The organism is Flammeovirga sp. SubArs3, from assembly GCF_947387565.1.
GTDB classification, from domain to species: domain Bacteria; phylum Bacteroidota; class Bacteroidia; order Cytophagales; family Flammeovirgaceae; genus Flammeovirga; species Flammeovirga agarivorans.
On sequence record NZ_CANDOA010000005.1, the window covers coordinates 1 to 230686 of the forward strand.

General features: G+C 35.1%; 122 protein-coding genes (1 of these 122 cut by a window edge). 84 read left to right on the plus strand and 38 right to left on the minus strand.

Annotated elements, in window-relative coordinates; all coding sequences use genetic code 11:
* Nucleotides 1–470 precede the first annotated feature (470 nt).
* The 4 genes from QL232_RS15305 to QL232_RS15320 form a co-directional block, all read right to left on the minus strand.
* The gene (locus QL232_RS15305; protein ID WP_281614734.1) at nt 471–1979 is read right to left on the minus strand and encodes a DUF1254 domain-containing protein; all 1509 of its coding nucleotides are present in this window, start codon (nt 1977–1979) and stop codon (nt 471–473) included.
* A gap of 428 nt (nt 1980–2407) precedes the next feature.
* The gene (locus QL232_RS15310) at nt 2408–3178 is read right to left on the minus strand and encodes a hypothetical protein (protein ID WP_281614735.1); all 771 of its coding nucleotides are present in this window, start codon (nt 3176–3178) and stop codon (nt 2408–2410) included.
* Between the two features lie 121 nt (nt 3179–3299).
* Entirely contained in the window at nt 3300–4181 is an 882-nt protein-coding gene (locus QL232_RS15315; RefSeq protein WP_281614736.1) for a ParB N-terminal domain-containing protein, read from the minus strand.
* Entirely contained in the window at nt 4174–5166 is a 993-nt protein-coding gene (locus tag QL232_RS15320; RefSeq protein ID WP_168883998.1) for an AAA family ATPase, read from the minus strand. The genes QL232_RS15315 and QL232_RS15320 overlap by 8 nt, the downstream gene beginning before the upstream one ends.
* A 1083-nt stretch (nt 5167–6249) precedes the next feature.
* On the opposite strand from QL232_RS15320, the gene QL232_RS15325 reads away from it, so the two are divergent.
* From QL232_RS15325 to QL232_RS15350, 6 genes are all read left to right on the plus strand, one after another.
* Nucleotides 6250–7419 (plus strand): replication initiation protein, encoded by a 1170-nt coding sequence (locus QL232_RS15325; protein ID WP_168883999.1) that lies wholly within the window; start codon nt 6250–6252, stop codon nt 7417–7419.
* Between the two features lie 184 nt (nt 7420–7603).
* Complete coding sequence (locus QL232_RS15330) at nt 7604–8239, plus strand: M15 family metallopeptidase (protein ID WP_281614737.1); 636 nt, start codon at nt 7604–7606, stop codon at nt 8237–8239.
* 40 nt (nt 8240–8279) lie between these two features.
* Nucleotides 8280–9092, plus strand: a complete 813-nt coding sequence (locus QL232_RS15335) for a DUF4846 domain-containing protein (RefSeq protein WP_281614738.1) — start codon at nt 8280–8282, stop codon at nt 9090–9092.
* 56 nt (nt 9093–9148) lie between these two features.
* Complete coding sequence (locus tag QL232_RS15340) at nt 9149–9460, plus strand: hypothetical protein (protein ID WP_281614739.1); 312 nt, start codon at nt 9149–9151, stop codon at nt 9458–9460.
* Entirely contained in the window at nt 9430–9699 is a 270-nt protein-coding gene (locus tag QL232_RS15345; protein WP_281614740.1) for a hypothetical protein, read from the plus strand. Before QL232_RS15340 ends, QL232_RS15345 begins: the two co-directional genes overlap by 31 nt.
* A gap of 191 nt (nt 9700–9890) precedes the next feature.
* A complete protein-coding gene (locus QL232_RS15350; protein ID WP_281614741.1) occupies nt 9891–11192 on the plus strand; it encodes a thioredoxin family protein in 1302 nt (433 codons plus the stop codon).
* Between the two features lie 53 nt (nt 11193–11245).
* Here the strand turns inward: QL232_RS15350 and QL232_RS15355 are convergent, their stop codons facing one another.
* The 4 genes from QL232_RS15355 to QL232_RS15370 all read right to left on the minus strand — a co-directional run bounded on the left by QL232_RS15355 (nt 11246) and on the right by QL232_RS15370 (nt 14908).
* Entirely contained in the window at nt 11246–11707 is a 462-nt protein-coding gene (locus QL232_RS15355; RefSeq protein WP_168884004.1) for a hypothetical protein, read from the minus strand.
* A gap of 160 nt (nt 11708–11867) precedes the next feature.
* The gene (locus tag QL232_RS15360) at nt 11868–13313 is read right to left on the minus strand and encodes an FMN-binding glutamate synthase family protein (protein ID WP_281614742.1); all 1446 of its coding nucleotides are present in this window, start codon (nt 13311–13313) and stop codon (nt 11868–11870) included.
* Between the two features lie 109 nt (nt 13314–13422).
* On the minus strand, nt 13423–14052 hold the full coding sequence (locus QL232_RS15365) for an START domain-containing protein (RefSeq protein ID WP_281614743.1): 630 nt from the start codon (nt 14050–14052) through the stop codon (nt 13423–13425).
* Nucleotides 14053–14200: 148 nt separating this feature from the next.
* A complete protein-coding gene (locus QL232_RS15370; RefSeq protein WP_281614744.1) occupies nt 14201–14908 on the minus strand; it encodes a CatA-like O-acetyltransferase in 708 nt (235 codons plus the stop codon).
* Nucleotides 14909–15078: 170 nt separating this feature from the next.
* Between QL232_RS15370 and QL232_RS15375 the strand changes: the two genes are divergently transcribed.
* The 11 genes from QL232_RS15375 to QL232_RS15425 all read left to right on the plus strand — a co-directional run bounded on the left by QL232_RS15375 (nt 15079) and on the right by QL232_RS15425 (nt 30164).
* Nucleotides 15079–16479, plus strand: coding sequence for an ATP-binding protein (locus QL232_RS15375; RefSeq protein ID WP_281614745.1), 1401 nt, complete (start codon nt 15079–15081; stop codon nt 16477–16479).
* Nucleotides 16480–18141 (plus strand): response regulator, encoded by a 1662-nt coding sequence (locus tag QL232_RS15380; protein ID WP_281614746.1) that lies wholly within the window; start codon nt 16480–16482, stop codon nt 18139–18141.
* Nucleotides 18142–18143: 2 nt separating this feature from the next.
* Nucleotides 18144–19073, plus strand: a complete 930-nt coding sequence (locus QL232_RS15385) for a bestrophin family protein (protein ID WP_168884010.1) — start codon at nt 18144–18146, stop codon at nt 19071–19073.
* Between the two features lie 171 nt (nt 19074–19244).
* Nucleotides 19245–19475, plus strand: coding sequence for a hypothetical protein (locus tag QL232_RS15390; RefSeq protein ID WP_168884011.1), 231 nt, complete (start codon nt 19245–19247; stop codon nt 19473–19475).
* 261 nt (nt 19476–19736) lie between these two features.
* Entirely contained in the window at nt 19737–20150 is a 414-nt protein-coding gene (locus QL232_RS15395) for a hypothetical protein (protein ID WP_168884012.1), read from the plus strand.
* Nucleotides 20151–20349: 199 nt separating this feature from the next.
* A complete protein-coding gene (locus QL232_RS15400; protein ID WP_281614747.1) occupies nt 20350–21759 on the plus strand; it encodes a sulfatase-like hydrolase/transferase in 1410 nt (469 codons plus the stop codon).
* A 118-nt stretch (nt 21760–21877) separates the two neighbouring features.
* Nucleotides 21878–23455 (plus strand): sulfatase, encoded by a 1578-nt coding sequence (locus QL232_RS15405; protein ID WP_281614748.1) that lies wholly within the window; start codon nt 21878–21880, stop codon nt 23453–23455.
* Between the two features lie 417 nt (nt 23456–23872).
* Nucleotides 23873–24916 carry an NPCBM/NEW2 domain-containing protein gene (locus QL232_RS15410; RefSeq protein WP_281614749.1) on the plus strand — a complete coding sequence of 348 codons (1044 nt, stop codon included), beginning with the start codon at nt 23873–23875 and terminating at the stop codon, nt 24914–24916.
* Between the two features lie 197 nt (nt 24917–25113).
* The gene (locus QL232_RS15415) at nt 25114–27096 is read left to right on the plus strand and encodes a prolyl oligopeptidase family serine peptidase (protein ID WP_281614750.1); all 1983 of its coding nucleotides are present in this window, start codon (nt 25114–25116) and stop codon (nt 27094–27096) included.
* A 71-nt stretch (nt 27097–27167) separates the two neighbouring features.
* Entirely contained in the window at nt 27168–28718 is a 1551-nt protein-coding gene (locus tag QL232_RS15420) for a sulfatase-like hydrolase/transferase (protein ID WP_281614751.1), read from the plus strand.
* Nucleotides 28719–28763: 45 nt separating this feature from the next.
* The gene (locus QL232_RS15425) at nt 28764–30164 is read left to right on the plus strand and encodes a sulfatase (RefSeq protein ID WP_281614752.1); all 1401 of its coding nucleotides are present in this window, start codon (nt 28764–28766) and stop codon (nt 30162–30164) included.
* Between the two features lie 138 nt (nt 30165–30302).
* Here QL232_RS15425 and QL232_RS15430 read toward each other — a convergent pair whose 3' ends face one another.
* The gene (locus tag QL232_RS15430) at nt 30303–31829 is read right to left on the minus strand and encodes a sulfatase (RefSeq protein ID WP_281614753.1); all 1527 of its coding nucleotides are present in this window, start codon (nt 31827–31829) and stop codon (nt 30303–30305) included.
* Nucleotides 31830–32104: 275 nt separating this feature from the next.
* On the opposite strand from QL232_RS15430, the gene QL232_RS15435 reads away from it, so the two are divergent.
* The 20 genes from QL232_RS15435 (at nt 32105) to QL232_RS15530 (ending at nt 82249) form a co-directional block, all read left to right on the plus strand.
* A complete protein-coding gene (locus QL232_RS15435; RefSeq protein ID WP_281614754.1) occupies nt 32105–33586 on the plus strand; it encodes a sialate O-acetylesterase in 1482 nt (493 codons plus the stop codon).
* Nucleotides 33587–33788: 202 nt separating this feature from the next.
* Nucleotides 33789–35621, plus strand: coding sequence for an alpha-L-fucosidase (locus QL232_RS15440; protein ID WP_281614755.1), 1833 nt, complete (start codon nt 33789–33791; stop codon nt 35619–35621).
* A 106-nt stretch (nt 35622–35727) separates the two neighbouring features.
* Entirely contained in the window at nt 35728–38154 is a 2427-nt protein-coding gene (locus QL232_RS15445) for a hypothetical protein (RefSeq protein ID WP_281614756.1), read from the plus strand.
* Between the two features lie 820 nt (nt 38155–38974).
* Nucleotides 38975–40495: an SUMF1/EgtB/PvdO family nonheme iron enzyme gene (locus QL232_RS15450; RefSeq protein WP_281614757.1), complete on the plus strand. Its 1521-nt coding sequence runs from the start codon at nt 38975–38977 to the stop codon at nt 40493–40495.
* A gap of 14 nt (nt 40496–40509) precedes the next feature.
* The gene (locus QL232_RS15455) at nt 40510–41424 is read left to right on the plus strand and encodes a T9SS type A sorting domain-containing protein (protein ID WP_281614758.1); all 915 of its coding nucleotides are present in this window, start codon (nt 40510–40512) and stop codon (nt 41422–41424) included.
* A 34-nt stretch (nt 41425–41458) separates the two neighbouring features.
* Complete coding sequence (locus QL232_RS15460) at nt 41459–43837, plus strand: hypothetical protein (RefSeq protein ID WP_281614759.1); 2379 nt, start codon at nt 41459–41461, stop codon at nt 43835–43837.
* Between the two features lie 428 nt (nt 43838–44265).
* A complete protein-coding gene (locus tag QL232_RS15465; RefSeq protein WP_281614760.1) occupies nt 44266–47466 on the plus strand; it encodes a TonB-dependent receptor in 3201 nt (1066 codons plus the stop codon).
* A gap of 4 nt (nt 47467–47470) precedes the next feature.
* The gene (locus QL232_RS15470) at nt 47471–49108 is read left to right on the plus strand and encodes a RagB/SusD family nutrient uptake outer membrane protein (protein WP_281614761.1); all 1638 of its coding nucleotides are present in this window, start codon (nt 47471–47473) and stop codon (nt 49106–49108) included.
* 16 nt (nt 49109–49124) lie between these two features.
* The gene (locus tag QL232_RS15475; RefSeq protein WP_281614762.1) at nt 49125–50756 is read left to right on the plus strand and encodes an Ig-like domain-containing protein; all 1632 of its coding nucleotides are present in this window, start codon (nt 49125–49127) and stop codon (nt 50754–50756) included.
* Nucleotides 50757–50833: 77 nt separating this feature from the next.
* Nucleotides 50834–52162 carry a hypothetical protein gene (locus QL232_RS15480; protein ID WP_281614763.1) on the plus strand — a complete coding sequence of 443 codons (1329 nt, stop codon included), beginning with the start codon at nt 50834–50836 and terminating at the stop codon, nt 52160–52162.
* Between the two features lie 18 nt (nt 52163–52180).
* A complete protein-coding gene (locus QL232_RS15485; protein ID WP_281614764.1) occupies nt 52181–57028 on the plus strand; it encodes a T9SS type A sorting domain-containing protein in 4848 nt (1615 codons plus the stop codon).
* Between the two features lie 69 nt (nt 57029–57097).
* A complete protein-coding gene (locus QL232_RS15490; RefSeq protein ID WP_281614765.1) occupies nt 57098–61138 on the plus strand; it encodes a hypothetical protein in 4041 nt (1346 codons plus the stop codon).
* A 231-nt stretch (nt 61139–61369) separates the two neighbouring features.
* On the plus strand, nt 61370–62866 hold the full coding sequence (locus QL232_RS15495; protein ID WP_281614766.1) for an alpha-L-fucosidase: 1497 nt from the start codon (nt 61370–61372) through the stop codon (nt 62864–62866).
* 30 nt (nt 62867–62896) lie between these two features.
* Nucleotides 62897–64471, plus strand: coding sequence for an energy transducer TonB (locus QL232_RS15500; protein WP_281614767.1), 1575 nt, complete (start codon nt 62897–62899; stop codon nt 64469–64471).
* 252 nt (nt 64472–64723) lie between these two features.
* Nucleotides 64724–65917 (plus strand): acetylxylan esterase, encoded by a 1194-nt coding sequence (locus tag QL232_RS15505; RefSeq protein ID WP_281614768.1) that lies wholly within the window; start codon nt 64724–64726, stop codon nt 65915–65917.
* Nucleotides 65918–65945: 28 nt separating this feature from the next.
* On the plus strand, nt 65946–69143 hold the full coding sequence (locus QL232_RS15510; protein ID WP_281614769.1) for an NPCBM/NEW2 domain-containing protein: 3198 nt from the start codon (nt 65946–65948) through the stop codon (nt 69141–69143).
* 368 nt (nt 69144–69511) lie between these two features.
* Nucleotides 69512–73600, plus strand: a complete 4089-nt coding sequence (locus QL232_RS15515) for a hybrid sensor histidine kinase/response regulator transcription factor (protein WP_281614770.1) — start codon at nt 69512–69514, stop codon at nt 73598–73600.
* A gap of 260 nt (nt 73601–73860) precedes the next feature.
* Nucleotides 73861–76311: a hypothetical protein gene (locus QL232_RS15520; protein WP_281614771.1), complete on the plus strand. Its 2451-nt coding sequence runs from the start codon at nt 73861–73863 to the stop codon at nt 76309–76311.
* Between the two features lie 193 nt (nt 76312–76504).
* Nucleotides 76505–78730 (plus strand): glycoside hydrolase family 36 protein, encoded by a 2226-nt coding sequence (locus tag QL232_RS15525; RefSeq protein WP_281614772.1) that lies wholly within the window; start codon nt 76505–76507, stop codon nt 78728–78730.
* Between the two features lie 273 nt (nt 78731–79003).
* Nucleotides 79004–82249 (plus strand): T9SS type A sorting domain-containing protein, encoded by a 3246-nt coding sequence (locus QL232_RS15530; protein ID WP_281614773.1) that lies wholly within the window; start codon nt 79004–79006, stop codon nt 82247–82249.
* Between the two features lie 101 nt (nt 82250–82350).
* On the opposite strand, the gene QL232_RS15535 is transcribed toward QL232_RS15530, so the two are convergent.
* Nucleotides 82351–83355, minus strand: a complete 1005-nt coding sequence (locus tag QL232_RS15535; protein WP_281614774.1) for a LacI family DNA-binding transcriptional regulator — start codon at nt 83353–83355, stop codon at nt 82351–82353.
* 244 nt (nt 83356–83599) lie between these two features.
* Here QL232_RS15535 and QL232_RS15540 point away from each other — a divergent pair, with 244 nt between their 5' ends.
* The 10 genes from QL232_RS15540 (at nt 83600) to QL232_RS15585 (ending at nt 95148) form a co-directional block, all read left to right on the plus strand.
* Nucleotides 83600–84448, plus strand: coding sequence for an amidohydrolase family protein (locus QL232_RS15540; RefSeq protein ID WP_281614775.1), 849 nt, complete (start codon nt 83600–83602; stop codon nt 84446–84448).
* Nucleotides 84449–84459: 11 nt separating this feature from the next.
* A complete protein-coding gene (locus QL232_RS15545; protein WP_281614776.1) occupies nt 84460–85410 on the plus strand; it encodes an aldo/keto reductase in 951 nt (316 codons plus the stop codon).
* An 8-nt stretch (nt 85411–85418) separates the two neighbouring features.
* On the plus strand, nt 85419–86450 hold the full coding sequence (locus QL232_RS15550; RefSeq protein WP_168884043.1) for a zinc-binding alcohol dehydrogenase family protein: 1032 nt from the start codon (nt 85419–85421) through the stop codon (nt 86448–86450).
* A gap of 35 nt (nt 86451–86485) precedes the next feature.
* Nucleotides 86486–87844: an L-fucose:H+ symporter permease gene (gene fucP / locus QL232_RS15555; RefSeq protein WP_281614777.1), complete on the plus strand. Its 1359-nt coding sequence runs from the start codon at nt 86486–86488 to the stop codon at nt 87842–87844.
* A gap of 3 nt (nt 87845–87847) precedes the next feature.
* Nucleotides 87848–88276 (plus strand): L-rhamnose mutarotase, encoded by a 429-nt coding sequence (locus QL232_RS15560; RefSeq protein WP_281614778.1) that lies wholly within the window; start codon nt 87848–87850, stop codon nt 88274–88276.
* An 8-nt stretch (nt 88277–88284) separates the two neighbouring features.
* Complete coding sequence (locus QL232_RS15565) at nt 88285–88977, plus strand: bifunctional 4-hydroxy-2-oxoglutarate aldolase/2-dehydro-3-deoxy-phosphogluconate aldolase (RefSeq protein ID WP_281614779.1); 693 nt, start codon at nt 88285–88287, stop codon at nt 88975–88977.
* Between the two features lie 52 nt (nt 88978–89029).
* The gene (locus tag QL232_RS15570) at nt 89030–90682 is read left to right on the plus strand and encodes an altronate dehydratase family protein (protein ID WP_281614780.1); all 1653 of its coding nucleotides are present in this window, start codon (nt 89030–89032) and stop codon (nt 90680–90682) included.
* 40 nt (nt 90683–90722) lie between these two features.
* Entirely contained in the window at nt 90723–92165 is a 1443-nt protein-coding gene (locus QL232_RS15575) for a tagaturonate reductase (RefSeq protein WP_281614781.1), read from the plus strand.
* Between the two features lie 146 nt (nt 92166–92311).
* Nucleotides 92312–93319, plus strand: a complete 1008-nt coding sequence (locus QL232_RS15580) for a sugar kinase (protein ID WP_281614782.1) — start codon at nt 92312–92314, stop codon at nt 93317–93319.
* Nucleotides 93320–93540: 221 nt separating this feature from the next.
* The gene (locus tag QL232_RS15585) at nt 93541–95148 is read left to right on the plus strand and encodes an alpha-L-fucosidase (protein ID WP_281614783.1); all 1608 of its coding nucleotides are present in this window, start codon (nt 93541–93543) and stop codon (nt 95146–95148) included.
* Between the two features lie 130 nt (nt 95149–95278).
* Here the strand turns inward: QL232_RS15585 and QL232_RS15590 are convergent, their stop codons facing one another.
* Nucleotides 95279–96595: an iron-containing redox enzyme family protein gene (locus QL232_RS15590; RefSeq protein ID WP_281614784.1), complete on the minus strand. Its 1317-nt coding sequence runs from the start codon at nt 96593–96595 to the stop codon at nt 95279–95281.
* A 284-nt stretch (nt 96596–96879) separates the two neighbouring features.
* Between QL232_RS15590 and QL232_RS15595 the strand changes: the two genes are divergently transcribed.
* Together QL232_RS15595 and QL232_RS15600 are read left to right on the plus strand one after the other, a co-directional pair.
* Nucleotides 96880–97500: a sigma-70 family RNA polymerase sigma factor gene (locus tag QL232_RS15595; protein ID WP_281614785.1), complete on the plus strand. Its 621-nt coding sequence runs from the start codon at nt 96880–96882 to the stop codon at nt 97498–97500.
* Nucleotides 97494–98087, plus strand: a complete 594-nt coding sequence (locus QL232_RS15600) for a hypothetical protein (RefSeq protein WP_281614786.1) — start codon at nt 97494–97496, stop codon at nt 98085–98087. The genes QL232_RS15595 and QL232_RS15600 overlap by 7 nt, the downstream gene beginning before the upstream one ends.
* A 52-nt stretch (nt 98088–98139) precedes the next feature.
* Here the strand turns inward: QL232_RS15600 and QL232_RS15605 are convergent, their stop codons facing one another.
* The 7 genes from QL232_RS15605 to QL232_RS15635 all read right to left on the minus strand — a co-directional run bounded on the left by QL232_RS15605 (nt 98140) and on the right by QL232_RS15635 (nt 110630).
* Nucleotides 98140–98478 (minus strand): DUF2149 domain-containing protein, encoded by a 339-nt coding sequence (locus QL232_RS15605; protein WP_168884053.1) that lies wholly within the window; start codon nt 98476–98478, stop codon nt 98140–98142.
* A complete protein-coding gene (locus QL232_RS15610; RefSeq protein ID WP_281614787.1) occupies nt 98447–99052 on the minus strand; it encodes a MotA/TolQ/ExbB proton channel family protein in 606 nt (201 codons plus the stop codon). Before QL232_RS15610 ends, QL232_RS15605 begins: the two co-directional genes overlap by 32 nt.
* Entirely contained in the window at nt 99036–99701 is a 666-nt protein-coding gene (locus tag QL232_RS15615) for a hypothetical protein (protein WP_281614788.1), read from the minus strand. Before QL232_RS15615 ends, QL232_RS15610 begins: the two co-directional genes overlap by 17 nt.
* A 2-nt stretch (nt 99702–99703) precedes the next feature.
* On the minus strand, nt 99704–103894 hold the full coding sequence (locus QL232_RS15620) for a cobaltochelatase subunit CobN (RefSeq protein ID WP_281614789.1): 4191 nt from the start codon (nt 103892–103894) through the stop codon (nt 99704–99706).
* A 96-nt stretch (nt 103895–103990) separates the two neighbouring features.
* The gene (locus QL232_RS15625) at nt 103991–105067 is read right to left on the minus strand and encodes an HmuY family protein (RefSeq protein ID WP_281614790.1); all 1077 of its coding nucleotides are present in this window, start codon (nt 105065–105067) and stop codon (nt 103991–103993) included.
* A 12-nt stretch (nt 105068–105079) separates the two neighbouring features.
* Entirely contained in the window at nt 105080–107347 is a 2268-nt protein-coding gene (locus QL232_RS15630; protein ID WP_281614791.1) for a TonB-dependent receptor, read from the minus strand.
* 391 nt (nt 107348–107738) lie between these two features.
* Nucleotides 107739–110630 carry a carbohydrate-binding protein gene (locus QL232_RS15635; RefSeq protein WP_281614792.1) on the minus strand — a complete coding sequence of 964 codons (2892 nt, stop codon included), beginning with the start codon at nt 110628–110630 and terminating at the stop codon, nt 107739–107741.
* Between the two features lie 249 nt (nt 110631–110879).
* Between QL232_RS15635 and QL232_RS15640 the strand changes: the two genes are divergently transcribed.
* From QL232_RS15640 to QL232_RS15700, 13 genes are all read left to right on the plus strand, one after another.
* Nucleotides 110880–111764 (plus strand): family 16 glycosylhydrolase, encoded by an 885-nt coding sequence (locus QL232_RS15640; protein WP_281614793.1) that lies wholly within the window; start codon nt 110880–110882, stop codon nt 111762–111764.
* A gap of 2 nt (nt 111765–111766) precedes the next feature.
* Nucleotides 111767–113989 carry a glycoside hydrolase family 3 N-terminal domain-containing protein gene (locus QL232_RS15645; protein WP_281614794.1) on the plus strand — a complete coding sequence of 741 codons (2223 nt, stop codon included), beginning with the start codon at nt 111767–111769 and terminating at the stop codon, nt 113987–113989.
* 1 nt (nt 113990) lies between these two features.
* Nucleotides 113991–115763, plus strand: a complete 1773-nt coding sequence (locus QL232_RS15650) for a DUF5060 domain-containing protein (protein WP_281614795.1) — start codon at nt 113991–113993, stop codon at nt 115761–115763.
* A 102-nt stretch (nt 115764–115865) separates the two neighbouring features.
* Entirely contained in the window at nt 115866–117026 is a 1161-nt protein-coding gene (locus QL232_RS15655; RefSeq protein ID WP_281614796.1) for an endo-1,4-beta-xylanase, read from the plus strand.
* A 156-nt stretch (nt 117027–117182) separates the two neighbouring features.
* Nucleotides 117183–121196, plus strand: a complete 4014-nt coding sequence (locus tag QL232_RS15660) for a hybrid sensor histidine kinase/response regulator transcription factor (RefSeq protein WP_281614797.1) — start codon at nt 117183–117185, stop codon at nt 121194–121196.
* A 549-nt stretch (nt 121197–121745) separates the two neighbouring features.
* Nucleotides 121746–124820 (plus strand): TonB-dependent receptor, encoded by a 3075-nt coding sequence (locus tag QL232_RS15665; protein WP_281614798.1) that lies wholly within the window; start codon nt 121746–121748, stop codon nt 124818–124820.
* A 5-nt stretch (nt 124821–124825) separates the two neighbouring features.
* Complete coding sequence (locus QL232_RS15670; RefSeq protein WP_281614799.1) at nt 124826–126295, plus strand: RagB/SusD family nutrient uptake outer membrane protein; 1470 nt, start codon at nt 124826–124828, stop codon at nt 126293–126295.
* A 45-nt stretch (nt 126296–126340) separates the two neighbouring features.
* Nucleotides 126341–127567 (plus strand): carbohydrate binding domain-containing protein, encoded by a 1227-nt coding sequence (locus QL232_RS15675; protein WP_281614800.1) that lies wholly within the window; start codon nt 126341–126343, stop codon nt 127565–127567.
* Between the two features lie 58 nt (nt 127568–127625).
* Nucleotides 127626–128972: an endo-1,4-beta-xylanase gene (locus QL232_RS15680; RefSeq protein WP_281614801.1), complete on the plus strand. Its 1347-nt coding sequence runs from the start codon at nt 127626–127628 to the stop codon at nt 128970–128972.
* A 165-nt stretch (nt 128973–129137) separates the two neighbouring features.
* The gene (locus QL232_RS15685) at nt 129138–130661 is read left to right on the plus strand and encodes an MFS transporter (RefSeq protein WP_281614802.1); all 1524 of its coding nucleotides are present in this window, start codon (nt 129138–129140) and stop codon (nt 130659–130661) included.
* Nucleotides 130662–130693: 32 nt separating this feature from the next.
* A complete protein-coding gene (locus QL232_RS15690) occupies nt 130694–131674 on the plus strand; it encodes a glycoside hydrolase family 43 protein (protein WP_281614803.1) in 981 nt (326 codons plus the stop codon).
* A 266-nt stretch (nt 131675–131940) separates the two neighbouring features.
* The gene (locus tag QL232_RS15695; RefSeq protein WP_281614804.1) at nt 131941–134619 is read left to right on the plus strand and encodes a glycosyl hydrolase family 8; all 2679 of its coding nucleotides are present in this window, start codon (nt 131941–131943) and stop codon (nt 134617–134619) included.
* A gap of 100 nt (nt 134620–134719) precedes the next feature.
* The gene (locus QL232_RS15700) at nt 134720–136072 is read left to right on the plus strand and encodes a glycoside hydrolase family 11 protein (protein ID WP_281614805.1); all 1353 of its coding nucleotides are present in this window, start codon (nt 134720–134722) and stop codon (nt 136070–136072) included.
* Nucleotides 136073–136097: 25 nt separating this feature from the next.
* Here QL232_RS15700 and QL232_RS15705 read toward each other — a convergent pair whose 3' ends face one another.
* On the minus strand, nt 136098–136556 hold the full coding sequence (locus QL232_RS15705) for an RNA methyltransferase (protein ID WP_168884073.1): 459 nt from the start codon (nt 136554–136556) through the stop codon (nt 136098–136100).
* 163 nt (nt 136557–136719) lie between these two features.
* Entirely contained in the window at nt 136720–138342 is a 1623-nt protein-coding gene (locus QL232_RS15710) for a glycoside hydrolase family 43 protein (RefSeq protein ID WP_281614806.1), read from the minus strand.
* Nucleotides 138343–138645: 303 nt separating this feature from the next.
* On the opposite strand from QL232_RS15710, the gene QL232_RS15715 reads away from it, so the two are divergent.
* From QL232_RS15715 to QL232_RS15725, 3 genes are all read left to right on the plus strand, one after another.
* Entirely contained in the window at nt 138646–139725 is a 1080-nt protein-coding gene (locus QL232_RS15715; protein WP_281614807.1) for an alkene reductase, read from the plus strand.
* Nucleotides 139726–140061: 336 nt separating this feature from the next.
* Complete coding sequence (locus QL232_RS15720; protein ID WP_281614808.1) at nt 140062–142023, plus strand: family 43 glycosylhydrolase; 1962 nt, start codon at nt 140062–140064, stop codon at nt 142021–142023.
* A 17-nt stretch (nt 142024–142040) separates the two neighbouring features.
* Nucleotides 142041–143552 (plus strand): alpha-L-fucosidase, encoded by a 1512-nt coding sequence (locus tag QL232_RS15725; protein WP_281614809.1) that lies wholly within the window; start codon nt 142041–142043, stop codon nt 143550–143552.
* Between the two features lie 85 nt (nt 143553–143637).
* On the opposite strand, the gene QL232_RS15730 is transcribed toward QL232_RS15725, so the two are convergent.
* The 13 genes from QL232_RS15730 to QL232_RS15790 all read right to left on the minus strand — a co-directional run bounded on the left by QL232_RS15730 (nt 143638) and on the right by QL232_RS15790 (nt 178744).
* Nucleotides 143638–146550: a T9SS type A sorting domain-containing protein gene (locus tag QL232_RS15730; RefSeq protein WP_281614810.1), complete on the minus strand. Its 2913-nt coding sequence runs from the start codon at nt 146548–146550 to the stop codon at nt 143638–143640.
* A 199-nt stretch (nt 146551–146749) separates the two neighbouring features.
* Nucleotides 146750–151624 (minus strand): T9SS type A sorting domain-containing protein, encoded by a 4875-nt coding sequence (locus QL232_RS15735; RefSeq protein WP_281614811.1) that lies wholly within the window; start codon nt 151622–151624, stop codon nt 146750–146752.
* 267 nt (nt 151625–151891) lie between these two features.
* Complete coding sequence (locus tag QL232_RS15740; RefSeq protein ID WP_281614812.1) at nt 151892–153445, minus strand: arylsulfatase; 1554 nt, start codon at nt 153443–153445, stop codon at nt 151892–151894.
* 1 nt (nt 153446) lies between these two features.
* Complete coding sequence (locus QL232_RS15745) at nt 153447–155942, minus strand: glycoside hydrolase family 2 TIM barrel-domain containing protein (protein ID WP_281614813.1); 2496 nt, start codon at nt 155940–155942, stop codon at nt 153447–153449.
* A gap of 32 nt (nt 155943–155974) precedes the next feature.
* Nucleotides 155975–157666 carry a sulfatase-like hydrolase/transferase gene (locus QL232_RS15750; RefSeq protein WP_281614814.1) on the minus strand — a complete coding sequence of 564 codons (1692 nt, stop codon included), beginning with the start codon at nt 157664–157666 and terminating at the stop codon, nt 155975–155977.
* Between the two features lie 12 nt (nt 157667–157678).
* Nucleotides 157679–159454, minus strand: a complete 1776-nt coding sequence (locus tag QL232_RS15755; RefSeq protein WP_281614815.1) for an arylsulfatase — start codon at nt 159452–159454, stop codon at nt 157679–157681.
* Between the two features lie 12 nt (nt 159455–159466).
* The gene (locus tag QL232_RS15760; RefSeq protein WP_281614816.1) at nt 159467–161659 is read right to left on the minus strand and encodes a glycoside hydrolase family 3 C-terminal domain-containing protein; all 2193 of its coding nucleotides are present in this window, start codon (nt 161657–161659) and stop codon (nt 159467–159469) included.
* A gap of 211 nt (nt 161660–161870) precedes the next feature.
* Nucleotides 161871–164777 carry a glycoside hydrolase family 2 TIM barrel-domain containing protein gene (locus QL232_RS15765; protein WP_281614817.1) on the minus strand — a complete coding sequence of 969 codons (2907 nt, stop codon included), beginning with the start codon at nt 164775–164777 and terminating at the stop codon, nt 161871–161873.
* 19 nt (nt 164778–164796) lie between these two features.
* Nucleotides 164797–167694 carry a T9SS type A sorting domain-containing protein gene (locus QL232_RS15770; RefSeq protein WP_281614818.1) on the minus strand — a complete coding sequence of 966 codons (2898 nt, stop codon included), beginning with the start codon at nt 167692–167694 and terminating at the stop codon, nt 164797–164799.
* A gap of 237 nt (nt 167695–167931) precedes the next feature.
* On the minus strand, nt 167932–169446 hold the full coding sequence (locus QL232_RS15775; protein WP_281614819.1) for a carbohydrate binding domain-containing protein: 1515 nt from the start codon (nt 169444–169446) through the stop codon (nt 167932–167934).
* A gap of 30 nt (nt 169447–169476) precedes the next feature.
* A complete protein-coding gene (locus tag QL232_RS15780) occupies nt 169477–171123 on the minus strand; it encodes a RagB/SusD family nutrient uptake outer membrane protein (protein ID WP_281614820.1) in 1647 nt (548 codons plus the stop codon).
* Nucleotides 171124–171139: 16 nt separating this feature from the next.
* Nucleotides 171140–174247 carry a TonB-dependent receptor gene (locus QL232_RS15785; protein ID WP_281614821.1) on the minus strand — a complete coding sequence of 1036 codons (3108 nt, stop codon included), beginning with the start codon at nt 174245–174247 and terminating at the stop codon, nt 171140–171142.
* A gap of 318 nt (nt 174248–174565) precedes the next feature.
* A complete protein-coding gene (locus tag QL232_RS15790; RefSeq protein ID WP_281614822.1) occupies nt 174566–178744 on the minus strand; it encodes a two-component regulator propeller domain-containing protein in 4179 nt (1392 codons plus the stop codon).
* A 473-nt stretch (nt 178745–179217) separates the two neighbouring features.
* Between QL232_RS15790 and QL232_RS15795 the strand changes: the two genes are divergently transcribed.
* The 5 genes from QL232_RS15795 (at nt 179218) to QL232_RS15815 (ending at nt 189084) form a co-directional block, all read left to right on the plus strand.
* Nucleotides 179218–180756, plus strand: a complete 1539-nt coding sequence (locus QL232_RS15795) for an alpha-L-fucosidase (RefSeq protein ID WP_281614823.1) — start codon at nt 179218–179220, stop codon at nt 180754–180756.
* Between the two features lie 71 nt (nt 180757–180827).
* A complete protein-coding gene (locus QL232_RS15800) occupies nt 180828–182702 on the plus strand; it encodes a hypothetical protein (protein WP_281614824.1) in 1875 nt (624 codons plus the stop codon).
* Nucleotides 182703–183227: 525 nt separating this feature from the next.
* A complete protein-coding gene (locus QL232_RS15805) occupies nt 183228–184430 on the plus strand; it encodes an ATP-binding protein (RefSeq protein ID WP_281614825.1) in 1203 nt (400 codons plus the stop codon).
* A gap of 242 nt (nt 184431–184672) precedes the next feature.
* Nucleotides 184673–188656, plus strand: a complete 3984-nt coding sequence (locus QL232_RS15810) for a two-component regulator propeller domain-containing protein (RefSeq protein ID WP_281614826.1) — start codon at nt 184673–184675, stop codon at nt 188654–188656.
* Between the two features lie 11 nt (nt 188657–188667).
* The gene (locus tag QL232_RS15815) at nt 188668–189084 is read left to right on the plus strand and encodes an energy transducer TonB (protein ID WP_281614827.1); all 417 of its coding nucleotides are present in this window, start codon (nt 188668–188670) and stop codon (nt 189082–189084) included.
* 68 nt (nt 189085–189152) lie between these two features.
* On the opposite strand, the gene QL232_RS15820 is transcribed toward QL232_RS15815, so the two are convergent.
* From QL232_RS15820 to QL232_RS15830, 3 genes are all read right to left on the minus strand, one after another.
* On the minus strand, nt 189153–190877 hold the full coding sequence (locus QL232_RS15820; protein ID WP_281614828.1) for a hypothetical protein: 1725 nt from the start codon (nt 190875–190877) through the stop codon (nt 189153–189155).
* 48 nt (nt 190878–190925) lie between these two features.
* Nucleotides 190926–192503, minus strand: coding sequence for a RagB/SusD family nutrient uptake outer membrane protein (locus tag QL232_RS15825; protein WP_211093346.1), 1578 nt, complete (start codon nt 192501–192503; stop codon nt 190926–190928).
* Between the two features lie 72 nt (nt 192504–192575).
* Nucleotides 192576–195617 carry a TonB-dependent receptor gene (locus QL232_RS15830; protein WP_168884096.1) on the minus strand — a complete coding sequence of 1014 codons (3042 nt, stop codon included), beginning with the start codon at nt 195615–195617 and terminating at the stop codon, nt 192576–192578.
* 592 nt (nt 195618–196209) lie between these two features.
* On the opposite strand from QL232_RS15830, the gene QL232_RS15835 reads away from it, so the two are divergent.
* From QL232_RS15835 to QL232_RS15890, 12 genes are all read left to right on the plus strand, one after another.
* Nucleotides 196210–197238 carry a hypothetical protein gene (locus tag QL232_RS15835; protein ID WP_281614829.1) on the plus strand — a complete coding sequence of 343 codons (1029 nt, stop codon included), beginning with the start codon at nt 196210–196212 and terminating at the stop codon, nt 197236–197238.
* Between the two features lie 36 nt (nt 197239–197274).
* Nucleotides 197275–198411 carry a glycosyl hydrolase gene (locus QL232_RS15840; protein ID WP_281614830.1) on the plus strand — a complete coding sequence of 379 codons (1137 nt, stop codon included), beginning with the start codon at nt 197275–197277 and terminating at the stop codon, nt 198409–198411.
* A gap of 6 nt (nt 198412–198417) precedes the next feature.
* On the plus strand, nt 198418–200301 hold the full coding sequence (locus QL232_RS15845; protein ID WP_281614831.1) for a sodium:solute symporter family protein: 1884 nt from the start codon (nt 198418–198420) through the stop codon (nt 200299–200301).
* Between the two features lie 81 nt (nt 200302–200382).
* Nucleotides 200383–201591, plus strand: a complete 1209-nt coding sequence (locus QL232_RS15850) for a glycosidase (protein ID WP_281614832.1) — start codon at nt 200383–200385, stop codon at nt 201589–201591.
* A 159-nt stretch (nt 201592–201750) separates the two neighbouring features.
* Nucleotides 201751–202965: an AGE family epimerase/isomerase gene (locus QL232_RS15855; RefSeq protein WP_281614833.1), complete on the plus strand. Its 1215-nt coding sequence runs from the start codon at nt 201751–201753 to the stop codon at nt 202963–202965.
* Nucleotides 202962–204308, plus strand: a complete 1347-nt coding sequence (locus tag QL232_RS15860) for a cellulase family glycosylhydrolase (RefSeq protein WP_281614834.1) — start codon at nt 202962–202964, stop codon at nt 204306–204308. The genes QL232_RS15855 and QL232_RS15860 overlap by 4 nt, the downstream gene beginning before the upstream one ends.
* Nucleotides 204308–206080 carry an arylsulfatase gene (locus QL232_RS15865; protein WP_281614835.1) on the plus strand — a complete coding sequence of 591 codons (1773 nt, stop codon included), beginning with the start codon at nt 204308–204310 and terminating at the stop codon, nt 206078–206080. The genes QL232_RS15860 and QL232_RS15865 overlap by 1 nt, the downstream gene beginning before the upstream one ends.
* 88 nt (nt 206081–206168) lie before the next feature.
* Nucleotides 206169–207854, plus strand: coding sequence for a DUF4493 domain-containing protein (locus QL232_RS15870; protein WP_281614836.1), 1686 nt, complete (start codon nt 206169–206171; stop codon nt 207852–207854).
* Nucleotides 207855–207871: 17 nt separating this feature from the next.
* Nucleotides 207872–208492, plus strand: a complete 621-nt coding sequence (locus QL232_RS15875) for a DUF4493 domain-containing protein (protein ID WP_281614837.1) — start codon at nt 207872–207874, stop codon at nt 208490–208492.
* Nucleotides 208493–208602: 110 nt separating this feature from the next.
* A complete protein-coding gene (locus QL232_RS15880) occupies nt 208603–212139 on the plus strand; it encodes a two-component regulator propeller domain-containing protein (protein ID WP_281614838.1) in 3537 nt (1178 codons plus the stop codon).
* A 221-nt stretch (nt 212140–212360) separates the two neighbouring features.
* A complete protein-coding gene (locus QL232_RS15885) occupies nt 212361–212753 on the plus strand; it encodes an AraC family transcriptional regulator (protein ID WP_281614839.1) in 393 nt (130 codons plus the stop codon).
* Between the two features lie 224 nt (nt 212754–212977).
* Complete coding sequence (locus tag QL232_RS15890; protein ID WP_281614840.1) at nt 212978–218407, plus strand: PKD domain-containing protein; 5430 nt, start codon at nt 212978–212980, stop codon at nt 218405–218407.
* A gap of 124 nt (nt 218408–218531) precedes the next feature.
* Here the strand turns inward: QL232_RS15890 and QL232_RS15895 are convergent, their stop codons facing one another.
* A complete protein-coding gene (locus tag QL232_RS15895) occupies nt 218532–219872 on the minus strand; it encodes a family 16 glycosylhydrolase (RefSeq protein WP_281614841.1) in 1341 nt (446 codons plus the stop codon).
* A gap of 753 nt (nt 219873–220625) precedes the next feature.
* Between QL232_RS15895 and QL232_RS15900 the strand changes: the two genes are divergently transcribed.
* The gene (locus tag QL232_RS15900) at nt 220626–226766 is read left to right on the plus strand and encodes a PKD domain-containing protein (protein WP_281614842.1); all 6141 of its coding nucleotides are present in this window, start codon (nt 220626–220628) and stop codon (nt 226764–226766) included.
* 262 nt (nt 226767–227028) lie between these two features.
* Nucleotides 227029–229509 (plus strand): T9SS type A sorting domain-containing protein, encoded by a 2481-nt coding sequence (locus tag QL232_RS15905; RefSeq protein ID WP_281614843.1) that lies wholly within the window; start codon nt 227029–227031, stop codon nt 229507–229509.
* 83 nt (nt 229510–229592) lie between these two features.
* Here QL232_RS15905 and QL232_RS15910 read toward each other — a convergent pair whose 3' ends face one another.
* On the minus strand, nt 229593–230686 hold the 3' portion of the coding sequence (locus QL232_RS15910) for a sulfatase (RefSeq protein ID WP_281614844.1). It continues 352 nt past the right edge of the window; only the last 1094 of its 1446 coding nucleotides appear in the window; the start codon falls outside the window, past its right edge; its stop codon occupies nt 229593–229595.

Consider the following 230686-nt stretch of genomic DNA (forward strand, 5'->3'; position numbering starts at 1 on the left):
AGTGCAAAGGTAAGAACTAAATTTTAATCTCCAAACTCTTTTTGAAAAAATTTTATTTTATTTTTTCGAGCTAATTTCTGAAGATTTTCAACTCCCACTCTCTGCTTAAAAAGACCAACGTTTTAGTCTTTTATGACCGCCTCTTTTCAGAAGCGAGTGCAAAGGTAAGAAGAGAAATTTAATATGCAATGCTTATTTGATTTCATTTGAAATTTTAATTTACATCACTGTCTTCTTTGCAAAATGTTGAAATGAATAACACCCACTACAAGTGTTTTTCATTTGGCCTTCCGTTTGAAGGGAGTGCAAAGGTAATAGCTAACTTGATAAATGCAATACCATTCATATATTTTTTTATATAAATTTCATTAAACTACTTATTATAAGTACTATATAAAAAATCTCCTCTATTATTTAATGGTTTTTAATTCATGAACCATTAAATAATAGAGGAGTATATTCTTGGATTATTACTTTCCGATATCTAAAGTTGAAATCTCTTCAATTTCATTTAATCTCCATTTCCCATCAATCCATTCTTGTTCTGGCCCGTAATTTCTAAAAATTGTGAACCATGATTTCCCAGGTATTGTCTGTAACCAGTTTCCTTCTTTTCCTTCTATAGGTTCCGGTGAAAAGTATATATCAATTGATCCATCTTCATTATACACTAAATCTTTTTTATTACTATCTAAAGATGGGTGGACTTGATTTGTTTGAATCATGGATCTTGTTTGTGTATCATATAAAGTAACCGCCCAGAATCTTGCAGTAGGAACATCTGCATCTATATGCAATACATAAGTCTTGCTACCATCATATGCTACACCGTCTTTTGCAACATAAGATATCCCATAGTCTGAACCCTTTCCTGCAATCTGCATTGCCATGGCTGGAGTAATTCCTGTATAAGGGTAGTGGAACATATCTCTTGCCTCTTTCTTGACGGCACCTTGGTCATTAAAAAATACATCTCTATCCGCAAACCCCATTCTCCAAGAGCTATTAGGATCATCTTCATAAAGATTTACTCCTTCTCGTCTTGGATACCATACAATCGATCTAGCACTTGCATTACCCAAAGCCACTGCTTCATTTAATATTCCGACCATTCTTTTATCAGGGTTAAACTCAACACCCTTTTCGATCCCTATAGACCTGAATGTACCTAAGATTTCAGCATCAAAAGTTGATGTAGATTCATACTGTACCATTTCATTGATTTCATTATAGAACTCAATATTATTAGAATGAATAGTATTCATTTCTTTTCCTGTAGCATGTATAAAATTCATATCATCTCTCAATTCAGGTTGACTAGCTGGGTACGATCTATATTTTGCAATTACATTATCTATTGTCTTTTGATCTCCATTCATCCTTAATAACACCCAATTGATATGAGATTTTGAATAGACTGGAAAACAACCTTCTGGTATTTCCCCTTCGTATCCGACGGGAAGAATCGCATATTTCCCTCCTTTGCCTTTATCTCTACCAATCATTCCTAAATCACAGATGTAATTGAATGACATATCATTTACGAATCCCAAAGCACCATCAGGAATTTCAATAACTACTACACCATCTCTTTTTGTATCAACAAAACCTGTGACATACATTGTTGAGGTGTTCGCCGTTAAGAAAAGTGATTTAGAATCCATCATGCCATCAAATATCAATGTAGAGTTAGCAGTGGTGTTGCCCATTTTATAATGACCTTTATATAAAGACCAAATTGAAGCATATTTCATCCCATCCATAAAAGCTGTATATGCTCTAGATTTATCCATGAAATTATAAGCTGTTTCAACCGTTTCTTTTGAAGGTACACCATCAAAGAAGTTTAACTCTCCTTCTGATGTCTCAATCTTATCTGGAGTAATGACACTCTCTGGAATATCTGTTGACATTTTATATTGAGCGTTTGCTAATAACGAAGATGATAACAATAATGTAGAGAAGATTATTTTTTTCATGATAACGATTTTTGTTTTGATTTAATTAATCTAACGTCATCATATAAGAAGAAGAATATTAAATTTTACTCCTGTTTTAATAAATTTTATTCGTTCATGAAAAATTTCTCTAAGAATACATTAAAAGAAGTGGGGCTACTAATGATGAATTCATCTTTCGTTTAATCAACACTTCATTTTAAATGGTTCATACATGCGTTTACATATTTAATTGAATTACGTAAGTGGCAAGCACATTGGTTAATATTGAAGTCTATCAAAGAAATAGATAATAACCAGTAGAATGAAATGTTATTAATTCTCTTCGTAAATAAGTGGTTTTAAATAATCTATTCTAAGGTAAAAAATAAAGGTCCCATTTTGGGACCTTTAATGAAAAATGTCAGAAATAGAATAGAGGTCCCAAAATGGGACCTCTTGTATAATAGTTAAAAACCAATCTTTTGCTGTGAGGGTTTGAAATTTTGTAATAGTAAACAAGCTTCTTCTTCCGGCAAATTGAAATAATCAACTAACATTTTAATATTAGAAATTTCACCTTCTTTTATTAATTCAATAATCTTAGATTTTTTCTTATCCACTTCATTTAAAGTTAGTAGTTGATTTTCATTTTCAACATTAATTGATTTTCTACTTTTTGTTTCAATTGAAGAAGCTAGAAAAGCTAATAAAAATAATATTACTGAAAAACATCTAAATTGATTAGCAAGAATATTAGCTTCTGTGAGATCTTCTTTCTGTTGTATTAATAACTGTTCTCTTTTTTGTTCTGCGGTTTTAAGCTGTTTTTGTGAATCAAGGAATGTTTGATATAATGCCCAATTCGTTTTTCCTTTTATAGTATGGTTTGAACTTCGTTGGATTGTTGCTTCAATATTTTTGATATGTGTATCAATTTCAACTGTAGAAGCAATGCCAATACTTTCTTTAGCATGTACAAACTGTCCATTCCATTCAGAATAAAAAACAAAAGCTGTTAATGATAAAGATAGTATGATGTACTGATTTAAAGATTTTGTAGCCTTATAATATATGATAGACAGATAAGTATAATGGTGGGAGAGAAATACAATAAAGACTGATATCAGTAAAGATGGTAGAAAGGATGTGTGTTCTGATAAAAATAAAAACATCACATAGGAACTATAACACATTGAAATCACTACCAAAGAGTAATCAATGATTTTTACAGGTTTCATGAAAATAACTATATTTGAATTAAACAATTTGTAGTTGATGGGGTGAGATACTTCAACTACATCGCAGGGAATCTGCAATTGGATTTATTGGGATAGTCAAAATTGACTATCCCTTTTTATATTAAATATCTAATTCGTATTTAGATATTAATTCTTTTATTGACTCTTCCATTGATAATTTTTCGGCTTTACCTAATTCCTTATCTAATGGAGTATCTATTAATGTTCTAATCGTTTTATTTACCTTATTAAAGGTAAAAGGCTTAGGAATATTATTTACAGCTCTTGTACTTGCTTTTTTCTCTACAGCCTCAAGTTCATTTAATAAGTACTTTTCTAAATCTTCAACGACAATTTCTTCAGCAGCTAAAGCTTTAGAAGCATCTTCAAACTTAGCAATAGTAATACTATGTTCTCCATCAAAGTATGCATGTTTGAAATCATCGGAAACTTGATCCAATAATTCAGCAATAGTGGCATCCCTTAAGATTGTATTTTTTCCAACACCATATTCTTTTGCTAATACATCATACAGTTTTCCTCTACCGGTAGTATACCCAACTTGTCCTTTATGGGTTAAATAATGATGTCCTCTGTAGAAAGACATTTCTCGTTTAGAAAGGTTTCTTTTACCGATTTGGTTCTTGATCATCCAAAGTTTTGCATCTTCGATATTGTCAATATCTACAATTACTTCTTCAAATTCGTATCCATAATCAGCCCCTCCAAGTTCATTGACTATCTCAAAACGATTGTGCCCATCTAAAAGAATCTTTTGACCATTCTCCATATAGAAGAAGGTTAGAGGATCTCTTACTCCTTCTTTCTCGATTGATTCTTTTAAGTTTTGACGTTCTGAACTAGTTAGTGGGCGAATCCATTTCTTTAATTCAGGTAAAACATGGACAGAGTCAGTTGACATTTCTTCCTTCTTCGAATCGATTAGCTTGGATGATTTATTACTATTTGGTAAAAAATCTCCGATATTAATTTCATTAGACATACTCAATAAATTCTGTGGCTAAATTTGTATGTTCTTCCATACCTTTTTTAATTCCTTCTTTTTCTTGTCTTTTTAGAGACTCATCTTCAAATAATGAGAAGATGTCTTTACCATAAAGTGGACCTTTATTATAAGCCATATCTCTTACAGCAATTTCGGTATTGAATACTTTGTAGTTTGTTGAACGAAGTGCCTCCTTATATTTATTCATATCTTTTGTTCTACCAGATTTGGTGAACAAAAAGCCTAGAATTTCAAGGTTAGGATTTTCTTCTTTATAGTCATTGATGTGATTAATTACATTATTAATTCCTCTAAATGCAAATTCTGAAGCGTCTACAGGAATTAAAGCTCTATTGGAGGCAATCAAACATGCATCATTAGTGATTAGGGCAAATGAAGGAGATAGATCAAAAAAGATATAATCATACTCCATTTCAATTTTATCAATTACTAATCGCTTTACCAATTTATAAGAAGAAGGACCTGAGTTCCTATTTAAGTTTTTATTAGTAAAGTCAAGATTGGTAGTTGATGGAATAATATGTAAGTTTTCCTGATATTTTAAAATGGAATCATTTACATTACAATTTCCTTCAATTACATCGGATAACTCTCTACTCTCAAATTGTTGAGGATCTTTGTATCCTAAATGTTGTGTTAAGTTTCCTTGTGGATCAGCATCAATTAATAGTACTTTCTTACCCATTCTTGAAAGTGCTGCTCCTAAATTACATGCCGTTGTAGTTTTGGCTACACCACCTTTGTTATTAATAATAGAAACTACTTTAAACTTATCCTTTAATTTTAATCCAAGTGGGGTAAGTACTTGTATTAGTTTTTCAATGTACTCTGGCTTTAAGTTCTGTTCGCCATTTAATGCTTTGTATAACGATCTAGTAGGTATACCAGCCTTTTTTTCTACTACAGAAATCTTCAGCATTTCATTTTCCCCTACAAAATCAAGAATATCTTTTTGTGTCATTGATTGTGTTGAATTTAAATTTGATAATACAAATCAAAACAAATTTTATTGAATCAAAAACAATTTAGTACTTTTTTTTACTTTTTAAGGCATAAATTAATCTATAAAGTACTTTTTTTTACTCTTAGGGGAATTTTTTTATCTAAATTGAGGTATAAATTTTATATAGTAAACTAAATCCTAGTAGTTAGACCATAATATGAGTATAAATACAAGTAGTTTACTCAGTTTTGGAACTATAAATTAATAGATCATAGTGATTAGACCGTATTTCAATCATTGATCCTAGTAGTTGGACCATAAAAGATCCCTTTTTTCATTAATTTTTATACCATTAGGGTTCTAATTACGGACTTCAACTAGTATTTAATATTTTCAATAGAAAAAAATATAACCAAAAGACTATATTTAATAGTGCTTTGTTATTTAAACTTTATATATTCTTATTATTTATACTATTCATAACTAACTGATAAACAGTTTTATATATCTAATTTGTATAGTAGTTAGACCATATATATCATAGTACTTTACTCTTTTAATCCTAGTGAATAGACCACAAGTAGCATAGTAGTTTGCATAAAAGGTATAGTAATTAGAACAAAAGTATAGTAGTTAGACCGTATATTTAATGATATTTTAGCTATTCTAATCTTAAAAACTAGTGAATAGACCATAAAAATGTACTAAAGTATAGTGAATAGACCAATAAATGAGTTTTTCCGGTTAGTTCAAGACTATTCATTGGCTCATTTCATACAAATTGTATGGTCCAAAGACTTGTATTTATTAAACCATAGTATTTAGACCATAAGTATTTGAGTAAAGTACTATGCATTAACCCTAGCATTTAATTATGAAATACTTATAAAGTATAGTAGTCTACTCTTTAAACCATAGTAATTAGACCATATATTTTAGATAATTTCACTAAAAACTAGTTCAAGTCCGAAATTTTTCTTCAGTTTTATTGTAAAAACTAATGTTAGTCCGTAATATGCATCGGACTTAACTTAGTATTAAGCTCAAAAATTAATAGAGAATCTGATTTTTTACTTCAAAACTCTAAACTTTTTTACTGAAATGAATAATATTTTAACCAAAGTATGGGTAAAAAGACATAATAACCTTGTGAGGGCTCATCAAAAGAATACGATGAGTTTAACTGCACAAAAATTATTATTGTTTGCATTTACAGTGAAAGACCAGGACTTGGACAAAGTACTTGAGTTTAGAGTGGCCGATTTTTTAGGAAGAAACCCTGGAGGTAAGGATATTAAGAATATTGATCAAGCTTGTGACGAACTTTCTTCATCTAAAATTAGAGAGGGTAGTGGTATCAATGATGCTGATTATGAATCAGATGAATTTAATAGAAAGTATATTACTTTATTTGATACGATTGAATTAAACAAAACAAGAGTAGCATTTAAGTTTAATAGAACTTTTAAAAAGTTTTTGGGCCCAGCCAACAATTACACTCAATACTTATTCAGTAACCTGAAGGACATGAGGTCTCCACATGCCGTTCGTTTGTATGATTATTTGATTGGTGGTGTAGGTAAATACTCAGAAAGAAGAGTTGAGTTACAAGAGCTTAAAGCAGTGTTAGGGGTTGCTGATAAAAAATCGTACAATGTCTTCAATACTTTCAAAAATACGGTTCTAGAGCAAGCAGTGAAGAGTATTAATCAGACTTCAGACATACATTTAGCTTATCAGCCCTTAAGAATGTCTGGTAGAAAGTATACTCATATCTATTTTACTTTTAGTAAGAAGCAGGAGATAGCTAAGGTCGAAGCATCTAATGATATGGGATTAAGCCCAGAAAATGCTGCTAAAATTGCTTCTATGAAAGAAATGAACTTGCCTGAGGCAATTATTCAAGCAACCGTAAAAGAGCTTCTGAGCCAGCAAAAATCAGCTCCAATTGATATTACTGAAGTAGAGGTAGTCACTGAACAGGAAAAAACATCTTCAAATATTGCAGGTGCAGGGCAACAAGATTTATTCTCACAAAATACTGCTCAACCAACTGGTGATGATTTTGAAGAGAAACTACATAGATTACAGATTAGACTTAAAGAAATTGGTCTAACTCAAGCTGTAATCAAGGTCGCTGTTGTAAAATATAAGAAGAACCCTTCATTGAAAATATGGGGTGAGATTAATAAAGTGAAAATGGCTATGCGTGATAATGCACAGTTTCCTAATAAACATACTCTAAAAAAGTGGATTGAGGAAGCTGCATAAGTACATGTAACATTAAACACTAATTTCCGATTGATGAAGACAACAATAGCTATAAACACTTAAAAAACAGTTAATTATTGAAAAATATCTAAAATGGTATAATTCAAAAACCAGTTCGGAAAATTTATTGTGTGTCATTAGACTAAAATATTTGCTTTAGGAATGATTCTTCTACCATAGTCTAATGAAAAGTCTCTATAAAAAATTAATCATTGTATGTTTTAGTTTATTCTTATTACTCGGTGGTATCACAGGGATTTGGTCGTATGATAAGTATTGGTGCGTTATTGATTCATCCGAATTAAAACACCTTACCGTCTATCAATCCGGAAACATATCTGGAAGTAATTTTAAAAATATCTATCTGCATAAATCATTTATCAAGAATATGATAGAATTAGATTCTATGTTAGAAAAAAATGGTCTTGAAATGAGGGTTAATCAAGGGTATAGACACAAAAGACATCGATTATTAGGTGCAGTTGTTTCTCCTTCTTCTGTTTCAAATCATCTAGCAGGAGAAGCTTTAGATTTCTATTTAGTAGGAAAAGAAAAGAATTACTATCATAAGGATTTAAAAAGGGAGAACTATTCTCAATTGCCAAAAGAGGTCAAGCAATTTTTTAATGATATAAGAAATTCTGCACTGTTACGATGGGGAGGAGATTTCAAAAGAGAAGATCCCATTCATATCGATTTCCCATTAAATCAAAGAAACCGAAAACTGTACCATCAACAGGCAAAATTATGCTTTCAAGACTATGAAAATGCCATTTATACTTATGATAAAGTATGGAATCAACTTAAATCGAAGTTCTAAGGTAGCTTATCATTAACAATCACTCTAAATACGTCACTATATGCTAAAACATAGAATTATATACCAAATATTAAGCATCATATGTTTGTTTTCAACACAAAAAGGCATTGCTCAAGATACTGTTAAAGATAGAGTGAAACCTCCTATTGGGTATACAAGGGTAACTGTTGAGAAAAACAGTTTTGGGGCATTTCTAAGGAATATGTCTTTATTACCAAGTGGAAGTCCAGTATTGGATTACAGAGGTGAAGAAATCTATGATCAAGACAATCATATTGGCATTATCAACTATGATGTAGGGCGTAAAGACCTACAACAATGCGCTGATGCTGTAATTCGATTACGTACAGAGTACCTTTGGTCACAAGAGAAATATGATAAGATATCATTTCATTTTACAAGTGGAGATGTATATAGTTGGGAGGATCATAAAAAAGGGATTAGGCCTATTGTGAGTGGTAATAAAGTAAGTTTTGTATCTAAAAAAGGGTACGATGATTCTTACAGAAATCTAAAAAACTATCTTGATTATATCTATATGTATGCTGGTACTATATCTATAAATAAAGAGATGAAAAAGGTAGGACTAGAGGAAGATATACACATAGGGGATGTCATTGTAGTACCAGGTAGCCCTGGACATGCAGTAATAATTATTGATGAAGCTGAAAATACCTCAGGAGATAAGGTTTTTCTACTTGCACAAGGGTTTACACCAGCTCAATCTATTCATATTTTAAAAAATAATGAGGATGTAAATTTGAACAATTGGTACTCTATAAAAAATGGGAAAACAACAACTACTGCAAGGTTTGTCTTCTATGATACCAATGTTCGTAGATTTAAAGATTGATGATATTATTAATTTAAATTATATTGCATATTAATAAGTAATACAAAAAGTAAACTATGACTCTTCGACTAAATCCACAAGACAGCAATTACTATGAACTCATTGATAATGGTGATTATAAAATTTCACAAGAACTGACTATTGAAATTGATAACTTCTTGGGTAATGATCTTACATTTAAAGTATTACCAGGCTATATCACAGACTTTAGAACGGGTCCAAAGATAATTGTCGATCTATTAACGGATGTACCTCAAATTGGAGATCTTCGTACTGCCATGTGTTGGTTAATTCATGATATCACTTTGATGGACTTTTACCTAGAAAAGAAGCTGATTTGCTTTTATTTCAGATGTTGGAGGAGTTGAAAGTTGAAAACCCTGACAAGTATGGAGACTTCAATTCTAATACAATATATACAGGCCTCAGAATGGTAGGTATGTTTGCTTACAAACGAGAGGGCTATTTAGCTGATAACTATAAAGTGATCTTCTCAAAAACACCTTCTGCTAGTCCCTCAGAAGATATTGATACCACAGTGAATATTGAAAAAATTCAGTTGGATAAGATAAGAAGTGCAGCAAAAGAGCTTAATATATATGTATAACAGCGAAGCTAAATCTTAAGGCAAATACATGTGTTCATCCTTTAATTATTGATCACATATTCTTCTATACTATTGCATAAACTATAAATAGAGAATTCATTAAATGTCCCCAAAGATGAAATTTCTCTTCTATATATTCTATTCTTAAATACAATCTAAAAACACAAACTCAAAAGGAGTTTATAATGAAAATGAAAGACAAACTATCAATGATGAGAACCTTAATACAGGTGATTTTACTGTTATTCTCATTCAATTTATCGGCTCAAAGTGTTCGTACTATTCATGGGAATGTAATCGACAATAAGAACAGACAGCCAGTTGCAAATGTTCAAGTATCATCTAATCATGCTTTTCAAAGCGTTCAGAGTAACGAAAAGGGGGAATTTACGCTTGAAATTAATAAAAGTGATGGACGAGATACTCTAAAACTTGTACACGCTAATTATCAGATTGCGTATCATCCTCTAAAAAAATCAAGGGATTATTGTATTGTCTATATGGAACCCGGTATGCCGACACTAGAATTTGATGACGATGTAAAAGAATTAAGTACTGTCACTGTAAAAGACAAAAAAATTAAACTTGAAAAACCTTTTTTATCTATCTCATTGGATTCTGCTCTACAGTTAGCTAATCAAGAAAACAAACAGGTTTTATTATATGTATCTACCTCTTGGTGTGGTCAATGTAAGCTACTTGATAAAAAGCTATATCAACAAGATACTGTAATCTATCGGTTAAAAAATGATGTGATTGCAGTCGAAATCGATGCAGATACGTTTGAAGGAGAAAAGGTGAAAAAAGAGTTTACAATTGCTGGTTATCCTACTTTTTTAATGCTTAACCCTAAAAGAGAAGTGACGAATAGAAATGTTGGGATCATTTTTAAAAAGCATAATTATGATAACCCCAATGGACTTTTTGAGTTTATTGATCAAGGATATCTTAATAATGGAAACAATACAGTTGCTATTTCAAATGAAGAATTAAAGCGTATTCAACAACGGAAGAAGGATCATGAGAAAATGCGAGTGGGCTTAAGGTTTGCTATGCATTTTAATTCTGCTGAGACGACAACAGAAGAAAATAACAATCATACAGGCTATGAAATAGGAGCATTTGTTCACTTTAATAAAAAGAGATTTATGCTTCGTCCTGGTTTGAGTTATTTAAAAATTAATGATGTTTCTTCACTGCTAGTTTTTTCGGACTTAGGCTATGCTTTTTATAAGAAATCTACTTTAGGGTTACCTTCAGAGATCAAGTTATTAGTTACTCCTTTTTACCAGTACAACTACTCATTATCAGACAAATTGATCAATGCGAATAATTTTGGAATGAGATATGGGTTTGATTTTCAGATCGGTGGAGAAAGTACTTTAGGGTTTACCTTGTGCTATCAACATAGCTTTGATGAATATTATACAGCTTCGAATGTTGGCTTCAGTGGTATTTATTTCGGAACGAACTTAACTTTATTTCTACACTAAAATTACAATGTAGTATCCTAAGGTATCATCATTAGTATGTTACCTTAGGAATATTATAATTGACTAAAAAGGTGATAAGATCGAATGATAAATGTGACATTCTTTCTTAGGCCTTTTTTTATTTTTAAATCGTGAATGATCATGTATTGACATCCATTTTTTTGAGTATAAAAAAGAACATAATCTTGTTCAGGAACTCTTTTGATGGTATCAAATGAGATATTATATTTTGCTTCGATGACCGCCATAAATTCTTCTAATTCTGAAGCAGTCATGCGGTTATAGTACTTTCTTTTATGGTTATAGTCTGGAGAAAATGATATGGAATATATTTGTGCTTCGTCTGTTGTATCCCAAGCAAGAAAACCATCCATTTCACAGAACTGTTCCTTTTTACCAAAACGATTGGAATGTTTGTTAGAAGCATCTTTTAATGAAATACCATTAATATCTTGAGCAAAATTTAATGATGAAAATATCGTAAAGAATATAATTGATAAGGTTAATTGTTTCATGATCAAAAGTGAGTTAATCAATATCGATTGACATATTGTTGTACTTTGATGAATTATTGTTGAGATGAAATATGTCTTGATATATACTTAAAAAAAGGAATTGAATGCTATAAACTTATGCTCAATTCCTATCAAAAATTAACCTACCTATTTGATATCTTTATTTATGAATCAATTCATTGTTTAGTTCTGATATATCATTACAACCAACGGTCTTCATAATCTCCAGAAAAGCATCAATTGTATTTTTATGATAATTATACACTCTATTACTTTTAACGGTAGGGTCTAATCCCTCTTGTAATGCTTTGTCCTGTGTTGCAATTCCTGTTGGGCAAGTATCTGTGTGGCAACGTAAAGATTGAATACAACCTAAAGAAAACATAAACCCTCTGGCACTATTACAAAGATCTGCACCTAAACAAAGGGCTTTTAATAAAGTAAACCCGTTCATTACTTTACCTGCATAAATAATTTTGATTTCTGTTCTCACTCCCTTTTCCTTTAACACTTGGTCAACAAACACAAGAGCATCTTCCCCCTTCATTCCGATATGATCCGAATATTCTAAGGGTGCAGCCCCAGTACCTCCTTCAGATGCGTCTACTGTAATAAAGTCTGGGATATTTCCTTGAGATACACAATAATCAATCAGCTGCTCAAATTCTGATTTAACACCTATACAGAGTTTAAATCCGACGGGTTTTCCATGAGAAAGCTTTCTTACTCTTCCAATAAATTTTGGTATATCTTCAATGCTTGAAATTTCCGGATTTAATGGGGGAGAGAATACATCGGTATGAGGTTGAACTCCTCTTATTTTTGCGATTTCATTTGTATTTTTTGCTGCAGGTAAAACACCTCCATGTCCTGGTTTTGCACCTTGTGATAATTTTACTTCTACCATTTTGACTTCAGGAAGTGCGGTCTTTTCAGTAAACTTTTGGTCATTGAATGAACCGTCATCATTTCTAAAACCAAAGTTACCTGTACCTATTTGTAAAACGATATCACCTCCTTGTTGGTGGAAAGGTGTGAGGCTACCTTCCCCTGTATTATGATAAAAGCCTCCTAGTTTAGCACCTTTATTTAATGCAATAATAGCGTGGGCACTTAAAGCACCAAAGCTCATGGCTGATATATTTAAAATGGAAGAATTATACGGTTTGTTACAATTTGAATTACCTATCAAAACTCTAGGTTGTGTTTTACTCTCTTTCCCAGGAATCATAGAATGACCAACCCAAGAGACGTCATTCTTATAAAAGTCTAATTCACTACCAAACGGATGAAACTCTTCTTTATTGTCTGACCTTGAGTTAATTAAATTGATTTCATTTTTTGTGAATGGATGTCCACTAGTGTTGGTTTCAATAAAATATTGTTGTAGTTCTGGTGCGATAGCTTTGAGCATATATCTTGCATGCCCTACTATAGGATAATCTCTGAGGATGGCATTTTTCTTTTGAAATACATCATACCAACCCACAATAATCAAAATAATAAGAAGGGTTAATAAGATGGATTGATCAGGTAAATAGAAATATGCTAAAATTAAAATAGGGAACAATAGAATACTGATAAGTATATAAGTTCTTCTGATCATCTTTAATAGGTTTTGGTAGAAAGGTTTTATCGCAACATTAATTTAAAGAAAAATGAGAATCAAACCTATTAAAACCTTTGTGTTATTCCTGATCGTTTTATTAATCCTACTATCTCATTTTATCGATTAAGCCTCTATGTATTTCTCCATCTTCACTTGCCAATAGATAAATTGATTTTAGTGTATTGATGGGCCAGTTTCTTTGTATCATATTGACAAATAACTTGGGCATTTTACCCTTTGGGTCTACTTGTATTTCTACTGCAATGTTGGTCTTATTGGGTGTGATCTGCACAAGTGTATATTGTAATAAATATAGTTCTCCTCTTACCCGGTCATTTCTTAATGGAAATTGTGGACTTTGAATAGATTTTGTTGAGAAGGTAACCGTAGGTAGGTATTTTTTATCAAGAACTTCCCATTGAGACTGTAAAACATATTCTCGATCTTGTATGGGCCACATCATTTTATAATGCTCATACGATTTAAAGGATAGTGCTTCTTTATCAACATTAAAAGAATAATGCTCATCAATGCGATTGATCCATTTTTTTCTTGATGCTATATCTTCTAAAACAAAAGCAACTCGGGGTAAACCAATAGGAAAAGTGGTACTGGCTTTAAAAGTTTTCAGATGATTTTGGGCATTCTCATTTATCTCAAGGTTTGCATTGATCTTTGAAGAAATAGTATGCATACCTAAGTGTCTCCAATTCTCTACAATAGTGTGTGTACTCATTTCATTCATAGCTTAAGGTCTATTATTATGACAACATTTAGCTTGAAATAATTCCTTGATTGATAGGTTATTTTGAGTACAAAACTGTATAAGTTGAAAAGAGAAAAGATCATCAATAAAGGGTAAACTGAATTGATGATCTTTTATATTATGCTGGATTAATAATCTTGTCTAGGTCTTCCATGAACGCTGAAAGTACAAAAGGATCTAGGTTAGAGTGATCAAATGTAACAGATAATGGAATGAACCATTTTTCTCCTTGCTGATACCTTTTACCAAAGTAGAAGAATGGCCTTGCAGAGTCTAATGCGGAAGCATGTAATTGAAATCCTGTAAACTGTAAATTAGGAAGGTTTCCAATAAAGTGAGCAGTCGCCCAAACAATAGGAGGTAAAGGTTCAAAATTACCATCACCTATTTTGTTAAAAGCACGATCTACACATTTTCTATAATTCACAAAAAACTCTTCTAAGGTAGAGAAAGCAGGGTTTTCTACTAATATTTCAGTAAAACGAGTATCTCCACCAACAGCAATTGGAGAAAAAACAGGAAGATTGTCAAAAGAATACCATTCCCCTTCAATCATTCTGTAATTAAAGTATGGATGTTTTTTCATGTTTTGAACAAGTGCCCACATCAGAAAACCTGTAAATGATGCTCCTTGCATCTTTTTTAAGGTATTCTTGTAGTAATCCATTCCCTTAGTTACATCCACCTGAAGTGTCATCTGTAAATTAGGTTCTCTAACAATCTCTTTATTGTGGAAGAAATTTAATGACCACTGTTCGTAAGAACTGATCTTACTGAAGTCAATTTTTTTACCACCGAATTTCTCTAAAATCTCTTGCTTTTCCATAATACCAATGTTTGGGCTACAAATATGAAAATTATAAATCGATTGACCTTTCCTGTTGACTAAAATTAAGAAATAGTAAAGGTTGTAATTCTTGTGATGGATATGATCATAAATATCTTTTGATATCGTATAAAATCCACTATTTTAGATAGACCAAAACAAAAAACACTATGCAGACTATCACTGTCGAACAAATTAAATCAATTCCTACTTTTACTAATGTTCCTGACGATCAATTACAATGGATGATTGATAATGGTACTTTAAAAAAGTTTACCAATAAAGAAAAGCTGTTTGAACCTGGATCCAAAGCAGAGTTTATGTTTATAGTTCTCGAAGGAGAATTTAGAGTATATCAGCTGAATGAGAAAGAAACTAAGTTCTTGGATACGGTAGGAAAAAACACTGTATCGGGTGTATTACCTTTTTCGAGGATTCAGCAATATTCTTCCTTATGTTATTCATGTGGTGATAGTTATTGTTTTCTATTGCCAAAGGAGAAAATCGGAGATATGATTCGCAAGCATTACGAGTTAACCGAATGTTTGGTACATTCAATGACCACTAGAGTAAGGGAATTTACAAAACAAGCATCACAGAATGAAAAGCTAATGGCGTTAGGTAAAATGAGTGCAGGCTTAGCCCATGAGTTGAATAACCCAGCTAGTGCAATGGCTAGAAGTGGTAAAGAGCTGAAAAGGCATTTATCATCTGTACCTCAAAAATTTAAAGCCATCATGAAAATGAGTGTGGATGATGAATCAATAGATTTTGTGAACGAGTTGATTCATTCGAAACTAAAGGCTGATCTACTCCCATTATCCACTTTGGAGAAAAGTAACCTTGAAGACGATCTATTAGACTTTTTAGAGGAAAAGAATGTGAACGATGCAGATGAGATTGTCGAAGCATTAGTGGAATATCAATTTGATGAAGATGAATTAGAAGAAATGTTTGATGTGACCGGAGAAAAGAATTTCGCTCCAACAATCATTTGGGTAGCAAGTCAGTTGGTCACAGAAAAAATGGTGAACGATATAAAAGACTCCTCTGACCGTATTTCATCACTGATAACATCTATCAAATCTTTCTCTTATATGGATAGAGGGCAGGATATGACCACTACAGATATTCATGAAGGGATTCAATCCACCCTAAAATTATTAGAACATAAAATCCAGAAACAAGGACATCAGTTAGACCTTAAGTTGGACGTTAATTTACCTCCTATTAAAGGTATGCCAGGACAATTAAATCAGGTTTGGATGAACATTCTTGCCAATGGTATTGATGCATTAGAAGAGAAAAAAGGAGTGATTACAATTGTTACTTCTTTTGATATTGAAAATGTAAAAATAGAACTGATTGATAACGGATCAGGTATTCCTGAAGATGTTCAAAACCGAATATTTGAACCCTTTTTCACTACAAAAGGCGTTGGAAAAGGCACTGGTTTAGGGTTGGATATTACCAAAAAAATAATTGACAGACATCAAGGAAAGATCAAAGTATCAAGTACTCCCGGACATACAAATTTTACAATAATACTACCAATCGATAATAAAATATAGATGGCAAAGAAACCGATATTATTACTCGTAGACGACGACCCTCAGGTATTACAAGCGGTGAAGGGTGATATGAGAAATAAATACAAGAAAGAGTTTAAAATTTTAGCTACTACTTCTGCTCAAGAAGCGTTGGACTTAGTGAGAGAGCTCAAAAATAAAGGAGAAGATATTGCCTTATTTTTGAGTGATCAGAGAATGCCCGAGATGCAAGGAGTGGACTTTCTTGAGAAAGCAAAAGAAGTGTATCCTACTGCAGGTAGAGTGTTATTAACAGCCTACAGTGATACAGATGCAGCTATTAAATCTATCAATGCAGCACAAATTGATTATTATTTATTGAAGCCTTGGGATCCTCCAGAAGAGAAATTATACCCAGTTATAGATGATATTCTGTTAGAGTGGCAAGCAAACCATAGGCCTGCATTCCAAGGGATACGCATTATGGGATATCCTTTCTCTAAATTATCTCATGATATCAAAGACTTTCTTGCTACGAATCTGATCCCTTACAAGTGGTTAGATGTAACTAAGGACGAGGAAGCAATTCAACTTGTTGAAAGTAATCAATTAACGTCTGCCGATCTTCCTGTAGTAATTATGGAAGATGGTACTATTGTTAAACAGCCTGCACCTTCTGAGTTAGCAGGACACTTAGGTTTTAATGATGCTGCGAAAGAGGAGGTCTACGATGTTGTGATTATTGGAGCGGGTCCCGCAGGTTTGGCTGCTGCAGTTTATGGTGGCTCTGAAGGGTTGAAAACTCTTTTAATTGAAAGAAAGGCCCCAGGAGGTCAGGCAGGAACAAGCTCTAGAATTGAAAATTACTTAGGTTTTCCTAAAGGTTTAAGTGGTCAAGACCTAGCTAGAAGAGCCATCACGCAAGCTACCCGATTTGGGATAGAGTTTTTGAACCCGAAATCAGTCAAAAAGATCGATTTCGTTGATAAGTATAAGGTATTAACCTTGGAGAGTGGTGAAGAAATCAAATCCAAAAGTATTGTACTCACTACAGGTGTAGATTATAGAAAGTTAATGACTGATGGATTACCAGAGCTTACAGGTGCTGGGGTCTATTATGGAGCAGCAACGACTGAGGCCAATTCATGTAAAGATTGTCCAGTATTTGTTGTTGGAGGGGGAAATTCTGCAGGTCAAGGTGCCATGTACTTATCTAGGTTTTCTAGCCATGTAACAATATTGATTCGTAGAGAGGATCTCTCCTCTACGATGTCTCAATATCTAATTGATCAAATTGCTACAACACCAAATATCACTGTTCAACCGTTTTCTCAAATTGTAAAAGCCAATGGATCTGAACAGTTAGACAGTTTAGTGATTGAAGATATAAAATCTAAAGAAACAGAAGAACACAAGGCAAAGGCTGTATTTATTTTTATTGGAGCAAAACCATATACAGAGTGGCTTCCTGAAACTGTCACAAAAGATGAAAAAGGGTTTGTAAAAACAGGTAGAGACCTGACAGGAAACACCTTTAAAGCCCAATGGAAAGAAGAAAGGGATCCTTACCTTTTAGAAACGTCTATTCCGGGAATTTTTGCAGCAGGAGATGTCCGTTCTGGAGCAATGAATAGAGTAGCCTCAGCTGTTGGAGAAGGGGCAATGAGTATTTCTTTAGTTCATAAATATTTAAGTGAGTTCTAAATATGATTATCTATAAGGCAAATGACAATTGGTTTGGCGACATTAAACACCTAGCTAAAAGCTGGACAATGGTGAGAGTAATGAGAACAGTGCTATTTTTTGGTGTATATACCACTATAGTATGGTTACTTCATCTGAATTTTTTTCCAGAAAAAGACCAAAGTGTAATCAATTCGGCATTTTCATTTCTTGGTGTAGTACTAAGTATTTTGTTAGTATTTAGAACTAACAGTGCTTATGATCGTTGGTGGGAAGGAAGAAAACAATGGGGAGCATTAATCAATAATACTAGAAATTTGGCAGTTTATGCACATACCATTTTACCCAAAGAAGATAAGGGTATTCGCTTTTACTTGGCAGTACGCATTAGTAATTTTTGCCATGCTATGGTGGAACATTTAAGACAAGGTACAGATTTAGATCAACTGATTCATTTAACGGAATCAGACCATAAGAAGTATGGAAAAAGAGCACATGTGCCGAATGCAATTACTCATGAAATATATGAAACCATCGTTCACCAGCATAGGGAGAAATTAATTACTGATCCTGATTTGATAAATTATGGACCTCTTCATAAATCGTTATTGGATATCATAGGAGCTTGTGAGAGAATTAAAAAAACTCCTATTCCGTTTTCATATGCAGTCTTTATGAAAGTATTTATTTCAACTTATGGATTATTGTTACCATTTGCACTAGCCCCTCAGATGGCGTTTTGGTCTATTCCGGTAGTGATGTTGGTAATGTTCGCCTTTGTTGGGATAGAGTTAATGGGTGAAGAAATTGAAGATCCATTTGGTTTAGATTGTAATAATTTACCTACGGGTGATATGGCCAATACAATTCAGAATAATGTATTTGAAATCTTTGAATTGGATGAAGAGGTAGTAAAGAATGCAGAACGTAAACTTTATGATAAAGTATTCTAAAGTGCTAATAGTGAGTTCATTTTATTAATAATTGTTTCTCTCTATTATCATTTATTGAAGTTCGTGTGATAAAATTATTTGTAGTTTTCGGTAAAAGTAAATATGTTTATAGCAAGACACCTTTAGTATTATAAATTTTACTTTTCTAGAACAATTAACTGTGTAATGACTATGAATAAGCAACAAATCACCGACTTGATTGAACAAGAAGTGGCACAAGAATCTCAGCTTCTACAAACAGCGACAGAGTATTCTTATTCTGCTGCAACTATCTTGTTTTCAAATGTCAAGAAAAAGATCCAATCTTCGTACACTATTGATGAAGAACTTCTCAACGATGTGCTGACAGATATGAAATATGATATCAGAAAAGAGTTACATACTCAAAGTAGACTATCATAACTATTAGACGTTAGTACAGTAAGAAACAATAAAGCGGTCTATCCTTTAAATTAAGGGTAGGCCGCTTTTTTATTTAGAGTGTGCCATAATCAAACATAATGTAATATTTAATGAACGTTAACGAACACTTACCTATTCTTATATTCTTCAAAATGGATGATTAAATAACTGATAGTCAATATTTTGTGATTTTTTGGTACACTTGTAGTTTATGTAGTAGTGTGTGCAAACATATTATATTACTCTTAAAATAACATCATTATGAAAACTCTATTCTCAGCAACGCTATTGTCTCTTTTTGTACTGTTATCATCCTTTAATACAGTTTCTGCAGAAGAGGCACCGGCAGAAGAAAAAATGTCTTTACTGATCAAAATGGTTAATTCAGCAGATAAAAATGATTGGCAGACATTAAATAAAGCAGCCATGTTTTGTATTAATTGGAATGCAGATTTAGAATTAGCAAAACAATGGATTGAAGCCTCTATCCAGATATCAGATAATCCAGAAGCTTACGAACTTATGGGTGATTATTACCTAAGAACAGGAAATTTAAGAAAGGCTTATGGCTATTATCTAACATCATTAGAGAAAGGTTTATTCTCATTAAATAGAGAAGACTTGATTAGAATCCAAAGAAAAAACGTTACGTTCGGAAGAATGTTAATGGATTAATAAGTTCTAGATATATATGAGCCCAGGAATTGAAAAGTTTCTGGGCTTTTTTGTGTTTACAAGCTTCAGGGAAATTAATCGGCTAATTTAGAGGGCTCTTTTTTACAGGAAAGGAAGAAGATAGAATTTTTTCTGAAAGGCATTGTTTATTGAGTTAGGTTGGATGTATACTTTTTGAAACCTCTAATCTTGATCAACGATGAAGCTTATATGTACTCTTTTATTTATGACGATAGCCTTGAATAGTTTGGGTAATGATCATAAAAGAAAAAGTAAATCTCCTAATATTCTTATTATCGTTTCTGATGATCAGGGATGGGCTGATGTTGGCTTTCATGGTTCTGATATCCCTACACCCAATTTGGATGCCTTAGCAAAAAATGGAATTACTTTTTCTCAAGGCTATGTCAGTCACCCATACTGCAGTCCAAGTAGAGCCGGTTTGTTAAGTGGAAGGTACCAACAGAAATTTGGGCATGAGAATAATATACCTTACGTTAACCCAACAGAGAAGGACGGTTTACCTTTAGATGAACAACTTCTTTCAGAATTTTTACAAGAAAATGGATATCAAACATGTGCAATTGGGAAGTGGCATTTAGGAGATCATCCTCGATTTTGGCCCAATAATAGAGGTTTTAACCATTGGTTTGGCTTCTATGGTGGTCATTCTGATTATTGGGGAAATTATAAGAATAATGATCCAATCCATGGTATTTTGAAAGATGGTAAACCTGTAAACAAAGAAGAACTCACTTACCTGACCGATGATTTTAGTACAGCAGCAATCAATTATATAGAAGCATATACAAAAAGTGATTCCCCATTTTTTATGTATTTGGCTTATAACGCACCACATGCACCAATACAGGCACCGAAGAAATATCTGAACAAAGTAAGTCACATCGAAGATGGTGAAAGAGCAGCTTATGCCTCATTAGTAGTAGGGATGGATATAGGTATTGGTAAAATCGTTCAAAAGTTAAAAGAAGAAAATGTATATGAAAATACAATTATTATCTTCTTAAGTGATAATGGCCCACATATTATGGGAGCAAGTGGGTATCCATTCAGAGGACATAAAGGTATGTTGTTTGAAGCCGGTATAAGAGTTCCTTTTATTATTTCTTGGCCTGATCAATTACCAAGTGACACAACGTATGATGCACCGATCTCTTCATTAGATCTTTTTCCAACAGTCGCATCCGCTGCAAAATTGAAAGTAAGAAAGAAAGTAGATGGGGTGGACTTATTACCATTTCTTACTGAAAAACAGAATGGGGATCCACATAAGACTTTGTATTGGAGGTATTCTGATGGAGCAGGATACGCCATACGACACAAGAATTATAAGTTGATTTACTCAGGGTATAAAGAGAAACATTTCCTATTTGATTTAGACAAAGATCCTTATGAGTCGAACGATTTATTTGATAGTGAAAAACAGGTCGCTCAACAATTATCACAAATGTATAAGGATTGGAATGGAGAAACAGTTCCTGCCAAATGGCAAGACCCTCATGCTGAAAATGTATTGAAAGAAGAGAAGAAAAGGCAATACTTTATTGACAAGGCATCTAAAGGTGAAAAACAAAATCAAGATAGTTAGTGGGGGCATATCAACGATAAATTAGGGGGTGAAACTTCATACTTTAGAAATTGGTTGATGTATACCACTATATCGTTGTAAGTTGTGATCGGTATAAATGAATGAACTATTTACAAACATGGCAAAAACTTACTTATTAATACTTGTAGCGTTGAGTATTCTATCTTCTTGTTCATCAGAGAAGCAAGAGAAGAAACCAAATATCTTATACATCATGTCGGATGATCATACTTCGCAAGCCATTGGAGCATATGAGAGTAGACTTAGTGTATTAAACCCTACACCGACAATTGACCAATTAGCGAAAGAAGGAGTATTGTTTCAAAACGCTTTTTGTACCAACTCAATCTGTACACCATCAAGAGCTACGATTTTAACAGGACAATATTCTCAGACCAATGGAGTATTGGATTTAAGTGGAAAATTATCTCCAGAAAATCAGTATTTACCTCAAGAAATGAGAAAAGCTGGTTACGAAACAGCTATGATTGGTAAATGGCATTTAGTTGAAGAACCTGCTGCTTTTGATTACTATAAAGTATTACCTGTACAAGGAAAATATTTAAATCCTGTATTTAGAGAAAGGGGACATAAACAGTGGCCCAAAAATACGTCGAAATATAAGGGACATTCTTCTGATAGAATTACTGATATATCATTAGAATGGTTAAGAAATAGAGAAGATAAATCGAAACCATTTTTCTTAATGCACCATTTTAAGGCTCCTCATGATTTCTTTGAATACGCACCAAGATATGAGGAGTATTTAAAGGATGTTGAAATTCCTGAACCTAAAAGCTTATATGACAATAAAAATAATGGATCTATAGCAACAAAAGGAAAAGACAATGCACTTATCCATAAAATTGGATCATCGATATCTCAACGTAATACAGGTAGAGATATGGGAAAGGATTTGAAGATAGATCAGTCTTTAACAGGAAATGCCTATACACACGCTTCTTATCAAGAGTACCTAAAACGTTATTTGAGATGTGTAAAAGGAGTTGATGATAATATTAAGCGTTTATTGAATTACTTGGAAACCACAGGTGAGTTAGAAAATACGATCATTGTTTATACTAGTGATCAAGGAATGATGCTTGGAGAACATGATTATCAAGACAAACGTTGGATGTATGAAGAATCGATGAGAATGCCATTTATTGTACGTTACCCTAAGAAGTTCCAAAAAGGCATTAAATCTGATGCGATTATCAATAATACCGACTTCGCACCAACACTTATCGACCTTGCTCAGAGTAATATTCCTGAGAAAATGCATGGAAAGTCTTTCGCATCTATTTTAGAAACAGGAAATGAACCGACTGATTGGCGAAAGTCAACCTACTATAGATATTGGATGCATATGGCTCATAAACATGCCAACCCTGCTCACTTTGGTGTTAGAACAAAACAATATAAACTCATCTTTTTCTATGGAAAACATTATGACCCAAAAAACCATGAAGGTGAATGGGGAGGTGACTATAATTTTGAAACACCTGTGGCATGGGAATTATATGATTTAAAAAATGATCCTCATGAACTAAATAATGTTTATGGTCAGGAGGAATATGCAGAAGTCGTTAAATCATTAAAGTCAGAATTGATCCATTTAAGAGAAGAGTTTGATGAAACGGATGCTAATTATCCGATTCTTGCAGAGGTAATTGAAGAAAATTTAAAATCATAATAGCGAAATAGTGATATAATCATAGTTAGATATAATAAGTATATTATTAAAGAGGTACCAAATTGGGACCTCTTTTTTTATTTCCTTTTAATTACTACTAACACTGTTAATTATACCTAGTACCTTTTTCTCCTATATATTTTTACTTACATTGCGATACTAGTAATGTCTATAAACAAATATTTTTTAAACGATCTATCATAAGTTTCTTAATATCAATTTATTAATCAATTAGTAATTACTGTTTATTTTAAAGCTCTATTCTTTTGTTATATAAAATGAAAGATAAGAGAAAAGCTAGATGTGATACAATACCTACCTTTAGGATAGATTTTAACAGGATGGAAGACACCAGCATTTTAAACTTTTTACTGGGAGAGTACATCAACAAAGTATGACTTTTTAATAACAACCGAAATGAAGATTCAAAAGAAATTAATAGTAGCGGCTTCAGTTTTTGTGGCAACATCATTCAATGTATTAGCACAAGAAGCAACAACAGGAGAAATTGCAGCAGCAGAAGTAGAGGTAATGAAAGGTAAGAAAGTATACCTAAAGTCAACAGGTACTGTAGGGGCAACTTCTTCTTATTGGAAAATTAATCAAGATAAAGCTGTTAGTAATGAGAAACTATCAATGAAAGGTGTTGAATATAAGAAAGGTCTTGGTGTTCACGCGCCATCAAAGCTTATTTATGAAGTACCCTCAAAAGCAGAATTTTTCTATGTAGTTCCGGGAGCGGATGATGCTCATCAGGGTAAAATAAAGATGAATATCTTAGTTGATGGTAAAGAAGTATTTACTACAGGAAACATTAAAAGTAAGTCAGATAAATATATGCCTAAGATGGTAGCCATTGATGTAAAAGGGGCAACCAGCTTAGAATTAGTAGTAGATCAACTAGAAGATAATGGTGGAGATCATGCAGATTGGGCGGAAGCGTTTTTCGTTGAAGGTAAGAAAGAAAATGCTCCAAAGGATGTAGAATACGCTAAAGCGTTTAAGCAATCGTTAGAAGATGATGAGTTGCCTGGTGCAAAAGTATATTTAACTAAAGAAAAAGCTTCTTTGGTAGATTCTTTCTGGAAAGTAATGAACGATGAAGGTATTGAAGGAGGTAAAATCAGTATCTCAGGAAAAAAATATAACCACGGTTTGGGTGTACATGCACCTTCAAAACTAGTATTCCCTATTGAATCAAATTATAAGACTTTTGCTGTAATACCTGGCGCTAATGATTCAAATGGAGGTCTTATTAGAATGAGAATTTTAGTAGACAACAAAGAAGTATTTAATAGCGGACCTATCAGAAGTCAAAAGCAGAAACCTGAGTTATTACAAATCGATGTTCAAGGAAAGAAAGAAATTACGTTAATTGTGGATGAAGAAGATGGTGACAAAGGTGGAGACCATGCAAGTTGGGCAGGTGCATATTTCATGATCGATGGCGATACAAAATAAGTAAGGAATTTTTCACTTTAGATATTATAGAAAGCCTACACCCAGAGTAGGCTTTTTTTATAAAAATAGCCTTATCAGGGCTAAAAACATGATACATTAATTATCAGCAAAGCTTTGAAATATTTAAACCTATCAAGTTTTAGTATTCAATATACCTTTACCTAACACACAATACGTACAATCGAAAATTACTTGAAATGAAAGAACTGATAATAAAATATTTGACTACTCTTTTATTGATATGTGGACTATTCCTACAATCAAATGCTCAACAATCTGCCTCAGATGTTTGGAAAGACTACGATCCAAGAGCTGAAGATCTTAATATAGAGGTGATCAAAAAATGGGAGAACAATTACGGTACTATTGAATACGTTCGATACAGTGTTGGAAAGTTAGAAGGAACTAATCGTTCAGCTAACCCAATTATGGCAGCTTATTTTGGCTATCCTAAAGAGGCTAAAAATGTACCGGGTATTGTTCATATCCACGGTGGTGGACAAAAGGCTGAAAAGTCGAGAGTAGAAACTTGGATGAAAATGGGTTATGCTTGCATCAGTATTAACTGGGGAGAAAAGCCTTTTGAAAACGGTTTACCTAATACTGAGTGGGACGGTTTGGCTGTTGGTTTCTTAGGAAAAGCAGAAGGACTTGGTTTTGAAAACAAAGTAATGCCAAGAGAACATACTTTGTACAAAGAGGAAAATCCATTTAATAGTAGTTGGGTGCCGATTTCGATTTCAGCAAGAAGAGCGATTACATTCTTAGAGGAAAGAGAGGAGGTAGATCCAAATAGAATTGGTGTAGAAGGTCACTCAATGGGTGGTTTTGCTACAGTAATGACGGCCACTGATGATAGAATTAAAGCTGTTGCACCATCGGTTGGTGGTTCTGGATATTTAATGAATGATATGTGGGGCTTACCGAAAAGTAAAAGACACATGAGAGAAGACCAAGGGTTAGCGTTGTACCAAAAAACAATTGCTTCTCATGCTTATTGGCCTCTGATTAAAACACCGATTTTGTTTTTGGGAGCAACGAATGATTTCAACTCTCCAACGGAGAATATCATTAAATCAATGTCTCTTTTACCAGAGGGTACGGAGAATATGTTGGTACTTACGCCTCATTTAAATCATAGGTTTACGGAAGAAACCAATGCTGCTCGTTTCCTTTGGATGGATGCACATGTAAAGGGTGATTTCAAATTCCCGAAAACATCATCTTCAGAATTAAAATTAAAGACAAAGAAAGGTGTTCCTGTATTTACAGTTGAAGTAGATAAATCAACAGGTTTACCAATAGAAAAAGTAGAGATTTTTTATGGATATAGCAGAGACCCTAGAAACCGTTTCTTCCATACTGCAGCCAATGTTACTGAAAAGAAAGGGAAGTATTCGGCGGAGTGTCCTGTGTTTGATGTAGACGAACCATTATTTGCTTTTGCGAATATCACTTATAAAATAGAACGTACGATTCCTTCTTACCCTGGAAAAGAGGAAACAAACTTTTTTACGATCAGTTCAGAATATCAAATTGCTTATCCTGATGCTTTGAAAACAGCAAAAGTAAAAGCAACAGAAAGAAGACATGCAGTAATTGATGATTTCTCTGATGATATGCAAGATTGGTATACGTTATTCAGACATAATTATCGCCATTGGTTCTTTGGAACTCGTAAGTTAATGGATCCTTGTTTTATGGGACCTGAAGGTGGAAAATTGCAAATTCAATTGGAAACAACTGAAGCAAATAATAAGGTGGCTATTGGTATTGAAACCAACACTTGGCAAAACTACACAGGTAGAAGAAAAGAGAATTTTTATGTAGTAGTGAATCTGCCTGAGAAAGGGTTAAATACGATTACGTTAACGGCTGAAGATTTCAGAACAAACGGAAAGAAACCATTGAAAGATTGGGATGAAATCACAGAATTAACGATTTGCCCAGCTTCAAATATTCATAACTCTATGAAGGTAGAGCAGAAGTGGGAAGGAGACACTCCAACAATGAAATCTATGAAATGGATTGGTGGAGACTATTCAAAATGGAGAAGAATCTATCCTCATGAAAAACGAGGAGACGCATCTGTTCAAAAGACGATTAGCTTTGACAATGAATTCCAAGATGCCATTAATAAATCGGTATCCAATGAAGATTTAGATCAACAACTGAAATAATAAATAGAACAAATAGGCTAAGTATATTTTCTATATTTAGCCTATTATCATCAACTATCTGAACTCCAACAATGAAACTTTTCATATACAATTTATTCCTTTTATCTCTTCTGATAAGCAATGCATTTGCTCAGAAATCAGAGAAGCCTAATGTATTATTAATCTATTGTGATGACTTGGGCCCAGGCGTTTTAGGAAGTTATGGTCAGAAGCTTATCGCAACACCTAACATTGATAAGTTGGCCAAAGAAGGTATGCTTTTTACGAGTGCTTATGGATCGAATGTTTGTTCTCCAGCGAGAGCTTCAATGTTGACAGGTTTACACAATGGTCATGCTCCAAGACATACTCCGGGAGGTTTACAAAATGAACTGTCAATTGGAGCCATAGATCAGACTACTTTTGATAAAAAGGTAACAATCAAAAGCAATCAAGGACATTATTATATAGGGCAGATGGCTCAAAGTGCAGGTTACAGTACAGCATATATTGGTAAGTTGGGCTTTGGTTATTCAGATACTAAAGAAATGATTGATAGCTATGGTTTCGACTATCATGTGGGTTTGTATGATGCAGTAATGTGCTGGAGCTTTTACCCTCCTTATTACAGATTAAATGGGGAAACAATACCATTACCTAACAACCCGAAGTTAACCAAAAGAGAACCTAATTGTCCATTGGTTGGAGAAGAAAATATGACGTATGTAGAGGATGTTTGGGTAGAACATGCCTTGAAATATATGGAAGAGAAGAAAGACGAACCTTTCTTTATGATCTATGCTACTCAGTTACCACATGGCCCAGCTTCTATTGCACCAAAAGATTTTAAATACAAAGGTCATGAGGGATGGACCAAAAAAGAACAGGTATTTGCTTCGATGATTTATAAACTAGATCAGTCGGTGGGGAAGTTATTGGATAAGCTAGATGAACTAAACCTTTCAGACAATACCGTAGTGATTTTTACGGGAGATAACGGTCATGAACCTCAATCTTATGTGAATATGAATCCGAATGCTAAGGATCCTGATATCGTTTATGATTACAGCTCAAATACTTTTGATCAAAGTAAAGTGAAGAAGGAAAAGAAAAAGGAGTATTGGAATGGGCATCATCAAGGAGAAGATATTTTTGAGGGGACTCAGGGAAGAAGAGGAATCAAAAGACATAACCATGAAGGTGGAATTAATATACCTTATATCGCTAAATGGCCTAATCATATTAAATCTGGAAAAGAAAGCGATTTTATCATCACTGATTATGATATTATGCCTACTGTAGCAGATTTGATGGGTATTGATCTTGAAGTGACAGATGGCATTTCTTATCTTCCTACTTTACTTGGAAAAGGCAAGCAGAAATCACATGATTTTATATTTTTCAAATGTACTACTGGTGTGTCTCAGGATGTGATTATTAAGGACGGTTGGAAGCTGATCAATGAAAGAGACGTAGAAAAAAGTGATTTCGAAACACAACAAAAAGTTTACAAATGGGCACTTTATCATTTAGATAAGGATCCTTATGAAAAGAAAGATTTAGCAGCTAAATATCCCGAAAAAGTAAAGGAATTGAAGGCGTTGATTCAACAACAAAACCAACCACTTTCAAGGGCGAATTAATCGTCTGACTAGACTACAATTTTTTGATCTATTGATGGAATGACAATGAAAAAAATAAAATACCTATTCACTTTATTGGCTTGCCTATTTGTCCATTTAAGTTGGGCACAAAACAAACCAAATATTGTCTTGATTAATGTAGACGATATGGGATGGAAAGATGTGAGCTATATGGGTTCAAAGTTCTATGAAACACCCAATATCGATGATTTGGCATCACAAGGTATCATCTTTATGAACGGTTATGCGGCTTCTGCAAATTGTGCCCCAAGTAGAGCTTGTTTAATGTCGGGACAATGGACACCCAGACATGGAGTGTATACAGTAGGCCCATCAAACAGAGGAAAAGTAGAAGACAGAAAACTAATTCCAACAGAAAATACATGGTATCTATCCAAAGATTTTGAAATCATTCCTCAGGTTTTACAAAAGAATGGCTATACAACTTGTCATGCTGGTAAATGGCATGTAGATGATGATCCTACAGGTTTTGGTTTCGATTACAACTTTGGTGGCGGTAAAAATGGACACCCAATAAGTTATTATCCTCCTTATAAAAATGTAAAAAGTTTAGAAGAGGAAGGCGATATGTATTTGACAGACCTTTTAACGAAGAAGTCAATTGGTTTTATTGAAGAAGCCGAAAAACCATTCTTCTTGTATTTTTCTACTTATGCGATTCACACACCTATCAACCCTGTAAGATCACTTATTCCAAAGTACAGAGCCAAAGAAAAAGATGGAGGACATAAGAATGTCAATTATGCAACGATGATTGAAAACCTTGATAGAAATATAGGTTTGTTGATAGAGAGTTTGAAAGAAAAGGGAGTGTATGAAAATACATTGATCATTTTCACATCAGACAATGGTGGTTTGCATGGAATCACTGATCAAAAACCACTTAGAGCAGGTAAAGGTAGTTACTATGAAGGAGGAATTAGAGAGCCTTTCTTCTTCGTATGGCCGAATAAATTGAAGAAGCCAAGAACGTCAGATGTTCAAATCACAAACATGGATATCTACCCAACAATCTTAGCTGCTGCAGGTATTAAAGATCACCAAGGAAATCTTGACGGTGATGACTTATTGCCTGTTTTGAAATCAAAAAATAAGAAATTAGAACGTACACTTTTCTGGCATTTCCCTATCTATTTACAAGCTTATGTGATGAAAGGATTTGTACCTGAACACAGAGATCCATTGTTTAGAACTAGACCAGGATCAGCGATGAGAAAAGGCAATTGGAAGCTGCATTATTATTTCGAAGACAAGGGCGTTGAGTTATATGATTTGGCCAGTGACTTAGGAGAGCAGAATAATATTGCTAGTCAGCACCCAGAAGTTGTTAAAGAATTAATGGCAGAACTAGAGCAATGGTGGAAAGAGACAAATGCACCAATTCCAACGGAGTTGAATCCAAAATATCAGCCACAGAGTAAGTAATTCACTAAGTGTAAGAGACACTTATAGTCATCATTAGTAAATGAAAAATCCTTTAACTCATCAACTTAGAATGTATGAGTTAAAGGATTTTTTATGGAGTAGAATTGAGTAATCTAACCTAAAGAATAATTAGTATTTCTAATTTATCTGAACAGCATTTTTGTCCTTCGAAATATCATAATTGTTATTTTTAGTAGGCATAATAGCTCCTGTCTTTTCTCTCCATTCATGTAGCTTTTGTTTCATTTTAGCCGTCAATTCAGGATGCTCTTTGCTGATATTTTTTGTTTCTCCGATATCATTTTTAAGGTCAAATAATTCATAAGACATATCTTCAAAGCGTTCAACCAATTTATAATCACCCATTCTAATTGCACCGGCAGGACCCATACTATTTATATGATGGTAATGTGGATAATGGAAATATATAGCTTCTCTATCTAGTTTTGACTTGTTGTTTTTTAATAGTGGTTTCAAGCTAATACCATCTAGGTGCTGTTCAATCTGCTGATCACTTCCAATCATATCTAAAATCGTAGGGTAGAAATCAGTCGAAATAACAGGTTCTTCACAAATTTTCCCTTCTTTTATTTTTTTCGGCCAATGTATAAGAAGAGGTTCACGAATACCTCCTTCATATACCCAACCTTTACCTGCCTTTAGTGGTAAATTAGAGGTTGGAGCATTTGCACTACTACTCGTAGATAAACCTCCGTTATCTGAGGTGAAAATAATGATCGTATTTTCTGCTAATCCTTCTTCTTTTAAAGTTTTAAGTAGTCGACCGATATTCTCGTCCATACTTTCTACCATAGCAGAATAGGTAGGGTTATTTTGTTGTTTTCGTTGATAGGAGTTAAATATTTTCTCACCATCACTGTGCTTTTGAATGCCCTTTTCTTTTGCTTTCACTCTGTATTTTTCTTCCTTTTCCTTTTTCCCTTCTATAGGTGTATGTACGGTATAATACCATAAATTAAGAAAGAAAGGTTGAGTTCTGTCTTCTTTTATCACCTTTATGGCTTCATCTGTTAAGCGATCAGTAAGGTATTCTCCAGGTAGGCCATCTTCTAATCCAGGAACATTTGACCATTTATGTTGAGGATGTTGATATGGGAAGAAGTAAGAACCAGGTTGTCCTCCATTATGTCCTGCAATATTAACATCAAAACCATGTGCTTCAGGAAAGTGTTCTTTCTCTTTTTCATTATGACTTTGCAAGTGCCATTTCCCAATATGAGCAGTAAAATAACCTTCATTCTTTAGTGACTCTGCTAAAGTAAGTTCTGTTGTCGGTAAACTGCCAATCGGTTGAGGTGCCACTAATTTATAGGCAGCTCCCTTTGGCCCATCAATACCACTATGGTTCGTCATTTGAATTCTACTTGGGTATTTCCCCGTCATTATACTTGCCCTTGTAGGCGTACAGACAGGGTTGGCGGCATAGGCATTGGTAAACATCATTGACCTTTCGGCAAGCTGATCTAAATTTGGTGTTTCATAAAAAGTACTGCCATAACAACCAAGATCTTTATATCCTAAATCATCTACTAAAATAAAGATGATATTAGGTTTGGGTTTGTCTTTAGCTTCCACATGATTGCATAAAAAGAGTGAAATCAGAGGGATGCAGATTAAATCAGAGAATCTAATTTTATAGCTCATTTCTAATTATAAGTTTATCAAAAAATCAATTCATTTCAATGCCTTCAAAGTACTTATTACCAATCTGATTCTTTGCCTTATATATTTCATTACCTTGCTAAAATATAATCTACAGTAATTTTTTTTTGGTAAATACTGTTCATCTTTTCTTATAGGCATTCAATTATCTTCTTCTTCTATGATGAAACAAATTAATGATAGGAGAGGACAAATAAGTTAAACTACAAATACCCAATTTTAAACATCAATAAATAACGTCTACTTATTCAAATAGTATGGAATCGAAATTTTTTAAGGCAAGTCTTACAATATTACTTGCATGTTTTTTGGCGATGAATGTTTCTGCACAAACTTTAAAAGTTGCAGAGATTTTTACCAACGATATGGTAATTCAAGCAGACAAAGAAATTAGAGTCTGGGGAAAAGCCGATCCTAAATCTAAGGTTGATGTTTTATTAGGTAAATCTAAAGTTTCTGTAGAAACAGATAATGAAGGGAAGTGGAAAGCGATTCTACCTAAAATGAAATATGGAGGACCTTATCAGTTAATGGTTAGAAGTAAAGAAACAATCACTCTAAATAACGTAATGGTGGGTGAAGTTTGGTTCTGTGCTGGACAATCAAATATGCGTTGGCATGTAAGAGGCTCTAAAAATAAGAAAGAAGAAATTGCTGCTGCCAACCATCCAAATATTCGATTCTTTACAGTTCCTGAATCGGGGATTGATACGCCTCAGGAAAATTTTAAAACTAAAGTAAAATGGGAAGTTTGTACGCCAGAAAGTGTAGATGATAAATCAGCAGTTGGTTACTTTTTTGGAAAAAAATTACAGGAAGAACTAAAGGGTGTGACTATTGGACTGATCGATATTTCTTATGGAGGTTCAAGTATCAGTACGTTTATGGATGCTGAAACAATTAAAAATTCAAAGGCTCCAGAGGGTATTGCAAACAGAAACAAAGGTTTTTTAGCTGCATATGAAAGAAGAATGGAAGAATGGAGAAAGGATACTAGCAAAAAGGAACCCTATTACCCAGAAAATTGCTTAGGATCTTTTTGTTACAACTATATGTATCATCCTTTAGTACCGTATTCTGTTAGAGGCACAATTTGGTACCAAGGAGAGACCAATGCAGGAGAGCCTGATCCCTACGTAGTTTGGTTTGGTGAATATGTCAATATGATGAGAGATCGATTTGAGAATGAAGACATGCCTGTTTATTTTGTACAATTGGCAGGTTTTTTAGGCCGTAAAGGGGCTGAAATGAAATATCCATCTTGGGCAAAGTTTAGATTGGCACAAGCAGAATGTCTGAAACTGGAAAATACTGGTATGGCAACCGCTTATGATATTGGAGAAGATTACGATATCCACCCTAAAAATAAGCAAGATGTAGGACTACGATTATCTCTATTGGCACTTAAAAATACTTATGGTAAAAAAGTCGTAGCTGAAGGTCCATCATATAAAAAATTCAAAATTGATGGAGATAAAGTGGTTATAGAATTTTCTAACGTAGCAAAAAAACTAGTAGCTTCAACAGGGAAAGAAACGATTCATGGGTTTATGTATGAAACTTCTCCTGGAGTTTACGAAGATGTAGAAGCAAAAATCATTAGTAAAAATAAAATTGAAGTGCCCTATAAAGAAGCTACGTTATACTTCTCTTATAAAAACTACGACATTATAGAATTGTATAATAGTGAGAATTTGCCTGTGTATCCATTTAAGGTATCTATCCATTCAACGATGTAAACTAGATCAATTATTGGAGGTAGCAGTGTACTGTCATTTATCATCAAATAGCTTCTATGGTATTGAAAACTTATCTTTTCGATGATTAAAAGTTGTCTGATAGATTTGTTACTAACGAAAGCAAGATAAGAGCAAAAGTAAGTCTTACGATATCTCTAAAATTGTATTGTGATTATTTTTTCAAGCGAAAGCAAATTAAAGTATGAAAAAGATATTATTAGCCGCAGCATTTATTCTGACTTCTCTTTTTGTCTTCGGACAGAAAAAGGAGAAAGGTATGGACGAGCTTTGGGGAGAAAATTCAGAGAAAGCCAACTATACAAATAAAGACTACCAATGGTATAAAGAAGCAAAATTTGCTATGTTTATTCACTGGGGGTTATATTCTGAATTAGCAGGTGAATATGAAGGAAAAAGATATTATGGAATCAATGAATGGATTATGCGTAGAGCAGCCATTAAAACAGGAGATTACCGTAAACTTGCAGATACTTTTAATCCAGTAAATTTCGATGCTGAAGAGGTGGCTCAATTGGCAGTAGATGCCGGAATGAAGTATTTAGTAATTACAGCAAAACACCATGATGGTTTCGCCTTATTTGATTCAAAAGTAAGTGATTACAATATTACAAATACTCCATATAAGAAAGATATTGTTAAGCAGTTAGCTAAAGCATGTAAGAAAAAAGGAATCCGTTTTGGTTTCTACTATTCTCAGATGCAAGACTGGAATGAAAAAGATGGTTTTGGAAATACATGGGAATTCAACTCAGATGAAGCTAACGTTCAAAAATACATGGAAGAAAAGGCACTGCCTCAAGTGAAAGAGTTAGTGACAAACTATGGTGATATTGGATGTATTTTCTTTGATACTCCAGGTCCGATAAAACATGAGCAAGTATTGGAGCTGAAAGCTTTAGTAGATAAATACCAACCAGATTGTTTAATTAACAGTAGAATTGGTAAAGGTCTTGGTGACTTCAAAACGTTAGGTGATAATGAGATACCTTCAGAACCTGTCGAAGGACTTTGGGAAACTTGTGATACACACAACAATACTTGGGCGTATAGCAAATTGGACTTCAACTGGAAAACGCCAAAAGAAGTTGCTCATAGACTTATCGATGTGATATCTAAAGGAGGAAACTACTTATTCAATATAGGTCCTAAAGGAGATGGATCTGTTCCTGAAGTTTCTGCAATGATTTTAAGAGAAACGGGTAAGTGGCTGAAGAAATATGAAGAAGCAATCTATGGTACAGATGCTATGTATTTAGGTGGTCAAACTCAGTTTGCGGCAACCCAAAAAGGAAATAAAATGTATTTGTTTATTAAGGAGTGGCCAAAAGACAATAAGATTTACTTACCAAAGTTTAAATCAGGGGTGAAGAAAGCCTACTTTATGGATGATAATTTAGCACTGACTACAACTAATTTAGAATCAGCTACTCTAGTCAATTTCCCATTAAGAATGCCAGATCCTGTAGCTTCTGTTATTGTGGTTGAGTTTGATGGAAAACCTGAACTTAATGCAGATAAAGTATTTAATACAGGACTGACAACAAAGTTGTTACCTCACGAAGCAAAACTTACTGCATGTACTTCTGAAAAAATCAGATGGATGGAAATTTTTGGTGATTGGCATGCTGTTCCATCGATTATGAAGTGGGAAGGTAAAGGCAGTAAAGCAGAATGGGAAGTAAACGTTCCAAAAGAAGGAATGTATACAGTAACATTAAATTATGCTTGTACTGAAGTTGCGGATATGCAAGAAGGAATTCTTACTATTAATGATACAGAATATCTGTTTGTACCAACGTACAGTGGTGATAAAAAGCAAATTGAAAACAAGTTCGAGAAGAGAAGCATTCGCGTTTTCAAAGACAGAAAAATCGGAGTAGTTAATTTCGATAAAAAGGGAAAACAGACGATCTCTATCACATTAAATAGTGATAATGCGTCAAATTGGATTGATCTTGCGTCAGTGAGTTTTGAACCAATTATCCCTGTAGAGGATAACCAAATTTCCAACTAAATACATATCAAAGCAAGGTATTAGTGATATCTAAAAGGTAATACTGATATCTTGCTTGAATTTTTTTATTAGATTGTATTGAGATGTCTTTGAACCACCTCATGTTATGAAAAGAATTGTAGTATTATTTTTTTTCTGTTTTTATTTAATATCAACTACTTATGCCCAATTGCCCGATGAATTGTGGCAATATGCTGGGACGAATACGTATATGTATTTTGAAAATGATATTTATAAAAACTCCCGTTTCTTTATGCAAACGGATAATCATTTTTTAACCTTCAATTATAAAAACTTTACTCTAGAACAACTTCGCCTAATCAATCAAGATGAAATAGGAAAAAACTATCTGGATAAGGAACAAAAAGAACCTTTGGACCTCTTATCTATGTTTGTAGAAATCAAAGGGACAAAATATAAAATAGTTCGTTTGGAGGATGAACAAAACTACGCTGGAGAACTTATTGAAAGTGGTAAGTTTTATCAACGAAGATATTATACAGATCTAAAATTAGAGAACGGTCCTGAGGTAAAGCTTTCCTTCGAAATATATACTTGGAATGATGTCTTAGGGTTCAAACTAATCTTTGATGAAGGAGAAATACCTATGGATGATAGTAAACTGATTCTAGAATTAAAGCTTCCAGAAGATCAGCATAGTATTAAAAGCAAAAAAGGTCAGATTATCGCGAAAGCGAAAAACGGAAAGTCTTGGTTGATTGAAAATCAGATAAATACTACTAAAGTATCAAAGGATAAAGGCGTACTCATTGCTGAAACAGTAATAACAAATAAAGTGGCTAACCTTATTTTACATAGTGCAACATCTAATGAAGGAAAAGTAAATATTACTGCTTCGGATCTAAATAATACACATAAAGAGGTGGTAGTGAAAAAGGATGTTGAACAACAGGCTACTGTTATCTCATTAAACGATACTTTCAAACCTGTTGATGGTATGGAAAGAGTGGCATTGACTTTAGAGAATACATCAGACAAACCACAGTTACAGCGATTAATCTTTCAAAGATTGAAAAGTGTAAGAGATATAACAGGAGTGTCTATCATTTTAAGAGACAAAGAAGGCCATCCGACAGGTATACCCATTCAGATTTCTAAAAACTGGCATGGACAGAAAAATACTTGGTTTAAGTTTAGAGGACCATGGCTGAGGGCTTATACAATGGTAAGTCTTCCACCAAATTCTACAGTAGAACTAGAACTTTCTAAAGTTTCAGGATTCTGGGGAACATTACCAGCAGTTTCTCATAACCAACTATCCTTAACAGGGTGGGGAAAAAAGAGAATAGGTAACCATCAGCTTTGGGACCAGACAGCAATGGGAGCCTTTGGCGAAAGTATTTGTTATGAACCAGACGGGGGACAGGCAAATACGTTAATTACTGACGTTAGGCCATTTTTAATAAAAAGTGATTACGACAGTAAAATAGGTCCTAGAAAGTGGAATTGGACTCCCAATGTGGGGGGAGGAGATTTTATGCGTGTTTACGATGAAAAAGGAACAAAACATAAGATCAAAAGAATCAAATCACACATAAAACGTAATTGTCCTAACCTTACAGAAGTAACTTATACCGGAGTTACAAGCGATGATGCAGCTAATTATAGTCTGACAGCTAGCATTATGCGAAATGATGATTATGTAAGAGGTGTCTACACCCTAGAGGTTGAAGTAAATGATACATTTAATTTTGATCGATTAGCATTAGCACAGTTTGGTTCAGAGACTTATTCTTATTCTGTTGAAAATAAGATAGCATGGGGCAACGCTGAAGGATTGATTAAAGAAATGGACAACATTTATAAGGAACAGCAATATACAAATAAGGACCTTATCATTGAAGGTAAAAACCCTTGGTTTAGCATGCATGAAGCAAAAAACATGGAAAGTAATAATTATGCTGTATGGGGAAATAAGGGTGTAGTACTGAAAGAATGGTCGGCTAAAATCGGAGGGCAGAAAATAGCACCAAGATTTTCTACCTATTCATCTAGTAAGACAAGAGCCAAAGAGCCGGTTACTTTAGTAGAAGTGAATTTACCTTCTGATATAAAACAGTTACATAAAGGGGATAAAATTAGAATGGTGATGGAACTTTGTGTCTTCCCACAGGAAGCTAAAAGTTATTATGGAACTAATGAAGAGTTTAGAAAAGCACTAGTGAAAGATGAGAACACTTGGCGATTAATGTGGAGAGAATCTTCGCAAAACGATGTAAAAGTGAAGGTCAAGAAAGGGAAAGTTGTTCGCAACTATCCGTTGAAGATTCAAGCAAAAAACAATGAGGTGAGCGTGGACCTTTCTAACGGATTAGGGTATGTGCCTGTAACAGTTTCTAATCTATCGAACTATAAAGACTTTAATTTTACTTTTAAATACGAAGGAAAAGAAATAGTTTTTGATCAAGAGCGATTCGGTAATGACTATTACCAGGTGGATTATGATCCAACAAATAAGACATGGGAGGTCACTTTTTCAGTACCTACAGATAATCATTCATTAGAAAAATAAGACAATAAACAGATACAAAAGACTTACTTATACACTTTTAAAGTGAGTCTTTTGTAAACAAATAATACTAATTGTATTACAATTAACTCTCAACTTAGTTATTGATAATTAAAGTATTATCAAAGTTAAAACTAGACCAATACCTTATTTAAAATACAAGGAATTGTAAGTGTAATATTACTATCAGTAGGGATATACTATTCTGTATCTCAAACTTATAAGTAAAATTGAGTGTAAACCGTAATTATAAAGAATAATAGACAGACATCATTCACTTAAACAAATATTTTATTTAAGTGATTATCGATAGAAGCATATACATTTAATTTTTAGAAGAAAAGTTAAAAAGTAATTATTATTAATAGTCATTATACACAAGTTGAACACTGTTCTGCTTGTGTTTTTTTTTTGCTCATTATGTGTTTTTCATCTATTATCACCGTTGTTATATTTTTCATTTGAACTTTAAGAACATCTGTTATTTTTAAGCGTATGTCAAGCTTATTGTTATCTTAAAATAGTTCAAATTTTATCATTTAGTGAATTACCCTATTTATTGAGTTAATGCTTTGAATTAACAATTTAGCACTAGCTAACACTTATCTTACCTGTGAATTATATTAGTACAAAATTGATAGAAATATACTCTAAATACTATAAAATAGCTTGTTTTTAGAGTTGATAGATGAAGACAAACTTTTGAAAGATGTATAATTTACAGTTAAAATAGGATTTATGATATTGCGTTTATGATCAAGGAATGAAATTGAAAATATTATAATTGATCACTCTTAATATCATGAATTAATACTTACTAAATATGAACAAGACATTTACTATTTACTCTTTTACGCTGTTCTTATTTTTACCTCTTTGTACTTGGGCGAACAACTTACAAATTGGTGACATTACGCTCACAAGAAATAATGATGGTAGCCAGTCTGCTCAGATTTCATTTTCTGTAGATTGGGAGAATTCTTGGCGAGTAAATAGTGGTCAGAATAACTGGGATGCAGTCTGGTTATTTGTAAAGTTTAAAAATCAAGATAGTGATTACTGGCAGCATGCAACATTAAGTAATGGGAGTGGTCATACAGCTGATAATGGAGGTCAAATTGATACTTCAAATGATACTGGTGACGGTTATGCACAAGGGGCATTTCTCTACAGTTCATCTACCAAGACACAAGGAGCAGCAGATTATGAAGTGTCTCTACGTTGGGAGTATGGAGTTGATCAACAAGGGGAAGGAGATCTATTCGAAATCAACGTATACGGTATTGAAATGGTATATGTACCTCAAGGTAGATATTCTTTAGGAACTGGAGGGGGTGAGAATAACGCATTCTATTTAAGGTATAATGATGGAGGTTCAAAAGATAAACCCTACGTAGTATCTACAGAAGATGCTATTACAGTAGGTACCGAGTACGGAAATTTACATTGGGATCTTACGGGACCTGTTCCAGGAGATTGGAATAGTGGAACTATACCTGCAGCTTTTCCAAAAGGTTACCAAAGTTTCTATTGTATGAAATATGAAGTGACTCAAGGGCAATTTGCAGACTTCTTAAATACATTGACCAGTGATCAAGTAGGTGAAAATGATTATCCAGCTACCACTTTTTACGGAACAAATAGAAACGGTTTAAGACAAATAGGTGATGAATTCTCATCAGATAATCCGTATCTGCCATTACTCTATTCAAGTCATAAGCTATTATTTAATTATTTGGATTGGGCATGTTTGAGACCAATGACCGAATTTGAATATGAAAAGGCCTGTAGAGGTACTGAAGACCCAGTGGCTAAAGAGTTTTCATGGGGTACAAGTTTAGTATCTACAGATGACTATTCGATTACTGATAATGATTTATCTTCAGAATACATTAGTGCCAATTATTCAGATACTGATGTAAATGCTTCTACAGGGAATTCAACTATCGATGAAAATAACGATGTGATTGTTGGACCAACAAGGGTAGGTATTTTCGCAACAAGTACTTCCAACAGAATCGAAGCAGGAGCATCATACTATGGTATTATGGATATGACAGGTAATGTATGGGAGATGGTGATAACGGCATCTTATGAAGAAGGACATAGTTTTGATGGTTCACATGGAAATGGAAATCTAGATAATATCGGAAATTATACTATTTCTGGATGGCCAAATATTTCCGCAAGTAATCCTGCTACTGGAATTAGAGGAGGTAGTTTTGAAAATACCCAAGATAGAGCTTATATATCTGCAAGAGGTTATGCAGGTGAGGATTTTTCAACTTCATCAGGAAGAAGTTTTATTGGTGGTAGAGGGGTTAGAACAGCACCTAATAACTAACAACTACTATCATTATGGTAAAATTAAAGAAGTTAGTTGGATGGATAATTTTCCTTATATGTAGTACATATAATGTAAATGCCCAAGATATTTTTTCAGGAGGGGCGGGGTCAGGAGATGACCTTAGCTACTTGAAAGAGTCGGGTAGTGTAGCATCAGCCAATATTTTTGGTGGAGGTAGCGGTGCAGGAGACGATTTAAGTCACTTGGAGGAAACGGGTAGTGTCACTACTGCTGATATTTTTAGTGGAGGTAATGCTTCAGGTTATGATTTAAGCTCAGCGACAAATCAGTCTATAACAACTCCCGATCTCTCGAATGAGATTTATAGAGGCGGTCAATCAAAAGGAGATGATTTTAGCCATTATGAGGCGGAAGATCCTCTTGAACAAATGGACCTTCCAATTGAATTGGCAGATTTCGAAGTGGTTAAACATGAGAACCGGGCCATAATCAAATGGATAACGTTATCGGAAATCAACAATGATTATTTTCTATTGGAAAGATCTAAAGAAGGGAAAAATTGGCAGGAAATAATGAGAATTGATGGTCAGGGTAATTCTTCAATATCACAAAAGTATGAAGTAGAGGATGCCTCTCCGATTAGAGGACAGTCTTTTTACAGATTAAGAAATGTTGATTTTGATGGCACTATTCACTATTCGGATATTCGATCATTTATCAATGATACGTTAGATGATTTCGAGCTTCTTGCTTACCCCAATCCATTTATAGATGAATTTACATTAGTATTAGATGAAGCGTATCATTCTAAAATAGAAATGTATGCAATAGATGGTAAGAGGATCAATTTTGATGTTCTTCAATCTGATGATAGAAAAATAAAACTATCACTACCAGAATTAAGAAAAGGAGTTTACCTAATAAAGGTAGCTTCAAAAAGTACTTTAATACTTATGAGAAAGTAAGATAGACCTTTAAGACTTACTAGAAATTAAGACAATGAAAAACAACAAATACTTGTATTTACTTTTTGTAGTAATACTTCTAATCTCTTCCTATAAGTCGTTTCAATCAGATCTAGTGATGATTGAAAATGATTTTGTGAGAATCGAATACGATGCTCAAGAAGGATATTATCATATCTATGATAAATCTCAAAAGAGGTTTGTTGTTGAAAAAGCGTTTACAAAAGTTAATAATTATTATTCCACTAATTATTCAATTCACCAATCTACTATTGAAGAATTGAATGATATATTAGGTGAAGGTCAGAAACTTACAGTAGTAAGTTCGAAAGGAGGCAGCCCAGATATTATTGTAGAATTTATATTGTATAACTATAATAGTTATTTGGTGTTGAATATTGGTTTAGATAATACTACAGATAATAATTTACGCATCCATACAATGTCTCCATTACAAAAAGGCATTGCCTATGACAATACAAAGTTTGAATCTTATATTGCCTTAGATGGATACAGTGGCGGTTCTTTAGGCTGGGAATGGCCTGGTCATGGGCATACAACTAGTGTTCATACTCAAAGCCTTACTTCTGAAAATAACTTGATGCTTACTTTTGGTAAAAGTCTAGAAGAAAAGAATACTCTCGTTATGGGAGGGCTTACTTATAAAGAGTTTGCCAAGAAAGCAGAAGCAAAAAAATATCTCAGCCACCTTGAACTGTCCCTCTGGTGTGAAGATGGCGTCGGTAAACTTGTGGATGCTAACACAAAGTACTTACCGAATGAGAAGTTTTATATTGATTTTAATGAAAAGAACCCTTTTGAAGCTTTAGAGAAATACGCTCTAACCGTAAAAATGGCTCAAAAGGTAGAGCTTAACTATTATACTTTTCCAACACTGTGCTTGTGGTATACGCATACAAATAATACTACGGATGGTGTAAAACAAATGGAAGCAGCCGTTGAAAAAGGAATCACAAAATATTCTTCTTTGGGTATCAGAATCGTTCCGGACAATTACGATGATAACAATATTAATGGTTGGTTTGACGATGAACATTGGCAGAAGTACGGTTTTTATACGGCACCCTATGAAACATCAGAAAAATTTGCTCAAGCAATCATCGAGAGAGGAGGAATTCCATTTCAATATTTTCAATCTACTAAAACATCTACTGATTATAGTGAGCAATTTCCAGAACAATGTCTTTTCAATGAGGGTACTAAAAAAACCGGTAATCTTGGTCCTGATTGGAACATAATTGGAAATGGAGGATATGATGTAACGGATAAAGATTTTGAAAAACATTTAAAAGATGCTTATGTTCATATTTATCAAGCAGGATTTAAAGGAATCATGATTGATTACCCTCATTTATCATGGCATGAAGATGGAGGATTTGATGATAAGTATACCACGACTGCGGGCTTTCATAGAAAGTATTTTGAGTTAGCTTATAATGGTTTGGGTGGAAAAAAGTCATTTGTACATGAAAGGATGAGAGATTCTGATGTTACGTTAGGTGCTGTTTCGTCTAAACGTACAGAAGGCGATACTTGGTCTATAACACCAAACATGATTAAACATACTTCGTTAAGGTGGTATAAAAATAGAGTTTTGGTCAATTGGGATATGGATGCGAAAGATTATACGAAGGTAAAATCAAAAAATAGAGACGCCATTCGTACGATGTTTACCATGACTTATGTAGTGAGTGGACGGTTATTATTAGGACATAGTTTGTATGATATGCCAGATTCTGTAACCTATGATCTCACAAGAACTTTACCTTATCCAGCTTTACCACAAACGGCTCGTCCCTTGGATGCTTTTTCACTAGAAAAGTTTTGTCCAGAAATTTTTGATTATAGAGTCAACGAAAAATGGCATCAGCTAACACTATACAATAGTAAACATTGGAAAGCTGAAGATATTAGTGTGGATCTATCTCAAAATGTCAATTTTAGTGGTCTTGGGTTAGATATGAACAAAGAATATCATGTATATGATTATTGGAATGATACTTATGTGAGCAAGGTGAAAGGGGATGAGACACTTACTCAAACCGTTAGAGGAGGAGAAGCCAGAATGTTAAGTGTACATGAGGTAGAGGAAAACCCTCAATTTATATCTACAAACAGGCATATAATGCAAGGTATGTTGGATTTGAATGATGTAGATTGGAGCAAAGCAAACAAAACTCTGACGGGTACTTCTAAAGTTATCGCAGAGGATACATATGAAGTAGTAATTGCTAAAAACAACTATAAAATACAAGACTTTGAGGTTTCTTCAGGTAAAGCAGAACTTGTTGAAATCAATGATGATTTAGTGAAGTTAGTCATTAACTCGCCAGAAAATAAAAAAATAAAATGGGGTGTTCAGTTTAATAAAAACATAAAAGACATGAGATAATAAAGATATCTATCCAAACTAAAATGCCCAATTCGGTAGGCTAAAGTACATTGTTATTTAATATTCTAATGATTTAATGTGGACAATTACCGGAAGTAATCAGGTCATCATTTATGATGAAATACAACAATCAAAGCATTAAAACCCATCGATTAGTTTTAACTTAAATTAAGTTATTCGTTTTTAGTTTAAGGATTAAATAGGTCCCGATTCGTTTCATTTTGATAAGTACATTGTTACAAGTCCTAAATTATAGGACAAGATTTAAAATGTTAACAGCATATTGAAAAACATTATATAATTATGTAAAAATCTTGTAATTATATAATTTTACAAACAATTGAAATATTAGGACAAATATTTAAACTGACGATTTACCTAATTTTGAGCTAATCGATAAGCATGAAATCTATTCAATGAGTTAAAGTATGATGAAAAGAATTATACAGATAGCCAATTTTTTAATACTATTCATTTTAACATTTTTTATTACTAATGTCGCTAACGCACAAGATATCACTGTTAAAGGAATTGTTCATGATCCGAAAGGAATCACAATACCTGGTGCATCAGTTTCTGTAGTAAATGAGTTGAAAGGAACAATATCAGATATTGATGGAAAGTTTACTGTCTCCAATGTGAAAGTGGGCGATATTATCCTCATCTCTTTCATAGGTTATGAAAAGTATACTTTCACTGTAAAAGAATCAATGAAACCCGAAATCAAAGTTTACTTAAAAGAAAGTGTAAGTGAATTGGATGAGGTAGTTGTTATCGGTTATGGTGAACAGAAAAAAGAAGACCTTACAGGTGCCATAAGTAGAGTATCAGGTAAGGATATCGAGAGATCAACCAATGCCTCTTTTGAGAATGAATTACAAGGTCGAATGGCGGGTGTTAGAGTAGTATCTAACAGTGGTCAGCCAGGAGCATCATCATCCGTTTCAATTAGAGGAGTCAACTCAATTGGTGGAAATAACAGACCATTGTATGTAATTGATGGAGTGCCTATCATTTCTGATGATAATATGGGTTTTGCTCAGAATGAAGGTTCGGGGCAAAGTGCAATGGCGGACATCAACCCTGCAGATATTAAATCGGTCGAAGTTTTAAAAGATGCTTCTTCTACTGCTATCTATGGATCTATGGGATCAAACGGTGTGATTTTAATTACTACGAAACAAGGTGAAGCGGGAGATATCAAAACCAATGTCAGTGGCAAATACGGTGTACAAGAATTACCAAAATGGATGTATAAAGATGTTTTGGATACACCTGGTTATATGTCATTAAGAGCAGAAACAAACAGATTATCTTCTACAGACTCTCTAAACTATTTAGGAAATACATCAGATACATTGACCAATACAAATTGGCAAGATCAATTATATAGACAAGGGTATGTTGCGGATATAAACGCATCGGTATCGGGAGGAACAAGAAAATTTAACTTTAGAACTTCTGCTAACTACTATAAATCAGAAGGTATTATTGAAAATTCAGGTTTTGAAAGAATAACATTCAATGCCAATGTTAACGGTCAAGTATCTGAAAAATTGAGAATGTCATCTACCATTTACATTGCAAACTCTGATGCACAACAGGTGAATACAGGTACTGGTTTTGACCCATCAAAAGGGCAAGGTAGTGTGGTTTTACAAGGTTTGAGAGCTCAGCCAACTTTGGATCTTGAAGGAAACAATTTGATAAATAACAGCCTTGCTTTATTTAACAATACACCATTGGATATGGTGAGGTTGAACAGTATGCAAAACTTAACGAATGTGTTGGTGGGTAATTTATCATTGGATTACAACATAGGAAAAGGGTTTGCATTAACGACTAGATATGGTGTAAACAACGGTAATAGAGAAAATAACTTCTATAGAGCTACAAACCCAGCGAACAGAATTGATGATATCGATGGTTGGGCAAAGAGACGTTTTTCTAGTTTTTCTTCATGGAACTGGGACAATCAAATCAGATACAACAAGAAAATCAATAAGTTCAATGTAAATGCTTTATTGATGTCTTCATTGAGAAGTTCTCAAGACAACTGGTCAAGCCAAGAAGCACAAAACTTCCCTTCAGACGCTTTAAAGTGGTACAATATGGGAGCAGGAACATCTCAGCTTTCAAACAATAGTGGTTATGGAAAACGTACTTTAATGAGTTTTACAGCCAGAGCCATTTTAAGTTATGACAATCGTTATTTCTTAACTGTTTCGGAGCGTATAGATGGAGCATCACAATTCTCAAAGAACAATAAATGGGCTTCATTCCCTGCGGTATCTGCTTCATGGAAAATCAATCAAGAAAAGTTCTTTAGTGTTCGTAATGTAGATCTTCTAAAATTAAGAGCGAGTTACGGTACAAACGGTTCACCTGCAAGTAGAATTGGACAATCATTAGCCATTTATTCTACACACTACGGTGTTCTAGGAAGTGAAACAAAGTATAGATCTCCAGCTTTAAGAGAAGCTTTCTTTACAAATGATGAGTTAAAGTGGGAGCTGACAAAAGAATTAAACTTTGGTCTAGATTTCAGTTTCTATAAATCTAGAATAACTTTTACAGGAGACTACTACATCAAAAATACTGATGATCTGCTATTGAATACTAATGTTCCGGGTTACACTGGTTTCAAGGAGGGTTTAGTAAATGTGGGTTCATTACAGAACAAAGGTCTTGAGTTGATGTTGAAAACTACAAATGTAGAATCGGGTGATTTTTCTTGGTCTAGTAGCATTATGTACACCAATGCTAAGACGTATATCACAGATTTAAATGTAGATAAATTAAATACAGGTTACCAAAATCCTTGGATTAATGAAGGAGCAACACAACGATTAATTATCGGAAAAGAACTAGGTACTTTCTGGGGTAGAAAGCAAGAAGGGGTATTCCAATACGAAGACTTTAAGGAGTTTAGAGGAATGACAACTGAGGAAGCAGCCAGAAAATATAGAGAAGACCTAAAAGAAGCGAAATACCAAGTAGGTGGTTTAAATGGTAAATACACTCCTTGGAAGGAAAAAGATGTTGGACAGGCAAGATACCCTGGTCAACCGAAATACAAGGACTTAAACGGTGATGGCAAAATTAACTCTGAGGACTTAACAGAAATCGGAAATGCTCAACCAGACTTTGTATGGTCATTAGGCAATGATTTTACATACAAAAACCTAACACTATCGATCTTTATTGTGGGTGAGCAGGGTAGACAAATGGCCAACTTGAATAACTGGCAGTTGAGCTTCCTAAATGGATCTCACAATACAACACAAGAGATTTTTGATAACCGTTGGACACCTGAAAATCCAACAGAGGATACGCACATTGCTTTGGCAAGTAACAACCAATCTACGATTTCTTTCAGTGATGATTTTATCGAAGATGCCTCTTTCATTAGGTTAAAAAGAGTTGACCTGATGTATCGTTTTGTGAGAGAGAAATTTAATGCAAACCTTACTTTCTCAGTAAGTGATATATATACTTGGACAAATTACAGTGGTTATAACCCTGATGTTTCATTAGGAGGTCACAATGCCTTAAAAATGGGGCATGACTACGGTATTTACCCATTACCAATTACATATAATGTCGGTTTAAACCTAACATTTAAATAAGCACATGTTGAAAAGTATGAATTATAAAAATATTGTTTTTTGCCTGTTGATGTTAGGCGGAGTGAGCTGCAACTTCTTAGAAGAAGATCCAAAAGGTTATATCACAGAAAACGACCTACCGCAGACTTACGAGGGAGCACTTTCTTTGGCAATGGCTCCATATGAAAATTGGGTATCAGGTGGTAATTTATTCGGCAGATGGTTTTATCTGTGGGAATTAGGAACTGATGATATGTCAAGTCAGGAACGTCCAGAAATTTCAGGACCAAATGCCAATTATCTTTTACATACTGCAAACCCAGATGAATACTTCTATTACAATGGTATTTGGGGGCCACTTTGGAAAGGTGTTGCAGATTGTAATAATGCGATGGATAAGATTCAGAAAATGGATGGAGAGATCACAGAGGAGGAAAAAGGAGAGATTATTGGTGAACTAAAGACAAACAGAGCATTGTACTACTATTACTTAGTAAGAATGTTCGGTGATTTGCCAAAAGTGACACAACCAATGAATTTGTTGAGTAACCTTGGTGAGATTCCAAGATCTGATGCAATGGAGATTTACAACGACATCATCATCCCAGATCTAAAAGATGCTATCGAAGTACTGCCTGAAAGCTATGGTACAAGTTATGCTGGTAGATTTACAAAAACTTCTGCAAATGTATTATTAGCAGAGGTGTATCTTACAATGGCGGGATGGAGATATACTTCAGAAGGACAGCTGTTAAAAGGCGACTCTGAATTATATAGATATGCAATGGCATATGCAGACAGTGCAATCAATAATAATGGAGGGTTTGAGATTTTCACAGAAAACGAAGAATACGAAAACCCATTCGAGCAACCATGGAGACAGCATTTCTCTAAAGAATCATTGATTGAATTTGGTAACCTTTCTGGTCTTGGTAAAGGTGCTCAAGCAGAAGGTTTACAGCTTGTAGCAGAAACTATGGACCATGGTGCTGGCAAATTCTGGGGAGGTAATCCAAAGAAATTTCATGGGTCAGCAACAGGTATGTATATCCCAACTCCAGATTTATTTAGAGCTTTTGAAGAAGGTGATAAAAGAAAAGATTTTAGTATGCTGGTGAAAGCTGTAGATGCAAAAGGAGATACTTGTTACAGTCCTCCTATTTATCATAAGCTATGTGATCCTTTTATTTATAGAGGTGAGCCTGGTTTCCAAGCGGCAGACGGTGATATCAATATTGTTTTATACAGAATTGCAGATGCCTTATTGATCTTTGCAGAAGCATCTAACGAAGTAAACGGCCCTACAGCAAAAGCAATAGAGCAGATCAATAAATTAAGAAGAAGAGGTGGTTTAACGGACCTTTCTACTTCGATGACTAAAGATCAGTTTAGAGAAATTATCTGGAAGGAAAGAAGAGTAGAAACAAATGGAGAAGGGAAGCGTAAGTTTGACCTTGTGAGAACAAATAGGCTAAAACAACTAGCTGATGCAAGAGATATCTATTATAGCTCATCAGACAACCCAGAGTATACAAACGGTCAGAAAGATGATATTCTGATTAATACCATCTGTTTGCCTTATCCACAGCATGAATATATATGGCCTATTCCTAGACCAGATATGCTACTACATGACAATTGGAAACAAAATTACGGTTACTAAAACGGGAATAATTAAGATGAAAAAACTAAACTTATTAAGCGTTTTATTGATGTTCCTTGTTTTTGGTTGTAATGAACAACAAGTGGAGCAAGACATCAAAATTGATGAAGGAATCAGCGTTAGTCCGTGGGAGATTCCAACTGCATTTGAGATAAACGAAACATTACAGTTTATTGCTTATAATATTTCTGATTACGAAGAAGCAACTGGTATTGTTTGGTCTGTAGTTTCTCCTGATGGAGCTGTAGAAGTAGAAGAAGAAACAGGTATTGTAACAGGAACAAAAGAAGGTTGGGGTAAGGTAATAGCCACTTCGTCAATTACTAATCTTTCCGATACAACTTATGTTGTAGTAGGACATGAGAATCCATCGGTTGACTTCTTAGAGCCTGTAATCCAAGAGTTAGAAGTTGTAGTCGGTAGAAGTATTCAAGTAGAAGCCATGACACTTCCTTACAACGTTAGTGATTTAGGGTTAATATGGTACGAAGCAGATGAACCAGAAATGATAAATGTAGAAAGTCACGGTTTGGTAAAAGCGAAAGTAGTGGGTGTTACTAATGTATTGGCACATACCATTAGAACGGAAGATAGGGAGGTTTTAACAACGTCAATTCGTTTAAATGTAATGCCTGAAATCGCTGTTGATACTATTTTATTTGCTGAAGATGTGATTACTCAAACAGAAACAGAAGAGTTTGGTATTGCATTTAACTACTTACCAGAAAATGCTAACGATACTACTTTCCATTACTATGTTTCTGATACCTCTATTTTAGAAATTAATGAAGAAACAGGTTTGATTTTAGCGAAGAAACCGGGTTCAGCATTAGCTTTTGTTTCTAACGATAGAATTTTATCGAAAGCAGTAAAGGTAACAGTAAATGAAAAAGTATTTGCTCAGGGTGTAGAATTGAATTATCCACTGGCAGGACCGATACAGTTTACAGGTCAATCTGTTCAAATTGAAGCGAATTTTACTCCTGAAGAAACTTTTGATCAGACAGGTGTTTGGACGTCATCAAATGAGTTAGTAGCCTCTGTTGACCAAGGTGGTGTTGTAACTGCAGTAAGTGACGGATCAACAATCATTAAGTTTGTCTCTAATGATGGAGGTTTTACCGATGAAGTGGAAGTTACAGTAGATGCCACCTACTATTACTTTGCAGCAGGTGAAACAAACAATGAGGTTTCGGTAAGACCAAGAAAAGATTTATCGATTGAAGAAATTGTAGGTACTAACCATGCCAATGAGGAGGTAGATCTTATCCAACTGACAAGAGTAGCAGGTGATGGTTGGCCGTTATACGATATTTCGACACAAAACTCTGCTATTGTCAATTCAGATTATGGTCTAGAATATTCATTATGGGCAAAGGCCATAAAGGCAGATGAGAAGTTAAGTCATTATAATATTAGTCTTATTCTTAAAAGCTCTAGCAGTGGAGTAAGGGTGAAGAAAGTGGTGGAAGTGAAGGAGCCTATCTTTAATGAATGGACAGAATATAAATTTAACTTCGACGATACCGAAGCAATCAATGAAGATATCGACCAAATGGAATTAATTTTCTGGGATGGTCACTTTGGAGATACTACACTAAACGCACAATATATCATCGAAGGTCTTACAGGCCCTAGATTAAGATAATAAAAATTAGGAGACGCGAGCAATCGCGTCTCACCTCGATATCATTATCCAAACTACACACTTTTCATAAATTTGAGATGAGATTTAAGCTATACATAACATTCATTCTCTTTTTATCTTTTATCAGCACAACCGTATTTTCCCAAGTACAGGTATATGGGGATAATGGGATATTAGACACGCCAATGTCATGGGGTAGTTCTTTTGACATTTCAAGTTCTTTTCAAGGAAAAAAAGAAGTGATTCACCTAACACGTAATCATGCGGTATATGGAGGGGTGATGTTCGATTTAAATATGAAATTGGATCTCTCTAGTTCCAAAAAGATTTCATTTACAGCATTTTATCCTCAACCGATAAAAGAGATAAGTGAATATACAATTATGTTAGGTGTAAGAGAGAAAGGTAGTAATACCCAATTTCAAGCACTTAAAAAGTTTAAAGTCACAAAATTCAATTCATGGGAAACTTATGAAGTGGAAGTGGATCCTATTGAGGGAGTTGATTATAAATCTGTAGTGATTCTTGTTCAACCCGGAAGTCAAAATGGGAAGGCAGATGGTTTGGAGATTTACATTAGTGAAGTCAATGTTCCAGGAGTTGAGGCCGAGCATGTTCTAGTACAATTATCCACAGATAACATTGGAGAGAATGTATTTATTGATATTCTATCGAATGGAGATATTGATCAAAAAGTAAAGAAGACTGTATTTTCGTTGATTAAAAATGGCTATAAAACAGTTCCTATCAAGAATGTCAAAACGGATCAAAAACGCATTACACTTCAACTTAGTGAGCCAATTACATCTAATGATAATTTATTATTATCGTTTGGAAAAGGAAAAATAATTGACGCTAATGGTAAAGAACTACTTCCATTTAAGCATAAAGTAGTAAAGAATAATATACCAATTGATTATGAAATATATACTGATTTCTGCTATGAACATAAGTATACAGATGGGAAGTTTTATGATTACTGTTCTAACCTAAGAAGAGGAGTACAAGATCCATCCGGCAGTGATAAACAAGTGATGTTAATAGAAAGTACTGATGATAAAAATGCGGCTGTTCTTTTTGACCTTCAGACAGAAATTGACCTCACAAGAGAAAATAAATTTAAGGTAAATGTTTTTGTACCTACACCTCCAGAGGGTGTTCAAAAAATTGCTATCAAACTATGTTTAAGAGAGGATAGAAAAGATTTAAAACAGCTATCTAAAGAGATCACACTATCCACCTTCAACAATTGGGTCGAATGTACTTTCGATTTGGAAGATATAAAGGCTCAAAAAATAACATACAACTCCTTTTGCCTCATTTTTAACCCCGAGGATAGGGGTTCGATCAAAGGATCGGAGTTCTATATCAAAGACTTTAAAGGACCAAAAAAAATTATTTACTAATACCAAAAATTAAATGAAATGAAAGAATTATTTACCACTTTAAAATCCTTGTGCTGTATCATAGGAATATTATTTTCTATGCAGGTTAACGCACAAACAGACTTTCCATATTATCAGTCACATCAAAAAGCGATTGGAGATGTGACTCAGGTAGTGGGTGTAGGTTTTGTATCAGGTTCTGATCCTGCAGGTCAGGCTTGTCATAATATCAATAGAATAGACCGTAGAGAAAGTATTAATGGCTCTTTTGGTTTACATCTTTATGGCCCAATTGACTTTTCAACGGGTACAGATTTCCATGTGAGATTATACGCAGAATCACCTTCAGTACTACCTTCTAACAAAACAATTGCTTTAGGAATTAGGCCTTCTAATGGTACTAATGAAGATGAGGTAGTAGAAGTGTTGGAGATCACTGAGTTTGATCAATGGGTAGATTACACTTTTGATTTTTCATCAATAGATCAGAGTGTGGAATACAACCAAGTTCATTTGTATTTCATCAAAGATGATCAAGCCAATGAAGCGGAAGGAATGCATTTTTATGTAGACGAGGTAAAGGGACCAAGAGTACATCAAAATTTAATTTCAAATACAGCTTCTATTAATAAAGAAGGAAACATTGCTACCATTACCTTTAATGGACATGATGCTTTAGATAAAGTGTATAACCCAACTTTCCATCTTTTTGATGCCAACGCTCAGGAAATTGGAGTGAAGCAAACTTTAGTAAACGGAAATAAAATCGAATTGCTATTAGATCGAAAAATAGAGTTTGGGGAAGTACTGACTTACAGCTTTACGAATGGTATTGTAATGGATATCAAAGGTGCTGTATTAAAGGAATTTACAGATGCAACTGTGATCAATAACTCAAATTATACTTCTAAAGCAAATACATTATTAACCTCATTTAATGAGGAAGAATCATTGGTTGATTTTCATAGAGGAGTATTTTTTGGGTTCGAAAAAGCGGCTAATCCTACTAATGCTAATGAAACAGTGGGTAAAGTAGTTAGGGCAGCAAACACATGGTCGAATCTTGAATTTAAATTTAAGGAAAATACATCATTAGATGTTACCAATGGTAAGGTATTCACTTTAGATATTTACTTAGAAGACACAGGAATTGAGAATATCAATAAAGAAGTAAGTTTTGCCATTAAGCCTAAAGATGGCAATGATAAAATGTCTGGAATTTACCGAGAAATTACTTGTTATAACCAATGGCAAACATTGATCTTTGACTTATCAGATTGGGAAGATAGTGAGTTTGATAATATCGAATATCTAAAATTCTTCATTGGAGCTAGAGATGATGAAAACAAAGCGGAAGGATTAACAGCATATATTAAAGATGTAAAAGGACCATCATTTGTATCGGACAAAATTGAATTTAAAGCAGAAGTAGCAAATTCATTGGACAAAGTAAGCTTAGATGTTTTAACAGCATATGCTATTCAAACTGTTGATCAAACAGGATTTACAGTGACTTCAGATGGTTTGGATCAAACGATTTCTTCAGTTACTTATACGGAAAAGCAAATTGTATTGAATTTAGATAATCCACTTAATGTCTATGAAAATATCTTGGTTTCTTATGATGCAACATCTGGAAATGTTGTGGATACAGAAGGGTACACATTAGCTTCTTTTACTGATCTAATGCCTACACTACCAGAAATGGAACAAGAGGAAAAAGTGACAATTGATAATGGGGTATTCTACTATCATGATGAAACGAGTAATGATTTGTTTGTTCCTTTTTCAACAGGAAACTTTACTTCTGAAGTAGTAGATAATCCTTATATCACAGCTGATGTTTCTGATGCTAAGGTGACAAAGATTACAAGAGCACAAACATCTCATGGTAACGCTAACTTTTATACAGTCAATGATTCATATATCAGAGGTGATCGAAATTTAGTCTTTAAAATGATGGTATATCAGGAAGATGATCTACCTGAATTATCATGGAATGCTATTGGGTTAGAATTATTGAATAAAAATGATAACTACGGTATCAAAGTAGATCCTCAAATTACGGAAAGAGGAAAATGGATAGAGCTTATTTTTGATTATTCTCAGATCACGGAAAATAGAGATTACAAAAATGACCCTGATAATCCAGCACCTCCAGTAAGTGAATCTATGTATAATCGTTTCTCGATTACATTTGGTGTAGATGGTAGTCCAGTAGATGAAAGAATTGACGGTGTAGTTTATTATCTGACAAATTTATACGGACCTCATGTTCAATCTCCTGCCGATGCTTTATTATATTCTTTAGTAGTAGATGGAAAATTGGTTGATGGCTTTTCAAGCGATATCTTCAATTACACAGTAGACATTCCTTTTGGTCATACGCCAAGTATCAAAGCTGAAGCTTTTAATGCCGATGCAACAGTAGAAACCGTGGATGTAACTGAAAGTGGAGCAACAGTAAAAGTGACTGCAGTAGATGGTACTGAACAAAATTACACATTGTCATTCAATGAGTTAGATCCGTCTACAGTAAACACATTAACATCTATCACAGTAAATGGATTACCACTCAATGATTTCGAATCTGGTATTGAGGATTATTCATTGACATATTTAAGAGGTTCGAAGAACATACCAATGGTTGAAGCGATGGTTACAGATGAGCTATCAACGATAACAATTACACCGGCAACTGAAATGCCAGGTTCTACGACAATTGTTGTAGAAGCACAAAGTGGTGATCAGAAAACTTATACGGTAAACTTCGATTGGACGCCTGCTTCTGATGTCAACTTATTATCGGAAATTTATTTAAATGGTAATCCTATTGGTGGCTTCTCATCCAATAAAGATACTTATGAAGTAATGAGAAATTATGGTGTGACAGGGCTTCCAGGAGTTTCAGCAGATGCGTTAGATCCTTTTGCGACCGTAGGAGAACCTGTTACAGAAATAGAGTGGGAGTCAAATCAAAGAGCTATCGTATCTATTACGGTGACTCCTGAGGATGAAACGGCACCAAAGAAAACATATCAAGTAATTTTCAAATGGGAAGCACCAAATCAAGATGCTACTTTAAGTAGTTTAACGGTAGATTCAGAGTTGATCACAGATTTTGATCCATCTGTAACGTCATATACTTTAACGTACCCATATGGAACAACCGATATTCCAACAATTGCAGGAGAAGTGAATGATGCGACAGCGAGTATCACATCGACAACTCAGGCAGAAACTTGGGGAGAAACAGCAACGATTGTAGTTCAAGCACAAGATCCAGATTTAGCAGCGACAACGTATTCGGTTACATTCAATCAAGAAGCACCAAATCAAGATGCTACGTTAAATAGTTTGACGGTAGATTCAGAGTTGATCACAGATTTTGATCCATCTGTAACGTCATATACTTTAACGTACCCATATGGAACAACCGATATTCCAACAATTGCAGGAGAAGTGAATGATGCGACAGCGAGTATCACATCGACAACTCAGGCAGAAACTTGGGGAGAAACAGCAACGATTGTAGTTCAAGCACAAGATCCAGATTTAGCAGCGACAACGTATTCGGTTACATTCAATCAAGAAGCACCAAATCAAGATGCTACGTTAAATAGTTTGACGGTAGATTCAGAGTTGATCACAGATTTTGATCCATCTGTAACGTCATATACTTTAACGTACCCATATGGAACAACCGATATTCCAACAATTGCAGGAGAAGTGAATGATGCGACAGCGAGTATCACATCAACAACTCAGGCAGAATCTTGGGGAGAAACAGCAACGATTGTAGTTCAAGCACAAGATCCAGATTTAGCAGCGACAACGTATTCAGTTACATTCAATCAAGAAGCACCGTCAACAGATGCCACTTTATCGACATTAACTGTCAATGGTGAAGAAGTTACAGGTTTTGACCCAACTGTACATGAATATTCTATTGAATATGCTTATAACACTACAGACATTCCTACGTTAGCAGGTGTTGCCAATGATAATGAAGCCCTTTCTATTGAGATAGAACAAGCAACTGAAATGCCAGGTGTTGCCACAGTTTCAGTTACTGCTCAAGACGGGACAACTGTGATAAGCTATACTGTAAATTATACATGGACAGCAGCTTCAACAGATGCAACATTAAGTGCAATTAACATTAATGAAGAAGCATTAGAAGAATTTGCTGTAGATAAATTCGATTATGAAGTGATCTTACCTGTTGGTACTACTGAAGCACCAATTGTATCAGCAAACGTAAGTGATAGCAACGCTTCTATTGAAATTACACAGGTAGATGGTACAGTGGGCGATGCTACGATTGTTGTTACAGCAGAAGATGCGACAACAACTAGTACATACACGATAAGTTTCTCTGTAGAAGAGGTAAAATCAGACAATGCTTCTTTAACAGCGATTATGATCGATGGAGAAGAAATATCAGATTTCTCTTCTGATGTATTTGAGTATGTGATTACATTAAATAATCTTCCAGAGATCACAGTGATGACTGAAGATGTTAATGCTACGGTAGAAGTTGAACAACCGGATAATTTTGGAGATATTGTAACTATAACGGTTACAGCGGAAGACGAGGTAACTCAATTAGTTTATACTTTACTAATTAACGAATTAATACCAACTTCAATTATTAATCTGGAGAACGAAATCAATGCTTATTCTAGTGCTTCAAATACACTGACTTTAAAATTTGCAAGAGGCTTTAATAATGATCTAGTAAGAGTAATACACTTAAATGGTCAAATTGCCTTCCAGCAAAAAGTTTCAGGCACATCAGCAAATATCACCAACCTTAAACAGGGTATTTATGTGGTACAAATAGCTGTAGGTAATGAAGTTTTTGTTAGAAAAGTGAAGATATAATAAATAGCGGGAGACGTTATTTATAGCGTCTCCCTACTTTTTTAAAACGGAAGTAACTAAACAAAAAAGATGAAAGATTTTTTTACTGATTTCAAAATAACCTGGATTACATTACTGACGTTATTGTCAATTAATGTATTCGGACAATCCAACTATCTCTACTTACAAAATTCACAAGTAGGTATTGGTAGCATCACAGAGACAGAAGGAGGTTTCTTATACCCCGAAAGCAGTGATCCATTAGGAGGAATCTGTCATAATTTAATTGAGTTTAAAAGGAATAATGCTAATTTTAGCTATGTAAAAATTGATCTGAATGGTACTATCGATTTTTCATCTTCTAAAACTATCGATTTAAACCTATTAGTAAGTCAACCCAACACATCATTAACGAACAACACTTTAGTATGTGTACTAAGAAATAGCGGAGATACAGATACTGAAGTATTAACTTCTTCGCAAATTGGAGTATTCAATGAATGGGAAGCACATACTTTTGATTTTACAGACAAAGAACTACTGACTGATTATAATGAAGTTTATTTATACTTTATTTTCAATAGTGAAAACAATGAAGGTGATCAGCTAAGCTTTTATATCGGAGAAGTAAATGGACCAAGAGTTGAGCAAGATTTTCTTTCAACTACAGCGACTTCTTCTGAATCTGGAGATAGGGTTACTATCCATTTTAATGGTCATGATGATATAGATAAAATTTACAATCCAACTTTTAAATTGTTTGATGCTTCTGAACAAGAATTAATCATCAAACAAACACTAATTTATGATGATGCAATTGATTTATACTTAGAATCACCGATTGCATTTGGAGAAGATATTACATACAGTTTCACACAGGGTACAGTCATTACAACAGAAGGAGTGAAATTGTCATCATTTGAAGGAAAATCGGTTATCAATAACTCAGAATTTGTTCCTGTTATCAACCTACTTTATAAGTTTGGAGAACCTTCTTTATTGACGATACCAAATCCGAATGGATTTACGTTAGACAAGAATTCAATAAATCCAGAAAACTCTTCTGAAAAGGTAGGTAAGTTTGTTAGAGGAGGGAACCCATGGGTCAATTTAGAATGGACAATTCCGCAAGATTATCATTTTGACTTTTCTGAAACTAAACAATTTAGCATTGACTACTACTTCGAGGATATCAATAAGCCAGATTTAAACAAAGAAGTTACGTTAGGTTTTAGACTATACGATGAAGCGGGAGATAAAGTAGGTGAAATACGATTGGCTTCACAGACTGTAACATGCTTTGGGAATTGGGCTACATATACTTTTGATGTTTCTGCACTTTCAGAGGAGGTACGTAATCAAATCAAAGACTTACAATTCTATTTATCTCCGGGTGATGTAAATGGAGAGGGATTAACAGGTTATGTGAATAATGTGAGAGGTCCTAGAATTGTAGCCACGAATATCTTTACGGAAGTATCAACAGATAATAGTGGAGAAGCAATATATTTAGACATGTATTCATCGGGTGCGATACAAACGGTCAATAACCCAGATTTTACAGTAACTGCAGATGGAGAAGAGCAGACGATTGCTTCAATCTCGAATACTGATAATCAAATTGTTATAGAATTAGATAACCCTCTAGATCTAACAAAAGAGGTACTTTTATCTTTTGATAATACTGCGGAAGCAATTACAGATAGCGATGGCTTGGAGTTAAATTCATTTACAGATGTTTCTGTGGAGGTACCAGAGGTAAATGTACCCATCATCGAGAATGATGTATTCTATTATTTTGATGACACCAGTAATGATTTATTTAACCCGTTCAACACTAGTAACTTTACAAAAGAAGTAGTGGATAACCCCTACATTAATGAAGTAGTACCAGATGCAAGAGTAACGAAAATTACAAGAGCAAAAGTATCTCATGGGAACACTAACTTTTATACTGTAAATAATGCATTTATCAGAGGAGACCGAAATTTGGTCTTCAAAATGATGGTATACCAAGAAGATGATCTTCCAGAATTATCTTACAATGCTATTGGACTTGAATTATTGAATAGAACTGATAATTATGGTATCAAGGTAGAACCAAAAATTACAGCAAGAGGTCAGTGGATAGAATTAGTATTTGACTATTCTCAAATTACGGAAAATAGAGATTACAAAAATGATCCTGATAATCCAGCACCACCAGTAAGTGAATCTATTTACAATCGTTTCTCTATTACTTTCGGAGTGGATAATAATGACGATGAAAATAAAATTGATGGAGTGGTATATTACCTTACTAATTTCTATGGCCCTCATGTACATTCAGAAAGTGATCCATCATTGTATGCATTATTTGCGGATGGTGAGTTGTTAGAAGGTTTATCAGATGGAATTAAAGAGTTTTCTGTTGAAGTACCTTCAGGAAGTGATGTTCCAGAAATAGAAGCAGTAGCCAATCATATGGATGCAAAAGTAGTGATTACTCCTGCGGCGGATTTATCTGGAGAAACAATAATTGATGTTATCGCACAAGATGGAACCACTACTGAACAATACAAAGTGAGCTTTGTGGAAGGACCTGCTTCTACGAATACGAATCTAAGTGAGATTAGTATCAATGACTTTGTTTTAACAACATTCGACACTTCAATCAAAGAATACACTTTTACTTATCCTATTGAAACATCAATAGTACCAAACGTAGAAGCAACAGCAGAAGACAAAAATGCATCGTTTGTAATTGATCAACCTACTGAATTACCAGGAGTTACTGAGATTGTAGTGACAGCACAAGATGGGACTACTGAAGATACCTATACATTGAACTTTAATCTTCTACCGGCCTCAGATATTGCTACATTAAGTTCATTATCTTCAGGTGATTTGATTAGAGATTTTGATCCCAACACTTTTGTCTATAATGTAGAACTACCATATGGTACGGAGGATATTCCTGAGTTAAACTCAGAAAAAGAAGATGATTTTGCAACAATAATGATCCACCAAGCAACAGAACTTCCTGGAAGTGCTACTGTAGAGGTTACTGCTCAAGATGGAACGGAGAAAACTTATACTGTAAACTTTTCAGTTGCTTTACCATCAACAGATGTATCTGTAGCAAGTATCGTATACTTAGGTTATGAATTCGAAGATTATGAGGAAGGGGTAGATAGTTATACATTATCATTACCTCATGGAAGTACTGAAGTACCAGAGATCACAGTTTTACCAAATTCTGAGGTAGCTACTTTGGTTTCAGATGTCGCCTCTTCTTTAGAAGAAACATCTACATTTACAATTACAGCACAAGATGGAATCACTAAAAAAATATTGACTTTTGATTTTGAGGTATTACCACCAGCTTCTCAAGATGGTACATTGTCTTCAATTATGGTGAATGGTGAAGAAATCGAAAATTTTGATCCTTCGGTAACAGAATACGATGTAGTATTGGAATTAGGAACTACAGATGCTCCTGTTGTTTCTGGTCTTTTAAATGATGAAAAAGGATCTCTTACCATTGTACAGTCATCTACAGTAGATGGTCAATCTACACTAACGGTTCAACCTGAGGATATCTTCGTTGATGAAACCGTGTATACTATTCACTTTAGTGTAAGACCTCCTTCAACAAATACCAATCTTGCGTCTATCACCTTAGATGGTGAACTGTTAGGAGACTTTTCAGTGGACATCTTTGATTATGTGATCGAGAGTGAAGATAATACAGTTCCTGAAGTAGAAGTTACTTTGGAAGATGAAAGAGGAAGCTACATTATTGTACAAGCTGGTAAAGCAGGAGCACCTGCAATTATTACAGTTACAGCAGAAGATCAAATTACACAGCAGACCTATACTGTATTTATTAAAAAATCAGCGGTTACTTCTACAGCTTTAGATTTTGAAAATGATGTGCAATTAGTAAGGCGATCTGCAACAAGTTTTGAAGTGGTATCACAGAAAAGCTTATCGGGTTGTCAGCTATTTATCCATGATCTTCAAGGTAAAGTTATTTATGCAGGAGAAATCGACGGACTACAAAAAGTGATTACCGATCTTCCATCAGCAATCCTTATTGTTAGAATTGTCAACCAAGATGGAGTATGGTTCAAGAAAATCAAGCTTTAATTGAAAAGGAGCATTAAAAAATATTATTCCGATGCAGTGAATACGGCTCATGTATGGAATATAGCTTAGAGAATAAATGGCGTACCATGTACTTGGTACGTCTTTTTTGTTTCCCACATTTCAGAATTAATATAAAAGCAACCTTTTGATATATTAAGAATACGGTCGAATTAAGTAAGATGATGATCTTGTTGAGGAGTACACAATTCTATTCAAACAACTTAATTTTTTATGATGATGAAATGGGTGAAAAAATCGGTATTTCTTTGTATCGTTTTAGCATTAACAACAAATCTTCATGCTCAAACTTATGAGCAAATGGTATCGACCAAAAAAGAAGCATTAGATCACTTTAATGATGATAAGTTTGGTATGTTTATCCATTGGGGTATTTATTCCATTTTGGGCGGCGTTTACAAAGGTGAGAAGATAGACGATATGAAAAGCCCTGATCCTAAAGATGGAGCTTGGATACAGGCGACTGGAGAAATACCAAGAGCAGAATATGATCAATTAGTTAAGCAATTTAACCCTATCTTATTTGATGCAGATGAATACGTACAATTGATTAAAAATGCAGGCATGAAGTATTTAGTCATTACGGCTAAACATCATGATGGTTTTGCCTTATGGGATTCTAAAGTGAGTACATTTGATATGGGGAGTACCCCTTCTAAAAGAGATCTATTACAAGAACTTTATGATGCTTGTCAAAAGTATGGGGTAGACTTCGGATTATATTACTCTCACAATATTGACTGGCATGATGCACATGATTGTAACATTAAGCAATACTTGGATTTTAAAGGAGAAGTATGGCCAGAACCAGCAGATTTTACAGGACAGAAAAGACGTACTATGGGTGCTAATTTATGGGATCCCAGTCCAAATACTTTCGATGATTATCTGTATAAAAAAGCCTACCCTCAAGTAGAAGAGTTGTTGACGAAATTCCCCAACTTGAAAATCATCTGGTACGACTTTGCTCACTTCTTAACGGCAGGTCAAAGTTTTAAATTTTATCAGATGGTCTACAAACTAAATCCCAATGTGATAGTGACGGACAGAGTCGGAAATAATTTTGGTGATTTTAGAATTCCAGGTGATAACAAAATTCCTTCAATAGAAGAAATGGGAGGAAAACCTTGGGAAACAGTAGGGACATTCAATAACTCTTGGGGTTATAAGTCATATGATAACGATTGGAAGTCTCCATATGAGTTAATTTATTGGATTACTGCAATCTCAAGCAGGGGAGGAAACTATATGTTGAATATTGGTCCCAAAGGTGATGGTACCATTCCAGAACAAAATGTAAAAATCCTTCATGCTATTGGCGAATGGATGAGTGTTAATGGAGCAGCGATATATGGTACAAAAAGGTGGAAGGTAAGTAGAGAAGGAACAGCAGCAAAAAAGATGTTAGGAACAGGGCACCGAGAGACACATGGCTTCACACAAAAGTTTACAACATCAGATTTCTGGTTTACAGCCAAAGGGAATAAAGTATATGTTATAGCTTTGGAAAGAGGAAAAGAGGCCCTAATCAAGAGTTTTGCAGAGGAAAATATACAACAGGTAAAACTGTTAGGACATCACAAAAAATTAAGATGGAAACAAACAGAAGAAGGTCTTTCTATCGTACTTCCAAAAAACAAGAACAAGCAGATTGGATATGCGTTAGAAGTGACGCTTACTCAGGATACAGAGCAAAAAGAACTAAAATAAAACAACTATACTTTAAGTAAACTATTGACTATGAAATTATTAATCACCCTTTTTATGACTGTTATTTCTGTGCATCTACTTAATGCACAGGATACTATTTATTACGATATCAATCTCCAACCTTTGAGTAGAAATAGTCAAAAATCTACCTACTATTCCTTTCATAATGGAAAGAAGGTAGGTAACTTTTATCGTCATAACTTTTATTACCTAGACGGTTCATTATATCAGACTTGTTTTACAAAATCTCAGAAGGAAAAGTCACCAAAAGAAGGTCAGTTTCAGTCATTCTACCCATCAGGAAATGTTCTTGAAGAAGGGATGTATGTAAAAGGGAAGAAGTATCTAAAATGGGCTAAATTTTTTGAAAATGGACAACCTGCTTTAGTGTATTCCATCAATTATGATGATAAAAAAGAAGACAATGGTTGGATAGAATATCATAGAGTTTGGGATAAAGAAGGTAATGAAACCGTAAAAAATGGAAAAGGTAATGCCAAGTTGTATAATGCTCAAGGTCAATTAATAGAGGAAGGTAAAATTACTCAATTGAAAAAAAATGGGTTATGGGTAGGCTATTATCCTAATGGACAAAAGAAGTATGAAGAGACCTACAAAAAAGGAATTTTACAGCAAGGAACGTTTTGGGAATTAACTGGAGAAAGTGAAGTCTATGATGATCTAGCTTTTATTAAAAATAAGAGTATTCAATCAGAGAATAAGAAATATTATACCAAATACTTCAATGAAGTTCCTGTATACCATGAACATGTTTTTTGTTATTCTACCGTAAATAAGGAGAAAGCAGGGAAACTTACAAAAAATGAATTCTTCTATTTAGATGGAACAGTATATACACTCTTTTATTCTATCGAAAACACTTTCGAAGGACAATACCGTATGTATTACCCATCGGGTCAGTTAAAGGTAGAAGGCTTATATGAAAAAGGGAAAAAAGTAAATATTTGGAAGAGGTATTATCCAAATGGTCAAATTTATCAAGAGTACTCTATGAACTATAAAGATTATAAAGTACGTTTTCATAATGTATGGGAAGCTAGTGGAGTACAAACGGTAAAGGCAGGGGAAGGTCATGTCAAGTTAATAAATGATGATGGGGTTTTGTATGAAGAAGGAGATGTTTCTAAGAAAAATAAACATGGTGTTTGGACGGGGTATTATGGCAATGGTGACAAATATTTTGTTGAAAAATACGACAATGGAAAGTTTCTCACTGGAGAATCATGGGATGAAAAAGGGAAACATTATTTGTATGATCAGCTATACGCTCTACCATCACCAAAAATTACTATGAAAGGATTCTATAAACGAATAGGTCAAGTGATGAAGTACCCTTATATCGCAAAAATGAAAAATATTCAAGGCAAGGTGTATGTAGAAATTTCTATTTCTTATGCGGGGGTAATGACAAACGCAAGAATAAAAAAAGGTATTCATCCTTCCTTAGATCAAGCAGTGTTAAGAACCATTAAAGAAATTAATGAAGATATAGAATGGTATCCAGGAATGAAAAAAGGAATTATTGAGAGCGAAAGTAAAATTGTCCTTCCGGTCTCATTTAAACTAGGTGGTCATGTTAATTAATATATTACCACTCTAATAATGACTAATCATGAAAAGCGAGAGGAACACCATCCTCTCGCTTTTTATGCACATTGTTTAATGATGTTTCTGGATATTAATTGTCGATTTTATGAGCACTGAATAGGCTAAAAGTGATAATGTAAGATTAGAACAAAGAAAAGAAACACCACTTGCACCACATTAATTAGAATATTAAGAGTATTGTAAACACAACAGAAATGAATGGTTATTTGATTAATGATCTTTTGTGATATGAAACTTTTTTTATCTACTTTATTTTTACTACCCTTCTTGGCCTTTGCTCAAAAAGGTGAAGAGTCTATCTGGGATTTAAAAGCACTTTATAAAGCACCAGAGTTTGAAGAAACAACTTTAAAAAGTAAACCTAATGTCAAGAGTATTTTTTACAAAAGTATCAATTACGAAGGGCAACCAACGAAGGTATATGCTTATTACGGCCTTCCAAAAATGGAAAAGCCAAAGAATGGTTATCCTGCTGTAGTATTAATCCATGGCGGTGGAGGTACAGCAATGGAAGAATGGGTAGAAATTTGGAATAAGAAAGGATATGCCGCGATATCTATGGATTTAGAAGGGCATTTACCCTCTTTTCACCACAAAGATAGAGTAGGATTTGAAGGTAACGGCCCAAGTAGAGTTGGGGTGTTTCATGATAATGACAAGCCATTAAAAGATCAGTGGTATTATCAAGCCGTTGCTCAAGTGATTATCGCAAATTCATTTTTAAGGAATTTAGACGATGTAGATGCCAATAAAATTGGAGTAACTGGAGTAAGTTGGGGAGGTATGTTAACCAGTACTGTAGCAGGTGTTGATCATCGGTTCAAATTTGCCATTCCAATTTATGGATGTGGCTTTCTAAATGGAACAGATGGTCATATGGGAAATCATTTTAGAAATGGAAATGATGCCTACAGAGAAAACCTCCTTAAGAATTTTGAAGGGCAGAAGTATTTACCAAAAGTAGAGATGCCAATACTGTTTATTAATGGATCCAATGATGCACATTTCCCAATTCCTGCTTCTGTTGCTTCATATAAAGCACCAAAATCAGATGCTTATTTGTATATTGTAGATGGATTAGGACATGGTCATCCGCCTGCTTGGAAAGTGCAGGAGTCTTATACTTTTGCAGATGCAATTGTAAATAATAAACCTTTTATGAAAATCCAGAAGACACAGTGGGATAATGGTATTATTACTGCTTTTGTAAAAAGTGCAGATATAGCCAATGTGATGGTTTATTATACGGAAGATACAGGAAAGTGGGGGGATAGAAAGTGGACAAAACTTCCAGCGAAATTTTCTGGTAAAAAAATCAAAGGAGAATTACCTTCAACAGCACAAGCGGCCTATTTTTTAGTTACTGATACTAACGGAATAACTTTAACATCTGAAGTAAAGATGAAGGAGTTAGAGAACTAAATAAATGACTTTTTAAACACTATTCGAAATGAACTACATAAGAAAAATACTACTCGTTATATTTACCCTCTTTATAGGAGGAAGTGTTTGGGGGCAATTACCCACACCTCAAGACCTTTGGAAAGATTTCGACCCCGATCAAGGTGATTTTAAAGAAGAAATTATCTACGAAGGAGTAAGAGAAGGAATATATTATAAAGATGCTTACATTTCTGCTTATGTAAATGGGGAGGAAGTTAGAGTGTATTGTAAATATGCAGTAAAAGACGGATTGAAAAAGGCACCTGCTCTATTAGATGTTCATGGATGGATGTCTCAACCACACATTGATATGAATTATGTCAATGATGGATGGGCGGTATTAGCACATGACTATTGTGGAAAAACAGGTGATAGACCTCACTATACAAAATACCCTGAGTCATTAAAGTATGGTAATATTGATAATAAAGAAGGTTATAGAATAAAAAATAAATTACCTGATGGTTCTTTAATCACAGACCCTAAACAAACAGACGATTACTTATGGTATGTATTGCAGAGAAGAGCTTTAAGTTATTTGTATCAACAAAAAGAAATTGATACAGATAAAATTGGTGCCAAAGGCTACTCATATGGAGGAACCTTAATGTGGAACTTAGGTATGGACAAAAGAATTAAAGCTTTTGTAGCGTATTTTGGAATTGGTTATCTGCAATATTGGAGAAATAAGCAGGTGTGGCTCTACAATAATCCATATAAAGAACCAAGTAAGGATGCTGGAGATGAATTGTATTTATCAAGTATAGCACCACAGGTACATGCACCTTATATTCAAGCTCCTGCACTTTGGTTAAGTGGTACAAATGATCACCATGGAGGACATGAAAGAAGTGAACAGATATTTAAATCATTTCAAAAAGATATCCCTTGGGATTTTGCTTTACAGGCTAGAGGACATCACAATACTGAAAAGTTAGGTGATGATGCTAAAGTTTGGTTAGAAAAGTATGTAATGGGAACAAAACACTTTTGGCCAAAACGTCCAACTTCAAAAATAACATTGGATGATAAAGGTGTGCCTCAGTATACGGTCACTCCATCAGATATAGAAAAAGTAAAAAACGTAAAAATATATTATGCGTTAAAAGATCCAGTAAGCTATACGAGATCTTGGAGAGATACAGAAGCAAAGAAAGTTGGTAATTCTTGGGTAGCATCCTTACCCGTTTTAAATATCGATGATTATGTTTTTGCTTATTCGAACATTCATTACCGAGGTAATATTGTAATATCAGGTGATTTTGAAGCTGCAATTCCTTCAAAACTAGGAAACGCTATCGCTACAGATGAGCTATCTACTACAATGGAAGAGGAAGCTTGGACAAAAGTCGCTCAAGTAGAAGGTGTTGGTGGTATTATGGCGATAAGACCTTATGATAATAATCAAGGTACTGTCAATGAGAATTTCACTGATCCAAAATACGTTGCTCCTAAAGATGCCAATCTTAACTTTTTGTTTTATTGTACTCAACCACAAAGTTTAAGTTTGGTAGTAAATGATCATTACAAATATGATTTGGAAATAACAGCATCAAACGAATGGCAACAAATCGAAGTTTTGGCATCTGATGTTCGTTATGGTGGGCAACCGTTAGGACAATGGTCAAAAACTAAGAAAATTGCCATTAGACCAAAAGAAGGGTCAGACCTTACTAAAGTATTATTCTCTAACTTTTCTTGGGAAAAGAAGACTATTGAAGAAATCAAAGCAGAAGCTCAGAAACAAGCAGAGGCCAATCAGATAAAAGGAAAACGTTTATACTTGACATCTAAAAATGCAGCTGAGAAAGATACGTATTGGAGAATTCTAGATGGTAAATCTGTCGATGGGCAAGATCTGATGTGTAAAGGAAAACGTTATGATGAGGGATTAGGCGTACATGCACCATCTAAATTAACCTATGAAATTAAAGAAGGTTATAAGCATTTTTATGTAACACCAATAGCTTCAGAATCACACCATGGTAAACTGACAATGAAGATATATGTAGATGATAATGAGGTATATAATAGTGGAGTAATTACTTCAACAAATCAAGAAATAGAAAAATTTGATATTGATGTCACAGGAAGTAAGTCTCTAACATTGGTTGTAGAAGAGGGAGAAAATAAAGGTGGAGACCATGCGAATTGGATTGAACCGTTCTTTATTGTAGATGAAAGTGTTGAGATTGAATCCGCTGTGACAGAAAAAAAGACTGAGACAAAAGTTACGATATCTACTGTAGCAATGACTTCAACAGCAAAAACAAGTATTGCCACTGAAGTTGAAAAGGGAACCCGTGTTTACCTGACGCAGGAAACAATGAAACCTGAAAGTACATCTTACTGGAAGGTAAATAATAACATGTCTGTTAGTGGTGAAAAACTAACGATGAATGGTAAGGTCTATGAAAAAGGCCTTGGTGTGCATGCTCCTTCTAAGATATCTTATGCTATTCCTTCTAAATCAAAATATTTCTATGTAACTCCTGGTGCAGATGATGCCCATACAGGAAGTGTTAGAATGCGTATTGAAGTAGATGGGAAAGAGATGTATAATTCTGGGTTGATTTCAACAAGAAAACAAGATCCAAAAATGCAGGCAATCGAAGTCGCTGGAGGACATACTTTAACATTGATTGTTGAAGACGATGGTGATAGAGGAGGAGACCACGCAGATTGGGCAGATGCTTTCTTTGTTGAAGGCAAAAAAGAATATCCTAAAAAGAAAATAGCAATCGTTCCTGAAACAGATAAAACAAGTAATGTGAAAGGGGATAAAGTATTTCTTACAAAAGAAATGGCGACCTCAACAGAATCCTTTTGGAGAGTGATGAATGATTTATCTATTGTTGGAAAGAAGATAAGTATTAATGGAGAAACCTATGAGAAAGGATTGGGTGTACACTCCGATTCAAAAATTGTTTTTCCAATTAAGGACTCTTATAAATCGTTTGTTGTAACACCTGGTGCTAATGATTCACACCATGGTCTAATCCGTATGAGAATTCTTGTCGATGGTAATGAAGTGTATAATAGTGGCCCTTTAAAAAGCAGTGACCAATCGCCTAAAGAGTTATTGCTTGATGTGAAAGGCCGAAAAGAACTTACACTTATCGTTGATAAAGAAGATGACAATAATGGAGGAGATCATGCAAGTTGGGGTAATGCCTTTTTCCTTTTAACAGGAGGAGCAAAGTAATTACATCAAATACTAATAAATTTTGTTGACTACTTAATGAGCTAGCCTAAGTTTTAGGCTGGCTTTTTTTGTACAACATTTTATATCAGCTTCCTCTATCTTTAAATAGCACCTAACATTATACTACTACTAGTAGTGTTCTTATAATAATTATAAAATAGCATTACGCTCAGTTGTGAAGGTTGCTGATTAGTTGATTTACACTGAAATGCTTGTCATTTTGTTAATTAACCGCCTTATGTAAGATAAGAGCAAAAGAAAGATATACGCAAAGTAGCTTGATAGGCTAAAAAAATGCAATTTACAATCGTTTAGAACGGGTTTTTTAATATCAACCTATTTTTTAGAGTAATAAACGACAAAGAAAAATGAACAGATTTATTCTACTTTTTATACTTCTTTGCTTTCAGATATCAGTCTTTGGAACTATAAAAAATACAAGATTCGACAGATTGTATGATATCCATGGATTGAACCAAAATACTGTTGCTTCATTACATCAAGATAAATCAGGATTTATTTGGATCGGTACACCTAATGGGTTGTTCAGATACAATGGGAATGAATTTAAATCATATATACATCAACCTGAAGATGACAATACATTAATTAGTAGTAGTGTCACCAATATATTCGAAGATAAGAACGAGCATTTATGGTTAATCACATCCAGTGGTTTATCTATTTTTGACTTAAATAAAGAGAAGTTTTATAACCCTGAAGATTTTAATAACTCGTTAAGACCAAAAGAAGAAATTTTAAAAATAGAACCACTGAACAAAGAGGAGTTATACTTATTATCTTCTGATAAATTATATCATATTACTATCAAGGAAGATTATAAATTAGAGTGGAAAGAAATTGCAGAGCTACAACGACCACATTTACAGTTTAGAAATTTTGCAGTAAATAAGGAGAAAGTCTATTTACAAACTCCTATCACTTTAGAAGTATATGATATTCAGTCAGACGATACTATCAAAAAGTTATATGAAATAAAATGTGATATTGATTTACAATCTGATCGTATTTCTGCATTTACCATTAATCCTTATGATGACAAACTGTATCTTTCTACAAAATATTCATGCTTTGAATATGAGTTGAACTGGGAGAAGATCAAGCTGGTCAATAAAATTGATTCAGAGACTTTAGGTACAACAAACAATGAGGAACATACTATTAAAAGGTTGTCATTGGATAGAAATGGCATCTTATGGATTTATATGCTGACAGATGGTGTTATTGCTTTTGATATTAAGTCGAAAAAGGTGATCCATTTTAAAAATTCATTAGATGAGACATCGATTTCAAGCAATATTGTCAATGATATCCTACTGGACTTATCTGGATTGTATTGGTTTGGTACAGGGCATGGTGCCATTAGTATTTTGAACCCTAATAAAAAGCCTTTCTACCATATCTCTAATAACTATTACAAACCACAGAGTTTATCCTCCAACTTAGTCAATACGATTTATATTGATAAAAAACAGAAACTTTGGGTGGGTACTTTTGATAAAGGTTTAGATATTAGTACTAGTAAATACGTATTAGAAGACTCTGAGCAAGCGAGTTTCAAGAACTTTTTTAAAGATCAGACGATAAGTACGATCAAAGAATTTGATGATAAGATTTATGTAACTACCTCAACAGGCCTTTATATTTCAGATAGTAACCATAGTAATTTCCAACGTATCTTTCCTCAGAAATTTCCGAATAATGAGAAGAATTTTTTCGTAGAACTATTTGAGAAAATTGATGATAAGCTTTTGGTGTATGCTTACGGTCGTTTTACTATGATTGACATTAATACGCATGAAGTGGTGAAGATGCATAATAAAATCAAGAACATGGATCTTTTGGAGAAAAAGACGGTGATTCAGATGCATTATGATGGAAAAGATGGAGTGTATATTGGGACTGTAAAAGGATTATACTACCTAAAAATAAATTCAGGTTCATATGAGGTAGCTGAAGCATTAACACCTAAAAGTACTAGCCTGAGTAAGAGTAGAATTTTTGTATTGCATAAACCTAAAAATGAAGACAATACCTTATGGGTAGGAACTTTTGGCGATGGTTTATACAAATGTACTATTCAAAGAGGTAAGGTTGTCGATTATGAGTTATTCTCTCAAAAAGATGGCTTACCAGATAATGTAATTTACAGTATTGTAGAGGGTACCGGTAACTCATTATGGATCTCATCTGATGGGGGTATTGCTAAGCTGAACCCTGAAACAAGAGAGGTGAAAGTTTATGATGTAAGTGATGGTTTGCTAGCCAATAACTTTAGACGTTATGCATTCTTCAAGATGGAAGATGGTACAATCCTTATGGGTAACTTAAGAGGTATCACAGCTTTTAACCCATTGGATATCAAAGATGATACAAATGTACCTAGACCTCAAATACTTAAACTAAAGATTAGAAATGAGGAGATCAACCCATTCCAAGAATATGACGGGTATACTTTATTGACCAATCCTATTTATAAAACGGATGAAATTACGATACCTTATACTCTAAATCAGATTACATTAGAATTTGGAGCAACTCAGTATAATGCTAAAAATAGCATTAGATTTTCTTACAGATTATTGGGAGTAGACAAGCAATGGATTAATGCTGATAAATTTCAGCAAAGTGCTAATTATGTTAAGCTTCCAAGTGGTGAATATACTTTTGAATTAAAAGGGTATAATACAGACGGTATCGAAGGAAAAGAGATTAAGAGGCTTAAAATCAAAGTCTTAAAACCATGGTACTTAACCAACCTAGCTTATGTGATCTACTTGGCTATTGTTATTGCGATCATTTTGGGGGTAATCTTCTACTTAAGGTATTTATTCGGACTGAAACAGTCGATCTTATCTGAAAAGAAAGACAAGGAACATATCCGAGAGATTAACGAAGCAAAGCTAAAGTTCTTTACAAATATCAGTCATGAATTAAGAACTCCACTTACATTGATTTTAAGTCCTTTGGAGAAACTTACCTATGATAAGAAGTTACCTCCAGAGCTTAAAGAATATGTTGAAAATATCAATACTAATGGACAACGTTTATTGAACTTAACCAATTCACTAATTGATTTTAGAAAAATTGGAGAAGGTGAGATGAAGATCTATCCTGTTTTCCATGATGTCGTTCCATTTGTCACTAAAACTGCGGAAGCATTTAGCGATTATGCAGAGGATAAAAACATTGATTATCAGATTGATATCAGACACATTCCTATCAATGGTTGGATCGATAAAGGGACTATGGAAAGAATCTTATTTAACCTTTTATCGAATGCCTTTAAATACACTCCGAAAGGCGGTAAGGTCGTTTTTACCATCGATAAAATTGGAGATGAACTTCAACTGAAAGTCTCTGATAATGGTGTCGGAATGGATAAAGAAGAAGCAGATAAAATCTTTGATAGGTTCTATAGAGGAGATAACGAAGAAACTTTATTTGGGAGTAGTGGTATTGGTCTAAATCTGGTTCAGCAGTTATTGAAACTTCATCATGGAGAGATTCATGTTGATAGTGCAAAAGGAAGAGGGAGTACATTTACAGTGAAACTTCCACTACTGCACCCTGAGTTCAATAAAACGAATATGGAACGAGGACAAATTGAAGAGGCGAATACACCTCCTTCAGAAGTAAAGGAAGAAACGATCAAAAGTAAACATACATTACTAATCGTTGATGATAATACAGAAATCTTAAAATTGATCAAAGACCTGTTCCATCATGAATATAATGTACATACTGCAGAAAATGGTATTGAAGGATTAGAATTATCTATGAAAACAACACCTGATGTTATTCTTCTAGATGTAAATATGCCAAAAATGAATGGCTACGAATTGGCAGAGAAGCTAAAAGAAAATGTGCAAACAAGTCATGTTCCGATTATCTTCTTAACAGCCATGAGTGACTTGGAGAGCAGAAAGAAAGCCTTAGAAAAAGGAGGACAATTACACATTGGTAAGCCATTCTCTCCATACTTATTAGAGCTACAGGTAAATAATATTATTAATCAGAAGAATAAGGAGAAAGAAATCTTGAAGAAGAATATCATCATGAGTGCAGATAAGGAAAAGGTACTCACAAAAGATGAACAGTTCTTAAAAGATATCAAACAGATTCTTGAGGACAACTACAATAACGATGAGTTTACCGTAGAAGAATTATCTGTAAAAGTAAACATGTCTTACATTCAGTTTTACAGAAAGTTTAAAACCGTAACAGGTATTACTGCCAACGAATATTTAAGGTTATACCGTTTAGAAAAAGCTTCTCATTTACTAAGTAATGATGAGAACATTACGGTTAGAGAAGTGATGTACAATGTAGGCTTTAATAGTCAGTCGTATTTCACTAAAGCTTTCAAGAAAGAATATGGTTTAACACCGGCTGAATTCAAGAAAACGAAGACAAAAGAAAAAGAAAACGTTTAATTCATTTCATTGGATACATCTTAAAACCGAGTCGTCATATTAATAACAATGTGCATGGCTCGGCTTTTTCGTGTGTAATAGTTTGATATTCAGATGATAGTATTCGGTTCTTTGGTGTTTTATAACGATTCATTGTTTGCAATATCAAGACAATCATTTGATATTTTATTGATACCTCCAAAGTAAATAAGAGCATAAGTTTGTGTTAGTTAATTACTTAATATGCTTATGCAGCAATTTACTTTTTAAATACCATCACTATGAAACTATCTAATTTCGAGGTGAAATATCTTATTACTTTCTGGATACTATTATTCTCAACTTCTATAAACTTAGAAGCTCAATTACCTCCTCAATTATGGGATTTTGCGAATACAAATACACAAATGTATTTCCCAGATAAATTAGGGGTAACAGAAGAGTTTCACATTCATACCAATCATCACTTTTTGCGTTTCAATGCCAAGAAATTAAAGTTGGTACAATTTAGAAGTAACGCTCCTTTTGAAAGAAATAGAGGAATGGAACGTCTACTGAGTAAGACAGATTTTGATATTCTATCGATGTACCTGGAATATAATGGCAGTAGGTATAAAGTAATAAGAGATGAAGCAAATCCAAGTTACTTAGGAGAATGGGTAGAGGGAGGTAAATTTTTTCAGAGACGATTTATCTCAGGATTAAAATTAGAAGATGGACCATTGTTTAAGTTTGGGTTAGAGATTGCTTCTTGGGCAGACGCTTTTGCTTTCACACTAACGTATGATGAAAACTTTATGCCTGAGGATGAAATGAAATTAATTATTGAGTTTGATTTACCTCAGGAACAATACAATATTAGTAAGAAAAGTAAACAGGAATTGCTGGTTTCAAGTACTAATGATTTGCATTGGAACGTAAAATCTGACCAAGTAGACAATTCCATAAAAATGGGAGGAGGGAAGATAAAAATAGAAGCACCACTCAAAAACCGTATGGTTTCAGCAATCTTTAGTTATGTACATCCTTTTCAAGAAAATGGTGGTATTAAAGTCACTGCAACTGATAGAAATAGCCCTTTTAATGATTTGAAAGTAAAAAAAGATACTATTCTACAAGCAACAGTAGTTTCTTTAAATGATAATATGCAATCCAAATTTGGAATGGAACGTACACAACTTGTTTTGGAAAATACGACCAACAAAGTACAATTTGAACGATTGATATTTGAAAAATCAGAGACCGTAAAAGACATTACAGGCTGTTCGATCATTTTAAGAGATAAAGAAGGTTTCCCTACAGGTATTCCTATTCAATTATCAAAAAACTGGCATAACAACTATTATTCGAAGTATATGGGTCCATGGATTCGTGGTTTTACAATGGTAGCTATACCACCAAATAAAAGTGTTGAGCTAGAAATAAGTAGAGTATCTGGATATTGGGGTAGTTTACCAGCAGTATCTCATAGTCAACTTTCGTTGTGTGCTTGGGGAAATAAAACGGCTACTAGCCATCAATTATGGGAAGAAACAGCAGTAGGTGCATTTGGAGAAAGTATCTGTTATGAACCAAATGGAGGTTTAACAAAATCCATGATTACAGATGTAAGACCATTGTTTGTTAGAAGTACAGATAAAAATGTAGCTGCACCCAAAATGTATGATTGGACACCAAATGTTGGTGGTGGAGATTTTCTCAGGTACTATGATATGGAAGGGAACCTAAAGCAGATCAAACAGATGAAGGTTAACTACATCAGAAATTGCCCTAACTTGTCGGAAGTGGTCTATACTGGTAAAACAGAAAATGATGAAGCAGATTACAAGCTGACGACACATATCATCCGATCAAATGATTACCTAAGAGCGTACTATCATGTTGAACTTACGGTCAATAAAACATTTGAATTCAGCCGTTTAGCAATTGCACAATTTGGATCAGAAACATATGCTTTCAGTCATGAAAATAACTTTGGCTATGGAAATGAATACGGCATCTTATTAGATATTGAAAACGAAAGAGATAAAACAGGGTATTCTATCAAAAACATAGACGCCCCTGGCGCTGCACCTTGGGCGAGTATGCATAATGCAGAAAACCCAATGCCCGATAAATACGGAACTTGGGCGAATAGAGGGTTAGTATTAAGAGAATGGAAATCGATTATTGATGGCGAATTAGTAAAACCTCAATTTTCAACATTTGTACATTACAGTTCGAAGATCAAGAAGAATGTTACCTTAATAGAGTTGAATTTCCCGCATGATATCAGAGCTTTAAATCAAGGCGATGTTATTGATGCAGTGATAGAGTTGTGCATTCTCCCTAATGAGCCCGATAGTTATTATGGAGACAACGAAAACTTTAAAGAGTTTATGAAAGAAGCCGCCAATACTTGGAAGCCAATGTTTAGAGAAGCCTACCAGAATACTCAGAAGCTTAATATCAAAAAAGGAAAGTTAGTAAGAAGAACACCTCTAATGATTGATGCTGAAGATGATGAAGTAGTGGTAGATATTTCTAATGGTGTTGGTTATGTACCGGTGACTATTTCGAACATTTCCAACTACAAAAAATTTAGAGCGATCATTACAAAAAATGGTGATTTTATTAATCTAAAGGACCAAGAGAAGTTTGGCAACGATTATTGGCAAACAGATTACAACCCAGAATCTAAAACTTGGGAAGTAACGTACTCTATTCCTATGGATGATAACATTGAGCCCTAGTCTTACATTAGGGTATGAAATGTTCAAAAAAACCTTTATTTTTAAGCTATTCATTGATGATTATATCTCAATCTTTCATTATGTAGATTCATAACAAGAATTGTAAGCTAAGAGCAAAGGTTGTAAGATGAGAACACCTAAAATTGTAGTGTGAAAACAGTCTTATTAAGTCAATTCTTTTAAACAGAATGAAATGAAAAATAAAAACTTATTATTAGCCATATTTTTTATCATGGCACCAATAGTTTCTTTATTTGCACAAGACCAAATTCAGAAATTATTCAGATCTTCTACAGCCGTTTTTGATGTAGCAGAGTATGGAAAAAACACTCGAAGAATAGGAATGGCTCACAATCCTCAAACAGGAGATGTGGAAGTGACGACTATAGATACACCGTTCGGTAAGGCCAAACAAACAAAAGTATATTTTGAAGTTGATGGTAAATTTGGTTACGAACTTCATGTAAGAGAGTTAGAAAATTTAGATGCTTATACGATCCAAGCATTTTTCCATAACAAAAGTGATGATAATACTTACCTAAGAGCCTTCGACCTGTTCAGTATGGATAGAAGTTTTGGTGGTCAAGTAGATTTATCTAAACCAGAAGATTGGTTAGTAACGCCTCTTATGGAGCACCACCATGCTGAAACGTTGGCCGAAATGGACAAACGTTTTAAAGAAGTTGGTTTGTTTTATAATACGGCAACTGACAATTCATTCTTATTGGGACCAACTGGACCTGGAGATGCTCACTGTAATGTTCATGTTACTAAGCAAAAAATTCGTGCTATAGTACGTATGGACCAAGTATTAGTTGAGCCAGGTGAGGTAAGAAGAAGTGAGGAAATGATCTTCATTAAGGAAGATAAAGACAAAAATATTGATGTTTGGACAAAATGGGTAGCGATTACCCACAATGCTAAATTAGATAGGGATCCTGTATATGGTTGGTGTAGCTGGTACGATCGTACAACGAAAATCGACGAAGCACATGTAATGAATGTGACGAAAACGATCAAAGAGAATCCTAATACATTCGGTAGAGGAATTATTCAAATCGACGATGGTTATCAAAAAATGGATGGCGATTGGTCAGCAAATGAAAAATTCCCATCAGGAATGGCCAATGTCGCTAAAGAGATTAGAGCAATTGGTGCGACTCCAGGTGTTTGGTTTGCTCCATTAATGATTAACCCTGAGCATCCATTCGCGAAGGCTAATCCGGATGCCCTTCAGAAGAATGCAAAAGGTATTGAATCGTTCATGAACCCTAACCCTTTCCATCCTTCAGGAGCAAAGTGGTTAAACCCAACAAACGCAAAAGCCAAAGAATTCTTATTCAATATCATCAAAGATGCTAGAGATAGAGGATTCGGATATATCAAGATTGATTTTAATGGTATTGGAGCGGTATATGACAACCCTAAGTTAACTAGATTACAGACTTTCAGAGAGTTATATACTTTGTATAGAGAAGCAGCAGGAGATGATATGTATATCTTATCTTGTTTAGGTCAGCCAACTAGAGGTGTAATTGGTTTTATCGATGCCGCTAGAGTAGGTCCGGATTCTCACCCTGCTCATTTTAGTCACTGTTTAGAGTCAGTATTAAGATTCCAAATTTTCCATAAAGTGTGGTGGAACAACGACGCGGATGTATCTTACTTAGAATATAAGTTACCATCTCGTAGAGTAGGTCATACTCCTCAACAAGGTATGTGGCATACTTGGCACAATACGGTAGCTTTAACTGGAGGTACTGCCATGATTTCTGAACCTATTGATGCTCCAGATGTAAAAGAGGTATGGAGAAATTATGAGATCATGCGCCCAGGAGTTATTGAACAAACTAAACTTTTAACGTTAGGGAAATCTCCAAATAATACGGTATTTGGTTTCACTGCCAAGAGAGAGTTTGGCGACTTTGGAGTGTACAATCTTTATAATGTTGATAAAGAAAAAGAAAATGATGTAACGATTAATCTTGTAGAGGCAGGATTACCAAAAGATACAAAATGTGCCGTATATGACTTCTGGAAGAATGAGGTAGTTAGTTATGCAACGAATACATATACAGCTGAAAAATTATACTCAAATTCATCTCAATTAGTAAGATTTACACCAATTGAAGATGACAAACTAAAAGTTTTAGGATCTAATTTACACCTTTCAATTGGTGCGAACGAAATCACAAAACTAACTGTTAAAGGTAGCGGAGTGAAAGTAGAATTGTCAGATGCTGGAGCTCAAGAAGGTGACATTATCTTCTTCTCGAAAAAAGGAATTCAAGCAGGTAATGCTAAAAATTGTAAGATCAAGAACATTGAAAGCCTTGGTAACAATCTTTGGAAAGTAACATTATCTGAAAGAAAGTGGGATACGAAACAATCGTTCTCATTAAAGACAGTAGTAATGTAAGATCATTTCATATAAAAGTCTAAAGCATAAACCTATTTGGGTTTATGCTTTTTTTATTTCTGTAAATCACACTTTTATTTTTGATAAGTATATGAGAGCAAAAGAAAGTAAATTTTAAACCAATCCAACGATTCAAAAATCCGCATTTTTGTTATACGCCTTATTATTTAAATAAGAACCAGAAATGATTTTTTAAGACCATATGGGTCTGCTTTACCAAAATTACTTATTAGAGATCTTCACAATAGAATAAAACTTTCTAACTGAAATAAAATGAATGAATTTTACTTTTTAAATAGACATTCAAAAGGATGTCTTTACTTATTGGTATTACTTTTTTTTATATATAATACGACCTTTGCACAAAGTATAAATGACCAAAATCTACCAATTAACCTTCAGACTGTTACTTCTGATGTAGTTTTTGAAACAGGAAGGTTTTCATTAACCATCAATAGTATTGGTGTAGTTTCATCTTTAAAAAAGAAAAACGGAAAGGAAGTTTTAAAAGCATATGACGGTTTTAACCTGGTATTTTCAGAAGGCAACACCAAATCATTAAATAAGTTTTATACTTCAGGTGATAAATATATTTTTGCCACCAGCGATAGGAAGTATTATGCTACTTTTGAAATAAAAGAAACAGCCACTTACCTCGCATTTGACTTGGTTGATTTTTACGGAGACCTACCTCAAGGAACGTATTTAAAATTTACACTTTCTGCAGATGAGAACACCAAGGGAATGTGTTTTGATTATACAAATATTGATACCTATAAAGGTACTCGTTACGAAACTCGATTTGAACATTTAAGAGATAGATATAAAGGCAATTCACTTGGCGGTTTTATCTTATATACCTTTGATAATGAGTCTGAAGAAGATGAAAGCATAATAAGAGCGTGGGGAGAAGAGGCCATTCCACATCCTATAATAAGTGGGACTTGGAACTACGACGCAGCAAGACAGTGGATTGAGGATTGGAAAAAAATGTTTGAAGACCAAAGTGTGATGTATATTAGTCCTGAAAATGTGGAAGAATTAACCCAGTTCGAACCCTATTTAGAAATGGCTGATGTTACAACTGTCAATTTTTTTACTGACATGTGGCATGGAGGGTTTTGGCCATACGATAAGTTAAATTGGGAAGTGGATGGCATCTTTGGAAGCCAAACAGCATTAAAAAGTTATTCCCAGCAACAACAACAGAAAGGAAGAAGTATCAATATTCATTATGTAAGTGGGGGTATAGGAAAAGGAGACCCATTATATGGAAAAGAAAATTTATCTGATGAGTTAGCGACTTGGGTAGAAGGTACGCTCCAACAAAATATCACCCAAGAGGAAAGTTCTATTTTATTCAAACCCAATAGTAATGATATAGCTGCACCGGAAAGTATTTATAATACCTCTAATCATTTCGGTCACCTATCTATACCGTTAATGAGTTTCTTTAAATACCATTATCTAAAAATTGGAAAAGAACTAATAGAAGTTGATGCAATCACAACTCATGATGATGGTACTTGGGAATTCTCAGTGAAAAATAGAGCTATCAATACTACGGTGTCTTCGGATCATTCTCAAGGGGAAAAAGTAGAAGGAATTATATTAGCTTACAATCAAGTGTACGTACCAAATAATAATTCAGAACTATTTGAGACAATAACAACAAAGTATGCTGAACTCCTAAACGATTGCAGTATTTCCAATGCTTCGTTTGACGGAGCGGAAATCCATGCATATGATGGTCAATGGGGATTTAGAAAATTCGCACAACAAGTTTATGAGAAGTTAGACCACCCTGTAGTTGTTAGAACTTCCAATGGAAAAGAACCAGATTCAGGATATTTAGAATATAAAATCAATGAAACAAAAAAGTACTTGCAAGCACCTGTTGGTGATCATAACCAAGGAAGGCCTTCATTGAAACTAGAGAGAAACAGTACAACTAACAAAGGTGTTTATACTGCGGCTACTAATATTTTAGCGGCTCACTTTATGTTGGGAATACAAGCAGCATCTGGAGGTAGGAATTATTCTATTTTACGTCCAGACCCCATGTTTGGAATCACAATAGATGAATTAGAGACTTATGGTAAAACGGAGGAGTTGTTAAAATTACTTCCAAAATGGAAAGATGTAGGTAGTCGTTTAACTGATGAACAAAAGCAACGTATTCTTGATACTCATTATAATTACTTGGGTAATTTAAAAGCTTCAACAACAACATTTGAGCTTCGAGAAACGGCTGACAACTACCACTTGGTTCCCATACAAATGATGAGTCTAGACCCGAATACGATTTTAGATGATATTATCTCAAACCCTGTATTGCAGCGATTCCACATGAAACAGGAAGATGGTATGTATGTGCCAAAGGTAAACATGGTATTCGGTGATACGAAAGAATTGGACAATCAATACCATCAACAACAACCACAGTTTATTCTCAGAATATTAAGAGGAGAGGAACAAATTGTCAACCCTTATTTTGAAATAGGTGATAGCCAATTGATGGTCGAGACTACGTTATCTGCAGTAACGGATCATTCGCAATATATTGAATATAGAGGGGGAGACCATGCCATTATTTATGATCAGAATTGGAATAAGATAAAAGAAGAGGAGGTAAAGATTGAAGGTGATTTTTATGCTAAAAATGGATATAATGAAGTGACTTTAGGTAGTGAGAATTCATCTACAGCAGCTGTTGAGTTACTTCTTTTTACCGAGGGGGAGGCGATTAGCTTAGTTAAACAAAATAATGATGCTCAGCTAAAAGATATCCTTGTCGATAAGATTTCAATTGAAGGGTTCTCTTCAGATCAAATAGAATATGATATCGAATTGCAGAAAGGAACGACAGCGGTTCCTGAAGTAAGTGTTTTGTTATCAGATAACAATGCTTCGGCGACCATTTCTCAAGCAATAGGGTTACCGGGAACTACAGAAATTATCGTTTATGCTGAAAATGGTGTAGATAAATTGGAGTATACTGTTAACTTTACTGTGGATATGGGATCAGGTAATGCAAACCTGTCAGAATTGTATTTTGATGGCCTTATTTACAAAGAATTCGATCCTAATATTGAGGAATATAAAATAATTTTAGAAGAAAATCGTTTTCCTAATATAGATGTGTTTCTAGAAGATCAAACTTCAACATATGAGATTATAGGGGAGAACAAATTTGGAGAGACGATAAAAATTGTAGTGACTGCACAAGACGGAACAAACAAAACGTATTCTTTGGTACTATATTGGCAAGGTGCATTGAGTGCTTCAAATTGGAAAGATGAAGTATATGTTTACAAATCTAATCCAAGAACTTTGACAATTAAATCAAGTACAGATCTTCAAGGAAAAGAAGTCATTATATATGATATACATGGTAAGCTGATAGAGCAACAAACTTTATCAGGTAATCTGACCGAACTTACTATTTTGTCTAAAGGAATCTACCTTGTCCAAATTGTTGACAATCAGTTTAGAAATACATACAAAGTACTGTTTTAACATTTAAAAATTAAAAAACGTAGGGGGAATTATTGGATATAAAAACAATAGAGATGATTGAAATGAACCGACAAAACACTTCTAACTCTTCCCCCTTGTTTTTAATTTATTGTACTTTCTCTTAGTATGATCTCAGTATCCATTACGACATGTTGGTGTTGATCCGCTTTTTCATAATCGAATAAAATTTCAACCGCTTTTTTACCCATTTCGAAAGATGGTTGCTTAATCGTTGAGAGCTTTGGAGAAGTATAGGTCGAAATAGGTTCATCTGCATATCCTATAATGGAAACATCATGAGGTACAGAAAGTCCTAATTCTTTAATGGTTTCTAAAACCACAAATGCCAAATAATCACTACAAGTAAAAATTGCTGTTGGGCGATTCTCTTTTTCTAAGGAAGCTTTAATCTCTTCTTTTAGTAATGCCTTATCATCAGAATTAAGGATTAAAGAAGTATCCAATACCAATCCTTTTCGTTGAATGGCTTCCACATATCCCATATATCTATTAAAAGTTGTAGAAATACCTTCTTCCCCTTTTACATGTAAAATTCTTTGGTGCCCTTTTTCTAGTAAGTGATTGACGGCCTTAAACGCACCATTAAAATCATCGGTGATTACTACAGAGGTATCGATATCTTCACAGATACGGTCCAATAAGACAATAGGTATTCCTAGGTTTCTAATTTCATTGAGGTAAGAGTAATCTTCTGTATCTTGTGATAAAGCAATAAGTAATCCATCCACTTTTGCATCCGACATCTGAAAACAAGTCCTTTTTTCTTGATCGTAATCTCGACCAGAACTTCCCACTAACATCTGATATCCCAATTCTCTGATTTTATCTTCGACGCCATGAAGCATTACCGAGAAGAAATTATGATTAAACTCTGGGATGACAACACCTACCGTTTTTGAGGATTGGTTTTGTAAGTTTCTGGCCACCATATTAGGTCGATAATTCCACTCTTTTGCTAAAGCTATGACCTTATTTCTCGTCTTCTCTGAGATGCGTTCTCCTCCATTCAAGGCCCTGGACACAGTTGTAGGAGTAACTCCTAATGCTTTGGCGATGTCCTTTATGGTTACTCTTTCTTTTCTCATGGTATTGCTTGCTACTTTAAGAATTCAAAAATGTTAGTAAGTCCTTCAATCAAGTTCGGTTATAAAACACAAATTACTCAATCACTTTTCTATTTCAAAAAGATCACCTTTGATTTTGATATAGGACAAACGTTAAACTTTTTATCTTTAGGTGTCAACAATACATTTGTAACATCACAATAAACGATAAGCGAACACAATATCTTTTAAGGGAAATTGTGTCTAATATTACTCTGATGTACTTATGAAAAAGATAGATGCACACCATCATTTATGGAAGTATTCTCCTACGGAACATTCATGGATTGACGATTCCATGTCGGTATTAAAACAAGATTTTCTACCTCAAGATTTATGGCAAGAAATGTCAAAGGCAGGGTACGAAGGTTGCGTAGCAGTACAGGCAAGTCAGACAGAAAAAGAGACACAGTTTCTTCTTTCGGAAGCGAGTACAAATCCATTTATTTTAGGAGTTATTGGGTGGGTCAATCTAAGTCATCATAATGTAAGAGAACGTTTAAATTATTTCTCTCAGTTCTCGGGATTTAAAGGAGTAAGACATGTCTTACAAGATGAAGAAGATGATCAGTTTATGTTAAGAGCAGAGTTTCTAAAAGGTATCGCCTGTTTAGAGGAGTTTGGCTTAACATACGATATTTTGATCTTTCCTAAGCATTTACCTTATGCTGTTGAATTAGTAGAAAAATTCCCAAATCAACCTTTTGTGATTGATCATATTGCTAAACCAGAAATTAAAGATGGGAAGTTTGAGAATTGGGCAGACGATATGCATAAGATCGCTTCTTATAGCAATGTTCAATGTAAGCTATCCGGAATAGTTACAGAGGCAGATTGGAACAGTTGGACAGTAGAACAATTGCATCAATATATTGAAATAGTAGTAGATGCCTTTGGTGTAGGTCGTGTGATGATTGGTTCGGATTGGCCTGTATGTAAACTAGCAGGTGAGTATACAGAAGTAATGCAAGTGGTTGAAAGTTACTTCACTAATGAAGAAGATAAAGAGAAAGTTCTAGGCGGTAATGCTGCCAAATTCTATGGACTTATCAATAAATCAGTAGACGTTATTTAACTAAAAATATAATGATCAATACTTTAACTAAGCCAACTTTTCTGGCAGATGTCTATAAAGACCATCCATCATTTTCACATGGAACGAGAATGGTACTAGGAACTTCAGGCCTTGGTGGTGTTTGGGGACCAGTAGATGAAAATGAATCTGTAGATCTAATTCTATATGCTTTAGAAAATGATATCTTATCAATGGATACTGCTCCATCGTACAATAGAGCAGAAGAGTTTTTAGGTAAGGCTTTAAAGCAGTGGAAGGGAGAAAAACCATTTATCAGTACGAAAATTGGGAGACTTTTTGCTGAAAAGGCAGATGAATTTCATTTAGATTATTCAAGAGAGACCATGTTAAAAAGCATGGAAACAAGCTTAGAAAGGATAGGTGTGGATGCTGTAGATGTATTGTTTTTACATGAGCCTCACTTACTTCCTTATGATCAAAAAGATGATATCCTTGAGACATTGTCGCTTATTAAAGAAAAAGGGTATGCAAAGAAAATTGGTGTGGGAGGAAACCCAGTGCCAGAGTTCTACCCATTCTTTGAGTCAGGACTGTTCGAAGTAGTTTCAGGGTTTATGAAAATGGACGCTTGTAATATGTCTGCATTTGAAAAAGACATTCCTTATTTCCAGAAAAACGATATACGCTATTATGCTGCTTCGGCCTTACACATGGGATTATTAGGTAGTCGATTTGAAAGACTTTGTGAAGAAAGACCTAATAACGAATGGATCTCAAATAGAGACGTTGATGTGGCTATAAAAGTAAAAGCGATTGCTGATCAATATGGAGTCGATTTAGCGTGTATGTCACTACGTTATTTGATGTCTACAATTGAAGCAGACCGAATTGTAATTGGAGCTAGAAAAACAGAACAAATAAAAACAACAGTTGACTATTGGAAACAAGGTGGCTTGTCGGAAGAAATATTCAACAAAATCACAGACTGTATCTTTAACTAATTAATGAAATGAAAACAATAATTCTAAACAAACCAGGGTCTTTTGAGGTCAGTGAAATGGAATCACCTCAAGAAACTTTAAATAGCGGAGAGGCTCTAGTAAAAGTACATAGAGTGGGTATTTGTGGAACAGATTTACATGCCTATACGGGCAAGCAACCGTTCTTTACTTACCCTAGAATTTTAGGTCACGAATTGGGTGTTGAAGTCATTGATATAGCTGAAGATGTGGATAATGTTGTTGTTGGTGATAAGTGTTCTGTAGAACCGTACTTCAACAAAACAGAAGACCATGCTGTAGAAAGAGGTTTTACGAATTGCGGAGAAAATATTTCTGTATTTGGAGTACATGAAGACGGAGGGATGAGAGAATATTTTAAAATCCCTGCTAAATACCTTCATGCTTCAAAATCTTTAAGTTATGATCAACTTGCATTGGTGGAGACATTGAGTATTGGTTGTCATGCGGTGAATAGAGCAAAAGTAACTGCAGAAGATACCGTAGTTGTTATTGGTGCCGGCCCTATTGGTATGGGTGCATGTCAGTTTGCGATGGCAGCAGGAGCAAAAACAGTGATGATGGATATTAACCAAGACCGTTTAGATTTCTGTAATAGAAATATTCAGGTAGACGGTACAGTTGAGGTACATCAGGAGGTTGCTGAAACGGAAAAAAGAATTAGAGCTCAGTTTGATGGTAATTTACCAACTGTCGTTATTGATGCGACGGGTAACAAACATTCAATGGCGAATACCTTACAGTATACCGCATCGGCTGGTAGGATAGTATTTGTTGGCTTATTCCCTGGAGATTTCTCTTTCCACGATCCCTATTTCCATAAAAAAGAATTAACGTTAATGGCAAGTAGAAATTCATTACCAGCAGATTTTGATCAAATCATTGAAATGATAGAGAAAAATCAAATTGATACTACACCATGGATCACTCACAAGGTCTTATTTACCGATATCGCTAACCACTTTGACAGTTGGTTAAAACCAGAAACTGGAGTTATCAAAGCAATGTTGACTTTATCATAAACCGATAGGATTATCTTATCTCTACAATAAATGACATGAGTGAAATCACAATAAATAATATTGATTTAAATAAAGAGGAGCAGGTAGAAAAGCCTGCTCCCAATACCAAAGAAGAAAAGGTAGTAGAGAAAAAATACTTAGTACCTTTTGTCTTGATCACCAGCCTTTTTGCTTTATGGGGATTTGCCAATGATATCACAAATCCGATGGTTTCGGCTTTTAAAACAGTGATGGACATTTCGAACTTTAAAGCATCATTTGTTCAGTTTGCTTTTTATGGAGGGTACTTTACAATGGCACTTCCAGCGGCTATTTTAATAAAGAAATATTCGTATAAATCGGTGATTCTGATTGGAATGGGATTGTACGCTACAGGAACGCTTTTGTTTATTCCAGCAGCACAATTTCAGATGTTTGGTTTCTTTTTGGCTTCTTACTACATCCTTACTTTTGGTTTAGCGTTTTTAGAAACTACAGCTAATCCTCTCATCTTATCACTAGGGTCTAAGTCGACATCTACACAAAGATTAAACTTGGCTCAGGCATTTAATCCAATTGGATCACTTACAGGGATGTTTGTAGCACAGCAGTTTATCTTATCTAAGCTACAATCTGCCGAGAAATCAGCAGAAGGGAAATCATTATTTGCGACTTTACCAGAAGCAGAGCAGGCGATTATAAGATCACATGATTTGATGGTGATTAGAGACCCCTATGTAATGTTAGGTTTAGTGGTACTGATCATTGGGATAGTTATCGCAGTAACCAAAATTCCTTCCGAAAAGAAAAGAGAGGATAACTTTAGCTTAAAAGCAACCATCAATAGATTATTAGATAATGCTACATATAAAGAAGGCGTCATCGCTCAGATATTTTATGTAGGTGCACAAATTATGTGTTGGACATTTATCATCCAGTATGCGGAGAATCTTGGTTACTCAAAAGCAGAAGCTCAGTCTTTCAATATTATAGCTATGGTATTGTTCCTAACGGGTCGATTTGTAGCAACATTTATGATGAGATTTGTCTCTGCAGCACTTTTACTTTCCATTTTCGCTTTTGGTGGAGTAGCCTTAATGTGTGTAACGATCTTTGTTGGAGGTGATATTGGTTTGTATGCCTTGATTGGAACATCACTATTTATGTCGCTAATGTTCCCAACAATTTATGGAATAGCACTAGAAGGTTTGGATAATGATACAGAATTCGGTGCTGCAGGTTTAGTAATGGCCATTGTAGGTGGTGCACTTATGCCACCAATTCAGGGAGCTATTGTAGATATGGGAGAGGTGATGGGACATCCATCAGTAAACATCTCATTTTTACTACCGTTAGTATGCTTCTGCTTCATTTCAATCTTTGGTTATAGAAGGTTTATCTCTACAAAAAAATAAGACATGCAATTTAAAAGATATTGTAAAACACTTTCTCTTTCGGATAATCCAACGCTGATTGAAGAATATAAAAAAGTTCATGCGAAAGGTTATGCATGGAAGGAAATTACTGAAGGGATGAAAGAGGTAGGTATCCTCGATATGGAAATTTATATTCATAGCACCCAGTTATTTATGATCATGGATACAGTAGCGGATTTTGATCATGAAGAACAAATGAAAGTGTTGGCGACCAAGCCAAGGCAGTCTGAGTGGGAAAAGTTTGTTTCCCGATTCCAAGAAGCAGATGAAAACACAGATGCCGATGGAAAATGGGAGTTGATGGAACGCATCTATGAGTTAGAGCAAAAAGAAGATTACACTCCAATAGACGGACAAGTAAAAGAAGTTTCTAAAATAGTAAAGGATACTCCTGCTTCAATAGCAGAATAAAGATAACCATGGCAAAATTTTCAAGAATAGATGTAGTTTCTAAGATGAAAACTACGGTGATCGTTCCCGTTTTTTACAACGGTGATATTGAAACTACTCTAACGATTATCGATACAGCTTATAAAGCAGGAATCAGGGTTTTTGAATTTACCAATAGGGGAGAACAAGCCGATCAGATTTTCTCACAATTGGTAAAAGTAGTGAGGAAAAATTATCCTGAATTAGCTTTGGGTATTGGATCAATTGTCGATGAAATTACAGCAGGAATATTTATTCAGAATGGTGCTGACTTTATCGTTTCTCCACTTTTTAACCCTGCCATTGCCAAGATTTGCAATCGAAGAAAAATTGCTTGGTTTCCGGGGTGTACAACAGTATCAGAAATATCAAATGCCCATGAATGTGGAGCAGAAGTAGTGAAAATTTTTCCTGCCAATAGTTTTGATGCTAAGAGCTTTATTAAGGGAGTTAAAGCACCAATGCCATGGACAGAAGTGATGCCAACAGGAGGTGTTTCCCCAACGGTAGAAAATATTAAAAGTTGGTTGGATGTAGGTGTAAGTTGTGTAGGAATTGGAGACAAACTTATTGTTAAAAATGATGATAGCACTTACGATCTGGAAGCTACCTATGTACGTCTAAAGTCACTTATGGAATTTGTCTCTGATTATAGAGGTATGACTTTGGGCATAACAGTGTAAGTAGATCCTATCTATTTTTTGAAAAACTTCACGAAGAAATAAAGAACTCAAGATGATGAATAAAGTACTAATGGTGCACCCGACAGACAATGTAATGGTCGCACTAAAAGATTTAGAAATCGCTGAAAATATTGAATTTGAAGGTCAAAAGATCACAACAACAAGTCCGGTAAAAAGTAAATTCAAATTTGCATTGAAAGATTTTGAGGTGGGTGATGAAGTGATCATGTATGGTGTTTTGGTTGGAAAAGTAACTCAACCTATCAAGAAAGGAGAAGCGCTTACAGTGGATAACGTAAAGCATGCTGCAAGTGATGTGGTGGTAAGAGATAGAAGAACATCATGGACTAAACCCGATGTATCTGCTTTTGAAAACAGAACATTTATGGGGTATCATAGAAATGATGGACAAATCGGTACACAAAATATGTGGTTAGTTGTTCCATTGGTTTTCTGTGAAAATAGAAATGTCTTAGCAGCTAAAGAAATCTTGGAAGATAAATTAGGCTATTCAAAAGGGCGTGATTATGACCTAGACATTGATAGCCTATTACAAAAAATAGAAAATGGTTCTGAAGGAAATGCCATCTTAAACGATGATATCGTCATTCCTTTATCTGAACAAAAGAAGAACCGTGTCTTCAAAAATGTTGATGGTATCAAATTCCTTCTTCATGATGGAGGTTGTGGAGGTATTCGTCAAGATTCTGACACATTATGTCAGCTATTGGCAGGGTACTTAAATAATCCAAATGTTGCGGGAGCTACTTTTCTTAGTTTAGGTTGTCAGAATGCACAGGTAGATATTCTTCAAGATGCAATCAAAAAGGTTAACTCTAAGTTTGATAAGCCTGTATTCTACGTCGAACAACAAAAGAGTGGAGCAGAATCTGATTTCATCTCCAATATTGTAAAATATACCATGGCAGGCCTTGTAGAGGCCAATAAAGTAGAACGTCAGCCAGCACCAATTTCAGCCTTAAGGTTGGGCTTGGAATGTGGAGGATCTGATGGATTCTCAGGCATCTCTGCGAATCCTGTAATAGGATATGTATCGGACATGTTGGTTGCTTTAGGAGCATCTCCAATATTAGCAGAATTTCCCGAGCTAAATGGTGTCGAACAAAGCCTAACAGACCGTTGTGTTGAAGAAAAAGATGCACAAAGATTTGTGGACTTAATGGCAATCTACAAGCAAAGGGCTGAAGCCGTAGGTTCTGGGTTTGATGCCAACCCTTCTCCAGGGAATATCAAAGACGGATTAATTACTGATGCAATGAAATCTGCGGGAGCAGCCAAAAAAGGGGGGTCTTCTCCAATTGTAGAAGTATTGGATTATACAGAACAGGTAACAAAACCGGGTCTTAATCTACTTTGCACTCCAGGTAATGATGTAGAATCAACGACCGCTTTAGCGGGTTCTGGAGCGACCTTAATCACATTCAGTACAGGGTTGGGTACCCCAACAGGAAATCCTATTACTCCTGTTGTTAAGGTGTCTTCTAATTCCATTTTGGCAGAACGTATGAAAGATATTATTGATTTCAATACAGGTTCTGTAATTACAGGTGAAGATACAATTGCTATCAGAGCTGCCACAATGCTAGAGTACTTATTAGCAGTAGCTAGTGGAAAAGAAGAGACGAACTCAATGAGAATGCGTCATGATGATTTTATTCCTTGGAAGAGAGGAATCTCACTATAATATAATCTAACTAAACCTCGAATATAAATTTCTATTACTTATGGAACTTAATAGAACAACTACCAACGTAAACGAACGCCCAATTAAAGTTCTCCAATTTGGAGAAGGAAATTTCTTGAGAGCATTTATCAATTGGATGATCCATGAGATGAATGAAAAAGCTGACTTTAATGCTGGAGTAGCTGTTGTACAGCCTATTGCTCAAGGGTTAGGAGAAATGTTGAAGGCTCAAGATGGGTTATATCATTTATTATTAAATGGTATTGAAAAAGGTAAATTGATCAACAAAAGAATGTTGGTGGATTGTATCCAAGAAGTAAATAACCCTTATGAGGATTATCAGGCGTTTATTCAATTGTCTGAAATTGAAACGTTAGAGTTTGTATTTTCTAATACAACAGAAGCGGGTATATCTTATAAAGAAGGAGACTTGTTAAATCAAGTGCAAGATAGTTTCCCTGGTAAACTAACGGCATTTCTTCATCATCGTTTTGTACATTTTAATGGAGATAAAGACAAAGGTTTAGTAATCCTACCTTGCGAATTGATCGATAAGAATGGCGAAAAGTTAAAGGAAATTATTCTTCAATATGCAAAGGATTGGAACCTGGCGGATACATTTACAGATTGGTTAAATGAAGCCTGTACTTTCTATAATACTTTGGTAGATAGAATTGTACCGGGTTATCCTAAAGATAGAATTGCGGAGATCCAGAAAAGTATTGGATTTGAGGATAAACTAGTAGTTGAAGGTGAGCAATTTCACTTATTTGTTTTAGAAGGTGATCAGAAAATTAAAGAGCAATTGCCTTTTGAAAAAGCGGGATTGAATATAGTAGTGACAGATAACCAAGCACCTTACAGAGAAAGAAAAGTAAGAATTCTTAATGGAGCTCATACACTTATGGTTCCTGTAGGATTATTAGCTGGTATCGAAACGGTAAGAGAAAATCTTGAAAATGAACAAGTATGTCAGTTTATCGACAAGGCAATTTCTGAAGAGATTATTCCATCATTACCACCTGCAGAAGGAATTCTAGAGTTTAAGGATGATGTATTGGATCGTTTTAGAAATCCATTTATCAAACACTACTTAAAAAGTATCTCTTTAAACTCATTCCCTAAGTTTAAAACAAGGGTACTACCTTCTTTATTAGGATATTATGATCAAAAAGGAAGAGTGCCTAAGCATTTAGTAATGGCCTTAGCTGCTTTGATCAAATTATACGATCCGAATAATGGCGTTGCTTTTGAACCACAAGATAATGCGGATGTAAAAGAGTTATTAAGCAAGGCTTGGGAAGAGTATGCTTCAAACTACAGTAACTTGGACAAGGTAGTGAAAAAGGTATTGTCTTACTCTAAACTATGGGAGCAAGATTTGAATGCGATTGCTCAATTGCATGAAGGTGTTACTCACTACTTGAGAGTGATTGATAATGAAGGTATTCAAGCAATATTAACGGAAGAATTATATGCTTAGTTAGTTGATGATGTGTGATGAAAATTAAGGGAGTCGGAAGGTTCCCTTATTTTTTCTGTATAAGAAATAGTTAGAGTTACTTAAGAGGAGTACTTTCAAGTAGCTTTCTTCTTGATTAATGCTGACATTATAGTCTTTATATTGAAATGAAAGAACATAAAATAATAACATTAGGTGAGGTATTGATGAGACTTTCACCTATTCGAAACAAAAGGTTTGGCCAATCCAATGAGTATGAATCTTTTTTTGGTGGTGCTGAACTTAATGTCGCTGCATCATTGGGTAATTTTGGCTTAAACGTAAGTATGGCTACCGTTTTACCCTCACATGAGATAGGTAAGGAAGCACTGAATTATTTAAAACGTTATGATGTAAATACGACCCATGTCATCAGGAATAATGACAGGTTAGGTATTTATTTCACTGAAGCGGCTTCAATGCAAAGAGGAGGTAAAGTGATTTATGATCGAGCTTTTAGTGGCTTCTCTCAGCTTGCAATAGATACCTTTGATTGGGATGATATATTCCAAGATGCTACTTGGTTTCATTGGAGTGGTATTACTCCTGCCGTTTCCAAAAATGCAGCGCTTTTAACGAAAGTGGCCATTGAAAAAGCCTATGAAAAAGGGCTAAGCATATCCATGGATTACAATTACCGTTCAAAGCTTTGGCAATGGGGTAAAAGCCATGAAGAAGTAATGCCGGAACTAATGGAAAAATGTCATGTGATGTCAGGAATACATCCAGATGTTGATCTTTTAAAAGAAGAAGTAAGTGATTTGGATTTTGCATTATCTGGACAAGATATGATGAACAAATATCCTCATTGTAAAGTGGTCGTTTTCTCTTCTCGAGGAGTAATTTCAGCCAACCATCACACATGGCAGGGTGTACTCTACGATGGTAAAAAAGTATACCGTAGTAAACAATATCAGCTGACACATATCGTAGATCGAATTGGAGGCGGAGATGCGTTTATGGCAGGCGTGATTTATGGTCTGCATGAATACGAAGGGAACTTACAAAGTTGTATTGATTTTGCAACTGCAGCTTCTGCTTTAAAACATGGAATTGATGGTGACTTTAATGCCATCACAAAAGAAGAAGTGGTACAAATGATCACTTCGGATAATGGATCAAAGGTGGAAAGGTAACCATGAAGGTCTCATAAAAAAGGGTCATTTATAGGATGGTTAAGATTACCATTACTGTAAATGATCCTTTTTCTTTTTTGGCTGCTTTTTGATGTTAGCAGCTACATATTTATTGAATATAAGGGGGTGTTTTTTATAGGGCTACTTTTAAATAATTTATTCTACAAGCATTGAAAAGGCCTTTCTTACCTTCACTTCATGATTATTTTATTCTAAAAAGTATGAGATTATTAAAGACATTATCCTTTTCAATTATCTGTGGTTTATTTTCTTGTCAGCAGACAATAACTAGCCAACAGACAATTAACCAAGAAGAGGAAACATATACGGAAGACTGGGAATCTTTAGCTAAAGCGAACAAATCACCTGAGTGGTACAAAGACGCAAAATTTGGCATTTATACTCACTGGGGACCTGTTTCAGGAGCCTTCGTGAATATGGATAAAAACGAATATCTTGGTGGCTGGCATGGCATGCTCATGTATGGTAAAAATGGATTGCCTAATTGGAAAACGGGAGAGTATCCTAAGAAGAAAGATGGAACTCCTGATCACAGTCCAACTTCGAATTATTTACATCATGTAGAGCAGTTTGGAGACCCAAAAGACTTTGGTTATAAATACCTCATCGAAAACTTTAAACCCACTGGATTTGATGCAGAGAAATGGGCTGAACTTTTTGAGAAATCAGGAGCAAAATTTGCCGGACCTGTCGCAATCCACCACGATAACTTTGCCATGTGGGATAGTAAAATGACAAGATGGAATTCGGTGAATTATGGAGGTGTAGATATTTCTAAAGAGTTGAAGAATTCTGTAGAGAAAAGAGGGATGAAGTTTATCGCTTCTTTCCACCATGCTTTTACTTGGAAGTATTTTATTCCTGCTCATGAATATGGAGGAATTTCACCAGAGGACTATGATTTATATACTACTCCTCATGGATATGATAGCAATATGCCCACTAAAGAATATCATGATGAATGGTGGGCTAAGCTAAAAGAATACATTGACGATTATCAGCCAGATATCATTTGGTTCGACTGGTGGTTGGAAAATATGGACGAAAAGTACAGGCAAAAATTCTTGTCTTATTATTACAACAAAGGAAAAGAATGGAACAAGGAAGTGGTAGTGATGTTTAAGGAAACAACTTTCCCTGAACCAACAGCCATTAGAGATTATGAAAGAGGCCGTCCTAACCAACCAAAAGAGGATGCGTGGGTAACAGATACATCTCCAGGTACTTGGTTTTATAGATCGAATGCAAAGTTTGTAGATACTAATGAATTGGTAGATATACTTATTGACATAGTTTCTAAAAATGGAAATATGTTGTTAAATGTTCCTCCAAACCCAGACGGTACAATCCCTCCTGAAATGGAAAACCTATTAACAGATATGGGACAATGGTTAGAAGTAAATGGTGAGGCAATCTATGGTACTCGTCCATGGACGATTTTCGGTGAAGGTCCAACAAGAATTCCTGCCGGAGGTCACAAGATTGAAAGAAAGAAAATTGTATATAAAGCCAATGATATTCGTTTCACAAAGAAAAACAACAATGAGTTTTATGCTTTTGTGATGGATACACCTTCAGGTGATATAGTGATCGAGACGCTAAGTACAAGGTTCGGTATCTTAAACAATGCAATTGAAAAAATTCAATTAGTAGGTAGTGATGAACCTTTAAAATGGGAGCGTACAGATTTAGGAGTGGTAATCAAGAGACCATCTTCTTTCCCAACAAAATATGCACACGCATTTAAAATTCAATGTGAAGGTTATAAAGAAACGGACATTGGAGGAGATTTAGAGCAAGCATTGTAATGGATAATTTGTAATTAATTTATATAAGTAGAGCAAATTAAACTGACACAAACATTCTGATAAACATAGAGGCAACAATAGTCCGTATTGGACTAATGTTGCCTCTTTTTTATCTATCTTTTTTCTAATATTAAAGAGTATTCTTTACCTCTTCTTTATTAGCTAAATACAGTTGATGACACTCATCTATCATCAATAAATAAGCATATAATGACTGTTTAATATTATCTGCAATGTCCTCTAATTCTTCATCATTAAAGATTTTTAGAGATTCAAGCCCTTTTTCAACATGGTCTTCATCTTCTTGGACATGCACTCTTAAGAAACTTAGTGCGTTATCATCGTATACATTGTGTAGTAAATCATATAATTCACTACCAATTGTAATAGCCAAGTATTCTAAAGCTATCAGATACCCCATCATAATATGATCACCGTATAAAAATATCTTACCAAATTGAGCTTCATACATTGATTTGGTAGCGTGGACTGTTTTCAACGATTCATGATCAACTTTTAAGTTCATCAAATCATTTTGAGCTAAAATCTCATGACCACTTTCTTCTTTGATGTGATGCATGATTTCGATAAAAAAGTTTCTTCTTTTTTCGGGTGTTCTAGTAGCAGCGTATGCTAAAAGTTTCGTTGATAACTTTGAGTAATCATAAACTTGATGAAGGTAAAGAGCGTAGAAGTTAGGGTCAGTCCAAGGGTAAGCTTTGTATTTTTGAGACAAATAGCTTATTTGCAACTTAAGTGTTTCTTCAATTTTACTCATAATAGATTGAAATTTAGTTTGTATTGGAATAATTAAATTACTTATTAATAGGGTGTTGGATAGGTCTATGGTTTTAGCTCCTAAATTATCCAAACTTAAACCTATAACAGCATATGTACTTTTTGTAAAAGATAGATTCTGAAGGAAAATTTTAACATTAAATTCTCGGATATACTTTTTAATAAGTATAGAGTTGACGAGAACATAAGATCGATCTAGTTTTAATTGGTAACTTAATATTATGGCATTGTGAACTAGTATCATTAATAACTTGCTCGGTACTGTTGGTTCAACCTTAAAGAAAGAATTAAATTCACTAAATGGTTTTTTATTAGAGTGAAGAAAATTTCTTAGTTCTTCATTATTAACACATTTATCCATAAAAAAAGTATCCTCTTTAGGAATTCCATTACTTCTGATATAAGACCTTAAACATTCAATTATTGGATAAACTTGAGAATTTTTTAAATCAGTATTGTAGAGGTTAATTTTTATCCCGCCAACTAATCTATTATGATGAAATAGACCTAATAGTAGGGCATTATAATCACATTCAAGGTAGTTGTATCCTTGATGAAATGATTTAGAATAAACATTAGCTTTTAAAGTATAGAACGATTTAAAAGATTGAAAGTCTTTGAGTAGCTTGATACAATAGTTGGAGTACATAAGTACTAATAGTAGTTTGCATTGAGTAAGTAATTAACACTCTAAATGTATGCAATAATTCTGTGATTGTATACAAATACCAATGTTAATTTTATAATAATTTAAATTAACGAAAGTATGTATAGTCAATAAGTGTGTTTCAGCTGTTTGATTTAAGGTATAAAATCATTTTCATCTTCCCCATTTGACGAAATGAAATACCCATCCTTTTTTTATCTTTCAATAAATTTTCAAAAAATAAATATCCTACTGTCATAATTGAGCTCTACTCTTGACTAATACAAGTGAAAGCAAAAACAATTCAAGGAACGACAATGAATTCATTGTCATTTAAAAGTAAGCTCATGACTAATATTACTACTATGAATGTTGAAGCCAATCACAAGAACTTGCAGGATGTTGGTTCTGATCTTGAGAAGTTTTTTATGCGGGGATTGGAAGAAAACAAAGAAAAACTTCTTCGGGTATGCTCTGCGTATGTCAATGATCATGAAGAAAAGAAAGACTTGTTCCAGGAGGTTTTAATTAATATCTGGAAGTCGATGAAGTCTTTTAAAGGCAACAGTGCAATTAGCACATGGATGTATCGGGTAACATTAAATGTGTGTATCAATACACAAACAAAACTGTCCAAGAAAAAAAAGCAATTTATCAATATGGACAGTGTTCATCTATCTCAATATGAGAAGTCATCGGATAAAGATGAAGATCCTATGTTAGCATATCTGAGGAGTTGTATTAAAGTAATGAACGAAGCTGATAAGGCCGTCATTACTCTCTTCTTAGAGGAACTCCCATACAAGCAGATTGCAGAAATTACTGGTATTTCTGAGAACCATGTTGCTGTTAAGATCAAACGAATTAAAAAGAAATTATTACACTGTATCCAAGAAAAGTCATGCTAGAAAACGAGTTAAGTAGAATTTGGAAATCTTCATCTAAAGAAGAACAAATTAAGTTTGATAAATCACGATTGCTGATAGAAGTTCAGGCCAAAGTGGATGACTTTAATAAGCAGATGAAAATCTTATATATTCGAGAAGCATTAGGATCATTTATCGCTATTCCAATGTTTACATTCTATGCTTTTGTTGCCCCCTACATCCTTACAAAAGTAGCTTTTGGGTTGATCGCTCTTTGGGCAGTATTTATTTTGTTGGTGATTAGAAGGTCAAAAGCCAAAGTACCGGATCAATTTAACTTGAAGTATCTGGACTACCTTCAACAGACGAAAGCGTATTTAGAGGAGCAAAAGAAGTTTAGAGAAAATATTTTAACCTGGTACGTTTTACCGTTTGTGCTCTTTACTTGGTTAGGGCTGTTGGGTATTTATCAAGAAGACCCTGAAGCATTGGATACCCTTGCAATTATTGGGATTGGCTCTTTGGTGGTAGGTATAGTAATACACTATTTAAACTTAAGGTCTTCTAGAAAGGTGGTTGTTCCAAGGTTAGAGAAAGTCAATACTTTAATTTCGACATTACAGGAATAGAAGTATAAAAGCGTCAAGAATTATTGAAAATTAAATTCTTGACGCTTATTTATTAGTCTTCAATATAAATGACTTCTCCGGACTCTAGCTGATAAGCAGTGCCTATCTTTTTGCCTTTGTCGCCATTCGTTTTCTTGTCTTGATTTTTAGATGGTGCATATTTAGAAATTTCTTTCCCCTTCTTGGTGATGATTTCCATTTCTTCCGTACCAGGATTTTTTACAATAGTGAAATCTTCATCCGAAAAAATCTCTTGCATATTAAAACGGGATACAAGGGCAACCATCAGTGCTACCGCAAATACCATCGCTACATCAAAAAGGTTCGCTACGGTAGATACTGGATCGATATCATCCTCATTATTTAAGAATGGATTGTTTCTTCTTCTCATTTTCTTCTTCCATTAAATCAATAATAAAAACCAATGTAGCGTAATCTTCCGCTAGCCATTTTTGTTGTACATTCTGAAGTACAAAACCAATACCTCCAATGATAAGCCCTACTACTGTAGTAGCAAAAGCCATTTGCATATTATTAGCCATAGAAGAAATATCTCCAGAAGAAAGGCCAACTAGGGCAGGACCCATTGGAATTAAAGTACCCATTAACCCAATGACAGGACCGAGTTTGGCTAAATTCTTTAAAACACCTAAAGTTTTACGACCTTGGGCTTCAAATTCAGCAACTACTCGTTCTCTTCGTACCAAGGAATCTTGAAAAGAGAAGATTTCAAGGATCACATCACCCAATTTTGAAGGGTTCTTAAATTGAGGAGCATTGAGGTTTTGCTTCAATTCCTGCAAATAGGGTTTTACCTCTTTTTTTTGCTTTAGACGTTGTAAAAAAGCATGATAATTTTCTCCCAATTTAATTAGAGAAACGATAAACATTGCGATTAAGGCAATGACGGTTGGAAACATCAAACCAGATGAAATCCAAAATAAAATTTTATTTACGTAATCCATGATTTCTTAATCTTGATATTAAATATCCTATGAAAACAACAATGAAGAATAACCCTATAATGACTAGTGATGACTGAATCTCAAAAGGGTTATTTTCTTGCTCATGAAGCTCTTGTGGGTTGAATAATGTAAAGGTGAAAAGTAATTGTAAAATGGTGAAAACGATAATGGTAATTGGTCTAAGTTGAAGTAATAACTTCTGGTTTCTGAGGGAGAAAAAGACACCAATACCAATCAATATCAGCACAACAGCATAGATAAATCCTACAGTTTTGAAACTCCAACCATGTACTTTATCAAAGACGACGATTTCCACAATTAATACTGTAATTACGGATGTGGCCTTCGGAACAAAAGCAAGAATTTCTTTGCCTTTACTAACGAAACTATTTTGCTCAAAACGTTTAATAGTGATCCCAAGTACTATTTCTACTAATTGAATGATCAAAAAGGTGGTGATCCATTTTTCTTCCAATAATTCATTTAACCAATAGTTTTTACTTTGGCTTATTAAAGTATTGAAAAATAGCAAAGTTGTTCCGCCAATAATAAGATAACGTATGATCAACGGCAGCCACTGTGACTGCCATCGATCCAAAAACATCAAAACTAAATTGATAGAAAGAATAAGGAATATAATAGGTTCCATATCTACTTAGTTTTGTAATACACACCAATAATCATCATTAATAAAGCGATAACAGCTAAGGCAATTCCTAATTCAGAAGTACTGAATGCTTCATCAATTGTTGAGACGTCTTGCTTTGTATCCTTTTGTATAACTTCTTTTTCTAGTTGTATTTGTTTCTTTTCCTCACTTTTTAGTTTTTCATGGCTTCCTTCTCGAACATTTTTCAGATTTTCTAAATAGTTTTCATTTAGTGTTTTATCTGTGGAGTTAGAAACAATGAAATCCTTTAATTTACTATTGTCACAAACAAATTCACTACATCCTGCATTATGCTTTTTGATCATTTCTTGATGAACTTCAACAAGCTTTTCTATCTGTTCTTTTGAAGCTTCCCAATATCCTTTTCTAATGGTTTCAAGCATAATGGCAGTAACCTCTTCAAGAGCATATGGATTCTCTCTTTCAAAGAATTTTTGAGTATTTAGTTTGTATTTATCTTCTACAAGTACGTCCATTAAATCATCCCAAAGATGGTTGTCAATTTCATTGGGTTTCATCACATTCCATCCATAGGTATTGCGGATGGTTTCTGCCATATTTTCTGCACTGGTAGCTCCTTCTTTCATCATTCCCTTTAGATATTTCGGATTTAATAGAGTAGAACGAGCTTCAACCATTAATGCTTCTTTAACCCCTTGAATCTTTACATTATTGGCATTTCTGTAATCATTAAAATAAGCATCTGGGTCCTTTCCGGTAGTGTGTCTTACAGCCATACTTAATCCACCCATAAATTCATAAACATGGTCTAAGCTTAATCCACCCCATGTATTACTTTGGCGAGGCTGTACGACAACATCTGTATTTTGAAGAGCTGCTTCAAAAATGCCTTCTGCAAACTCTCCCCAGTTTTCTTCTCCATACACTGCACCCATGTTATTAATATAGGTTGTGGCAATATCTTCTTCTGTTTCCCATCGGTCACCCTTTTCTACTAATCCCATAATGTTGGTACCATAGATGCCATTGACACCACCAAATACACGTTCAGATGCAAATTGCTGTGCTTTTTGAGGAGACATTCCCTTCTCTTTTAAAAACTTCTCAGCATCTGCAACACCTTCCTTCACAAAGTTGGTCACGATATCATCAGCATTTGAAGCCAATCGAACAGCTTTATTGATCAAGAACATTCTTGAAGCTGCTAAGTCTCTAAATTGCCCAGCAGTTTGTACAACAACATCTACTCTCGGACGCTTTAATTCTTCAGACGGAATCAATTGCACATCCATAACTTTCCCAAAAGGTCCTCTTACAGGTTCGATACCCAGTAAATAGAAAATTTCAGCTAAGGTAGCTCCTTCGGTTTCTATAAAACTTCCAGCCCAAAGAGTGAAACTCACTTTCTTTGGATATTCACCATTTTTTTGGAAATGTTGATCTAATAGTTTTTGTCCCAATGACTTTCCTATCTCCCAAGATTCTTTGGTAGGTGTTGCTTCCGCGTCGATAGAGTATAAATTTCTACCAGTAGGTACTCCATTTGGATTGGAGATAGGGTCTCCGCCAGAAGTTGGTTGAATATGTCCACCCTTTATACCATTTACTAAAGCCAATTGCTCCAAGGAGGTACTTTTCTTTAGGTTTTCTTTTGATAGAACTAAAGAGTTTAAACCATTTAATACATTCTGAATGTTCTGCACATAAAGCATTTCCTTACGTAATTGAGTACTTTTCTTTTGTTCAACAGCTCTTTTCTTTAGGAGTTCTTTTTTAGGAATATCAAGTTTCTTTTTCACTTGTGATGCACCACTTTTCCCATCTACTTTTTTCTTTTTCTTGGCAGTATGAGAATGTTTTGCATGGCTTTGTTTGGCCTCCCAAGCCAGAAGCTTATCCGTTCTTTTCTGATTGATAAATTTCGCTTGTGCTTTTTCTACTGATATCCTATTGGATAAGAGTTGATGAAGTTCTTTTTTGGTTGGCTGTCTATAGTTTTTATCAAAATATCGAGCGTTGTCTATGTCTTTTTGTTGAGCAATTCCATCTGATACATCCAATTGAGCAAGACTATAAGCGATAGGATCTAAAGACATTAAAAGAGAAGTTTCATTCAATTGCTTTGCTGTGAAAGGTCTTCCTAAACTGTAAAGGCCATTGGCCACTTTTGAATTAGCAATTTCTTCTACATACTGTGATATACGGAAAAGTGTACTATCTGTCACCTGATCTTTAAAATTTAGACCTAAGTCCTCGTCAAGTTTCATTTTTTGTGCTATCTCAACGACTGACTTTTTATATTTCTCTTTGAGATTAATATTTTCAACACTATAGTACTTATCTAATTTTTCCTCTAGAACTTTTAGCTCATTGTAAACTTCACCTTCAGTAAATGGAGCTGTAAGGTGAGTAACCGTTGTAGCATAACTTCTTCTTTTAGCAATGATGCCTTCTCCGATATTACTGACCGTATAAATGTAAAAATGCGGTGTACTTCCAATCATGGCATCACTCCAATCGTTAGAAGATAAACCAACTTGTTTTCCAGGTGTAAATTCTAGGCTACCATGTGTACCAAAATGAATAATCGCATCGGCCTCAAATTGATTTTTGGTCCATAAGTAAGAAGCAATATATGGGTGGGGAGGAGTAGCCTTTGCTCCATGTACTAATTTAAAACTATCATCACCTAGGCCAGGCATAGGTTGTGGTAGTAAAACAACATTACCAAAATCTAATCTTGATACAGCAATGTAGGTATTCTCTTTCTCTCTTACAGAAAGATAGTCTCCGGGAGCTTCTCCAAATTTCTTAACTACTTCATTGTAAGCCGTTGACGTTAAATCTTTATTCACCCATTGATGATACTTTGTAGTATCTACTAATGCAGGGTCCGCATTTTCAATAAAGTCATCAAATTTACCTTTAGCATAAGGCCCTAATACCAATCCATTCTTTTGAATCATTTGGTGAAACTCAGCCTCATTTTTTGGTAAGTTTTCTACTTTAAACCCTTGCTTTTTTAGCATTAATAGGGTGTTGTATAATGATTGTTCTACTTCTAAATTAGCAGCAACCATGGCATTCATACCAGGTCCTTTAAAGTAGTAGATTGCAATCTTTTGTTCTTTTTTTGGTTTTTGTTTTAGGTCGATATAGTTTTTACACATATCGGCTAAGCGTTCTATTCTCTCAGGAATTCCTTTGAATTTTAAGAAACCCGATTCGTCTTTCATTTCCACTGCAAAAGCATATGGGGCAACAGCACCGTCTAATTCTGGTAAAACAACACTCATACTTAACATGCCTCCAGACATCCCTTTCTGAGAGTTTTCCCATTCTTCTTTCTTTTGAAATATACTTAAAGGTGAAAGCACAGGGATATTTTGCTCTTTTAACCATTGGCTCACATCTTCTCTGGTATGACCGGCTAAACGCCCATGTGGTAGATACACTACAAGGTCTGGGTTCACCTCCTTTAACATAGAGATTCTTTTTCTATGTGCAGTGATTGTAATAACATTTAGGCCTTTTTCAAATAAGGCGTTTTGAAGCTCAAAAATATGTTCTGGGTTAGCATTAAAAGGGCCAGGAACACTGGTTAATAGGGCAACTGTAGGTTGAGCATCGTTGTATTTTTGCTCTTCTTTTTGAGTAGCAATGACCTGATTTAATGACGTAAAAGCTTTTGTCGTTCCCATGCTTAAATAAGCATCTTCAGGGATGATCACAGGTGCTTCTACCTCAGGTTTAAACCATGCTTTTTTATCAATATTCACTCTCGAATAATTGAGCATCTGATGATAATTTTCTTCACCACCATTATCTAAATATTCATTGATAGCTATTGATGAAACGGAGTCTATATTACTTAGAATATTATAGTCATCATTGTTAGAGGCATAAACATAAACTTTTGTTCCCATATGACCGGCTTTCATTAAGGCCATTTGTTCATCTGCAGAAAGTGATAAACCACGTCCAAAAATATAAATCACATCATAGCTGGATGCATCATCTATATCTTTTTTGGAAAGTGTATTGATCTTAATCCAATCGCTATCATTTACTTTATTAATCTTGGATAGCTGAAATTCAGAAAAGTCGATAAAAGCAATTTGAGTACTACTTACTTGGAACCTGTAATACAAAAATGCTAGTACAGTGATAATAAAAATACCACTAAACTGTAAGATTTTTTTCTTGTTCATGAAAATGACAGTATTAACCTGCAGAAGTTGTTTGTAAAGAAACTCCTTGAACCGAAGCCCAAGGAGTTAGGAACTGAATTTATTACTACACTCTAATTATTTTATCAACTGATATTCAAAAGTTGGATAGCCATTCTGACCATCTTTTGAGTAAGTAAGGAATCTTAATTTGTAGTGGTTACCTTCTTCATCATTTACTAAGAAAGTAATATGACTGTACACTTTGTAAACTCCACTGCTATGTGGCTTTTGGATATGAAACCACTCTTTACCAATGACATCACCTTGCGTTGTGAATTCATGATCAGCAACATTATTGGCATCAACTTCTTCGAAGTTACTGTCTTCGATAGTAAGAAGGTTAATTTGCTCTGCAGGGTCATCATTAGGTTTTAGATCTGGGTAGTTTGAGCTAATAGCACCTGTTACATTACCATTTTGGTTGATGATTACAGAAGCAGATAATCTCATAATATCACAGTTTACACCAGGGATAGCAGCATCACCCATTGTAAAACAAGGAGCACCTGTTCTTACTGTAACAGGAGTGACAACTAAGTCCCAATTAGCTGGCTCAATGTCATTGATAGTGTTATCAATCATCGAGAAATAAACAAAGCCAGCTGTTTTTTCTACAGTAATAGTTTGTTCATTATCACCATTTAAGTCTGCATATTTAAGGACTGCTTGAGAAGATGAATTTTCAGAAATGATAAACTTCTTAAAACCTAATGCTTTACCAAGACCATTGATACCTAAGTCAAGGATATATGGTGTATTCAATTCAAAATCGTTACCGTTCCATGCTGTAGATGAAAGGTCTCCTGTTTCATCATCATATAAAAACTGTAAACCTGTAGCACTTTCTTCGTTGATGGCTTCAAAATCAGATTCTACAGGAAAAGCAAGAGCTACTTTTTTCCCTGTGTTTGATTTAATAACACCATCCTGATCAAAAGCTAATTCCCAAGCATTTACTTCAACGGTAGTTGTAGTACCCGCATTAAGATCAACAAATACCTGATTTGAAAGTTGGTTGGTTAACTCTGCTGTTACAATGTCTCTTTCCACATCATCATCTTCAGGAGTAGTTGTATTGTCGTTCTCTTGGTTACATGAGAACATAGAGGACACTAACATCCCAATAAAGAAAGTTTGTTTTAATGATTTCATCTTTGATTTAAATTAAAATTGATATCCCAGTTTTAGAAATAATGTCGTACCGTAGTTAATAGGTCTTTCACCTGTTCCTATTCTTGATAAGATTCCTTTTGAACCATCACCATAGATATTTACAGTGGTCACATTCAATAAATTTTTAGCACCCACAGTCGCCAACAACTTCTGGTTAAAGAAGGGTTTAGTTAATGTGATGTCCAATAAATTATAGGACTCTAAAGTTTGAGTACCCACAGTGCCATCAGCATTTTTTGCAAACTCAGCATATGGGCTGTTGTATTTGTAAAATAAGTTGACCCTTGTATCCCATTTTCTAATGAGGTAGCTACTTCTTAATGTGATTTCATAACTATTAAAAAATTGATCTGAAGCTTCAGAACCAGATCTGGCAAGGAAACTAAATCCGGGATCGAAGGTAAACCTTGATTTGTATTCTGTGGAAAGATTGACTGAAAAGCCTGTAGACACAAAGTTTTCTATATTTTCATATGTTCTCACTACAGGTGTATTCTCAGGTACATCTGGAGGTAATAAAGACCTATCCATCTCTACCATTTCTATTTTATTCGTAATATTATTATAGAATAGATTGGTATTAATTGACCATTTCAACTCATGATAATTTTGAGCATAAGTTGTTTGAAAATTGAAATTATCACCTACTTCTGGAGACAAATCGGGGTTACCTACTATGTAATGGTTTTGATCCTGCATTAGATAAAACATCTCTCGCATAGAAGGAGCCCTATACCCTTTGCCATAGCTAAATCTATATTGCCAATTTTCAGAGGGTTTGTATAACAAATTGAATGAAGGAACAACAGGTACATCCATTCCTAAAAACTGTACAGTGCCATTTTTAAAGTAGGTATTATAGGTATATCTAAAGGCAGATTGAAAAGCCCAATCTTCCGATATTTGCCATTTATAAGCCGTATATAATGAATATTCATCATAGCCATTGGCCTCTTCTTCATTCACTCTTCCTCCTGATGCCTTATTGATATTCGCTTCGTATCCGACGACCCAAGTGGAGTTATAATTACCAATATCAGACAAAATATAACTACCTCTAGATGTGGCAGTAAAGAAAGAAGTGGTATCATGATCCGATTCGTTTTCACTTAACCATTCCATATTATAATCAAGGTCCCTAACAAATTTCTGGGTCTGTTGTTCATAATAAGAAATGCCATTCATGACTTGGATTTGACTTCTATCGCTTAACGCAGCTTCAATATTAATCCCTCCATTAATACGATGTGTAGTAAATTCATTGTCTCTTGCCATATGACTTACCTTTTGGATTTTAGAGTTCAATCCAAGTTGAGGCTCTCCCAATCCTTCTGCTTGCTCATAAAATTGTTGATAGAAACCAGCAATAGATACATCCTTAATCTGCTGTTTTAATCGAACATTTCCATAGTATTGTTCTTTTGGTCTCCAGAACTTTCCTCTTTTTTCTGAATCTAAATCATACCCTAGGAACTGATTTCTTCCACCACTAACAGCTAGTGATGTATTTTCCCAACCTTTTCTAACATTAAAATCTGCATTGAACGAACCAACGGTCTCAGCGTAGGTATTGATACCTCCTTTCCAAGGCTCATCAGTTTCAGGTTTCTTAGAAATCATATTGATAGTACCCGCTAGTGCATTACTTCCGTATTGAACAGATAATGGACCTTCCACCATTTCAATTCTTTCTATATCATTTAAATTCAATTGATTAAGATCAAAATCATCACCACTACCGTTGACTAAAGGAAGACCATCAATAAGCATTTTTACATTAACTCCAGATAAGCCGTTAAGTATAATTCTGCTTCCTAATACATTATCATGGATGATCTTAATATTTTGTTGTTGCTCAAGGAGATCGCTCATATTTACAGCACCTCTAGCTTCGATTTCAGCAACTCCAATACGCTTTACCTGAAATAATGAAGCGGATGCAGTGGTAGGGGTGAAACCGCCAGTGACAACAACTTCATCCAACTCATCCACAGTTTCATGCATTTGGAATTGATATCCTTCATTAGGTTTGATGGTAAAGTAGAGATCTTCGAAACCTAAATAATGAATATAGATATTGGTTTTAGTATCCACTGAATTAGTAACAGTACCGTTACTATCTGTAATACCAATTAATTTATTACTTTTTAGCTCAACAATATTAACCCCAACTAGTGGTTGATTATGTTGATCAATTATTTGTATTGATTTGATTTTTGACTGTGAATAACAATAATTACTATATGAAATAAAAAGCATTTGTATAATAATAAATTGTAATACTAATTTTTGTATTGAATTAGATTTCATTTTATACATGCGACAGCGTCGCATTATTAATGTAAATTTTTTTGTTGGTACTAATTAATTGCTATGATTGTTAAGTTCTAGCTCATTACACATGACATGATTTGAAAATTACTTAAGGATAATATAAAAAGATAGTTGTACTTAATAATCGAGAGCAAATATAAGTGTATCGTTTTAGTTTTTGCAATAGTGTCGCAAAAAGTTTTTTAATAAATATTTATAACAATTTACTTTGACTGAGAATTTGAGATTAAATTGTTGATAGTCATTGATTAATAAAAAAGTCACTTCTTATCTTAGATGATAAAAAGTGACTTTTATACTTGGTTGATCTTATGTTTTATTGAATAACAATTTTTTTAACTGTCTGTTCAGTGGGAGTGGTAATACGTAAGATGTATGTGCCTCTAACTAAATGATCAAGAAGCAACGTATAATTATCTCCTTCAAAAGAGTCTGATTGGAGTAATTGCCCATGAATATTAAGTAACTCAAATGTAGTATGATTGTTTAGTGGCATTTTTATAGATACTTTTCCGTCATATACCGGATTTGGATAAATGGATATTTCACTAATTTCTTCAGTACTAATTTGTCGCGAATTCGAAGTAGAAGAGGCCCAAGCTGCCCAACTATTTAAGTTAAAACCACTGCCTACAACTGTAAATCGAATAACATGTTGACCACTACTTAGATTAATATTTCTAAGGTGCATGGTTTGGAATGTTTGCCATCCACCTGTATTTGGAACCGATAGATTTCCTGTTACATCTGTACCATCAACACTAACTTTAATAGAGGCGTTATCAGAAGTACTAGCAACCCTAGGGAAGAAGTCGTAATCGTTTGTAGTTGAGACATTGACAGTATATTCTAACCATTCGGTAGCATCCATCCAACCAATATTAAATCCGCCACCTTGGTCAGAACAGCTTTCAATATCTACAGCATCACTTCTGTATAAACCTCCTTGATTGGCAGGAGTGATATCATGAAAGGCCACACCTTCTCCTCCTGTATCATAATCTTCTGCTTCTACTCTTCCTGGAATAGCATGAGGTGTTCCACCATAAGGTGCTTGTACAACCATCGGAGTAACACTAATATTATTAATTTGATCTGTATCAATATTCTGAGTCCAATTTGAGCTTACAGGTCTGATACTCGCTTTGATCACATATCCGCTACCCACAGCAGGTGCAGTGCCAAGATCAATAGATAATGTAGTGATACCACTTCCTACATTAACAGTTTGTACTTTTTGTCCTAACCAACTTGTTGAAGACCAGAACTCTGTCACAATATCTCTAGTAGTGTTCGCAGTATAAGATAGTTGTACATCTACTTTCGTATCACTCATAATGCTAGAAGGAGGGTTCACCACTGAAATGGATTCATTTTCAACGATGTCTTGATCATATTTACTCACTTCTAAAATTACAGAACTGATATGTCCACCATTATCTGGGAAAGTGACCGAAATGGTATTATTTGCTTGCAGTAAGCTCATATTTACAGGTATCTCAATCACACCAAAAAAGTCATCTCTATTTGCCTGGTCATATCCTTTCCAATTATCAGGTACAGAGATCGTAGTATTATTAATTTTAACTACAGGTTTCTTCGATTTATTATGTTTACGTCCAATACCAAGGTGTAAGGAAGCGTATCCAGTACCAGTAGTAATTCCATTAAAAGAGAAGTCAATAGCAGTATTAGCATTAATATATTGTAAGTGCTTACTCGTATAGTATTTTTTGTCTCTTACAACATTATCAAATTGAATAGTGTTAGTAAACTGATATTCAAATACAACTGTCTCTCCCGAGATTAGATCAACAGAACTTGGAGAACTACCTAAATTGGTGATACTCATTTGTGGGGTAGAATTGTCATATATTCTTAAAGCCTTTTTTGTGATAGACTGTAAACCACCTAGCCCTTCTATAAAATTTAAAGCAACACTTTGTGTGTTATCGTCCAAGTTGTTAAGTGCGATATAAAGGTTTTTTCCATTGACAAAACCTTGTGCCTGAATATCTGGATTGCTAGTATTTACTTGTATTCTTTGTCCACTAACATTTTTCCATAGTTCATAGAAGTGAATCTTAGGAGAATACTTCCAACCTGCTACTGTAGGTTGACCTAAATTTGTAGGAATAAATAAAGCGGCTCCATATGGTTGATAATTGTTAGCTGCTGTTAAATGCCATGTAGACTTATCAGTAATAAAAGGAATAGAAATATCAATCTTATTCTCTCTATCTAATAAGTTGAACAACATGTGGTTGATTCCTCTAACAGTTTGAATACTTTCAATATCAGTATAACTGTCTCCATAACCTGAAGCAATTGCTCCGTATTCGGTAATCGCATGAGGTTTTACAGTACCCCACTTAGCATAACTATAGGTTTCAATTAAATCAAGAATAGCTTCACTATTACTTCCTGATCTTTTATTATTTTGTCCTGTTACATTGACACCGTCGTATAAATGAGTAGAAAAACCATCCATATCAGCCCCTGCAACATCCATAAACATTTTCATGTTTTCATTCCAGTGTGAAAAATCTTGAATTTCTAAAGAAGGCCAAGCTGCAGAATAACCAATCACTTTCATGTTACTAAGTGCTGATGTCTCATGTACTTTTTTACCAATAGCCGCAAACACTTCAGCCATTTGTCGTTTAATACGATCTTCTTCTGCAAGATTCCATCCTCCTGAATAAAAATCTTTAGCATGAACAAATGGTTCGTTCATGGGTTCAAAAAACATCGGTCGATCTGAGTCTGCCACGATATCTTTATAATATTCAACGACCCAGTTGGCTGCTGCATTGGCATCTAATCCGTCCTTAAAAATATTACCAGGGTGTTCTGTTGCAACAAAGCGATTAACAGGTTTAGTATTATTGTTACCCGGTTGCCCTTGTGGATAACTTCCAACAGGATTTCCTTTGCTTTTTGAATAGGAGAAAGGGCCCCAGAAACCTCTACTTGGAGAGACATTATAGTCACTGTAGAATTGATCGAGTTCTGCATCCGACCAATTCGAATGGAGGTTGAAAAACTTCGTTCGGTCCAGTGAAGAGGTTCCTCCAACATACCGCTGGATCTTGTGATTTATACTTACAGTGTTCTGTCCATCGGCTTCTTGAAGTAGCAAGGTGAAGAGAAGCGTTAGAAAAATTGAAGTGTAGTGTGCTGGTCTGAGATAATAAATATTATTCATAAGTATTTAATATGTAGTTGGTTAAGTAATAATTCGAAAATCAATCTAGTTTTTGAAGAGCGTTCTCATTAGAAAAAAAATGTTGAAATAAGTGGGGTGAATTTTTTAGAGGAATAAAATAGGGGTTAGATCGAAGGTACAAATCAAATACCCCCTATATAGGACTGAATTATTAAGGGAAAAAACTTTAAGGATCCATAAATTTCTTCTCAAACAATAATAAGTAGCAACTCTAAACTGATTTTATAAATGAAAACATACATTCTTCAATTCGTTATTTTATTAAATCTGACTTATGCTGTTTCAGCGCAAAACCTAACGATTCCTCCCAAAAATTATGTGGATACAGTAGACATCGCAATGTCTGTAAATAGAAGTTCTGATAAACTTCCATTGTCCGATCAAGGCAACTCGGGGGAGTGGAAGTTACTAAAGAAGTTTTCTGACGAGTTTGATAAAGATAAGATCAACGAAAAAAGATGGTACCCCAATAATCCAAAATGGAAAGGAAGACAGCCCACTTATTTTCATGGGTCAAACGTTTCTATCGAAAATGGAGAGGCAGTGTTTAGAGTTAATAAACATGGCGATGAAAAATTACCGGAAGGATACACTCATACATCAGGTTTTATCAAAAGTAAAAATAAGTTCTTATATGGCTATTTTGAAGCTGAAATGAAATTGATGAATGCCCCTTGGGTGTCAGGTTTTTGGATGACTAATGTAAGCAAAGATTGGTGGACAGAAATTGATATATGTGAGAATGCACCGGGGTTATCATACAATAGAAATGATCTGAACTCTAACATACATGTATTTAAGGCACCGGAAGATCAAGGAAATGTGAAAGAGCATTTTTCGAGAACAAAGAAATTTTACATTCCATTAGAGCTTCAAGACGACTATCATGTTTGGGGTTTAGAATGGACAGATGAATACATCCGATTCTATATTGATGGAGTATTATTTAGAGAAGCAAAAAACACTCATTGGCATCAACCTTTAGAAGTAAACTTCAATAATGAATCGAACAAATGGTTTGGGGCTATTCCTGACGATAATCGACTTGATGGTGAATTTCATGTAAAGTATTTCAGAGTTTGGGAAAGTAAGTCCACTTCTAAAGCCAAGTAAAAATGCAATTTAAAAAACTATTCCTTCTTCTTGTCTTGTGTCAATTATTGAGTTGTAGCAATAAGTCGGACCTTACCAAAAAGAGTACACTCAATCAGAAAGCGACATTAGGGTTAACTTCTGAGCGAGAACATGAAATAAGAGAAAAAGTAGAAGACATGTTAGATACGATGTCTTTGTCTACTAAAGTAAAAACTTTGGTTGGAGAGTCATCAACACCTTTATTAAAACACGGAGAAGCTATTTCTGGCTATAATATAAAAGGAGCAACCACCTTACCTCAACAAATAGGAATCTCTTGTTCTTGGAACCCTGAGTTATTGAAAACGAATACAGGATATACCTCAAGAATGATGAGATCATTAGGAACAACTTTGGCACTTTCTCCAATGTTGGATGTAAGTAGAAATGCCAAATGGGGTAGAATGGAAGAAAGTTTTGGGGAATCAGAGTATCTTACAGCTAGAATGGGTTTGGCTTTTATAAAGGGAATGCAAACGGATGATCTAAGCAAAGGTGTAGCGACAACTACCAAACATTTTGCGGGTTATGGTGGAAAGAACCAAAACGATTACGAATTTTTAGAAGAAATATTAATGCCACATGAAGTGGCAGTACGTTTGGGTAATACGCAATCACTAATGCCTGGCTACCATGCCTATAAAAATATTCCTGCACACGCCTCTTCTTTCCTTCTAAAGGATATTTTGAGAGAAAATTGGGGGTATGACGGTATTGTCGTCTCAGATTATTTTGCGGTAAAACAGATCTTTACCTCTTATAATTATGCGAAAAATAAACTAGATGCATTGGTTATTGCTTTAAAGAATGGGGTTGATTTAGAATTACCTTTTGGAGATTGTTACCAGCTTATTCCGGAAGCTTTAGAAAAGAACTTGATTACGATGGAGGAGGTCAATACTTCTGTACGCCGTATTCTAACATTGAAAGGTCGTTTAGGCTTATTGGATGGACCTTTGGTAATCAACGATACAATAGCTTTGGACAGTAAGTCCTTTAGAAATAGAGCTTATATTGCAGCAACTCAGTCGATCGTATTACTAAAAAACAACGGAATTTTGCCTTTAAAAAATGACCTTAAAAAGGTGGCATTAGTTGGCCCAAATGCGGCTTCTGTAGAATCTTTATTGGGTGATTATACTTATCAATCACTAAAACTATATTGGGATAAACAGCCGATTGACCGACATAATCCTGAGTTGATCACATTATACGATGGATTGCAAAAAGCGATAGGACAAGAAGTAGAAATCCTATATGAAAGAGGTTGCGATTGGATGGTAAAGCGTAAAGACCCATCAAAAAAAGCAAAAAGTGTGATTGGTGACGAGAGAGAAAAAAATGTAGTAGAGTTGCACCAAGATCATGTGACAGATTATAAAAAAGCGATCCGTTATGCTGAAGAGAGTGATATCATTATTGCTGCGATGGGAGAGAACAGGTACTTATGTGGTGAAAGTAGAAGTAGAAATGATATTCGATTGGCAGGGGAGCAGGAGCAATTTGTCAAAGACTTGATTAAAACAGGGAAACCAGTAGTGTTAATCATTTTTGGAGGAAGGCCTCATGTTCTTACAGCAGTGGAAAAAGGTTGTTCAGCGATCATTCAAGCTTGGTATCCAGGAGAAGAAGGTGGAAATGCAGTTGCTGATATACTAACAGGTAAAGTAAATCCTTCAGCTAAAATGACGGTTACGGTGCCTAGAACAAACGAACAATGTCCAATTTGGTATGGTCAGAGGTATAAAAACAAAAAACCATTGTATCCATTTGGTCATGGGTTATCATATACTACTTTTTCTTATGATGAGTTTGAAATTTCAGATCAGAATAAGACATCGTCTAAATGGATCACTGTAAGTTGCAACATCACAAATACAGGCCAGAGAGATGGGGTTGAGATTCCGCAATTATACATTTCTCCTAAAGGTTTATCTATGCCAAGGCCTACATTATCATTGCAAGGATTTACAAGAGTGGCCTTAAAAAAGGGAGAATCTAAAAGAGTTACTTTCCAAGTATCACCCGAACAATTTGCTTTTTATAATCAAGAGATGAGTCAGGTCATTGAACCGGGAACCTATGAGTTTTTAATTGGGGCATCCTCTACAGACATAAAATTTTCTAGCTTAATAGAGCTCAAAGGTGAGGAGATAAAATTACCACTAAAGAATATATTCTTTTCAGAAACGCTAATAAACTAACATGAAAAATTACCTTCTTTTTGTCTTATTTATCCTTTTGAATAACAGTCTATCGGCACAACAGGTTACCGGTGAACTTAAGGTATGGCATACTGTTACTATCACTTTCGATGGACCAGATACTTACGAAAAGGATCCTATCAATCCTTTTTTAGATTATCGCTTAGACGTTACATTTTCGAATGGAAAAGAACAATTTGTAATACCTGGTTTTTATGCAGCTGATGGAAATGCAGCAGAAACTAGTGCAGATAAAGGAAACAAATGGAGAGTGCGCTTTACACCAAATGATATTGGAGAATGGTCTTACCATGCGACTTTCATTAAAGGTAAAAACTGTGCTGTTGCTGAAGATATATCTTCCTTTCAAAAAGTTAAGCTCGATGGTGAAAAAGGGAACTTTCATATTTTAGCATCTGATAAAAAGGGAGTTGACTTAAGGAAAAAAGGTAGGCTAAAACCTTCTAATACCCATTATTTACAGTTTGAAGGAACAAAAGAGTATTTTATTAAAGGAGGAGCGAATAGTCCAGAAGATTTATTAGGGTACTTTGAATTTGATGGAACTCCTCAAAAACATCGATTTGAAAAACACATGCCAGAATGGACAGATGAAGATATCACTTGGCAAAATGGAAAAGGAAAAGGTATTATTGGTGGACTAAATTACCTTTCATCTAAAGGAATAAATACGGTATACTTTCTGACGATGAATGTAATGGGTGATGGTAAAAATGTTTGGCCTTGGACGGAAGAACATGAACGCTACCGTTTCGATGTCAGTAAGCTAGCACAGTGGGAAATGGTATTTTCTCATATGGATAAGAAGGGATTAGTAAAACATGTCATCACCCAAGAAACAGAAAATGAATGCCTATTGGATATGGGTTATACGGGGATTCAAAGAAAACTATATTACCGAGAATTAGTTGCAAGGTTTGCTCATCATCCAGGAATTATTTGGAATATGGGAGAGGAAAATGGAATTACGCACTGGTCTCCTGTTGGACAAACAGAAAAGATGCGTATTAAAATGATCGAATATATGAAGGGTTTGGATCCTTACGGCAATACTATTGCGATCCATACTTTACCTACTGAAAAAGATCATGATCGTACAGTTACACCTTTACTAGGCAATAAGTCTTTAGATGGGCTTTCATTTCAAATTCACAACTTATTCCATACGTATGAAACGACATTAAAATGGAGAGAGGTCTCTGAATCTTCGGGGAAGAAGTGGGTAGTATGGTTAGATGAAATTGGCCATGCTGGCAAAGGAGTATTACCCGATAATTTTCCTGCTCAACAAGATACAGTCCGCAAAGAAGTCATTTGGGCAAACCTGATGGCCGGCGGAGGTGGAGTTGAACATTACTTTGGATATAAGTATCCGCATAATGATCTGAATTGCGAAGATTGGCATACAAGAGATAGAATTTGGGATATGACGTTTTATGCTACAGACTTTTTCCAGAAGTACCTGCCATTTACAGAAATGAAAGCGGATAATAGTCTTATCGATACAAAAGATAGTTACTGTTTTGCATTAACAGGTCAGGTATATTGTATTTATCTCAAAAATGGAGGCCAACCAACTATCGATTTGTCAGATGCCCCGTTTAACTTTTCAGTGAATTGGTATAATCCAAGAAAAGGAGGAGAGTTAATTAAATCGAAGATCAAAAAAGTTAAAGGCGGACAAAGGGTTTCATTGGGAGCTTCTCCAACTTTAGATGAAGATTGGGTGGTTTTGGTGAGGAGAATAAATTAAGGTTAATTTTTATTTCATGAAATAAATGACTAAATAGTAATGTCGAAACAAAACTAGAATAATCAACTTGACTATGGTTTTACTCTTTTAAATTCATTGAGAATGAAAACTTATAGTTGTGTACTTTTATTATCAGTACTTTACGGGTTATTCAGTTGTACAAATCAAACATCTTCTTCTTCAAAAACACCACTTACCCTCAAAGAGGCTTATAAGGATAAATTTCTTATAGGTACTGCATTAAATACGGACCATACCAATGGTTCAGAAAAATCAACAACTTTATTAATAGAAGAACAATTTAACTCCATTGTTGCCGAAAATTGTATGAAACCTGAGGAGGTACACCCTTCAGAAAATATCTACGATTTTAGGAAAGCAGATCAATTTGTAGAATACGGTGAGAAACACAATATGTTTATCGTGGGGCATACATTAATATGGCATTCTCAGGTACCAGATTGGTTTTTTGAAAATGAAGATGGAACAACATGTTCAAGAGAACGTTTGATAGAGCGTATGCGAGAGCATATTTATACAGTAGTAGGTCGTTATAAAGGACGAATCCATGCTTGGGATGTTGTTAATGAGGCCATTGATGATTTAGAAGGCTTAAGAAAAAGTAAATGGTATCAAATTATAGGAGAAGATTATATAGAACTTGCCTTCCAATTTGCCCACGAAGCAGACCCTAATGCCGAGTTATATTACAATGATTATTCATTGATATTATCACATAGAAGAGAGGAGGCGGTCAAACTCATCAAAAAATTACAAAAAAAAGAGATTAGAGTTGATGGTATCGGAATGCAAGCGCATTATGGTTTAGATTATGTGAAAATTCCTGATTTTGAGAGAAGTATTACCGAATTTTCAGCACTAAATATAAAGGTAATGCTAACAGAATTAGACATTTCTGTCTTACCATTTCCTACAGAAAAAATTTCAGCAGAGATATCTCAGAAGTATGAAATGTTACCAGAGTTTAATCCCTATACCGATACACTTCCAGATAGTATACAGCAACAGTTAGCACAAAACTATGTTGATCTTTTTAAGGTGTTATTGAAATATGAAGATAAAGTAAGTCGAGTAACATTTTGGGGTGTAAATGATGAACATTCTTGGAGAAACGATTGGCCAATAGAAGGAAGAACGGATCATCCTTTATTGTTTGATCGAAACAATCAGCCTAAAGAAGCTTATTATTCAATTATTGAATTAGGCGAAGCGGTAAACAATACAAAAAAACAGGTACTATAAGCCATTGTTTATATTAATACCATGATCACGGTCCTCATCATGGATAATGATGTGTTTCATTTTTTTATCTATTAATTTCTCAGTATTATTATAAAAATATGAAATGAACCGTGATCTCTTTTTTTATTTAATCAACGATTACTACTTAGACTATATATGAAGTATTATGTACTATTTTTTATTCTATTACTATCGTCTAGGATCGCAATATGCCAACAAAATGAATTCATAAAATTAAATTTGAATACAGATGGAAGGCCAATAACAGATATAAATTTAGACGATGAAGGCTTTTTGTGGGTTGGAACTTTTGGAAATGGAATTTATAAATACGACGGACTGAACTATGAGTTGTTCAATAATTCATTTAACGATTCCTCTAAGCTTAATGATAATTTTGTGAGATGCTCTCTAATTGATAGGGACAAAAACTTATGGGTTGGAACAAATAAAGGAATTAGTATTTACAGTAAGGAAAACAATCACTTTAAGTCCATTTCAGTGGATGATGAAAGAGATGTAGTGACTTTTGAGATGATTGAAACGAAAGATCAATCACTACTATTATGTACCAATTCTAAAGGTCTTTACCAGAAGACATTAGACAATAACATTATTTACTACCCAATAGAGATTGCATTAGAGGAATACTTTAAGATCAATTCAATTGCTACAAAAAATTATAGTGATTATTACTTAGCAACAAATCAAGGATTGTTTGTTTTTAATGATCAGAATAAAACGTATAAAAGGCTGAACCTAAAAGAGGTAGATGCCAATGTAAGTATTCAAAAAGTACATATAACTCCATCCGGTCATCTTTGGATAGGCACGGTTGAAAAAGGAGTGTATGTGGTTGATTTAAAGAATAATACTACCCGAAAATATCCTATTACAAATGCTAGAGTGATGGACTTTAGTGAAAGTAAATGGGGAATTTTTGCAGCAACAGAAAACGATGGGGTTTTTATCTTTAAGGAAGATGGAACCTACAAGCATCTTGAAGCTGATGCAAAAAAAGAAAATGCCTTAGCATCCAATTCTGTTTGGTCGATACATACTGTGGATCAGACTATTGTTCTTATGGGATATTACGAATTTGGGCTAGGCCTATTTGACCCTAATTTTTATAAGTTCAATCAATTAACACATGATCCGTACAATAAAAATTCTTTAGGAACGTCTTCTGTCAATAGTATCGTTATCGGTAAAAATAATGTCTTGTGGATAGGACAAGATGGAGGAGGTATAACGAAATATGAAAAGGATAATGAGAAGTATACGGTCATTAACACGTTACACCATAATCTAGTAAAAGGGTTAAAAAGTGATGCCGTTCAGGCACTATTTAGGGATAGTAAAGGACAAGCTTGGATCGCTACTTGGGGGAATGGCATTTATCATTTACCAAAAGGGCATGACCGTTTTACTAACCTCACTAAGGCTAATTCAGGACTGTCTTCAGATAGGATTATTTATTTTGATGAAGATACAAAAGGTAGAATTTGGATCGCTACTTTCGATAGGGGAGTTTGTTATTACGACCTGTTAGATAACATGGTACACTATCCAAATAACGGGGACTTTGTATCGACAAGTTTATCAACAAAAGATGTGAGAAAAGTCCTTGTAGATGACAAGGATAATGTTTGGGTTGCATCAACAGAAGGTCTATTTTTTATCAATACGGCTAGTACTCCTTTTAAAGTGAAAAGAGTATTACAAGGACAATTAGGAGGCGATAATATTCTATCCATTTATATCAGTAATGACAACCAACTTTGGATTGGTACAGATGGCGGTGGACTGTATAGTTATGATTTGGACTCTAATAAATTAACTGCCTTTAATGGTAGTGATAAAATCAATAGGAGAGTAATTTGTGGCATCGTTGAAGATAATTCAGGTAATATATGGGTTACTAGTAAGAATGGAATAGGTGTTATTCAAAAATGGAACAATTCCATCAGATATTTTTCGCAGAAAGACGGTTTAGTTTCTGAAAACTTTAATTACAATGCTGTCACTTTCGATAGTACTTCCAATACAATTTATGCAGGTTCTATCAAGGGACTTAATTTTATCAATACTTCGATTATTAGGCCACAGGAATGTGAAGCAAAAATTTTCCTGAACTCTATCAATATTCATCAAACCAATTTTCAAGATGATCAACATAAAGTAAGGAAGAAAATTAGTACTGGCGACAAGATTATCTTATCTCAAGAAGAGAATATCTTTTCTATTGATTTTACGGGTATTGACTTTCCTTATTCGGATAAAATCAATTTTGCTTATTATCTAGAAGGACCTGAGAAAACATGGAATTATGTAGGAGCAAACCGTAGTGTCACCTATACGTCCTTACCCAAAGGAGATTATGTTTTTCATTTAAAAGGAATGGATAATAATGGAGTTTGGTCTGAAGAAAAAACGTTAGAAATTGAAGTACTCCCTTATTGGTACCAATCAAATCTAGCGATTGGAGTTTACGTCCTCTTATTTTTACTTGGGTTATATATTTTGAATAGCTTAATGAAAGCGAGAGTAAGAATATTGGAAGAAGCGAAAGGGGAAAGAGAAAGACGTTTACATGAAGAAGAACTTACAAAAGCTAAACTTCGATTCTTTACCAACATATCTCATGAGTTTAGAACACCGCTGACTTTGATATTAAATCCCATCACTGATATGTTGTCAGGGCAATATTCGACTCAACAGTTAAAAGAGAAGAATATATCAATTTATCGTAATGCCTTAAGATTGAAGCATTTGATTGATGAATTGATGGATTTTAGAAAATTGAACTCAAAGAAAATAAGTTTAAAAGCACAGTTAGTAGATCCAATCGAAATCATTGAAGAATCTATTTTATTCTTTGAAGAGGAAGCTGAAAGTAGAGAAATAAATATTTCTATTATCAAAGAATATAAGAAAGAACTGAAAGTATATCTTGACGAAAGTATGATTGAAAAAATCATCTTTAATCTATTCTCAAACGCTTTTAAGCTAATGGAGAATGAAGGAGAAATTACAATTTACCTATCTATCATTGGCAATTATTTCAGGTTATCTGTGGAAGATACAGGCCCTGGTATATCTGAAGAAAATTTAGATAAAGTATTTGATAGGTTTTATCAGGTAGATTCTGTTCAAGATGCCTATTATGGAGGTACTGGTGTAGGATTGGAAGTCGTTAAACAATTTGTAGATCTACATAAAGGGAAAATATCGGTAGAAAGTACTTTAAATGTTGGAACTACTTTCCATCTAGATTTTCCTATTGGTGAGGAGCATTTATCTGAAGATCAGAAATACCAGACAGAGAGTATTGTAAGGAAAAAATACACACTTCCAGTAAATGATCTCAAATCTAAAAGTCAAAATGAGACATCGTCTTCTTCTAAGAAGCAATCTATATTATTGGTAGAAGATAATTACGAACTGAGATCGTATTTAAAGGAAGTACTATATCTGAATTATAATATTTATGAAGTCAATGATGGAATGGCTGCATTGGATTTATTAGAAAATAAGCCAATTGATATAATTATCTCAGATGTCATGATGCCGAAAATGAATGGTTTTGAGCTTTGTAAAAATGTAAAGAGTAACTTAAAAATCAGTCATATTCCACTTATTCTTTTAACAGCAAAGAATGATCAAGAGGATAAAATAAAGGGCATAGATTTAGGAGCAGATGCATATATTCAAAAACCTTTCGATTTAGAATTGCTTCAGGTAACAATAAAACAGCTACTTAAATCAAGGCAGATCTTGTTTGATAAATTTATTGGAAAGTTTCAGGAAAATGATTTTGAAACTGAGAACACCACCAATGTAGACAAAGAGTTTTTGAAAACGATCACAGACTATATTTATGAGAATATCTCTGATTCCAATTTAAATGTTGAACAATTATCAGAGGTGTTACATCTGAGCAGAAGCCAATTGTACAGAAAAATCAAAGCATTGACGGGTTTAACGGCAACAGTATTTATAAAAAGAATACGATTGGAAAAAGCAAAACAGATGATTCTTTCTGGGAATTCCAATATCAGTGAAGTTGGGTATCAAACAGGTTTTTCATCTCCTTCTTATTTTTCAAAATGTTATAAAGAGTACTTCAATATCTTACCAACGCAAGAAGTAAAGAATATAGAGGTCTAAGGAGATTACCATTGATCAAAAGGGTACTTATTAATTAAATAGCTCGATGATAAGTCGGGTTATTTTTTTGTATTTACCACATGTAGTTGAAAACAGTATCTTATCAGATTTCATGAAATAAAAGATATGTTGCATCAAATAAGACAAATGATGCATCATATGTCAGAATCAACATTTTTACCACAAATAGCTTCATTTTTTTTATATGTATTAAGTACGATTAATCAAATTGCAGTATGAAAAAAAAGTCAAGCGAACAAAATGTTCACTCTAGGAAATTAGTAGTACTAGAGGTCTTGGTTATTACTAGTTTAATTGGTCTAATCATTTTAATAGTAACAATTACTTAAAAGTTAGGCCAATAGTTTCGACACAATTTGATGCCCTACGGCAATTTTTTTACTTAAAAACCGAAATGAAAATATTATGAAAAAGACTGATACTTAAACAAAATTTCAAACTCTCATTTATGCTATCTCTAACTATTCGCTATAGTTTAATATATAACATATTTCTATAGTATCTGATGAATTTAATCTAGAAAATGAAATGAACAATTATTTACTTAGAGTGGGTGTACCTCATAAAGTACATCTAATGCTTACTCTATTTTGCTTTCTTCTTTTTCCTAAATTACTCTGTGCTCAAGACTCACGAATTATTAAAGGAGTTGTAGTTGATAACAATAACAGCCTACCTCTTCCTGGTGTAAATGTTTATATAGTTGGAACTACCGTTGGAACAATCACCAACTTTGATGGGGAGTATTCTCTGGAAGTTCCTTCTGATAAAACTGAGCTAGGGTTTCGATATATAGGTTACATAGATCAAACAGTAACGATCGGCAACCAAAAGAAAATTGATATTTCTTTGAGTGAAGACGTGATGCAATTAGAAGAAATTGTTGTTGTTGGATATGGTACACAGGAAAGAGCCAAAGTAACAGGTGCAATTGCAACGGTTGATTCAGAAACGATTACTTCTACTCCTGTATACACTGCAGATCAGGCTTTACAAGGTAGAGCAACGGGTGTTTCTGTAACGAATAACGGTTCTCCAGGTAGCGACCCTATTGTACAAATTCGTGGTGTTATGGGTACAAGTGGAAATAACCCTCTGATTGTAGTGGATGGTATCATTGTACAAGGTTTAGGAGATCTGAACCCTGCTGATATTGAAACGATGTCGGTATTAAAAGATGCATCTACAACGGCAATTTATGGTGCTCAAGGTGCAAATGGTGTAGTTGTAATTACGACAAAGAAAGGAAAGTCAGGTGATATTAAAATCGATATCGATGGTTACCGAGGTGTGCAAATGGTCCAAAAGCAACACGAGGTAATGGAAAGAGACGATTATATCAACTATTCTCGCATGTGGGGTAATGCAGCACAAGGAAGACTCGAAAATGAGAAATATGCTGATATCAGTAAATATAATACGAATTGGCAAGATGAGATTTTCCAAAATGGAATCATTGAAAACTACAATGTAGGCTTATCAGGTGGTGGGGAAAACACCAATTATAGAATTAGCGGTAATTACATGAATCAAGAAGGTGTGTTGAAGAACACTGGAATTGAAAGATTTATGTTTAGATCAAATGCGAATTATACGAAAGGTAGATTGAAAGTGGCACAAACGTTTTCCGTTTCATCTACAGAGAAAAAACCTGAACAAACAAGTGCTGGACGCTCGGCTTTAGAACATGCGATAAAAATGCCTCCGTATCTTACGCCGTATAATGCTAGCAACTTAGGTGGTTTTCAAGGGACAGATATTCAGTTGGATGGGCAAGATGCTGAAAACCCAGTACGAGTTTTAGAGCATACGGAGATATCAAATAAGAGAGTGAACTTAATGGGAACATTATCTGCAGAACTCGAACTGTTCCAAGGTTTTTCGATCAAAGGACAAGGTGGTATCGACTACTTTAACTATAACAACGATTTATTCTCACCTTCTTACGATGATGGGTCGGCTCTAGCTAGACCAACAAGGTCATTAATTGAGAAGGGATATGGTTCACATGCCATGATGACCTTAATTGGTCAAGCGACCTACAACAAACAATTTGGTAAGCATAATGTAAATGCTGTTGCAGTTGTAGAACGTATTGAGAAGAAAAATATGAACGCTGGTACATCAAGCTTTAATGAGATTACCAATGAGATAAAAAATACTACAAATACAGATCTTACTGGAGGTTCTTTTACTGTAGATTATGGTAAACTTGGTTACTTAGGGCGTATCAATTATGATTATGACGGAAGGTATTTATTTGCTGCTTCCTACAGAAGAGATGCTTCGTCAAGGTTTGGTAGCAATAACCGATGGGCTGGATTCTATTCTGTTTCTTTAGGTTGGAATGTATTAGATGAAGCTTTTATTCCCGATTCAGAATGGATGTCTCAACTTAAGTTAAGAGGTAGTTACGGATCTGTTGGTAACGATAATATTGGCGATTATAGATATTCAGCATCTATTGTATCAGGGAATCACAGTTATGTTTTTAATGGTGCAAATGGGGTATATCAGGCATTTGGTACTACAGCAGGAAATTTACCAAACCCAGATTTAAGATGGGAAACCACTTATATGACGAACGTTGGTATAGACTTAGGTTTCTTTGAAGACCGACTGACTTTATCTGCCGAATATTATAAAAACGAAAGTAACGATCTACTTATCAATGTTCGACAAGTTTCTTCGATTGGTGGTGTAAATGCTACTCAGGCAAAAAATGCAGGGTCAGCTCAAGTAAGTGGTTTTGAGTTTAACTTAGGAATCAAAAACCAGGAAAAAGCACTAAAGTGGTCTACAAACCTTAACATCAGTACAATGGAAAACATTGTCAATGATTTAGGTGGAGAAATTCTTTACGAAGGGTACTATGAAAATAACGGTTCTATTTTAAGAACAATCGAAGGTGAACCTTTAAGACATTTTTATGGGTATCAGACTCTAGGGATCTTCCGTTCATGGGAGGAGATTTACACTTCACCTGTACAAACATCAAATACGGCTCCTGGAGATATTAAATTCAAGGATATTTCTGGCCCTGATGGTACGCCAGATGGTGTGATCGATCATTATGATCAGACTATAATTGGTAACCCAACACCTGATATTGTGTTTGGTTTGAATATGGATTTCAGTTACAAGAATTTTGACTTAAACATATTTTTTAATGGTACTTATGGTAACGAAATCTATAATACGACGAGATGGTATTTAGAAGGAGGCCAAAGATTCTTTAATGCAAATCCTAAGATGCTTGATGCTTGGACGCCTGAGAATCCAGATTCAGATGTACCAAGATTAAGCGAATCGGGTGATAATCTAAGAACATCTAATCGTTTTGTTGAAGATGGTTCATACCTAAGACTAAAGAATGTGACTCTAGGGTATACACTTCCAAAGAAAGTATTATCAAAATACATTTCGAGATGTAGATTCTATGTCAGCGGCCAAAATGTTTTTACAGTGACAAAATATTCTGGTTTGGATCCTGAAGTTGGAGCTGCTGCTGCAAGTGGTAACAATCCAGCAGAGACAGGTATTGACAGAGGTAATTACCCAACTCCATTGACAATTATCGGAGGATTACAATTAAACTTCTAAACAGCATGAAAAAATCATATTATATATATTCCGTTGTCTTGATGTTAGTTTTTGGGAGTGGCTGTAGTACAGATTTCCTGAATATATCTAATCCAAACGAACTAACAGAAGACACTTACTTTAAGAACAAATCACAGTTACAATCTTCTGTAGATGCTTCTTATGTAAACCTTCAATCTAAAGGATTATATATCCGTCATCTATTCTTTATGAATGATAATATGGGACATGAGGTGGAACTAAACCCCCAACATGAACCCGACAAGAGACAGTATTATAATTTTACTTTTGATGCCAATCATGAAGGAATTTTCACCTATTGGGATAACTGTTTCAGAGGTATAAATAAAGCCAACTTTGTGATATCTAATCAAGAAAAGTTCGAAAATGTATCTCAAGATGATATTGATAGAGCATTAGGCGAAACTCATTTTATGAGGGCTTTTTACTACCATTTATTAGTCACAAGGTTTGGTGGTGTGCCAATCTATTCAGAATTGACAAGTACTCCTAATCCAAGAGCGACAAAAGAGGAAGTATATCAATTTATTCTAGAAGATCTAGCGTTAGCTGCACAGCTTTTACCTGTACAAGCAAATACTGAGGGTGGAAGAGCATCTTCTGGTGCCGCGTGGGCATTAAAAGGTAAAATGCATCTATACCGTCAGGAGTGGCAAGAAGCCAAGGAAAGCTTTGAGAAAGTAACAGGTTATACATTGGTTGATGAATACAAAGACAACTTCTTAGAAGAAACAGAATATAATACGGAGTCTGTTTTCGAAGTAGGTTTTACAAGAGAGTTTGGTTGGTCAGATCAAGATACTTGGTGGGTAGAAGATGCATCGGGTATGCAGTTCGTATCTCTTAGAGGTCAAGAATATGGGTGGAATGATTGGTTTAATTCTTATCCAGGAGATGACCTATTGGATGAGTACGAAGCCAATGACCCTAGATATACTGCAAACTTCTACACTGATGGCGAATTATTTAATAATGATACAGAAGTAGTAAGCTTACCAGACCATAGAGCGGCATGGAAGAAGTACCAGAATTATTACCAAAGACCAAAAGAAGAAATTGCTTCTGGTATTAATCATAGGGTGATCCGATATGCTGATGTCTTGTTGATGTGGGCAGAAGCAGAAAATGAACTTGGTAATTCTAGTAAAGCAATTGATTTAATGAATCAGGTGCGAACAAGGGTGAGCATGCCTTTATATGGTTCTTCAGAGATGAATACCAACTATCCGGTAAGTAGCAAATCAGAAATCTTTAATGCTATTGTTCATGAACGTAAAGTAGAGTTAGCTGGCGAGCAGGTAAGGTATAATGATTTATTAAGATGGGGTTTAGCTGAGTCTTTCTTACAAGGGACAGGCTTTGTTAAAGGGAAATCAGAATTGCTTCCTATTCCTCAAAAAGAAATTGATGTTAACCCCGAAATCTCTGCAGGGGATCAAAACCCTGGATATTAATCCATGGCAAAGTGAACATACTTTTGAATTGAAAATGATATTAATATGAAAAAGCAATATATCTTTCTTCTAATCTCAGTGTTAAGTGTAATGTGGAGTTGCTCTACAGATGAAACAACTGTGGTGGAAGAAATGCCAAAAGCTGCATTTACTGCGACTCCAACAGATGAAAACCCCAATTATATTGTACTAGAAAATCAATCGACGGGTACAAATATTATGAGCTCATGGAAGTTCAAAGAGGATGGCCCATTTGTAAGAGGATCTCAAAGTAGCGATACAACATATTATCCTAATGAAGGGACTTATAAAGTCACACTTTACACAGGAAATAATTTGGGAGTGGACACCATCTCACAGGAAATTATCATTGAACAAAGAGACCCTGATTTGCCACCAATTGGAGGTGATGATGCTTTTCTTCTTTTAGGTGATTTTGAAGATGGAGAAGTAGGAGATTGGAATGCATGGGGACAAGATGTTTCGGTGGTGAGTAACCCTGCTGGTTCTGCAGTAAATTCTTCGGACTTAGTATTAAAAATGACACAAACAGAACCATGGCAGAATAGTGCAGTTCGAAATATCCCTCAGGTGACTTCATTTGCCACCAAGATTGTAGTGGATGTTTATTTTGAACAAGAAGGTGACTTGAAATTACAAATAGAAGGTGACTTTGCGACGGGTTATTTCCAATCGGTTACACCTGGTGAGTGGGTTACTTTAGAGTATACTCTTGAAGGAGAAGTTGACGACAGTACTGAATACCCTTGGATATTATTTCAAGGTAATACTTCAGGAAGTTATTATATCGATAATATTAAGTATTACGCATTAGATATTGGAGGAGATAACGGAACTGTTTATGGTGATTTTGAAGATGAGCAAGTTGGTGATTGGAACGCATGGAATCAAGATGTCTCTGTTATTGCTAACCCTGCCGTAGATGCAGTAAACTCTTCTGATTTTGTACTACTGATGACACAAGTAGATCCTTTTTCAGTAAATGCGGTAAGAAATGGACAAATAGTTGGTGTTGCAGCCGATAAAATTACGGTTGATGTGTACTTCGAACAAGCGGGGTCTCTGAAATTACAATTAGAAAGTGATTTTGAGACAGGGTACTTCCTAGATGTGGAACCAGGTAAGTGGGTGACATTAGAATATGATTTGAACGGACAAATTGATGGAAGTATCGAATACCCTTGGGTGGTGATTCAAGGGAATACCCCAGGTAATTATTACATAGATAATATTACTTATTACGAACAGTAAATAGACAATCCAGGGATCAACTCCCTGGACTGTTTCCTAAAGATTTAAAGAAAATACAATGAAAAGAATATTAATATTGTTATCAGCTTTGGTGACCCTCTTGTCATCATGTGAAGATAATCAAGTTCAGGAGGTAACACTTTCCTCTCCAGATATCTATAAGATTTCAAATTTAAAAGCCAGTAGCTTCACAGCAGATTGGACAAGTATTGTCAATGCACAAAGTTATGAGCTTAATTTAGCAACAGATGCCAACTTTACTAATCTGGTATCACCCTATGAAAGTGTAGCAACGAAAGAAGATTCTTATCACTTTGAGGGGGTTGAAAATGGTCAGACATTTTATGTAAGAGTCAAAGCACTTTATAAGGATAAATCATCGGATTATTCCAACTCAAAATCTATTACAACATTAGAAGAAGACGGTGTAGAACCTGATACCCCTTTAAAAGATGTTGCTACTACATTTAGAGTAGGTATGGCCACCATTGTGAATCGCTTAAATGGTACTCATGATGAAATCTATAAGAGAGAGTACAATCAAATTACTGCTGAGTGGGAAATGAAAATGAACATTATGTACCCTGAAGAAGGTAGGTATGATTTTACTCTTGCTGATCAATTGGTAGAATATGCTCAGAATAACAATATGGAAATTCATGGACATGCATTGATTTGGCATGCAGCAACTCCTGATTGGGTGGTGAATTTTGAGGGAACTGATGCTGAGTTTTCTGATATGGTAGAAGACTACATTAAAACAACAGTGACTAGATATAAAGGAAAAGTGTTGTCATGGGATGTTGTGAACGAAGCCATAGATGATGTTGGAGGGAACTATAGAAGTTCGGTATTCTTAGATCGAATGGGAGAAGAGTACATCGCAAAATGTTTTCAATGGGCGAGAGAAGCTGACCCAGATGTATTGTTATTTTACAACGATTACAACTTATGTTGGGATAGAACTAAGCTGAATGGAGTAATCGATAAGGTTATTACTAATTTTAAAACAAACGGAATTCCTCTAGATGGTATTGGTTTTCAAATGCACATAGGCTACAACGGACCTACTAAAACCAAAATTGCAGAACACACCAAGTTAATTACAGACGAAGGTCTCTTAATGCATTATTCAGAGTTAGATGTGAAAATCAATCCTGATAATGATCTAACTACACCTACTGAAGAGAGAGAATTTATTCAAAAAGATAAAGTACGTGAGGTTGTAGAAGTGTATAATGCGATTCCTGAAAGCAGTAAATTCGCTTTGACTATCTGGGGACTTAAAGATGACGAATCGTGGATTCCAAGTGTACAAGGACATGACGATTGGCCATTACTCTACGATAATAACTTTACGATTAAAAAAGCACATACAGGCTTCTTAGAAGGCCTTCAAGAATAGAGTTAGCATATGGAGGGAGGGGGAATAGTAGTACCTCTTTCTCCAACTAACAAACAAACATCAAATTATTTTTATCAGCTCGTCAATGAATAGAGTACTCATTATTTATGGGACTTCTTTAAGTACTATTCTTTAAATTTTATTGACCATACTACGTAAATTAAAATGAAACAAGATCACCAAAAAGTTTCTCTTAAGGAGAAGGTGGGATACAGTCTTGGAGATTGTTCTGTAAACTTCGTTTTTCAAATCATGTTGGTATTTCAGTTGGGGTTTTACACCGATGTTTTTGGAATAAAAGCAACAGCTGCAGGTACAATTCTTCTTATGGCAAGGATCATCGATGCCTTTGTTGACCCTTTGGTAGGAATAATGTCGGATAGAACAAATACCAAGTGGGGTAAATATAGACCTTGGGTGTTATGGACTGCTCTACCTTTTGGCTTATTCTTCTTTCTTGCATTTACCACACCCGATGTTTCAGAACAATATAAGATAATCTATGCAGGGATAACATATACCCTGTTAATGGCCATCTACTCACTCAACAATACACCTTACTCTGCTTTGCATGGAGTAATGTCAAGTAATATAGATGAAAGAACTAGTATTGGTTCTGTTCGATTTGTTTTAGCGATGGTCGCTTCATTAATAGTACAAGGCTTTACTTTACCATTAGTAGATAAGTTAGGGCAAGGAGACGATCAAAAAGGCTGGTCTATGGCTATTGGTGTTTTGGCATTAGTTTCTATTGTATTTTTTATCATTACTTTTTTGTCAACTAAAGAAAGGATCACTCCACCGGCCACCCAAAAAACATCAATAAAACAAGATATTAAAGACCTAAGACATAATGGGCCATGGTTTTCTATGTTTATCGTGACTCTATTTATCTTTACTACTTTGTCTTTATGGGGTGGCGGAATGTATTACTTTTTTAGTTATTACATGGAGCCTGAAGCTATCTTTTCATTCCTGAAGCAATTCAATTTAGTAAAACAGTTAGATCAAGAAAGTTCTATGATGTACAATATTATGGATGCTTTTGGTTTGTTGGTATTGCCAGATAAAAGCAATGCTTTTAGTGTAGGATTCAGTTTTTTTAATATGGTGGGTCAGTTTTTTACGATAGTAGGAGTCTTGACCATGTCTTCATTTTTAGCTAAGCAATTTGGCAAGCGAAATACATTTATCGTATGTCTTTTTATGACGGCTATTTTTACGGGGTTATTTTTCTTCGTTCCATCGGATAGAGTAGACCTTGCGTTTAGTTTAAATATTCTAAAATCGATTTTTTATGCTCCAACTATTCCCCTTCTATGGGCAATGATGGGAGATGTTGCAGACTATTCGGAATGGAAATACAAAAGAAGAGCTACAGGTTTTGTTTTCTCAGGGATTGTATTTGCACTTAAGGCAGGTTTAGGTTTTGGTGGTGCGCTGTGTGGGTGGATTGTTTCTATATATGGCTATGAACCAAATGCTATACAATCTCCCGATGCAATTTTTGGTATTCGACTTACAGCTTCTATTGTGCCATCAGCAACATTTATGGTATCAGTAATTTCATTGATTTTCTATGTGATTACAAAAGAGTTTAATATCAAAATGCAAAAAGATCTATCCGAGAGAAGAGAACAGTTACAAATGGCCAATGTTACCGAAGTAGAAAATTCGATCACTATATAGTTTATATATATTAGTTATTAAAAATATAAAAAATGAATAAGATTAAGAATAAACCAAAATATATCGCAGACCATTTATATACTGCAGATCCTTCAGCTCATGTATTTAATGGTAAACTCTATATTTATCCATCACATGATATTGAATCGGGAGTGGCCGAAAATGATAATGGTGACCACTTCAATATGCAAGATTATCATGTTTTCTCAATGGAAGATACAGATGGTGAAGTACAAGATCATGGATGTGTTTTAAAACTAGAAGATATTCCATGGGCAGGAAGACAGTTGTGGGCCCCTGATGCTGCTGAAAAAGATGGAAAATATTATCTATACTTTCCGATGAAGGATAAGAACGATATTTTCCGAATGGGTGTAGCCATAAGTCAACAACCGGAAGGTCCTTTTGTTCCTGAACCAACACCAATAGATGGAAGTTACAGTATAGATCCTGCAGTATTTCAAGATAATCAAGAAGATTATTATATGTACTTTGGAGGAATCTGGGGAGGTCAATTGCAACGATATAGAGATAACAAAGCGATAGAAGTTGGGCAAGAACCTGCTGACTATGAGGATGCTCTTTGTCCAAAAGTGGTTAAATTATCGAAAGATATGAAAGCATTTGCTGAAGCACCTCGAGACTTAGTCATTTTGGATGAAAATGGTACTCCATTGAAGGCAGGTGACTATGATAGAAGGTATTTCGAGGGACCTTGGATGCATAAATATAACGGTAAATATTACTTCTCCTACTCAACTGGTAATACCCATAAAATCTGCTATGCAGTAAGTGATTCTCCATATGGTCCGTTTGAATATAAAGGTATCATTTTAACTCCGGTAGTCGGTTGGACCACACATCATTCTATAGTAGAATTTAAGAATAAGTGGTATTTATTTTACCATGATAGTCAACCATCGGGAGGAAAGACTTGGCTAAGAAGTGTCAAATTTGTGGAAATCGATTATCATGAAGATGGCACAATTTCAACGATCGAAGGTAAAGATTAATTTATAGTATTTATTTCATTTCCAAAAAGCATATCATATTGATATGCTTTTTTTATATAACACATTTGATGCATCCGAATGCAACATATTTACATGCAACATTTTTAGGAGTTTTTGGAGATAAATTGATATTTAATTATTTGGTATTCAGTTACATTTATGTGTGAGATCTCAATGAAATGAATTAACTCTTCTACTTTCTATTTTGTTCCGGCTACATTTTAGAAGTCAGAAAGGGTGCTAACTAAATCGACTAAATTTTTGAAATGAAAAACTATCTAAATGAAAAGGTAAATCTTAGGAACAATAATTTAAAACCACCAAACTTTGTAAATACCATCACTCTCTTATTTATTTTACTACTGTTGATTAGAGTGGATTGTAATGCCTTTTTTTCTAATTCGGGTATGACAATACAAACAGAGTCAATGACTTTAGGAGGAGCATATGCAAGTACGACAACAACTCCTTTTGATGGTATCATTTTATATGCTAATGATGATCATGGAGCTACAACAATTCAAATTTCAAATGCCCCTGGAGTATTTGATATAAGCTTAAGAGGAGCCTCAACAAATACCAATGCTGCAGGTGTTAGCTTAGAAATTGATGGAACTGAAGTGACCTCTTTTTCTTTTTCTGGAACTGCCCCAAGTATTGACACAAAATCTATAAAAATTGAAGGAAATGCAGGAAATAAAGTAATCAGGTTGGTTCTGAAAACAGATAATGGATCTAATGATACACTACTGGATTGGATCAGCTTTACTAGAACAGGTGATATCCCACCTCCACCAGCACCTCCAACTTTGCCAAGCGAGGGTGCTTTCTATACAGGGAATTATAGAAATATGTTCAAAGAGGCAGGGTATACACAGCAACAAATTGATGATAAAATCAATAGCGTATATCAACAGTTGTTTTATGGAGATGATGCCACTGAGAGAGTATATTATCCCAAAGGTTCAGATGAAGCTTACATTCTAGATATCGATAATAATGATGTAAGATCAGAAGGAATGTCTTACGGAATGATGATCGCGGTTCAGATGAACAAACAAGACGAATTCGATCGGATGTGGAAATTCGCGAAAACTCATATGCAACATGGTCCGGGAAATAGAGAAGGATATTTTCGTTGGATTGTGGATGCTAATGGATCAGAATTAGATCCTAATACGGCTTCAGATGGTGAAATCTACTTTATCACTGCCTTGTATTTTGCCTCAGTAAGATTTGGCGATCGTGGAGGTATTTATAATTACCGAGCAGAAGCGGATTATATCTTGGAGCAAATTATGAACAAAGGGTGGCCACACAATCAGATCATTGGTTCAGTGCCAAATATGTTTAATGATGAAAAGAAAGTCTGTTTTGTGCCTTATGCTCAAGCTTCCACTTATACAGACCCTTCTTATTTCTTGCCTTCTTTTTATGAAGTTTGGGGAATGATGGCAAAAACCAATCGTCAATATTGGAAAGATGCCGCAGTTGTTGCTCGAGACTTTTTTCAAGCAGCTGCACATCCAACAACAGGTTTAATGCCTGATTATTCCAATTATGATGGTAGTCCAACGGGAGGACACAAAGAGGATTTTGTGGTTGATGCTTGGCGATGTGCTATGAATGTGGCCATGGATTATGCTTGGTTTAAGAAAGACGAAAGAGAGAAAACTATTACCGATAACATTCAAAACTTTTTCTATGGTGAAGGTATTTATAGTTACTCAAGTGGTTATACTTTAGATGGTAATCCATTACCAGGGACAGACTATCAAGCAGTGGGTTTGGTCGCTTGTAATGCCATGACTTCTTTGGCTTCCACCGATGCGAAATCTTGGGAGTTTATCAATGCTTTATGGGATCGAGCACCAACAACAGGTCGATACCGCTATTATGATGGATTATTACAAATGATGTGTCTATTGCATTTATCAGGTAACTTTAAAGCTTATGTTGATGGTTCTGCTCCTCCTGTTGATCCTAATCCGATTCCTGTAACAGGAATTACTTTAACTCCATCATCATTGTCTTTGGAAGTGGGACAAACCAATAATTTGTCAGTGAGTATTTCCCCCTCAAATGCTGATGATAAACGAGTAAGTTATACATCGTCGAATACGAGTATTGCAACCGTTTCAAATTCGGGTGTTGTTCAAGCCATTCAAGCAGGAAGTACAACAATTACAGTAAAAACTGTAGATGGTGGTTTCACAGGTCAAACTTCAATTACCGTAACTTCTGAAGGCGGTAATAATGGAGGAGACAATGGTGGGAATACAGGAACCTGTTCTTTTGGTTTACCTAGTTCGGAGGCATTTCCAACAATCAATACAAGTTTCACTCATGCCCATGTATTAGGTAATGGCCCTGACCTATCTCATGTAAATAACATTTCAGTCAATTGGTCGAAAGAAGGTGGACAAATTTGGGACTTCTCTATGCGTACAAATAATGGTGTGCCAAATTGGTATGTTGATCTTAAAACAGCTATCACACATACTTTAGGTAGTGCTTCTCCATCGATCACTTTTTCGAATAGTGGGTTCAACGGACTAGATGGAGTGTATTGGATAGGCAAGGAGGGATCCAATGTAGTATTGGTTTCTAAAACTTCAGATTTCACTATTTACTTAAGTAATTCTTCTTCAGCACCAAGCTGCTCTAATGCTAGGAGGATGATAGTGAATTCAATGTCAAATAGTGGTTTGGAAGATGAAATTCAGCTATACCCAAATCCGGCTACTGATCAGGTGATCATCAAGGGAGTTCAAGGGAATACTGCTAAAGTCAAAGTTTATACGATAAGTGGAGTATTGGTTTCAACTTCAATTTTAACTGGAGATGAAAGAAAGTTGAATGTTTCAGCTTTAAAGAAAGGCACCTACATACTTCAGGTTATATCGGATGATAACTATCAAATTAAAAAACTGATGATTCAGTAATCAATTTATTCATTCAAGAGTCCAATAACTCACTATTCTACATCACTCAAAACTATGTATTGGGCTCTTGAATTTTTTATGAAATGAAAACTTTATTAAAATGAAAAATCAACTATCCATGAATACGCTTTATATTTTAAGTGGTATTCAAATCAACAATCAATTGATCCAACGTTTAAGTAAAAGCGTTTTTGTATTATCACTTTATCTATTCTTAGTATTTGATATACAGGCCCAAACTATTTGTAATAATCAAATAGGCAGTCAGGGTGGGTATACCTATGAATATTGGAAAGATTCTGGTAGTGGATGCATGACCCTCAACAATGGTGGTAACTTCTATGTTTCCTGGAACAATATTGGAAATCTTTTGGCTAGAAAAGGAAAGCGACCTGGAGTGAAAAATCAGACAGTGACTTATGGAGCCAATTATCAGCCGTCCGGTAATTCTTATTTGTGTATTTATGGTTGGAGTCAGAACCCTTTAGTAGAGTATTATATTGTGGAAAGTTGGGGAAGTTGGAGGCCTCCAGGAGCAAATGCTAAAGGTACTGTTACCACAGATGGAGGTACCTATGATATTTATGAAACAACTAGGGTTCAGCAACCATCCATAGAAGGCACAAAAACATTTCAGCAATATTGGAGTGTGAGAAGAAATAAACGAACGAGCGGAACGGTAACTTGTGCAAATCATTTTAATGCATGGGCTAATTTAGGAATGAATATAGGCAGTTTATACGAAGTCTCTTTTACGGTTGAAGGGTACCAAAGTAGTGGTACCTGTGATGTTTACAGCATGACGATGGGAACAAGTAATGGCAATAGTGGAGGAAACAACTCCACGACCATTAAAGTAAGAGCGAGAGGGGTGACTGGACAGGAAAAGTTGAATGTAAGAATTGATAATCAGACAATACAAACATTGTCTTTAACAACGAACTTTAAAGAATACACTGTAAATACAAACTCTTCTGGAGGCGTAAATGTGGAGTATTTTAACGATGCTTCAGGTAGAGATGTACAAATAGATTGGCTTGAAATTAATGGCAACCGTAAGCAGGCAGAACAACAATCCTATAACACTGCCGTTTGGCAAAATAATACATGTGGAGGGCAATACAGTGAATGGATGCATTGTAATGGTGTAATTGGTTTTGGATCTACTTCCAACAATAGAACCATATCACATAAAAACGGTAATGGATTAATTACAAACAGTATATTTCCGAACCCAGTACAAGGTAGTTCACTTACCATTCGAAATGCCAATCTAGGAGAAGTCAAAGAAGCTATAGTGTATAATTCTTTAGGCCAAATAGTTGACCACCAATATTTTGAATCTAGCTTTTCAGAACAAGAAATGCCCATAGCATTACCCAATGGATTGTATTTTATCCATGTTATAGGATCATTGAATTCTATTCAAGAAAAAATAGAAATTAGAAGGTAATACTAGATAACAGGGAAGGGGTGATTTAAACCCTTTCCTTACCCAATTGTCTATCGTACATTACAATACTTCCTGCAACAGCCACATTTAAACTTTTAGGTGATTTAAATTTGACAAGAAAATGACTCGAATCCATGGCTTGTTTGGACAAACCGTGGTCTTCAGCACCTAGTAAGTAAACACATCTTCTAGGGTGATGAAAGGTTTCTAGATCTTCAGATTTATCAGTAAGTTCTACGCCAACTATTCGAGTTCCTACAGGAAGGTTATTGACAAAATCTTCGAAGGTATTATAATGATAGTAAGGAATAGCTTTTACCGCATTATGAGTATCACTAGCTTGTTTTGCATAACGGTTACCTATGGTAAAGATGAAGCTAGCTCCAAAATTTTGAGCAGAACGCCATAAAACACCTAGGTTTTCGGGTGTTTTACCATTTTGGATACCAATGCCAAAATATTCATTTGTGAAGTTTGACTCCATAGTTATTAATCCGTTTTTTAGTCTATACCATACCTAGGCTCAATGCCAAAAGGAGGAACAAAAGTAGAACTAAAATTTTGCTTAACTATGGATTTTAGGAAATATTGTATGTATTCATCATGTAGAAGATCACCCAAAGTATTGATACTTTAGGAGACCTTTTCTAATCTATTATTGTCTTCTCCTCAACTCCTTGATAGCTAAACCAATCAAAGAAGGCTTTATTTTTAGTCGGTATACCATTGCTTGTGGCATAGATACCAATACCAGGGCCATTAAATTGTGCATTACCCTGACCATCTGCAATTGTGATTAAACTGAGGGGTTCACCAATTGGTAGAAAGTGATCATTGGTAGTACTATAATAGAATTGTATTTTCATATCTTCAGCCATGGCTTTAAGATGAATACCCTTGTGATGATAAGGAACACGAGCAACCTCTTTTCTCTTCCCCTTGAAACTCTCAATAAGTACTAAGGAATCTTTTCTTTTCATCAGTGTAAAGTAGTTTTCATTAGTTCGATAAACACATAATCCCACTTCTTCATTTGTTTTTTGTGTCTTAAAAGAGAATGAGGTTTTTGCCACAAAATGATGATCCATTATTCTTTGAACCAATAAAGAGGAGTGAACTAAACTATCGATCACTTCAGGTTGTAATGCTAATTGTAATTGGCTGTTTTTTATTGTAAAATAAGTGGATTGGGGAGTACGAATAGTACACCATTTTAGATCTAAATCATGTTGATCGAAATGATCGATGACAGATGGTTTTGGCACTGGAGTCCATGGAAGATCTGGCCTTTTTTGTTCTGATAGCACCTTTCCATACCCTTTGTTAATAATAGGTGTTTGTCCTTCAAATTCTACTTTTGCTAAAAAGGTTTCTCTAGCCAGTGTGGTAATTCCTTTATTCAATCGTTTACCCAGCATCACACACCACCATTCTCCATTTTGTGTTTCTACAAGATCTCCATGACCAACAGCATAAATAGGATATTCTTTACCAAGGTGTCGGTGTGTAAGTATAGGATTTACTATATCAGCAACAAAAGGCCCTTTTAAATTATCGCTATGATGTACTGACATAGCATGATACTGTTCTGTCCCTCCTTCAGAAAGTAGCAAAACATATTTTCCATTAATTTTATAGATGTGAGGCCCTTCCGCGTAAGCAGCATTATTAGCATGACCAAAAGATAGTTCGTTTCTTTCCCCAATAAGCTGATGGGTATTAAGATCAATTTCTTGGTTATACACTACAGTTTGTGCAGGCCAAGCTTTGTCTTTTACACTTCCCATTCCGGTGTAATAACATTTTCCATCGTCATCCCAAAATAAAGAAGGGTCAATGCCTGGGGCATCACTTAACCAAATTGGGTCAGACCATGGTCCGGCAGGGTTTTTAGCAGTGATGTAAAAGTTCATCTTACATCCTACGCATGTATTGATGATATAAAAAGTACCATTATGGTGTCGAATGGTGGGTGCAAATAAACCCAATTTATCTTTCAAACCATTAAAGTTTACAGCTTTTTCATCACTTATCCCATACCCAATATGTTCCCAGTTTACAAGGTCTTTACTATGATAGATGGGTAAACCAGGAAACCAAACAAAAGAAGAATTAACGAGATAATAATCGTCGCCTACCCTACAAATGGAAGGATCAGGATGGTAACCTGAGAGAATAGGATTTTTAAATTGAGTGGGTGGAGTTTGTGATATAGAAGTAAAATGAATAGCAAAAAATAAGACACTCATTACGATTGTTTTTAGTTTCATGGATGTTGATAGTAATAATTTATCATTCAATTTCATTGAACCTAAAGATACGAACGGTCAGTTTTTCTTTGTGAAATAAAAAGCACTAATACCGGTGCTAAATTAATTATCACGTTTTCTAATTTATTGAAAATCAATATTCATTAAAATTAAAACCACTAGAGTGTGATAGCAAATCCAATTGTAACGAAGGGGTGATTACCAATATTAATTTTAAGTAAAAAAAGTGTAAATGAGTTTTATTATTTAGAATATAAAACTATATTCGTTTAAACAATATACGTATAAACGATAAAGTAAACCATGAAACTATTTTCATCATACTCATTAGGCAATACTAGTTTAAATAATAGAATTGTAATGGCTCCAATGACACGTTGTAGAGCTGAAAATAATATACCCAATGAGCTTATGGCAGAATATTATGCACAGAGAGCTTCAGCAGGTCTAATTATTACAGAAGGTACGGCACCTTCAAAGAACGGATTAGGTTATGCTAGAATTCCTGGTATTTATTCTGAAGCCCAAGTAGAGGGTTGGAAAAAAGTAACTCAAGCTGTTCACCAGCAGGGAGGAAAAATATTTATACAATTAATGCATACAGGAAGAGCATCTCATCCATTAAATATGGAAGCCGATGCAAGAGTAGTTGCACCTTCACCCATTGTATTAAGTGGAGAAATGTATACTGATTCGGAAGGTAATCAGCCTTATCCTGTTCCTGAGCAAATGACAGAGCAAGATATTCAGGAAGCCATTCAGGAGTTTGTCAATGCAGCGAAAAATTCAATAGAAGCAGGAGCTGAGGGGGTTGAACTTCATGCGGCCAATGGTTATTTGATCAATCAATTTCTTAGTCCATTATCAAATCAAAGAACAGATAGTTATGGTGGAAGTGCTGAAAATAGAAATCGTTTTGCCATTGAAGTAGCACAAGCTGTGATCGATGCGATTGGTGCTGATAAAGTGGGAGTGAGAATATCACCTTATGGTGTATTTAATGATTTAGCACCTTTTGATGGCATAGACGAACAGTACCTTTCATTAGTAGATGCTTTCAACAATTTAGGTGTTGTTTATCTACATTTAGTTGATCATAGCGGAATGGGAGCCCCTGAGGTACCTGTTTCCATTAAAGAAAAATTAAAAGAGGCGTTCAATAATACATTTATTGCTAGTGGTGGTTTAGACAGAAAGAAAGCCATCGATATTTTAGAAGCGGACCAAGGAGACTTAGTAGCTTTCGGAAGGCCTTTTATATCCAATCCAGATCTCGTTCATCGATTAAAAGATGATCTTGAATTAACACCACCCGACTTTGATACTTTCTATACACCGGGAGAAAAGGGTTATACAGACTATGCCTTTAAAGTAGCAGAGTAATAAGATCTGGATTTGGGTTGAATGATATTTTATCAGTATTGACCAATGTATTTACCCAAAAATTCCACAACAGTTCAAACTTCCAAGGCTTTCAATATATGATATTGAAGGCCTTTTTTATGTGTTTTATGAGAAAAATTTATGGAAATATAGGGGGGGAATAAGTGTATATAAATTTGAAGGTATAAACGCTTCATTTTCTTCCAACAACACTGCTATGGATTTCTTTTCTTGAAGTAATCAATGAATGAATTATTACCATGAGAGAAGAACAACTACAAAATGTAAATACCAATATTGTTTTGATTTTCATGGTGCAAAAGTTATGAAATCACAATGATGAAACTAAACTGTAAAAATCTATTATTCTTTTTGGGTTGGGTATGGTCAATAGCAGGCTATGCTCAGAATCCTTTAATCACACATCGTTTTTCTGCAGATCCTACAGCTAGGGTCATGAATGATACACTATTTGTATTTCCCTCATCAGATACTACATGTACTCAGATCAAAGGTAACAATGGTTTTTGTATGCCAGATTACCACGTCTATTCTACAACGGATCTTACAACTTGGAAAGATCATGGAGAAATTCTTTCTCATAACACAGTGCCTTGGGTAGAAGAAAATAGTTATGGTATGTGGGCGCCAGATTGTATTGAAAAAGACGGTAAATATTATTTCTATTTTCCAGCAATGCCCAAAGATGGTAGTGCATTTAGAAGAATAGGGGTTGCCGTAGCAGACACTCCAACAGGACCGTATACACCAGAAAATTCATATATCGAGGGAATTGAAGGTATAGACCCCAATGTATTTATTGATGATGATGGTAGCATATTCTTATATTTCGGTGGTGGCGAGAACCTTTTCTATGTTGAATTGAATCAAGATATGAAAACGATCAAAACGAAGCCTAAGAAGGTAGAAGGCTTGCCATCAAAGTATAAAGAAGGGCCATTTGTTTTTAAGCGAAAGGCTAAATACTATTTTACTTTTCCACATGCACCAGGGCCAGCAGAAGAGATTTCTTATGCAGTAGGTGATAGTCCTAGAGGACCTTTTGAATACAAAGGAAAAGTATTAGAACATTGGAAAGATGGCTGTTGGACCAACCACCATTCGTTTGTAGAATATAAAGGTGAGTGGTTATTATTCTACCATCATATGGATATTTCAGGAAATAAACACAGAAGATCAATGTGTGCTGATCGCATCTATTTTGATGAAGATGGAAATATACCTGAAATCAAAGCAACTCAGAGAGGTATTGCCGCACTAACAGCAAATAATGCTATCCAATTGGATAGATATAGTGTTCTTGAAAATGCGACTGTAACTAAAACAAATGCAGCTATACCCAACTGGATCGTCAAAAGAATTTCTGAAAAGACTCAACTTGAAATTAATGAGATCAACTTTGAAAATAACAAATGGGATCATTTGGCTCTTTTTGTAAGCTCTCAAGAAAAAGCAACTATTGAGGTATTAGCGAACAACAAAAAATTATCGGTTGTTGAAGTCCCTAAAATGAAGGAAGGAGAATGGAGGTTAGTGAAAGCACCTTTATTATTTTCTCCAGAAGGGATGGTTGATCTCTCATTCCAATTTTCGGGTAATACAGAATTCTTAGCATTGGATTGGATGCAATGTCTTACTAGAAAACAAGTACTACTTTCTAAATCTTATGATATTGATCTATTTAATGCTGCCAACCAAAAAATCCTTTTTCAAGCTAATCAAGGGAATATTTATTCAGAAAAGGAATTTACACAGCTAAAGCCACATATTCTATCTACCTCATTGGTACAAGGAGAAATGCATATCAATAGTGAACATGCGGTACACTTGGATGGAGTTAAAAAGGGCGATGTTGTTAGTTTCTCATCAGATAAATCAAGAAAAATGTATGATGCATTTGTAGGGATAGAAGCGGCTAATTATTCAGACCAAGAAGGAGTAATGGTAGAGTCATGTAAGTTAGGCGGTAAAAACGTTGGTTACATTGAAAATGGGGATTACCTGATGTTCAATAATTTGTTATTCCCTCATTCTCCTAAAAAAGTAACCATCGGAATTGCATCACCAAATAAAGGAGGAATAGTAGAAATAAGAAAAGAAAAAATTGACGGTGAGGTAGTTGCTTCATTTAATATCGATCAGACTGGTGGTTGGCAAAATTGGTCTTCTATTACTTCAGATATAACTACTCAACTTGTTGAGGACGAGAAAATCTATGTTGTCTTTAAAGGCGACAAAGGCTTTTTAATGAATATCAAAGATGTAAGATTCGAGTAAAACCAATAAACAATATCATGATTAAAAAATATATTACTTCTGCATTGTTAAGTGTCTTATTAGGGGCATGTGCAACGAAAGAGACAGTCAAACAAACAGCAAAAATTAACTTTGAAGCGAACTGGGAATCTTTAAGTCAATATGAAGTGCCAGAATGGTGGAAAAATACCAAGTTTGGTATCTATTTTCATTGGGGCCCTTACTCTGTACCTGCACATGAAACAGAGTGGTACTCACATTACATGTATAACGCTGGTAATGAAGTGAGAAAGTACCATGAAGAAACGTATGGTCCACTCAATGAATTTGGCTATAAGGACTTTATTCCCATGTTTACTGGAGAGCATTTTAATGCTGATGAGTGGGCAAAGCTATTTAAAGAGGCAGGGGCACAGTTTGCTGGCCCTGTAGCTGAACATGCAGATGGTTTTGCTATGTGGGATAGTGACTTAACGCATTGGGATGCCAAAGAGATGGGACCAAAACGAGATATCGTTGGAGAGATGGCTGAGGCGGTAAAGAAACACGATATGAAGTTTATTGCGACATACCACAGACATTGGATGTATGCTTGGTTCCCTACATGGGATAAAACAACAGATGCTGCCGATAAAAAATACGAAGGGTTATATGGACCCTATACTCCAAAAGGGACATTTAATATGGCAAAAACCAAGAGTGACCCTTTACCTGATGATAAATTCAATGAAGAATGGTTGGCAAGGTTGGATGAACTGATGGAAAAGTATCAACCGGATATCATCTGGTTTGATAACCGTATGGACATTATTGGAGAGAAATACAGACAACAGTTTCTTGCTAATTACTACAACAATGCTCAGAAATGGGGAAAAGAAGTGGTATGTACCTATAAGTTTCATGATTTAGAAGAGGGGACAGCTGTTTTGGATTTAGAACGTTCTCGAATGAAAGAGAAACAGCCTTTCGTATGGTTAACAGATGATTCTGTAGACTGGAAAGCTTGGTGCCATATTAACGATCCAAAGTACAAAACAACCAATAGGCTCATTGATTTCTTAGTAGATGTCGTTTCAAAAAATGGAGCGGTATTATTGAATATACCACCAAAAGCCAATGGTGAAATTCCCCAAGAAGTCATCACTAGGTTAAAGGAAATGGGGAAATGGTTAAATACAAATGGTGAAGCAATTTACGATACCAGACCATGGAAAATCTTTGGAGAAGGTCCTCAAGAAATCAAAGAAGGTCATTTAAGTGAGCATAAAAATAAGGAAGCAGTGGCTGAGGATATTCGTTTTACAACAAAAGGCGACTATTTGTATGCTATTGCTTTGGATTGGCCAAAAGATGGAATTTTAAAGGTAAAAAGCCTTGGACAGAATAGTGAGGTATTATCTCAGGAACTGCTTCAGGTAAGTATGCTAGGGAGTAATAAAGTGATAGAATGGAAACAGGAAAAAGAGTATTTGAAAGTTCAATTACCAGAAGATAGACCCTGTGAGCATGCTTTTGTGATTAAGTTGAAATTAAGTCCTCAAGATTTATAAACAGCGATCCGATTCATTAAAACAAAGAAAAGGCTACCAAAATATTTATTGGTAGCCTTTCTTTTTTTAGATAGTGTAAGCGAATTTAATTCTTTAGCATTTTATATAAAATATTTAAGTTGTTAGAAGTGATTTTTAAAAAGTAAATTCCTTTCTGAAGATCGGATATATTAATAGATTGAAGACCTTTTGCTAATGAAAGAGTCCTCACTTTTTGTCCATTGGAAGTAAAAAAGATCACATCAGAAGCATCCTTTAATTCTACATTTACAATATCATCAACAGGGTTTGGATAGAAAGGGATACTCTCTTCGAAATTCAAAGCATATGTAGGGATGTCTGTTGAATTTGGAGTAACTGTTACAGTAACTTGATCGTATTCTGTAAGCCCTTCTCTTGTTCCTTCGAATTCAAAGACAAAGACTGTTTCACTTTCTACTTCAGGAGCAGTAAATTGAATGGACACCGCTTCAGAGTTTTCAATTAGTATAGAAGAAGAGGTAGACCATTTTGTTACAAACTCATCATTGTGAGAAGTAGAAGCGGTAAGTGTGACTAAGTCACCACTTTCAACAGTCTGATCCTCACCAGCATTTACCCAAGCTTCTGATGTTAAAGTCAACACAACGGGAATGGATAAATCTTGATCTGAGATGGTAAATGAGCTATTGTAAGTAGTATACCCTGAAAGTTCCACAGAAAAGTCATATTCACCTGCTTCTAGTTCTGAAAAACTGATATTACCTTCTGAATCTGAAGTTTTTTTTTCCTCTCCAATCGTTAGGATGGCACCTTCTAAGGTTTGTTCGGATTCATCCTTAATAGTAAAGTTAGCAGCAAAAGTATCTCCTTTTTCTACTGCAATCACATCGTTTTTTTGATCTGTTGCGAGATTATATTGCCAACTTTTTCCTTCAGGGCGAATACTTGCTTTGATGATATATTTCTCTCCAATAGTAGGTGCATTCTGTAAAGGAATACGTAAAGTTTGAGTTCCACTACCTGCATCAATAGTTTTAGTTGCTTGTCCCAACCATTGTTGTGAGGACCAAAATTCAGCAACTAAATCTCTAGTGGTTGTTGCAGTATATTTTAGATCTATACTTACCTGTTCAGCATTTCCAATAGTATTATTAGGAAGTAAAATCTCTACACTTTCCATCCCGATAGAGATATCTTTCTCATTAGAAAGCTCCAAAATCATTGAACTAATATGGCCACCCTCATCAGGGAAAGTGACAGAGATTTCATTGTTTGCTTTTAATAAATCAGAGTCAAAAGGGATTTCGATCACACCAAAGAAGTCATCTCTATGTGCTTGGTCACTACCTTTCCAATTGCTAGGGACAGTGATCGTTACATCATTTACTTTAATCGTAGGTTGTTTCGACTTATCATGCTTTCTACCTATTCCCATATGAAGGGTAACTTGTTGTGTACCATCCGTATCAACGCCGTTAAAAGTAAAGGTGTTGGTTTGGTTCGATTGAATGGCTTTGATATGTTCTGGTGCATAATATTTTTGCTCTACCATTGCAGAAGTAAGCGAAGGTGCTTCTTCAAAATGATAGGCTAGAATACAAGTTTCACCACCAATCAATTCTAATGAAGAAATGGATTCATTGAGCGTTGTAATGCTCATCTCTTCTTGTTTATCATCATAGATACGAAGCGACTTTTTAGTGATAGACTTCAACGCATCTAAGTTTTCTACAAACTCAATATCAATAGTTTGACTGTTGTCGTCTAAATTATTGAAGGCGATATATAAGGTATTTTCTTCTTGGAAAGCATGAGTTTGAATATCAGGGTTGTTCGAGTGTATTTGCACTCTTTTTCCTTTAACATCTTTCCATAATTCATAAAAATGAATCCTTGGAGAATATCTCCATCCTTTTACCTCTGCCTCCCCAATGTTTGTTGGAATAAACAATGCAGCTCCATAAGGTTGGTAATTATTACCAGCATTAAGATGCCATTTAGATTTATCTGTGATAAATGGAATAGAAATATCAATCACATTTTCTCTATCCAATAAATTAAATAACATATGGTTGATTCCTTTTACAGATTGTACACTTTCCAAATCTGTATAGTCATCATCAAAACCATGAGTAATTACTCCGTACTCAGTAATGGCATGTGGTTTTACTTTTCCCCATTTCAGGTAACTGTAAGTTTCAATTAGGTCTAAGATGGCTTCAGAGTTACTACCAGAACGAATATTATTCTGACCCGTAATATTCACACCGTCGTATAAATGTGTAGAAAAACCGTCCATATGTTCACCTGCAACATCCATAAACATTTTCATATTCTCTTCCCAATGGGCAAAGTCGTGAATCTCCATAGATGGCCAAGCAGCAGAATAACCGACCACCTTCATTTTTCCAAGGGAAGGTGTTTCATGGATTTTTTTACCAATAGCAGCAAATAAATCAGCCATTCTACGTTTTACTCTAATTTCATCTTCTGTAATCCACTTCCCTTCATAAAAATCATGAGCGTGTACAAAAGGCTCGTTCATTGGTTCGTAGAATTGTGGGCGATCATTGGTACTCACTTCATCTACAAAGTATTTTACAGCCCAATCAGCAGCTTTATCTACATCCATTTCATCTAGGAAGGCACTTTTAGGATGTTCTGTTCCAACATATCTGAAGACATCTTTTTCTGCTGTGCTATTATCTTTTACAGTGGAGTTGGGGTAGGTGCCTACAGCAAATCCTTTTCTTTTAGACTCTGATAAAGGACCCCAAAAACCACGGCCTTGTCCCACATTGTATTCTTCATAAAATGCGTTAAGCTCTGCATCGTTTGCTTTTGCATGAAGATTGAAAAATTTGTTTCGGTTTAGTTCGGAAACACCTCCTATAAATCGTTGAGTTTTGTGATTGATCGTCACTTTTGTTTGTGCACTGCCTTGCCATGGACTGAGTGTGAAAACAAGTCCAAGGAGCGTCCAAATAAACGTACTACATGTTGTATTCCATTTCATTTCAAATTATTTAAATAGTTGATTAAGTGATTGTTTATCGATCAAAATTAATCACTTAAAGACCGATCGATGGTTTGAAATTTTAGTAAATAACGAGGGGGAATTATTTTTAATAAATAAAAAAATACCGGAGAAAAACATCTCCGGTACTTCTTTCAAAAATAACATGAGTGAATAAATTTTATCACCTATGTTGTATTTATTTTACGATTAATTGAATACTCTTTATGAAGCTTTCAGATTGTACATGTAGAATGTATACTCCTCTAGCAGCCTCACTTAAGTCCAGCTCATGGATACCTGTAGATAAAGATTTTCTCTCTACTACTTGCCCTGAAAGATTGATCACTGATACTTCAGCATCACTTAATAACTCAATATTTGTTCTTCCTGAATGAGTAGGATTCGGGTAGCATTTTACTAGATCAGCAGCTAAATCTTCTGCAGAAGTAGGCGCTTGAATGTTCGCTGACAATACAGTTACTGTTACTTGATCTGTAACTACCATATCCGCTACTGTTGCCTTAAGTACAAATACATAATCATTGTCATACTCAAGTTCAGGTGCAGTGAATGTTGGTGTAGCACTATTAACATCAGAAAGTGTAATTCCTTCAGGAACGATCCACTCTAGTTGTACATCTAAAGGAGTAGAAGCCGTACCATCCAATGTCACTTCATCACCCGCATTAACCGTTTGGTCTTCCCCAGCATTGGCTACTGGTTGTTCTACAGATTTGATTGTAATCATCACTTCGTCTGTAGATGTCATGTCTCTGTAAGTGGCAGTTAATGTGAAAGTATATTCAGTATCTTCAGCCAATTCAGGTACATTGAAAGTAGGTTGTAATGCATTAGCATCACTTAAAGTAATTCCTTCTGGCGCAGTCCAAGTAATGTTAGCGTTTTGTGGTATTGTTGCCGAAGCATCCAATGTCACTGTGCTGTTAATGTAGGCTACTTGATCATCACCGGCATTGGCTACCAATTCAGGATATACCAATACTTCAACTTCGTCAGTAGATTCTCCTTCAAGGTATTGTGCTCTAAGTGTAAATGTCAATGTAGTTTCTTCAGTTACATTTGGTGCTGTAAATGTCGGCATTGCTGAAGTGTTATCAGATAGAGTAATACCTTCAGGTGCTTCCCAAACAAATGTAGTTTCCTCAGGTGTTGTTGCAGAGGCATCTAAAGTTACTGTCGTACCTTGTTTTACTACTTGATCATCGCCAGCATTAGCATTGATTTCTGGAACTACAGTTACCTTCACTTTATCAGAATAAGAAAGCATTCCTTTTTTAGCTGTTACTGTAAATTCATATTCCATAGGAGCTACTAAACCAGATGCACTTGTAAATGTTGTTGACTTCATATCTGTTGAAGATAAAGTAACACCACTTGGAGCAGTCCAAGTATAAGTAAACTCATCAGAAGAGTTGTGAGTGGCCATTAGGTCAACTGAACTACCAGATTGGATAACGATATCATCACCAGCATCCAATTGGAAATCAATACCATATTCTACAACGCTGAAATCATCTAAATAGAATAATTCCTCTTCTGTTTTAGGTGTTTGGATATATAACCTTGTTGGTACAATATCTCCTTGTGATAATGATTTTGAGATATGGAAATTCTCATCGATTGTGATGATTTTTTCAAAAGAAACCCATTCACCAATAGTGGCATTGAAATCTCCCCAGCTTATACCTGGAGCAGTGACACCTAACTTCGTTGCGCCAGAATCTTTCCACTCATCACTTGGCATAAATCTAATGTTGTAGACCTCAACATTCATTGTTTCTACCAAGATTTTACCTGTGAACTTATATTGTTTTCCCACTTCTAGATTAAAGTAGCTATCTGAAGATGTTTCTACTAAGTCGATTTTAGCAGTGGCTGCAACTTCTAAACTTGATGTTCCTTTCGATTGCTCTGAAACGATATCAGAAATAGAGAACATTTCACTTTCAATACCAGACCAACCTACTGATTTGCCCTCTTCAAATCCACCATTCACTAAAAGCTCTAAGCCACTAATCTTTTCATTAATCACGGTAATAACTACCTCATCTGCTTTTGATGAATTTACCCCATCATTTACAATTAAACTGAAAGTGAAAGAAGTTTCTCCTTCTACCATCGGGGCTGTAAATGTAGGCATTGCAGCAGTATTGTCTGACAACGTAATTCCTTCTGGAGCAGTCCATGCATACGATAAATCACCTTCTGTCTGACTTTGAGAACTAGAACCATCTAAAGTAATAGTTGCTCCGCTACCTACAGTTTGATCATTCCCAGCATCTGCTACAGGAATTGAACTTGGGTTTACTGTAATCACTACTTCATCAGAAGCAGAAGATTCACCTAAGTTGACAGCCAAAGAGAATGTAAAAGTAGTACTTTCAGTCACGATAGGAGCAGTGAAAGTTGGCATAGCAACATTAACATCAGATAAAGTGATACCTTCTGGTGCTGTCCATGTTAAGGTAACATCCTCAGGTGTAGTGTTTGATGCGTCTAAAGTGACAATATCTCCGGCGTCTACTGTCTGATCATCGCCAGCATTGGCAGAAATTCCTGGAACAACAACAATATTCACCTCGTCAGAAGCTTCAAAACTTCCATCACTAGCTTTTAACTTTAATGTATAAGTAGTTTCTTCAGTGATATCACCAGCAATATCAAAAGAAGTAGTTAATGTATTTGTAGAAGTTAATGTAATTCCTTCAGGTGCTTCCCAAGTATATGTAAATGAATTTGATGAATTATGGCTACCCATTAGATCAACAGTGGCACCAGGAAGTGTTGTTTGATCTTCTCCAGCAGACAAAATAAAATCAATGTCCGTTTCTTCTAACATCAAATCATCAAAATAAATAAGTTCGTCTGTTGCATCATTCGAACTTTGAAGATGTAATCTTGTGCTAACCACATCACCTTTTGATGAACCAGCCGCAAAAGCTTCGTCAAAAGTTAATATCTTTTCGAAAGAGACCCAGCTTCCTTTTTCTGGTTGTAAATCACCCCAGCCACTACCTGATTGTGTAATAGAGAACTTCGCATTATCAGCATCAAACCAATCATTTGATGGCATAAAACGTAAATTGAATACCGTAGCCATCATTTTATCAACTCTGACTTTACCAGAGAATTTGTAAGCTTTTCCGATTTCAACATCTATGAAATCATCCATATGAGTTTGGACACCGTCTACTTTACTAGACGTTTCAAACTTAACACTTTTACTACCTTTCGACATTGGGTCTATCACATCTGATTGAGTATAAGCACCCATGCCAGTCCAACCTTTCGTTAGTTCTTCTTCAAAACCTCCATTAACGATTAAGTTTAATCCATTAATGATTTTGCTTTTTGCAACGAAAGAAACAGTAGCAGGTTCAGAGTCTACTTCTCCGTCATTTACGACTAATGAAAATGTTAGTGTCGTTGTTTCTGTAACCACAGGAACTGTAAAAGTAGGAATAGCAGCATATGCATTAGACAAGGTAACTCCATCAGGGGCTGTCCATGTAAATGATAGTGCATCTTTGTTTTCATCATAAGAATCTGCACCGTATAATGTTACTACCTCACCAGATTCTACTGTTCTTCCTGACCCTACAACGGCCACGGGAGCTTTATTGATTTCTACTAGAGTAATCTCCTCGTTATAGTTTTCTGTCGATAGGGTAAATGTTCCCTTTTTCTCTTCAAATAACGTTTTTTGAATAGCGTATTCGTAATCACCAACAACAAGTTTTTCAACAGTCACTTTACCTTCAGCATCCGTAGTGAATGATTTATCGAAAGTAAGGTCTGTCTTTTTTAAATTGAAAGTAGCATCTGCTACAACTTCACCGTCCTCATCTTTTACTACAAAAGCAGTAGTATAAGTTACCAGCGCATCTGAGACTAAAGTGATAGTTTTTTGTTCATCACCTGTACTGAATGATCCAGTATATTCGTTGTAACCTTCGGCATTTACTGAATAGTCATAAGTACCAGATTCTACAAGACCTTCAGGGTTACCGTTAGCGTCTGTTGTATAGTCTTTTAAATTGATAGTCACAGTAGCACCACTAATTGGATCTGTTCCATTAGAAGTAACTGTTAGAGGTATATCATAAAAAGCGTCCATTGTAGAGAATGCCGCGTCTGGGAATCCGCTTAGAACAGGGTAAGAGTTGGTATTCATTTTCCAAGCACCACTTTCTGTAAAATCTAATGCTGAGAATTGGCTTGCATTTGTCATTTCAAGAGGAGTAAGTACAGTTACCTTGTCAGAAGGATTTTCTTTACCCGTAGTAGAAATGGCATATAAGCCAGAAATCGCAATATCGTTTTTAAGATTTGCATCTGCTGTGATACCAGGAACACCATTTAAAACAGTACCATAAGTGGTAGCATTAGTGATGGATGCACTTGCTTCTACAGCATTCATATTACCAACAATACCACCGTTATTACCCCATTTGGCATCCAGTTCTACTGCAGCAAAGCAATCTGTTAGCGTTACATTTACAACCATACCAATCAATCCGCCAATTGAGCCAGATCCTGATACTTTTCCACCTAAAATAAAACACTGGTCAACTATCGTATTCCATTCTGCATGACCAATAAGTCCACCAACTCTTTCAATGTTAGGTACTTTTTGTTCGTTCGATAAATTAATAAGACCTAAATGCTTTATTGAAGCGCCTTGGCTAAATCCGATAAATCCAACTCCTAACGAAGATTGGTCTGCATGTTTCGTAATCGTAAGGTTGCTGATGGTATTGAAGCCCCCATCAAATGAACCTTTAAACGTTTTTGAAACATCACTTCCAACTTTATATCCAATAGGATGGAAAGTTTCGCCATCCATATCAATATCCGTAGTTAATTTAAAGTGCATACCCCATAACTCAGAAGAATTATCTAATTCAATCAATTGAGCTTTCGATGAAATTAAATAAGGGTCTTCTACAGTACCAGCACCATCAAACGATTGAGCTTGGCCGGTGGTATGAAAACATAGGCTATACACTGCGAGCCATAACAGTGTATGTAGTTTGTAGATGTATTTCATTTTATACTAAGAATAGATTGTTTTAAAAAGTTTTTTCGTACTTCAAAGATGTAAAACTTACACTAAAAAATAGGGTGTAAAAAATCCGCCAATTGAGGGGGTGAATTTTTTATATTTTCGCCCTTAGTAATCCTTTCTAAGTAGGTATACCTAAAAATAAGCTTTTTTGGGGTATAAATAAATAACTATGTGATGAATACGATTTAGGACATAAAAAAAGGAGAAGATAAACACCTTCCCCTTTTCAATTCTTAAGCTATTTTATAGTTACATCAGTTCTAATTTTTTTGTTTCGTTATAGTCCAGTCCTCTAAGTTTTTGAAATTCAGCCAACAGTTGTTTTGTCAATTGTGGATTGTCTTTCGCAATATTCTTCTTTTGTGAAGGGTCTTCTTTCAAGTTGTAAAGTTGAATTTCAGTGTCATTACCCAACTCAATATTTACCTGTTTATTTTTCTTCTTCCCTTTGTAAGAAGGAATCAATACTAAGTCTCCTTTTCTGTATGAAGTTCTTGTTGTCGCTTCAAGAATAAGGGAAGTTCTTCCTTTCTGGTCAGCACTTAATAGAGCCCCTAAAACATTTTCTGAATCTGGAGTGGAAATTTCACTACCTGTAAGTGCTGCTAATGAATTCAATAAGTCCATTTGACACACTAAAGCATCCGATTTTCCAGGTGCGATGGTTCCTTTCCAATAAGTAATAAATGGAACATGGGCACCCGCATCATAAAGGGAATATTTTCCTCCTCTTAATCCACCTTTTGGATCATGATTACCAATTAATTCTACCGCTTGATCGTAGTAACCATCGTTTAATACTGGCCCATTATCAGATGAGAAAACGATTAGCGTGTTTTCTTCAATACCTTCTTCTTTTAATGTTTTTAAAAGTTCGCCAATACACCAATCGGCTTCAAGAATCACATCACCTCTTGGACCCATTCCTGATTTTCCTACAAATCGTGGATGTGGCGTTCTAGGTACGTGAGGCTGCTGCATTGTGTAGGTTAAGAAGAATGGAGCTTCTTTATTTGACTGATCTTTGATATACGATTTCACTTTTAAAAGGAAATGATCTGCCATATCTACATCACTCCATAAAGCAGATTTACCACCTTTCATATAACCGATTCTAGGGATACCATTCACAATTGAGTTATTGTGCCCATGGTGCCATTTCATTTTCACCATTTCTGGGTGATCGATAGCCGTTGGTTCCCCTTCAAAATTCTTATGGTAATCGATCTGAATTGGATCATTTTTATCCAATCCAACCACATCACCATCTTCAATATAGACAGTAGGAACTCTATCTTGAGTTGCTGCCATGATGTAAGAATAATCGAAACCTACTTCGTTGGGGCCTGGTGAAATATGTTCGTTCCAATCTTTATCATGTGTACCTAAACCAAGGTGCCACTTACCAATAATGGCTGTTGAATAACCAGATGATTTCAACATTTTTGGTAACGTCATTTGTTTAGTACTGATGAGCATTGGAGCTGAACCAGGAAGTATTTGAGCATTTTTTCTCCAAGGATACTCTCCGGTAAATGCCGCATACCTAGAAGGTGTACAAGTGGCCGACGAGGCATACCCATTAGAAAAGTTAATTCCACCATTGGCTAAGGCATCCATGTTAGGCGTTTTAATCTCAGTAGCTCCATTGGCACTAATATCACCGTAGCCAAGATCATCCATATATACAAAAATGATATTTGGTTTCTTGTTGAGGGATTCACTTACGGTAGAGGTGTTTTTTTGGCACCCCCATGACAGTAATGCCATAGGGATGATCATCAAATTATATATGCTTCTCATCTTAAAGACTTTGTTGAAATGAAATAATAGTTTCTGCAGGGGCTAAACCTTCTGCTGTTGCTGTTAATTTTATTGGTGAAGAAGCATTTTTTGTTCCCTGGATTATTGCTAATGCCAAGCCATTAAATACTTCCATATGTTTTCCTTTGTGTGGAGTAACTGATGTAGCATCTCCATTACCAACACCTACAATTTTACCATCACCTGATACTTCGAACTGAATATCATTTGAAGCGGTGTAACAGAAGTTACCGTCTTTATCTACTACTTTAACAGTAACATAAGATAAATCTTTACCGTCTGAAGCAATTAAATTACGGTCTGCTTCAAGCACAATATGATGTGGTTTTCCTGCAGTCTTAATTACTTTTCTAGCCACCTCTTTTTTATCAGTATAGGCTACCACTTCGATTTTACCTGGCGTAAATGGAACTTCCCAACTTAATCTATATTTAGACATCATAGGCCCTTTCTTCTTCCAATCTCTATGAGTCATTTTGATAGGAGTAAGGTCTACGCCTTTCACTTTTTTACCGAAAGATTTTCCATTAACGAAAAGCTCAACTTCCTCAGCATTGGTAAAAGCATGTACTGGTATAATTTCCCCTTCTTTACCGTCCCAGTTCCAATGCGGTAAAACATGTACCATTGGTGTTTTAGTCCACTGACTTTGGTACAAGAAATACCTGTCTTTAGGGAATCCACATAAATCGGCTGCACCAAAATAAGACGAATGGGAAGGCCAATCTCCGTTCCAATATCCATTAGTCCAGTTGTCTTTTCCTCCAAAAGGTGTTGGTTCTCCTAGATAATCGAAACCAGTCCACATAAACTCACCCAAAATTCGGGGACTTTTTTCTAACATATCAAATTCCAAATCAGGAGGATAAGCCCAAGGTGGTCCTACTAAATCATAACTTGTAACTTGTTTAGATCCTTCGGCAACTTTAGGCTCGACGGGTAAGTCATAGTATCCTCTTGAACTGGTACATGAAGAAGTTTCTGAACCATAAACTATCCATTCAGGATATTCTTCAAGAATTTTTTCATAACGCATAGGGAAGTAGTTAAACCCTACAACATCAATCTCATGAGCTAACTTGTTGACAATAGCTAATGGATGGTAGTTAAAACCTGCAGTGACAGGTCTTGAAGTATCTTCAGATTTTGTAATTCTAGCTAAACGTCTGGCTTCTTTCCAACCGTCTTTTTTTGTTTGTTCTAGAATCTCATTTCCAATACTCCACATAATGATAGAAGGGTGATTTCGGTCTCTGCGGATCATTGCTCTAAGGTCAATTTCACTCCACTTATCCCAATCTTTGTTGTAACCGTTTTCTACCTTTCCGATTTTCCAATTATCAAAGGCTTCATCAATCACAACCAATCCCATTTTATCACAAAGTTCTAATAATACTTTTGATGGAGGGTTATGGCTAGTTCTTATGGCATTTACTCCCATGTCTTTCATGATTTGTAGTTGCCTTTCTTTTGCTCTTCTATTTACTGCAGCTCCTAAAGGACCTTGATCATGATGAAGACATACCCCTTTAAGTTGGATTCTTTCACCGTTGAGTAAAAAACCTTCCTTTGCTAAAAATTCAATTTCTCTTACCCCAAATGAAGACACATATTTGTCTAAAACCTCATCTCCTTGTTTGATATATGTGATTGCTGAGTAAAGGTGAGGGTTTTCCATCGACCAAATTTCTGGTTGCTCAATAGTTAATGTTTGAGAAACTGTTTTTTGAGCATTTTTATCCAGTTTGTAGGATTTTGTGATATTACCCACTTTCTCACCTTTTTGATTCTGAACGATGGTTTCAATATCAATAGACGATTGTTTTTCTAATGAATTGACAACATCAATATCAACCACTAGCTCTGCTTTTTCTTCTGAAATAACAGGAGTTTTGATGAACGTACCATCAAAAGCGATATGGATAGGGTGTTTAAATTCTACCCACACATCTCTGTAAATACCCGCACCAGGGTACCATCTAGCACTAAGATCTTCAGGGGCACATTTTACTGCTACTGTATTTATTTCACCAAAGTTTAAATATTGGGTCATGTCTAATTCAAAGCCGATATAGCCATAAGGACGTTCTCCAATTTTTTTACCATTAATAAATACCTCGGCATTATTCATTACTCCTTCAAAATGGATAAAAGCTTTTTTGCCTTCCATCTTTGAAGGAACATTAAATTCCTTTCTATACCAAGCTTCACCATGCACAGGTAGACCACCTGTACGGGAGTTATAGGCAATATCAAAAGGTTCTTCGATGGCCCAATCATGTGGGAGATCTAGTGATTTCCAAGACGCATCATCGAAGTCTTTTTTCATTGCATCAGCTTTCTTACCTCTAGAGAATTTCCATTGATCATTAAAGCTGATTTCCTCTAAACTCTCATAATCCTGTTGGGGAATTTGCTGAGAGCAAGACATTAATCCGCATAGAAGACCAATGCCTAATACCTTTATATTTTTCATTTTATTTTCTGTTGAAATGATGTATCGAATAGTTAATCATGGATTAGCGCTGAAGGATTTTTTTGAAATTCAAAGCTAGATTCCACCGTAAATCGTTCCACTAAAGGTTGCCCTTCGCCTCTCGCATTTTTAATTTCATTCTCCCATACCTTTCTTAATGATTGAAGCTTTTCTTTGTAGAAGCTATCCCCTGCAAGGTTATGTAACTCATTAGGATCAGTGCTTAGATGATAAAGTTCTTCATACACAGGAATTTCACCGTTTAATGGCCCTTCGACAAAACTTCTGTAAATAGGTATCTCTTTGTCTGTCATAGAATAAAGCACACTGTTGACATTAATGCCCATTGCTTTTGCGTATTGAATCCTTTTGCTGGCAGAAAAGTTTTCGTTTTTGTAATAACGAATATATTTCCACTCTTTGTCTTGAACGGCCTCACATCTTGGGTTACCAAATTGAGTAGACCATAAATTTTCGGTAAATAAATAAGGTCTTACTTCTGTCTCTTTATTGACTAAAAGTGGTGATAAATCTTTACCTTGATATACTTCAGGGATGCTGATTCCCGCCTTTGCTAAAAGAGTAGGGGCGATATCTATACTTTGTACTAAAGCATCAGTTTGTGGTACTCTTTTCTTTTTTGGAATTGTTGGATCGTATATAATTGTTGAAACTCTCGTACAATACTCATACAATAAAGCTTTTCCTCCCAATCCATATTGTCCCATTAATAAACCATGATCAGATGAGAAAACGATAATGGTATTTTTATCTAACTTCAGTTCTTTTAATTTTTCTTGAAGGTGACCAATTAAACGATCAATACCCTTCATTGCTTGGTACTGTCGAATCAATCGCTCCTTTGTCATTTCAGGAGTATCTACATGATCATAAATATTTTGTCGGTCTTCTACTCTTAGTAAATCAGCAGGTAGCTTAGGAGTTTTGATGTCCTTTTTGGCTATATAGTTCTCTGGTAACGGAATCTCCTGATCTCGTAAAAAACTTTTATATAATTCATCATCACTCTTTCTTTGTTGCATGCTAGACGTACTTGCTCCATGTGGTAAGTTGAAGCAAAGATTGATCAAGAAAGGTTGATCTGTAGGTCTTCCTTCCATAACCTTAAATGCTTGCTCAATTCTGAAATCATTATTGTCTAATACATCAAAGGCAGCTTCTTCTACAATTTCAATTTGAGTATCTTTTTTAGCCCCTCTAAAGATCTTATGACGATCCTTTGGGTAGAAACCTAAATGACGATGTCCACCATAGAAGTAGTCAAAGGAGTTTTCCATCACCATAGACTTGTAGCCATTTTTTCCAAGAGGAGTATGGTTTTTTCCTATATAAGCGGTGAAATAACCAGCATCTCTCATGACCATCGGGTAGGAGTTTTGCCATGCCTCTTCAGATAAAGCGGTGGCAGAATTAAAGTTTACTCCATGTTTTCTTTCGAACTGAGATATCAACATCGATACTCTACTAGGCATACAAATAGGGCTTGTAATATGTGCATTAGTAAATAATGTCCCTTCATTCGCCAGTCGATCAATATTTGGAGTGGTAATCACTTTATTTCCCGTAACGCTCAAGTAATCATAAGGTTGATCGTCTGTGAGAATAAAAATAATATTTGGACGTTGATCTGTTGTTTTATTTTGAGCTACCATACTATTGATGAAAGCAAATAATAAAACATTGATAAGTATATATTTCAGCATAGTTTAAGTCATTTATAGTTTCTCCACATACACATAGTATGCACCCACTTCATTTTTATTCTTCTCGACTAAAGTGGCACTTAATGTGGTTTCCCCTTCCGGTATATTGACTTCAAAAGTGATACTTTTAGAATTTTCTGAAGAAATGTTCTCTTCCCAAACTTGATCACCAACTCTTAAATGTCCTTTTGTTATTTGGAACACTTTTCCTGCTGGAAGTACATAATTTTTAAATTCACTATGATATACTGCTGCAGAGGTATTGATAGGTAAGTTGGCCTCTTTAGGGTAGCGTTGGATTGAGATTTTGTATTTTCCTGTTTGAGTGAAATTAACTCTCCATTCTCCATTTCCATTTCCACCTTTTCGGATTAATTTCTGATTCCAAGGGATCATACGTTCCTCAGCTACATGCCAATCATGGGCAGTTAATGTAGATGGATTTTCATATTCTGTACCCAGTTTGATATAAGGGAATCGATCGAAACATTTGTATTGTTTTTTCCAGTTCTTCTCGTAGCCTTTTCTTAGTTCCTGAGCAATTTCTGGAAATACTTTAATTACATTTTTAGCCTGCCCAGGATCAGAAGATACATTATACAGTTCTTCATTGTTGACTAACCTCCAGTTGCCTTTCATGGTGTAAGAATTTCTCCATTTTTCTGGGAATTCAATACGTTGAGAGTCTCCAACTAGTATTCTTTCAATATCCTTATTGTTAGATAATACCTCTGTTAAATCTGTACCATCAAACTTTACTTTATTAGGTAATGTTAGTCCACACATTTTTACTAAAGTAGGTAATAAGTCTATATGTGCAGTTAGAGTATTGATATCTTTAATTTTTGAGAGTTGACCACCTTTCCAGTAGAAGAAGCAAGGAACTCGATGTCCACCTTCATAGGCACTACCTTTTGTTCCTCTCATACCGGCATTGTATCCACTCGCCAGTAAACCATCTTTAAACTTGGCACCATAAGCGGTACCGTTATCGGTCATAAAAATTAAGATAGTATTATCAGCAATACCCCATTCTGTGAGTTTATCTCTTAAGACACCGAGATTATCATCGATGTTAGAAATCATCCCATAAAATTCAGCTCTACCTTTTGGAACACCTTGTTCTAAATAGGGTTTGGAGTATTGTGTAGGCACATTTAAAGGTCCATGAGGAGCGTTGGTAGAAATGTAGCAAAAGAACGGCTGATCTTTATTTGTTTCAATAAAAGATAAGGCATTGCGAAACCACACATCAGTACAATAACCTTTTACTTTTTCTTCTTCTCCATTTCTTAAGTAGACATCATCCTGATAATCATTGTTCCAATAATCAGGAGTTTGACCTACACCACCGCCTCCATGAGTAAGTACCTCTTGAAAACCTCTGAACCTTGGTGAAAACGGATAGTTATCTCCTAGGTGCCATTTACCAAACATGGCTGTTTTATAGTTATTATGGCTGAAAATATCAGCCATCGTTACTTCATTTTCATACAATAAAGATCTTCCCATTACAGTATGCCAAACACCAACACTATTAGCATATTTCCCTGTCATGATAGCCGCTCGGGTAGGAGCACATGTTGGACTAACATGAAAATTAGTTAAGTGAACACTTTCACCATATAGATGATCAATGTTAGGTGTATGAATTTCTTTATTTCCATGTGCACCTAAATCTCCGTACCCTTGATCGTCAGTGACAATAAGTATCACATTTGGCTGTTGTGCATAGCTAAATGCGTTAACGTATAAAGTTGAAAAAAGGAAGATGATAAAATATCTCATGTTGTAGTCCTTCTATAGGATTTTGACTGTTGTAGTTTTTAAATTGGCGCCTAGTTCATTGCTTCTTTTCATTGGTGAAGCATTACCTATCGTAATATTTAACTTTCCTTTTGGATCAACAGCTTTCCCTTGATCATCAAAAATTTGTCGCTCTTCTTGTGAGATATGGAATGACACTTCTTTAGATTCTCCCGGAGCTAATTTTATTCTTTGAAACCCTTTCAGTGAATGGTTTGGAGCATCAAATTTTACTTTGTATTCCGATAAATATAATTGTACTACATCCTCTGCTGTATGTTGACCTGTGTTTGTGATTTTCACAGTTACTTCCAAGTCTTCTTTTGCTTTTATTGAAGATTTTGATAGTATGATATCATCGTAGGAGAAAGAGGTATAAGAAAGGCCGTAACCAAATGGATACATAGGATCTACATCCATATATCTGTAAGTTCTTCCTGCCATAGTGTAATCATCATATGCTGGAAGTTGGTCAACAGACTTAGGGAAAGTGATTGGTAATTTTCCTGAAGGTGAGGCATTACCAAAGATCAAGTCTCCTATGGCATCTCCGCCTTCTTGTCCAGGGTACCAAGCAAATAAAATGGCATCGGCTACTTCTGCTACCTCTGTTAAATTGATAGGGCTACCTCCTGTGATAATAACGATCAAAGGATTCTTAGACTTCGATTTAATTTTCTTTAGGTAAGCAATTTGATTTTCTGGTAGCTTCATGTTGTTTCTATCTCCCTTTGAGGATGAAGCAATAGCTTCTCCTTCTTCTCCTTCAATTAGCCCAGAAATACCCATTACAGCAATACAAGCATCAGCACTAGCTGCTTCACCCGTAGACCAGTCGATAGGGTTATTATTTGGACGGTCTAGTAAAATACCTTGTTTGTAATTGATACTTGTACCAAGGCTTACTTTGCTGACAATACCTTCTAAGATGTTTGTCATATGTCCACTCACACCGAAGTAATTACCTAATAAAACTTCACTATTATTGGCATTAGGACCAACAACATATAAAGTTTTAATGTCTTTCTTAAGTGGTAGTGCATCATTGTCATTTTTTAATAACACTACAGACTTCAAGGCAGCATTATAGGCTAGATTTCTATGAGTCTCACATTCTACAGTATCCGGAGAAACTTTATTGTAAGGGTTAAGCTCTGCTGGATCGAATAGGCCTAGTTTGAATCGAGTAGCAAGAAGATTACGCATTCTATCATCGACTTCTTTTTCCGTAATTAAACCTTGGTTTACTGCAGCCACAATATTTTGTTTATATACTTTACCACAGTTTAGATCTGTTCCAGCTTTGATAGCTGCTGCTGTGGCTTCAACACCCGATGGATAAACTTTATGATGAGCATAAAAATCTTCAATAGCTCCACAATCAGAAACTACATGTCCATCAAAACCCCATTCTTTTCTTAAAATATCATCTAATAATAATTCACTACCACAAGCAGGTTCTCCAAAAACTCTATTATATGCACCCATTACTGCTTCTACATCACCTTCTTTTACCAAAGTTTTGAAAGCAGGTAGATATGTTTCTCTAAAATCTCTTTGATTTGGTACGGCATCAAAAACATGGCGATCTTCTTCAGGCCCTGAATGTACAGCATAATGTTTTGCACAAGCTGCCGCTTGCAAGTACTTCTCATGGTTACCTTGTAAACCTTGTACAAAGTTTAACCCCATTTGTCCAGATAAGTAAGGATCTTCACCATAAGTCTCCTGTCCACGACCCCATCTTGGATCTCTAAATATATTGACATTTGGAGACCAGAACGTTAACCCAGCATACTTACTTCTATTGTCCATTTCCATTGCCACCAAAAACTTTGCTCTAGCTTCTGCACCGATAGCAGTGGCAATATCATGAATAAGTTCCTTATCGAAAGTCGCAGCCATACCAATCGCCTGAGGGAATACGGTTGCTCTACCATTTCTGGCAACACCATGTAAACTCTCATTCCACCAACAATATTTTGGTACTTCCAGTCTAGGAATAGCTTCACTTACATCGATTAATTGAGAGGCTTTTTCTTCTAAAGTCATTGCTTTTAGGAGTGCATCAATACGATCATCTGTGTCGCGATAAGGATCCAACCAGATAAATTCTTCTTGTGCTTGTGCTCTAAAATTTAGAGTGAACAAACATAAGGTCATTAGAGTAAGTAATAGAGTTTTCATTTCGATACCTAAAAATATTTGTTGTTGTTTAACTACTATTTCAAAGGTATTATATTAACTATAAACGAATGGGTGTAATTTTTACATAAATAAAGGGGGTAGATTTTAAGGCGATTTTTACCTGTTGATAAACAGTGAATTACACCAAACAAAAAATCCCTTATAAACCAAGGGTCTATAAGGGAAAATGAATTATTAAAATGATTACTATTTACAACGTTTGTTTTGTGATTTGTGTTTTATTCTTCTTGGTAATCTCAAAACCGTTTAATACCACAGGAATATCCTGTGCATAGTTTTTAATGATTACCTTAATTTCTGATTTACCATCTGAAGTGATAGAATAATTTGCTTTGGCTGGGAAAAGGTTTCTTAATTTTGTGCCACTTGTTGGTTCTATCGCAGGAACTGCAATTCGTTTTCCTAATGCGTCTTCTACATTAATTTGATACGCATTGAGTTTCTTTTCAAGAATAGCATTTCCTTTTACTTTTGCTAAAACCTTTATTGAGTGATGATATGTTTTAAGATCATAAGTACCTTTTGGTAAGTTCTTGAAAGTGATGCTAAGTTCATCTTTGCCATCTACAATAACACCATCCATTGCTAAGTAAGGTTGGTTACCAAGTAAACCAAAAGCGGTTGTCCATTGATTTTCTTGTTTTGATGATACAGTAACTTCTGCGTTATCATAATCTTTTAGTGTAAATGTAGAAGAGTTAGTTCCATCCCAACGGTACCAGTCAAATTGTAGTAATTGATCATCGCCACCCATATCTACCTTTACGATGGGGAAGTCATATACCTCAGCGATATTCTGCTGACGGATATCTCTATTGTAAGGAAGCGTTTTTCCTTCAATAGTAGAAGATTTTAATCCTTTTGCTTTAGCAGTAATTTTAAAGTTTCCTGCCGTAAGCGTTGACTTTAATACAATAGAGGCAGTACCCCAATATGCTTTATTTGGGTTGGCACCAATTTCAGCATCCCCAACTAAAATTCCTTCACCCTCAATTTTAAATGAAACCAACGATTGATCACCGATGACATGGTTACCGTCTTTATCTAAGATATAGGCTCTCACCATTCTCATATCTGAACCACTAGCTTCCATCGTTTTATTTTGTTCTTCAATTTCTAATTTTAGCTGATAAGCTTTACCATATTTGTTTAGGGTATAATCGGCTACTTCTACACCTCTAATTAGTCCTTTTGCTTTTAAATCACCTTTCTCGCTATTTAAAGTAAATGTATAAGAAGGAGAGTTACAGAAGCTTCTGTTTGGATCACTGTCGGGTTTTTGTTTTGCGACTAACTGACCATTATTATATAGCTCTACTTCATCGCAGTTACTGAATACAACAATTTTTGTATCTGTTGATGCTCTCTCATCTGCAATATACACCATTGGTGTTTTCGTTAATTCAGACTTATACCAATAGTTTACAGGGTTAGGAACTCTGTAAATAGAGAAAGGTCTTCTTGGTTGCATTCCCCAATCTTTTTGGAAAGAGAAATAATCATGAGCTGTCCATAAAGCAACACCAAATCGATTGGCAGAAGCTCTCGATTTAGATACCTCAAACTGATTCGTTAATGCATCCTTTGATGAGCCATGCTCACATAAGAAAGAGAAATCATCTTCTGTAACAGGAGTATTTTGGTAATCCATAGGAGTATAGATATCACAAATTCCAGAATGAACAGGTCCTGTCCATGGAGCACCATTGGATCCTGTCATACGCGTAGGATCTTCTTCCTTACATGCATAGTGTAACCTTTCTACTGGACCTCTATGGTTTAACCCGCCACTCCACATTAATATCGAAGGGTGGTTTCTATGGTTACGAATCATAATTCTTGTAGCTTCTTCGAGGTTATCGAACCATTCTCCTTCAACAAAATGAATCCAAGATGGAGCTTCTTCTATCAGTAAGATTCCTAATTCATCACAAGCTTCAACAAAAGAATTATCATGAGGGTAATGTGCTAAACGTACAACATTATACCCTGCCTCTTTAAATTGTTCAGCATCTTTTCTGTGTAAACTGTTCGCTACTGCATCTCCAACAAAAGGGTATTGCTGATGTTTGTTGACACCAATCAATTCAATATTTTCACCATTTAATAAGAAACCTTCGCCATCTATAAAATCAAACTTTCTGATACCAAGTGGGTTTTCCACCATATCCATTACTTGATCATTTTGATAAACGATGGTTTGTACTCTATATAAATAAGGGTCGTCAATAGACCAGCTGTGTAAATTTTCAGTAATGCCGCCGGTCTGATTAAATGTATACTCAGTGTTAGGACCAACTTCTTTATCTGAAGTCATCTTAGCAATTACATATCCATCTTGGTCAATAATTCTTTGAACAACCGTTGTAGATACCGCTGATTTTTGTTCATTTCTAACCGTAGAGCGGATACTTACTGTAGCGTTGTTTTTAGCTACTGATGGCGTTGTGATGTATACACCTGCATACTTATCTTCCCAATCGAAAGTAAGATGCAAAGGGTTTTTTACTACTAGATATACATCACGATATAAACCACTATACAGAATGTAATCTCTTCTATCTCCATCAGGAGGAATATTTGGATTTAAGCGGTTATCTACACTTAAAACGATAGTATTTGCTTTGCCGTCTTTATGGACAAAATCAGTCACATCGAAATGAAAAGGTGTGAAGCCACTTATCATATCTTCTCCTACATATTTACCATTCACCCAAAGTTTTGTGTGTTGATGTGCACCTTCAAATTCAAGGTATACTTTTTGGCTAGTATTTGCTTGTACTTTTAGTTCTTTTCTGTACCACCCAATGTAGCGGTGGAAAGTACGTTGGTAAGAGGTATCCGTAGAATTATCGAGCTCATTAGAAGATAATTTCATACTGTGTGGTACATTTACTACTTCCCATTTAGAATCATCAAAAGTAGTAGACGTTACCTCTTGTTCATTTAACTCACCTCTATAGAACGTCCATTGTTCGTTAATATCTAACTTAACTCTTGCTTTTTGTAGTTGTGTAGTTGTTTGTGCAATAAGCCCGTTAGTTAAAAGGATGCTAACGAAAATTAGCATCCCTTTAATTGATTTTATTAGTTTCATTTTTGATTTAACCGTTTATTTATTGGATCATTATCTTTTTAGTGTAACTACCTTGCTCACCATATATTTTCACTAAGTAGATACCTTGTTGGTAATGTCCTTTTATTGAGAGATTTACTTGTTTTAAAGGTTGTGAGAACTCAAAAGTATCCAATACCTGACCATGCATATTGATTACTTCTACTTGATAGATTTTGCTCTCTCCTCTGATACCTAAGCTTTGGTTTTGTCCTAATGGATTAGGGAATACTGTGATTAATTCTTCATCAGCCAATCCATTCTCGACAGATAAAACTGGATTGAAGTCGAACTCAGTATATACTTCCTCAGCAAAACTATTTAGGCTATTACTATTTACTTGAACTACTCTCGCTACCAACTCAACATTGGAATAGTTTAAAGGTTCTGCATAGACATCCATTGGGATATCTGCATTACCAGTACCCGCCTCTACAGTTACTCTTGATTGTCCTAATAGGAAGGCATCTCCCCATAATTCTAATACAATATCTCTGGCATTGGCCGCTGTATATTCTACTTCAAAAGTATTTGTTTCACCCATCTTAATTTCAGAGTTACTAGAAGTAAAAGTGATGGCATCTGATAAAGTTTGAGCATTAGAAAACTCTAAATAATCGACTTTAACATTACCATTGGCAGATAAATGTAATGGGTAACTTCCTTTTGGTAGTTCCACTTGGATTTCCTTCTCCATATTATCACTGTTGGTGATAGTGATAGGCTCTCCTAAGTTTTCATTATCAACAGCAAGAGTGATCTTAGACTCTTCGGTATTCGAAGACGTATTCAATTTTAATGTATATGAAGCAGATTCAGGTACATCGATACTATATGACGTCCATTCTCCATCTTGTAAATTGATTTCAAAAGCATCATCATTCTTATCAATATTCACCCCTTCATTTAAGCGATAAAAACCAAGAGTATTTTCATTTTTAGCGGTATTGTATGCGATACCTTGCCCACCGAAATCAAAGTCTTCTGCTTCTACTTTTTGAGGAAGTGAAAAGGCTTGTCCATTAAATGGCAAACGTCCTTTTACATCATAAATATTATTGACGAAAAGTACTACTGAACTTACAGTACCACCATCATCAGGGAAACTGATTTCAACAGTATTGCTGGCTTTTAACAATTGATGAGGAACAGGCACTTCAATAACTCCAAAGAAATCATCTCTGTTGGCTTGGTCGTACCCTTTCCAATTAGACAATACATTTACCTCAGTACCGTTAAGTTTAATTTTTGGCTTTTTTGTAAGGTTATGAATTCTACCGATGGCCATTCTTAAACGAGCTTCACCATTTGGAGCATTAACTTCAACATCATTGAAATCGAAAGTTAGTTTCTCTCCATTTTCAATAGGTTGCATGTATGTTTTCGAGTAGTATTCTTTACGTACTGCTTTTTTGTTGAACGTAACCGCTTTGTCTAAGTCGTAAGTAAGAACAACCGTTTCATGTGGTTCTAAAGTCACTGATTCAGGTACTTTGTCTATATCCATATCCTCATAAATAGCTTTTTCGTTTTGGTAGATTTTTAAACTTCTCTTGTTGATGTTTTCGATATCACCCACAGAAGATAAAAACTGTAACGCTACATCTTGATTATCAGTAGCAATATTATTTAAACATATATAGGCTTTGTCTTCATGCACAAATGCTTGTACAAAAACATCTGGATTGCTAGATGAACAACGTACCCTTTTACCTTGAACATTTTTCCAAAGGTCATAGAACATCACTTTTTCTGTAAATGAATATTCTTTAATCACACCATTCTCTACAGAGCTTTTTACAGGTCTCCAAAGGTTCGCACCGTAAGGCTCGTAATCATTGGCCTCATAATACCATGGAGATTTACCTGTAATAAATGGAATAGAGATCATTAAACGGTCCTCTCTATCCATCAAACCAAATATGATGTGATTGATTGAGCGAACAGTCTGAATACTTTCTACATCAGTATAAGTATTACCATAACCTTCAGAAATACCGCCATATTCAGTAATAGCATGTGGTTTAATCATGCCCCACTTGATATAACTATATGTTTCGATAAGGTCTAAAATGGCATCAGCATTACTACCTGATCTTTCTGTGTCTTGTCCTGTTACGTTGATACCGTCATAAAGGTGAGTAGAGAACCCATCCATATAATCTCCGGCAACATCCATGAACATCTTCATTCTAGATTCCCAATGTCCAAAGTCCCAAAGCTCCATAGATGGCCAAGCAGAAGAGTAACCGACAACAAAAGTATTTAAACCTTCTTCATCAAATGCCTTACCGATTTCTTTAAAATATTCGGCTGTCTTTCTTCTTACTTCACTCTCTTTATAAGAGTCGCCCATAAATTCTTTTGCATGTACAAAAGGTTCATTTACTGGCTCGTAATACAACGGTCTTAACTCGTCTTCATAATTGTATTTAAAATACTTCGCGGCAAATTTTCCAGCCTCTTCAGTATCTAAATCCATATGAATCATAGAACTTGGGTGATCGGTAACCACAAGTTGTCTTGTAATATGTTTATAGAAAGGCTGTTCTTTTGTACTGATAATATTCTTCTGTCCATCGGACATGATCTTATCCTCAGTAGGGAATACTTGGTTAGAGGAGATATAGTCATTATATCTACCAAAGGCTCCCCAAAAAGAACGCCCCATTTTTACATCCCATTCTTGTAGATCTTCCATGTCTTGGTCAGTGTAATCTTTACCTGCCGACATGTGTATATTAAAAAATTTTGATCGGTCTAATTCTGACACCTCATCAAGATACCTTTGAGTTTGAAAGTCAATAGATACTGCAGTTTGTGCTGTTGTTTCTTGCGCGTATACCAATACTGAAACACAAGCCAAAACCTTACTTAAAGAGTGATAGATTTTTTTCATACTGACTGCTTATTAGTAATAATTCGTTTAGTTCAAATATAGTCTATTGATCTAAGGCGATGTGGGTATAATATTATTGAAAATAGGGGGGTAATTATTTAAAAAATTGCCCTTATACCTATTTAATTGCCTATTTTTTCTATACCTATATAAAAGTATAAAACAGGACACTCAATAAAGAATGCCCTGTGTTTTCTTCTTTTAGAAGAACATGGTTCAAAGTTTTGTACTCACTGATTACTCGGTCGGTCTTACCTCATATTCATAGAATCTCATATTATCGATTTCAATTTTACTTTGACCACCAGCTCCACTAAATAATTGGAAGTGTATTTTTGTTGCCTCCCAATCTGCAGGAGGATTTTTATCAGTTAACATCGTGATTTTTTGCCATGTACCGTTGTTTTCAGTTTTTAACTGATTTGTACAGCAGCTACCAAACCATTGTTTGTAACCATCATTCCATCCATCAGATGGCATAAATCTTACCGTCATTTCAAAATTCGATGGATTCTCATCTACTTTGATCCAGAATTCGAATGCGTATACTTTGTCCTTTTCAATAGGGAAGAAGCCGTCGACCATTGCGAATGACATTCTTGTACTTTCCCCCATTGTAATACCTAATGAATGTTCGCCACTAGCAGCAGATCCTGTTAAAATGGCTGCACTACCTGTACCTCCTGCACCTGCATTTTCAACAAATGGAGCACCAAACGGAGATAATTCACCAGATTCAAAGTCATTGTTTGTCGTAAATACCTCAACAGCAAAGATATCGATAGCTAAATCTGTGAATGTTTCAACATCCACAAAGTCAGACGATCTTAACGCACCATTGTCTGCATTGTATGAAACGGTTGCTGTCTGAGAGTTTAAAATATCTTCTTCAACTGTAATTTCTAAGATACTTGCATCATCACTATTCAACGCTAAACCTTGAATAGTAGCTGGGGTAGTTTCATCAATCATTACAGTAAAGTTCTCAATTTCGTTACTGAAAACATCTAAGTCTCTACTGAACTGTAGTTGAATTACACCCATATCAGTTTCACTTACTTCTGTCACAACAATTGGAAGAGTTGAAGGAATTACTTCAATAAAATCAGTAAGAAGTAATGTGTCTGGGCGGCCATAAGGCTTCACTCTAGAAGAAACTAATTGTACATCAAATACACCTAATTTCTTATAAAGAAGGTCAATAGATTTTGACGTATATGCTTCGTCTTCAAAACCTTCTAAGATCCACTCATAAGTATCAGGATTTCCAGAACTGGTATCTTTTAATGTTACAATAGAACCAGCTTCGATAACCAATTTGCCGTCTTGCTCAGTGAAATTACCTTGAATGTTTTCTACTGAAATGTCTGCTGTGATAGAATCTAAAACAGTTACCATTAAAGTAGAGTCGTAGTTCAATGTACTATCTGCAAATTCTAAATGTAAGTTGACAGGAATTCGGCCAACTTCCATAAAGCGAATATGTGCAATGTCTTCTGTTAATTCAGAAGTATCGTTATTGATAAAGTACGAAGGGTTAGGGACAGTCCATAATCTAGAAGTTGTTCCTCTAGAACCATCTGCAAAAGATGCTGTACCTTCTACTTGTACTGTTACTCCCCCAGAAGCAGGGGAGAAAACAGCAATGTCAGTAAAGTCACCATAAGGAATCACATCATCTTCTTGGTTACAGGCTGTTACTATAGAAAAGCCTGCTAGAATGCTTAAAAATATATTTTTATATGATTTCATTTCTCAATTAGTTTAGATCTCTCCAAAAAATTAGTTGCTACTACTTTCACCAATATTTGGATTGGTCAAGGTCTCATCAACTGGGATAGGGAAATAATTATGAGTATCTGGAGTATAAGCATCTGAGCCTTCTCCATACTCCTTTAAAGTAGTTACACCCAAATCATCGAATGTGGCATAACGTAAAACTTTCTCTTCAATAATAAATTCCAAATCAGACAAACGGTCATATTGTTCTTGGATTTTATCCCATCTTCTTAAATCTACCCAACGAGTATCATGTCCTTCGAACATTAATTCTAATGGTCTTTCAGTCCACATGATATGTTCCATTAACGAACGAGAACTATACTCAATCGGGTCTAACTGAACAACTCCTGAACGAGCACGAATTAAGTTGATTAAACGAACAGACTCATTTACACCTGCATCTCCGTTTAATTGTAATAAACATTCAGCATACAATAAGTACACATCTGCTAAACGAATTACTCTCTCATTAATACCCGAGTTGGCAATTTGACCTAAACCATCATTATCATTCCAGTGGTTTTGGTATTTTCTTAAGTAAGAAGCTTCGTTGTTATTAAAACCTGCAGTAGCTACTTCTTTTTGATAGAAGGTAGTACCATCATCTGCCATAGCAATAGATGCTTCTGCTCTTAGAGAGAATGCTCTACCTTCGTTTCTGCTATCATTAGGATCCATTTCTTCTTCTCTAAATTGCATAGTCATCCAATAAGATGGCATTACAATTCTCCATCCGCCTGCAGGACCTGGAGCTAATGTTCTTGCTCTTGTTGTTCCTTCAGAACCTGTTGGACCATCATCTACATATCCTGAAGAACCTGCTTTTTGTACTGCAGAGAAAACGACTTCAAAGATAGATTCTGAGTTGAATTCATGCTCAATATCAAAGTTCCAAGAAATCTCAGGAGTTAGTTGGTATAAATCTGTTCTATCTACTACTTTCTTGAACTCATCATGAGCAAGTTGGTATTCATGTTCGTTGATATATACTTGACCTAACACCGAAGTGGCAGCTCCCCAAGTTGCTCTACCTAACATATTGTCTTCCCAAGTTTCAGGAAGGTTTTCTTGAGCAAATTTCAAGTCTTCAATAATGATCGCTAAAACTTCTTCTCTGTCTGAAAGTGGTTTAGCAAAATCTTCTTTTGAGTTAGGAACAGTTAAGTGAACAATGATATTACCATGGTTATACGTACTGAATAACCAGTAATAATATAAACCTCTCAAGAATCTAGCTTCAGCAATAAAAAGTATTTTCTCTTCTTCGTCCATCTCAATATCAGGGACATTATTGATCACCTGATTGGTTCTTAGAATACCAGTATATAAATCTGACCACTTTTCCTTTACTACATTTGTATTATCATTAAAAGATAATTTTTGTAAAGCTTGTGCTCCAGCATTCCAGTTGTTGGGTCTTCCTGTATCTGATCTTACAGGAAGGTTAGTAGTAGATGTACCTCCCATAGAACCAGAGTGCTGTAAGGCACTGTAAGAAGCCATTAAACCTTTAAATGCATCCTCTCCATTTTGCCAGAAAGAATCTTCTGTAATTGTGTTTGGGTTATCTACATCGAAGTAATCACTACAACTAAATAATGTAGCGGTGAAGAAAAACCCAAGAACTATTTTTGATATATATTTCATAATTTCAACTACTCTTTTAGAATTGTAATGAAAGACCACCTCTATAGATTGCTGAGATAGGATAATTACCTCTATCCACACCTCTTAAGAATATGTTTTGTGAACCCACTTCTGGATCAAAACCGTTGTAGTTAGTGAAAGTGAATGGGTTTTGAGCACTACCATATACTCTTAAACTACCAACTCTAATTCTTTCCATCCATTTCTTAGGGAATGTATAACCCAATGAGATATTCTGGATTCTTAAGTAAGAACCGTCTTCCAAGAAATAGTCTGAGAATGTTCTTGTATTGAAATGCTCAATTTCGTCTCTTGGTGTAGGAATCTCAGAAGTCGGGTTAGATGGTTGCCAAGCGTTTGTCAATTCTTTGTTTCTCTTCACTAAGTAAGAATAAGCTCTAGATCCGTTGAATACTTTTGATCCATATGCTCCAAATAATTGAATACCTAAGTCAACACCTTTATAGCTTACATTAAGGCTTAAACCTGCTTCCCATTGAGGTGTACCACTACCCATATATTGTCTATCATCCTGGTTAATATCGCCGCTATTATCCGTATCAACATATTTAAGGTCTCCTAATCTTGCAGAAGGAACAAGCTCTTGATATGCTTTCAATTCTTCTTCAGTTTTGATCGTTCCTTCTGTTGGAATTAGGAAAAATGACCCCGCAGTATATCCTGGCTTTAAGAATGTAGTAGGTTCACTACCTCTTACCATGATTGGCTCACCACCTGAAACTGATTCAACTGAAGGAGCCAGTGCAATTACTTTGTTGTTGTTTTTAGTGAAAGTACCATTCACTTGGAAGTGTACATCACCGATGTGGTTGTTATAACCTAAAGCTAATTCAATACCTTCATTAGAAAGGTTACCTACATTTTGCCATACTAAATCGTAGTTGTTGGCCGAAGTAGCACCAGTTGATGGAGGAATCTTCACAGCTAAAAGCATGTCTCTTTTTTCTGCTCTGTAGATATCTGCTGAGAAAGTAATTCTACCTTCCAAAAATTCAGTGTCGATACCAATGTTTTGTGATACGTTCGTTTCCCATTTGATATTACGATCAACGAAAGTAGGAGCAGTGGAACCGTAGTATAAATTATCACTACCTTCTTTACCTAAAGTATAATCTACCTGTGGTGTGATGATCGATTGGTAAGGTAGGTCAGCCATTAAGTTCTGTAAACCTTGACCCGCTTTATCACTACCTGTTTCACCATAACCATAACGAATTTTAAAGTTCGATACTGTCTTTTTGATAGGCTCCCAGAATTTTTCTTCTGAAATATTCCAACCTGCAGAAACTGATGGGAATAAACCCCAGTTGTGGTTGTTATCAGAATGGAATCTTGATGATCCATCTCTTCTTATTGATGCACTAAATAAATATCTGTTATCGTAGTTGTATTGAACTCTACCTAACATACCGATATTTTTCGATTTCGAATAACGTTCATCAGAAGCTCTAAACTCGTTGGCAGCACCCATAGATTGAGCATCGTTGCTTGGGAAGTCGGCACCATGGATAAAGATTTTACTAGCCTGAGCTGATTCGAAAGTCACACCAGCTACTACACCAACTTTATGCTTACCAAATTTCTTATTATAGGTGGCAGTATATTCCTGAATTGTTCTTGTGTACTCATAGTCCGTATATTTCAATTCAGAAATTGGGTTAGAAGCATTTAGAATATACTCACCATTTTGATCATAGATAGAGTAAGTAGGCTTAAACCATTTATTTTCATTTCTTGATACAGATCCACCAATGTTAGCATTCAATTTAAATCCACTGAAAAATTCATAAGATAAGATTGCATTACCATTATAACCATTTGTTCTTGTTTCATTTACCTCGTTTAACTTACCAATAAACTGACCCATATTTTCTGGATTGGCACCAGGAACAACATAATCAGAACCACCAGCTGAAATACCTTGACGGTAAGGAGCTTGCTTAATAGCATCATATTGTAATGCCCATGGTTCATTGTCTTTTTGGCTATTGTTTAAGCCCATGTTTACTTGGAACTTAAACTTATTTTTCTTGAATGTAGTGTTTGCTCTTAAAGTTTGTCTACCATAAGCAGAACCAATAAGTACCCCTTGCTGATCGAAGATAGTACCTGTAATGTTATATGTTAAGTACTCAGAACCACCTGAAAGTCTTAAACTGTAGTTTTGTATCGGAGCATTATCTTGTTGTAGCTCTTTTAACCAGTCTGTGTTATAATATAAACCGTTTGGAGCTTGCTCTAGTGGGTTGAAAATACCCGACTCTTTACCTAAGTTGGTGATCTTGTTAATGTATAACGACTCTACTGTGTTTGCTAAAGGAATACCTGAAGTGATTTTTTGAACACCATAGTAAGAATCAAAATTCACTTTAAGCGAACCTTTCTCACCACGTTTTGTTGTGATTAAGATAACACCGGCAGATGCTCTTGATCCATAAATCGCAGCAGAAGCACCATCTTTTAATACTTCAATAGATTCGATTTCCTGAGGAGAGATGTTGGGATTGGTAGTATACGTTACACCGTCCACAACATATAAAGGTTCTGAACCACCATCTTGAAATGAGGTTACACCTCTAATTGTAATTGTAGAGTTAGAACCAGGAGAACCTGAAGCAGCTCTAACACTTACACCGGCCATTTGACCTTGTAATGCAGTACCAATATCTGAAGTAGCCAGTTTGTCTAGATCTTCAGATTTCACTTGAGTGATGGCACCCGTTACTTCTCTTTTTTCTTGTTCACCGTAACCAATTACGACAACTTCATCCAGTGCTTCCGTATCGAAAGGAAGAACGATGTTGAATGTAGTTCTTTCACCGATAGCTAACTCTAATGTCTGATAGCCAATTGATGATACTACAATTGTAGATTCTTTATTTGGTGCTTTCAATTCAAAATCACCATTCAAATCTGTAACGGTACCTATAGTAGTACCTTTCACGATTACGTAAGCACCAATTAATGGTGTCTTCTCTTCATCTACAATATTACCTCTGATTATTAAGTCTTGGGCATATAGATTGAAAGATGAAAACAATACTAAAAGGGACAGTATCCCCAAGCATTTTAATAGCGTTGTTTTTGTAGAATAAAAACTCATACTTTACATACTAAGTTTGTTAAAAATTCAATTCATTCATCATTGATGTTTCAAAACTAGAATGTTAATTTCTATTAAGTGTTGAAAAAACTATTATAAATTAGGGGGGAAAAAAATTATAGAAAGAGGTGTAAAATATTTTGATTGGCTAAAAAATTAACCCCCGCCGGTGTAAAGAGTTTTATCAGATGAAATTTTAATAGAAAAAGGATGTAGTTAAATTATAATTGTAGAGAATTGATACATATAATAGCTTAAAAAGTTTAAAAAATAGAGTAATCTACTCATTTATAAATATAAGTAGACTACTCCAAAATATTAGTCTTGCAATTCAATATTTTCCATAGAAATAGAATTATTTTCCTCACTTGCTTCTTTCAAATACGTTGAAGGAGGGATGCCAAATTCTTTCTTGAAGCAATTTCTAAAGTATTTTAAATCATTGAATCCCACTTCATAAGTGACATCACTGACGCTGTATCGTCCTAATTTTAACATCTGAGCGGCTCTTTTCAATCGGATATTTCTAATAAACCCTTTTGCTGTTTGTCCAGTTAATGCTTTTAGCTTCTGATTTAGGCGAATTGGTGTAGCACCATACTCTGTCGCTAATTTATCTACTGTGAATTCCGAATCCGAGATATTTTCTTCGACAATACTTACAAGTTTCTTTAAGAACTTCTCATCAATAGAGGTAAAAGTGATTTCACTAGGGGTGACATCTACTTTAGTTCTGAATTTTTTCTGTTGATTCTTTCTGTTCTCTATTAAAGCATGGATTCTTGCTAAAAGAACGTCAGAGTTAAATGGTTTTGTGACGTAAGCGTCAACTCCATATTCATACCCTTTCAATTTACTATCTTCCGAGTTTTTCGCTGTTAGTAAAATGATAGGTAAATGACATAATTGGTCATCATCTCTAATGCTTTTTGTTAGCTCATAACCATCCATAATAGGCATCATGATATCAGAAAGAACCAAATTAGGCATCACTTCTTTGGCTTTATGTAAACCTTTTTGACCATCTTCGGCAGTATAGACTTCATAGTCGTCTTCCAGTAATCCTTTTAATAGGTCTCTAATGGAGTGGTTGTCATCAATAACCAAGATTTTTTGTTTTGCCGATACATCCAATTCATCTTCTTCCTGAGCATTTTGCTCTTCTTCATTGGTAGCAACAGGGGCAAGATCAACAATTTCTTCAGGAGAAAATGCATCTCTTTCCAATGGGAATTCTAAAGTGAAAGTGGTGCCAATATTCACAGTGCTTTCCACATTAATAGTACCATGATGAAGATCCACAAGACTTTTTGTAAAGGCCAATCCAATACCTGTACCTCTATTTTTTGCTGTTTTAAGGTTAGAAACTTGGTAAAAGCGATTGAATAGATAATCTAATTTTTCTGCTGAAATACCAATACCAGTATCCTTTAATTGAATAATGGCTTTATTGTCTTTTTGAGTGATGGATAATTTAATTTCACCATTATATGTGAATTTAAATGCATTGGATAATAAGTTATATAAGATCTTTTCCAATTTATCATGATCCATAAATCCATGAATATCGTTTTCTGGTCTTTCAATAACGAAAGCGATATTTTCATGTTCAGCAAATTCTTTAAAAGAATAATATACTTGTTCGATAAAAGTAGACCAGTTTCCTCTCGACAACTGTAACTTCATCTGTCCTTGTTCTACTTTTCTAAAGTCTAACAATTGATTGACTAAGCGCATCAAGTGTTCTACATTCTTAAAAATTAACTGATAGCTCTTTTCTCTCTCACTCGCAGAGAGCAAACTTCCTTTTTTGATAAGTTGCTCAATAGGAGTGTGGATCAATGTTAGGGGAGTTCTTAACTCATGAGAGATGTTAGTAAAAAACTGAAGTTTCAACTGACTTAAGTCTTCTAGTTTTTCTCTCTCAAACTTCTCCATTTCTAGTTGACTCTTTTTTCTCGCTGTAATAATTGAGTAACGAGAGAAGAAGAAAATCGCTGCAACTAGGATACCGAAGTAGATAATTTTTGCCCACCAGCTCATCCACCAAGGAGGAAGTACAGTTACTTTCAGCTCTATAGGGTTAGGGTTCCAGATATTGTCCGCATTCGATGCTTTTACTAGCAAAGTATATTCTCCTGGAGAAAGGTTAGTATATTTTGCCTCTCTTTGTTCTACATCAGCCACAATCCAATTGTCATCAAAACCAACCAATTTGTACTTGTAATGATTGTTTTCGGATGCTCCATAATGTAAGGATGCAAATTTTACCGAAAAACTATTCTGATCATGGTGAAGCTCAATGGCTTCAGTATTTTGTAATGCCGCTTTAAGTATCAGGTTACCGTCAAACTCATCGTAAGTATGGATCTCTTTATTGAGTACCTTCAATTGTGTAAAGATCACATTGGCAATTGTATTGTCATCTATAATTTCATGAGGTTTGAAGATATTAATACCATTCACCCCACCAAAAAGCAGTTCTCCATTGTTTAGTTTAAAGGCAGATAATTCACCAAATTCATCATCTTGCAAACCGTCTGTAACATCGAAGTTTTTAATGCTTCTGTTTTCTAAGTTTATTTTACTTAACCCTTTATTACTCGCTACCCATAGATTACCATAATCATCTTCTAAAATAGATTTGATAACATTACTCGGTAAACCATCATTAGTGGAGAGCTTGCTAAAAGTAATATGTTGAACATCAGATTTTTTTGGTTCATAGATATTTAAACCGCCGCCCATAGTTCCAATCCAAATCTGTCCGTTGGAAGCTTCGAAAATAGGAAGAACATAGTTATAACTTAAGCTACTGTTATCATCGTCGATGTGTTGAATCACCTGAAAACGAGGTTTTTCTTTATTTTTTTCTTCTCTAGAAACAAAGACAACTCCTTGGTTTGTACCTACCCATAAATTACCATGACTGTCTATCATTAGACTTCTGATAATTTCAATTCGATCGTCATCATTGTCTAATATTTCAGGATAAGACCAAACCATTTTTTTTCCTTCTAAATGACCTCTGATCAAGCCTCCACCATATGTGGCTAACCAAAGAATTGAGTCTCCATCATTTTGCACATCGAACGTTGAATTACTATGAGTATCTGGGTGCAATACATATTTTGAAGATTTGACATTCAGTTGAAGTGCCTCCTTGATATCAATGGCAAGTGTTTTTAAGGGATAGCCGATACCAAAAATTAATTGATCTTGGAATTGATCAATGGCGTAAACTACATTTTGTGATTTCTTATTGGGAGCAACATTAATTTCCTTAATTTCATTATTATCAATAACGTTAATGCCTGCACCTTCAGTACCGATCCAAATTCTATCGAATTCATCTTGGTATACACCTCTAATTTTATTGTAAGTAAGGTCAGAACTGCGTTCTCCTTTTTTGATATGTCTAAATTTCTTTCTTCTTGGGTTATACTTATTGATACCACTACCGTTTGTACCAATCCAAATTACACCTAACTGATCTTTGTACAACGCAGTGATGATATTAGAGTTGACAAATTGGTTATTATGGCTGTTTTGATAGCCGATAACATCCAAAGAGTTACGCATGTCATCAAATTTCAATTGATATAAACCATCGCTTGTTCCTGCCCAAATGATTCCGTTATCGTCACTTAGCAGACATTCTGATTTAATATCACTTACTTTCTTGAACTCTCCTTTACTATCACCAATTCCTTTTACTTTTAGCTGGTAAATACCATCAAAATAAGAGACCAATAAACAGTTTTGACCTTCGATAACAGAGAGTACACTATTTTCTTCAGACTTATTGAATCGTTTGAATATACTGTATTGTCCTTTCTCGTCGGGGTTAATTAAGAGTTGAATCCCTCTTTTACTGCCAACCCATAAGTTGCCATAATGGTCTACAAATAGGTTAGTGATATAATTGGATAAAATGCTTTCATGATTATGTGGGTTATGATAGAATTTTTCGACGACAATCTTTTCATCGTTAATATGTTGATGAAGAACTTTATTTAGACCTTTTGAATTACCAAACCATAAGTTACCACTTGGGTCTTTTACTAGATTGGTGATATTATTATGAGTGATTAGTTTCGGCGATGTCTTTGTATTGGCAAAGAATGAAAACTTTTCTGTTTCCAGGTTAAACCTAAAAAGGCCAGCATCGGTAGAACCTATCCATAGGTTACCATAGTTGTCCTCACAAATCGAATTGATCAAATTTGATGGTAGACCATGGGTGTCCATTCTATAGTTTTTAAACTCATATCCATCAAACCTGCTAAAGCCATCGTTAGTGCCAATCCACATTAACCCAGACTTATCTTGAAAGATACAGTTCACATCATTTTGCGACAGACCTTGTTTGGTTGTGTAATGAGAGAATACAATATCCTTGTTAATAGCATATGAAATAGTTCCTTGTAAACAAGCGCCTACTACAAACAGAAAGATACGGAGTAGTGCTTTGGTTTTTAGAGATAGTAATTCCATGTTATTGTGTAATCAAGTAATAATTCAATTTCATAAAAGTCTTTTAAGTCTCTTCGACTAGTCCAAAAAATTCGTGTACAAATTACACAAAAATAATCCGTCAATAGCTACTCTGTTGGGGGAAAAATTAAAATACCCCCTTTAAATGCGAAAATAATTTTCCTTGATAATTACAAAAATACGGCCATTGCATTGAATAGAGCGGGTTAAGGTATAATAGTAACCCGTACGCAGCCCTTTTGGGGTAACAAACATAAAAGTGGATATTGTTAGGGGGTGAAAAATTCATTTTGATGAAATATTTTGCAAAATCAGGACTCTATTCTTTGAAGTGTAATTATGACCCCTCTATTTCAAATTATAATTTCCAAGTCCTCTTCTTTAGATCCGATAAATTTGAAGTATTGATGTGGCGATCACATTTGATAACAAGTCAGATTGATAAGTATTACTATATATATAAAGAAAGAAGTATGAGAAATGTAATTATATTCATTACGGCTGTCTTTCTCGGATCTTGTTCTGTACAAAAAGATAACAAGGTTTCTAACAGAGAAGTTTTTGAGCCAAATTGGGAGTCTCTCCAACAGTATGATGTGCCAGATTGGTTCCAAGATGCAAAGCTAGGTATCTTTATTCATTGGGGTGCTTATTCGGTACCAGCATACGGTTCAGAATGGTATCCACGATTAATGTATATGGATAGTGTGGAGTGGGGACCCAACGGTGACACTAAGAAGATTGGGGCAACGAATATGAACCAATATCATGTTGAGCACTTTGGTTCATTAGATAAATTTGGCTACAAGGACTTTATCCCAATGTTTAAAGGAGAGAATTTTAATGCTTCGGAATGGGTAGATATCTTTGAGAAGTCAGGAGCAAAATATATTGTACCTGTGGCAGAGCATCATGATGGTTTCGCTATGTATAAATCCAATCATACACGATGGAATGCTGTTGATATGGGGCCTAAAAAAGATATCCTTGGAGAATTAACTAAGGAAGCAAGAAGAAGAGATATTAAAATTGGAGCATCATCACATTATGCTTTTAATTGGAATTACTTTACCTATAAAAAAGGATTCGACACAATGAATCCTGAATATAGTGATTTATATAGCCGACCTCATGATCATTATGCACCAGCAGACCAAGAATTTCTAACACATTGGTGGAACAGAACGGTGGATATTATCGATAATTACCAACCAGATATTTTATGGTTTGATTTCTATATCGATAGAGAAGAGTTTATGCCTTACCACCCTAAATTAGCTGCATATTACTACAATAAAGGAATTGAGTGGAAGAAGGACGTAGTGTTACAGACTAAAAATTTCAAGATGGTTACCTTCCCAGAAGGGACGCATGTACTGGATATTGAAAGAGGTAAAATGTCTGATATAAGCCCTAGAGTATGGCAAACGGATACGTCTATTGGAAAAAATTCTTGGGGTTATGTGACGAATTGGGAATCGAAAGATGCCAATACAATTATCGATGACCTTGTAGATATTGTTAGTAAAAATGGTTGTCTATTATTAAATGTAGGACCTAAAGCAGACGGTACAATTCCAGAAGATCAAGTAGCAATATTGATGGAAATAGGTGAGTGGCTATCTGTAAACGGAAAGGCGATTTATGGTTCAAGACCTTGGGAAATCTATGGAGATGGACCAACACAGGTAGCAACAGGACATCACACAGAAGGAAAAAATAAAGAGTTAACAGCAAATGATTTTCGTTTTACGACTAATAATGGAAAACTATATGCGATCTCAATGGCTTGGGCCAATAATGGAAAAGTGAAGATTCCTGTATTGAAAACATCTTCGCAATACATTTCCTCTGGTATCAAAAACATTAAGTTATTAGGACATAAAAAATCGTTGGATTTTACACAGAATGATAAAAATTTAGTGATTCAGTTACCAAAAGAGAAACCATGTAACCATGCGTTCGTTTTTGAAATTGAATTTGAAGACAAAGATCAAATAGCATTACAGTAAAATAGTAATTTTAATAGTAACTGAAAGCTGTTCCTCCAATAGAGAACAGCTTTTTTTAATATATAAATAATATGAAAAAACTAATCTTACTCTCCCTAATGGTCATCAGTCAAGGCTTAGCACATGGCCAAGATCAAAGGAGTACTAAAACTAAAGTAACCGTAGAACCTTTAACCAAAGTAGCTTATGAGGGTGTTTCTACTTTTGAAAGAAAGAGGTACATCAATGTGCATTCAAATTATGAACATATCCCTAAAGAATTTCGAGACTATCTGTATGATAGTTTGGGGGTATCAGATGGACGTAGATTTGGCTTAGGAACTCCTTCGAATAAGCTAAGTCAGACCAATCATAAACACCCAGGAACTTTCTCTAAGAAAGCATTTGAGAAGGAGATGAAAAGTATTCATAAAAAGGGTAGAGACTATCGTTTTGAAGAAGAGATGATTGTTACTTCTCATCCTGGTTCGTACTTTCCTGTAGGTAATTTTGTGATGACTTCTCCTAAGAAAAATCTTGTAGGAATAGAGGCAATCAATGCTTACTATGTAGGGAGAATGAGTGAGAAAAATATCACAAAAGGATACGTAGAGCTCCTAAATGAACCATTTGTACATGATCGTTCTATGCATACGACCGTAGATACAATCATAGAGATGTATTCGACAACTGCTAAAGCAATCCATAAAAAATATCCTAAAGTAAGAGTGGGTGGCCCTGGACATGCATGGCCTGCTTATGAATTGAATGATTTTCAAATTTGGAAAGAACGTATGGGTAGTTTTATCGAGAAAGCAGGTAAGGAAATGGACTTTTTATCCGTTCATTTATACTCTACTTATTATGACGATAAAGCCAGTTATAGAGCAGGTGCAAATGCAGAAGCTATTCTAGATCTTATTGAAGCTAAATCAAAAGAAGTAACAGCTACTTTTAAGCCTATGGTGATCTCAGAATATGGAGCAGGATTTAAGAAAGGAACTAAAATTAGAGAAGACTATTTTGCTCAAAGAGATTGGTTTATCATGCATGCTGTAAATTCTAAAATGTTTCAGTTTATTCAGCGTCCACATGTTATTCAAAAAGCGGTACCTTTTATTTGTGGTACAGCTACTTGGTATGATTCTCCTTACCCTTATCCATTTGTATTATTTCATGAACAGGAGAATGGAGGGTTTAAGATAACCCATTTAATGAAGTTCTATGAATTTTGGAAGGGAATTGAAGGGGATTATGTATATACAAAGTCTAATAATGCTGATATTCAGTCTTTTTCTTTGAGAAAGGAGAACAAGACTTATATCTGTTTTGATAATCTTGAAGACAAAAAACAACCTCTTGGTTTATCCGTTTTAGATTTGAATAAAAAGGATATTTCATCGATAAAAGTAAGACGATTATACTCTCTAGGACAAGCACCTATTCTCGAAGAAAAATTAGTCGATGATATCTCACAACTTACACTTTACCCTGATGAGACAATGATCATTATTTTAGAGGAGAAAGAAACAGAAAAGTGGAGTTCGGTAGTAGATGTTAGCCAAGAGTATCATCAAGATTTAATCACGAAAATTGATAAAAAGGGTAAAGAATTTACTTTTACTACAGACACTGATAACTTGGCTTTTGTTCAATTATGCCTAGGTGTTTCTAAACCAATTTCTCTTAATGAAGTTCCTGTAATTGTATTAAATGGCCAAAAATTAATATATGACCCCAATGAAATGGGTAGAACCCAAGACTTTAAAGAGTTAACTTTTGAGGGAGCTGAAGAACCGAAAGTAAAGCGGCCTCAACAACAAAATTTCTTTGGTGTTTATAAGATAGATTTACCTCAAAAATTATTGAAAAAGAAGAATATTGTTACAGTATCTTTTGAGGGAGGCGAAGGCTTCGTTTCTACTTTTAAGGTTGTTTCTGGACATAGAAGAAACCTTGAAAACTAGGTGACTCTAGTGATATTGTACTTTTTTAAAGATAGGATATCACTTGGTTAAGTCCTGATTAGAAAACTACATTAAAGTAGCCGAATATTTACACACAAAACTAAAAATCCTAGAAAATCCAATCGTATTTTTCTAGGGTTTTTAGTTGAAATATTACATAAAACTGTCATCACCCACTCATTTATTATCTCTCCTAACACTTTGAAAACTAACTAATAATCAATATTTTGAGTGAATATTTAAATTTAATGTGATAACCCATAAATTCGAAAACGTCAGCACCCAGGATTTTTGTTGATATTACTGACCCAAGTCTGATATATCGAATATATATATACTAGAATTTATCAATTCTTAAAAGTTTGATAGCATAGACCACTAACCACTCAATTGAAGTGGATGATATTGGAAGCTTATCAAGTCCTAGAAATAATTGCTATTGATCCCTAAATGTAAAGGAACAATGAAAATGAATAATACACTCTAAATTGATATTGACCCTGAATACTATTAATTAACACTAATATGATACAACCCGTAATACCAAAGAACGAACTTGAAAGATTAGAAGAATTAAAATCTTATTCCATTTTAGATACATTGGAAGAAGATGATTACGATAACCTAACAGCCATAGCCAGTGAAATTTGTCAGACGCCAATTTCATTGGTTAGTCTTGTTGATGATAAACGCCAATGGTTTAAATCTCACCATGGAATTGATGCAGATCATACTCCAAAAGAAGTTGCCTTCTGTGCACACGCTATCAATAAGCCAAAAGAAGTATTGATTGTCAATGATTCAAGAGAAGATGTTCGTTTTCATGACAATCCATTAGTGGTAGGAGAGACCAAAGTGATATTTTATGCCGGAGTTCCCTTAGTTTCTGAAAAAGGATTACCTATGGGAACGTTGTGCGTCATTGATCATCAACCTAGAGAATTATCATCCTCTCAGGTAGCAACGCTAAGAGCTTTAGGACAGCAAGTAATGCGACTAATGGAGTTGAGAAAAAGTAAGAAGATATTAACTCAAACAGTACTTACCTTAGAAGAAAAAAATAAAGAATTAGATAAGTTTGCCTATGTCGCTGCCCATGACTTAAAATCTCCTTTAAACAACATACTAAACATCTCAGAATTATTATCAGAACAGTATGGAGCTACTTTAGATATTACTGGAAATAAGCTGATTGGACACATCATTGAGTCTTCAAAAAAATTACGCACACTAATCGTAGATATTTTAAACTATAGTAAGAATCAGCATCTCATTAAAGATAAAAAAGACTTTGTGACCTTTAAGGATATTAAAAATAGTGTTCAAGATTATTTCTTTAATGATTTTAGTACAGCTATTTCTTTTAACACTGATGTAGATGAATTGTTAATCAATAAAACGGCTCTGGACCAAGTGTTGATTAACATTATTTCGAATGCGATCAAATACAATGACAAAGACTTAATAAAGATAGAAATTGGACTTTCCGAAACCGATAGGTATTATCAATTTTATGTAAGAGACAACGGTTCTGGGATCGATGAAAAAGATCAAAAGGAAATCTTTGAATTATTTAAAGTTATTTCATCGCAAGATCGATTTGGATCTTCTGGAAATGGTATTGGATTGGCGACAGTAAAAAAGATTGTCCAAGCCTTGGGTGGAGAAATTTGTTTAGAGTCAGAAAAGAATGTTGGAACGACTTTCCATTTTAGTATTGAAAAGTAAAAATTAAGAAGTTATAAGTGATCATCTACCATTATTTTTATCAGTTAAATCTTATAAAAATGTAAAAAGGAATATTGTATGTCATCAGTATAGGACTTTCGTAAGAAATATTGTTTTTTATCCTATTTTAAGCCATATTTATACTCTAGGAGTCATTGTATAATAGGCGTTATATGAGGTTAATTTTTATACTAATTTTTTTCATTACTTTTCTTGTTCAGCTTCAGGCAAATCCTCTAAAATTGGAGAAATTTACGGGTTCAGTAACTAACATCATTCAAGATAAAGAAGGCTATTTATGGTTTACATCATGGGATGGTTTATATAAATTCGATGGATACGAGATTACCGTATTCGGAGAAAGAAACTATCAGCCTTTATTGGATAAAAAGATTGCCACCATAATGGAACATTCTAATGGGCAGTTATGGATTGGTACAGACAATAACGGCATTTTTATTTATGATAAGAAGTCGGATAGTTTTGAACACCTTACTCAGAATTCAGAATCTGCAAGAACATTAGATATTCAAAGAATCACTTCATTCTCTGAAGACGATTACGGCAATGTATGGATTGGTACGCAGGGAAATGGATTGGTATTTTATAATATCAGTGACAAGATATTTACAGAGTATACCCAAAAAGAATTTGGTAGTATCTTTAATGCCCAACTTTTTCAAGACTTGGTAGTGTCAGTTCACTACGATGCGAATGGATATATTTGGTTTGGTACCATGCAAGGCCTGGGATGTATGGACATTAAAACAAAAGAAGTATTCTTACTTTCAGGAAAAGAATATATTGGTGTATACAGTATCTACCAAACAGAGGATAACGATATTTGGTGCTCGAATATGCAAGGACTATTTACGGTATCTTTCAAAAATAAATCATTACGAGGTGAGATTATTACGGAGTTACTCAGTAACAAGAAGTCTTATATCAAGAAATCGTATTCTGATGAGGATAGACTTTGGTTTATGACTGCCAATCAAATTTATGCAATTGATCTAAAAACAAAGCAGATTCAAGATGTTGAAGAGTTTAAAACTAATACTTCATTCTCTGCTATTTTTGAAGATCAAGCAGGTGTACTTTGGGTAGGAACCCATTTTGGTGTTTATTCATTAGATCTTTTTAAGAAACCAATCCAGCCTTTACTTAATGAGATTATTGATCCTGTAGCTGCTATTGAAGAAATCGATCAAAAAATATGGCTAGGTACTATTGATGGTAAATTGTACTACGAAAAAGATAAAACAATTACAGGAGCTTCTAATTATGTACAACATCAACATCGTTTTGAGCAAATTACAGGTATAGCGGAATATGATAATTCTACTTGGGTTTCGACTGCCGGAAAAGGTGTAGTCCACCTTGATAATACTTCTGCAAAAATTATCCATCAATATACTACTCAGAAAGAAATTGTAAACCTCTTTGTGATGTCTGTTGCAAAGAGTAATTATGATAATAGCCTTTGGATTGGATTTTGGGATTCAGGCATTTCATACTATGATAAAGAACTAGACCGATTTGCGTCTCTTAATACAGGAAAAGGAAGAGAATTGTTGAGTATGCCCATTGTAAAGATCTACCCTGAAAAGGAGGGGGAACTTTGGATTGGTACAAGAGGAAAAGGGTTATGGAATGTGAAGTATAACAAGGATTATGTAATCACTGATGTAGAGCAATTTAATGTACAAACGCCTACTATGAATACATCCTTGATTTCAGATATTGTTGAAAAAGATCATAAAACGTTATTGGTAGCAACGGAAAACGGTCTCTTTGAATTTATAAAAAACAGGAAAAGTTTCTCTCAAAAAAACGTTCCTGCCAAACTATTAAAAGCCACTATTAGTAGTATTGTCAAAACACCTAATAATAAAATTTGGGGAACCACACTAACCAATGCTTTTGAGTGGAAAGATGGAAATTATTTCACTTACAGTACAGAAGATGGACTACTTAATGAAAGATATTACAACAAATCGAAGAAGCTAACTTCTAAAGGAAATATCCTATTGGGTGGTGAAAAAGGGGTTGACATGCTAAAAGTGCCAGATTTTATTGAGAATCCTTATAAAGTTGAACCTGTTATTTCTCGTTTTTATTTGAACGAAAGAGAAATCCATCCACAGGAAAAAATCGATGCAAAAGTGATCCTTAAGGATGAAATCAATAAAACAGAGGAGCTCTTTTTGACACATGATCAAAATTCATTCTCTTTCTATTTATCTACCTTAAATTATTCAAAAGGGGAGAAGAAAGTGTTTAGGTATATATTGGAAAACCTAGATAAAGAATGGGTACAAACTACAGAAGATAAACATATCATTTCTTATAATGGATTGATGCCTGGTAAATACCAATTAAAGATAAAAGCAGCCAATGTCGATGGTATTTGGAGTGATGAAGTAAAAACACTAACCATCAATATTAGTCCGATTTGGTATAAATCTACCTTGGCATATATCTTCTATCTTGTGATGTTTATTGGGCTGATTACGTACATAATGATGTGGTGGAGACGTAAAGTTCATAAAGCCAATGAAGAAAAATATGAACATCTTAAAATGAGAGATGAAAAGGTAGAATACGAGAGAAAGGTAAACTTTTTTACAAATCTATCGCATGAGTTACGTACTCCACTTACCCTTGTATTAGGTCCTATCGAACAAATTGCAAAAAACAATACGGTACAATCAGCACTTCAGGAGCCCTTAGGGATTGCCTACCGAAATGCCCAAAGATTATTACGTTTAACAGATCAGTTGATGTTTTTGACCAAAAGTCAACATGGTCAGATGCATTTAAACATCAAATTAGAGAATACAAATACTGTAATAAAAGATGCTACAGATGCTTTCAAGCATATCGCAAAGCGTAAAAAGATAAACTATACGATTAACTTCCTCGATACACTTCAAGAAAACATCTACCTAGATAAAGTGATGTTAGAGGCGGTGATGTACAACATTTTATCGAATGCCTTCAAATATAACGTAGATAATGGCGGGGTATGGGTGAATGTTTCTACTGTTGATTTTGAATCGATACAAAACAAATTGTACAATTATACAGGGAATGCTCCATCAAAATATTCTAACCGTTATTTAAGTGTTGAAATTAAAGACTCGGGAATTGGTATCAATAAAGAGGACATTGAAATTATCTTCGATCGTTTCTATCAAGTAAAGTCTAATACTGATACAGGTTCCGGAATAGGTTTAGCATTTTCTAAGTCCATTATTGAAGCCATGAAAGGGATCATCTATGTAGAAAGTGAACTTTCATTGGGCTCAAAATTCACATTGTATATCCCTTCAGATGACGATTTCTATTCTTCAGAAGAAAAGAAAAATGAGTCTAGTGAGTTGGTATCGAAGCTTCTTTATTCAGAAACTGAAAAGTTAGAGTTTGTGAAGAAGTCCAATGAAGAAGTGGTAAGTGAGAAGGTGGATAAAGAAGAGCTTATTTTAATTGTTGAAAAATCGAATGAGATTAGAGAGTACATTGCGAGTATTTTAGAAAAAGAGTATAAAATCATGTACGCCGAAAACGGTTTAGATGCTTATGAGAAAATGCTGAAATACTATCCATCATTAGTGATTTCTGAAATCTACTTAGAGGGACTCGATGGACTACAACTTTCAGGAAAAATTAAATCGGGTGAGAAAACGAAAAATACACCAATTATCCTTCTGTCATCTAACCCAGATACTCAAGAACGAATTAAAGCATTAGAAGCCGGAGCAGATTCATTTATTGCAAAACCATTTTCTCCAAAACATATGGAGGTAAGGGTGAACCAATTATTGAAATCGAGATCGAATATCTTATCTTCTGACAAAACAAGTAAGAAGACGAAGAAAAAGACGAATCAAAAAGCTGAAATATCTTTTGAGGATCAAACAAGAAAAATCATCGAACGAAATATTTCAGAAGCAGAATTCTCAGTGCCTGAATTAGCAAAAGAAATGGATATGAGTAATATTCAGTTTTACAGAAAAATGAAGGCCGAAACAGGGATGCCTCCTGTGGAATTTGTAAGGAATATTCGATTACAAAAAGCTTTGGAGTTACTCAAAACATCAGAATTGAATATTTCTGAAATCGCTTATGAAGTTGGTTTTAATGACCCTCAATATTTCAGGAAATCATTCAAAAAGCAATTTGGTCAGACGCCAACACAGTATCGTAAACCGATTAAAAATTAAAAGAAGGATAAATGTATTACAATTTACTGTTGTTATTTTGTTTGTCCTCAATACCATTATTTGCTCAAGAAAAGGCGAAGTGTGTATCAACATATGATGCTGAATTAGGGGAAGAGGTTTATGAATACTTAGATGAACCTGCGACAACTAAAGGTGGATCATCTAAACTTTTTAGCACACTGGCAAAGAATATTAAGTACCCAACTGAAGCCAAGAGAATGAGACTTGAAGGTAAATTGTATATTGATTTTGTAGTGACAAAAAAAGGGAAGGTGGCGAATCTAAAAGTAAGTATTGGAGATGTTCCACTGGATGATACAGAATCTGTTTATCGGGTGCTTTCCAATGAAGAATGGATTATAGGAAAATGTAATGGTAAACATGTAGCTACAAAATTAAAAATTGTAATAACCATTTGCCTTGGATAGAAAGAGGTAAAAGAAAAGGCCCCAATCAAAAAAATGATTGGGGCCTTTATTATAAACAGTTGTGATGATTAGAACATTGGTCCATCAGTAATCATGATGTCATCAACATTCATTTCATATCTTTCTCCATCAATATTACCTGTAGAGAAACCAAATGCTAGATAATCTAATGTACCTGTGAAGTCTGGTTTTTCAGCGTCACCACCCCAGTTACTCCAAGACATTGTACTTAATCTGAAAGTATATAATGTCCATTCTCCATTAGTTTCCACATAGTAATTCTCTCTATCGATATCACTACCAAACTTAGTGTCATTTTGGTAAATCTCGAACTGTAAGTTACCTTTTGCATTACCTGTATTTACCCAGAATGAAAGGTGTGGATCAGTAACACCTGAAAGGTCTAAACTGTTTGAGTTGTCCATTTTTAATGTACCAGTCCAGTTCCATGAAGTAGCTCCATCTAAGTTCACATGGATATAATGGTCACCTGCAATTGCAGACATGCTACCACCATCGATACTGTTTGTAGCTCCACCACCATTATCTTCCCAGATATAAGTAGCTGTTTCAAAGTTTTCTAACTCCTTTGCTACGATAACTGGACCATCAGTGATCATAACATTGTCAAGGTTTAAGATATAAGGGTTAGCTCCATTACCTTGTTTGTAAGATAATTTCACAAAGTCTAATGTGCCTTTGATATCTACAGCTTCTAATCCACCGCCCCAATCAGATAACTCTAGCTCTTTTAAGCTAACTGTTACCCATTGCCACTCGTTATTTGTAGCTCTAAATACATAATTGTCACCTTCGTTACCAGTGTTACTTGCTTTAAAGTCAGCACCGTTTTTGTTCCCATTCTGACCAATTTCTAATTGGAAGTAACCTTGAGAGCTCTCAGAGTTAATTTGGAAGCTTAAGTGTGGATCAGTAAAAGTAACCAAGTCAATCGGCTGACCATAGTATAATTGTCCCATCCAAGAAGTCCAACCATCACCATCTGCTTTTCTAACTGTTAAGTAGTGATCTCCTCTACCTTTTGAAATACCATTACCAGCATCTAAACCATTTTCAGGAGTAATATCACCTGGTTCATAAGGGTTAACGCCATCTTCAAAATCAAATAGAACTACTGGTTCTACAGGGTCAAAGAATTCACCTGCATCCTCAACAGTGATAGAGCCAGATTCAGGAACGTTAGATTCAGCATTATATGTTGAAACTTTAATCGTTACTTCATCTGCTAAATCGCTTGGTGCTAAAACGTTAATTTGAGATGCATTACTATTGATACCATCTACCTCAATAGTATGGCCACCAACGACTACTTCATAAATTAAATCAACATTTGTTCCTTTGATCGTAAAAACCTGACCTCTTGTGATCAGCGTAGGGTATTCTACATTTTCAGTAAGAGGGTAGATAGGTTCGAACGCACTTTCCGAAAGGACTTCCTGCTTATAAGCATTGACAACTCTTAATTGAGAAGTTTCGAAGATTCTTGGTAGTACTGCATTAATTGTATCCTCTGTAGCACTTACTGTGATTTCAGTACAAGGCGTTTCTCCAATATATACTTTAGCATTCTTAAAGTTTTCACCAACCAAAACGAAAGGCTCACCAATAACGGTAGGATTTTGGATGTTAGAGTCAGCGATTTTTGGTTGAGGGTAGTCAATGTCGTTAGATTGACTGTACTCTTTTTGAGTAGTACAAGCGTTCATTCCGCATAACATTCCAAAGAATGCTATGCCTAATGATGCTTTATGTATTTTATTCTTAATATTCATGATTTGTAATCTCTATAAGTAAGCAAAATTTAGAAAGAGTGCTTAGGATTAATAACCAGGGTTTTGAGTTAATCCAAATGAAGCTACTTCTGCTGCTGGGATAGGTAAAACAGGAACCCCGTTTAGTTTTTTACCTTCCATATTTGAAACAACAGTGCTACCAGTAATTTCATCTCTGTATCCAATGTTGTCTTTCTGAATAGCAGCTTCATAGTTATCTGTTCTTAACAGATCCCATAAACGTAGACCTTCCAATGATAGCTCTACTCTTCTCTCATGAAGAATGGCAGCTAAAAGATCATTTCCTGAGGCTGTTACTTCTGGTAAAGCCGCTGAATTATCTCTTTCAGTATAATCATTAGATTCCTCAGTCCACCCCTTAGGGTAAGTCATGTTTCTCGCTCTGTCTCTTACTTCGTTTACTCTCTGACGAGCCATTCCTTCATTACCCAAGTGATACGCAGCTTCAGCATTCATCAATAATACATCTGCATATCTTAATTTCCTTTGGTTCTGAGGGTTGTCAGATTGCTCATTTGGACGAAGTGCTTGGTCCATTAATACTTTTCTTGGGAAGTAACCAGACAAGAACTGAGAGGCTGATACACCTTGTGCAACACCATGAGCAAATTGTCCATTCTGACCTGCAGTCCATTCTAAACGAGGATCATTTTCTTCAAATTCATCTACTAAATCCTGCGTAGGGTTTAAGAATCCCCAACCCCAACCTTTGATATCAGCAGTACCTCTTGGGGCTGTTAAGATAGGAGAAGTAGAACCTGTGTTTTGGTTGGCCCAACCTGTATTTGAAGTAGTGTGTTGTACTTCAAAGATAGAACCCACACCGTTTTCACCATCTTTTTCAAATACTGTAGCTAAATTAGACGCTAAGCTGTATTGACCTGAGTTGATTACTGCATTAGTTAAATCATATACTTCTTGCCAAGTATTGTCATTAGACTTCCAGATACCAATATCATACATGGATACTCTTGCGTGGTAGGCTAAAGCCGTACCTGATGTTGCTCTACCCAATTCCATTTCAGATCTGTTACCTAACATGCTGGCCGCAGAATCTAAATCTGCTTCGATTTGAGCGATAACATCTTTTACTGGAGTTCTTCCGATAGATCCAATTTCTTCTGGTGAAACTGGAGCCGTAAATAAAGGCACATCACCAAATAATCGTACTAAGTAGAAGTAGCTGTATGCTCTGATAAATAGTGCTTCGCCAACTAATTGATCTCTAGTTTCCTCATCAAAACTAGTAGCAGGAGAGATACCTTGGATCGCTGTGTTGGCTCTGTGAATTGCTTGATAATATGTTTTCCAAGCAGAGTGAGAGGTAGCATTTACGTTTACAGCAGACCATTCTTTCAACATCTGCACATCTTGCATATCGCCAAAGTCAGATCCACCTTTCCAAGAGTTGTCAGTCATTACTTCACCAAACATCCACTCTTGCATATGGGCAACAACACCTTGATCTTGAGCAATGGCTTGGTAACATGCGTTGACTGCCATTTGAGCATTTTCAAGATCATCATAATATGCTGGAGTATCTACAGCCTGACCTTGTGGCTCTCTATCTAAGAAACTTGAACAGCTATTTCCTAGTGTTAGCATGCTACAACATGCTAGTACATTTATAATATTTTTGAATTTCATTTCTTTTCTACTTTTACGTGATTCCTCTGATTAAAAAGTAACATTCAAGCCTAATGAATAAGTAGTAGATTTTGGATAGTTACCAATATCAACACCTTGTGCTAATGGATCACCGTAATGATCACCTACTTCAGGATCATAACCACTGTAGTTAGTTAGCGTGAATAAGTTATCGACTGAAGCATAAACTCTGAAACGTTGCATGTGTAATTTCTTACAAACATTCTCATTGAAAGAATAACCTAATTGAACGTTTTGTAATCTTAGGTAAGAAGCATCTTCCACATATCTGTCAGAGAATCTACGGTTGTTGTTTGGATCACCCGATACAACTCTTGGTAAAGTACCTTCAGGATTGTTTTCTGGGTGGAAACGGTTATCGTAGTAATTTTTAGTTTGATTTTTCTGAACGTTAGAATCTTCAATCCAGAACTTCTGAATATTGGCTACTTCATTACCATATGAGCCAGTGAAGAATAAGTTCATGTCAAATCCTTTGTACTCTAGTCCAATATTGAATGAACCTGTAAATGTTGGGATAGCAGAACCAAGGTTAGTTTTATCTTCATCATCAATAGTACCGTCACCATTTAAATCGACAAACTTCACATCACCAATACCAGCATTAGGTTGTAGTGGATTACCGTCTGCATCAACATGTGCATCTAACTCTTCTTGTGATCTAAAGATACCGTCTGTTTTATAACCATAGAAGTAAGCAATTTCTTGTCCTTCTTCGGTTCTTGTAGTATATCCTAACTTGTCAATATAACCACCATCGATGTGACCAGTTTCACCTAAGTCAGTAATTTTGTTATCGATGACTGCGATATTAGCACCAACATTCCATTTTACTTCATGCTCAACATTTCTGTAGTTGATGGCGAATTCAAAACCTTTGTTTTGCATAGTACCAACGTTGACATTTGGAGAGTTTGCACCTACATAGTCAGGTACAGGTTGTGGAACCACCATGTCTTTAGTATCCTTAATGAAGTATTCTGCACTTACAGTAATCTTGTCGTTTAAGAATCCTGCATCAACACCAAAGTTGGTCATTTGTGCAGATTCCCATCTTAAATCAGGGTTAGACATTGTTGTTGGAATACGACCTTCAACGACATTACCATCAACCACATATCTTAAGTTGTTTGTTACCGTTGATAAGTAATCATTGTTACCTGCAGAAGATTGGTTACCTACTTCACCCCAACCAGCTCTCAGCTTAAGTTGTGAGACAATTTCAGAAGTTTGTAAGAAATCTTCTTCTTTGATATTCCATCCTGCAGAGAATGATGGGAAGAATCCCCAACGGTTGCCTTCTGCGAATTTTGATGAACCATCTGCTCTAAATGTGGCTGTCAATAAATACTTGTTGTCGTAGCTATAGTTAGCTCTAGCAAAATACGATTGTAATGAATTGGCTCCTTGTGAAGACGTAGCGAAATAATCAGCACCTTTTGCAGCACCTAAATATCTCATGTTTTCATTGAAAGGAACATCATAACCTGTGGCCATAATATTGTTGTAGCTGAAGTATTGCATCTCCATACCTACCATCGCTCCGAAGTTGTGATTTCCAATACTTTTCGTATAGTTAGCATAGTTAGACCAAACCCAGTCAAACTTGTTGTTTCTATGTTCATCCAACTGAGAAGTCATTCTTTGTTCTTCATTTGAAACGAAGAATTCAGGGTAGTACATCTTTTGTTGTTGGTTTCTATAATCCACACCAAAGTTGGATGTTAATGTTAAGTCTTTCGTTGCTTTAGCATTCAAAGAGAAGTTACCAACGATTCTGTTATCCCAAGAACGTTTGTATTGTTCTTGCTCTGCCATTCTTGCAGGGTTGTTGTTATAAGACCAAGTTGCTCTTGCATAAGATCCATCAGGGTTATATACTGGAGTAATTGGGTCTGTCCATAATGCTTGAGTTAGCGGACTTGAATAAACATCATTCAAGTTTGTAAGAGAGTAATTTGCGTGTGTATAGGCAATGTTTTGTCCAAAGTTTAACCAATCGTTGAATTTATGTGTGTTGTTGAACTTCACAAAGAATTTCTCCAAGTCAGTTCCTTTTAATATCCCTTCATCTTTCACATAAGATGTAGAGAAATTGAATTGATTCTTTTCAGAACCACCGTTAATTCCTAAGTTATAATTTTGGAAAGATCCTTCTCTTAATAATTCATCTTGCCAGTCAGTACCTTTATAGTTACCATTTGCTACATATTTTAATTGCTCATACTCATCTGTACCTTCTGCAAATCTGTTGGCTTCTAATCCCATCTGAGCATATTCTGATGCATTGGCCATCTCAATAGTATTAGACGCTTGCTTAACACCAGTTTGTGCATTAAATGTATACGTTACTTTATCTTGTACTTTACCTTTCTTTGTGGCAATTAAAATAACTCCATTGGCACCTCTTGAACCATATACTGCAGTTGCCGAAGCATCCTTTAGTACTTCCATAGATTCAATATCTTGTGGAGCTATGTGCGAAATGTCTTGCATTGGGAAACCATCAACTACATATAAAGGATCTGAGTTGTTGATCGTACCAATACCTCTTACTCTTACTTTTGATCCTGAGGCAGGGTTGCCAGAGTTGGTTACTTGTACACCTGGTACACGACCTTGAAGGGCCTTGTTTACATCCTCAGTGGCTATAACAGTCAATTCATCCGTTTTTACGGTCGAAACTGAACCTGTTACATCACTCTTTTTAGCAGTACCATAACCGATAACTACTACTTCTTCTAATTCTTCTAGGTCTACTTCCATATTAATCTTGAACTCTGTCTGAGTACCAACATTAATATTTTGACTTATATAGCCAATAGAAGAAATTGCTAATACTGTATCATTAGTTTTTACGTTTAACTGAAATTTACCATCAAAGTCGGAGATTGTTCCAATAGTTGTTCCTTTAATAGTGATGTTCACCCCTGGAAGAGGACTACCTGTTTCATCTGATACGCTACCTTTTATTGTTCGTTCTTGTGCATAGGCACTTATTGAAAATGTAATAGCGATGAACAGCAGAAAAAAATTTTTTAAGATCTGCATGACTATCTTTTATTGTTTAGTTGTTGTTCTATCTAAATGACTTTAGTAAAACATAAATTAAAAATAACCGCGGCGTTATGTTACAAATGTAGGGTAGACACTAATTACTTCAGAGGTTGATTTTTGACAAAAAGGAGTCTGAAAAAATATTTTTTTATCAGGGAATAAATTTTAAATAGGGAAAAAAATTACATTTTTGATGAAAATTTACCCCTACTTGAAAGTGTCGGAAGTGTTTAACATTTATCCTCCTTTTTAACCTTGAATGCATTAGCGAAATTTTTGATTCTTACCCGTTAATTTGTGATGATAGTTGTTTCATTTCATATATAATTTGATGAAAAAGGAACTTTTTTATGTGATTCATATTCTTCAAATATTATACCTAATTGATGAAAAAATCTACTAATAATGCTCATTTAAGCTAAATAGAGTAGGTTTATGATTAAAAAGTGCCTAAATGCTATTTGTCGAATTAAGTAGTATTTGTTCATAGGCCTTATCAAAATTAAAAATCTCCATATCGTCCTTTAATTGTATCAAGTACATTTGAGGTATAACCATTTGGAAGTTATTAAAATCTATCTCTGAAATGAAGAATATATATACATACATAGTGATCATTTTTTACTCTTTGTGTGTAGTGTCATGTTCTTCAAATCAAAAGAAAGTAGTGATAGAAAAAAAAGAGATTCCAAATGTAATTATTACCACAGACATTAATAATAAGGATTATTCCATTACAGATGAACATGCATTTTTATACTTACTATGGTACTTAAATAATGTTAGTGTTCAATCAGTAATGCTAGATGAATACAATGATTATGGTCTTGAAATCTTAAACAATATTATACAGTGTTATGCTCAAGATTATAAGAACCAGAGTTATTCATTTGAAGCTAGGAATTTTCCTTCGCCAGATGATCTTAAGAAGACTATTCTTACAGATAAAGAAAAGGGGATTAAAAAGGTCATCCGACAGATAAGACAAAGTAACGATTCACCAACATATTTCCTAGTACTTGGGAGTATGAAGACGGTGAAAGAAGTTCTTTTTAGAGCACCGGATTTGGCAAAGAAAGTAAGAGTTATCTCCGTTGCTTCAGGAATTAAACCTCCTGATGAAGATGTTTGTGGGAACCTGAACTGGAATGGTTGGGGAAGAACGGAAATCTTTGAAAGGTTTACAGAACTATGGTGGATAGAAAACGATTGGGCATTTAAAGGAATCTCAGAAGGAGAGGAATCGAACAAGTTGTATAACGAAGTGATCCATTTCGGAGCGATGGGTAAATACCTTTCTGAGAAGGAGAACACTTTTTTCAACTTAGAAGAAGCTATTCCATTTATGTTTCTCATCGATCCACAAGTAAATACCAAGTATCCAGAATTTGGAGGATGGACCGGGAATTACATCAAACCATTTCCGGTAGAACGTCCAAACTATTGGGTAGACAGAGCAAATACCAAAAAATGGAATTATCAAAAACCATGTAATACTTGGGACCTTGCTTTTCAGGTGTTGAATGAACGAAAAATGAGCATTGTTGATCGTAGGGACGACATGTCAACTTCACTATTATCTAATCTAAACAAACTGTATTCCTCAAATAAATAAAAGAGGAGTGAACGAAATTTTTTAAAATTCAGAATAATGAAAACACAGAATTTAATCGCTTTATTTCTGTTTTGTTTTATATCTATTGGTAGTACAAATGCTACTGATAAGGAAAATGAACCAAAACTAAATGATAAAAAAGCAACTAAAGCAACCAACGCATTATACCAAAAATTATCTCAGGTATCGGCTGAAGGTAAAACAATTTTTGGGCATCAAGATGACTTAGCATATGGATACCATTGGTGGGGCAATGGTTCTGACGTAAAGAATGTAACAGGTGATTATCCAGGTCTTTACGGATGGGACATGGGTGAAATTGGAAATGATAAAAATTTAGATGGTGTTTTATTTAGTGACATCAAGAAATATATCAAAGAAGCTTATGCTAGAGGAGGCATAACTACTTTGTCATGGCATATGATTAACCTTAAGGCAAAAACAAGTTCATGGGACACCACAAGGGTTGTTGATGAAATGCTTAAAGGAGGAAAATATCATGAAGACTTCTTAAAGAAACTGGATCTATTCGCAGATTTTGTCAATGACTTAGAGATTGATGGAGAAAAGATTCCTGTACTTTTTAGACCTTGGCATGAACATAACGGATCATGGTTCTGGTGGGGAGGTAAAAATGTCACTGAAGAGGATTACAAAAGCTTATGGCAGTTTACTGTAAAGTACTTAAGAGATAAGAAAAAAATACACCACCTGATTTATGTGTACTCTACGGATGCTTTTCAAACGGAAGAACAATACCTAGAAAGATTCCCAGGTGATGAATATGTAGATGTATTAGGTTTTGATGATTACGGTGCATTTAGAGAAAATGCGACACCAGAAAGAGAAGCTTGGGTGATCAATGAATTGGAAATTGTAGCCAAGCTTGCAGACAAGAAAGGTAAAGTTTGTGCTTTTTCAGAGTCTGGCCTTGAAGCCGTAACTGATGACACTTTCTTTACTGAAAAACTACTTCCAAAGTTAAACCATAATGAATGGACAAAGAAGGCAGCTTATATGATGCTATGGAGAAATGCGAATTATGAAAAAGAACAAAGAGACCATTTCTATGTGCCTTATAAAGGACATTCGTCAGCAAGTGATTTTATAAAATTTGTTGAAGACCCAAGCATTCTTTTAGAGTCTGAATTATCTAAAATGAAAGTAAACTAATTCATTATGCAACTCGAAGTATTAGACTTGATCATCATAGGTTTATACCTGCTTTCAACAGTAGTAATTGGTATCTACCTTAAAAAACAAGCCTCAAAAAATATGGAATCTTATTTCCTTGGGGGCAACTCATTACCATGGTATATGCTTGGTTTATCCAATGCATCAGGGATGTTTGATATCTCTGGTACCATGTGGATGGTATATCTATGTTTTGTATATGGATTGAAAAGTGTTTGGATCCCATGGCTATGGCCTGCATTTAACCAGATTTTCCTGATGATTTATTTATCGATTTGGTTACGTAGATCAAACGTATTGACTGGTGCAGAGTGGATTAGAACAAGATTTGGTGATGGTACCGGTGGAAAATTATCACACATGGTTGTTGTGTTTTTCGCTATCCTTAGCTGTTTAGGTTTTCTGTCTTATGGTTTTATAGGTATTGGTAAATTTATCGAGATCTTCATACCATGGTCATATGTTGGGCAGTTTATGCCATTTGATCTAACAGCAGAACAAGTACCTTATGTTTATGGTATTCTGTTTACAACTATCGCTACGTTTTATGTAGTTATGGGAGGTATGCTTTCAATTGTTTGGACAGACGTTTTACAATTTGGTATCATGACTGTATCTGCGATCGTTATTGCCGGCATTGCAATGTTCCAAGTAGATGCAGATACGTTAATGGGGATGGTACCAGAAGGATGGAACTCTCCATTATTCAATTATGATTTACATATGGATTGGTCCGCTTATATCCCTTCCGTAAATGATAAAATTTCAAACGATGGCTTTTCACCATTTTCTATCTTCTTTATGATGATGTTGTTTAAAGGATTCTTTGCATCGATGGCTGGTCCAGCACCAAACTTTGATATGCAAAAGATTCTATCGACAAAGTCGCCTAAAGAAGCTGCAAAAATGAGTGGTTTTGTATCTGCAGTTATGTTCTTACCAAGGTACTTAATGATAGGTGGGTTTACCATCTTAGCTGTAGTATACTTTAGTGGAGATATTAATGCTGCTGGATCAGGTTTTGATTTTGAAAATATCTTACCAATGGCCATTAAAGAATTTGTTCCTTCAGGGCTTATGGGATTATTATTAGCAGGTTTATTGGCTGCTTTTATGTCAACCTTCGCTTCTACGGTAAATGCCGCTCCAGCTTATTTAGTGAATGATATTTATTTAAGATATATCAACCCTAATGCAAGTGGTAAACTACAAATGAGAGCAAGTTATATCATATCAGCTTCAGTAGTAGTTTTAAGTACTATTATTGGTTTATATGTTGAGGATATTAATTCTGTATTACAATGGATAGTTTCTGCACTGTATGGTGGTTATATCGCTGCTAACTTCTTAAAATGGCATTGGTGGAGATTTAATGGTCATGGATTCTTCTGGGGTATGGCAGCAGGTATTGCCGCGTCAATGGTTTTCCCATTAGTGTTTAAAGAAACTTTAGAGTTGTATTACTTCCCATTACTGTTTGTTGTTTCATTAATCGGTTCTGTTGCAGGTACTTTACTGACAGCTCCAACAGAAGAAAAAACGCTGATGAATTTCTACAAGACGGTAAAACCTTGGGGTTTCTGGGGGCCAATAAAGCGTAAAGTGATGGAGAAAGATCCAAGCTTTGAAAGTAATAAAGATTTCAAAAAAGACATGTTCAATGTTGTAACGGGTATAGTATGGCAGTCAATGCTAACACTATTGCCTCTATACATTGTGATCAAGGAGGAAATGGGAATTCTTTCAACTGCAGCCATCTTAATTATTACCACGCTAATCCTTAAGAAAAATTGGTACGATAAGTTGCCTGAAGAACCAATAAAGGTTCCTGAAAATAAAGAAGAAAAAGAACTAGTATCAGCCAACTAAAATATTGCTTTTAAGAAGCAATAGGGAGATACAAAGTAGAATAAATAACAAACTAAGTAGAGAGTATAAAATATTACCAAGATGAATTTTAAAGAGAAATTAGTCGATATAATTGAAAAACAAGAGGTATTACTAAGCAAGAAAAATACTCCTTCAGAAGCATATAATGGTATTTTTACTAAATATAAACATCCAATCATTACTGCAGAACATACACCTGTATATTGGAGATATGATCTAAATGAAGCGACGAACCCATTATTACAAGAGCGTATTGGAATGAATGCTACTTTCAATGCTGGTGCAATCCGCTTCAATGGGAAATATGTACTAATGGTAAGAGTAGAAGGTGTGGATAGAAAATCATTCTTTGCAGTTGCAGAAAGTGATAATGGTATCGATAATTTCAGATTTTGGGATAAACCAGTTTTAATGCCTGAAACGGATGAACCGGATACTAACGTTTACGATATGCGTTTAACACAGCATGAAGACGGTTGGATCTATGGTATTTTCTGTACAGAAAGAAAAGATCCTAATGCACCATCAGGAGATACATCTTCTGCTGTGGCTGCTGCAGGTATCGTTCGTACTAAAGACTTGGTAAACTTCGAACGTCTTCCAGATTTAATCTCTTATTCTGGTCAACAAAGAAATGTAGTATTGCACCCAGAATTTGTAGAGGGTAAATATGCTCTTTACACTAGACCTCAAGACGGGTTTATAGATACGGGTTCTGGAGGCGGAATTGCCTGGGGGTTAACAGACTCAATGGAAAATGCCGAGGTAAAAGAAGAGGTTGTGATTGAACCGAAAGTGTATCACACTATTAAAGAAGTGAAAAACGGACAAGGACCGGCTCCAATCAAAACGTCAGAAGGTTGGTTGCATCTAGCACATGGTGTTAGAAATACTGCAGCAGGTCTTCGTTATGTGTTGTATATGTTTATGACTTCATTGGAAGATCCCACAAAAGTAACACATCGTCCGGGTGGACATTTTATCGCTCCATTAGGAGAGGAAAGAGTTGGCGATGTTTCTAATGTAGCTTTTGCAAATGGTTGGATTGCAGATGAAAGTGGAGAAGTGAAAATATATTATGCATCATCCGATACTAGAATGCATGTGGCGACTTCTACTGTAGCACAGTTAATAGACTATTGTAAGAATACTCCCGAAGATGGTTATCGTTCGGTAACATCAGTGCAGACGATTCATGATATGGTCGATCAGAATGAAAAAATGATAGACGAATTGGGACTTACTATTCCTAACAGACAAACTGTTTAAATGATAAGAAGAGGGAGGTGAGAGGTATAGTTGCAAGTTTCATTAAATCTCACCTCTTTTTCTTCTTGTTTCCCTTATTAAAATTAGATTATTTATAGATAGTTAAGGGTTTTATATACTACAGAATACATCAAAATAACATCATCAAATTTCCATCAAATGAATAGAGAGTCATTCAAAATATCGCTAGAAAAAGAACTTAAGGATGGTATTTTAAACTATTGGTTGTCAAATACAATTGATCATAAAAATGGAGGTTTTTTTGGCCAGATTACTTATGATAATATAGTACACAAAGAAGCCGACAAAGGATCGATTATGCATGCAAGAATCTTATGGACATTTGCAGCAGCATATAACCAATTGAAAGATGATAAGTACCTGGAATTATGTGATTATGCCTATGACTACATTAAGAAGGTATTTATCGATAAAAATCATGGTGGTGTTTATTGGATGGTTGATTATTTAGGTAACAAGGTAGATGGAAAGAAACAAATTTATGCGAATGCATTTGTTATCTACGCCTTTTCTGAATATGCAATTGCAAAAGGTATTCAAGAACCATTAGACCTGGCAATGGACCTCTTTCATAAAATCGAAGAACATGCTTTTGATAAAGAATTAAATGGTTATTTCGAAGCATATTCTGAAGAATGGGTTTTGATGGAAGATTTACGACTTAGCGAGAAAGACAAAAACGAAAAGAAAACAAATAATACGCACTTACATATATTAGAAGCCTATACCACATTATTTAAAGCAACTAAAGATATACAGGTAGGACAACAGTTGAAAAACTTAATTGTACTATTCTTGGATACTATCTTGGATTCTAATACCTTCCATTTTAAATTATTTTTTGATGAAAACTGGACACTGAAATCTGATGAAATTAGCTATGGTCATGATATAGAAGGAGCATGGTTAATTCAGGAAGCAGCTCAAGAGCTGGGTGATGTGACTCTATTAGAAAGAGTAAAGGATGCAGCAGTGAAAATTGCTGATGTTACTTTAGCTGAAGGTATTGCAGAAGATGGAGCTATCGTCAATGAAGGTGACCCGACGGGTATCACAGATACAGACAGACATTGGTGGCCTCAGATTGAAGCGATGGTAGGTTTTATCAATGCTTATGAAAATACAGATGATGAAAAGTATCTAATTGCAGCCCATCGTTTGTGGGAATATTCGATAGAACATTTAGTCAATAAAGAATTTGGCGAATGGTGGTGGAGAGTTGATGAAAATAATACACCTAATTTAGAAGAAGATAAAGTAGGCCCATGGAAAGCACCATATCATAATGGTCGCGCATGTTTAGAAGGTATAAAACGATTTGAAAAATTAGCACAAACAACATCAATAAAATGAAAGAAATTAAATTACTCTTAAAATACATGATACTGCTTGTAGTAGTAGCATCATGTTCAAAACCAACTCAAGAGCAAAGTACTTCCTTAAATAACAACTTTGTTATGGTACAAAATGGTGCCTTTTTCCTAAATGGGAATCCCTATTATTTTATGGGAGCGAATTATTGGTATGGAATGAATATCGGTATGGAAAAAGGTGGCAACCGTCAACGTCTGATCAATGAATTGGATCAGATGAAAAATATGGGGATCACTAACCTGAGAATTTTAGCTTCTTCAGAAGGTGATGAAAACCAGTCCTTTCAAGTACACCCAACAATGCAAACGGCTCCGGGCGAATACAATGAAGATGTATTTGTTGGTCTAGACTTTTTACTTCAGGAGATGGGGAAAAGAGATATGAAAGCCGTTATGGTATTAAATAACTTTTGGACTTGGTCGGGAGGAATGCCTCAATATTTACAATGGTCTGGAAAAGGAGCTATTCCTTATCCTCAAATTTCAAAAGAATGGAACAAATTTACGGACTACTCTAAACAGTTCTACTCTGATGAAAAAGCCTTAAAAATGTTTGATGACCATTTGAGAGTACTGATCAATAGAAAAAATTCTTTAACAGGTTTAGCCTATAGTGAAGACCCGACCATTATGTCTTGGCAACTTAGTAATGAGCCAAGAGGATATAGCGAAGTGGAAGCGTATCACAAATGGATTAAAGCGACTGCAACGCTTATTAAGCAACTTGATCCAAACCATTTAGTATCATTGGGTTCTGAAGGAGACTCCCCAGGTCCTGATGCAGGTATCAGTCTTCTAAAAGATAATACGATCGATGAAATTGATTATGTAACCATCCATATTTGGGCACAAAATTGGGGTTGGTACGATCCTGCACACCCAGAAGAAAAGTTTGAAGAGACAAAGAAAAAAGTCACTACTTATTTGACAAAACATATCCAAGATGCTAAACAGTTAGGAAAACCTGCAGTATTGGAAGAGTTTGGGATTGCTAGAGACAACGATGATTATTCACCTACAGCGACAACGGTTTGGAGAGATAAATATTATCAATTTGTATTTAATGAAGTTGTAAAACATGCACAGGAAAACGCTCCTATCTATGGTATGAATTTCTGGGCTTACTCAGGGGAAGGACGACCAGCAGTACCAAAAGAATTTTGGAAAAAAGGAGATGACTTTATTGGAGATCCTCCACATGAACCACAAGGTTGGTATGGAGTTTATGATAAAGACCAAAGTACTATTCAGGTGATTAAGGAGTATGCTAAGAAAATGAATGTACTGTCTACTAAAGTGGTAGCTGAAAATGTAACTCAATAATGAAGACAGTAATAAAATATATTTTTGGTTGTTATCTCTTGGGTATTTTGTTTCCAACATTTGCCCAAGAGAAAAGACCTCCCAATGTCATTTTGATATTAACCGATGATCAAGGATGGGGCGACTTTTCTTATACAGGAAATGAGTTTCTGAAAACACCTCACTTTGATCAGATGACAGAAGAAAGTGCTGTATTGGATCACTTTTATGTCAGTCCTGTTTGTGCACCAACAAGAGCAAGTGTATTAACAGGTAGGTACCACTTAAGGACAGGTGTGTCGTTTGTGACGAGAGGTAGGGAAAATATGAGAGCAGAGGAAATAACCATTGCCGAAGCATTTAAATCGGCAGGTTATGCCACAGGCTGTTTTGGAAAATGGCATAATGGAGCTCATTACCCTGAAAATCCCCAAGGACAAGGTTTTGATACTTTCCTTGGGTTTACCTCCGGTCATTGGAGTAATTACTTTGATACACAATTGGAATATAATGGAGAAATGGTAGAGACAAAGGGATACATCACTGATGTTTTGACCGATGCGACGATCGAATTTATTGAAAAAAATAAAGATCAACCATTTTTTGCATATGTACCGTTTAATGCTCCTCACACTCCATACCAAGTACCAGATAAGTACTATGATCTTTATAAAGACATTGATTTTGGGTATAGCGAAAAGCAAAATAAGAAGATTGCTACTATTTATGGAATGTGTAAAAATGTGGACGATAATCTAGGAAGAATTCGTCAGTACTTAAAAGAGAACAATTTAGAAGAAAATACAATTGTTTTGTTTTTGTCGGACAATGGACCTCAAGGAGATCGTTACAATGGTCCATGGAGAGGAGGAAAAACATCAGTACATGAAGGAGGCTCATTGGTTCCTTGTACTATTCAATGGAAAGGAAAGATACCTTCATCTGTAAAAACACAATCAACGGCTCATATTGATCTTATGCCTACACTAATTGGGTTAGCTGGTATTGAGAAATCTCAACAAATCCAATTTGATGGGATAGATTTGAGCAAGTATTTATTAGACTCCAAAGCAGTTATTGAAGACCGAAATCTATATACACATATGACAGGATTTGAAATAACGGCAGAAAGAGGTGCAGTGAGACAGGGAGACTATAGGTTTACGACAGAATTTGGAGAGAAAGGATTGTATAATCTTAAAGAAGACCCTTCTGAGAAAAAGAATCTAATAGACCAACTACCTAATAAATCTAAGGAACTAGAAAATGCATTTCTAGATTGGTACAAAGATGTTACGGCTTCAGGTTTTTCAGATTTACGAATTCCTATAGGATACTCTGAAAGTAAAAGAGTAGTGCTAGCTGCTCACGAAAGTAGTGCTAAAGGTGATTTAAAATTTAAAGCCAACGTTAATGGTTGGGCACATGATTGGTACTTAGTAGATGGCGATGCTGAAATCCAGTGGCCTATTGCTATCGTACAACCTTCAACTTTCCACTTACAATTAAAGTACGCTGGAGACGTAGTAAAAGGAGATATTATAGAAGTGACAATTGGTCATCAAACGATAAAGAAAAAAATCAGAAAAAATTATACTCCGACACCATTACCAACTCCGGATAGAGTAATGAGAGAACAGGAAGCAAAAGAACAAACTTGGGGAACTCTAGACCTTGGGAAGGTATCCTTACCTGAATTAGGAAAAACTACCTGTGAAATAAAAATACAGAAAGTGAATAAAGGAACTCTTGAGGTGAAAGAATTGATCACAAGAAGAATAGATACGCTGTAAAGCTGTCTCAGGAAAGAAAACAATCAGATATGATTTTTTAAACTAAACATAATTTAAAATATTTTTCACTTGGATTATGAGAAAAAAGATGAATACATACTTATTATTACTTTTTCTAGGGTTGATAAGTTGTTCGACAGAAGAACCAACAGATACCCCTGAAACTACTATGGGAAACTTGACCCTCTCTGTCGCTATCGATGAACAAGTTGATGAACAAAGCTCGCAGCGTCAAAATGAAGAAACATTGGGCATGAAAATCAATATCGTTGATGTTGATGGCAAGACAGTGGATTCTTACGCATCAATAAATGAATTACCAGAGGAGATCGAATTAGCAACAGGTGTATATACTGCACAAGGAGTAAGCACATCATCTAAACAATTGGGTTTTGATGATCCTCAATATGGTGGTACTTCAGAGGATTTTTCGATCCAATCCGATCAATTAACTGCGGTGAGTTTATCATGTAATCTTCAGAATACAATGGTTTCTGTAGCCTATTCAGATGTGGTAAAAAATCAGTTTTCGGTATATTCTTCTGTTGTAAAATCTTCTTTTGGAGAGTTAACTTTCGAGCAAGGCGAAACAAGATCAGGGTACTTTAGATCGAGTGGAAGCTTAACAGTAAATTCAACTATTGGAGAAGGAAATAGCCAGTTGAATGCAGAAGTAACAATTGATAATATCCAACCTACAACACATTACACTGTAACTATTGATGTGGATACAGGTACAGGAAAATTAGTAATTACGGTTGATGAAACTGTACTTGATGGTGGTGAAAAAGATATTGTAATTACTCCAGTAGAGGGAGAAGCAAGACCAGATTACAACACATCTATTGGTTTCTTTACTAAAGATGGGAAATTATACGATGCCAATGGAGTAGAATTTATTGCTAGAGGCCTTAACAATGCTCACTTCTGGTTCGATAACGGAGGAAGAGAATTGGCATTAGATGCGTTGACTCCAATTGCGGCCTATCACTCAAATGCAGTACGATTGGTTTGGCAAACAAACTATGAAGCTAAAAACTGGAATAATGTTGAAGAAAGTGTTCAACTAAGAAAGTTGATCACAACAACGATCGACAAAGGTATGGTGCCAATGATCGAATTACATGATGTAACAGGCGATGAAAGTAAGGAAAACTTATTAAAAATGGCCGAATTTTATGTCAGAGCAGATATTCTTGCAGTGATGAAAGAGTTCGAAAGTATCCTTCTAATTAACATCGCAAATGAATGGAGTGGTAAAACAACTACATATAGAGATGCTTATAAAGAGGCGGTAACTATGATGAGAAATGCAGGCCTTAAACATACCATCGTTATTGATGCAAGTGGCTGGGGACAAGACATGACACCGATTTTTGATTATGGACAGGAAATCATTGATAATGATCCTCAGAAGAATATTCTGTTCTCTGTTCACATGTACCAAAGTTATAGAAATGAAGTGACTATTACTTCAAACCTTGAGAAAGCGGTTGAAATGAAATTGCCATTGATTGTTGGTGAATTTGGTTTCCAACATGGTGGAACTCCAGAAGCACCAATTCAGATTCCATATGAACATATTCTTTCAGAATGTGAACGTTTAGGAATCGGATGGTATGCTTGGTCATGGAAAGGAAATTCTGGAGGAGTAGAATACTTGGACCTTTCTGAAGATTGGGAAGGTACTACACTAACAGATTGGGGTGATGGTATTGTAAATGATGTCAATGGCCTAAAGAATACATCGAAGAAAGTATCAGTGATTAACTAATTGAAACAATGAAAAACATGAAAAAATTATTTATCACAGCACTTGTAAGTGTACTATTTTTCAGTTGTACTACTTCAGATGAAAAAGAAAATGAAGTGCATCAAGGACAGTTGGTTATTCAGCTTTCGAGTAACCAGAGAAGTTTGGAAGAGGTAGAAGAATATGGATTATCTATAGTAAATGCAGAAGGTGAGGCAGTTATTGTTTTTGACAAAGTTGCTGACGCTCCAGCCTCTATTGACCTAGCAGTGGGGAGCTATACTGTAAAAGTATACAGTGCTGAGGAGAAACCTCCTTTTTCTTTCGATGCACCATATTTCTATGGAGAAGAAGCATGTGTGATTGAAAGTGGTCAGGAGACTTCTGTAAGCATTGACTGTAAGATGGAACATGTTAAACTAACATTAGCGTATTCATCTGAAATTACAGATAATGCAAAATCTTATTCGTCTGTTATTGAATCTGCTAATGGCCAAATTACAATAGATGAAGAAACATCAAACACTGTTTATGCAGAGCGTTCTGCATTAATCATATCAACAACAATAGAAGAACAAGACGGAACTGTTTTGACAGGTAAACAGGTGATTTCTGGGTTAGAAAATCAAACGGAATATTTAATAAATATTTCTTACTAACTACTACTAAGTATAAACCAAAAAATAGAAAAGCTATCCCGTTTGGGATAGGCTTTTCTCTACTATCAATTCACAACTAACGATTATCCACAACAAAACTTTTTAGTGAAATGAAAAAAATTATTTATACATCGATACTGTTACTTTTTTTTAGTATTACATATTCTCAGGATAAAATTTTTCACCATATCAATGAGAATTCAGGTTTAACAAATAAGGTAGTTAAGGACCTTATCAGGGATAAAAAAGGCTTTTTATGGGCAGCAACACAAAACGGGCTGCACCGCTATGATGGATATAAAATGAAGGTGTATAGAACTTCATCTTCAGATCCGAATTTTGCACTTTCTAGTAATGACATTAATGTCTTAATGGAAGACAACCAACAGCGTTTATGGGTAGGTACTACAACCAACTTACACATGATGAATGCTGATGGAGAATCATTTATAAAATTAATGGATAAATCACCTTTTGGCGAAGAGGCTTTTGTGTTTGAAATCACTTCGATTATTCAAGACAAAGACGATGATATTTGGGTAGGAACAAAAGGAGCAGGTTTATATAAGTTTAATGAAGATGGTGAACTATTGGTTCATTATTTATCAAATAAAGAAAGTAGGTACTTGTCTACTATCAATGCGTTAGCCGAGGACAAAAACGGCAATATTTGGATTGGTCATGATGAGTTGAACATTAGTGTTTTTGATAGAGAAAACGGGGCGTTTTCAATGATCCGTCTGGACCAAAATCAAAGTCACTTTGTGAATAATAATGCTAGTGATATTACTAAAATAATCGTCACTGAAAATAAAGGAATATTAGTGGGTACGTTGCAGAATGGACTCTTTTCAATTCACCCACAAACCAAAGAGATAGATTATTTATATACCATAAATAAAACCCTAAAGCACCCATCTATCCAAGATATTGTTGTCGATAATTTTAGACAAGTTTGGGTGGCAACTTCTGATGGATTACACCTATTATCATCATATAGTGATAAGGTGACGAAGATATACAGAAATGATGATCTAAATAAAAAGAGTATTGCTTCGAATGCCTTGAAGTCTCTTTGTTATGATCAACAGAATATTTTATGGGTTGGTGTTTCGGGAAAAGGGATTGATTACATAGAACCAAACTTTAAGAAATTCAACACTTACAAAAGAGAGGTGATGAATTATAATAGCCTTAAGCACACAACAGTGCAAACTATTTTTGAAGATAGTAAAAAGAACTTGTGGTTTGGTACAAGTGGTGGTGGTGTATCCTTCTTAAATACAAAAACAGGAAAATACGAACACTATACCCCAGAAAAAGGAAATCCAGATAAGTTACAAGAGTGGTCAGTTTTTTCTATTTATGAAGACCATCAAGGAAATATTTGGGTCGGTTCTTATTTAGGTGGTTTAGCAAAATTCGATACCAAAACAAAAAAGTTTAAGACCTACAAAAACAATTCTTGGGATAAATCTAGCCTACCTCATGATGACGTTAGAGATATTTTTGAAGATAGTAAAAACCAATTGTGGGTGACTACAAATGGAGGCGGTGTTGCTATTTTTGACAGAGAGCAAGAAACTTTTAAAGTATTTCAGAGAGAACATAACAAAGGAGCTGAAACGTTATCGAGTAACTGGACTCTCAATGTTTATGAAGATTCAAGAGGTTGGATTTGGGTAGGAACATATGGAGGATTATCTATTTATTACCCGAATGAAGACCGTTGGATTAACTTTATGAATGATAAAGATGATCCCAAGTCATTATCGCACAACTGGGTATATGCAGTCCACGAAGATAAAGAGGGCAATATTTGGATTGGTACCGCTGGAGGTTTGAATAAGATTGATGAAGAAAAGATGTCATCACCGATCAAAAAATATACCTCAGATCTTATGAGTTTATACTCTGAAAAAGAAGGACTGATGAGCAATAGTATTCATGGTATTTTAGAAGACGAAAAAGGCAACTTATGGTTGAGCTCTAACTCCGGTATTACAAAATTTAATGTAGATGAAAATTCATTCCGTCATTTTACCAAAGACGATGGATTACAAGGCAATGAGTTTATACCCATGTCTTATATGAAAACAGCAAAAGGGAAACTTATTTTTGGTGGAAATAACGGTGCCAACGAGTTTTTACCAAAAGAGATCAATATCAATCCTTTTTCTCCTAAAGTAGTACTCACAGGATTTTCACTTTTTAATCAAGAAGTAAAAGCCAGTACTAACTCAGCCATTCTATCAAGAGATATAACAAGTACAGATGAGATCGTTTTGAACCATGATCAAAATGTATTGACATTCAATTTTGTAGCCCTAAATCTAATTTCACCAGAGAAAAACCAATATGCATATAAAATGGATGGTTTTGATAAGGATTGGAATTATGTTAATCATAAAAGAGAGGCAATTTATACTAACCTCGATCCGGGTGATTATATTTTTATGGTAAAAGGAACCAATAATGATGGCTTATGGAGTGAGGATGAACAAGAAATCTTACTAACTATTTATCCTCCATATTGGCAGACTTGGTGGTTTAGACTTTCAGTATTTCTATTGTTGGTATTAACGATCTACTTAGGGTATAAATGGAAAGTTAGAGCTTACAAGAGAGAACAACAGGTTTTGGAAAATACTGTAAATGAAAGGACTGCGGAACTTGCTGAAAGAAATGATGATCTTTTAATGATCAACGAGGAAGTTCAGCAACAAGCGGAAGAACTTGAAATGCAGAGGGACAACCTTTCGAACACCAATAAGTTGATTTCAGAACGAAATATTGAACTAAATAAAAAGAACACTGAGATTTCGACTTTATTGGATCAGTTGAAAGTGGCCAATGGGGAGATTTCATTAAAAAACAGACATATAACAGACTCCATTCGTTATGCTCAAACAATGCAGGAAGCGATACTTCCATTAACAGGTCAGTTTTCGCAGTTCTTTACGAATCACTTTATTCTTTTTAAACCAAAAGACATTGTCTCTGGAGACTTCTATTGGTTAAGTGCAAAAGATACCGAAAACAGACTTTTTGTAGCAGTAGTGGATTGTACTGGACATGGTGTTCCAGGGGCTTTTATGTCGATGATCGGTATGTCTTTATTGAATAAAATAGTCAACGAAAATAATATTACATCTCCTGCATTAGTCTTAAAAAAGTTAGATGAAGGGATCAGAAAAGCATTAAAACAGGAGCATTCTAAAAATTCTGATGGGATGGATTTAAGTATCATACGCATCGACCCTACAGAGAATGGTAGCAAAGAATTATGTTTCTCTTCTGCAAAAGGGATGATGTACATCTACAATAAAGAGGAACATGCACTAAAGAAAATTTCTGGGGATAGAATCTCGATTGGAGGAATAAAAAGAAGAAAAGAGAAGAAGTTTACTGAACAAAATTTCTCATTGAAAAAAGGTGACCGATTGTATCTTCTTACTGACGGATACATTGATCAATGCGATATCGACCGTAAGAAATTTGGTTCTATAAAATTGGAGAAGATCTTTTTCCAATCTATCAAAATGCCTTTAGAAAAACAGTATAGTTTATTGTTGGATGTATTAAGGATACATCAAGGAGATGCAGAACAAAGAGATGATATTACTATTCTGGGATTTGAAATTTAATGATTAGAAAATGAGTGAATAATGTGAAATAAAAATAACTAACTATGAAAACAGATAAATTGATTAGAATAGGTTTTATTTTTCTAATATTCTTATTCGCTACTGTGATTATTATTGAATCTGTTTATCTACTCTTCACTTTAGATAACAGGTTCAGTATTCACATGATTTATTTGATTCTTTTACTCTTTATGATTTTATGTGTTTTATTATTTTATAATATGAAATACAATAAAAAAATCAAAAAGAGTAAAAGAACTACTCTCTCGGTAATTGAAGAAGTTGATGAAATGATGATCTCTAAAATAGAATCAATCATTGACAAACATCTTTTAGATTCAACATTTAGCGTTTCAGAAATAGAAAAACAAATAGGGGTAAGTCGACCTGTATTACTTAGCCAATTTAAACGAGTAAAAGGAACAACTTTGGTCAACTATATAAAACTTGAGCGGTTGAAAAAAGCTTCTTTATTATTGATAAACACCAATAAAAATATTTCAGAAGTAGCCTACCAAGTAGGATTTTCAGATCCGAAATACTTTAGTAGAGCATTTAGAATAGAATATGGAGAGACACCTACAGAATATAGAAAAATTAAACGGAACAGTTAGAACAGAGCGAAGAATAACTATTGAATAATAGTTGTGGAAATTTCATTTCATGTTGATAGAGGGACATAATTTATGTTCCTTTATTTTTTGCATTACAATTTGACACAAATAAGAAAAAGAATAGGTGTAAATTTTTAAAATTGAACTTTATAATTAAAAAAATACACTTCATAGGCATACGTTATGATCAACTTGGGAGGGTAATTTAACTAACTTTTTTAACTATGAAGTCTGAAATGAAAATGATGCGTTGCATCTTGAAATGGTTAATTCTAACCCTTTCTCTTTATGGGCTAAGTATCGCGACGGTACAAGCTCAAAGTTCAACGGGAATAAGTTGTTCTTCTAATGATCACTGTCCAGAAGGGTACGTCTGTGAAGGATGGCCTACCTATGAATGTGTACCTGATGGATCGGGTGGAGGTGAAGACAATGAACAAGATCCACAACCGCCAACTCCATCACAAGGAGCCAATAAAATTGGTATTCTATGGACCTCTTGGGATGTTTCTCACTTTACTAACTATTCTACCTACATCGATAATATGGATAGCTGGGGGATTGAATATGTTTCTATTAATCCTACCTACTTTGTAAACACCTATGAAGAAGGAATCATAACCACTTGGCAAGGGGCGGAGAAAACACCAAGTATTGCTTTACAAAAATCTGTGATTAAAGAATTGATCAGTAGAGATTATTATATCAACTATAGACCTCACATTGATCCCATTAAATATGCGATGCCCATGGGAACTACTAGAGATAATTGGAACACAATTCCTGGAGGGCAAGACTGGAGAGGTAAGTTTGATCAATTTGACCCTGCAAACCCAACAATTGGATACAGAGAAATTGTAATCTTACCGGGCCTTCAAATGTTAGCAGAAGCAATCCGAGAATCAGGGGCTCCTACAATGCCTATTCGCTTTGATTTGGGAGCTGAACTAATGGATGCCATGTTGAACTATCCGAATGAATGGATTACTCTTCGTAATGAAGTGGAAGTTTTATTAGCCACAACATATAGTGATGTAGCTGAACACATTACGTTAAGCCATAATTTCTGTCATCATATTGAATTGTTATTAAGTATTCCAGAGCATCAAGATTTCTTTGAAAGGATAGAACCTAATCAACAACTTAATCCTGAAGGTCAATTTCTAGATAGAGAAGGGGTAACGGATGAAGATAGAGCTGCCATTGGACAGTATATTGCAGGATTGGATGAGGTGACGATTTCTCAATATATGCCCTTAGATATCTTTGCTCAAAATGGTGCAACTACTACTTCAGACGAAGTAAATCAAGCATTATTATGGCATGAGGAAAACTTTATCAATGAGGTATTAATTGGTGCTCTTGGTATTGCACCAGAAGATATTCCAGTTCTCCATATTGGAGAGTATGGTATGGGTTGGAGAGGTTTAACAGCTCCAAATGTTTGGGATGCTGAGGCATGGTATGATGCAGGTGCCGGTCAGTATATCTTAAATGATGAAGAGCAAATGGCTGATGCTGCCATTGCAATCAATGGTATATTGAAATATGTTGCTGATGATTCAGGGACAAAATTCAACTCTTTCCTCTTATGGTTTGGAGGTGCTCCATATGATGTGATCGGTATCAACGAACATTCAGAATGGTACAATGCTCCTGCGGCAGATGCTTTATCTAACTATTGGAACTCACATAATGGTGCTCCTTCTCCATTACTTCCTCCTTTTGAGGGGCCAGTTTATGTACCTGTTGCAAAAGCTGGAGCAGATCAAACAGTCATTGATGAAGATGGGAATGGCGTTGCAACCATTACTTTAGATGGTAGTGAAAGTACTGATGATATAGCAGTGATTTCGTATTCTTGGTCAGATGAAAACGGGGTGATTGCAACAGATGCTATTGTATCACTTGAATTAGCAGTAGGGACTTACACTTATACTTTAACAGTAGAAGATGCGGATGGCAATGCGGATACGGATGAAGTTATTATTGTGGTAAGCGAATCACTTCCAAATCAAAATCCAGTAGCTGTAAGTACATCAGCAAGAGCAACAGATACTGATAATAATGGAGTAGAGTCTGTTACTTTAAGTGCTTCAGAAAGTACTGATGATGGAACAATTGTATCGTATGTATGGGCTGTAGATGGTACAGAAATCGGTACAGGTGTATCAATTACCGAGGATTTTACTGTAGGTACTCATACTGTTGAATTAACAGTAACAGATGATGAAGGAGCAGTTGGTTCGACTACAACTACAGTGATAGTAGATCCTTTCAATGCCAGTAGAATGGATAGAATACTTGTAGGCAATCAGTCTCTTTTCTTATCAGGAGGTAACTTAGCATGGTATAATTTTGCGAATGATTTTGGAGAGAAAACAACAAACCTAGAGTATTATGAGCAGGCTATTTCTGACTTTGCTACTAGAGGCGGTAACTCCATGCGTTTATGGGTGCACATCAATGGAGCCAATAATCCAGAACTAGATGCTAGTGGGTATACATCTGGGCTTGAGCCTTCAATGATTCAGGATTTAAGAGATGTATTAGACATTGCGTACGACCATAATGTTGTCTTGAATTTATGTTTATGGTCTTTTGATATGTTGAATACAAGGGATTACCCTATTGAAGTTTCTCAAAGAGCAAAAAAGTTATTAGAAAATGAGGAAAACATTGATGCGTATATCAACAATGCTTTAATTCCAATGGTGAGTGGGTTGAAAGATCATGAGGCATTATTATCATGGGAAATCTTCAATGAGCCTGAAGGAATGAGTAACGAATTTGGTTGGGATTTCACAGATCATGTTCCAATGTCTACAATTCAGCGATTTATTAATAGACTTTCTGGAGCAATCCATAGAGAAGATCCTGAGGCAAAAGTAACAAACGGCGCTTGGTCTTTTAAAGCGAATTCAGACATTTTCTCCGGAGTGGAGAAAAACTACTACTCTGATGCAGAGTTAATTGCCGCTGGTGGTGATGTGGATGGTACGTTAGATTACTACCAAGTGCATTATTACAGTTGGGCAGGGACTACTTATTCTCCATTTGTTCACCCAGCATCCCATTGGGAACTTGATAAACCATTAGTCATGGGAGAATTCTATGTGGAAGATCAGCCAGGCTCAATTGCAGAAGAAGACTTGTTTGAGATTTTGTATAATAATGGTTACGCCGGTGCATGGGGATGGCAATATAGAACGTATGATGACGGTGACAATACCGATGAAATACATCGAGATGCCATGCTTGCAGGTGTAGCGACTTTAGGTGGGTACCCTGATATTGCGATCGATCCGAATAGAAATCATAGACCTACAATTATTGGAACTATTAATAGTTTTAGAACAGACAAAGATGCAGAAACATTACAGAACTATTTAAATTTAAATACAATATTTTCTGATCCAGAAGGAACAAGCCTGAACTATACAGTAGAGACTTCTCCAAGTAATGTAGTCATTCCATCTGTTGACAACGGAATGTTAACTTTAGCTTTTGTTGATGGAGCAACTGCTGATGTAACTGTAACAGTCGTAGCTACAGATTCAGGAACTCCTGCAGCATCAAATTCAATTGATTTTGTGGTGAGTGTCAATGAACCTGGAACAGGTAATTTAGCACTTTATCAAACAGTATCGGCTTCTTCTGTAGAAGAAGGTCCCAACACTGCTGAAAGTGTAAATGATGGAGATTTATTGACAAGATGGTCGAGCTTATATGAGGACCCTAGCTGGATTGCTGTAGCATTTGATCAAGAATATTCTGTCAATGAGGTGAAGATTTATTGGGAAGGATCATACAGTTCTCAATATGAAATTCAAGTATCTCAAGATGGGACTTCTTGGAGCTCTGTGTATACAAATAACGCAGGTACAGGTGGAGAAGATATTATTACATTCCCAGCAGTCAATGCAAAACATATCAGAATGTATGGTACTCAAAGAGCCATCGAGTGGGGGCATTCAATCTATGAGTTTGAAGTATATGGAGACGTTCCTAAATCCATTTCAGCAAATGCCGGTGCAGATCAATTCTTAAATGATCATGATGGAAACGGGTCGGAGATGGTTACGCTAAACGGTACCGCTTCAACAGATGCCGAACAAACTATTGTTACATATGAATGGACTAAAAATGGAGCATCAATTGCTTCAGGAGCTACAGCAGAAGTAGCACTTGGAGTGGGAGACCATAACATCACTTTAACGGTAACCAACGATTTAGGTGTGAGCAGTACAGATCATGTAAAAGTGAAGATTTTACCTGCGGGATGTACCACAGAAAGTACTCCACTTGCATCAAATTGGACATTAGGAAACGAGTGGTCAGATCAGAATAATGGTTCCAACTTATCGAATGCAGGTGGTGCATTAATATTGAATCATAGAATGTGGGGTAAGACAGATATTTGGTTGATGCAAACAGGTATTCCTTTATCAATTACTCAAGGAGAGACGGTGAATGTAGCGTTTGATTTTAGTGCAGCAAGTACTCCATTAGTGGCTGCTATGAGTGTAGCATTAATTTCTTCTTTTGATAACGAAGGTCCTGTTGATGTAATCCAATCAGGTATCAATATTGATGGTCCATTTGAAACTGGATTTAATTCTTACAGTATTGATTTTACTGCGGAAGAAACTTCAAATGAGGCCTACTTAGCATTCTATTTAGTATTTGATGCTCAACCAAATGCAGAAGTGAATTATGCATTGAAAAACCTAACTGTTTGTACAGGAACAGTCAATGATAATACAGCACCAATTGCCAATGCTGGAATTGATCAGTCTGTTGAGGATATCGATCAAAATGGATTTGAAACCATATCGTTAGATGGTTCATCTAGTAGCGATCTAGAAGGAGCTTTAGCCTCTTATAGCTGGACTTTGAATGGGGCAGAAATCGCGACAGGTGTAAATCCATCCGTTGACTTAGCAGTTGGAACCCATCAGATTACTCTAACAGTAACAGATAATGAAGGTCTAACTGATACAGATGAAGTAACAGTGTTAGTTGAAGAAGTAATAATTGAGACAAGTTTATATGAAGCAGAAAATGCATTATTAACTTCAGTTTCTGTAGAATCAGATGCTACTGCTAGTGAAGGTGCATACGTTCATATGCAAGGAGATGGATCTATTACTTGGACTTTTAATACCTCTACTGCAGGCACACAAACCATCAATATTAGCTATTTGTTACCACATGGAAATAAAAACCAATATGTTAGTATCAATGGTAATTCGTTGGGTAGTATCCTTTTTGATGGTCCTACTAATATTTGGTTAGAGAAATCAATAGATGTTGAAGTGGTTGCAGGTAATAATACAGTGACCATCAACAAACATTGGGGGTATATGTATTTTGATTACTTGAGTGTAGGTAGTGGTTCAAATTCAAGAGAAGTTGCTCTAGTACCTGAGATTACTGCTGATGAAGTATCCATCTATCCAAACCCAGCAACTACAGAATTTACAGTTGCTGTAGAAGGTTTTGAGTCTATGATAGTTTATGATTTGAAAGGGATAGCTTTGGTTAACTCAAATCTACCTACTGCTCAAGTTGGAGCATTGGGAACAGGCATTTACTTGGTAAGAGTATATACAACAAATGGTATTAAAAATATCAGATTGAGTGTAAGATAATCTCTTTGAAATAGATGAATAAAATAGGGTTGGATAGTAGCGTACTGTCCAACCCTTATTAACTGAAAATGAGGCCATACACTGTAAGACCTCATCTCAATCATGATGAATATATTCGTATTAACTATTTTCCATCCAATACTTCCGGAGCAGCTTCTACTTCCGTCAATTCGAAGTAATCTACATGTACTTCCTTTTTCTGCCATTTGTTGGTAAAGTAGATATAAGTTTGATTCGCAAACTGCCCAGTAGTGAAAACAATACTTTGGCGGTACCATTCATTCTTAAAATACTTAATAATTGGCTGTTGCCCTTTTTTACCAAAAGCCTTGACACCCAACCAACCGTTCTGCCAAATGTCTTTCATATTTGTCATCGGAGCGCGAGCTGAAGCAGATAATACATAGGTAGTATTTGGTTTTAATTTCACTGTTCTTGAAATGGTAGACTCTTTTCCAGCGCCAAGCTTGATATAATTCATACCTGCCTCATTTTTACCTTTAGCATTAACAAGCTTCACCTTTCCTTCTATATCCCAATTTTCTAAACCATTGTCGAAGTCAGCATTTTCAAGTACATTTTCATGAATTTCACAGGAAACATCTGAAGATGGTTTTCTTTGCCATACACGGACATAATCCACTAAAAACTCTACTCCTTTCTCAGTGATATCTTCCTTTTTAGGATTCACTTTCCATGGAAATACTTCGTTATCAACCCAAACTTTTTGTTCGTTGTTCATTACCCATTTGTCTCCCAATTCCTCTTTGGTAACGCATCGGATTAATTGTCCATCGATATATAACTTTAGGAAATCTTCACCCCACTCACAACCATATACATGATAATCAGCCGCTAGTCTATACGGTAATTGTGCTTTATTATCCCAACTAGTTTTTCCATATAAAGGGTCTTTTCTGTCTTTGCCCCAATCATGAAAAGAAGTGTGATACAACTTTTCTACATGTTTATCTTTTGGATATTTACCAAAAATCTCAAATAGATCTAATTCCCCACCTTTACCTGTAAACCAGAAAGCACTAGAAAGAGGAGCATCAGCCGGTTTACATTTAATTTCCATGTATCCCGTCTTGAATTTCTGTTTTGTAATAATCGCTCCGGTAGTAATATTTTCATATTTATACCCTTTATGTTGCCCCTTTAGAAATTTAAAGTCCGGTTCCCAGCGAGTAGTGATCACAAGGTGCCCATTTTTTACATCTACTGCATGAGGTACAAATTGAGAAGGTGCTCTTCCTTTAAAATTATTTTCATAGTGATCGTTTTCTCCCTGAACGATCCATTTGTCTTTATCAATAGAAGCTCCGTTGAATTCATCACTTACTTCTTTGTTAAGTGTCCAACCTTGTTTGTTGTTAGGATCAGAGTAAGGAGACTGTGCTAAAACCGAAGTAGTAACAAAAGATGCCACACACAGTGTACCGATTCTGATTAACTTGTTCATGCTATTCATTTCAATACAATAAAAGTCACAAAAATATCTGTCATTAAATGTTGTAAGTGCAATTTCTGCAAAAATACAGGAGTGTAGGTTTTTATAAGTAAATATAACTTTTCTATACGTAAAGTCTCTGTTTAATAGTGTTTTTTACAGACAGTTGAAGCTTATCGAGTGATAAAGTAGATCGTTTGAAATTTGATATAATGTATATACTAGTCAAATAGTCGACTTTCTGTTCATTTCTATAAAAAGGAGTTCAAAGAAATACTTTCATCCTGCCAGATATTCTGATTTTATCTTTGTTTATGACATCAAAAGCCTTGTTTCACTAAAAAATGTTTCTCTAATGTTGTTTTATCTTCTTACCGAAAGTTACATCTTATTCACTTAAAATCACCTAAGTAAATAAGAATGAAGATACCTTTGGATACGTTAAATGTTGTTTCTACAAATATTTTTCTTCATCAATTAATAAAGAGAATTATGAAATAATTGAAATGAAATGAATCCAGAGTTATAGAATGATAGCTCAAACTGTTTGCTACATATATTATCCAATTTTTATAAGAGACAAGATAGACCGATATATGGATGTTATACTGGCGAACGGCAACTTAATTAATATACTAATTATAAGCTTCAGATCTAACATACTTTTTTTAAGAATGAAGGTTCTTACTTTTTAAGAATACGTTCAAAACAACTTGTTAAAGATCAACTAATAACGAAGCAACTCTTCATGAACAAAGTAACATTATGAAAAGAAATGGACTTTTTTTGGGGATGATTATGATCTTGTTGTCAAATCTTCTTTTTGCTCAAGACAAACCCAATATACTTATTATTCATACTGATGAGCATAACTTTAAAACCATCAGTAAATACCGAGAACTAGATATGCATAGTGGGGACCTCACAAATGAGGAATATTATAACCCATGGAATGCTACCGATGTAGTTACTACTCCAAACATGGACCGTATCGGTACGGAAGGAGCAGTGAGTACAAAACACTATGTAACTTCTCCAACTTGTACGCCTTCTAGAGCATCATTAATGACGTCAATGTACCCAGGTTCAACAGGTGCAGCAAGAAATGACAGACCGATGAACGAGGATATTAAAACGTTTGCTCATGTTTTGAAAGACAATGGTTACAGTACTTCATATGTTGGAAAGTGGCACTTGGAAGGGAAAGACGACCCTGCAAACCAAGTTTGGGGTGCTGGTAGAAACTTCGGTTTTGATAACATCGAATGGCGTATTGAAAAAGAACACTGGACTTGGTACAACGAAGATGGTGTGCCTCCATACGATTGGGGAGAGCAAGGAAAACCAAACGGAGAGTGGATTTATGCGACAGAGTTCTACACGAACAAAGCAATAGAAATTATGGACAAAGACATTTCAGAAGACAAACCTTTCTGTTTGTTGGTGTCTATTCCAGATCCCCATACACCAAATCACTCTGCTCCAGAATACCAAGATTGGTGTCGAAATGTAAACTTTACTGCTCCATACACTTATGATCTTACTTATGATACAGAAGGAGTAAGACCAAATTGGGCTGATAAAGAAAATAATAATGATGTACATCCTCATTCGCATCGTTATAGCGAATTCGATGAATTCTATATGCAAGAATATTGGGGTATGGTAAAAGCAGTAGATGATAACATCGGTAGAATGTTTGATCTACTGGAAGAAAAAGGACAACTAGATAATACGATTATTGTATATACTGTAGATCATGGAGACATGCTTTTTGAATACAGCCGTATTAATAAAGGGGTACCTTACGAAAGTTCTGCAAAGGTGCCATTTATGATTCGTTACCCAAAGAAAATTCCTGGTGGAAAAGTGGTAACAACACCGCATGTAAATGTTGATGTAGGACCTACCTTATTAAGTCTTGCAGGACTTCCAACAATGGAGGATGTGCATGGACAAGATATTTCTCGTCTTTACACAAGTGAAGAGCTAATGGTTACTGAAGAAGACACCGTTTTCATTACTGAAGATGCAGGGTGGTGGGTGTCTGCTGCGACGACTCGCTTTAAGTTAGTATTAAGTAATAAGGACAACCCTTATCTTATCGATTTAAAAGTTGATCCATTAGAAACAACCAACCAATTGGTAGATACGGAAGGTGAAAATTATGCAATGTATAGAGAGAAAGCTTTAGAATTAGAAGCGAGCTTAAAGCATAAAATGATCCAAAAGAATGAGCTATATGGTGCTGGTATTAAGTTCTTAATTTGGATGACAACAGGTCCTGTTATTCCAGACCCTCCAGCAGTAGAAGTATCAGATTTACCTCTAAACAAAGATTTATTTGGGTTTGAAGGTACTGCGGTTGTAGATGGTACTGCTAAAAGATGGTCTATGGGAGCAAGTAACGACTTCTCGATCACTGATGAAAAAGCAGCTACAGGTAATAGTAGTTTACGTTTCTATCATACTTCTGCCTTAACAGGTAATGGAGGTGCAGCTCATGCTCCTGCAGGTATGGTAAAATTAGCGGCAGGGAAATTTACATTCAAAGCAAAAGTCTTTATTGAGGAAGGTAGTGCTGCGAATCGTTTCAGACTTTTCCTGAAAAATCCGAACAATACTTTAGATCCTTTTACTCTACCTAGTACAACAGGTTCTTGGGTAGATGTGAGTTATGATTTTACGATGGATCAAGGTACTTCTGATGAAGGAACGTTCTCAATTGTTATCCAGCCAGGTGATGCTACAAATAATGGAGGAACATTCTCTGATGTTTATTTTGATGATATTGAGATTGTTGAAAATATTCCATTACCATACCTTGGTTTAGATCCTGTTTTATTTGGTTTCGAAGGAAGTCAATTAATTGATAATGAAGAGAAAAATTGGACGATTGGTTCTAATGGAGCAGCATATTCACAAGAAGAAAAGGCATCAGGAAACAGAAGTTTGAACATGTCTAATGTTTCTTTGGTGAATGCATCGACATCTTCTGCAGTTCACTCGCCTATCAAGTCGATTTATATGAACGAAGGGGATTATGAACTTTCATTGAAAGTAAAGGCAAAAGAAAATAACAAGATCAAACAATTTGATATCATCCTAAAGGATAACAAACAACAAAGTTTATTTATTCAGAATACGTTTGATATCTCATCAGTAACAGAAGCTGATGGTTGGGTGACCTTGAAAAAGACATTTGCTTTCAATAAAGAAAGTGATCCTAATAATGGACAGATGACAATTAGAATCCGAGAGGTTGATTTAAACCCTGAAGGGGAAGGTTTCTTGTTCTTGGATGATATACGCTTAGTAAAAGTGCAAAATGATAATGGCGGTGGAACAGATCCTGCTGATGAAACGCCACTTGATATTGCAAATGCTCCGGAAGATCTTAATTATATCAATTCTCACTTATTTGGCTTTGAAGGTCCTACATTAATTGACCTTGGTAATGGTAAGGTAAGAGTAAGATGGACAGGAGATAGCAGTTTTGGTATAGTAAATATCAATGGTGCACCTCATGGTCATAGAGTCATGCGTTTTAAGAATGAAGGTACATTACCAAAAAATCAATCGGTTTATGTAGATAAAAATTCAGCCAATTTACCTACTGATAGAGATGTTGAATTCTCTATGAAGGTGTTTATTGAAGAAGGAAGTACTGTTCAGAAAATTAGAGTGACTGATCTAACTTCTCCGATTATGCAATTCGATGTATCTGGGGTGGAGAGAAATAAATGGGTAACACTGAAAAGTATCATTTCTCCAGATAATCATAATGCATCTAAGCGTGTGAAGTTACAGATTCAACCGGCAGAGGCGGGAGATAATAACATCATTTATTTTGATGAGGTTAGAGTAGCAGATGTTATGGAAGAAGTAGCAGGTGGATGTATGAATAATGAGAAATCGTTGATCAATACTTGTGATTTTGGTTTTGAACAAAACACTGCGGATTGGGCTTCTAATGCGATCTATTCTGTTACAGATGAAATGGCATGGGGTGGTAGTAGTGCCTTAAAAGTGCAAATCGATGAAGAGATTACATCAGGCAATTTGAATCATACTCCGAAGACAGCAATTATGCCTAATGTGACTATCAATGAAGAAAATGTTGTAGTAAACTTTAGAATGTATATCGATGGAGCATCTACTCTTAGTCAATTCTTACTGTTAGCAAAATTTGATGGAAATACTCCTCAAACATTTGCACTACCATTAACAGGTATCATAAGAGATAAGTGGGTTTCAATCAATACAACATTTACTGTGAAGGATTTTGATACATCATCGGTATTGAATTGGATAGGGTTCCGTTTCAATTCGTCAACAGAAGGTACAGGTACCATCTATTTTGATGATGTAAAAGCAGTCGTTCAGAGCGAATATGTAGCAGATGGATTAAGAGATGTAACCTTTACTGTAAAAGATACGCAAGGAAATCCTATTGAAAATGCTCTTGTCAGTGTTGAAGGATTTATTGGAGGATCTACAGATAGCAATGGGCAGGTAGTTGTCAAATCATCTAACATCAATGGTAAATCATTTACTGTATCAAAAACAGGGTACAATACGGTGACATCATCTTATACTGTTTTCAATGATGATATCGCTGTAGATGTAGAATTGCCAATATTTGTTCCTGAAAGGTATGCATATACATTAATGATCAAAGATGAGAATGGACAACCATTATCGGGAGTAGATGTAGTGGATAATACTACGGATCAAGTGTATACGTCAGATGTAAGAGGTGCAGTTGTATTTACAGGGTTATTAGAGAACGATGTTATCGACTATTCTATTAATCATGAAGGTTTCTCAGCTGAAGCTAATCAAGTAACGATAGGAGTAGAAGATGTTGTTAATACAGTAACATTAGTAAAACAATTATTAGCACCAATCGCAGACTTCACTGCGAATAGAACTGAAGGTGATGATCCATTAACGGTAAGCTTCACCGACAAATCAGCTAATGACCCTACCTCATGGTTATGGACCTTTGGTGATGGTACAACTTCTGATGAACAGCATCCATTCCATACCTACCAAGAAGCGGGAGTATATACGGTGACATTAAAAGCAATGAATGAAACCGGAGAGGATGAGGCAAGTATGGAAGACTATATCTCTGCTGGTTTATTCCCTGTGGCTGGGTTTGAAACAGATCAAACTACAGTTGATTTAGGTACAGCTATTCAGTTTACAGATACTTCTACAGGATCACCTACCTCATGGTTATGGAATTTTGGAGATGAATCAACTTCTGTTGAACAACACCCATCACACACTTATGAAAATGCAGGTACGTATTCTATTAAGTTGACGGTTGGTAATGAAGATGGAGAAGATTTAATAATGATGTTGGATTACATTACTGTAAATGAAATTCCAGAAGTAACAGCAGGTTTTGAGTTTGCAGTGGATAATGCTTCATCAAAAACATATCACTTTACAGATATTTCTTCAGGAAACCCTACCTCATGGTTATGGACCTTTGGTGATGGTACAACTTCTGACGAACAAAACCCATCGCACACTTATGCCAATGCAGGTGAGTATAAAGTGATGTTACAAGTAGAAAATGAAAACGGTACATCATCATCAGAAGAAACAATTGTAGTAACAGCTCTAACTTTCTCTGATGTTTATGCGAATGACTTTGAAGAATTTGATGAAGCAGAGTCATTGTTAGATGATGCTAGAGCAGAAGATAGAAAGTTCCATTACATTGCTTTCCAACAAGCAGAATTGGCAAGAACTTTAACTACTGTGGTAGAAGGTGAAAACAAGTTTATGCGATATGGTGACAGTGAGACGACGGCGTCTGCGAATGGCCAGATCAGAACAAACACTGTAATTTCTTTTGTGGCAGGTAAGAAGTATCAATTAACAATGAGAACTAGAGGTCTTGCGATCCACTTCCCATTAATTATGGATACGGAAACAAATTCTCCAAGATTCAGAGGTGACCAAATTAATATCGGTAACGCTACAGATTGGTACACACATACCTTGGAGTTTGAAACAACAGAGGACTTTGATGCGACAATCGCTATCGGCAGAAACTGGTACGGAATCTTGGATATTGATGATATCTCATTAGTAGAAGTTGAAGAGGAGGTAGAACAACCTGAAGCATTGAATGCAGCAATTACAGTATCATCTACTTCTGTGATGATTAATGAGGCTGTTCAATTTACAGATGCAACGACAGGTACTCCTACAGGCTGGACATGGGACTTTGGTGATGACCAATTCTCTACAGAACAAAATCCGACACATACCTATACTACTAAGGGAGAATATACAGTAACCTTAACAGTATTAAATGATGCATCGTCGAGTTCATCTGCTACAGTGAAAATCGTAGTTAGTGAAGAAAGTGTTGGAGTAGTCGCACCTGTTGCAGCATTCTCAGTATCTGAAACAAATATTGAAGAAAATGAATCAGTACAGTTTACAGATGCTTCTTCAGATGCTACCTCTTGGGCATGGGATTTTGGTGATGGTGAAACTTCATCAGATCAAAACCCAACGCATACTTATACCACTGCAGGAACTTATTCTGTCAAACTAACAGTGACAAATGAAGCGGGTTCTTCTACGGAAACAAAAACAGACCTTATTCAGGTTGCTAACACTACACCAACTTCAGTTGCATTAGAGGAAGCAGGAATTAAATTATTCCCTAATCCAACAACAGAAGAAGTAAATATTGTTTCTTCAAAAGTGGTGAAAGTAAGTATTTATAATATTTCAGGTCAGAAAATGAAGTCATTGGATAAAAATGATGAATCGATGACAATTTCTGTTCGAGATCTAAATAAAGGAATGTACATCTTTATGCTATCTACAAAAGATGGTAGAAGAATAACAACTAAAGTTCAAGTGAAATAGGTTTCATTTGATTTTCCCTAGGCCCTTTCTTTCTAGTATTGCTAGAAGAAAGGGCCATTTTTTTAAGAATATTCTCATACCTACTCAAAATTAACTACCACACTATAGGATTGATAAGTAAGTAGAAGTGATTGATAATCTAGTGCCATAGATTGATTTTGGAACACTGTAGATTTGAGATGATCATTATAATTCATGAAATGAAATAAAAGAAGATTGAGAAACACTCTTCAACGTATTTTTTAATTATTACTTAATTGCTATGAAAACAAATCTAATACTGTTACTATTACTATTTAATGCCTTCTGTTTTGGACAGAATACGGTATATGAAAACGACTTCAGTGGATATACTGTTGGGGACAATCTGGTAGATGCTGGAGAGTTTTTATTGCAAGAAATGCAAGACCCAACTGATGTACAAGATGTAACTTTGGTTATCGGAGAGGAAGAATCTAATAACCATTTAGTTTACGATACTCCAGGAGCTGCTGTTTCAAGAAACACTAATATTAGAATTACTCAAGAAATAACGTTCAAAGCAGGAGTAGAATATACTTTAACAGCAAGATCAAAAGGTCCTTTTGCAAGAGGACTAAGAGTTATTAATGTGGCAACAGATGGACCTGCACATGCAGAGACCAATTATACTGCAGGTAATAATGATGAGCTTAAAGTATTATGGCATAACCACTCCCTAGTTTTTACACCAGCAGAGGATTTTGTTGGTTTGATTGCAATGTTTAGAGGTTGGAATGGAGAATTAATGGTGGATGATATCTTGTTAAAGGATAACCTACCTTTAGAAGAAGAGGAAGAAGAACCTGGACCAGAAGATGAGGTTTTTTATGTTTATACGAATGAATTTCAAACTTACTCAGACGGCGAAAATCTTTTAGCTAGTGATTTCATGCTTGATGTATTCCAATTACCTGAATTAACAAGAACATTAACGGTAAATGAAGAGGCAGGAGATAAGTACGCTACTTTAGAAATTGACGGTGCAACTGCTTCTGCAAATACATTGATAAGTGTATCACAAGATATCCAATTGAAATCAGGTATTGAATATACACTAAAGGCTGATACAAGAGGTCCTTTCACAAGAGATATCAGAATCTTAGAAAAAGGTGGTGGAGTAATGTTTACTTCAGATGCTTATAATGCTAAGAATGATGCTGAAACAAGAGATGCATGGTATTCTCATACTTTAACGTTTACTCCAGATAGAGACTTTACAGGTCAGATTTCAGTATTAAGATCATACTTTGGTACATTAGATATTAATAATATCACTCTTTCTACATTATCTGCTGAGGCATTAAATCAAGAAACACCAATTGATCCTGATGCATTATACCAAAATAACTTTGCAGATTATACAAACAACCAAGACCTTGTAGGAGATGTTGAGGATTTCTCTTTCGTAGCCTTCAAAAATTTAGAGGGAGAACGTACTATGAAAGTGATAAACGATCAAGGAAATAATATTGCTCGTTATGAAACTCCAGGTGCTACAGTTGATGCCAATACGAATATTCAAGTAGCACAACAACTTGAAGTACTAGCAGGTAAAAAATATACTTATTCAGCGCTTACTAAAGGTAAATTTGAAAGAGATATTAAAATAATTAATGTTGCGACTGGTATGGCTGCTTACAGTAGTACTCCATATAACGCAATGAACGACGATGCATTAGCGGCTGTTTGGCAAGAGTTATCCGTTACTTTCATCCCTGATGCTGATATGGAAATCTTGTTGGTAATTAACAGAAAGTGGAATGGTACTTTAGATATCGATGATATCAAATTAGTGGAGATTCCATTGGAGGAAGAAACAGAATTGGATGACACTGCAGATTATCATAATAACTTTGCGAATTATGATGAGGAAACTACAGTTGATACAGATTTTAATTTTGTGAAAGTACAACAAGAAGATGCCGTTAGAACTCTTGAAATTGGAACACAAGACAATAACAGCTTCTTACGTTTTGATACTCCCGATGTGACAGGTGATGCTGAAACATTAATTTATACTACTGCTGATTTTGATTTCGTAGCGGGAACAACTTATACTTTAACAGTAAGAAATAGAGGTGCTTATATGAAGAACTTAGCGGTTCTAATGAGCGACGACCTTTCAATTGCATACGAAAACAGAGGACATAACGCTGGTGCATCAGATGATGCATTACAAGTATGGTATGATGATACTTTAACATTTACACCGACAGAAGACTTTACAGGTAAGCTTGCGATCGGTAGAGAAACAAATGGCATTTTAGAAATTGACGACCTTAAATTAGTAAGTGTTGTTAATGATGACGACGAAGATGATACTCCGGTAGAAGAGGAGGAAGAAGATGAAGACGAGACTCCTGTAGACGAAGAAGAAGAGGAGGACGAGGATGAAACACCTAATGATGATGAAGAAACTCCTGAAGAAGAGGAGAACCCTGACGGTGATGTGACATCATTAGAAGATTTAGCTTCAGAAATCTCAATTTATCCACTACCGACAACTTCTAAAATCAACCTGAAGTTAGAAAGCTCTAATCCTATTTCGATTATAGTTTCTAATGCCAACGGTACTGTTGTACAACGTATCGATTCACTTCAGATTTCAAACAACGGAGTAGGTACTCTTAATTTAGAAAACACATTAAACAACGGTGTGTACTTTATGAAAATTACAGATGGAGACAAACAAGTTGTTAAACGTATTATCTTGATGAGATAATCAATAGAAATAAGCGACCGACAGACAACAAAAAAGTCATCCTTCTTTAGTGGAGGGATGACTTTTTTGTGCTTTTTATGTAATTAGTTGATCGTTCTGAAAGGTGCAAATTCAGGGTTAATACATCTTTCTCCGTATCGGTCATACACCGCCTTAAGTTGTTCTTTACTTTCAGGATATTGTCCTTGATCATTAGTGGAGACTATCCATTGGTCAAGAATTCCTCTTAGTTCTTTTAACTGTGAAGCATAAGTAGGATCATTTGCCAAGTTATTGACCTCAAAAGGATCGTTTTTTAAATCATACAACTCTTCAGCAGGTCTTTGGTCCGAAAGCCAATCATTTTCAAATGGGACCCCCTCTTTATTCGCTTTAAAAATTGCTTTCACAGCAGGCTTGTGTGATCTGTATTGCAATTGCATCAAAGGTCTATCGGTCATGAAATTTTTGATGTACTTAAACTGAGTAGTTCTCACAGCTCTAATTCTGTCTATTGTAAAATCACAACGGTCCCTAGCCGCAATAACAAAATCTCTTTGGTATCCTTTTTCAAATACATCTTTACTCTCCATATACTCTGGTACTTTAATTTTTGCCAGTTGAAGTGTAGTGGCCGTAAGGTCTAAAAGACTCATTAGATCCTCTCTTACTCCAGATTTTTTCAAAAGCTTTGGATTCCCAGGAGCAGAAATAATCATAGGCATATGGAGTCCTGCATCATATAAAAACTGTTTGTCTCGTAACAGTTTGTATCCATTGTCCGAAAAGAAAATAATAATCGTATTTTCATACAAACCATCCTTCTTCAATTCATTGATAATCTCACCAATTTCACCATCGGTAACTTTGATCTGATTATAATGATCTGCGATCTGCTGTCTTACAGATGGAATATCTGGATAATAAGGCATTACTTTTACTTTATCGGGAGAAATTGGAGAGGCAGGTTTCTTGTTATTTTTCCCTCCATAAAGTTCAATAACTCCAAAGAAAGGTTGGCCATCTTTTCTATTTTTCCAGCTACCCGTTCCCGATTTTCCAAAATGCTTTTTCTCAGTATAAGAACCCGACCAATAGTCGTCCCAATTGTAAGACCAGTTGAAATCATCTTTTCCTTCACTAAAGGTATAATACCCATGCTGTTTGAAAATTTCTGGAACAACTTGTACATGTGATG

Bases quoted from the DNA above. Each gene is read 5' to 3' on its own strand.
- QL232_RS15830 (WP_168884096.1), bottom strand. From the start codon at position 195,617: ATGCAGATCTTAAAAAATTTTTTTCTGCTGTTCATCGCTATTACATTT.
- QL232_RS15335 (WP_281614738.1), top strand. From the start codon at position 8,280: ATGCTAAAACATAGAATTATATACCAAATATTAAGCATCATATGTTTG.
- QL232_RS15465 (WP_281614760.1), top strand. From the start codon at position 44,266: ATGATGAAAAGAATTATACAGATAGCCAATTTTTTAATACTATTCATT.
- QL232_RS15635 (WP_281614792.1), bottom strand. From the start codon at position 110,630: ATGAATAATATTTATTATCTCAGACCAGCACACTACACTTCAATTTTT.
- QL232_RS15385 (WP_168884010.1), top strand. From the start codon at position 18,144: ATGATTATCTATAAGGCAAATGACAATTGGTTTGGCGACATTAAACAC.
- fucP (WP_281614777.1), top strand. From the start codon at position 86,486: ATGAGTGAAATCACAATAAATAATATTGATTTAAATAAAGAGGAGCAG.
- QL232_RS15480 (WP_281614763.1), top strand. From the start codon at position 50,834: ATGAGATTTAAGCTATACATAACATTCATTCTCTTTTTATCTTTTATC.
- QL232_RS15530 (WP_281614773.1), top strand. From the start codon at position 79,004: ATGAATGAATTTTACTTTTTAAATAGACATTCAAAAGGATGTCTTTAC.
- QL232_RS15425 (WP_281614752.1), top strand. From the start codon at position 28,764: ATGAAAAAAATAAAATACCTATTCACTTTATTGGCTTGCCTATTTGTC.
- QL232_RS15605 (WP_168884053.1), bottom strand. From the start codon at position 98,478: ATGAGAAGAAGAAACAATCCATTCTTAAATAATGAGGATGATATCGAT.
- QL232_RS15415 (WP_281614750.1), top strand. From the start codon at position 25,114: ATGAAAGAACTGATAATAAAATATTTGACTACTCTTTTATTGATATGT.
- QL232_RS15540 (WP_281614775.1), top strand. From the start codon at position 83,600: ATGAAAAAGATAGATGCACACCATCATTTATGGAAGTATTCTCCTACG.
- QL232_RS15650 (WP_281614795.1), top strand. From the start codon at position 113,991: ATGAAAAATTACCTTCTTTTTGTCTTATTTATCCTTTTGAATAACAGT.
- QL232_RS15355 (WP_168884004.1), bottom strand. From the start codon at position 11,707: ATGAAACAATTAACCTTATCAATTATATTCTTTACGATATTTTCATCA.
- QL232_RS15900 (WP_281614842.1), top strand. From the start codon at position 220,626: ATGAAAAGAAATGGACTTTTTTTGGGGATGATTATGATCTTGTTGTCA.
- QL232_RS15575 (WP_281614781.1), top strand. From the start codon at position 90,723: ATGGAACTTAATAGAACAACTACCAACGTAAACGAACGCCCAATTAAA.
- QL232_RS15435 (WP_281614754.1), top strand. From the start codon at position 32,105: ATGGAATCGAAATTTTTTAAGGCAAGTCTTACAATATTACTTGCATGT.
- QL232_RS15785 (WP_281614821.1), bottom strand. From the start codon at position 174,247: ATGAGTTTTTATTCTACAAAAACAACGCTATTAAAATGCTTGGGGATA.
- QL232_RS15680 (WP_281614801.1), top strand. From the start codon at position 127,626: ATGAAAAGAATATTAATATTGTTATCAGCTTTGGTGACCCTCTTGTCA.
- QL232_RS15590 (WP_281614784.1), bottom strand. From the start codon at position 96,595: ATGTACTCCAACTATTGTATCAAGCTACTCAAAGACTTTCAATCTTTT.
- QL232_RS15395 (WP_168884012.1), top strand. From the start codon at position 19,737: ATGAAAACTCTATTCTCAGCAACGCTATTGTCTCTTTTTGTACTGTTA.
- QL232_RS15545 (WP_281614776.1), top strand. From the start codon at position 84,460: ATGATCAATACTTTAACTAAGCCAACTTTTCTGGCAGATGTCTATAAA.
- QL232_RS15505 (WP_281614768.1), top strand. From the start codon at position 64,724: ATGAAACTTTTTTTATCTACTTTATTTTTACTACCCTTCTTGGCCTTT.
- QL232_RS15660 (WP_281614797.1), top strand. From the start codon at position 117,183: ATGAAGTATTATGTACTATTTTTTATTCTATTACTATCGTCTAGGATC.
- QL232_RS15325 (WP_168883999.1), top strand. From the start codon at position 6,250: ATGAATAATATTTTAACCAAAGTATGGGTAAAAAGACATAATAACCTT.
- QL232_RS15375 (WP_281614745.1), top strand. From the start codon at position 15,079: ATGCAGACTATCACTGTCGAACAAATTAAATCAATTCCTACTTTTACT.
- QL232_RS15745 (WP_281614813.1), bottom strand. From the start codon at position 155,942: ATGAAAAATATAAAGGTATTAGGCATTGGTCTTCTATGCGGATTAATG.
- QL232_RS15535 (WP_281614774.1), bottom strand. From the start codon at position 83,355: ATGAGAAAAGAAAGAGTAACCATAAAGGACATCGCCAAAGCATTAGGA.
- QL232_RS15560 (WP_281614778.1), top strand. From the start codon at position 87,848: ATGCAATTTAAAAGATATTGTAAAACACTTTCTCTTTCGGATAATCCA.
- QL232_RS15350 (WP_281614741.1), top strand. From the start codon at position 9,891: ATGAAAGACAAACTATCAATGATGAGAACCTTAATACAGGTGATTTTA.
- QL232_RS15835 (WP_281614829.1), top strand. From the start codon at position 196,210: ATGAAGAATATATATACATACATAGTGATCATTTTTTACTCTTTGTGT.
- QL232_RS15860 (WP_281614834.1), top strand. From the start codon at position 202,962: ATGAAAGAAATTAAATTACTCTTAAAATACATGATACTGCTTGTAGTA.
- QL232_RS15615 (WP_281614788.1), bottom strand. From the start codon at position 99,701: ATGGAACCTATTATATTCCTTATTCTTTCTATCAATTTAGTTTTGATG.
- QL232_RS15330 (WP_281614737.1), top strand. From the start codon at position 7,604: ATGAAAAGTCTCTATAAAAAATTAATCATTGTATGTTTTAGTTTATTC.
- QL232_RS15430 (WP_281614753.1), bottom strand. From the start codon at position 31,829: ATGAGCTATAAAATTAGATTCTCTGATTTAATCTGCATCCCTCTGATT.
- QL232_RS15645 (WP_281614794.1), top strand. From the start codon at position 111,767: ATGCAATTTAAAAAACTATTCCTTCTTCTTGTCTTGTGTCAATTATTG.
- QL232_RS15705 (WP_168884073.1), bottom strand. From the start codon at position 136,556: ATGGAGTCAAACTTCACAAATGAATATTTTGGCATTGGTATCCAAAAT.
- QL232_RS15760 (WP_281614816.1), bottom strand. From the start codon at position 161,659: ATGAAAACTCTATTACTTACTCTAATGACCTTATGTTTGTTCACTCTA.
- QL232_RS15340 (WP_281614739.1), top strand. From the start codon at position 9,149: ATGACTCTTCGACTAAATCCACAAGACAGCAATTACTATGAACTCATT.
- QL232_RS15720 (WP_281614808.1), top strand. From the start codon at position 140,062: ATGATGAAACTAAACTGTAAAAATCTATTATTCTTTTTGGGTTGGGTA.
- QL232_RS15315 (WP_281614736.1), bottom strand. From the start codon at position 4,181: ATGTCTAATGAAATTAATATCGGAGATTTTTTACCAAATAGTAATAAA.
- QL232_RS15460 (WP_281614759.1), top strand. From the start codon at position 41,459: ATGAAAAACAACAAATACTTGTATTTACTTTTTGTAGTAATACTTCTA.
- QL232_RS15320 (WP_168883998.1), bottom strand. From the start codon at position 5,166: ATGACACAAAAAGATATTCTTGATTTTGTAGGGGAAAATGAAATGCTG.
- QL232_RS15775 (WP_281614819.1), bottom strand. From the start codon at position 169,446: ATGAAATCATATAAAAATATATTTTTAAGCATTCTAGCAGGCTTTTCT.
- QL232_RS15405 (WP_281614748.1), top strand. From the start codon at position 21,878: ATGGCAAAAACTTACTTATTAATACTTGTAGCGTTGAGTATTCTATCT.
- QL232_RS15845 (WP_281614831.1), top strand. From the start codon at position 198,418: ATGCAACTCGAAGTATTAGACTTGATCATCATAGGTTTATACCTGCTT.
- QL232_RS15875 (WP_281614837.1), top strand. From the start codon at position 207,872: ATGAAAAAATTATTTATCACAGCACTTGTAAGTGTACTATTTTTCAGT.
- QL232_RS15520 (WP_281614771.1), top strand. From the start codon at position 73,861: ATGAAACTATCTAATTTCGAGGTGAAATATCTTATTACTTTCTGGATA.
- QL232_RS15410 (WP_281614749.1), top strand. From the start codon at position 23,873: ATGAAGATTCAAAAGAAATTAATAGTAGCGGCTTCAGTTTTTGTGGCA.
- QL232_RS15550 (WP_168884043.1), top strand. From the start codon at position 85,419: ATGAAAACAATAATTCTAAACAAACCAGGGTCTTTTGAGGTCAGTGAA.
- QL232_RS15475 (WP_281614762.1), top strand. From the start codon at position 49,125: ATGAAAAAACTAAACTTATTAAGCGTTTTATTGATGTTCCTTGTTTTT.
- QL232_RS15625 (WP_281614790.1), bottom strand. From the start codon at position 105,067: ATGAAATCATTAAAACAAACTTTCTTTATTGGGATGTTAGTGTCCTCT.
- QL232_RS15420 (WP_281614751.1), top strand. From the start codon at position 27,168: ATGAAACTTTTCATATACAATTTATTCCTTTTATCTCTTCTGATAAGC.
- QL232_RS15880 (WP_281614838.1), top strand. From the start codon at position 208,603: ATGAAAAAAATTATTTATACATCGATACTGTTACTTTTTTTTAGTATT.
- QL232_RS15515 (WP_281614770.1), top strand. From the start codon at position 69,512: ATGAACAGATTTATTCTACTTTTTATACTTCTTTGCTTTCAGATATCA.
- QL232_RS15310 (WP_281614735.1), bottom strand. From the start codon at position 3,178: ATGAAACCTGTAAAAATCATTGATTACTCTTTGGTAGTGATTTCAATG.
- QL232_RS15765 (WP_281614817.1), bottom strand. From the start codon at position 164,777: ATGAAACTAATAAAATCAATTAAAGGGATGCTAATTTTCGTTAGCATC.
- QL232_RS15610 (WP_281614787.1), bottom strand. From the start codon at position 99,052: ATGGATTACGTAAATAAAATTTTATTTTGGATTTCATCTGGTTTGATG.
- QL232_RS15495 (WP_281614766.1), top strand. From the start codon at position 61,370: ATGATGATGAAATGGGTGAAAAAATCGGTATTTCTTTGTATCGTTTTA.
- QL232_RS15390 (WP_168884011.1), top strand. From the start codon at position 19,245: ATGAATAAGCAACAAATCACCGACTTGATTGAACAAGAAGTGGCACAA.
- QL232_RS15455 (WP_281614758.1), top strand. From the start codon at position 40,510: ATGGTAAAATTAAAGAAGTTAGTTGGATGGATAATTTTCCTTATATGT.
- QL232_RS15800 (WP_281614824.1), top strand. From the start codon at position 180,828: ATGAAAAAACTAATCTTACTCTCCCTAATGGTCATCAGTCAAGGCTTA.
- QL232_RS15790 (WP_281614822.1), bottom strand. From the start codon at position 178,744: ATGGAATTACTATCTCTAAAAACCAAAGCACTACTCCGTATCTTTCTG.
- QL232_RS15905 (WP_281614843.1), top strand. From the start codon at position 227,029: ATGAAAACAAATCTAATACTGTTACTATTACTATTTAATGCCTTCTGT.
- QL232_RS15755 (WP_281614815.1), bottom strand. From the start codon at position 159,454: ATGAGATATTTTATCATCTTCCTTTTTTCAACTTTATACGTTAACGCA.
- QL232_RS15690 (WP_281614803.1), top strand. From the start codon at position 130,694: ATGAATAAGATTAAGAATAAACCAAAATATATCGCAGACCATTTATAT.
- QL232_RS15770 (WP_281614818.1), bottom strand. From the start codon at position 167,694: ATGAAAAAAATCTATCACTCTTTAAGTAAGGTTTTGGCTTGTGTTTCA.
- QL232_RS15365 (WP_281614743.1), bottom strand. From the start codon at position 14,052: ATGAGTACACACACTATTGTAGAGAATTGGAGACACTTAGGTATGCAT.
- QL232_RS15565 (WP_281614779.1), top strand. From the start codon at position 88,285: ATGGCAAAATTTTCAAGAATAGATGTAGTTTCTAAGATGAAAACTACG.
- QL232_RS15820 (WP_281614828.1), bottom strand. From the start codon at position 190,877: ATGAATATTAAGAATAAAATACATAAAGCATCATTAGGCATAGCATTC.
- QL232_RS15730 (WP_281614810.1), bottom strand. From the start codon at position 146,550: ATGAAATGGAATACAACATGTAGTACGTTTATTTGGACGCTCCTTGGA.
- QL232_RS15795 (WP_281614823.1), top strand. From the start codon at position 179,218: ATGAGAAATGTAATTATATTCATTACGGCTGTCTTTCTCGGATCTTGT.
- QL232_RS15440 (WP_281614755.1), top strand. From the start codon at position 33,789: ATGAAAAAGATATTATTAGCCGCAGCATTTATTCTGACTTCTCTTTTT.
- QL232_RS15580 (WP_281614782.1), top strand. From the start codon at position 92,312: ATGAAAGAACATAAAATAATAACATTAGGTGAGGTATTGATGAGACTT.
- QL232_RS15665 (WP_281614798.1), top strand. From the start codon at position 121,746: ATGAACAATTATTTACTTAGAGTGGGTGTACCTCATAAAGTACATCTA.
- QL232_RS15370 (WP_281614744.1), bottom strand. From the start codon at position 14,908: ATGGAAAAGCAAGAGATTTTAGAGAAATTCGGTGGTAAAAAAATTGAC.
- QL232_RS15700 (WP_281614805.1), top strand. From the start codon at position 134,720: ATGAAAAATCAACTATCCATGAATACGCTTTATATTTTAAGTGGTATT.
- QL232_RS15630 (WP_281614791.1), bottom strand. From the start codon at position 107,347: ATGCTTTTTATTTCATATAGTAATTATTGTTATTCACAGTCAAAAATC.
- QL232_RS15715 (WP_281614807.1), top strand. From the start codon at position 138,646: ATGAAACTATTTTCATCATACTCATTAGGCAATACTAGTTTAAATAAT.
- QL232_RS15850 (WP_281614832.1), top strand. From the start codon at position 200,383: ATGAATTTTAAAGAGAAATTAGTCGATATAATTGAAAAACAAGAGGTA.
- QL232_RS15710 (WP_281614806.1), bottom strand. From the start codon at position 138,342: ATGAAACTAAAAACAATCGTAATGAGTGTCTTATTTTTTGCTATTCAT.
- QL232_RS15620 (WP_281614789.1), bottom strand. From the start codon at position 103,894: ATGAACAAGAAAAAAATCTTACAGTTTAGTGGTATTTTTATTATCACT.
- QL232_RS15670 (WP_281614799.1), top strand. From the start codon at position 124,826: ATGAAAAAATCATATTATATATATTCCGTTGTCTTGATGTTAGTTTTT.
- QL232_RS15445 (WP_281614756.1), top strand. From the start codon at position 35,728: ATGAAAAGAATTGTAGTATTATTTTTTTTCTGTTTTTATTTAATATCA.
- QL232_RS15400 (WP_281614747.1), top strand. From the start codon at position 20,350: ATGAAGCTTATATGTACTCTTTTATTTATGACGATAGCCTTGAATAGT.
- QL232_RS15735 (WP_281614811.1), bottom strand. From the start codon at position 151,624: ATGAAATACATCTACAAACTACATACACTGTTATGGCTCGCAGTGTAT.
- QL232_RS15525 (WP_281614772.1), top strand. From the start codon at position 76,505: ATGAAAAATAAAAACTTATTATTAGCCATATTTTTTATCATGGCACCA.
- QL232_RS15885 (WP_281614839.1), top strand. From the start codon at position 212,361: ATGAAATACAATAAAAAAATCAAAAAGAGTAAAAGAACTACTCTCTCG.
- QL232_RS15490 (WP_281614765.1), top strand. From the start codon at position 57,098: ATGAAAGATTTTTTTACTGATTTCAAAATAACCTGGATTACATTACTG.
- QL232_RS15865 (WP_281614835.1), top strand. From the start codon at position 204,308: ATGAAGACAGTAATAAAATATATTTTTGGTTGTTATCTCTTGGGTATT.
- QL232_RS15305 (WP_281614734.1), bottom strand. From the start codon at position 1,979: ATGAAAAAAATAATCTTCTCTACATTATTGTTATCATCTTCGTTATTA.
- QL232_RS15485 (WP_281614764.1), top strand. From the start codon at position 52,181: ATGAAAGAATTATTTACCACTTTAAAATCCTTGTGCTGTATCATAGGA.
- QL232_RS15855 (WP_281614833.1), top strand. From the start codon at position 201,751: ATGAATAGAGAGTCATTCAAAATATCGCTAGAAAAAGAACTTAAGGAT.
- QL232_RS15675 (WP_281614800.1), top strand. From the start codon at position 126,341: ATGAAAAAGCAATATATCTTTCTTCTAATCTCAGTGTTAAGTGTAATG.
- QL232_RS15805 (WP_281614825.1), top strand. From the start codon at position 183,228: ATGATACAACCCGTAATACCAAAGAACGAACTTGAAAGATTAGAAGAA.
- QL232_RS15500 (WP_281614767.1), top strand. From the start codon at position 62,897: ATGAAATTATTAATCACCCTTTTTATGACTGTTATTTCTGTGCATCTA.
- QL232_RS15685 (WP_281614802.1), top strand. From the start codon at position 129,138: ATGAAACAAGATCACCAAAAAGTTTCTCTTAAGGAGAAGGTGGGATAC.
- QL232_RS15750 (WP_281614814.1), bottom strand. From the start codon at position 157,666: ATGCTGAAATATATACTTATCAATGTTTTATTATTTGCTTTCATCAAT.
- QL232_RS15815 (WP_281614827.1), top strand. From the start codon at position 188,668: ATGTATTACAATTTACTGTTGTTATTTTGTTTGTCCTCAATACCATTA.
- QL232_RS15780 (WP_281614820.1), bottom strand. From the start codon at position 171,123: ATGAAATATATATCAAAAATAGTTCTTGGGTTTTTCTTCACCGCTACA.
- QL232_RS15585 (WP_281614783.1), top strand. From the start codon at position 93,541: ATGAGATTATTAAAGACATTATCCTTTTCAATTATCTGTGGTTTATTT.
- QL232_RS15890 (WP_281614840.1), top strand. From the start codon at position 212,978: ATGAAGTCTGAAATGAAAATGATGCGTTGCATCTTGAAATGGTTAATT.
- QL232_RS15380 (WP_281614746.1), top strand. From the start codon at position 16,480: ATGGCAAAGAAACCGATATTATTACTCGTAGACGACGACCCTCAGGTA.
- QL232_RS15870 (WP_281614836.1), top strand. From the start codon at position 206,169: ATGAATACATACTTATTATTACTTTTTCTAGGGTTGATAAGTTGTTCG.
- QL232_RS15470 (WP_281614761.1), top strand. From the start codon at position 47,471: ATGTTGAAAAGTATGAATTATAAAAATATTGTTTTTTGCCTGTTGATG.
- QL232_RS15895 (WP_281614841.1), bottom strand. From the start codon at position 219,872: ATGAACAAGTTAATCAGAATCGGTACACTGTGTGTGGCATCTTTTGTT.
- QL232_RS15450 (WP_281614757.1), top strand. From the start codon at position 38,975: ATGAACAAGACATTTACTATTTACTCTTTTACGCTGTTCTTATTTTTA.
- QL232_RS15725 (WP_281614809.1), top strand. From the start codon at position 142,041: ATGATTAAAAAATATATTACTTCTGCATTGTTAAGTGTCTTATTAGGG.
- QL232_RS15570 (WP_281614780.1), top strand. From the start codon at position 89,030: ATGATGAATAAAGTACTAATGGTGCACCCGACAGACAATGTAATGGTC.
- QL232_RS15360 (WP_281614742.1), bottom strand. From the start codon at position 13,313: ATGATCAGAAGAACTTATATACTTATCAGTATTCTATTGTTCCCTATT.
- QL232_RS15655 (WP_281614796.1), top strand. From the start codon at position 115,866: ATGAAAACTTATAGTTGTGTACTTTTATTATCAGTACTTTACGGGTTA.
- QL232_RS15640 (WP_281614793.1), top strand. From the start codon at position 110,880: ATGAAAACATACATTCTTCAATTCGTTATTTTATTAAATCTGACTTAT.
- QL232_RS15510 (WP_281614769.1), top strand. From the start codon at position 65,946: ATGAACTACATAAGAAAAATACTACTCGTTATATTTACCCTCTTTATA.
- QL232_RS15840 (WP_281614830.1), top strand. From the start codon at position 197,275: ATGAAAACACAGAATTTAATCGCTTTATTTCTGTTTTGTTTTATATCT.
- QL232_RS15825 (WP_211093346.1), bottom strand. From the start codon at position 192,503: ATGCTAACACTAGGAAATAGCTGTTCAAGTTTCTTAGATAGAGAGCCA.
- QL232_RS15695 (WP_281614804.1), top strand. From the start codon at position 131,941: ATGAAAAACTATCTAAATGAAAAGGTAAATCTTAGGAACAATAATTTA.
- QL232_RS15600 (WP_281614786.1), top strand. From the start codon at position 97,494: ATGCTAGAAAACGAGTTAAGTAGAATTTGGAAATCTTCATCTAAAGAA.
- QL232_RS15740 (WP_281614812.1), bottom strand. From the start codon at position 153,445: ATGAGAAGCATATATAATTTGATGATCATCCCTATGGCATTACTGTCA.